Source organism: Methylobacterium sp. 391_Methyba4, from assembly GCF_029691625.1.
Taxonomy (GTDB): Bacteria; Pseudomonadota; Alphaproteobacteria; order Rhizobiales; family Beijerinckiaceae; genus Methylobacterium; species Methylobacterium fujisawaense.
The window spans coordinates 4317501-4544233 of the sequence record NZ_CP121475.1 but is presented as its reverse complement, the minus strand read 5'-3'; the positions used below and the strand labels follow the sequence as shown (position 1 = coordinate 4544233).

At 70.8% G+C, this 226733-nt stretch carries 201 protein-coding genes and 2 pseudogenes (1 of these 203 only partly in view); 111 read left to right on the top strand and 92 right to left on the bottom strand.

Annotated elements, in window-relative coordinates; translation table 11 throughout:
- A protein-coding gene (locus P9K36_RS21305) for a DnaJ domain-containing protein (RefSeq protein ID WP_043358056.1) crosses the window boundary here: on the bottom strand, positions 1 to 90 show its beginning. The gene continues 537 nt to the left of window position 1, outside the view; 90 of the gene's 627 nt are visible here — the first part of the coding sequence; the start codon lies at positions 88 to 90; its stop codon lies beyond the left edge, outside the window.
- A 109-nt stretch (positions 91 to 199) separates the two neighbouring features.
- Between P9K36_RS21305 and P9K36_RS21300 the strand changes: the two genes are divergently transcribed.
- Together P9K36_RS21300 and arfB are read left to right on the top strand one after the other, a co-directional pair.
- Positions 200 to 496: a BolA family protein gene (locus P9K36_RS21300; RefSeq protein ID WP_043385118.1), complete on the top strand. Its 297-nt coding sequence runs from the start codon at positions 200 to 202 to the stop codon at positions 494 to 496.
- A 169-nt stretch (positions 497 to 665) separates the two neighbouring features.
- Entirely contained in the window at positions 666 to 1097 is a 432-nt protein-coding gene (gene arfB, locus P9K36_RS21295; protein WP_043358059.1) for an alternative ribosome rescue aminoacyl-tRNA hydrolase ArfB, read from the top strand.
- A 24-nt stretch (positions 1098 to 1121) separates the two neighbouring features.
- Here arfB and P9K36_RS21290 read toward each other — a convergent pair whose 3' ends face one another.
- Both P9K36_RS21290 and P9K36_RS21285 read right to left on the bottom strand, forming a co-directional pair.
- Positions 1122 to 1916 carry a YoaK family protein gene (locus P9K36_RS21290; protein WP_043358073.1) on the bottom strand — a complete coding sequence of 265 codons (795 nt, stop codon included), beginning with the start codon at positions 1914 to 1916 and terminating at the stop codon, positions 1122 to 1124.
- A gap of 69 nt (positions 1917 to 1985) precedes the next feature.
- A complete protein-coding gene (locus P9K36_RS21285; protein ID WP_278305948.1) occupies positions 1986 to 2933 on the bottom strand; it encodes a methyltransferase domain-containing protein in 948 nt (315 codons plus the stop codon).
- A gap of 68 nt (positions 2934 to 3001) precedes the next feature.
- On the opposite strand from P9K36_RS21285, the gene P9K36_RS21280 reads away from it, so the two are divergent.
- The 4 genes from P9K36_RS21280 (at position 3002) to P9K36_RS21265 (ending at position 7272) form a co-directional block, all read left to right on the top strand.
- A complete protein-coding gene (locus P9K36_RS21280) occupies positions 3002 to 4060 on the top strand; it encodes a ligase-associated DNA damage response exonuclease (protein ID WP_043358063.1) in 1059 nt (352 codons plus the stop codon).
- On the top strand, positions 4057 to 5790 hold the full coding sequence (locus P9K36_RS21275; protein ID WP_043358064.1) for a cisplatin damage response ATP-dependent DNA ligase: 1734 nt from the start codon (positions 4057 to 4059) through the stop codon (positions 5788 to 5790). The genes P9K36_RS21280 and P9K36_RS21275 overlap by 4 nt, the downstream gene beginning before the upstream one ends.
- Positions 5787 to 6269: a secondary thiamine-phosphate synthase enzyme YjbQ gene (locus P9K36_RS21270; RefSeq protein WP_278305947.1), complete on the top strand. Its 483-nt coding sequence runs from the start codon at positions 5787 to 5789 to the stop codon at positions 6267 to 6269. Before P9K36_RS21275 ends, P9K36_RS21270 begins: the two co-directional genes overlap by 4 nt.
- Positions 6270 to 6480: 211 nt before the next feature.
- Positions 6481 to 7272, top strand: a complete 792-nt coding sequence (locus P9K36_RS21265; protein WP_043358075.1) for a flagellar hook basal-body protein — start codon at positions 6481 to 6483, stop codon at positions 7270 to 7272.
- Positions 7273 to 7372: 100 nt separating this feature from the next.
- Here P9K36_RS21265 and P9K36_RS21260 read toward each other — a convergent pair whose 3' ends face one another.
- The 3 genes from P9K36_RS21260 to P9K36_RS21250 all read right to left on the bottom strand — a co-directional run bounded on the left by P9K36_RS21260 (position 7373) and on the right by P9K36_RS21250 (position 13540).
- Positions 7373 to 8908: an efflux transporter outer membrane subunit gene (locus tag P9K36_RS21260; RefSeq protein ID WP_043358068.1), complete on the bottom strand. Its 1536-nt coding sequence runs from the start codon at positions 8906 to 8908 to the stop codon at positions 7373 to 7375.
- A gap of 143 nt (positions 8909 to 9051) precedes the next feature.
- Entirely contained in the window at positions 9052 to 12201 is a 3150-nt protein-coding gene (locus P9K36_RS21255; RefSeq protein WP_043758984.1) for a CusA/CzcA family heavy metal efflux RND transporter, read from the bottom strand.
- A gap of 16 nt (positions 12202 to 12217) precedes the next feature.
- Positions 12218 to 13540, bottom strand: a complete 1323-nt coding sequence (locus P9K36_RS21250; RefSeq protein WP_043385132.1) for an efflux RND transporter periplasmic adaptor subunit — start codon at positions 13538 to 13540, stop codon at positions 12218 to 12220.
- Positions 13541 to 13834: 294 nt separating this feature from the next.
- Here P9K36_RS21250 and P9K36_RS21245 point away from each other — a divergent pair, with 294 nt between their 5' ends.
- The 3 genes from P9K36_RS21245 to P9K36_RS21235 all read left to right on the top strand — a co-directional run bounded on the left by P9K36_RS21245 (position 13835) and on the right by P9K36_RS21235 (position 19632).
- Entirely contained in the window at positions 13835 to 14842 is a 1008-nt protein-coding gene (locus P9K36_RS21245) for a GTP-binding protein (protein WP_043385135.1), read from the top strand.
- A gap of 125 nt (positions 14843 to 14967) precedes the next feature.
- Positions 14968 to 16239: an O-antigen ligase family protein gene (locus P9K36_RS21240; protein ID WP_043355737.1), complete on the top strand. Its 1272-nt coding sequence runs from the start codon at positions 14968 to 14970 to the stop codon at positions 16237 to 16239.
- Between the two features lie 54 nt (positions 16240 to 16293).
- On the top strand, positions 16294 to 19632 hold the full coding sequence (locus P9K36_RS21235) for an ATP-binding protein (protein WP_278305946.1): 3339 nt from the start codon (positions 16294 to 16296) through the stop codon (positions 19630 to 19632).
- Positions 19633 to 19692: 60 nt separating this feature from the next.
- On the opposite strand, the gene P9K36_RS21230 is transcribed toward P9K36_RS21235, so the two are convergent.
- The 4 genes from P9K36_RS21230 to maiA all read right to left on the bottom strand — a co-directional run bounded on the left by P9K36_RS21230 (position 19693) and on the right by maiA (position 22482).
- Positions 19693 to 19998, bottom strand: a complete 306-nt coding sequence (locus P9K36_RS21230) for a hypothetical protein (protein WP_043355733.1) — start codon at positions 19996 to 19998, stop codon at positions 19693 to 19695.
- A complete protein-coding gene (locus tag P9K36_RS21225; RefSeq protein WP_043355731.1) occupies positions 19995 to 20306 on the bottom strand; it encodes an EthD family reductase in 312 nt (103 codons plus the stop codon). The genes P9K36_RS21230 and P9K36_RS21225 overlap by 4 nt, the downstream gene beginning before the upstream one ends.
- Before the next feature lie 65 nt (positions 20307 to 20371).
- Entirely contained in the window at positions 20372 to 21703 is a 1332-nt protein-coding gene (locus P9K36_RS21220) for an NAD(P)/FAD-dependent oxidoreductase (protein ID WP_043355729.1), read from the bottom strand.
- Between the two features lie 131 nt (positions 21704 to 21834).
- On the bottom strand, positions 21835 to 22482 hold the full coding sequence (gene maiA, locus P9K36_RS21215; protein ID WP_043385141.1) for a maleylacetoacetate isomerase: 648 nt from the start codon (positions 22480 to 22482) through the stop codon (positions 21835 to 21837).
- Positions 22483 to 22622: 140 nt separating this feature from the next.
- On the opposite strand from maiA, the gene moaB reads away from it, so the two are divergent.
- On the top strand, positions 22623 to 23180 hold the full coding sequence (gene moaB, locus P9K36_RS21210; RefSeq protein ID WP_043355725.1) for a molybdenum cofactor biosynthesis protein B: 558 nt from the start codon (positions 22623 to 22625) through the stop codon (positions 23178 to 23180).
- 85 nt (positions 23181 to 23265) lie between these two features.
- Here moaB and P9K36_RS21205 read toward each other — a convergent pair whose 3' ends face one another.
- The gene (locus P9K36_RS21205; protein WP_043385144.1) at positions 23266 to 24714 is read right to left on the bottom strand and encodes an amino acid permease; all 1449 of its coding nucleotides are present in this window, start codon (positions 24712 to 24714) and stop codon (positions 23266 to 23268) included.
- 134 nt (positions 24715 to 24848) lie between these two features.
- On the bottom strand, positions 24849 to 25379 hold the full coding sequence (locus P9K36_RS21200) for a hypothetical protein (protein WP_100794004.1): 531 nt from the start codon (positions 25377 to 25379) through the stop codon (positions 24849 to 24851).
- Positions 25380 to 25536: 157 nt separating this feature from the next.
- Between P9K36_RS21200 and P9K36_RS21195 the strand changes: the two genes are divergently transcribed.
- Both P9K36_RS21195 and P9K36_RS21190 read left to right on the top strand, forming a co-directional pair.
- The gene (locus tag P9K36_RS21195) at positions 25537 to 26652 is read left to right on the top strand and encodes a PA0069 family radical SAM protein (protein ID WP_278305945.1); all 1116 of its coding nucleotides are present in this window, start codon (positions 25537 to 25539) and stop codon (positions 26650 to 26652) included.
- Between the two features lie 387 nt (positions 26653 to 27039).
- Positions 27040 to 29064: a methyl-accepting chemotaxis protein gene (locus tag P9K36_RS21190; RefSeq protein WP_278305944.1), complete on the top strand. Its 2025-nt coding sequence runs from the start codon at positions 27040 to 27042 to the stop codon at positions 29062 to 29064.
- Positions 29065 to 29080: 16 nt separating this feature from the next.
- On the opposite strand, the gene P9K36_RS21185 is transcribed toward P9K36_RS21190, so the two are convergent.
- The 3 genes from P9K36_RS21185 to P9K36_RS21175 all read right to left on the bottom strand — a co-directional run bounded on the left by P9K36_RS21185 (position 29081) and on the right by P9K36_RS21175 (position 31708).
- Positions 29081 to 29680, bottom strand: coding sequence for a ribonuclease HII (locus P9K36_RS21185; protein ID WP_278307315.1), 600 nt, complete (start codon positions 29678 to 29680; stop codon positions 29081 to 29083).
- 155 nt (positions 29681 to 29835) lie between these two features.
- Complete coding sequence (locus tag P9K36_RS21180) at positions 29836 to 30882, bottom strand: glycosyltransferase family 1 protein (protein WP_043355708.1); 1047 nt, start codon at positions 30880 to 30882, stop codon at positions 29836 to 29838.
- A 10-nt stretch (positions 30883 to 30892) separates the two neighbouring features.
- Positions 30893 to 31708: a UDP-2,3-diacylglucosamine diphosphatase gene (locus P9K36_RS21175; RefSeq protein ID WP_043355706.1), complete on the bottom strand. Its 816-nt coding sequence runs from the start codon at positions 31706 to 31708 to the stop codon at positions 30893 to 30895.
- A gap of 519 nt (positions 31709 to 32227) precedes the next feature.
- On the opposite strand from P9K36_RS21175, the gene P9K36_RS21170 reads away from it, so the two are divergent.
- From P9K36_RS21170 to P9K36_RS21135, 8 genes are all read left to right on the top strand, one after another.
- A complete protein-coding gene (locus tag P9K36_RS21170; protein WP_043385155.1) occupies positions 32228 to 33436 on the top strand; it encodes an aminotransferase class V-fold PLP-dependent enzyme in 1209 nt (402 codons plus the stop codon).
- A gap of 103 nt (positions 33437 to 33539) precedes the next feature.
- Complete coding sequence (locus P9K36_RS21165; protein ID WP_278305943.1) at positions 33540 to 34481, top strand: D-2-hydroxyacid dehydrogenase; 942 nt, start codon at positions 33540 to 33542, stop codon at positions 34479 to 34481.
- Positions 34482 to 34715: 234 nt separating this feature from the next.
- Complete coding sequence (locus tag P9K36_RS21160) at positions 34716 to 35579, top strand: NADP-dependent methylenetetrahydromethanopterin/methylenetetrahydrofolate dehydrogenase (RefSeq protein ID WP_043381233.1); 864 nt, start codon at positions 34716 to 34718, stop codon at positions 35577 to 35579.
- A gap of 14 nt (positions 35580 to 35593) precedes the next feature.
- Positions 35594 to 36238, top strand: a complete 645-nt coding sequence (fchA, locus tag P9K36_RS21155; protein ID WP_043355701.1) for a methenyltetrahydrofolate cyclohydrolase — start codon at positions 35594 to 35596, stop codon at positions 36236 to 36238.
- A gap of 237 nt (positions 36239 to 36475) precedes the next feature.
- Positions 36476 to 37654 carry a malate--CoA ligase subunit beta gene (locus P9K36_RS21150; RefSeq protein WP_043355699.1) on the top strand — a complete coding sequence of 393 codons (1179 nt, stop codon included), beginning with the start codon at positions 36476 to 36478 and terminating at the stop codon, positions 37652 to 37654.
- A 15-nt stretch (positions 37655 to 37669) separates the two neighbouring features.
- Positions 37670 to 38560: a succinate--CoA ligase subunit alpha gene (sucD, locus tag P9K36_RS21145; protein WP_043355698.1), complete on the top strand. Its 891-nt coding sequence runs from the start codon at positions 37670 to 37672 to the stop codon at positions 38558 to 38560.
- A gap of 287 nt (positions 38561 to 38847) precedes the next feature.
- On the top strand, positions 38848 to 41598 hold the full coding sequence (locus P9K36_RS21140; protein WP_278305942.1) for a phosphoenolpyruvate carboxylase: 2751 nt from the start codon (positions 38848 to 38850) through the stop codon (positions 41596 to 41598).
- Between the two features lie 147 nt (positions 41599 to 41745).
- Positions 41746 to 42717 (top strand): CoA ester lyase, encoded by a 972-nt coding sequence (locus tag P9K36_RS21135; RefSeq protein ID WP_043355694.1) that lies wholly within the window; start codon positions 41746 to 41748, stop codon positions 42715 to 42717.
- A gap of 204 nt (positions 42718 to 42921) precedes the next feature.
- Here P9K36_RS21135 and P9K36_RS21130 read toward each other — a convergent pair whose 3' ends face one another.
- The 4 genes from P9K36_RS21130 to P9K36_RS21115 all read right to left on the bottom strand — a co-directional run bounded on the left by P9K36_RS21130 (position 42922) and on the right by P9K36_RS21115 (position 45591).
- Positions 42922 to 43773, bottom strand: coding sequence for a galactosyltransferase-related protein (locus tag P9K36_RS21130; RefSeq protein ID WP_043381225.1), 852 nt, complete (start codon positions 43771 to 43773; stop codon positions 42922 to 42924).
- Complete coding sequence (locus P9K36_RS21125) at positions 43770 to 44363, bottom strand: SAM-dependent methyltransferase (protein ID WP_043355974.1); 594 nt, start codon at positions 44361 to 44363, stop codon at positions 43770 to 43772. Before P9K36_RS21125 ends, P9K36_RS21130 begins: the two co-directional genes overlap by 4 nt.
- The gene (locus tag P9K36_RS21120; RefSeq protein ID WP_043381221.1) at positions 44360 to 45097 is read right to left on the bottom strand and encodes a PIG-L family deacetylase; all 738 of its coding nucleotides are present in this window, start codon (positions 45095 to 45097) and stop codon (positions 44360 to 44362) included. Before P9K36_RS21120 ends, P9K36_RS21125 begins: the two co-directional genes overlap by 4 nt.
- Before the next feature lie 170 nt (positions 45098 to 45267).
- Positions 45268 to 45591, bottom strand: a complete 324-nt coding sequence (locus P9K36_RS21115) for a helix-turn-helix domain-containing protein (RefSeq protein ID WP_278305941.1) — start codon at positions 45589 to 45591, stop codon at positions 45268 to 45270.
- Positions 45592 to 45812: 221 nt separating this feature from the next.
- Here P9K36_RS21115 and P9K36_RS21110 point away from each other — a divergent pair, with 221 nt between their 5' ends.
- Positions 45813 to 46328: an META domain-containing protein gene (locus tag P9K36_RS21110; RefSeq protein WP_043381219.1), complete on the top strand. Its 516-nt coding sequence runs from the start codon at positions 45813 to 45815 to the stop codon at positions 46326 to 46328.
- Between the two features lie 604 nt (positions 46329 to 46932).
- Here P9K36_RS21110 and P9K36_RS21105 read toward each other — a convergent pair.
- Positions 46933 to 47211, bottom strand: a complete 279-nt coding sequence (locus tag P9K36_RS21105) for a hypothetical protein (RefSeq protein ID WP_278305940.1) — start codon at positions 47209 to 47211, stop codon at positions 46933 to 46935.
- A 157-nt stretch (positions 47212 to 47368) separates the two neighbouring features.
- Here P9K36_RS21105 and P9K36_RS21100 point away from each other — a divergent pair, with 157 nt between their 5' ends.
- Entirely contained in the window at positions 47369 to 47902 is a 534-nt protein-coding gene (locus P9K36_RS21100) for a gamma carbonic anhydrase family protein (protein WP_182592839.1), read from the top strand.
- 39 nt (positions 47903 to 47941) lie between these two features.
- Here the strand turns inward: P9K36_RS21100 and ppa are convergent, their stop codons facing one another.
- Both ppa and P9K36_RS21090 read right to left on the bottom strand, forming a co-directional pair.
- Positions 47942 to 48475, bottom strand: a complete 534-nt coding sequence (gene ppa / locus P9K36_RS21095) for an inorganic diphosphatase (RefSeq protein ID WP_043347104.1) — start codon at positions 48473 to 48475, stop codon at positions 47942 to 47944.
- A gap of 111 nt (positions 48476 to 48586) precedes the next feature.
- The gene (locus P9K36_RS21090; RefSeq protein ID WP_043347102.1) at positions 48587 to 49093 is read right to left on the bottom strand and encodes a GNAT family N-acetyltransferase; all 507 of its coding nucleotides are present in this window, start codon (positions 49091 to 49093) and stop codon (positions 48587 to 48589) included.
- Positions 49094 to 49316: 223 nt separating this feature from the next.
- Between P9K36_RS21090 and P9K36_RS21085 the strand changes: the two genes are divergently transcribed.
- Positions 49317 to 50042, top strand: a complete 726-nt coding sequence (locus tag P9K36_RS21085; RefSeq protein ID WP_043381213.1) for a tyrosine-protein phosphatase — start codon at positions 49317 to 49319, stop codon at positions 50040 to 50042.
- A 3-nt stretch (positions 50043 to 50045) separates the two neighbouring features.
- Here P9K36_RS21085 and P9K36_RS21080 read toward each other — a convergent pair whose 3' ends face one another.
- Positions 50046 to 50903: a prephenate dehydratase gene (locus P9K36_RS21080; protein ID WP_043347099.1), complete on the bottom strand. Its 858-nt coding sequence runs from the start codon at positions 50901 to 50903 to the stop codon at positions 50046 to 50048.
- 24 nt (positions 50904 to 50927) lie between these two features.
- Positions 50928 to 51671, bottom strand: coding sequence for a 3-deoxy-manno-octulosonate cytidylyltransferase (locus P9K36_RS21075; protein WP_043347096.1), 744 nt, complete (start codon positions 51669 to 51671; stop codon positions 50928 to 50930).
- A 308-nt stretch (positions 51672 to 51979) separates the two neighbouring features.
- Between P9K36_RS21075 and P9K36_RS21070 the strand changes: the two genes are divergently transcribed.
- Together P9K36_RS21070 and P9K36_RS21065 are read left to right on the top strand one after the other, a co-directional pair.
- Positions 51980 to 52957, top strand: coding sequence for a cytochrome c family protein (locus P9K36_RS21070; RefSeq protein WP_111473645.1), 978 nt, complete (start codon positions 51980 to 51982; stop codon positions 52955 to 52957).
- 209 nt (positions 52958 to 53166) lie between these two features.
- Positions 53167 to 54282, top strand: coding sequence for a multidrug effflux MFS transporter (locus P9K36_RS21065; RefSeq protein WP_051044765.1), 1116 nt, complete (start codon positions 53167 to 53169; stop codon positions 54280 to 54282).
- A gap of 81 nt (positions 54283 to 54363) precedes the next feature.
- Here P9K36_RS21065 and P9K36_RS21060 read toward each other — a convergent pair whose 3' ends face one another.
- A complete protein-coding gene (locus P9K36_RS21060) occupies positions 54364 to 54873 on the bottom strand; it encodes an N-acetyltransferase (RefSeq protein ID WP_043350027.1) in 510 nt (169 codons plus the stop codon).
- A gap of 64 nt (positions 54874 to 54937) precedes the next feature.
- Entirely contained in the window at positions 54938 to 56134 is a 1197-nt protein-coding gene (locus P9K36_RS21055) for an MFS transporter (protein WP_278305938.1), read from the bottom strand.
- Between the two features lie 80 nt (positions 56135 to 56214).
- On the opposite strand from P9K36_RS21055, the gene P9K36_RS21050 reads away from it, so the two are divergent.
- On the top strand, positions 56215 to 57006 hold the full coding sequence (locus P9K36_RS21050) for a helix-turn-helix transcriptional regulator (RefSeq protein WP_236952718.1): 792 nt from the start codon (positions 56215 to 56217) through the stop codon (positions 57004 to 57006).
- Positions 57007 to 57019: 13 nt separating this feature from the next.
- Here P9K36_RS21050 and P9K36_RS21045 read toward each other — a convergent pair whose 3' ends face one another.
- The 8 genes from P9K36_RS21045 to P9K36_RS21010 form a co-directional block, all read right to left on the bottom strand.
- Positions 57020 to 58483 carry an FAD/NAD(P)-binding protein gene (locus P9K36_RS21045; RefSeq protein WP_278305936.1) on the bottom strand — a complete coding sequence of 488 codons (1464 nt, stop codon included), beginning with the start codon at positions 58481 to 58483 and terminating at the stop codon, positions 57020 to 57022.
- A gap of 224 nt (positions 58484 to 58707) precedes the next feature.
- Positions 58708 to 59814: a microcin C ABC transporter permease YejB gene (locus P9K36_RS21040; RefSeq protein ID WP_043350022.1), complete on the bottom strand. Its 1107-nt coding sequence runs from the start codon at positions 59812 to 59814 to the stop codon at positions 58708 to 58710.
- 4 nt (positions 59815 to 59818) lie between these two features.
- The gene (locus tag P9K36_RS21035; RefSeq protein ID WP_278307314.1) at positions 59819 to 61618 is read right to left on the bottom strand and encodes an extracellular solute-binding protein; all 1800 of its coding nucleotides are present in this window, start codon (positions 61616 to 61618) and stop codon (positions 59819 to 59821) included.
- Between the two features lie 62 nt (positions 61619 to 61680).
- Positions 61681 to 63594 (bottom strand): extracellular solute-binding protein, encoded by a 1914-nt coding sequence (locus P9K36_RS21030; protein WP_278305935.1) that lies wholly within the window; start codon positions 63592 to 63594, stop codon positions 61681 to 61683.
- A gap of 150 nt (positions 63595 to 63744) precedes the next feature.
- A complete protein-coding gene (locus tag P9K36_RS21025) occupies positions 63745 to 65829 on the bottom strand; it encodes a hypothetical protein (protein WP_278305934.1) in 2085 nt (694 codons plus the stop codon).
- 214 nt (positions 65830 to 66043) lie between these two features.
- Positions 66044 to 68863: a DUF4159 domain-containing protein gene (locus P9K36_RS21020; protein ID WP_278305932.1), complete on the bottom strand. Its 2820-nt coding sequence runs from the start codon at positions 68861 to 68863 to the stop codon at positions 66044 to 66046.
- 7 nt (positions 68864 to 68870) lie between these two features.
- Positions 68871 to 69782, bottom strand: coding sequence for a DUF58 domain-containing protein (locus tag P9K36_RS21015; RefSeq protein ID WP_278305931.1), 912 nt, complete (start codon positions 69780 to 69782; stop codon positions 68871 to 68873).
- A 103-nt stretch (positions 69783 to 69885) separates the two neighbouring features.
- A complete protein-coding gene (locus P9K36_RS21010) occupies positions 69886 to 70890 on the bottom strand; it encodes a MoxR family ATPase (protein ID WP_043381190.1) in 1005 nt (334 codons plus the stop codon).
- Positions 70891 to 71246: 356 nt separating this feature from the next.
- On the opposite strand from P9K36_RS21010, the gene P9K36_RS21005 reads away from it, so the two are divergent.
- The 5 genes from P9K36_RS21005 to P9K36_RS20985 all read left to right on the top strand — a co-directional run bounded on the left by P9K36_RS21005 (position 71247) and on the right by P9K36_RS20985 (position 78855).
- Positions 71247 to 74393: a rhamnan synthesis F family protein gene (locus P9K36_RS21005; protein ID WP_278305930.1), complete on the top strand. Its 3147-nt coding sequence runs from the start codon at positions 71247 to 71249 to the stop codon at positions 74391 to 74393.
- A 19-nt stretch (positions 74394 to 74412) separates the two neighbouring features.
- Complete coding sequence (locus tag P9K36_RS21000) at positions 74413 to 75945, top strand: glycosyltransferase (protein WP_043758945.1); 1533 nt, start codon at positions 74413 to 74415, stop codon at positions 75943 to 75945.
- A gap of 183 nt (positions 75946 to 76128) precedes the next feature.
- Complete coding sequence (locus P9K36_RS20995) at positions 76129 to 76632, top strand: cupin domain-containing protein (RefSeq protein ID WP_278305929.1); 504 nt, start codon at positions 76129 to 76131, stop codon at positions 76630 to 76632.
- A gap of 140 nt (positions 76633 to 76772) precedes the next feature.
- Complete coding sequence (locus P9K36_RS20990; protein WP_278305928.1) at positions 76773 to 77912, top strand: acyltransferase; 1140 nt, start codon at positions 76773 to 76775, stop codon at positions 77910 to 77912.
- The gene (locus P9K36_RS20985; RefSeq protein ID WP_278305927.1) at positions 77902 to 78855 is read left to right on the top strand and encodes a phosphatase PAP2 family protein; all 954 of its coding nucleotides are present in this window, start codon (positions 77902 to 77904) and stop codon (positions 78853 to 78855) included. Before P9K36_RS20990 ends, P9K36_RS20985 begins: the two co-directional genes overlap by 11 nt.
- 7 nt (positions 78856 to 78862) lie before the next feature.
- Here the strand turns inward: P9K36_RS20985 and P9K36_RS20980 are convergent, their stop codons facing one another.
- Positions 78863 to 80128: an FAD-dependent monooxygenase gene (locus P9K36_RS20980; RefSeq protein ID WP_179697101.1), complete on the bottom strand. Its 1266-nt coding sequence runs from the start codon at positions 80126 to 80128 to the stop codon at positions 78863 to 78865.
- 99 nt (positions 80129 to 80227) lie between these two features.
- On the opposite strand from P9K36_RS20980, the gene tesB reads away from it, so the two are divergent.
- From tesB to P9K36_RS20965, 3 genes are all read left to right on the top strand, one after another.
- Positions 80228 to 81127 (top strand): acyl-CoA thioesterase II, encoded by a 900-nt coding sequence (gene tesB, locus P9K36_RS20975; protein ID WP_078947062.1) that lies wholly within the window; start codon positions 80228 to 80230, stop codon positions 81125 to 81127.
- A gap of 299 nt (positions 81128 to 81426) precedes the next feature.
- Positions 81427 to 81765 carry a P-II family nitrogen regulator gene (locus P9K36_RS20970; protein ID WP_010683623.1) on the top strand — a complete coding sequence of 113 codons (339 nt, stop codon included), beginning with the start codon at positions 81427 to 81429 and terminating at the stop codon, positions 81763 to 81765.
- A gap of 81 nt (positions 81766 to 81846) precedes the next feature.
- Positions 81847 to 83346, top strand: a complete 1500-nt coding sequence (locus tag P9K36_RS20965) for an ammonium transporter (RefSeq protein ID WP_043381174.1) — start codon at positions 81847 to 81849, stop codon at positions 83344 to 83346.
- A 154-nt stretch (positions 83347 to 83500) separates the two neighbouring features.
- Here P9K36_RS20965 and P9K36_RS20960 read toward each other — a convergent pair whose 3' ends face one another.
- A complete protein-coding gene (locus P9K36_RS20960; protein ID WP_278305925.1) occupies positions 83501 to 84670 on the bottom strand; it encodes a phosphoserine transaminase in 1170 nt (389 codons plus the stop codon).
- A 352-nt stretch (positions 84671 to 85022) separates the two neighbouring features.
- Positions 85023 to 85772, bottom strand: coding sequence for a tRNA (guanosine(37)-N1)-methyltransferase TrmD (gene trmD / locus P9K36_RS20955; protein WP_043381166.1), 750 nt, complete (start codon positions 85770 to 85772; stop codon positions 85023 to 85025).
- A 75-nt stretch (positions 85773 to 85847) separates the two neighbouring features.
- Here trmD and P9K36_RS20950 point away from each other — a divergent pair, with 75 nt between their 5' ends.
- Positions 85848 to 86567: a methyltransferase domain-containing protein gene (locus P9K36_RS20950; RefSeq protein ID WP_278305924.1), complete on the top strand. Its 720-nt coding sequence runs from the start codon at positions 85848 to 85850 to the stop codon at positions 86565 to 86567.
- A 7-nt stretch (positions 86568 to 86574) separates the two neighbouring features.
- On the opposite strand, the gene P9K36_RS20945 is transcribed toward P9K36_RS20950, so the two are convergent.
- Positions 86575 to 87708 carry a Rieske 2Fe-2S domain-containing protein gene (locus tag P9K36_RS20945; protein ID WP_278305923.1) on the bottom strand — a complete coding sequence of 378 codons (1134 nt, stop codon included), beginning with the start codon at positions 87706 to 87708 and terminating at the stop codon, positions 86575 to 86577.
- A 310-nt stretch (positions 87709 to 88018) separates the two neighbouring features.
- A complete protein-coding gene (locus tag P9K36_RS20940) occupies positions 88019 to 88648 on the bottom strand; it encodes an ATPase (RefSeq protein WP_182592850.1) in 630 nt (209 codons plus the stop codon).
- A 299-nt stretch (positions 88649 to 88947) separates the two neighbouring features.
- Here P9K36_RS20940 and P9K36_RS20935 point away from each other — a divergent pair, with 299 nt between their 5' ends.
- The 10 genes from P9K36_RS20935 (at position 88948) to P9K36_RS20890 (ending at position 97191) form a co-directional block, all read left to right on the top strand.
- Positions 88948 to 89166, top strand: a complete 219-nt coding sequence (locus tag P9K36_RS20935) for a glutathione S-transferase (protein WP_043381159.1) — start codon at positions 88948 to 88950, stop codon at positions 89164 to 89166.
- Between the two features lie 18 nt (positions 89167 to 89184).
- Positions 89185 to 90747, top strand: coding sequence for a signal recognition particle protein (gene ffh, locus P9K36_RS20930; RefSeq protein WP_043349964.1), 1563 nt, complete (start codon positions 89185 to 89187; stop codon positions 90745 to 90747).
- A complete protein-coding gene (locus tag P9K36_RS20925; RefSeq protein WP_043349961.1) occupies positions 90744 to 91076 on the top strand; it encodes a chorismate mutase in 333 nt (110 codons plus the stop codon). Before ffh ends, P9K36_RS20925 begins: the two co-directional genes overlap by 4 nt.
- 6 nt (positions 91077 to 91082) lie before the next feature.
- The gene (rpsP, locus tag P9K36_RS20920; RefSeq protein ID WP_020092607.1) at positions 91083 to 91445 is read left to right on the top strand and encodes a 30S ribosomal protein S16; all 363 of its coding nucleotides are present in this window, start codon (positions 91083 to 91085) and stop codon (positions 91443 to 91445) included.
- An 11-nt stretch (positions 91446 to 91456) separates the two neighbouring features.
- A complete protein-coding gene (rimM, locus tag P9K36_RS20915) occupies positions 91457 to 92152 on the top strand; it encodes a ribosome maturation factor RimM (protein WP_278305922.1) in 696 nt (231 codons plus the stop codon).
- A gap of 438 nt (positions 92153 to 92590) precedes the next feature.
- Positions 92591 to 92827, top strand: a complete 237-nt coding sequence (locus tag P9K36_RS20910) for a hypothetical protein (protein WP_043349956.1) — start codon at positions 92591 to 92593, stop codon at positions 92825 to 92827.
- Positions 92828 to 92913: 86 nt separating this feature from the next.
- On the top strand, positions 92914 to 93975 hold the full coding sequence (locus tag P9K36_RS20905; RefSeq protein WP_043349954.1) for an MBL fold metallo-hydrolase: 1062 nt from the start codon (positions 92914 to 92916) through the stop codon (positions 93973 to 93975).
- A gap of 147 nt (positions 93976 to 94122) precedes the next feature.
- Positions 94123 to 95742: an ABC transporter substrate-binding protein gene (locus P9K36_RS20900; RefSeq protein ID WP_278305921.1), complete on the top strand. Its 1620-nt coding sequence runs from the start codon at positions 94123 to 94125 to the stop codon at positions 95740 to 95742.
- A gap of 339 nt (positions 95743 to 96081) precedes the next feature.
- Positions 96082 to 96495: a histidine kinase gene (locus tag P9K36_RS20895; protein WP_043349950.1), complete on the top strand. Its 414-nt coding sequence runs from the start codon at positions 96082 to 96084 to the stop codon at positions 96493 to 96495.
- Positions 96496 to 96864: 369 nt separating this feature from the next.
- A complete protein-coding gene (locus tag P9K36_RS20890) occupies positions 96865 to 97191 on the top strand; it encodes a hypothetical protein (RefSeq protein ID WP_043381150.1) in 327 nt (108 codons plus the stop codon).
- A 73-nt stretch (positions 97192 to 97264) separates the two neighbouring features.
- Here P9K36_RS20890 and pcaD read toward each other — a convergent pair whose 3' ends face one another.
- Entirely contained in the window at positions 97265 to 98062 is a 798-nt protein-coding gene (gene pcaD, locus P9K36_RS20885; RefSeq protein ID WP_278305920.1) for a 3-oxoadipate enol-lactonase, read from the bottom strand.
- Between the two features lie 432 nt (positions 98063 to 98494).
- Between pcaD and P9K36_RS20880 the strand changes: the two genes are divergently transcribed.
- Entirely contained in the window at positions 98495 to 98764 is a 270-nt protein-coding gene (locus P9K36_RS20880) for a hypothetical protein (RefSeq protein ID WP_043381144.1), read from the top strand.
- A 52-nt stretch (positions 98765 to 98816) separates the two neighbouring features.
- Here P9K36_RS20880 and P9K36_RS20875 read toward each other — a convergent pair whose 3' ends face one another.
- Positions 98817 to 99200: a hypothetical protein gene (locus tag P9K36_RS20875; protein ID WP_278305919.1), complete on the bottom strand. Its 384-nt coding sequence runs from the start codon at positions 99198 to 99200 to the stop codon at positions 98817 to 98819.
- A 101-nt stretch (positions 99201 to 99301) separates the two neighbouring features.
- Here P9K36_RS20875 and P9K36_RS20870 point away from each other — a divergent pair, with 101 nt between their 5' ends.
- Positions 99302 to 99730: a DUF1810 domain-containing protein gene (locus P9K36_RS20870; protein ID WP_278305918.1), complete on the top strand. Its 429-nt coding sequence runs from the start codon at positions 99302 to 99304 to the stop codon at positions 99728 to 99730.
- Between the two features lie 4 nt (positions 99731 to 99734).
- On the opposite strand, the gene P9K36_RS20865 is transcribed toward P9K36_RS20870, so the two are convergent.
- Both P9K36_RS20865 and P9K36_RS20860 read right to left on the bottom strand, forming a co-directional pair.
- Complete coding sequence (locus P9K36_RS20865) at positions 99735 to 102200, bottom strand: PBP1A family penicillin-binding protein (protein ID WP_278305917.1); 2466 nt, start codon at positions 102198 to 102200, stop codon at positions 99735 to 99737.
- A gap of 161 nt (positions 102201 to 102361) precedes the next feature.
- Positions 102362 to 103027: an HdeD family acid-resistance protein gene (locus P9K36_RS20860; RefSeq protein WP_043345689.1), complete on the bottom strand. Its 666-nt coding sequence runs from the start codon at positions 103025 to 103027 to the stop codon at positions 102362 to 102364.
- A gap of 191 nt (positions 103028 to 103218) precedes the next feature.
- On the opposite strand from P9K36_RS20860, the gene P9K36_RS20855 reads away from it, so the two are divergent.
- Together P9K36_RS20855 and P9K36_RS20850 are read left to right on the top strand one after the other, a co-directional pair.
- Positions 103219 to 104496 (top strand): HlyD family secretion protein, encoded by a 1278-nt coding sequence (locus P9K36_RS20855; protein ID WP_278305916.1) that lies wholly within the window; start codon positions 103219 to 103221, stop codon positions 104494 to 104496.
- Positions 104497 to 104501: 5 nt separating this feature from the next.
- Positions 104502 to 106184, top strand: coding sequence for a DHA2 family efflux MFS transporter permease subunit (locus P9K36_RS20850; RefSeq protein WP_210281390.1), 1683 nt, complete (start codon positions 104502 to 104504; stop codon positions 106182 to 106184).
- Between the two features lie 208 nt (positions 106185 to 106392).
- Here the strand turns inward: P9K36_RS20850 and P9K36_RS20845 are convergent, their stop codons facing one another.
- A complete protein-coding gene (locus P9K36_RS20845) occupies positions 106393 to 107625 on the bottom strand; it encodes a transglycosylase SLT domain-containing protein (protein WP_043381265.1) in 1233 nt (410 codons plus the stop codon).
- Between the two features lie 324 nt (positions 107626 to 107949).
- Between P9K36_RS20845 and P9K36_RS20840 the strand changes: the two genes are divergently transcribed.
- The 11 genes from P9K36_RS20840 (at position 107950) to P9K36_RS20790 (ending at position 120408) form a co-directional block, all read left to right on the top strand.
- Positions 107950 to 109140, top strand: a complete 1191-nt coding sequence (locus tag P9K36_RS20840; RefSeq protein WP_043381133.1) for an inositol-3-phosphate synthase — start codon at positions 107950 to 107952, stop codon at positions 109138 to 109140.
- A gap of 39 nt (positions 109141 to 109179) precedes the next feature.
- A complete protein-coding gene (locus P9K36_RS20835; protein ID WP_278305915.1) occupies positions 109180 to 110106 on the top strand; it encodes a hypothetical protein in 927 nt (308 codons plus the stop codon).
- 44 nt (positions 110107 to 110150) lie between these two features.
- On the top strand, positions 110151 to 111332 hold the full coding sequence (locus P9K36_RS20830) for a methyltransferase domain-containing protein (protein ID WP_278305914.1): 1182 nt from the start codon (positions 110151 to 110153) through the stop codon (positions 111330 to 111332).
- The gene (locus P9K36_RS20825; RefSeq protein WP_278305913.1) at positions 111332 to 112327 is read left to right on the top strand and encodes a Gfo/Idh/MocA family oxidoreductase; all 996 of its coding nucleotides are present in this window, start codon (positions 111332 to 111334) and stop codon (positions 112325 to 112327) included. Before P9K36_RS20830 ends, P9K36_RS20825 begins: the two co-directional genes overlap by 1 nt.
- A 224-nt stretch (positions 112328 to 112551) precedes the next feature.
- Complete coding sequence (locus P9K36_RS20820; protein WP_278305912.1) at positions 112552 to 114153, top strand: YcaO-like family protein; 1602 nt, start codon at positions 112552 to 112554, stop codon at positions 114151 to 114153.
- Positions 114150 to 115022, top strand: coding sequence for a sugar phosphate isomerase/epimerase family protein (locus P9K36_RS20815; protein WP_278305911.1), 873 nt, complete (start codon positions 114150 to 114152; stop codon positions 115020 to 115022). The genes P9K36_RS20820 and P9K36_RS20815 overlap by 4 nt, the downstream gene beginning before the upstream one ends.
- Before the next feature lie 85 nt (positions 115023 to 115107).
- Positions 115108 to 116346, top strand: coding sequence for a glycosyltransferase family 4 protein (locus P9K36_RS20810; RefSeq protein WP_278305910.1), 1239 nt, complete (start codon positions 115108 to 115110; stop codon positions 116344 to 116346).
- Positions 116347 to 116503: 157 nt separating this feature from the next.
- Positions 116504 to 117262, top strand: coding sequence for a PIG-L family deacetylase (locus tag P9K36_RS20805; RefSeq protein ID WP_278305909.1), 759 nt, complete (start codon positions 116504 to 116506; stop codon positions 117260 to 117262).
- Positions 117252 to 117881, top strand: a complete 630-nt coding sequence (locus tag P9K36_RS20800) for a uracil-DNA glycosylase (RefSeq protein WP_278305908.1) — start codon at positions 117252 to 117254, stop codon at positions 117879 to 117881. The genes P9K36_RS20805 and P9K36_RS20800 overlap by 11 nt, the downstream gene beginning before the upstream one ends.
- A gap of 151 nt (positions 117882 to 118032) precedes the next feature.
- Positions 118033 to 119121 carry a lysylphosphatidylglycerol synthase domain-containing protein gene (locus P9K36_RS20795; protein WP_043350479.1) on the top strand — a complete coding sequence of 363 codons (1089 nt, stop codon included), beginning with the start codon at positions 118033 to 118035 and terminating at the stop codon, positions 119119 to 119121.
- Between the two features lie 15 nt (positions 119122 to 119136).
- Positions 119137 to 120408 (top strand): ATP-binding protein, encoded by a 1272-nt coding sequence (locus P9K36_RS20790; protein ID WP_078947064.1) that lies wholly within the window; start codon positions 119137 to 119139, stop codon positions 120406 to 120408.
- On the opposite strand, the gene P9K36_RS20785 is transcribed toward P9K36_RS20790, so the two are convergent.
- Positions 120390 to 121001, bottom strand: a complete 612-nt coding sequence (locus tag P9K36_RS20785) for a glutathione S-transferase family protein (RefSeq protein ID WP_043381116.1) — start codon at positions 120999 to 121001, stop codon at positions 120390 to 120392. The genes P9K36_RS20790 and P9K36_RS20785 overlap by 19 nt on opposite strands.
- A 178-nt stretch (positions 121002 to 121179) precedes the next feature.
- Here P9K36_RS20785 and P9K36_RS20780 point away from each other — a divergent pair, with 178 nt between their 5' ends.
- The 3 genes from P9K36_RS20780 (at position 121180) to P9K36_RS20770 (ending at position 125575) form a co-directional block, all read left to right on the top strand.
- Positions 121180 to 123654 (top strand): heavy metal translocating P-type ATPase, encoded by a 2475-nt coding sequence (locus P9K36_RS20780; RefSeq protein ID WP_278305907.1) that lies wholly within the window; start codon positions 121180 to 121182, stop codon positions 123652 to 123654.
- Positions 123651 to 124124: a Cu(I)-responsive transcriptional regulator gene (gene cueR, locus P9K36_RS20775; RefSeq protein ID WP_179697082.1), complete on the top strand. Its 474-nt coding sequence runs from the start codon at positions 123651 to 123653 to the stop codon at positions 124122 to 124124. Before P9K36_RS20780 ends, cueR begins: the two co-directional genes overlap by 4 nt.
- A 278-nt stretch (positions 124125 to 124402) precedes the next feature.
- Positions 124403 to 125575 carry a M20 aminoacylase family protein gene (locus P9K36_RS20770; protein ID WP_043381111.1) on the top strand — a complete coding sequence of 391 codons (1173 nt, stop codon included), beginning with the start codon at positions 124403 to 124405 and terminating at the stop codon, positions 125573 to 125575.
- A gap of 38 nt (positions 125576 to 125613) precedes the next feature.
- On the opposite strand, the gene P9K36_RS20765 is transcribed toward P9K36_RS20770, so the two are convergent.
- Complete coding sequence (locus P9K36_RS20765; protein WP_278305906.1) at positions 125614 to 127014, bottom strand: leucyl aminopeptidase family protein; 1401 nt, start codon at positions 127012 to 127014, stop codon at positions 125614 to 125616.
- 126 nt (positions 127015 to 127140) lie between these two features.
- On the opposite strand from P9K36_RS20765, the gene P9K36_RS20760 reads away from it, so the two are divergent.
- The 5 genes from P9K36_RS20760 to P9K36_RS20740 all read left to right on the top strand — a co-directional run bounded on the left by P9K36_RS20760 (position 127141) and on the right by P9K36_RS20740 (position 134903).
- On the top strand, positions 127141 to 127962 hold the full coding sequence (locus P9K36_RS20760; RefSeq protein WP_278305905.1) for a hypothetical protein: 822 nt from the start codon (positions 127141 to 127143) through the stop codon (positions 127960 to 127962).
- A 437-nt stretch (positions 127963 to 128399) separates the two neighbouring features.
- The gene (acnA, locus tag P9K36_RS20755; protein ID WP_043356884.1) at positions 128400 to 131099 is read left to right on the top strand and encodes an aconitate hydratase AcnA; all 2700 of its coding nucleotides are present in this window, start codon (positions 128400 to 128402) and stop codon (positions 131097 to 131099) included.
- Positions 131100 to 131262: 163 nt separating this feature from the next.
- On the top strand, positions 131263 to 131949 hold the full coding sequence (locus P9K36_RS20750; protein ID WP_043356887.1) for a hypothetical protein: 687 nt from the start codon (positions 131263 to 131265) through the stop codon (positions 131947 to 131949).
- A 298-nt stretch (positions 131950 to 132247) separates the two neighbouring features.
- Positions 132248 to 133909: an OFA family MFS transporter gene (locus tag P9K36_RS20745; RefSeq protein ID WP_075380764.1), complete on the top strand. Its 1662-nt coding sequence runs from the start codon at positions 132248 to 132250 to the stop codon at positions 133907 to 133909.
- A gap of 76 nt (positions 133910 to 133985) precedes the next feature.
- Positions 133986 to 134903, top strand: a complete 918-nt coding sequence (locus P9K36_RS20740; RefSeq protein ID WP_043381106.1) for a LysR family transcriptional regulator — start codon at positions 133986 to 133988, stop codon at positions 134901 to 134903.
- A gap of 396 nt (positions 134904 to 135299) precedes the next feature.
- On the opposite strand, the gene rpmG is transcribed toward P9K36_RS20740, so the two are convergent.
- The 6 genes from rpmG to P9K36_RS20710 all read right to left on the bottom strand — a co-directional run bounded on the left by rpmG (position 135300) and on the right by P9K36_RS20710 (position 140743).
- The gene (rpmG, locus tag P9K36_RS20735; protein ID WP_020092568.1) at positions 135300 to 135467 is read right to left on the bottom strand and encodes a 50S ribosomal protein L33; all 168 of its coding nucleotides are present in this window, start codon (positions 135465 to 135467) and stop codon (positions 135300 to 135302) included.
- 106 nt (positions 135468 to 135573) lie between these two features.
- Complete coding sequence (locus P9K36_RS20730; RefSeq protein ID WP_236952716.1) at positions 135574 to 136761, bottom strand: MFS transporter; 1188 nt, start codon at positions 136759 to 136761, stop codon at positions 135574 to 135576.
- Positions 136758 to 137501 carry an NUDIX domain-containing protein gene (locus P9K36_RS20725; RefSeq protein ID WP_043356897.1) on the bottom strand — a complete coding sequence of 248 codons (744 nt, stop codon included), beginning with the start codon at positions 137499 to 137501 and terminating at the stop codon, positions 136758 to 136760. The genes P9K36_RS20730 and P9K36_RS20725 overlap by 4 nt, the downstream gene beginning before the upstream one ends.
- Positions 137458 to 137922 (bottom strand): DUF983 domain-containing protein, encoded by a 465-nt coding sequence (locus tag P9K36_RS20720; protein ID WP_278307313.1) that lies wholly within the window; start codon positions 137920 to 137922, stop codon positions 137458 to 137460. The genes P9K36_RS20725 and P9K36_RS20720 overlap by 44 nt, the downstream gene beginning before the upstream one ends.
- A gap of 23 nt (positions 137923 to 137945) precedes the next feature.
- On the bottom strand, positions 137946 to 140267 hold the full coding sequence (gene rnr, locus P9K36_RS20715; protein WP_278305904.1) for a ribonuclease R: 2322 nt from the start codon (positions 140265 to 140267) through the stop codon (positions 137946 to 137948).
- 137 nt (positions 140268 to 140404) lie between these two features.
- Complete coding sequence (locus tag P9K36_RS20710) at positions 140405 to 140743, bottom strand: hypothetical protein (protein WP_043355289.1); 339 nt, start codon at positions 140741 to 140743, stop codon at positions 140405 to 140407.
- 106 nt (positions 140744 to 140849) lie between these two features.
- Here P9K36_RS20710 and P9K36_RS20705 point away from each other — a divergent pair, with 106 nt between their 5' ends.
- Positions 140850 to 143933 carry an FAD-binding and (Fe-S)-binding domain-containing protein gene (locus P9K36_RS20705; RefSeq protein WP_278305903.1) on the top strand — a complete coding sequence of 1028 codons (3084 nt, stop codon included), beginning with the start codon at positions 140850 to 140852 and terminating at the stop codon, positions 143931 to 143933.
- A gap of 8 nt (positions 143934 to 143941) precedes the next feature.
- Positions 143942 to 144832, top strand: coding sequence for a ketopantoate reductase family protein (locus tag P9K36_RS20700; RefSeq protein WP_278305902.1), 891 nt, complete (start codon positions 143942 to 143944; stop codon positions 144830 to 144832).
- 67 nt (positions 144833 to 144899) lie between these two features.
- Here P9K36_RS20700 and P9K36_RS20695 read toward each other — a convergent pair whose 3' ends face one another.
- The 4 genes from P9K36_RS20695 to P9K36_RS20680 all read right to left on the bottom strand — a co-directional run bounded on the left by P9K36_RS20695 (position 144900) and on the right by P9K36_RS20680 (position 149394).
- Positions 144900 to 145214, bottom strand: a complete 315-nt coding sequence (locus P9K36_RS20695) for a plasmid stabilization protein (protein ID WP_278305901.1) — start codon at positions 145212 to 145214, stop codon at positions 144900 to 144902.
- 17 nt (positions 145215 to 145231) lie between these two features.
- Complete coding sequence (locus P9K36_RS20690) at positions 145232 to 146851, bottom strand: hybrid sensor histidine kinase/response regulator (protein WP_043381097.1); 1620 nt, start codon at positions 146849 to 146851, stop codon at positions 145232 to 145234.
- 131 nt (positions 146852 to 146982) lie between these two features.
- On the bottom strand, positions 146983 to 148956 hold the full coding sequence (locus P9K36_RS20685) for an AI-2E family transporter (protein WP_053609062.1): 1974 nt from the start codon (positions 148954 to 148956) through the stop codon (positions 146983 to 146985).
- A 57-nt stretch (positions 148957 to 149013) separates the two neighbouring features.
- Entirely contained in the window at positions 149014 to 149394 is a 381-nt protein-coding gene (locus tag P9K36_RS20680; protein WP_043355299.1) for a response regulator, read from the bottom strand.
- A 195-nt stretch (positions 149395 to 149589) separates the two neighbouring features.
- Here P9K36_RS20680 and P9K36_RS20675 point away from each other — a divergent pair, with 195 nt between their 5' ends.
- Positions 149590 to 150225 carry a glutathione S-transferase family protein gene (locus tag P9K36_RS20675; RefSeq protein ID WP_182592866.1) on the top strand — a complete coding sequence of 212 codons (636 nt, stop codon included), beginning with the start codon at positions 149590 to 149592 and terminating at the stop codon, positions 150223 to 150225.
- Positions 150226 to 150370: 145 nt separating this feature from the next.
- Positions 150371 to 151612 (top strand): MFS transporter, encoded by a 1242-nt coding sequence (locus P9K36_RS20670; protein ID WP_053609064.1) that lies wholly within the window; start codon positions 150371 to 150373, stop codon positions 151610 to 151612.
- 6 nt (positions 151613 to 151618) lie between these two features.
- Here P9K36_RS20670 and P9K36_RS20665 read toward each other — a convergent pair whose 3' ends face one another.
- Complete coding sequence (locus P9K36_RS20665; protein ID WP_179697072.1) at positions 151619 to 152860, bottom strand: FAD-dependent oxidoreductase; 1242 nt, start codon at positions 152858 to 152860, stop codon at positions 151619 to 151621.
- Positions 152857 to 153804, bottom strand: coding sequence for a LysR family transcriptional regulator (locus tag P9K36_RS20660; RefSeq protein ID WP_043349301.1), 948 nt, complete (start codon positions 153802 to 153804; stop codon positions 152857 to 152859). The genes P9K36_RS20665 and P9K36_RS20660 overlap by 4 nt, the downstream gene beginning before the upstream one ends.
- 182 nt (positions 153805 to 153986) lie before the next feature.
- On the opposite strand from P9K36_RS20660, the gene P9K36_RS20655 reads away from it, so the two are divergent.
- From P9K36_RS20655 to P9K36_RS20640, 4 genes are read left to right on the top strand one after another with little or no spacing between them, the layout of a single operon-like run.
- The gene (locus tag P9K36_RS20655; RefSeq protein WP_179697071.1) at positions 153987 to 155042 is read left to right on the top strand and encodes a class 1 fructose-bisphosphatase; all 1056 of its coding nucleotides are present in this window, start codon (positions 153987 to 153989) and stop codon (positions 155040 to 155042) included.
- A 25-nt stretch (positions 155043 to 155067) separates the two neighbouring features.
- A complete protein-coding gene (locus P9K36_RS20650; RefSeq protein ID WP_043349274.1) occupies positions 155068 to 155928 on the top strand; it encodes a phosphoribulokinase in 861 nt (286 codons plus the stop codon).
- A 19-nt stretch (positions 155929 to 155947) separates the two neighbouring features.
- Positions 155948 to 156634, top strand: a complete 687-nt coding sequence (rpe, locus tag P9K36_RS20645) for a ribulose-phosphate 3-epimerase (RefSeq protein ID WP_043349271.1) — start codon at positions 155948 to 155950, stop codon at positions 156632 to 156634.
- Positions 156628 to 157416 carry an HAD-IA family hydrolase gene (locus P9K36_RS20640; protein ID WP_043758890.1) on the top strand — a complete coding sequence of 263 codons (789 nt, stop codon included), beginning with the start codon at positions 156628 to 156630 and terminating at the stop codon, positions 157414 to 157416. The genes rpe and P9K36_RS20640 overlap by 7 nt, the downstream gene beginning before the upstream one ends.
- Here P9K36_RS20640 and P9K36_RS20635 read toward each other — a convergent pair.
- Positions 157377 to 158351 (bottom strand): MBL fold metallo-hydrolase, encoded by a 975-nt coding sequence (locus P9K36_RS20635; protein WP_278305899.1) that lies wholly within the window; start codon positions 158349 to 158351, stop codon positions 157377 to 157379. The two genes, P9K36_RS20640 and P9K36_RS20635, sit on opposite strands and share 40 nt — an antisense overlap.
- Positions 158352 to 158455: 104 nt before the next feature.
- Positions 158456 to 159496 carry an SDR family oxidoreductase gene (locus P9K36_RS20630; protein ID WP_278305898.1) on the bottom strand — a complete coding sequence of 347 codons (1041 nt, stop codon included), beginning with the start codon at positions 159494 to 159496 and terminating at the stop codon, positions 158456 to 158458.
- A gap of 229 nt (positions 159497 to 159725) precedes the next feature.
- Between P9K36_RS20630 and P9K36_RS20625 the strand changes: the two genes are divergently transcribed.
- Positions 159726 to 160472, top strand: a complete 747-nt coding sequence (locus P9K36_RS20625; protein WP_043349263.1) for a YebC/PmpR family DNA-binding transcriptional regulator — start codon at positions 159726 to 159728, stop codon at positions 160470 to 160472.
- Positions 160473 to 160496: 24 nt separating this feature from the next.
- Here the strand turns inward: P9K36_RS20625 and P9K36_RS20620 are convergent, their stop codons facing one another.
- The gene (locus P9K36_RS20620) at positions 160497 to 161483 is read right to left on the bottom strand and encodes a hypothetical protein (protein ID WP_278305897.1); all 987 of its coding nucleotides are present in this window, start codon (positions 161481 to 161483) and stop codon (positions 160497 to 160499) included.
- A gap of 180 nt (positions 161484 to 161663) precedes the next feature.
- Here P9K36_RS20620 and ada point away from each other — a divergent pair, with 180 nt between their 5' ends.
- Positions 161664 to 162728 (top strand): bifunctional DNA-binding transcriptional regulator/O6-methylguanine-DNA methyltransferase Ada, encoded by a 1065-nt coding sequence (ada, locus tag P9K36_RS20615; protein ID WP_278307312.1) that lies wholly within the window; start codon positions 161664 to 161666, stop codon positions 162726 to 162728.
- A 33-nt stretch (positions 162729 to 162761) separates the two neighbouring features.
- Here ada and P9K36_RS20610 read toward each other — a convergent pair whose 3' ends face one another.
- Both P9K36_RS20610 and P9K36_RS20605 read right to left on the bottom strand, forming a co-directional pair.
- The gene (locus P9K36_RS20610) at positions 162762 to 164072 is read right to left on the bottom strand and encodes a DUF5666 domain-containing protein (protein ID WP_278305896.1); all 1311 of its coding nucleotides are present in this window, start codon (positions 164070 to 164072) and stop codon (positions 162762 to 162764) included.
- A gap of 11 nt (positions 164073 to 164083) precedes the next feature.
- Positions 164084 to 164929: a DUF6502 family protein gene (locus tag P9K36_RS20605; RefSeq protein WP_043349250.1), complete on the bottom strand. Its 846-nt coding sequence runs from the start codon at positions 164927 to 164929 to the stop codon at positions 164084 to 164086.
- Between the two features lie 152 nt (positions 164930 to 165081).
- Here P9K36_RS20605 and P9K36_RS20600 point away from each other — a divergent pair, with 152 nt between their 5' ends.
- The 4 genes from P9K36_RS20600 to P9K36_RS20585 all read left to right on the top strand — a co-directional run bounded on the left by P9K36_RS20600 (position 165082) and on the right by P9K36_RS20585 (position 166870).
- A complete protein-coding gene (locus P9K36_RS20600) occupies positions 165082 to 165411 on the top strand; it encodes a hypothetical protein (protein WP_043758875.1) in 330 nt (109 codons plus the stop codon).
- Complete coding sequence (locus P9K36_RS20595) at positions 165408 to 165536, top strand: hypothetical protein (RefSeq protein WP_257787384.1); 129 nt, start codon at positions 165408 to 165410, stop codon at positions 165534 to 165536. The genes P9K36_RS20600 and P9K36_RS20595 overlap by 4 nt, the downstream gene beginning before the upstream one ends.
- 36 nt (positions 165537 to 165572) lie before the next feature.
- The gene (locus tag P9K36_RS20590) at positions 165573 to 166313 is read left to right on the top strand and encodes an outer membrane beta-barrel protein (protein ID WP_278305895.1); all 741 of its coding nucleotides are present in this window, start codon (positions 165573 to 165575) and stop codon (positions 166311 to 166313) included.
- Positions 166314 to 166492: 179 nt separating this feature from the next.
- On the top strand, positions 166493 to 166870 hold the full coding sequence (locus tag P9K36_RS20585; protein ID WP_278305894.1) for a hypothetical protein: 378 nt from the start codon (positions 166493 to 166495) through the stop codon (positions 166868 to 166870).
- 31 nt (positions 166871 to 166901) lie between these two features.
- On the opposite strand, the gene grpE is transcribed toward P9K36_RS20585, so the two are convergent.
- The 3 genes from grpE to P9K36_RS20570 form a co-directional block, all read right to left on the bottom strand.
- Positions 166902 to 167516, bottom strand: coding sequence for a nucleotide exchange factor GrpE (gene grpE, locus P9K36_RS20580; protein ID WP_043381244.1), 615 nt, complete (start codon positions 167514 to 167516; stop codon positions 166902 to 166904).
- 103 nt (positions 167517 to 167619) lie between these two features.
- Complete coding sequence (locus P9K36_RS20575; protein ID WP_043349231.1) at positions 167620 to 170412, bottom strand: [protein-PII] uridylyltransferase; 2793 nt, start codon at positions 170410 to 170412, stop codon at positions 167620 to 167622.
- A 50-nt stretch (positions 170413 to 170462) separates the two neighbouring features.
- Positions 170463 to 171881 carry a TAXI family TRAP transporter solute-binding subunit gene (locus tag P9K36_RS20570; RefSeq protein WP_043349228.1) on the bottom strand — a complete coding sequence of 473 codons (1419 nt, stop codon included), beginning with the start codon at positions 171879 to 171881 and terminating at the stop codon, positions 170463 to 170465.
- 224 nt (positions 171882 to 172105) lie between these two features.
- Here P9K36_RS20570 and P9K36_RS20565 point away from each other — a divergent pair, with 224 nt between their 5' ends.
- From P9K36_RS20565 to P9K36_RS20525, 9 genes are all read left to right on the top strand, one after another.
- Positions 172106 to 172633, top strand: a complete 528-nt coding sequence (locus P9K36_RS20565; RefSeq protein ID WP_278305892.1) for a RecX family transcriptional regulator — start codon at positions 172106 to 172108, stop codon at positions 172631 to 172633.
- Between the two features lie 76 nt (positions 172634 to 172709).
- On the top strand, positions 172710 to 173921 hold the full coding sequence (locus P9K36_RS20560) for a putative DNA modification/repair radical SAM protein (RefSeq protein WP_111474343.1): 1212 nt from the start codon (positions 172710 to 172712) through the stop codon (positions 173919 to 173921).
- Between the two features lie 17 nt (positions 173922 to 173938).
- The gene (locus P9K36_RS20555) at positions 173939 to 175402 is read left to right on the top strand and encodes a UdgX family uracil-DNA binding protein (protein ID WP_043758873.1); all 1464 of its coding nucleotides are present in this window, start codon (positions 173939 to 173941) and stop codon (positions 175400 to 175402) included.
- Positions 175403 to 175462: 60 nt separating this feature from the next.
- Positions 175463 to 175759: a nucleotidyltransferase gene (locus tag P9K36_RS20550; protein ID WP_043356924.1), complete on the top strand. Its 297-nt coding sequence runs from the start codon at positions 175463 to 175465 to the stop codon at positions 175757 to 175759.
- Complete coding sequence (locus P9K36_RS20545; RefSeq protein ID WP_179697063.1) at positions 175740 to 176099, top strand: HepT-like ribonuclease domain-containing protein; 360 nt, start codon at positions 175740 to 175742, stop codon at positions 176097 to 176099. Before P9K36_RS20550 ends, P9K36_RS20545 begins: the two co-directional genes overlap by 20 nt.
- 22 nt (positions 176100 to 176121) lie before the next feature.
- Positions 176122 to 179268 carry a DNA polymerase I gene (gene polA, locus P9K36_RS20540; protein ID WP_111473663.1) on the top strand — a complete coding sequence of 1049 codons (3147 nt, stop codon included), beginning with the start codon at positions 176122 to 176124 and terminating at the stop codon, positions 179266 to 179268.
- 938 nt (positions 179269 to 180206) lie between these two features.
- Positions 180207 to 182246, top strand: coding sequence for a PAS domain-containing sensor histidine kinase (locus P9K36_RS20535; protein WP_236952715.1), 2040 nt, complete (start codon positions 180207 to 180209; stop codon positions 182244 to 182246).
- Between the two features lie 55 nt (positions 182247 to 182301).
- Positions 182302 to 183273, top strand: a complete 972-nt coding sequence (locus P9K36_RS20530; protein ID WP_043381055.1) for an NADPH:quinone oxidoreductase family protein — start codon at positions 182302 to 182304, stop codon at positions 183271 to 183273.
- A gap of 175 nt (positions 183274 to 183448) precedes the next feature.
- Positions 183449 to 185143, top strand: a complete 1695-nt coding sequence (locus tag P9K36_RS20525) for a methyl-accepting chemotaxis protein (protein ID WP_278305891.1) — start codon at positions 183449 to 183451, stop codon at positions 185141 to 185143.
- 54 nt (positions 185144 to 185197) lie between these two features.
- Here the strand turns inward: P9K36_RS20525 and P9K36_RS20520 are convergent, their stop codons facing one another.
- The 7 genes and pseudogenes from P9K36_RS20520 to P9K36_RS20490 all read right to left on the bottom strand — a co-directional run bounded on the left by P9K36_RS20520 (position 185198) and on the right by P9K36_RS20490 (position 193623).
- Positions 185198 to 186211, bottom strand: a complete 1014-nt coding sequence (locus tag P9K36_RS20520) for an adenosine kinase (protein WP_043381053.1) — start codon at positions 186209 to 186211, stop codon at positions 185198 to 185200.
- A gap of 52 nt (positions 186212 to 186263) precedes the next feature.
- Positions 186264 to 186841, bottom strand: a pseudogene (locus tag P9K36_RS20515) (Uma2 family endonuclease).
- 52 nt (positions 186842 to 186893) lie between these two features.
- Entirely contained in the window at positions 186894 to 188303 is a 1410-nt protein-coding gene (locus tag P9K36_RS20510; protein ID WP_278305890.1) for an MFS transporter, read from the bottom strand.
- A 117-nt stretch (positions 188304 to 188420) separates the two neighbouring features.
- Positions 188421 to 189350: a glutaminase gene (locus P9K36_RS20505; RefSeq protein ID WP_043356938.1), complete on the bottom strand. Its 930-nt coding sequence runs from the start codon at positions 189348 to 189350 to the stop codon at positions 188421 to 188423.
- 179 nt (positions 189351 to 189529) lie between these two features.
- Complete coding sequence (locus P9K36_RS20500; protein ID WP_043381239.1) at positions 189530 to 191299, bottom strand: ABC transporter ATP-binding protein; 1770 nt, start codon at positions 191297 to 191299, stop codon at positions 189530 to 189532.
- A 204-nt stretch (positions 191300 to 191503) separates the two neighbouring features.
- On the bottom strand, positions 191504 to 192865 hold the full coding sequence (locus P9K36_RS20495; protein WP_274926848.1) for an MFS transporter: 1362 nt from the start codon (positions 192863 to 192865) through the stop codon (positions 191504 to 191506).
- Entirely contained in the window at positions 192862 to 193623 is a 762-nt protein-coding gene (locus P9K36_RS20490; RefSeq protein ID WP_043758866.1) for a PRC-barrel domain-containing protein, read from the bottom strand. Before P9K36_RS20490 ends, P9K36_RS20495 begins: the two co-directional genes overlap by 4 nt.
- 340 nt (positions 193624 to 193963) lie before the next feature.
- Here P9K36_RS20490 and P9K36_RS20485 point away from each other — a divergent pair, with 340 nt between their 5' ends.
- Positions 193964 to 194371: a hypothetical protein gene (locus P9K36_RS20485; protein ID WP_043356959.1), complete on the top strand. Its 408-nt coding sequence runs from the start codon at positions 193964 to 193966 to the stop codon at positions 194369 to 194371.
- A 61-nt stretch (positions 194372 to 194432) separates the two neighbouring features.
- Here the strand turns inward: P9K36_RS20485 and P9K36_RS20480 are convergent, their stop codons facing one another.
- The 3 genes from P9K36_RS20480 to P9K36_RS20470 form a co-directional block, all read right to left on the bottom strand.
- Entirely contained in the window at positions 194433 to 194834 is a 402-nt protein-coding gene (locus tag P9K36_RS20480) for a PRC-barrel domain-containing protein (RefSeq protein WP_179697061.1), read from the bottom strand.
- A gap of 116 nt (positions 194835 to 194950) precedes the next feature.
- Positions 194951 to 195436, bottom strand: a complete 486-nt coding sequence (locus P9K36_RS20475) for a DUF2721 domain-containing protein (protein ID WP_043356961.1) — start codon at positions 195434 to 195436, stop codon at positions 194951 to 194953.
- A 49-nt stretch (positions 195437 to 195485) separates the two neighbouring features.
- Positions 195486 to 195608, bottom strand: coding sequence for a hypothetical protein (locus P9K36_RS20470; RefSeq protein WP_257787383.1), 123 nt, complete (start codon positions 195606 to 195608; stop codon positions 195486 to 195488).
- A gap of 243 nt (positions 195609 to 195851) precedes the next feature.
- On the opposite strand from P9K36_RS20470, the gene P9K36_RS20465 reads away from it, so the two are divergent.
- On the top strand, positions 195852 to 196211 hold the full coding sequence (locus P9K36_RS20465; protein ID WP_043356955.1) for an SWIB/MDM2 domain-containing protein: 360 nt from the start codon (positions 195852 to 195854) through the stop codon (positions 196209 to 196211).
- Positions 196212 to 196509: 298 nt separating this feature from the next.
- On the opposite strand, the gene P9K36_RS20460 is transcribed toward P9K36_RS20465, so the two are convergent.
- The 5 genes from P9K36_RS20460 to P9K36_RS20440 form a co-directional block, all read right to left on the bottom strand.
- Complete coding sequence (locus P9K36_RS20460; protein ID WP_278305889.1) at positions 196510 to 197307, bottom strand: SDR family NAD(P)-dependent oxidoreductase; 798 nt, start codon at positions 197305 to 197307, stop codon at positions 196510 to 196512.
- Positions 197308 to 197375: 68 nt separating this feature from the next.
- Positions 197376 to 198803 (bottom strand): MFS transporter, encoded by a 1428-nt coding sequence (locus P9K36_RS20455; RefSeq protein ID WP_278305888.1) that lies wholly within the window; start codon positions 198801 to 198803, stop codon positions 197376 to 197378.
- 309 nt (positions 198804 to 199112) lie between these two features.
- Positions 199113 to 200459 (bottom strand): hybrid sensor histidine kinase/response regulator, encoded by a 1347-nt coding sequence (locus tag P9K36_RS20450; RefSeq protein WP_278305887.1) that lies wholly within the window; start codon positions 200457 to 200459, stop codon positions 199113 to 199115.
- Positions 200456 to 201676, bottom strand: coding sequence for an FIST N-terminal domain-containing protein (locus tag P9K36_RS20445; protein ID WP_043381040.1), 1221 nt, complete (start codon positions 201674 to 201676; stop codon positions 200456 to 200458). Before P9K36_RS20445 ends, P9K36_RS20450 begins: the two co-directional genes overlap by 4 nt.
- 147 nt (positions 201677 to 201823) lie before the next feature.
- Positions 201824 to 202387, bottom strand: a complete 564-nt coding sequence (locus P9K36_RS20440; RefSeq protein WP_043358028.1) for a c-type cytochrome, methanol metabolism-related — start codon at positions 202385 to 202387, stop codon at positions 201824 to 201826.
- Between the two features lie 249 nt (positions 202388 to 202636).
- On the opposite strand from P9K36_RS20440, the gene P9K36_RS20435 reads away from it, so the two are divergent.
- Positions 202637 to 203320, top strand: a complete 684-nt coding sequence (locus P9K36_RS20435; RefSeq protein ID WP_107646919.1) for a transglutaminase-like cysteine peptidase — start codon at positions 202637 to 202639, stop codon at positions 203318 to 203320.
- Positions 203321 to 203423: 103 nt separating this feature from the next.
- On the top strand, positions 203424 to 203750 hold the full coding sequence (locus tag P9K36_RS20430) for a hypothetical protein (protein ID WP_043387534.1): 327 nt from the start codon (positions 203424 to 203426) through the stop codon (positions 203748 to 203750).
- 101 nt (positions 203751 to 203851) lie between these two features.
- Here P9K36_RS20430 and P9K36_RS20425 read toward each other — a convergent pair whose 3' ends face one another.
- Genes P9K36_RS20425 through P9K36_RS20410 form a run of 4 tightly spaced genes read right to left on the bottom strand, consistent with a single transcriptional unit; the run spans position 203852 to position 206614 of the window.
- Positions 203852 to 204334, bottom strand: a complete 483-nt coding sequence (locus P9K36_RS20425) for a low molecular weight phosphatase family protein (RefSeq protein WP_043356114.1) — start codon at positions 204332 to 204334, stop codon at positions 203852 to 203854.
- A gap of 23 nt (positions 204335 to 204357) precedes the next feature.
- On the bottom strand, positions 204358 to 204840 hold the full coding sequence (locus P9K36_RS20420) for a UPF0262 family protein (RefSeq protein WP_043387537.1): 483 nt from the start codon (positions 204838 to 204840) through the stop codon (positions 204358 to 204360).
- Positions 204841 to 204850: 10 nt separating this feature from the next.
- Positions 204851 to 206146 (bottom strand): histidinol dehydrogenase, encoded by a 1296-nt coding sequence (gene hisD / locus P9K36_RS20415; RefSeq protein WP_278305885.1) that lies wholly within the window; start codon positions 206144 to 206146, stop codon positions 204851 to 204853.
- Between the two features lie 21 nt (positions 206147 to 206167).
- On the bottom strand, positions 206168 to 206614 hold the full coding sequence (locus P9K36_RS20410; protein ID WP_278305884.1) for a DUF2948 family protein: 447 nt from the start codon (positions 206612 to 206614) through the stop codon (positions 206168 to 206170).
- Between the two features lie 197 nt (positions 206615 to 206811).
- Between P9K36_RS20410 and P9K36_RS20405 the strand changes: the two genes are divergently transcribed.
- Positions 206812 to 207204 carry a hypothetical protein gene (locus tag P9K36_RS20405; RefSeq protein WP_043758854.1) on the top strand — a complete coding sequence of 131 codons (393 nt, stop codon included), beginning with the start codon at positions 206812 to 206814 and terminating at the stop codon, positions 207202 to 207204.
- Positions 207205 to 207333: 129 nt separating this feature from the next.
- On the opposite strand, the pseudogene P9K36_RS20400 reads toward P9K36_RS20405, so the two are convergent.
- From P9K36_RS20400 to P9K36_RS20390, 3 genes and pseudogenes are all read right to left on the bottom strand, one after another.
- A pseudogene (locus P9K36_RS20400) lies at positions 207334 to 207519 on the bottom strand (hypothetical protein); the annotation flags it as partial.
- A gap of 327 nt (positions 207520 to 207846) precedes the next feature.
- Entirely contained in the window at positions 207847 to 209136 is a 1290-nt protein-coding gene (murA, locus tag P9K36_RS20395; protein ID WP_043357121.1) for a UDP-N-acetylglucosamine 1-carboxyvinyltransferase, read from the bottom strand.
- 86 nt (positions 209137 to 209222) lie between these two features.
- On the bottom strand, positions 209223 to 209414 hold the full coding sequence (locus tag P9K36_RS20390) for a hypothetical protein (RefSeq protein WP_278305883.1): 192 nt from the start codon (positions 209412 to 209414) through the stop codon (positions 209223 to 209225).
- A 315-nt stretch (positions 209415 to 209729) separates the two neighbouring features.
- Here P9K36_RS20390 and hemA point away from each other — a divergent pair, with 315 nt between their 5' ends.
- From hemA to P9K36_RS20350, 8 genes are all read left to right on the top strand, one after another.
- Complete coding sequence (hemA, locus tag P9K36_RS20385) at positions 209730 to 211025, top strand: 5-aminolevulinate synthase (protein WP_278305882.1); 1296 nt, start codon at positions 209730 to 209732, stop codon at positions 211023 to 211025.
- Positions 211026 to 211363: 338 nt separating this feature from the next.
- Positions 211364 to 212161 carry an inositol monophosphatase family protein gene (locus tag P9K36_RS20380; RefSeq protein ID WP_043357127.1) on the top strand — a complete coding sequence of 266 codons (798 nt, stop codon included), beginning with the start codon at positions 211364 to 211366 and terminating at the stop codon, positions 212159 to 212161.
- 280 nt (positions 212162 to 212441) lie between these two features.
- Entirely contained in the window at positions 212442 to 212987 is a 546-nt protein-coding gene (locus P9K36_RS20375) for an adenine phosphoribosyltransferase (protein ID WP_043387545.1), read from the top strand.
- A gap of 169 nt (positions 212988 to 213156) precedes the next feature.
- Positions 213157 to 213291 carry a 50S ribosomal protein L34 gene (gene rpmH, locus P9K36_RS20370; protein ID WP_007558110.1) on the top strand — a complete coding sequence of 45 codons (135 nt, stop codon included), beginning with the start codon at positions 213157 to 213159 and terminating at the stop codon, positions 213289 to 213291.
- A gap of 79 nt (positions 213292 to 213370) precedes the next feature.
- A complete protein-coding gene (gene rnpA, locus P9K36_RS20365) occupies positions 213371 to 213973 on the top strand; it encodes a ribonuclease P protein component (RefSeq protein ID WP_278305881.1) in 603 nt (200 codons plus the stop codon).
- Entirely contained in the window at positions 213963 to 215819 is a 1857-nt protein-coding gene (gene yidC / locus P9K36_RS20360) for a membrane protein insertase YidC (RefSeq protein WP_043758843.1), read from the top strand. The genes rnpA and yidC overlap by 11 nt, the downstream gene beginning before the upstream one ends.
- Before the next feature lie 13 nt (positions 215820 to 215832).
- A complete protein-coding gene (gene yihA, locus P9K36_RS20355) occupies positions 215833 to 216486 on the top strand; it encodes a ribosome biogenesis GTP-binding protein YihA/YsxC (protein ID WP_043387550.1) in 654 nt (217 codons plus the stop codon).
- Positions 216483 to 216866, top strand: a complete 384-nt coding sequence (locus P9K36_RS20350; RefSeq protein ID WP_075380732.1) for a DUF423 domain-containing protein — start codon at positions 216483 to 216485, stop codon at positions 216864 to 216866. The genes yihA and P9K36_RS20350 overlap by 4 nt, the downstream gene beginning before the upstream one ends.
- On the opposite strand, the gene P9K36_RS20345 is transcribed toward P9K36_RS20350, so the two are convergent.
- Both P9K36_RS20345 and P9K36_RS20340 read right to left on the bottom strand, forming a co-directional pair.
- A complete protein-coding gene (locus P9K36_RS20345; protein WP_043357445.1) occupies positions 216863 to 217540 on the bottom strand; it encodes a metallophosphoesterase family protein in 678 nt (225 codons plus the stop codon). The genes P9K36_RS20350 and P9K36_RS20345 overlap by 4 nt on opposite strands.
- Positions 217541 to 217764: 224 nt before the next feature.
- Positions 217765 to 218259: a pilus assembly protein N-terminal domain-containing protein gene (locus tag P9K36_RS20340; RefSeq protein WP_043357447.1), complete on the bottom strand. Its 495-nt coding sequence runs from the start codon at positions 218257 to 218259 to the stop codon at positions 217765 to 217767.
- Between the two features lie 298 nt (positions 218260 to 218557).
- On the opposite strand from P9K36_RS20340, the gene P9K36_RS20335 reads away from it, so the two are divergent.
- From P9K36_RS20335 to P9K36_RS20325, 3 genes are all read left to right on the top strand, one after another.
- Positions 218558 to 218722, top strand: coding sequence for a Flp family type IVb pilin (locus tag P9K36_RS20335; RefSeq protein WP_012320434.1), 165 nt, complete (start codon positions 218558 to 218560; stop codon positions 218720 to 218722).
- A 197-nt stretch (positions 218723 to 218919) separates the two neighbouring features.
- Positions 218920 to 219471: a prepilin peptidase gene (locus P9K36_RS20330; RefSeq protein ID WP_051045115.1), complete on the top strand. Its 552-nt coding sequence runs from the start codon at positions 218920 to 218922 to the stop codon at positions 219469 to 219471.
- 63 nt (positions 219472 to 219534) lie between these two features.
- Entirely contained in the window at positions 219535 to 220269 is a 735-nt protein-coding gene (locus P9K36_RS20325) for a SprT family zinc-dependent metalloprotease (protein WP_278305880.1), read from the top strand.
- Between the two features lie 32 nt (positions 220270 to 220301).
- On the opposite strand, the gene P9K36_RS20320 is transcribed toward P9K36_RS20325, so the two are convergent.
- A complete protein-coding gene (locus P9K36_RS20320) occupies positions 220302 to 220676 on the bottom strand; it encodes a hypothetical protein (RefSeq protein ID WP_053610808.1) in 375 nt (124 codons plus the stop codon).
- A 240-nt stretch (positions 220677 to 220916) separates the two neighbouring features.
- On the opposite strand from P9K36_RS20320, the gene P9K36_RS20315 reads away from it, so the two are divergent.
- Genes P9K36_RS20315 through P9K36_RS20300 form a run of 4 tightly spaced genes read left to right on the top strand, consistent with a single transcriptional unit; the run spans position 220917 to position 225757 of the window.
- Complete coding sequence (locus tag P9K36_RS20315; RefSeq protein WP_043387567.1) at positions 220917 to 221405, top strand: invasion associated locus B family protein; 489 nt, start codon at positions 220917 to 220919, stop codon at positions 221403 to 221405.
- A gap of 23 nt (positions 221406 to 221428) precedes the next feature.
- Positions 221429 to 222103, top strand: coding sequence for a hypothetical protein (locus P9K36_RS20310; RefSeq protein ID WP_278305879.1), 675 nt, complete (start codon positions 221429 to 221431; stop codon positions 222101 to 222103).
- Positions 221985 to 224138: a glycosyltransferase family 2 protein gene (locus tag P9K36_RS20305; RefSeq protein ID WP_278305878.1), complete on the top strand. Its 2154-nt coding sequence runs from the start codon at positions 221985 to 221987 to the stop codon at positions 224136 to 224138. Before P9K36_RS20310 ends, P9K36_RS20305 begins: the two co-directional genes overlap by 119 nt.
- Entirely contained in the window at positions 224135 to 225757 is a 1623-nt protein-coding gene (locus P9K36_RS20300) for a glycosyltransferase (protein ID WP_278305877.1), read from the top strand. Before P9K36_RS20305 ends, P9K36_RS20300 begins: the two co-directional genes overlap by 4 nt.
- A 6-nt stretch (positions 225758 to 225763) precedes the next feature.
- On the opposite strand, the gene purC is transcribed toward P9K36_RS20300, so the two are convergent.
- Positions 225764 to 226558, bottom strand: coding sequence for a phosphoribosylaminoimidazolesuccinocarboxamide synthase (gene purC / locus P9K36_RS20295; RefSeq protein WP_043350657.1), 795 nt, complete (start codon positions 226556 to 226558; stop codon positions 225764 to 225766).
- Positions 226559 to 226733 lie beyond the last annotated feature (175 nt).

Here is a 226733-nt window from a genome sequence, read left to right as displayed (position 1 = left end):
ACTCTCGCAGACGCCCTCGGCCGCGGCTTTCGGCTCGTCGCAGGACGGTTTGATCCGGATGCTGTCGAACAGGCGCGAGTTGAGATCCATGACGGGCCGATTATGAGGGGGCAGACCTGAGACACAAGGGCACCGGGCCTGATGACGCATGCGCGGGATCGGGCTTGACGGCAGCCCACGAACGCGACGCGAGGGCAGGATGACGGATGGTGCGGGCGCGGGGGGCACCCTGCGGGACTGGATGGAGACGCGGCTGCGGGAGCAACTCGCGCCGGCGCGCCTCGACGTGATCGACGAGTCGCATCTGCATGCCGGTCATGCGGGGGCACGGCCGGGGGGCGAGACCCACTACCGGCTCGACATCGTCGCGTCGGCGTTCGAGGGCAAGAGCCGCGTGGAGCGGCACCGCTTGGTGAACGCAGTCCTGGACGATGCGTTCAAGCGCGGTCTTCACGCCCTCGCCGTGCGCGCCCGCACGCCGGCCGAGGCCGCCTGACCCGGCCGCGCGGCCGCCCGCGGGCAGCCCTCGGTCCGCCCGGGTCGGTGGCGTGGGCGGGGCAGCGGATTGAGCGGAATGTGGTTATGGGGATACCCCTCTGCATCCTCCGCCCCGCGCCCGATACGCGGGCGCGGCGGCCGTTGACGATCCTGTCGGAGAGGCCGCCATGTCCCTGCGGGTGACGCCGCGCATCGCCATCGCGGAGGACGAGATCACCTTGTCCTTCATGCGTGCTTCGGGCGCGGGCGGCCAGAACGTCAACAAGGTCGAGACGGCGGTCCAGCTCCGCTGGCCGGTCCTGGATTCGCCCTCCGTGGACGACCGCGTGAAGGCGAACGTGGTGCGGCTCGCGGGGCGGCGCATGACCAAGGACGGCGTCCTGGTCCTCATCGGGCAGCGGCACCGGACGCAGGAGCGCAACAGGGCCGAGATCCTGCAGCGCCTCGTCGACCTCGTGGCCGAGGCCGCCAAGCCGCCGCCCCCGATCCGCCGGGCGACGAAGCCCACGAAGGGCTCCAAGGAACGGCGGATCGTCGCCAAGAAGAGCCGTGCCGTGATCAAGCAGGGCCGGGGCAGCTACCGGGATTCCGACGGCTGATCCCGCACCCGCCCCGGTGGGATCTCAGTGGATCGCGTCGATGACCTCGGCCTTCGGGCTGGCGTCGGGCGCCGGAGAGGAGCCCGCCACCAGCGTGCTGCCCGGCTTGGCGATGGTCAGCACGATCGCGATCAGCGCCAGGATGGCGGCGAGCGCCGCCGGGAACAGGAAGGCCGATTCGCCGTAACGGATGTCGAGCAGGCCGCCAACCACTGCGCCGGTGCTGAGACCGGCCCAGAGCGGCGCCTGGATCCAGAAGGAGGGCGCCACCGTGCCGAGCAGCAGGTTGGCGCAGCCGGTGCCGAAACGCACCACGGCGCCGGTGACGTACGTGAGCGCCAGCGAGCGGCCGCCCTCGTCCTGCAGCGTCGCGTTCTGAAGGCCCAGCGCCAGAACGATGGGATAGGCGTGCAGCGGATAGGCGAAGGTGCCCCACGGCATCAGCAGGCCGCCGGCGAGCAGCAGGGCCTGGAGCGTCAGCAGCACGGCGAGGCGCCAGCGCCCGACCCAGGCGGCGATCAAAGTCCCCAGGAAGGCGCCGAAGCAGAACATGCAGATGGTGCTGGCGACGCGGGTGACGTTCTCCCAGTCGCCATTGGCCACCGCCACGCCGAAGCGGGTGGTGTTGCCCGACATGAACGACATGAACAGCTGCGAGAATTCCAGGAAGCCGATGGAATCGGCGCAGCCCGCGAGCGCGGCCAACGCGATCGCGAACGGGATGCGGGTTCGCGGATCGGCCGGAAAGGACTTGTCGGCCGGCGGTTCTGGCTTCCGCTCCGGTGTCGCGCGGCCTGTCCTGTTTCCGTAATCCGCCATGCTGATCCCCCGATCGAGCGGCCGCGCCCATTCGCGGCCGACAAACAATGGACGAAGAGCCAAGCGGTTTCATGCCGATGTGCGGCGCAGCACAACGACGCGCCCCGGCACCGGCCGCCCACCCTCGCGCCGGATGTGGGCGGGACGCAGAGTCAGGATCTCCAGTCCGGCGCCGGCGGCCGTCGCCGCGATGTGGGCATCGGCATGGGCATAGCGTCCGTCCTTGCCCAGGACCGAGCCGGCACCGTCGTGGGATTGCACCGTGACGGCGCCGAGCCCGCCCGGTCGCAGGACCCGGCCGATCGCCGTCAGGAACGCGGCGAGGTCCGCCACGTAGATCAGGACGTCCGCGGCGAGGCAGAGATCGGCGCAGGCCTCCGGCAGGTCCGCCAGGGCGGCGGCGAGGTCGCCTTCGATCAGGCGATCGTAGAGCGGCCGATCCCGCCACGTCTTGGCCCGCGCCAGCGCCAGCATCCCGGGGGAGAGGTCGATCCCGGTGAGATGATCGACCCGGTCGCGCAGAACGGTGCCCATCAGCCCCGTGCCGCAGCCGAGATCGAGCGCGACCGGGAAGCGCTCCGGGACGCCCGGCAGGGCGTCGCGGACGCGTTGCGGGCCGACATAGCCCAGGCCCTCCACGAGGTGGTGCTCGAAACGCGGCGCGTAGTCGTCGAACAGAGCCCGGACATAGGCGGGCGACAGGACCGGGAGGCCGTCGCCGACACCCAGGCGGACGAGATGCGTGCGCACGCCCAGCCTGTCCTCCGGATCGATCTCGAGGGCGCTGGCATAGGCGCGTGCCGCCGCGGCACGCAGGGCCGGATCGGCGCCGGAGGCCGCCAGACCCTCCCGCGCCCGGCCCAGCAGGAGCCAGGCGGGCGCGTAGCGCGGAGCAAGGTCCAGGACCTGCTCGGCGAGGTCGGCGGCGCCCGCATGGTCGCCGTCGGCCAAGCAGGCCTCCGCGTAGCGATAGCGGCGATCGGCGAGGAGGTCGCCGGAACTGAGCTGCGAGGCCATGCGTCTGCCGGGTCGGGGGCGCCTATATATCGGGGCCACCGGCGGACTCCACCGGCTGCACGGACCCGATGCCGATACGCGCCAGCGATCTCCTCACCCTGACCCGCGAGGGTCTCTATTGCCCGCTCGGGCGCTTCCACGTCGATCCGACCTGGCCGGTGGAGCGCGCGCTGATCACCCACGGGCACGCCGACCATGCCCGCGCCGGCCACGGACAGGTTCTGGCGACGCCCGAGACCCTGCGGATCATGGCGGTGCGCTACGGCGCGGAGTTCTGCCGCCAGCGGCAGGAGGCGCCGCTCGGTGCGGCGCTCCGCGTCGGCGACGTCACCGTGCGCTTCGCGCCGGCGGGCCACGTGCTCGGCTCGGCGCAGATCGCCATCGAACGGGACGGGGTCCGGGTCGTGGTCTCGGGCGACTACAAGCGGGCGCCGGATCCGACCTGCCTGCCCTTCGAGGTGGTACCCTGCGACGTGTTCATCACCGAGGCGACCTTCGGCTTGCCGGTCTTCACGCATCCCGACACGCGGGGCGAGGTCCGCAAGCTCCTCGACTCGGCGCGGCTGTTCCCCGAACGCGCCCACATCGTCGGCGCCTACGCGCTCGGCAAGGCGCAGCGGGTGATGGCGCTTCTCCGGGAGGAGGGCTGGGACCGCCCGATCCACCTGCACGGCGCCATGGAGAAATTGACGACGCTGTACAAGGAGGAGGGGGTGCCGCTGGGCGACACGCCCAAGGTCGTGGCTGCCGAGCGCAAGGACCTGCAGGGGGCGATCGTGATCTGCCCACCCTCGTCGATCCAGGATCTGTGGTCCCGGAAATTCCCCGATCCCGTGACCTGCTTCGCCTCGGGCTGGATGCGGGTGCGCGCCCGCGCCCGCCAGAAGGGCGTCGAGCTGCCGCTGGTGATCTCCGACCATTCCGACTGGCCGGACCTGTGCCGCACCATCCGCGACACCGGTGCCGGAGAGGTCTGGGTCACGCACGGTCAGGAGGATGCGCTGGTCCATTGGTGCGGGACGCAGGGCATCAAGGCCAAGCCCCTCCACCTGCTCGGCTACGGCGATGACGGCGAGGCCGAGCCGGGCTCCGTCGAGGCCGGCTCCGGGACGGAGGCGGCGGCGTGAACGCATTCGCCCACCTCCTCGACCGCCTCGCCTACGAGCCGCGCCGCAACGCCAAGTTGCGGATGCTGCAGGACTACTTTTCGCGCACCCCCGATCCTGAACGCGGCTACGCGCTCGGCGCCATGACCGGCACGCTGAGCTTCCGCGAGGCCAAGCCGGCGCTGATCCGCGGACTCGTCGAGGAGCGGATCGACCCGGTCCTGTTCCGGCTGTCGCACAACTACGTCGGGGATCTCGCCGAGACGACGGCGCTGATCTGGCCCGTCCCATCTCTCTCTCCCCCCGCAGAGGCGGGAGGGGATGGGGCCGCCGGGATCGGCCACAACAACCCGCCGCCACCGAGTCTGGCCGAAGTCGTCGAGACGCTCAGCACGATCCCCAAGCGCGAGCTCTCCCGTCACCTCGCCGGCTGGCTCGATGCCCTCGACGAGACCGGGCGCTGGGCGCTCCTGAAGCTCGTCACCGGCAACCTGCGGGTCGGTGTCTCGGCGCGGCTCGCCAAGACGGCCGTCGGCGCCTTGGGCGGCCACGAGGCCGATGCCGTGGAGGAGGTCTGGCACGGGCTGACCCCGCCCTTCGCGACCCTGTTCGCCTGGGTCGAGGGCCGGGCCGAGCGGCCCGAGACCCTGAATCCCGCCCCGTTCCGGCCGCCGATGCTGTCGCACCCGATCGAGGAGGAGGCCGACCTCGAGAAGCTGGAGCCCGAGGCCTTCTCGGCCGAGTGGAAGTGGGACGGCATCCGCGTCCAGCTCGTCGGCGGCCCCGACCGGGCGGGTCAGCAAGTCGGAAAGGTCTATTCCCGCACCGGCGAGGACATCACCGGGGCGTTCCCGGATCTCGCCGAGGCCATCACCTTCACGGGGGCGATCGACGGCGAATTGCTGATTTTGCGCGAGCGGCGCGTGCAGAGCTTCAATGTCCTCCAGCAGCGCCTGAACCGGAAGGCGGTGACGGCCAAGCTCCTGGAGGAGTTTCCCGCCCATGTCCGGGCCTACGACCTCCTCACCCTCGCGGGCGAGGATCTCCGGGCCGAACCCTTCGAGGCCCGGCGGGAGAAGCTGGAGGCGCTGGTCACCCGCCTCGACCACGCGCGGATCGATATCTCGCCCCGTGTGCCCTTCGCGGATTGGGCGGCGCTGGCAGCCGCACGGGCGGATCCGGCCTCGGTGGGGGCGGGCGAGGATGCCGACGCCATCGAGGGCGTGATGCTCAAGCGCCGGAACAGCCCCTACCTGCCGGGCCGTCCCAAGGGACCGTGGTGGAAGTGGAAGCGCGAGCCCCACATCGTCGATGCCGTGATGATGTACGCCCAGCGCGGGCACGGAAAGCGCTCGTCCTTCTACTCGGACTACACGTTCGGGGTCTGGCGGGCGGCGCCCGAGGGCGGCGACGAGCTGGTGCCGGTGGGCAAGGCCTATCACGGCTTCACCGACGCGGAACTCGCCAAGCTCGACCGCTACGTCCGCAACAACACCACCAAGCGCTTCGGCCCGGTGCGCGAGGTCGCCCATGGACGCGACGCCGGGCTGGTGCTGGAGATCGCCTTCGAGGGCGTCCAGCGTTCGACCCGGCACAAATCGGGGGTGGCGATGCGCTTCCCCCGGGTCAGCCGCATCCGCTGGGACAAGCCGCCCGCCGAGGCCGACCGGATCGACGTGCTGGAACGGATCCTCGCTCGCGGCGAGCGCGAGATCGCGCCGGGGGCGACCCTGATGGAGGAGACCGGATGAGACGGGGAAACACCAGGGCCGGCACGATCGGTCCGGTCGAGGCGCTGGCCTCCGGCGCCGTTGAGCGCCACGCGAGCGGGCGCCTCACCATCGCAACCGCGGGGCCGGGCTTCACGGATTTCACCGCCGCGGTGGCGGCCTTCGTGCGCGGCAGCGGCATCCGGGACGGTCTCGTCACGGTGTTCTGCCGGCACACCTCGGCCTCGCTCACCATCCAGGAGAATGCCGACCCCGACGTCCAGACCGACCTGATGACCGCGCTGGACGGGTTCGCGCCGCGGCAGGCCGGCTACGTCCACGGCGCCGAGGGACCGGACGACATGCCGGCCCATATCCGCACCCTGGTCACCGATTCGGCCCTCACCATCCCGCTGATCGACGGAACGCTGGCGCTCGGCACGTGGCAGGGGATCTACCTGATCGAGCACCGCGACCGGCCCCATCGGCGGGAGATCGTGCTGAGCGCCCTCGGGGCCTGACGCCTCCACGGTCGCCGCAGGTGGAGCGAAGCGACCCGGGCCAGCGCGACCGGATCGGGCTCGGCGCGGCGGGATTGCGGCGCCCCGCTACCCCCGACGCCCCCGGGCCGGCTCAGCAACATGTGTAAACACACCGTCGGTTAACCATAGTGCGCGCCTATGGGTCGTCGTCGGATCGGGAGCCGTGCCGCTCCGGCGAATGGAGACCCCGATGGGCCTTTTCACCGCGCTCTCGAATTCGATTTCCGGCGCCTCGGCGCAGTCGCTGGCCCTGAACAACATCTCGGGGAACATCGCCAACACCCAGACGGCGGGGTTCAAGTCCACCGAGACGAGCTTCGCCGACATGCTGGCCGAGACCGATCGCAGCACACAGCTGGCCGGCGGGGTGTCGCCGGGCACGCGCAACAGCCTGAACATCCAGGGTACGGTGCAGTCGACCGGCGTATCGACCAATCTCGCCATCTCGGGCAACGGCTATTTCATCGTCCGGAAGAACACCGGGACGACCCAGAGCCCGAGCTTCACCGGGGATACCGGCTACACGCGACGCGGCGACTTCGCACCGGACGCCAGCGGCTATCTCAGCAACGGTGCGGGCTACTACCTGTTCGCCGGCCCGTCGGCGACCGCGCCCGTCCAAGTCCCCACCGGCGCCAATACCCTGTCGAGCCTCACGGTCTCGCCGGCCGGCACGCTCACCGGCACGGCCGCGGATGGCAGCTCCGTGGCGCTCGGCTCGCTGCAGCTGGCGCAGTTCGGACTGCAGGACAATCTCGCTTCCCTCGACGGGGGGACCTACGTGGCGACGGGTCAGTCGGGCACGCCGAGCTACGGCCTCAACGGCGCGACCATCGCCGCCGGCTCCGTGGAGCAGTCGAACGCCAGCATCTCGGATCAGTTCTCGAAGATGATCGAGACCCAGCAGGCCTATACCGCCAACACCAAGGTCATGAGCACCACCGACCAGATGCTGCAGGACGCCATCGCGATGTACACCTGACGCGGTAGTGGGGCGGCCCGAGCGGTCGTCCAGGATCAGGGTGGCCCCCGGGACGGGGGCGAATGTCAGGACGCGGTCGGTCACGACACGGGGCAACCGGTCACAGGAACTTCAGCGGGTCCTTCTCGGGCGGGGGCGGCGCCACGTCGGCGCGGTTCCACCAACCGCCGCCCAGGGCCACGAACAGGGCGGCGGTGTCGGCGTACTGCGTGGCGCGCGCCGCGGCCGAGGTGACCAGCGCCGAGAGGTAACCCTGCTGGGCGATCAGCACCTGCGAGGAGGTGATCGCCCCCGCCGTGTATTGCTTGCGGATCAGCCCGAGGCTCTGGTTCGTGGCGCTCACCGCCGCGTCGGCGGCGGCCACGGCCTTCGCGTCGGCCTGGAGCGCCCGCAGCGCGTCGGCGACGTTCTGGAAGGCGGTGATCACCGTCGCCTTGTACTGCGCCTGCGCCACCGTCAGCGATTCCTCGGCGGCGCGCTGCCGCCGGAACAGGGTGCCGGCATCGAAGATCGGCGCCGTCGCCTGCCCGATGATCGTGAAGAACGCCGCCCCCGGACTTGTGACCTGAGCGATCCGGGTGGCGCTGGAGCCGCCCGTGGCGGTCAGGCTGAATTGCGGCAGGCGGTTCGCCACCGCGACGCCCACCGTGGCGCTCGCCTGCTGCACCAGGGCCTCCGCCGCCTTCACGTCGGGCCGCTGCTGCACGAGCCGCGAGGGCAGGCTCACCGGGAGCCGCGTCGGCAGGCGCAGGGCGGCGAGGTCGAAGGTCTCGGAGACCTCGTCCGAGGGCAGGCGCCCGGCCAGCGCGGTGAGCAGGTTGCGCTGCTGCGCGAGCGCCTTCTCCAGCGGAGGCAGCAGCTGCTGCGACAGCGCCAGCGCCGCCTGCTGCTGCACCACGTCGGCCCCGGCAATCTGCCCCAGGGAGAGCTGCTTGTTGTAGAGCTGCAGCACCTCGGTCTGCGCCTGGATCACCTTGCGGGTCGCGTCGATCTGCGCCCGCAGGGACGCCTCCTGGATCGCGGCGGCGACCACGTTGGCGGTCAGGCTCAGATAGGCCGCCTCCAGCTGGAAGCGCTGGTTCTCGGTGGTGGCCTCCAGGGACTCGATCTGCCGGCGGTTCCCGCCGAACACATCCGGATTGTACGAGACCACCGCCTGCGGCGTGGAGAGGCTGTAGAGATACTGGTTCTGGTTGTTGAGGGGCGATTGCAGGTCGAGGCCGGGCGCCTGGGCGCCCTGGATCTGCGGGGTCGCGGTCAGGCTCGGATAGAGCGTGCCCTTCTGGGCCAGCACGTTCTGCTGCGCCACCCGCAGGGAGGCCTGCGCGGCCTCCAGCGTCGGGTTGTTGGCGAGGGCCTGCTCCACGAGGCGGTTCAGCGCCTTCGAATGGAACAGGGTCCACCACTGGCCGGGGATGTCGGCGCCGGAGACGAAGCTCTGGTCGGCCGAGCCGCCCTGCCGGGTCCGGATCTTGTCGGCCGCGGAGGGATTCTGCAGCGGTTCCTTGGTGTAGCGGCCGACCGGCGGGTCCTCGGGCGGCACGAAGTTCGGGCCGACCGCGCAGGCCGACAGGCACAGGGAGGCCGCCAGCACAGCGGCTGCCCGTCTGCACCGTCCCGGCGCAAAGTCCACCATCCCGCCCCCGAAAACCCCACCTCGGTAGAGCGGCGCGGACCGCATCCAAGTCAATGCAACTGTCCCCTGTTGGCGCCCGCGGGGATGCCGTTGTGGCGCCCCTGCAACGGGCAGAGCCCCCGCTCGTGCGGTCGTGAACCGGCTCACGCGGCGGCCCGATGCGCGGACCGGGCCTGTGCGTCCGGGTTCGGGTGCCGTCGGGAGAACAGGGAGATCAGCACCGGCACGACCACGAGGATCAGGTTCGGCGCCAGGATGATGCCGCCCACCACCACGAGCGCCAGCGGCTTCTGCACCTGCGAGCCGATGCCGGTGGAAACCGCCGCCGGCAGCAGGCCGACGCAGGCCGCCACGCAAGTCATCATCACCGGGCGCATGCGCACCACGGCGGCGTGCCAGACCGCCTCCTGCCGCTTCCAGCCTTCGTCGAGCAGCTGGTTGTAGTAGGCGAGCAGGATCACGCCCTCCATGGTCGAGATCCCGAACAGCGCGATGAAGCCGATCGCCGCCGAGATCGAGAACGGCGTGCCGGTCAGCGCCAGGGCGAAGATGCCGCCGATCATCGCCATCGGGATCACCGACAGGGTCAGCAGCATGTCGGCCACCGACGAGAAGTTGATGTAGAGGAGCAGCGCGATCAGCAGCAGCGTGATCGGCACCACGAGGCTGAGCCGGGTGGCCGCCTCCTTCAGGTTGGTGAACTGCCCGACCCATTCCAGCCGGTAGCCCGGCGGCAGGTCCACCGCGTCGGCGACCTTGCGCTGCGCCTCGATCACCGCGCTGCCGAGGTCGCGGCCGCGCACCGAGAACTTCACCGGGATGTAGCGCTCCTGGTCCTCGCGGTAGATGAACGAGGCCCCCGAGACGAGATCGACATCGGCGATCTCGGAGAGCGGCACCTGGATGACGCCGCCGTTGGGGTTCTGGGCACCGACCGCGATGTTGCGGATGCCGGCCAGCGACGAGCGGTACTCCTTGGCGAGCCGCACCCGCATCGGGAAGTGACGGTCCGAGCCGTACTCGTAGAGGTCGCCCGCGGTCTGGCCGCCGATCGCCGCCTGGATGGTGGTGTTCACGTCGCTGATCGAGAGGCCGTAGCGGGCGGCCTTGTGGCGGTCGACATCGATCCGCACCGTCGGCTGGCCGAGGGATTCGAAGACCGACAGGTCGGTGACGCCCGGGACGCTGGCGAGGGCTGCCTTCACGGCATTGGCGGTCTTGGTGAGCTGGGTGAGGTCGTTGCCGTAGATCTTGACCGAGTTCTCGCCCTTCACGCCCGAGGCGGCCTCCTGGACGTTGTCCTCGATATACTGCGAGAAGTTGAACTCGATGCCGGGAAACTCCGCCTCCAGCTTCTTGCTCAGGTCCTGGATCAGCGTCTCCTTGTCGAGGCCCTTGCGCCACTGGTCGATGGGCTTGAGCGGCGCCAGGATCTCGACGTTGAAGAAGCCCGTGGCGTCGGTCCCGTCGTTCGGGCGGCCCTGGTGCGACAGGACGGTGGTGACCTCCGGGACCTCCTGGAAGATCTTGCGCATGCGCTGGACGTAGGCGTTGCCGGCCTCCAGCGAGATCGAGGCCGGCATCGTCCCGCGCACGTAGAGATTGCCCTCCTCGAGCCGCGGCAGGAATTCGAGGCCGAGATTGCGGGCCGTGAGCCCCGAGACCAGCAGCACCGCCAGCATCACGGCAAGCGCCAGGACGCGGTTGCGCAGGCCGAAGGCCAGCGCGCGTTCGTGGCCGACGCGCAGCACCCGCACGATGAGCGTATCGCGCTCCTCGAGCTTCTTCGGCAGCATCAGGGCCGAGAGCGCAGGCGAGACCGTGAAGGTGGCGAGCAGGCCGCCGAGCAGCGCGTACGCGTAGGTCTTGGCCATCGGGCCGAAGATGTGGCCTTCGACGCCGGTCATCGTGAACAGCGGCAGGAAGCCGACGATGATGATCGTCGCCGAGAAGAAGATCGCCCGGTTCACCTCGCGCCCGGCGACCGCGATGGTGCCGAGCCGGCCCGTCAGGCCGTCGGGCGGCGTCTCGCCCTTCACGTGGTCGGGCTCGGCGATGTGGCGGAAGACGTTCTCCACCATGATCACGGTGGCGTCGACGATCAGACCGAAATCGATGGCGCCCAGCGACAGGAGGTTCGCCGAATCGCCGCGCACCACCAGGATCAGGATCGCGAAGCCGAGGGCGAACGGGATCGTCGCCGCCACGATGATCGCGCTGGTGAGCGAGCCCAGGAACAGCCACTGCACGACGAAGACCAGCACCACGCCGAAGACGAGGTTGTGCATCACCGTGTGGGTCGTGGTGTGGATCAGGCCCGAGCGGTCGTAGATCCGCTCGATCTTCACGTCGGGCGGCAGGATCGTGGAGCTGTTGATCTTGTCGATCTCGGCCTCGACCCGTTCCAGCGTCGGCAGGCTCTTGCCGCCGCGGGTCATGAGCACGATGCCCTCGACGATGTCGGGCTGGTTGTCGTGGCCGACGATGCCGAGGCGCGGGGCGTTCGACACGCGCACCTCCGCCACGTCCCGCACCAGCACCGGGGTGCCGTTGACGAGGCTGATCATCGTGTCCTTGATGTCGTCCATGTCGCGGATCAGGCCGATGCCGCGCACCACCGCCGATTGCTGGCCGACGTTCAGCGTCTGGCCGCCGACGTTGATCGAGGCGTTGTTCAGCGCGTTGGTCAGCTGCACCAGGGTCAGGCCCTGGGCCTGGAGGCGGTTCAGATCGACCGCGACCTCGTATTCCTTGGCCTTGCCGCCGAAGGCCGTGACGTCCACGACGCCGGGGATCGCCTTGAACCGGCGCTGCAGAACCCAGTCCTGCAGGGTCTTCATGTCCATGGGCGAGTAGCCCGCCGGGCCGACGAGCTTGTAGCGCATGATCTCGCCCACCGGGCTCGTCGGCGAGATCTGCGGCGTCGCTCCGTTGGGCAGCGTCGGCGCCTGCGACAGGCGGTTGAGCACCCGCTGCAGCGCCTGCTCGTACGTGTATTCGTAGTTGAACTGGACCTTCACGTCCGAGAGGCCGAACAGCGAGATCGTCCGCACGACCTGGGCGTTGGGGATGCCGGCGAGCGCCACCTCCAGGGGGATGGTGATGTAGCGCTCGATCTCGTCGGCGGACTGGCCCGGGTTCTGGGTGATCACGTCGACCAGCGGCGGGACCGGGTCTGGATAGGCCTCGATGTTGAGCTGCGTGTAGGCGCCGTAGCCGACGCCGAGCATCACGACGAACAGCAGCACCACCAGCACGCGCTGGCGCAGCGAGAAGGTGATCAGGGCGTTCATCGGACCGGATCCCCGCTCAGGACGCCTTGTCGCCGGTGGCCGCCCGATCGATGAACAGGGCCCCCCGGGTGACCACCTGCTCGCCCGCGCGCAGGCCCTGGACGACCTGGGCATTGTCGCCGTTGATCAGGCCGAGCTTGACGTCGCGCGCCTCCACGGCTCCGTCGGGCCGCGCCACCCAGACATGGGTGCGGTCGCCCTCGTACACGATGGCGGCCACCGGCACGCTCGGGCTCGGCTCGCCCTTGCCGGTGATGATCGTGTAGGTGGCAAACATCTCCGGGCGCAGCACCCGGTCCGGGTTGTCGACCTCGCTGCGCACGGCCAGCCGCCGCGTCGCCGGGTCGAGGCTGGAGGCCATGTAGTTCACCCGGGCCTTGAACACCCGGGCGCCGAAGCCCGCCACCTTCGCCTCGACCTCCTGGCCGATGCGGATCTTCGGGATCTCGCTCTCGCGGACGTTGGCGACGAGCCACACCGTCGACAGGTCGCCGATCACGAAGACCGGGTCGCTGGAGGCGGAGAGGTACTGGCCGGTGCCGACCTTGCGCTGGACGATCGTGCCGGCGATCGGTGCCCGGATCTGCGTCTCGGCGCTCATCGTGCCCTTCTTCTCGAAGGCGGCCATCTCGGCGTCGGTCTTGCCCAGCATCCGCAGACGGTTCTTCACCGCGTCGAGGGCGCCCTCGGCGGTCTTCAGGTCGCTCTGGGCGGCGATGACGTCGTTCTGGGCCGATTGGTAGTCCTTCAGGGCCGTCGCGTGGGCCTGGAACAGCTCCTGCTGCCGCTGCGCGATGGTCTGGTCGAGCTTCAGAAGCGCCTGCTGCTTCTGGAGGTTGTTCACGGCCGCCTGATAGTCGTTCTGCGCCTGGACCATGTCGGTGGCCTCGAGCGTCAGCAGAACGTCGCCGGCCTTCACGTCGTCGCCGGCGCGGGCCAGGACCTTCGTCACGCGGCCGGCATAGGGTGAGACGACCGGGACGTTGTCGTCCTCGTTGAGGGCGATCCGTCCCTCGGCGGTGCCCTCGGGCCGGAACACCAGGTTGGCGACCGGCAGGATCTCGAAGGCGGCGCGCTGCTCCTTGGAGGGCCGGAACACCCGTTCCACCGGGCCGGCCTTCTCCACATCGATGCCCGGGTCAGGGTTGGCTGGTGCGAACAGCCCCGTCAGCGCGGCGACGAGGTTCGAGGCCGTCTCGCGGGTCCGGTCGGAGAACGCGAAGGCCAGGCCCGCAGCGGCCGCGAGCAGGACGGCGACGACCAGGAGGCCGGACCACCGACGGTTGCGCGGGGGTACGGTGACGGCCTCGTCCTGGTCCAGCGGATTTCGGGCGTCCATGCGGATGATCTTCTAGGTCCGGGCCAAGGGACCGGGCTGATTGACGAGGGTACGATTCGTGCCAGGACGACGCCGAGATCAATGCGATCGCTGGTGCTTTTCTATGGCGCTCCGCGGGATGGTTCCCGGCAGCAACGCGTGCCTAGAGCAAAGCTTGTCAGACAGGCAATCGATCTGGCGCCCCAGTCGCGAAACCGTGTGGCCCCGTCTTCCTTTGACGGGATTTGTTACAATATGACAACGCTCGCGGGGCCTGACCCGCCCGATCCCGAATCCGTCACCGAAGAACCCGTCATGTCCGAAACGAGCAACGCTCCCGCCCCGGCCGCATCCGGCTCAGCCGCCGGCAAGATCCCGGTCACCGTGCTCACCGGCTATCTCGGCGCTGGCAAGACCACGCTCCTCAACCGGATCCTCACCGAGAATCACGGTAAGCGCTACGCCGTGATCGTCAACGAGTTCGGCGAGATCGGCATCGACAACGACCTCGTCGTCGGCGCGGACGAGGAAGTGTTCGAGATGAACAACGGCTGCGTCTGCTGCACGGTGCGCGGCGACCTGATCCGGATCATGGATGGGCTGGTCAAGCGTCGGGGCAAGTTCGACGCGATCATCGTCGAGACCACCGGCCTCGCCGATCCGGCCCCCGTGGCGCAGACCTTCTTCGTCGACCAGGACGTGGGCGAGGCCGCCCGCCTCGACGCGGTGGTGACGGTGGCCGACGCCAAATGGTTGTCCGACCGCCTGAAGGACGCGCCCGAGGCCAAGAACCAGATCGCCTTCGCGGACGTGATCCTGCTCAACAAGAGCGATCTCGTCTCCCCGGCCGACCTCGACCGGGTCGAGGCCGAGATCCGCACGATCAACCCCCTGGCCAAGCTCCACCGCACGCAGAACTGCGCGGTGCCCCTCGAGGCCGTGCTGGAGCGCAACGCCTTCGACCTCGACCGCATCCTCGACGTCGAGCCCGACTTCCTGGAGGCGGGCCACCACCACCATCACGATTCCGACATCCGCTCGGTCTCGGCCAAGATCGAGGGTGAGGTCGATCCCGACAAGTTCATGCCGTGGATCTCGAACCTGACCCAGTCGCAGGGTCCGGACATCCTCCGGTGCAAGGGGATCGTGGCCTTCCCGAACGAGCCGAAGCGCTTCGTCTTCCAGGGCGTGCACATGATCCTCGACGGCGACGTGCAGGGCGACTGGGGGAAGGACGAAAAGAGGGTCTCGCGGGTGGTGTTCATCGGGCGCAACCTCGATCCGGCGGCGATCACGGAGGGCTTCGAGGCCTGCCGCGCGTGAGCCGACCGGCCGCCTCCCACAGGGGCGGCCGGGCCCTGAGCGCCGCCCGAAGGCGATTCTCAACGATTGGATGGCATCACGGCACGAGCGGGCCAGCGTAACCGGCCCGTGGAGCCCGCGTAGCCATGGCCCACACCGCAGCGCCTGCAGGCCCGGTCCCGTCCGGGATCGCGGGCGGACTCCCGCTCATCGTGGCCGTCGAGGGGCTGGCCAAGGCGCTGTTTGCGGCGTTCATCTTCTTCGCCTGCTTCGCCTTCTCGGAGACCTCCCCGTACGACGCGGTGGCGATCCCCACGATCCTGCTCTGGCTCTGCCTCGGCGTGCGGCTGCACCGCGGGGCGGTGCCCCTGGTCGCACTCCTCCTGCTCTACCTCGCGGCCATCGTCTCCGCGCTGCTGCCCTACCTGAACGAGGAGTTCCCGGTCACCTGGACGGTGCAGCTGATCTACCTCGCGATCACCTGCATCTTCTTCGCGATGTTCTTCGCGGACGACACCCACGCCCGGATGGAGCTGGCGCTCAAGGCCTACACGGCGAGCTGCGTGTTCTCGGCGGTGCTCGGCATCGTCGGCTATCTCCAGTGGCTCGGGATCGAGGACCTGTTCTACAAATACGACCGGGCCTCGGGCACCTTCCAGGACCCGAACGTGTTCGGCTCCTTCCTGACGCTCGGCGCCCTCTACCTGATGCACGGCCTGCTCACCGGCTCGACCCGGCGACCGCTGGTATCGCTCGTCGGCCTGCTGATCATCGTCGCCGGCATCTTCCTGTCGTTCTCGCGGGGCTCCTGGGGCGGGAGCGTCGTCGCGGTGCTCCTGATGGTGGGATCGGTCTATGCCGGCAGCACCGCCCCGCGCCTGCGCCGCCGCATCGTGCTCCTGACCCTCGCCACGGTCGTCCTCGGCACCGTCGCGGTGATCGGGCTGCTCTCGGTCGACCACGTCCACAAGATGTTCGAAACCCGCGCGGCCCTGACCCAGGACTACGACCAGGGCGAGACCGGCCGCTTCGGCAACCAGATCCGCGGCTTCGCGATGCTGCTGGAGCGGCCGTTCGGCATGGGGCCGATGCACTGGCGGCTGATCTTCGGGCTCGAACCGCACAATTCGTATATCGGCTCCTTCGCCAACGGGGGCTGGCTCGGGGGCACGGTGTTCATCGGCCTCGTGGTGATCACCGGCATCGTCGGGTTCCGGCTTCTGGCACGGCCGTCGCCCGTCCGGGCGCACGCGCAGATCGTCTGGCCGGCGCTGCTGATGTTCTTCCTGCAGGCGGTCCAGATCGATATCGAGAAGTGGCGCCACGTCTACATGATGCTGGGCATGGTCTGGGCGCTGGAGGCGGCGCGGCTGCGCGCGGGCGCGCCGCAGGCGGGTGCGCTTGAAACGCGGCGCTAGGCGCGGCATCGCTCGGCTCCGGCCGAGCTGCCAATCCGCACCCGGAGACGGTACGTGAACACACAGCCGGACAACGAGGGCGATCGGGTCGCCGCCCTTGAGGCCCTCGGGATCGTGGGCACGCCGCCCGAGCCGCATTTCGAGGCCGTCTGCCGGACAGCCTGCCGCCTGTTCGGCGTGCGCCACGCGTTCGTGGCCTTCCTCGGTGACACGCATCAGTGGCTCAAGACGCCCTGCCAGGCCTTGCCGACCACGATGCGGCGGGATCAGAGCCTGTGCCAGCACACGATCCGCAGCGATGCCCTGCTCGTCGTACCCGACACCCGGCTCGACGCGCGCTTCCGTGACCTGCCCGCCGTCGCTGCGCCGGACGGGATCCGGTTCTATGCCGGTATCCCGCTGAGCCTCGAGCCCGGCCTGCGGATCGGCACCTTCTGCCTCGCCGACCCGGAACCCCGAGCCGGTCTCTCGCCGGCGGACGCCGCCGCCTTTCGCGACCTCGCCGCGATCGTCGTGGCCCATCTGAGGCTGACGGAGGCCAATGCCAAGCGCGAACGCGAGATCGCGCAGGCCGCGATCCGCGAGGCGGTGATCCGCGAGCAGCATCGCGAGATCCATGCCCGGTCCCGCACTCAGGAGGCGGCGAACCACCAGCTCCTGATGGCCGAGCAACTCGCCAGCGTCGGAAACTGGCGCGTGGACCTCTCGGACGGTCAGCCGGTCTGGTCGGCCAGCCTCTACGCCATCGCCGGTCGCGACCCCGCGACACCGCCGCCGCGTCTCGACGCCTTCTCGCAGATCTACCATCCCGACGACCGCGCCCGGCTCGAGGCGATCGTCGCCGACGCGGTCGCCCGCAGAACGCGATTCGATTTCGAGGCGCGGCTGATCCGTCCGGACGGCGAGCTCCGCGACGTGGTCGTCCGCGGCATGTGCCGGGGGGAGGACCCCAATGCCGGCCTCGTCGGCGTTCTCATCGACGTGACCGAGCGCCGGCGCGCCGAAGACGAGGTGCGCCGGAGCGAGCTGCGCTATCGCGGCCTCGCCGAGGCGCTGCCACTGCTGGTCTGGACCATGCGGGTCGGGGACGGACAGTCCACTTACGCCAACGCCCAGTTCCAGTCCTATTACGGGCCGATCGGGCCCGAGCGCGCGGAGCGCCTGATCCGGAACCACCCGGAGGATGCGCCCGCCATGGAGGCGGCCTGGACCCGTGCGGTCGAGACCGGGACGGGCTATAGCGGCCAGTGGCGGATCCGCCGCCACGACGGCCTCTACCGGTGGCACAAGATCTCGCTGATTCCGATCCGCCTCGATCCGGCGGACGGCGCTGTGGCGGAGTGGCTCGGGACCGCACTCGATGTCGACGACATCATCACGGCGCGGCTCGCCGTCGAGGAGGCCCGCGGCCTGCTGGGCATTGCCCTGGACGCCGCCGAGGCCGGCACCTGGGACTGGGACATGCGCACCGGGCTCGTCACGCTGAGCCCGGAAAGCGCGCGGATGCACGGTCTGCGGGATAACGGCGCCGCACACACGCTGTCGGCGTCCGAATGGACCGCGTTGATTCATCCCGACGACGTCGCCGATGTCTGGATCGAGATCCGACGGGCGGTCGAGTCCGGGACCTCCTATGCGGCCGAATTCCGGGCCGGCGGGCGCTGGCTCTACGCGCGCGGGCGGACGCTCTGCGGCGCCGAGGGGCACCCTCAGAGCATGGTCGGCCTCCATCTCGACATCACCGAGCGCAAGGCGGTCGAGGCGGCCCTGCGCACCGCCACGCGGGATGCCGAGGCGGCCCGCACCGAGGCGGAGCGCGCGAGCGCGGCCAAGAGCGAGTTCCTCGCCGCGATGAGCCACGAGATCCGCACGCCGCTCAACGGCATCCTCGGCTATGCCGAGCTGCTCCTCGACGCCGATGCGATCCAGAGCGAGGACCGGCGGCGCCTGGAGCTGATCCAGAGTTCCGGAGCGGCCTTGCTCACGGTCGTCAACGACATCCTCGACTTCTCGAAGATCGAGGCGGGCGAGCTGACCCTCGATCCGGTCCCCTTCCCGCTGGTCTCGATCGTGGACGGGACGGTCTCGATCGTGCGCGGCAGCGCGCTGCGCAGCGGCCTCGCCATCGAGGCCCGGATCGATCCGGCCCTTCCGACCTTCGTGATCGGTGACGCGGGACGCTTGCGTCAGGTGCTGCTCAACCTCCTGAACAACGCCGTGAAGTTCACGCCCGAGGGTTCCGTCACGGTGACCGTGGAGCGGGAAGGCGATGATCGCGCCGCCGACGGTCGCCCCGGCGACGCGGTGCGGTTTTCCGTGATCGATACCGGCATCGGCATCGCGCCGGCGCAGCAGGACAGGCTGTTCAAGCGGTTCAGTCAGGTCGACGGCTCCATCAGCCGGCGGTTCGGCGGCACCGGCCTCGGTCTCGCGATCTCCCGGCACCTCGTGACCCTGATGGGCGGCGAGATCGGCGTCGAGAGCCGCGAGGGGGAGGGCTCGACCTTCTGGTTCCGCCTGGTGCTGCCGCGGGGCGAGCAGGGCGCCGACGCGGCGGAGGACCGGATCGAGGCGGATCCGGCGCTGCTGCGGTCGCAGTCCGTGGCCGCCCCGGCGGCCGGCGCCGTGCCAGCCTCCCCGATCCGGCTGCTCCTGGTCGAGGACGTCCCGCTCAACCAGGAACTGGCCTGCGCGGTGCTCGAATCCCAGGGCTACACGGTGGATGTCGCCGGGGACGGGGCCGAGGCGATCACGGCGGTCGGATCGTCCGTCGCGGCGGGGCGCGCCTACGATCTCGTGCTCATGGACGTCCAGATGCCCCGGGTCGACGGGCTCACGGCGACCCGGCGCATCCGCGCCCTGGCGCCGCCCGCCTGCGACATCCCGATCGTGGCCATGACGGCGAACGTCCTGCCGTCGCAGATCGAGGAACTGCGCGAGGCCGGGATGGACGATTATGTCGGCAAGCCGTTCCGGCGGGCCGATCTCTTCGCCACGATCAGCCGCTGGACGGCCCCGGGCGCGCGCCGCCCGGCGCGGGCCGAGGAGCCGCGCACCGTACCCGACATCGATTCCGCCGTCCTCGATGCCGCGGTTCTCACCGAAATGACGGCGAGCTTCGGCTCCGACCGGGTGGGGGCGCTGCTCGATCTCCTGGCCAACGAGCTGTCCGAGCGGTTCCGGCCGAGCGAGACCGACCGTCTTCAGATCGCTCACGACGCGCACGCCCTGGTGGCGGCGGCGGGGCTCCTGGGCTTCGTCGGCCTGTCGAGCCTGTGCCGCGAGGTCGAGGCCGCCGCCCATGCGGGGGCCGACCTGATGCCGCTGATTCGGCGCCTGGAAATCCAGCGGGCGACGGCGCTGCGCGCCATCCGGCAGCTGCGCGCGGCCTGATGCGACGCGGCTGAGGCGCGGGCCGGCTCCCCGACAGGGGCCGCCCCGCGCGGTTGGGACCTATGCCTCGTCGGTCTCGGGCAGTGGGTCGCCGGTCCAGGTCGTCGCGAAGGCGGCGAGCTCCCGGGCGTCGGTGAAGGCCGCCACGGTGACCTCCCGCTCCGCCGGTTCCGCGCCCGGATAGGGCGCGAGCAGGATCCGCACCCGCGCCAGCCGGCCGCTGGGCGCCTTGTCGGCGATCCAGGCCTGCGCGTCCGGCGTGAAGCGTTCCGGGCCGTCGAGGGCCCGGGCGTCGGTGCGCAGCACGACCACGTAGGTGCCGAGGCTCGGATCGGCCTCCTGAACAGCCTTGACGATGTCGATCACGGGCTTTCCGCGAAGTCGTTGATCTGAACCTGGGCCTGCGCCGACGTGAAGTTCGGGATGTCCGCGAAGATCTCCTCGCCATGGGCGGCGACGGCTTTCTGGAAGGCGTCGACCGACGCGAAGGTCAGCAGCGCCATCACCTGGAACGGGGCGGTGCCGCCGTCCGGCGTGCCGGCGCCCTTGACCACCTTGGCCTCGTGCAGGCCGAGGGATGACCAGCGCTCGCGCACCAGCGGCATGTGATGGCCGAGATAGTAGCCCATGTCGAAGCTCGGGCCGGCCGGATACATCACGCTTACCAGGATCATGGGGCTTCCCTTCTGTGTCACGCCCGGTCCGCCCGGGCGCCCGTCCTCGGTTCGTGGGGCGACGGTCAGTGCAGCTTCACCCGCGGCTCGGTGCGCCGGGTCAGCGCGCGCGCCAGGGTGTCGAGCACCGTCTTGGCCGTGCCGTGGAGCGCCCGCTCGTGCATCTTGTAGAGCGAGCGGTACATCATGCGGGCGAACAGGCCGGCGATGAGCATGTTCTTGCCGCGGACGAACCCCATCAGGCTGCCCACGGTCGAGTACTCGCCGAGCGAGACCAGCGAGCCGAAATCCTTGTACCGGAACGGCTTCAGCGGCTTCCCGGCGATCTTGGCCGGGATCTGGCTGATGAGGTGGCTCGCCTGCTGGTGGGCCGCCTGGGCGCGGGGCGGCACCGGCGTGTCGGAGCCGGCCTCCACCAGATAGGCGCAGTCGCCGATGGCGAAGATATCCGGGTCGCGGGTCGTCTGCAGCGTCGGGGTCACCACCAGCTGGTTGGTCCGCGTGGTCTCCAGGCCGCCGATGCCCTGCAGGAACGGCGGCGCCTTCACCCCCGCCGCCCACACGACCAGCTCGGACGGGATGAAGGTCCCGTCGGCGAGCTGGACGCCGTCGGCGCGCACCTCGGTCACCCGGGCCTTCACGCGCACGTCGACGCCGATCTTGTTGAGGAGCTGCATCACCTCGGCCGAGAGGCGCTGCGGCACCGCCGGCAGGATCCGGTCCGCGGCCTCCACCAGGGTGATGCGGATGTCCTTGCCCGGGTCGATCTTGTCGAGCCCGGTGGAGACGACGTGGCGCAGCGTCCGGTGCAACTCGGCGGCGAGTTCGGTTCCGGTGGCGCCCGCGCCGATCACCGTGACGTGGAGCTGGCCGGGCCGGACCGGGCCGACCTGAGTGTGGGCCCGCAGCGAGGCGTTCACGAGGCGCTGGTGGAAGCGCACCGCCTGCTCCTGGGTGTCGAGGGCGATGGCATGCTCGGCGACGCCCGTCGTGCCGAAATCGTTCGTGGTGGAGCCCACCGCCATCACCAGCGTGTCGTAGGGGACGGCGCGCTCGGGCGTGACCTCGCGCCCTTCCGCGTCGTGGCTCGCCGCGAGCTGGACCGTGCGCGCCTCGCGGTCGAGGCCGGTCATGCGCCCGATCCGGTAGCGGAAGCCGTGCATGTGGGCGTGATGCAGGTAATCCACCGCGTGGTGGCCCACATCGAGGCTGCCGGCCGCCACCTCGTGAAGCAGCGGCTTCCAGATATGCGTCCGGGCGCGGTCCACGAGGGTGATGTGCGCGCGCTTGCCGCGCCCGAGCTTGTCGCCGAGCTTCGTCACCAGCTGGAGGCCGGCGGCGCCGCCGCCGACCACCACGACACGATGCAGGCCGGACTCGTTCTCGACGGATGCCATCGACACTCTTTCTTTCCCCGGACCGGGATTAATCGCCGGCCTCCTTACACGGCCTGGGCCGCCGAATTCCACAACCGCTTGTCGCGGCCCCAGGTCACCAGCGCGGATTCACGCGCACGCGTGGCGTGCGATCACGCCGACGGGGCACCCGGCTGACGCAACGGGTGTGCCTCCGCGACAGCGGGCAGGTCGAGGCAGGCCTCGGCGATTCGCGCGACTGTCGGGTAGGCCGCCGTGTCGATGCCGAAGATGCCGGTCCCGACCCAGAGGCTGACGAGGCAGAGATCGGCATGGCTCACCGAATCGCCCTGGCAGAAGCGTCCCGTGCCCGCCTCGGTGGACAGCCGCGTCTCCAGGGTCACGAGGCCGGTCGTGAAGGCGTTGCGCAGGAAATCCAGCATCCGCTCCCGGGGCAGACCGTAATGCTCCATCAGGAAGGTGCGCACCCGGGGCACGTAGAGCGGGTGGGTGTCGCACGCGACCACCTGTGCCAGCGAGCGGGCCCGGGCCCGCGCCCGCGGCTCCTCCGGCAGGAGGCGCACGCCGCCCCGCGTCTCCTCCAGGTAATCGAGGATCGCGAGCGACTGGGTGAGCGGCGGCCCGTCGCCGTCGAACAGGGCCGGTACCGCGCCCTGCGGGTTGATCCTCCGGAACTCCGGCTTGTGCTGGTCGCCCGCGTCGAGATCGATGAAGGTCTCCTCGTAGGCGATGCCCTTCAGCTTCAGGGCGATCCGCACCCGGAAGGCCGCAGCCGAGCGCCAGTTGCCGTACATGTGCATGGGGAGCGATCTCCGACGGGATCGGAAGAGCACAGCCGAGTTTGCCGCGCACCGCAAGTGGGACGTGGACGCGGCCGCCCGGGGGCGACAAGCGGCTTCGGCCGGCCCATATCGGTCTTCCGTCCCGGAGAGCCCGCACGATGGCCGATCAGACCGACGCCCGCCGCTTCATCCCCCTGAACATCGCGGTCCTGACCGTCTCCGACACGCGACGCCCGGAGGACGACCGCTCGGGGGACACCCTGACGCAGCGCCTCACCGAGGCGGGGCATCGTCTGGCGGCCCGGTCGATCGTGCCGGACGAGGTCCCGGCGATCCGCGGCCAGGTGGAGGCGTGGCTGCGCGATCCCGGCGTCGACGTGGTGATCACCACCGGCGGGACCGGCTTCACCGGCCGCGACGTTACCCCCGAGGCGCTGGAGCCGCTGTTCGAGAAACGGATGGACGGCTTCTCGGCCGTGTTCCACCGGATCTCGTACGACAAGATCGGCACCTCGACCCTGCAATCCCGCGCCACCGCGGGGGTCGCGCACGCGACCTACGTGTTCGTGCTGCCGGGCTCACCGGGCGCCTGCCGGGACGCCTGGGACGGGATCCTGGCCCAGCAGCTCGACTACCGGCACCGGCCCTGCAACTTCGTGGAGATCATGCCGCGTCTCGATGAGCACCTGCGGCGCGGGGCCAGCATCGCGGTGTGAGCATGAGCCTCAGTCCGGGCCCGCCCGCGGCGGCCCGGAATGACGGGATCGTCATGGAGGATCGTGAGGGGCCGGTCCGTCTGACCTACGCCGCGTTCCCCTCCTTCCGGCGTAGGACCGAGTGTTTGCGGCCGTAGAAGAAGTACACGACGAGGCCGATCGCCATCCAGATCACCAGCCGCAGCCACGTGTCGAGGGGCAGGCCGATCATCAGGAGCAGGCAGAACAGGATGCCGAGGATCGGCACGACCGGCACGGCGGGGGCCCGGAACGGCCGCTTCATGTGGCGCTCGGTCCGCCGCAGGTAGAGCACCGAGCCGCAGACGAGGATGAAGGCGGCGAGCGTGCCGATGCTCACCATCTCCCCGAGGATGTGGATCGGCACCAGGGCCGCCACCACGGCGACCACGGCCCCGATCAGCGCCTGGCTGCGATACGGCGTCTGGTAGGTCGGATGGACGTGGGAGAACATCTTCGGCAGCAGGCCGTCCTGGGCCATGGTGAAGAAGATCCGGCTCTGGCCGTAGAGCAGGACGAGGATCACCGTCGTGAGCCCGGTCAGCGCCCCGAGCTTGATCAGGAGGGCGAACCAGCCGATGCCGATCACGTCGACGCCCTTGGCGATCGGGTCGGGGACGTTCAGCTCCTTGTAGGGGACGAGGCCGGTGAGCACGGCGGCGACGAGCACGTACAGGATCGTGCAGACCGCCAGCGAGCCCAGGATGCCGATGGGCATGTCCTTCTGGGGCTTGCGCGCCTCCTGGGCGGCGGTGGAGACCGCGTCGAAGCCGATGAAGGCGAAGAACACCACGCCGGCGCCGCGCAGGATGCCGCTGGCGCCGAAATGCCCGAAGGTGCCGTCGTTGTCGGGGATCAGCGGGCTCCAGTTCGCGGTGTCGACGTGGCCCCAGCCCAGTGCGATGAAGGCCACCACCACGGTGAGCTTCACCGCGACCATGATGTTGTTGAAGCGCGCCGATTCCTTGGTCCCGCGCATCAGCAAAATCGTGATCAGCGCCACGATCAGCACCGCCGGCAGGTTGAACAGAGCCGTCCCGCCGCCGTCGATCGGCGTGCCGGGCGCGTTCGCGAACTGGGCCGGGATCACGATCCCGACGGTCTTCAGGATGCTGATGACGTAGCCCGACCAGCCCACCGCCACGGTGGCGGCACCCATGGCGTATTCCAGGATCAGGTCCCAGCCGATGAGCCACGCGAAGAACTCGCCCAGCGTCGCGTAGGTGTAGGTGTAGCTCGACCCCGCCACCGGGATCAGCGCGGCCATCTCGGAGTAGCACAGGCCGACGAAGGCGCAGGCGATGCCGCCGAGCACGAAGGACAGCATGATCCCCGGTCCGGCATACTGGGCCGCCGCCGTGCCGGTGAGAACGAAGATGCCGGCGCCGATGATCGCCCCGATGCCCATCGCGGTGATCGAGAGGGCGCCGAGCGACTTCGAGAGCTGCTGCTCGCCCTCGCCGCTCTCGACGATGTCGTCGACCGATTTGCGCCCCATCAGGCCCGACGATTCCATTGCACCATCCTTCCAGGTCGAGCCGGGTCAGCCCGCTTCCACAGATGTAGAGTCGGCGAAATTTCTGCCGCGCTTCAAGTGTTGTAGAGGCGGACTGACCGACAACAACGAGGGCCGGCGCAAGATTCTGCCGGTCAGGCGCGTTCGATCCGGGCGATCAAGGGCCGGACCTTGAGGCGCGCCGCGAACGGGCCGCCGCTCCGCAGGGCCTCGCGCCGGACGACGTCCCCGGCCCGGGCCTGCCGGGCACCCATCACGCTCTCCAACCGGCCCACGAGCCGTTCGAGCCAGCCTGCGGCCGTACGGTGCAGGCGGCCGAGGGCCGTCTCCGGCCGCGCCGTCCCGACGAAGCGGTCGAGGGTGCGGATCCAGCCCTCGGCCGGAACGTCCCCGGCCTCAAGGCACAGGATCCAGTCCCGGCGAGCTGCGGCAGCGCCCGCGGCGTAGGGGTTGCCGCCCCGGTGCAGCACGAGCGTCGCGCCCGTGGCCTCCGCGACGGCCGCCACGGCTTCACTCTCGCTGCCCGAAACGATCACCGCGTCGCCGATGAGGCCGCCGGCCACGCCGGAGACCAGCACGCTGAGCGTGTCGGCCAAGCGATCGATCGCGTCCGGATCGGCCGGGTCGGCCAGATAGGTCACGGCGGAGAGCATGAGCGCGCGCATAGACGATTCTGCGCCGCCGTAAACCGCCCGGCCGCCGTCGGGCGGCCGTGTCGCTGTCCGGACAGGCGACAAAGCTGTGTCTGCCTGAAAAAGAGGCGTTCGGCCGACGGCTGTTCGCTCTATGTTCCGAGCGGGGTCGGGCAGGAGACGAGTCGCCATGGTGTCGATACCCGATGACGTCTCGGGCCGGCCCGCCCAGCGACTCGGCCCGAGCGGCGTGCCGCGGGATGCTCGGCGCGGGCGTGGTGCCACGGCCAATCCCACCGGCCGCCACGAGCCGGCCCGGCGGGAGACGTTCCACGAGGAGACCGGGATGGCGGACGCGCCGGCGCCCCTGCGCACGCAGGTCACCCCGGAGCGCTCCACGCGGATCATCGCCCGCAACAGCTCGCCCGACATCCCCTTCGACCGGTCGATCAACCCTTATCGGGGCTGCGAGCACGGCTGCATCTACTGCTACGCGCGCCCCACCCATGCCTGGCTCGGCCTGTCGCCGGGGCTCGACTTCGAGTCGCGGATCTTCACCAAGCCAGACGCCGCAAGGCTGCTGGCCCGCGAGATGGCCGCGCCGGGCTACCGGCCCGAGACGATCGCCCTCGGCACCGCCACGGATCCCTACCAGCCCGTCGAGCGCGCGCACCGGATCACCCGCGCGGTGCTGGAGGTGCTGCGGGACGCCCGACATCCCGTCAGCATCACCACCAAGTCGGACCTCGTGCTGCGCGACCTCGATATCCTGGCGGCGATGGCGGCGGACAATCTCGTGCTCGCGGCGATCTCGTTGCCGACACTGGATCCGGACCTCGCCCGCCGCCTCGACCCGCGGGCGCCGCGGCCGGACAAGCGGCTCGTGGCGATGCGCGCGCTGAGCGCGGCGGGGGTGCCCGTCATGGTCAACGTCTCGCCGATCATTCCCGGCCTGACCGATCACGAGATCGAATCGATCCTGGCCGAGGCGCGTGCGCACGGGGCGAGTCGCATCGGCCACGCGCTGCTGCGCCTCCCCGGCGAAGTCGCCGACCTCGTGGCCGACTGGTTCGCCGAGCACTATCCGGAGCGCAGGGCGCGGGCCTTCGCGCTCCTGCGGGAAGCCCGGGGCGGGCGCGAGAACGACCCGCGCTTCGGCCACCGCTTCCGCGGGGAGGGGGCCTACGCGGCGATGATCGGCCAGCGGGTCCGGCTCGCCGGCACGCGACTCGGCTTCGCCTTCGGGCGGATGGCGCTGAACCGGGAGTTCTTCCGCAGACCGGGGGCACAGTTGTCGCTGTTCTGAGACGGCGCGGCGTCGAGCCCGGCTGGCCAGGATCGTATGAGCGGAGCGCCTGCCGGGCCAGATGAATCCGCCGTCGGTGCAGCAGCTTATCGATCATCCATCTCCAATTCCGCTCGAAATGGCGACGTACCGCACTCGTTGCGTCAATCGGGACTTCGATTGCGCGAATACTCGGCTTGTTGACTCTAGGTTTAATCTTAATTGCCAAAATACATATTTCGATTGAGTCTTGAATTCGAGGTTGACAGCAAAGATCTTTTGTCATCTATGAAGTCGTTTTCTAGATTTTCATTGAGAAGGACTTACGGTTTGTCTCGATATTTCAGATTTTCAATAGGATCGATTATCGGAGTAGTATCGCTGAGTATGGGAGTAATGCTGCTTGCCGTGCGTACAGACACGCTCCTGAGCACTGTGGAGCACGCGCGAGAGGGGCAGCGCGTCGTCACGCTCACGCGGGTCAGCCGCACGCTGCTCCGGTCGGTGATCGCGACCCGCATGGCGCGGGGCATCGTTCAGAAGGTCCTGGCCGTCGAGGGTCCGATCTCGGTGGCCGACAGGGCGGATCAGCTGTCCGAGCGGCAGGCCCTGATGGACGCGGAGACGGAATTCTGGACCCTTGTGCGCGACCTCGCCGTGCCGTCGGTCCAGGCGACGCTGGAGCCGCTTCGGAGCGCGCAGGCGACCTTGGCGGCGCTGAGGCCACAGATCGACGCGGTCGTCGCGCTCCCGAGGGAACGCCGCGATGCGGCGTTCAGACAGACCTTCGACACAGCCGTCACGAGCCTCCTCAACGCCTTCGCGGCAACCAACGCCGCGGTGGACGCGGCCATCCCGCGCCGGGACACGGCGGTCGCGCAGGCCCTCGACATCAAGCGTGCCAGCTGGGCGACGCGGGTCGCACTCGGCAATTCCTGGCGCCGTATGGAAACCTCGGTGGCCGCCAAGGCGTCTTGGTCGCAGGAGGAGATCATCGCGGCGGCCGAGGAGCGGGGACGCCTGATGGCGGACTGGGGTAAAGTCGTCGACCTGTTCACGGAAGACGTCCCGGTCGCCCTGCGTGCCGCCTTCCAGAAGGCGCAGGCCAGCAACTTCGAGGGCGAGTCGGCGCGGCGGCGCGTCGCGATCACGGACGCGCTCAGCCGGGGCAGGGCGCCCGGCATCGAGGCCGATGCGTTGCGCGCGCGCGACATCGCCGACGGGAGGGCGCTTCTCGATCTGGCCCACGCGGGTCTCGACGCGATGATCGACCGGGCCCAGCTCCTCGCCGCCGAGTCGCAGCGCGCGCTTTTCGGGGCCGTGCTGTTCCTGACCGCAGCGGTCCTGCTGGCGGTCGGCGGTATCGTCATCGTGTTCCGTTGGGTGCTCCGGCCGTTGCGGGCCATGACCCAGGCCATGCAGGCGCTCGCGGGAGGAGACGCCGACGTGCCGATCCCGGCCCGAGAGCGGCGGGACGAGATCGGCGCGATGGCGGCGGCCGTGCAGGTCTTCCGGGACAACCTCGTCCGCACCCGCGCCTTGGAGGCCGAGGCGGCTGAGGCGGCGCTGGCCGCGGAGGCGCAGCGTCGGAGCATGACGCTCACGATGGCGCAGGGTTTCGAGTCGGCGGTGGCCGGCATCGTCGGTCAGATCTCCGCCGCCGCGGCCGAATTGCAGACCACGGCCTGGCAGATGACCACGACCGCCCAACAGACTGCCAGCCAGTCCGATACCGTGGCCGCCGCCGCCGAGGAGGCGTCCACCGGCGTCAGAACCGTGGCCGCCGCCGTGGAGGAACTCGGCACCTCCGTCCAAGAGATTGCGCGCCAGGTCCAGGGCTCGTCCGAACTGGCACGGGCCGCCGTCGGCGAGGCCGACCGGACCGCCGTGCTGGTGGCCGCGCTGAACACGGCGGCCGCCCGGGTCGACGCGGTGGTCGAGCTGATCGCCGGCATCGCCGCGCAGACGAATCTGCTGGCGCTCAACGCCACCATCGAGGCGGCGCGGGCCGGCGAGGCGGGGCGGGGCTTCGCGGTGGTCGCCACCGAGGTGAAGGACCTCGCAGCCCAGACAGGCCGCGCCACCGAGGAGATCGGGCGGCAGATCTGCGAGATCCAGACCGTCACCGGTCAGGCGGTGGAGGCGATCGGGACGATCACGGGCCGGATCGGGGAGATCAGTGCGGTGGCCGCCGCGATCGCGGCGGCGGTGGAGCAGCAGGGGGTGGCCACGCAGGAGATTGTCCGCAACATCACGCAGGTCTCTACGGGGACGCAGGAGGTGACCGGCACCATCGCCGGGGTTGCGCAGGCAGCCGACCAGACGGGGCGCGCGGCCGACCACGTCCTGACGGCCGCGACCGCGCTCACGCGTCAGTCGGAGCAGCTCGCCGTCGAGGTCGGTCGCTTCCTGGCCGGCGTCCGGGCTGCGTGACCCCAGGGGGCCGGGATCAGTCGAAGGCCCGGGTGAAGCTGATCCGGTGATGCGGGCTGCGGCCGAGTTGCGTCAGGCCGGCGCGGTGGACGGCCGTGCCGTAGCCGACGTTGCGCTCCCAGCCGTAGCCGGGATGGCGCTGAGCCAGGCGCCGCATCAGCCGGTCGCGGAACACCTTGGCGACGATCGATGCGGCAGCGATCTGCGGCACCAGCCGGTCGCCGCCGACCACGGCGCGACCCGGAAGGCCCGGCAGGGCGTCGCGCCCGTCGACCAGCACGGGCGCGGCGAGGCCGAGCCGGGCGACCGCCCGCGCCATTGCATCGAGGGTTGCGCCGCGGATGTTGATCTGGTCGATCAGCGCCCGGGAGCCCGCCGCCACCGCGACCCGGGCATGGGTGTGGATCATGGGGGCCAGACGTTCCCGGGCCGGCTCCGGGACGCGCTTGCTGTCGTCGAGGGCGCCCAGCAGGTCGGCGGGGATCGCCGCCGGATCGAACCAGACCGCGGCCACCACGACCGGCCCACAGAGTGCGCCGCGACCGACCTCGTCGCAGCCGATCACCGCCGGGTAGGCTGCGGCCCGGTTGGGATCGAAGGGCGCCCGGCCCGCCATCGGCTTGGTCGGCGACGTGGCGGCGACCGACTTGCCGACCAACTTGCCGACCGACTTAACAGTCGACTTGGCAGGCGATTTGGCGATGGGCGGGGCGGACGGCTTGGCGGGCGGCATGACGCCGTCCTGCCATCCCGCGCGGGCGCCGTCACGGGTCAGGCGGCGTCCCGGGTGCCGCGCGCGCCGCCATGCGCCTCGATGATATTGCCGAAGAACTGCCGCGCGCTCACGTCCCAGCCGCAGCGCAGGGCCTCGGCCCGGCACTCGGCCCGCGACAGCCGCAGGGCCGCCAGCGCGGCAGCCCGGAGATCCTGATCGAGAACCCCGACGCGACGGCCGCCGACCACGTCGTTGGGGCCCGGCACCGGGAAGGCCGCCACCGGAAGGCCGCTGGCCAGGGCCTCGAGGAGCACGATGCCGAACGTGTCGGTGAGGCTCGGGAACACGAAGACGTCGCAGGCGGCGTAGACCGCCGCGAGGTCCGCGCCGGTGCGGGTGCCGAGGAAGCGCGCCCCCGGCGCGAGACCCTGCAGCCGCGCGCGGTCCGGCCCGTCGCCCACCACGACCTTGGTGCCGGGCAGGTCGAGGGCGAGGAAGGCGGCGACGTTTTTCTCCACCGCCAGCCGCCCGACATAGAGGAACAGCGGCCCGGGCAGGTCCGCGAGTTCCGCCGGCACGGGCGTCCCCGGTCCGGCGGGCCGGAACCGTTCCGTGTCTACGCCCCGGGTCCAGCGCATCAGCCGGCCGAATCCCCGCGCCGCCAGTTCACCCTGGAGCGAGGCGGTGCTGACCATCGTTCCCCGCGCCGCGCCGTGGAACCGGCGCAGATAGGCGTAGGACCACGCTTCCGGCACCGGCGCGCGGGCCGCGAGATATTCCGGGAAGCGGGTGTGGTAGCTCGTCGTGAACGGCAGGTTGTGCGCCAAGCAATGGCGCCGCACGGCCAACCCCACGGGCCCCTCCGTGGCGATATGCACGTGGGTCGGCCGTTCCGCCGTCCAGCGCGCCGCCACCCGCTCCCGGCTGGCATAGGCGAGGCGGATCTCGGGATAGCCCGGGAGCGGCAGCGACCGGAAATCCGCCACGGAGAGCAGGGCTGTCGCGAAGCCGTGTTCCGGGGCGCGGCGGACCATCTGCTCCAGGGAGCGGACGACGCCGTTCACCTGGGGATGCCACGCGTCGCTGGCGATCAGAAGCTTCACGGCGGTGCCCTCAAGCCACCGCGCGCCGGCCCGCCAGGGGTTGCGGCACGGCCTCGGCCGCCTGCGCCCGCAGGAGGCTCGGATAGTGCAGAACCTCGATCCGGCCGTCGTAATGCTCCACGAGACCGGTGCAGGATTCCACCCAGTCGCCGGTGTTGAGGTAGCGCAGGTCGCCGATCGGCCGGTCCGCCGCATGGTGGATGTGGCCGCAGATCACCCCGTCGGCACCCTGGCGGCGCGCCTCCTCGGCCAGGATCGTCTCGAAGCGGCCGATGAAGCTCACGGCGTTCTTCACGCGCAGCTTCGCCCAGGCGGAGAGCGACCAGTAGGACAGGCCGAGGCGCCGCCGCACCTTGTTGATCAGGGTGTTGAGGGACAGGGCCAGGGTGTAGGCGCCGTCGCCGAGATGGGCGAGCCAGCGCGAGTGCCGCACGACCATGTCGAACTGGTCGCCGTGGATCACGAGGTAGCGCTTGCCGTCCGCCGCCTCGTGGATCGCGGTCTCGGCCAGCTCGATGCCGCCGAAGCTCGTGCCCACATAGTCGCGCAGGAACTCGTCGTGGTTGCCGGGCAGGTAGACGATCCGCGCGCCCTTGCGGACCTTGCGCAGGAGCTTCTGCACCACGTCGTTGTGCTCCTGCGGCCAGTACCAGCCCGAGCGCAACTGCCAGCCGTCCACGATGTCGCCGACGAGATAGATCGTGTCGGCGTCGTAATCCTTCAGGAACGACAGGAGCAGGCCGGCTTGGCAGCCGCGCGTTCCGAGATGCAGGTCGGACAGGAACAGCGTCCGCACGCGGACCGGCATCTCCTCAACCTCGGCCACGGCAACCCTCTCCCGGCGGCTGAACGGTGCCGGGATCCAGAGCGCGATCCCATCTCAGTTTGATGACGCGGAGTCCCGGCGGGGCCACCCGTCCGCGTTGCGGCGCCGCAAAGCATCTCAACCGGACCTCGGCTTCGTTGCGCCGCACAAAAAATTTTTTTGCCAAGTTCTGGAAGTTTTTCCGGTTTTCCTTTCGAGCTTCGCCCGCTCATAATACCAGGAACCGGCGGCTCGGCACGAGTTCGGCCGGACCTTGACAGGAAGGCGGCGAGGACGGCCCTGAGGCCGTTGGACGGGACGGCATTTCGGAGGCGACCGGCGCGCGGGGGCGTGCCGCGACGCGAGCGGCGTGAGGCCGCCTGCCGCTCCGCGGAGGCCCCCCGATCACGGCAGAGGATGGCGTTCGAGGGGGCGCGGCGCGAGCCGCTTTCGACGGCGCCGGACCGACTCCCTGAGGACGCTTGGACAACCCGGCGCGGGTTCACGCCCGCGCACAATGGATTTTTCGGAGGAAACATCATGGCCGCAACCCGGCGCCCCGGTCGCAACCACCTCTTCATTCCCGGCCCTACGAACATCCCGGAGCGCGTCCTGCGCGCCATGCACGTGCCGTCTGAGGATCACCGCTCGCCGAGCTTCCCCGAGCTGGTGAAGCCGCTGCTCCAGGACTCCAAGATGGTGTTCGGCTCGACCGCCGGGACGGTCATCCTGTTCCCGTCCTCGGGCACCGGCATCTGGGAATCGGCCCTGTCCAACACCCTCTGCCGCGGCGACACGGTGCTGACCTCGCGCTACGGCCAGTTCAGCCACCTCTGGGTCGACATGGCCCAGCGCCTCGGCCTCGACGTGGTCGTCCAGGAGGAGGAGTGGGGCACCGGCGCCGATCCGCAGAAGATCGAGGAGGCCCTGCGCGCCGACAAGGACCATAAGATCAAGGCCGTGATGGTCGTCCACAACGAGACCGCCACGGGCGTCACCAGCGACATCGGCGCGGTGCGCAAGGCGATCGACGCCGCCGGCCACCCGGCGCTGCTGTTCGTGGACGGCATCTCGTCGATCGGCTCGCTGCCGTTCTACATGGACGACTGGAAGGTCGACTGCGCCATCGCGGGCTCGCAGAAGGGCTTCATGCTGCCGGCCGGCCTCGGCCTGATCTGCATCAGCCCGAAGGCGCTCAAGATCGCCGAGGGCGGCACCGGCCGCAACGACCGGCTCGGCCATGCCTACTTCGCCTGGAAGGACCAGCTGGCCGCCAACGCCACCGGCTACTTCCCCTACACCCCCGTCCTGCCGCTGCTCTACGGCCTGCGCGAGGCCCTGGCGATCGTGAAGGAGGAGGGGCTGGAGAACGTCTACCACCGCCATCACGTGCTCGCCGAGGCGACCCGTCAGGCCGTGGCGGCCTGGGGCCTCAAGCCCTGCGCCAAGGAGCCGAAGTGGAACTCCGATACGGTCACGGCGATCGTGGTGCCGGAGGGCGCCGACGCCGCCAAGGTGATCATCCACGCCTACGAGCGCTACAACCTGTCGCTCGGGGCCGGCCTCTCGAAAGTCGCCGGCAAGGTGTTCCGCATCGGCCACCTGGGCGACCTGAACGAGCTCTCGCTGCTGGGCGCCATCGCGGGCGCCGAGATGGCCATGATCGATTGCGGCATCAAGGTCACGCCGGGCTCGGGCGTCGCCGCCGCCTCCAGCTATCTGCGCGAGAATCCGCTGCATAAGGCGTAATCGGCGCACGCGATCGGGGCGGGGCCGGGTTGCCGGGCCCGCCCCGACGCGCAAGTAAGAACAAGACTATCGAGGAAACTGCCCGTCGTACGAGAGGGGTCCTATGACCAAGAAGATCGTGTTCCTGGATCGTGAATCCCTCGATGCCAGGGTCCGACCGTTCAACTTCCCGCACGAATACGTCGAGCACGACTCGACCTGGACGCCGGAAGAGATCGTCTCCCGCCTCCAGGGGGCGGAGATCGCGCTGATCAACAAGGTCCCGATGCGGGCCGAGACGCTGAAGCAGCTCCCCGACCTGAAGCTGATCGCCGTCGCCGCCACCGGCACCGACGTGGTCGACAAGGCCGCGGCCAAGGCGCAGGGCATCACCGTCGTCAACATCCGCAACTACGCCTTCAACACCGTGCCGGAGCATGTGGTCGGGCTGATGTTCGCCCTGCGCCGGGCGATCGTGCCCTACGCGAACTCGGTGAAGCGGGGCGACTGGGCGAAGTCCAAGCAGTTCTGCTACTTCGACTACCCGATCTACGACATCGCCGGCTCGACGCTGGGCATCGTCGGCTACGGGGCGCTCGGCAAGTCGATCGCCAAGCGCGCCGAGGCGCTCGGCATGACGGTCATCGCCTACGACGTGTTCCCGCAGGAGGGGCTCGTCGATTTCGAGACGATCCTGACGCAGTCCGACGTGATCACGCTGCACGTGCCGCTGACCCCCGAGACCAAGGGCATGATCGGCGCGGCCGAGTTCAAGAAGATGAAGAAGAGCGCCATCCTCATCAACACGGCCCGCGGCGGGCTCGTGGACGAGGCGGCCCTGCTCGAAGCGCTCAAGGACGGCACCATCGCGGGCGCCGGCTTCGACGTGGTGGCGCAGGAGCCGCCCAAGGACGGCAACATCCTGTGCGAGGCCGACCTGCCGAACCTGATCGTCACGCCGCACGTGGCCTGGGCGAGCAAGGAGGCGATGCAGATCCTGGCCGACCAGCTCGTCGACAACGTCGAGGCGTTCGTGGCGGGCAAGCCGCAGAACGTGGTCGAGTAGGCACGACAGGCCCCCTCTCCCGTGCGGGAGAGGGTTGGGGTGAGGGAGGAGAACTCTCCGGATGAGGCACGCCCCTCACCCTGTCCCTCTCCCGCACGGGAGAGGGGGCCCGCGCCTCGCCCGCTATGCCATCTGATAGCTCGGGCGCACGATGACGCGGATGGGTCGCGCGCTGCGACCGCCCTTTGAAAACAAGACGATAGCGCCGCAGGGCGCGACAGAAAGGTCTGAATCGTGACGAAGAAGCTGCTGTTCCTGTTCGACACCGATGCCGTGCCGAACGTGTTCGACACGGTCGTCGGCTACGACGGCGGCGCCGACCACATCGCCGGCTACGGTGGCGTGAACCCCGACAATGTCGGCGCTCTGGTCGACGGCACGATCTACACCCGTGGCGGTTCCGAGAAGAAGTCGACGGCGATCTTCGTCGGCGGCGGCAGCATGGCGGCCGGCGAGGAGCTGTTCACCGCGGTCAAGAAGCGGTTCTTCGGCCCGTTCCGCGTCTCGGTCATGCTCGATTCCAACGGCTCCAACACCACGGCCGCCGCGGGCGTCGCGCTGGTGGCGAAGGCCGCAGGCTCGCTCCAGGGCAAGAAGGCCGTCGTGCTGGCCGGCACCGGCCCGGTCGGCATGCGCTCGGCCGCGCTGCTCGCCGGCGAGGGCGCCGAGGTCACCATCGCGGGCCGCGCCCTCGACAAGACCCAGGCTGCCGCGGACCAGATCAACAAGCGCTTCAAGGTCAACGTGAAGGCCGCCGCGACCCCCGACGAGGCCTCCCGCGTGGCCCTCGTGAAGGGCACGAACCTCGTGTTCACGGCCGGCGCCATCGGCGTCGAGCTGCTGCCCGAATCCGCCTGGGCGCAGGAATCGTCCATCGAGTTCGTCGCCGACTACAACGCCCAGCCCCCGACGGGCATCGGCGGCATCGACGTGATGGACAAGGGGAAGGAGCGCAACGGCAAGCAGGCCTTCGGCGCGCTGGGCATCGGCGGGTTGAAGCTCAAGCTGCACCGGGCCTGCGTGGGCCAGCTCTTCGAGAGCACCGACAAGGTGCTCGACGCCGAGGAGATTTATTCGCTCGCCAAGTCGATGGCCTGACGGGAGAAACGCCCATGTCGGACACGCAGCAGGCGCCGGAAAACGCGTCCATCCAGACCTTCCTGACGGAACTCGCCAGCGCCGCCCCGACCCCCGGCGGTGGCGGCGCGGCGGCGATCTCCGGCGCCATGGGCGCGGCTCTGGTGTCGATGGTCTGCAACCTCACCATCGGCAAGAAGAAGTATGTCGAGGTCGAGGCCGAGCTGAAGGAGGTCCTGGCCAAGTCCGAGGGCCTGCGGGTCGTGCTCACCGGCATGATCGGGGAGGACGTCCAGGCCTTCGACGCCGTGATGGGGGCCTACGGCCTGCCCAAGGCCACCGACGACGAGAAGGCGGCCCGCGCGGAGAAAATCCAGGCGGCCCTCAAGACGGCCTGCGACGTGCCGCTCGCCTGCTGCCGGGCGTGCCGCGCGGTGATCGACCTCGCGGCGATCACCGCCGACAAGGGCAACCTCAACGTCGTGTCGGATGCCGGCGTGGCCGTGCTCTCCGCCTATGCCGGACTGCGCAGCGCGGCGCTCAACGTCTACGTGAACGCGAAGGGTCTCGAGGACCGGGACTTCGCCGACGAGCGGCTGAAGGAACTCGAAGACCTTCTGGCCGGGGCCGGGGCCTTGACCGAGAAGGTCTACGAGGTGGTGAAGACCAAAGTGAACTGACGCCCGCGGCGCTTGATCCTGGCGCCGGCAAACCATCGACAGTCGAGGCCGGGTGCATCATGCCCCGGCCTCGTTGTTTTTGAGTATGCCGCAGCGCAGCATCGAATACGATCCGTGCTGCGACCGCGAAAAAGTCGTCGTCAAGCCCGGGATCAAAAAATTTGACGGGCTTATTCCTTCGACTCAACTAAAGTGAAGGGCATCAACGGCGGCAACGAACCGCGGAGGAGGCGCCGAATGGACGTCCACGAGTATCAGGCCAAGGAGCTGCTTGCGAGCTTCGGCGTGGCCGTCCCGAAGGGCGCGATCGCGTTCAGCCCGGATCAGGCGGTCTACGCGGCTACGGAATTGGGCGGATCCTTCTGGGCCGTGAAGGCGCAGATCCACGCGGGTGCCCGCGGAAAGGCCGGCGGCATCAAGCTCTGCCGGACCTATAACGAGGTCCGCGACGCCGCCAAGGATCTCCTCGGCAAGCGCCTCGTCACCCACCAGACCGGCCCCGAGGGTAAGCCGGTCCAGCGGGTCTACGTCGAGACCGCCGACCCGTTCGAGCGTGAGCTCTACCTCGGCTACGTGCTGGACCGGAAGGCCGAGCGCGTGCGCGTCATCGCCAGCCAGCGCGGTGGCATGGACATCGAGGAGATCGCCGCGAACGAGCCCGACGCCCTGATCCAGGTGGTGGTCGAGCCGGCGGTGGGCCTGCAGCAGTTCCAGGCCCGGGAGATCGCCTTCCAGCTCGGTCTCAACATCAAGCAGGTCTCGGCCGCGGTGAAGACGATCATGAACGCCTATCGGGCGTTCCGCGACTGCGACGGCACGATGCTGGAGATCAATCCGCTGGTCGTCACCAAGGACGACCGGGTGCTCGCGCTCGATGCCAAGATGTCCTTCGACGACAACGCGATGTTCCGCCGGCCGGGCATCGCCGACATGCACGACCCCTCGCAGGGCGATCCCCGCGAGGCGCAGGCCGCCGAGCACAACCTCAGCTACATCGGCCTCGAGGGCGAGATCGGCTGCATCGTCAACGGCGCCGGGCTGGCCATGGCCACCATGGACATGATCAAGCACGCGGGCGGCGAGCCGGCGAACTTCCTGGATGTCGGCGGCGGCGCCTCGCCCGAGCGGGTGGCCACGGCCTTCCGGCTGGTCCTGTCGGACCGCAACGTGAAGGCGATCCTCGTCAACATCTTCGCCGGCATCAACCGCTGCGACTGGGTCGCCGAGGGTGTCGTCCAGGCCGCGCGCGAAGTGAAGATCGACGTGCCGCTGGTGGTCCGGCTCGCCGGTACGAACGTGGAGGCGGGCAAGAAGATCCTGGCCGAGAGCGGCCTCGACCTGATCACCGCCGACACCCTGTCGGAGGCGGCCAAGAAGGCGGTCGACGCCTGCGCCACCGCCAAGACGCAGCACTGAAGGGGAGACCGCGCCATGAGCATCCTCATCGACGAGACCACCCCGATCATCGTCCAGGGCATCACGGGCGACAAGGGCACCTTCCACGCCAAGGAGATGCTGGATTACGGCACGAACGTCGTCGGCGGCGTCACTCCGGGCAAGGGCGGCCGCACCCATCTCGGCCTGCCGGTGTTCAACACCGTCAAGGAGGCGGTGGCGGCGACCGGCGCCACCACGTCCATCACCTTCGTGGCGCCCCCCTTCGCGGCCGACGCCATCATGGAGGCGGCCGATGCCGGCCTGCGGCTGGTCTGCTCGATCACGGACGGCATCCCGGCCCAGGACATGATGCGGGTGAAGCGCTACCTGATGCGCTATCCGCGGGATCGCCGCACGATGGTGGTCGGCCCGAACTGTGCCGGCATCATCTCCCCCGGCAAGGCGATGCTCGGCATCATGCCCGGTCACATCTATCTCCCCGGCAATGTCGGGGTGATCTCCCGCTCGGGGACGCTCGGCTACGAGGCGGCCTCGCAGCTCAAGGAGCTCGGGCTCGGCATCTCCACCTCGGTGGGGATCGGCGGCGATCCGATCAACGGCTCGTCCTTCCTCGACCACCTCGCCCTGTTCGAGACCGATCCGGACACGGACGCGGTGCTGATGATCGGCGAGATCGGCGGCCCGCAGGAGGCCGAGGCGTCGGCCTGGATCCGCGAGAACATGTCGAAGCCGGTGATCGGCTTCGTGGCGGGGCTCACGGCGCCGAAGGGCCGCCGCATGGGCCATGCGGGGGCGATCATCTCGGCTGCCGGCGACAGCGCCGCCGAGAAGGCCGAGATCATGCGCTCCTACGGCCTCACCGTGGCGCCCGATCCGGGTTCCTTCGGCCAGACGGTGGCCGACGTGCTGGCCCGGGCGGCGTAGCCGCAGCCAGCCTGCCGCACAGTCTCAGAATGCGGCGTGGGTCCCCCTCCCGTGCGGGAGAGGGACAGGGTGAGGGATCGGATCCTTCCGGAGAAGGCGCGGTCCATCGGCGTACCGGCGGCGCGCTCGATCCTGAACCATCGCGTTCCTCACCCCGACCCTCTCCCGCACGGGAGAGGGGGCTCGTCGCGCTGGGCACCGGCCGATGCGCGTACCTCCCGAGCCGGCGGTGACGACGCTTCGCGCTGAACATCCTCCAAGAAAACCGCGCGCCACGAGGTGGCCTCATGACCCGCACCCTTCACGCACATCCAGGTCTCGTCGACGCGACAGCCTTCGCGCCGCCGGTGATCGTCGGCACCTCGGCCGAGCAGGCGCTGGACATCCTGTTCCAGGCGCTGCTCGATGTCGCCCGCCGGCACGATCCCGACCTCGAGGCGGTCCTGCACGGCACGGCCGACATCTCGCGCTTCTCGCCGCAGATGCTGGCGCGCGCGCTGCAGGTGCAGGGCATCTGGTTCCAGCTGATCTCCATCGCCGAGCAGAACGCCGCGATGCGCCGCCGCCGGCACGTGGAGCGCACGGAAGGCCGTGCCGCGCTCAGCGGCTCCTTCGCCAAGGTCTTCGCGGATGCCCGCCGGCAGGGCGTGCCCCCGGAGAAGATCCAGGCGCTGCTCAGCGACCTGCGCATCCGCCCGACGCTCACCGCGCACCCCACCGAGGGCAAGCGCGTGACGGTGCTGGAGAAGTTCCGCCGGATCTACCTCGTGCTGCGCGAGCTGGAGATGCCGCGCTGGACCGATCGTGAGCGCAACGGTCTCATGAACGAGCTCCGCGACCAGATCGAGCTGGTCTGGATGACGGGCGAGCTGCACCTGGAGAAGGCGACGGTCGAGCGGGAAGTGGCCTGGGGGCTGCACTTCTTCGACGAGACCCTGTTCGAGATGCTGCCCGAGACCCTGGAGACCCTGCACGAGGCCCTCGCCGAGACCTATCCGGGCACGGACTTCAAGGTGCCGCCATTCTTCCAGTTCGGCTCGTGGATCGGCGGCGACCGGGACGGCAACCCCTACGTCACGGCCGCGGTCACCCGGCAGACCCTGCACCGCAACGCCCTGGCCTCGCTCACCCGCTATCGCGACGGCGTGCGGGAACTGGGCCGGACCCTCTCGCTCACCGAGCGCTCGCTGCCGCTGCCCGAAAGCTTTCACGCGGAACTCGAACGGCAGCTCGCCGAGAGCGGCCAGGCCCGCGCCATCACCCGGCGCAACCCGGGCGAGCCTTATCGCCAGTATCTCTCCTGCGTCCTGCGCAAGATCGAGGCGACGATCGCCCGCAACGAAGGTGAGCACCCGTCCGGTCCCGACTACGCCAGCGCCGACGGCCTGATCGAGGATCTGCGCACCCTGGAGCGCGGCCTGACGGAGGCCAAGTGCGGGGCGCTGGCGCGGGATCTCGTCCGCCCTGTCCGGCGCATGGTGGAGATCTTCCGCTTCTCGACGGTCCGGCTCGACCTGCGCGAGAACACCACGCGGACCACCGACACGCTCCACGCCCTCTGGCGCCAGCGCAACGGCGACGGCGAGCCGCCGGCCCTCGGTTCGACCGCGTGGCGCCAGTGGCTCGATACCGAACTCGCCCGGCCCCGTGATCCCGAGCGGTCCTTCGAGGACCTGCCCGACGCCGCCCGGGAGACCCTCGCCACCTTCGCCCTCGTCGCCGAGATGCGCGAGGCCCTCGACCGGGAGGCGTTCGGCGCCTTCGTGCTGTCGATGACTCGCTCGGTGGATGACGTCCTCGGCGCCTACCTGCTGGCCAAGGAGGCGGGGGTGTTCCTCGACGCGGCCGGGACGGAGATCTGCCCGCTGCCGATCGTGCCCCTGTTCGAGACCATCGACGACCTGCGTGCCGCCCCGGCGATCATGCGGGCGCTGCTCGGCGTGCCGGTGGTGCGCCGCTCAACCCGCTGGCAGGGCGGGGTGCAGGAGGTGATGATCGGCTATTCCGACTCCAACAAGGACGGCGGCTTCGTCGCCGCCAACTGGGAGCTCTACAAGGCGCAGAGCAAGCTGACCCGGCTCGGCGAGGAACTCGGTGTCGGCATCGCCTTCTTCCACGGGCGCGGCGGCTCGGTGAGCCGCGGCGGCGTGCCGACCCATCGCGGCATCATGGCCCAGCCGCCGGGCTCGATCCGCGGCCGGTTCCGCACCACCGAGCAGGGCGAGGTCGTCTCGTTCAAGTACGCCAACCGCGGCACCGCCGCCTACCAGATGGAGCTGCTCGCCGCCTCGGTGTTCGAGCACGCGCTCGCCGGCGACGGCGAGCGGGCGGGCCCCGGCCACGACGACGCCCTGGAGGCGCTGGCCGGGGCGTCCCGGGCGGCCTACGTCCAGCTGCTCCAGACCGACGGCCTCGTCGATTACTTCCAGGCCGCGAGCCCGCTGGACGAGATCGCGCTCCTCAACATCGGCTCGCGGCCGGCCCGCCGGTTCGGCGCCCGCTCGCTCTCGGACCTGCGGGCGATCCCCTGGGTATTCGCGTGGTCGCAGAACCGGCACGTGATCACCGGCTGGTACGGGGTCGGGTCCGGGCTTGCGAGCTTCATCGACGTGCGCGGCCGCGACGGCGAGGCGACCCTCAAGCGGCTGTTCAACGAATCCCGCATCCTCCGCCTCGTCCTCGACGAGGTCGAGAAGACGCTGATGATGGTCGATCTCGACATCGCCCGCGCCTATGCGGGCCTCGTCCCGGATGCGGCGATCCGGGACCGGATCTTCTCGATGATCGAGGCCGAATACGCGCTGACCCGGGAGATGGTGCTGCGGGTGAGCGGCGGCGCGGATCTCGCCGAGCGCTTCCCCCTGTTCCGGGATCGCCTGAAGGGGCGGCTTCCGACCATCAACCAGGTCAGCCGCGAGCAGGTGGAACTGCTCGCCCGCTACCGCGCCGAGACCGACGAGGACCGGCGCGAGGCGGTGAAGTCGGCCCTGCTCCTGTCCATCAACTGCATCGCGGTCGGCTTCGGGGCGACCGGGTGAGGCGGTGCGGGCCTCGCACGTTGAGGGATCGGATCGAAACGCGCCTGCGCGCCCTGTCAGGCAGCCCAGTGCGCGCCATTTGCCGCCGGTGAACGGGGTCCAGCCCCGCAACGGCATCAGAACCGTCACCAGGAGAGAGAATCCAAGATGAGCTTCACCCTGATCCAGCAGGCCAAGCCGCGCCTGCACCGGTCCGAACTCGCGGTCCCCGGTTCCAACCCGACCTTCATGGAGAAGTCGGCGCAGTCGGCCGCCGACGTGATCTTCCTCGACCTCGAGGACGCGGTCGCCCCCGACGACAAGGAGAAGGCCCGCACCAACATCATCCAGGCGCTCAACGACCTGGATTGGGGCAACAAGACCATGATGATCCGCATCAACGGTCTCGACACCCACTACATGTACCGCGATGTGGTCGACATCGTCGAAGCCTGCCCGCGCCTCGACATGGTGCTGATCCCGAAGGTCGGCGTGCCGGCCGACGTCTACGCCATCGACGTGCTGGTCACCCAGATCGAGCAGGCCAAGAAGCGTGACAAGCAGATCGGCTTCGAGGTGCTGATCGAGACCGCGCTCGGCATGGCCAATGTCGAGGCGATCGCCCAGTCGTCGAAGCGCCTGGAGGCGATGTCCTTCGGCGTGGCCGATTACGCCGCCTCGACCCGCGCCCGCTCGACGGTGATCGGCGGCGTGAACCCCGACTTCTCGGTGCTCACCGACAAGGACGAGGCCGGCAATCGCCAGACCCACTGGCAGGATCCGTGGCTGTTCGCTCAGAACCGCATGCTGGTGGCCTGCCGCGCCTACGGCCTGCGCCCGATCGACGGCCCCTTCGGCGATTTCTCGGATCCGGACGGCTACCGCTCGGCGGCCCGCCGCTGCGCCGCCCTCGGCTTCGAAGGGAAGTGGGCGATCCACCCGTCGCAGATCGATCTCGCCAACGAGGTGTTCACCCCCTCGGAAGCCGAGGTCACCAAGGCCCGCCGCATTCTCGAGGCCATGGAAGAGGCCGCCAAGGCCGGCCGCGGCGCCGTGTCCCTGGACGGACGCCTCATCGACATCGCCTCGATCCGCATGGCCGAGGCGCTGATCGAGAAGGCGAACGCCATGAAGGGCTGAGGCCGCCCGAACGGCGCGCCAAGCAGCTGCATGACCGGGGCCGGGCTTGCCGGGCCCCGGGGCAGATCGGAGCGGATCGCGGGCAAGCCCGTGACCGCGTGACAGGTTCGGATGAGGGTTGGAGAAGGCCCCGGAGCGGGTTCACCCCTCACCAGTCTCTTCGGGAGAAGGGACAAACTCTGCGGCGCGGCGGCCGCGACGGCCCTAGAAAGGCCGATCGTCCGGCAGCCGCGCCGCAGCCATCTCGTCCGGCGTCGGGTCGCGATGGATGACGATCCCGTTCGACCGATCCGCCCCGATCAGCCCCAGCCGGGCGAACCCGTCGAGCCAGCCGTCCATCGGCCAGATCCCGTGCCGGTCGTGAAAGCGGGCCGCGTTGGCGACGATGTCGCGGAAATGCTGCAGGGGCGGGTCGTAGCCCGGATGATGCTGGTGGTAGGCCCGGGGGCCTCCCAGGAACAGGATCGGCACCCCCGCCTTCTCCGCCCGGAACGCCAGATCGGTGTCCTCCGCGCCGTAGCCGGAAAAGGTTTCGTCGAACCCGCCGAGGCGGTCATAGGTCTCGGCGCGCACCGCGAAGGCGAGCGACCAGAACAGCCCGGCCTGCGGTGCCGGCGCCACCACGCCTGCGGACGGGAAGGCCCGCACCGGGTGCGGCTGGCCGAACCGCTCCAGATCCGCCGCGCACCATCCATCCGCCACCGCGCCGGCCGGCAGGTAGCCGATCTCGCAGCAGATCAGGCCGTCCTGCTCGGCCACCGCCCGCGACAGGCCCGCGACGAGCCCCGCCGAGGGGATGCAATCGACGTCGAGGAAGATCAGCGTCTCGGCCTGGGCCGCCCGGCGCCCGGCATTGCGCGCCGCCGCGAGGGGCAGGCCGGCATGCGGGAACGCGACGCGCTCCACCGGGAAGGGCAGCGCCGGGTAGGGCGCCTCATCGCCGCCGATCTCGACGACGACGCAGCGATCGGGTGGATCGCCGCGACCGAGACCGTCGAGCAGGCGGGTCAGGTGTGCGCGCCGACCTTTGTTGAGCGTGATGACCGCGATGCTCACGAGGCGGCTCCGGCGCGCAGGACATCGATCCGATAATCGGGGGTCCGCGACTGACTCAGGACCTGGGCGAAGGCGGCGGAGAGGCGGATGAAGCCATCGGCGGCACCATCGCCCGAAAGCGGGTAATCGGTCTCGCCCAGCCAGTGCACCAGAACGATGTCCCCGCCGGGCGCGATCGTCTCGCCGGCCCGGCGTACGAGCTCGGCGAAATCCGGCGGGGCCAGGAAGTACAGGAACTCGGAGAGGACGATCAGGTCGAAGGGCCCGGTCGGCCAGTCCGCCGGCATGGTCCCCTGCCGGATCTCGACATGGGGACGATCCGCGCATCGCGCCCGGGCGGCCTCCGCGGCGGCCGGGACGAGATCGGTGGCGAGGAGCCGGGCGCAGCGTTCCGAGAGGGCGCGGGTGAAGACGCCGATCGAGCAGGCCGGCTCGAAGGCGGACCGGTAGCGCGGCTGGGGAAGGGCCGCGAGCGTCGCCGCGTATTTCTCGCGTTCGTAGGGCGAGGAAGTGAAATGCCAGGGATCCGGGTCGCTGGCGTAGATGCCGCGGAAGTAATCCTCCGGCAGGGTCTGGGTCCGCCGGGTCATGCGGGGATCGCGACGAAGCGCTCGTAGGGACCGCAGAGCCGGTCGATCATGGCGGGCTCGAGCCGGAAGCCCTGGGGATCGTCCGCGATCAGGTCGGTGGTCTGCGATTCGTGCGCCGCCACGGCCCGCGCCTTGGTCTCGCGATAGGCGGAGACGTCGAGGCGCAGGCCGGTCGGGCTTGGGCCGACCTCGGTCTCGGGCGGTAGGGTCCAGCCCCAGACGGGATACTCATAGACCCGGACTCCCGGCATCTGCGGTCGGGCGCGGGCGACGATCGCGGCGGCCGCCTTGTGATCACAATGGGGATCGTGGCGCCACGTGACGAAGACCGCGCCGGCCCCGATCGCCGCGGCCGCGCGGGCCACGGCCGCCGCAGCCGCGTCGGCCTCCGGCCCGTCGCTCGGGACATGGGCGTCGGGCAGGCGCAGGAAGGTCACGTCCCCGGATCCGAGGCCGAGCACCGCTCCGGCCCGCTGCGTCTCCGCCTCGCGCAGGGCGCGCAGCTTCTCCGGCGGATAGAGGCGGGACTGCGTGTGCGAGCCGCATCCGTCGCTGACCACGACGAGGTGAACGGGCCGCCCGGACGCCCGGGCGGCTGCGATCAGGCCGCCGCATCCGAGGCTCTCGTCATCGGGGTGGGGCGCGACGACCACCAGCCCCCGGCTCCCCAGGAGGGCATCGAGGCTCGCCAGGGGCAACGCGTCGGCGGCGGCCAGAAAGGTGTCGGCGCGCATCACTGGCCTCCGGTCCGTTCGAAGACAGGACGCCGGTCGCGCGGCGACGGGCTGCTGACGAGATCGATCACGGGACGCTCCAAGGACGGTGCGCGGGTTCGGGCGTCCCTGGTTCTCGGATCCTGCGCCTGAACACGCCATGAGCGGCGCGTTCCGGAGTTCCGCGGGCGTTACCGATCGTTCTCGGTGGTGAGTGCGTCGGCGCGGGTGCCCTCGTCGACGCCCGGTCCGGCCGCCAGATGGACGCCGAGGGTCGGAGCGTCGGTGAACACCGCGCCGGCTGCGCTGAGGGCGCTCCGCAGGGCCTCGATCTGCCCGCTCGGCGGGTCGCTGTAGCCGCCCTCGAAATCCCGCACGAACTGCTCGTCCAGGCCCACTTTGCCCGCGAGATCGGCCTGCGACCAGCCGAGCAGCCCACGGGCCGCCCGCGACTGCGCGGGGCTCATGATGGGCGCTTGCGTTCCGCTCTGTGCGCCCTCGTCCGATCCTGCCACGCTCACTCTCCTCCTCGGCGATCATCAACAACGATTACGGTCGCGGATCGTTTCCGGGCACATCCGGTCGGAGCGCGACCATAATTGTGCTGAAATCCTGTCGCATCCGCCAAGGCGCAAGGATTCGGAGCGGTCTCTCGCGGGGCCGTGCTGCGCGGCCGGCGTGGCGCCTCCGGACCGGGACAACCTGCGCGCGGTGCGCGCGACATGGGGACTGGACGATGAGAGGGGTGCTGATCGCGAGCTTGGCCTGTGCCGTGCTGGCCATGGACCTATCCGCGGTGACGCAGGCGCAGGCCCAGATGGGCGGTTCGCCGACGGGCTTCGGCCGAGGCAATCGCCGCCCCGGCGGCGAAGAGGAGAAGAAGCCCCAGTACGTGCCGGGGACCAAGGCCAGCGAGAAGATCTTCCCGCTCGATTCGACCTGGACCGCCGTGAGCCTCAACGGAAAGCCCTTCACGGGTGGCGACCGGCCGAGCTTCATCATCGACAAGCAGTACCGCGCCCGCGGCTACGGCGGTTGCAACACCTTCGCGGCGACCGCATTCCCGCTCAAGGAGCAGCACATCGCCGTGGGCCCGCTCGCACTCACCAAGAAGAGCTGCGACAAGGGCCTCGCCGCCGCCGAGCAGGCGTTCTTCATCGCCCTGCGCACCTCGGCGGTGTGGGACTTAGTCGGCTCGCAGCTCGTGCTCAAGAGCCCGAACGGCGAGCTGAAGTTCGACCGCGCCCTTTAAGGAGCGGTTCACCACGCCGCATGATGGCGGCCGCCGATTCAGACGGCCTTGAGGGGCGCCGGGGCTCATTCCTCGTGTATCGAGGAGGCCACGGATGCCAGTCGGAATCGGGATCGGACGCGGGGACCCCTCGCGTCCCGCGGTGACGCGGAGCCTCCGTTTCACGGGGCCCGCGGGGTTTCATCCCGGCGCCCTATGGCTCGCCACCGCCGTGCCGGCTGTGGCGACGCTGCTCCTTCTCGCGCGGCTGGCTTCCTGACGGACAGCGCTGGCGGCGTCTTACCGGGACGCCGTCCTGTCCCCGGGCCGTTCGCCCTCGGCATGTCCGCGCGGTTCGGAACGATCCTGCGCTTGCGCCGTTACGGGCGGAAACAGCGAGGCCAAGCCCGCGGCGACACCATATAGAATTGGATCGGCGTTCAGGCCGCCCTCGGGCGGGTGAAGATTGCTTGTCAGCAGAGTGCGACGGCGGGCCTCGCGCGCGTTCACGAGCATCTGTGCGCGTCCCCGTTGTTCAACTGTCCGAGACCGGTCAATGCCGCGCTCCGCGTTTCGTTGCCGCAGCGGGCGGAATTTTCTCCCGGAGACCGGACGCGACGGAAACTCAGCCCCGGCGCCGGAGACCTATCGCCGGTTGGACGTCGGGCGGCCGGCAGACGCTCGGCACGACATCGATGATCGACGCGCTCGGGCAGCGCGCCCGGCAGCCCTGGGCCGCGGCGATCTGGTCGCCGCCGCAGGCAGCGGCGAAGCAGAAGGTCGCGAGATCCTCGCAGGTCGCCCGGAACCGGCCCAGGGGCGACCGCTCCCGCAGGTCCGCCGCCCCCGCCCCCTGCGTCAGCAGGATCACCGTCAGACCGATCAGAGCCGGGAATCGCGCCATCTCTGTTTCCCGTCCAGGTCGAGGCTGCTTGCGGAACCAGCCTAGCATTGGCAGCCTGGACGCGCCGTACCATTCCCGCGACAGGCGATGCGCGTCATCCGTCGCGATCCCGGCCGCATCGCGCGGCCGTTAAGCCCGATCCCCACGAAAGGCCGCCATGCCGCTCTACGCCCTCGACGATCACGTCCCCGACCTCGCCGACCCCGCCCGGGTCTGGATCGCGCCCGACGCGCAGGTGGTCGGCCGCGTGCATCTCGGCCTCGATGTCGGCATCTGGTTCGGCGCGGCTCTGCGCGGCGACAACGAGCCGATCCGCATCGGCGATCGCACCAATGTCCAGGAGGGCGTGATCATGCACGTCGATCCCGGGTTTCCCCTCGTCATCGGCAGCGACGTCACGGTCGGCCACGGCGCGATCGTGCACGGCTGCACCATCGGCGACGGCAGCCTCGTCGGCATGGGGGCGACGGTCCTGAACGGCGCCCGGATCGGCCGCGGCTGCCTCATCGGCGCCAACGCGCTGGTCACCGAGGGCAAGGAATTCCCGGATCACAGCCTGATCGTCGGGGCGCCGGCCAAGGCCGTGCGCACCCTCGACGAGGCCGCGGTCGAGGGGCTGCGGCAGGCCGCCCTGCGCTACGTGGAGAATGCCCGGCGCTACAAGGTCGGGCTGCGCCGCATCGACGGCTGAGGGACATGGGCCGCTCCCGGGCGGGAGCGGCCGGCCCGCTTACTTCTTGGCCTTGGCGCGCTCGATCGCTTCCTCGATCAGCCGGTGGGCCTCTTCCTTGTCGCCCCAGCGGACGAACTTGACCCACTTGCCGGGTTCCAGATCCTTGTAGTGCTCGAAGAAGTGCTGGATCTGCTGGATCGTGATCTCGGGCAGGTCGGTGTAGTTCTCGACCCGGTCGTACCGCTTGGTCAGGTGGCGCGAGGGCACCGCGATGATCTTCTCGTCTTCGCCGCCCTCGTCCTGCATCACCATCACGCCCACGGGACGCGCGCTGATGATCGCGCCCGGCAGCACGGCGCGGGTGTTGGCCACCAGCACGTCACAGGGATCGCCGTCGCCCGACAGGGTGTGGGGGATGAAGCCGTAATTCCCCGGATAGAACATCGGGGTGTAGAGGAACCGGTCGACGACCAGCGCGCCGGATTCCTTGTCCATCTCGTACTTGATCGGTTCGCCGCCGAGCGGCACCTCGACGATCACGTTGACGTCGTGCGGCGGCTTCTTGCCGAGCGGGATGGCGTCGATCTTCATGGCGTGTCGCTTCCGGAATGCGGTCTCGTCCGCTTCCCGGATCTCTTAGTGGCGCCGCTTGGCAAAGCAAATCGGCCGATGGTGCGGCCCGGCAACGAGCGCTGGAAAACGTTAGCCGAACAGGAAGCCCACCTTGGGGAGCGGGATGCCCGCCACGCGGTCCAGCGCCCGCGGGCCGGCGACGCCGCCGAGCCCCTCGTAGAAGGCGCCGGCGCGGACATTGTCCTCCAGGCTCCACACGCCCAGCCGCGTGAGGCCGTGATCCGCGAGGTCGTTGCGCACCGCCCGGAACAGGCGCCGGCCGAGGCCGACGCCTTGATACTCCGGCAACAGGTAGAGTTCGTCGATCTCGGCCTCGGTGCCGAGCGCCCGGCTGCGCGTCCGTCCGTAGGCCGCGTAGCCGACGACGAGTTCGCCCGTCTCCACCACCGCGATCGGCCGGCCGCGGCGCAGGGCGCTCTGCCACCAGGCCCTGTCCCGGGTCGAGATCACCCGCTCCAGGGCGACGCCCGGGATGATGCCGCGATAGGCCTCGCGCCAGGAGGCATCGAACACCTTGGACAAGCCGCCGAGATCGGCCTCGCGGGCCCGGCGGATGCTCGTGGTGCGCGTGCTCATGGGCTTCGGGCCTCCCGTCGTCCGACCGGCGGATAACCCGCGCGGCCCGCGCAGGTTCGATGCCGATCCAGGCGGAGTGAAGGCAAGAATGGCGCCGCGTCGCGTCGGCCTGCGTGACGTCGCGTGACGTCGCGTGATGCCGGTGCCGGCCCGCCGGCCCGCGAATTGCCGGGCCGGCGGGCGGCTGATAGAGCCCGGGCTCGGTTCCCCCGGCAGCACGGCCTTGTTCAACCGCTTCCTCAAGCCCGAGAGGCGCTACGCGCGCCGCATGGCCCGGATCGCCCGCTTCGAGCGGCCGATCGCCGGCCCCGGCGACCGGCTCATGGCCTGGGCCAGCATGCTGCTGATCGACCACGGCGTCTTCCGCCTCGCCTATCTCAACCGGCACCGCGTCGGCTCCGGCGCCCTCTGGCGCTCGGCCCAGCCCGGCCCCCATCAGCTCGCCCGCTTCCGGGCCGAGGGCGTGCGGACGATCATCTCCCTGCGCGGCGGGCGCGAGCACGGATCCTGGCCGCTGCAGCGCGAGGCCTGCGAGCGCCACGGGCTCAAGCTGGTCGAGTTCGTGCTCCGCTCGCGGGAAGCGCCGGACCGGGCCACCATCCTCGGCGCCAAGGCCTTCTTCGCCGGCATCGAGTACCCGGCGGTGATGCACTGCAAGTCCGGCGCCGACCGGGCCGGCCTCGCCTCGGCCCTCTACCTGATCCTGCACGAGGGGCGCCCGGTGGCGGAGGCCGCCCGGCAGCTCTCCGCCCGCTACGGCCATCTCCGTTTCGCCAAGACCGGCATCCTCGACGCATTCTTCGCCCGGTATCGCATCGAGGGCGAGGCGAGGGGGCTCGACTTCCTGACCTGGGTCGAGACCGTCTACGACCCCGAGGCGCTCAAGCGCGATTTTCGGCCGGGCTTCTGGTCGGATCTGGCGGTGGACCGGGTGCTCCGGCGGGAGTGAGGATCACTCCGCCGCCGGCCGTGCCATCTCGCGGAAGGGGTGGGCCGGGTAGGTGCCGATCACCCGCAATTCGCGCGAGAAGTAGCCGAGTTCGTCCAGCGCCCGGCTGAGGCCCGGATCGTCCGGATGGCCGTCGACCTCGGCGTAGAACTGCGTGGCGGTGAATTCGCCGTCGACCATGTAGCTCTCGAGCTTCGACATGTTGACGCCGTTGGTCGCGAATCCGCCGAGCGCCTTGTAGAGCGCGGCCGGGATGTTGCGCACGCGGAACACGAAGCTCGTCACACAGGGCACGGTGCCCTGTTCCACCGGCTGGGGCTCCGGGGAGAACACCACGAACCGGGTGGTGTTGTGCGCCTCGTCCTCGACGTCGCGCTCCAGGATGTCGAGGCCGTAGACTCCGGCGGCGAGTGCGGGCGCCAGAGCCGCCCGGCTCGGGTCGCCGATCTCGGCGATCTCGCGGGCGGCCCCGGCGGTGTCGCCGGCGACCACGGCCTTCAGGCCGAGCCGGCGGATGATCCGGCGGCACTGGCCCAGGGCATGGACGTGGCTGTGGACGCTCTTCAAAGCCTCGCGCTGCGTGCCCGGCAGGACCATCAGCTGAAAGTGGATCGGCAGGAAGTGCTCGGCCACGATGTGCAGCGGCGAGATCGGGATCAGGTGGTGGATGTCGGCGACGCGGCCCGCGATCGAGTTCTCGATCGGGATCATCGCCCGCTGGGCGCGCCCCTCTGTCACCGCCGCGAAAGCGTCCTCGAAGGTCGGGCAGGGCAGCGGCGTCCAGTCCGGATACGCCTCCGCGCAGATGATGTGCGAGTTCGCCCCGGGCTCCCCCTGATAGGCGATGGTGCGGTCTGTCATGGCGGTCTGGATTCGTTCGTCGGGTCAGTTCAGGCGCCGGCTCTGGAGCAGGGCGCGGGCGCGCTCCAGGTCGGCGGGGGTGTCGACGCCCAGCGGCAGGTCGTCGACGATGGCGGCGTCGATGCGCATGCCGGCTTCGAGCGCCCGCAGCTGCTCCAGCTTCTCGCGCATCTCCAGCTCGCCGGGCGGCAAGGCCACGAATCGGCTGAGCGCCCTGCGCCGGTAGGCGTACAGGCCGATATGGTGCCAGAGCGGCCCGTCGCCCCAGGGAGCCCGGGCGCGGGTGAAGTACAGGGCGCGCAGGCGCCCGGGACCGACCATGTGGCCGACGAGCTTGACCACGTTCGGGTTGTCGGCCTCGTGGGGGTCGGTGATCGGCGCACAGAGGGTGACGATGTCGACGGTGCGGTCGGCCAGCGGCACGATGGAGGCGCCGATGATCGCCGGGTCGATGGTCGGCAGGTCGCCCTGGACGTTGACGACCACGTCGTGGCGACCTTCCGGGTCGACGATGTCGAGCGCCTCGGCGAGGCGGTCGGAGCCCGACGGGTGATCGGCCCGAGTCATCACCGCGAGGCCGCCCGCGGCCTCGACCGTCCGGGCGATCTCCGCCGTGTCGGTGGCCACCACCACGGGGCCGATGCCGGCCTCCATGGCCCGGCGCCAGACATGGACGATCATGGCCTCGCCGGCGATGTCGGCCAGCGGCTTGTTCGGCAGGCGGGTCGCGGCGAGGCGGGCCGGGATCAGGACCAGGGGATCGGACATCGAGATTCGGATCCGGATGCGCGGATCGGGGCCGCGGCGGCAGGCGGCCGGCTGCTTAACAGGCCGGCCCCCGATTGTCGTCCCCCCGGAGACGGGCCGGAGCGCAGTGGAGAAAATGTGCCACTCGGTGACAAGCTGGGCAATTCAGTGGAACAATCCTGCGCTGGAGCGACGCGGAGCCCTCTGGTGGCATTGTCAGGAGCCGCCCGGAACCGCTAAGGCAACCTCGAAATCTTCCAATGTCCGGTGTCCGAGCCCGCTCGCCCGTGTCAGGCGCGCGATCGGCACGGCCGAGTTGCGAGAAGAGCATGAACTCGTTCGAGGTGAACAAGGTCCTGGGTGCGGTCCTCGGCGCCCTTCTGTTCGCGGCCGGATCGGGTTTCGTCGCCGAATTGATCTACCACCCGAAGCCGGCGGGCAACGCCGGCTACGACCTCCCCGAGCCGCAGCCCGAGGCCGCCGCCGCGGCCCCCGAGGCCAAGGTCGAGCCGATCGCCGTCCGCCTCGCCAGCGCCAATGTCGAGAAGGGCGAGGCCGGCACCAAGGCCTGCCATGCCTGCCACAATTTCGAGAAGGGCGGCCCGAACAAGGTCGGGCCCGACCTGTACGGGGTCGTGGAACGGCCGAAGGCCTCACATCCGGGCTTCGACTATTCAGCGGCCCTGAAGGAGAAGGGCGGCACGTGGACCTATGCCGACCTCGACGGGTTCCTCACCAACCCGAAGGGCTACGTGAAGGGCACGAAGATGGCCTACGCCGGCATCGCTTCGCCGCAGGAGCGGGCCAACGTCATCGCCTATCTGCGAACCCTGGCCGAGACGCCGAAGCCGCTCCCCGCTGTCGATAAGGACGAGGCCCCGTCGGCTGCGCCTGCGGCGGCGAAGCCTGACGACAAGCCCGCGGCTGCGCCCGCCGAGAAGCCGTCCGCCGACAAGCCCGCCGCCGGCAAGGCGTCCGAAGGCAAGGACAGCCCGGCCAAGCCCGCCGATACCGGCACCGCCAAGCCGGTCGAGGCGAAGTCGCCCGGCAGCCCGCGGACGACCGGTGAATCGAGCGACCGGAACGCCCCAGCTCCGCCGGCCGGCGCCCATGACAGCGACCAGCAGGGCCAGCCTTCGAGCCTGATCCCCGCCGAGCCGACCGCGCCGACGGCGCCGGCCGCCAAGGAGCCTCCCGCGCAGGCCAATCCCGAGGCGGTCGACCGGGCGAAGGATCTCGAGGTCGGCGGCCCGACCAAGGACCTGAACGCGCCGCTGCCGACGCCGCAGCCGCTTCCGAAGGAGTAGAGGCACGGGCCGGGCGCGGGGCTCCGGACGGTCCCGCCCCTCGCGCGTCAGGCGCGTTCCGCCGGCATGGCTCCGGGCGCGCCCCTTGCTCTAAGGCGGCCGCGCCCCGGCATCGTGCCGGATTGAAAACCGCGTAGGACCCCTTGGCTGACCGAAGTTCCGTTGGGGAGGAGCGCCGGGCGCCCCTCCCGCTGCTCGTTGCCGTGACCATGACCGGGACGGTGGCGCTGCACATCTTCGTGCCGGCGCTGGCGGCGGCGGCCGTGGACCTCGGCACCAACGCCGCCGGCGCGCAACTGACGATCACCGTCTACCTGATCGGGCTTGCGGGCGGTCAGCTGCTCTACGGCCCGCTCTCGGACCGGTACGGCCGGCGGCCGGTCCTGATCGGCGGCCTCGGCCTCTATCTCGCCGGATTGCTGCTCGCGATCCCGGCGCCGAACATCGGCGTCCTGCTCGTCGCCAGGGTCCTGCAATCGCTCGGCGCCTGCGGCTCCCTGGTGATCGGCCGGGCGATGGTGCGCGACGTCTCCACCCGCGAGGACGCCGCCCGGAAGCTCGCGATCCTCACCACCGCGATGACGCTCACGCCCGCCCTGGCGCCGGCGATCGGCGGCGTCGTGACCGAGGCCTTCGGCTGGCGCGCCGTGTTCGTGGTGCTGGCCGGCCTCGTCGCCCTGCTGGGCGCGCTCGTGGTCTTCACCCTGCCCGAGACCAACCGCCACAAGGTGGCGCTGCCGGGATTCGTCGCGGTTCTGTCCGGCTACCTCCGGCTCGTGCGGATCCCCGTGTTCCGCGCCTATCTGGTGGCGGGGGCCTGCGGCGGGACGAGCCTCTACGCCTTCCTGGCCGTGGCGCCGTTCCTCCTCGTGGACCGGCTCGGGCGCTCCTCTCAGGAGGTGGGATTCGACTGCCTGATCGTCGTGTTCGGCATGGTCGGCGGGGCCGTCCTGGCGAGCCGGCTCGCCGCCAGGGTGCCGATCCGAAAGGCGGCGCGGAGCGGCAATCTCCTCTGCATCGCCGCGGCGCTGACGCTGCTGATCGTGGACCGCACCGGGATGCTCGGCGTCGTCAGCCTGATCGTGCCGCTCTTCGCCTACGCGGTGGGCGTCGGCCTGCTCAGCCCCAACGCGGTGGCGGGGCTGATGAACGTCGATCCGCACGCGGCCGGGTCCGCCTCGAGCCTCTACGGCTTCACGCAGATGACCTTCGGGGCGCTGTTCACGGCGGCCGCCTCCGCCTGGCCCGCGACCTCGGCGACGCCGGTGGCGCTGGCGCTCCTCTCCGCCGGGCTGATCGCCGCGCTGGCGCTCCGGCGGGCCTGACGGGCTCGCGCTCGCCGACGGCGTCAGTTTCCGTTGCCGCCATGGTCCCCGCGCGCTGCCGGAGGCGCGCGGCGGCGTCCCTTAAAGCGACGCGCCGCGGGCCTCGACGAGGCCGGACGCGCCTGCGCTGAAGCCGTCGGCCAGTTCCAGCCACAGCAGGCGCGCGGGGTCGACCGGTCCCGGCAGGCTCAGGCGCCCGGGCGGGACCGGCGTGAAGCCGAAGCGGGCGTAGTAGGGCGCGTCGCCGACGAGGATCACGAGACCCTCGCCCGCCTGCCGCGCCCCCTCGATCGCCGCGCGGGTCAGGGTACCGCCGATGCCGCGGCCCGCGAAGCTCGGATCGACGGCCAGCGGACCGAGCATCACGAAGGATGTCGCCCCGGTCCGCACGGGCCCCATCCGGACCGAGCCGACGAGGAAGCTGCCCACCGAGGCGGTGATGCCGAGATCGATCCGCTCGGCCGCGCCCTCGCGGAGGCGGTAGGCGGTACGGGCGAAGCGGCCGGGGCCGAAGGCCCGGGCATGAAGCCGCTCGATGGCGGGGGCATCCTCCGGCCGCTCGGGCCGGATGACGAGGGACAGATCGGTCACGGGTTGCTCGCGGCTCGGACCGGCGCCGCGTAGCAGCGCCGGGCCGGACCCGCAAACCGCCGCGCTACTCGGCGGCCGCCAGAGCGGGCCGTCCGCCGCCCTGGGTCAGCCGCAGGAACCCGAGGGCCGAGAGCCAGATCACCGCGCCGCAGGCGGAGGCGACGCCGAGAACCAGCGCGAAGCCGCCGCGGTCATGCAGGAGGGCGATCGCCGGCACCACGAAGCCGCTCGCCGTGAAGCCCACGAAGTAGCGCAGGCTGTAGGCCCGGGCCCGGTAGACGGGCGGGACGTAGCGGGCGATCATCGCGTCGTTGATCACCACCTGCCCGTAGATCGCCGTCATGGCCAGCACGAGCCCGGCGAGCAGCGGCAGGCCGGTGGAGAGGGCGGCGATCCCGAGCCCCACCGGCTGCAGCACCGAGAGCGCCACGAACAGGGACGGCAGGCTGTAGCGGTCGATGAGGCGGCCCATGGCCAACTGCATCAGCGCGCCGAACAGGAACACGCCGGTGGCGAGGGAGCCGGTGAGCGCCAGCGGCAGCGCCTGCCCGACGCCCTCGTCGATCACCTTCGGCAGGCTGATCGTCGTCAGGTTGAAGGTCAGGCCGCCCGCGAAGATCGACAGGGCGAACATCGCCAGCAGCGCCCAGGGCCGGGTCACCGGGATCACCGCCGCGCCGCCGGCCTTCTGGCCCGAGGCGTCCCCGTCGCCCGGCACCAGGGCCAGGAAGGCGGCCCCGCAGGCGAGGCAGACGAGGCCCGGGACCACGAAGGCCGCGCGCCAACTGACGGCGGCGGCGAGCAGCGCCGTGAGTCCGGAGGCCGAGGCCGCGCCGAAATTGCCCCAGACGCCGTTGATGCCGAGGTCGCGCCCGAGCCGGCGGGCATGGGTCACCAGCATGGCCGAGCCGACCGGGTGGTAGATCGCCGAGGCGAGCCCGAGCACGCAGAGCCAGAGGGCGAAGGCCAGCGGCGTCGAGGCGCTCGCCACGCCGAGGCAGGACAGGCCGTAACCGAAGAAGAACACCGCCAGCATGTTGCGCCGCCCGAACCGGTCGGCGAGCGAGCCCATCGGGAGGGAGCACAGGCCGAAGGCCACGAAGGCGCCGGTGGCGAGCCCGATCAGCTCGCCGTAGCCGAGCCCCGTCTGGGCCGCGATGGCGATGACGGCGGTCGGGTAGATCAGCAGTACGAAATGGTCGAGGGCATGCGCGACGTTGACGAAGCGCAGGGTGCGGCGGGACAGCGTATCGGAATCCATCGCGGCGTATCCTCCGGGACTGCGCGCTGATAGCCTGACCCGATGGTGGTGTTGGGCCGGATATGTATGCGAACGGGCCAATGTTGACGGAGGCACCTGTCGCCGCGAAGCGGTCGACCGAGGCGGCCGACTATCAGGACGTCCCGCGCCCGGTCGCAGTGATGCCCAAGACCTACGCGGCCGGGATGCATCTCGCCCGGCACTTCCATCCCCGCGCGCAGCTGCTCTACGCCACGACCGGGCTGATGATGGCGTTCGCGGAGGACGGCACCTGGGTGGTTCCCGAGGGGCACGCGCTCTGGATCCCGCCGCGGCTGCCGCACGCGGTCGCGACCCACGGCGCCGTCTCGATGTGCTCGGCCTATCTGGATCCCGCCGCGGTTCGGTCCTTCCCGGCGAGTTGCCGGGTGATCGCGGTGTCGCGGCTCCTCGCCTCCGCGCTTACGGCGCTGGCCGAGGAGCCGGTGCTCTACGCAGAGGATGGCCGCGGCGGCCATCTCGCCGCTCTGGTCCTCGACGAGATCGGCCGGGCCCCCGCCACGCCGCTCGCCCTGCCACTGCCGCGCGACGCACGCCTGCGCCGGGTCTGCCTGGAGCTGATCGAAAATCCGGCCTCGGAGGACGACCTCGATGCCTGGGCCGACCGGGCCGGGGCGAGCCGGCGCACGCTGACCCGGGGGTTCCGCGCCGAGACGGGCCTGAGTTTCGGTGATTGGCGGGCCCGGGCCCGGGTGATCCGTGCGCTGGCGCTCGCGGCCGAAGGACGCCCGCCCCGGGTTGTGGCGGCGGCGGTGGGGTATCGAAGTGTCCAGACACTACGACTGACGGTGGCGCGGGTGCTCGACGCTCACCCTCCCCGCTCGGCAACCTGATCGGGACCGACTCTCAAGCCTGTGCAGAGGGCTCAAGCGATGCGGACGGTTCCTGCGCCGCCGCGACGGACCGAGCCAGGTCGACGGCTTGGTTGCGGATGTCCGGCACGGCCGTGCATTCCCAGTATGCGCCGCGGAGCAACGGGCCCAGAGTCCAGAGGCGCGCCGCTGTATCGGATGCACCCAGGACCGTCAGATCGGGGCGCACGGCAAGACCGAGGCCGAACGGACCGGCTCGGACAAGGCCGCGACCGATCAGATTGCGCAGAAGCGGGTCGGTCGTATCCGCGACCCGTCCGACGCCGCGAACATCGAAGATGCGCTGCACGCCGAGGGTTCTGGGTTCGGATGCCCCCCGCGGCCGGTACGTGACGCGCGCTTCACCGGTCTGATCCTCGATCGCCACCAGCTTTCCGGCGAGCACCTGAAGCGAGCCGGCTTCGATCTCGTCGGCGATGGCCGCGCCCGTGGGCGGTGCGGAGCGGTGCCGATGCGTGTCCCAGAACGGGCGGAGATGGCGCAGGAAGCGCGCCTGGTCGGCTGGCGGCAAGCCGAGCCAGAGGGCGTCCGTAACCGGCCGCAGAGCGTCGATCACCCCGTGCCAGGCGATGCGAGCCTCCGCCGCGGAGGCGACCTCCCGGCGGATCCGGCCCAGAAGCCGGGTGATCGAACGGGTCTCGGCGGCCGTGAAGTCCGGACGCGGCCAGGGGGCGGCGCGTACGTGCACGGCCGGGATCTGCCCCCGCCGCGAGAGCGCGATGATCTGCCCGCGAAAGCCATGGCGCCGAAGACTGATCACCGCATCGACCATGCTGAGACCGGTCCCGATGATGAGAACCGGATGATCCGGATGCAGCCGCGCGTCATGCGCCGGATTCCACGGATCGCCCCGGAAGCGGCTTTCCGGTTCCTGGGGCAGGGCGAGGTTGCCCATCGCCAGCACCGCACCCGCGACGTCGACGCGTCGGCCGCCCTCGGCAACCATGACCAGACGGTCCTCGTCCGGCACGAGGTCGATGATCATGTCGTTGATCAGGTGCAGCCGCGGCGTCGAACCGCCTGTCATCGCTTCGGTCAGAAGCGCCGCCAGATAATCTCCGTATAGCCCGCGTGCCGCGAAGGTCCCGGCCGGGGTCCGCCAGATGCCCACATGTCCGTGCCCGATCGCGGGGTTGCCGGCACCGGTGCCCGCCTCACCCGCGGCGATCTTCGAAAGCCAGTCTTCGAAATGGGAGGGCCGGTCGGGATAGGCGCTCATGTTGGCGGCGCGCACGTTGAGCAGGTGGTCGGGGTTCCCGGTGGCGTAGGCGCGACCGCTCCCGAAGCGCTCTGCCCGTTCACACAACAGAACCGACTGGTGCGGCGGTAAGCGGGCGAGCAGCTGTATCGCCGCCATCGTGCCGCTGAAGCCTGCCCCGATGACGGCAATGGGAGCGGGGTGCGGCCCGGCTTCCAAGCTTTCGTGCTGGTCCGACATCGACGACGAGCCTGCGCCAGAAGACAATGCCACGACCCGTCTGCCTAAAGTCGCGGATCAGGATCGATCCTGCCCTGACATTGCCAGCAAAGGCGGTCTGTGTCAGCCGGCGTATGCGTGTTGAAGGGGTCTGGGTCGGGGTGAATCTTTTCTGTCCCGCGGGATGCGGAAGAAATTTCAGCGATCCGTATCCTTTCGTATGGTGTGGGCGCCCTGGAAAATCTTCACGTCGCCCGCGCGGAGAAGTCGATCCGCGGGTCGATCCAGACGTAGATCAGGTCGGAGAGCAGGTTCACCGCGAGACCAAGCAGCGAGAAGATGTAGAGGGTGGCGAACACCACCGGATAGTCGCGCCCGACGATCGCCCGGAACGACAGCTCGCCCAGGCCGTCGAGGGAGAAGATCGTCTCGATCAGCAGCGAGCCGGTGAAGAAGGCCGAGATGAAGGCCCCGGGGAAGCCCGCGATCACGATCAGCATGGCGTTGCGGAACACATGGCCGTAGAGCACGCGCCGCTCGGAGAGCCCCTTCATCCGTGCGGTGAGCACGTACTGCTTGCGGATCTCGTCGAGGAACGAGTTCTTCGTGAGCAGGGTCGAGGTTGCGAAGGCGCCGATCACCAGGGCGGTGAGCGGCAGCACCATGTGCCACGCGTAGTCGGTCACCTTGTGCCAGGTCGAGAAGCTCTCCCAGCCCTCGCTGGTCAGCCCGCGCAGCGGGAACCATTGGTAGAACGATCCGCCGGCGAAGAGGATGATGAGCATCAGTCCGAACATGAAGCCCGGGATCGCGTAGCCGATGATCACCACGAAGGAGGTCGCGCGGTCGAACTGCGTGCCGTCCGCCACCGCCTTGCGGATGCCCAGCGGGATCGAGATCGCGTAGGACAGGAGCGTCATCCACAGGCCGAGCGAGATCGAGACCGGCAGCCGCTCCTTGATCAGCTGGATGACGGTGACATCGCGGAAGTAGCTGCGTCCGAAATCGAACCGGACATAGTCCCATAGCATCTTGGCGAAGCGCTCGGGCGCAGGCTTGTCGAAGCCGAACTGCTTCTCGAGCTTGGCGATGAATTCCGGGCTCAACCCTTGAGCGCCGCGATAGCGGGAGCTGGCGTCGCCGCCACCGCCCGACGGCCGGCTGGCACCGCCGAGGTCGCCCGATCCGCCGGTGACACGGGACATGGCTCCGTCGCGCTGCCCCTGGAGCTGCGACAGAACCCGCTCCACCGGGCCGCCTGGGGCGAACTGCACGATCGTGAAGGTGATCAGCATGATCCCGAACAGGGTCGGGATCATCAGGCCGATGCGGCGCAGGATGTAGGCGAGCATGGCGTCAGTCCCGGCCGATCCGCTTGGCCTTGTCGGCGTCGAACCACCACGTCCCGGGTGCGCCGAGATCGTATTTCGGCGGCGTGGCCGGGCGGCCGAACACGTCCCACAGGGCGAGGCGGTGGGTCGAGGCGTACCACATCGGCACCCAGTAGCGCCCGGCCCGCAGGACCCGGTCCAGGGCCCGGCAGGCGGTGGTCAGGTCCGCCCGCGACGTCGCGTCGGCGACGGCGGTGAGCAGCGCGTCGATCGCCGGGTTCGCGATCCCCGAGAGGTTGTTGGAGCCCGCGGTCCCGGCGGACCGGGAGCCGTAGGTCTCGCGCAGCTCCGCGCCGGGGGTGAGCCCGCTGCTGTAGCGGCGCGGCGTGACGTCGAAGTCGAAATCCTTGAGCCGCGCCTGGTACTGGGACGGGTCGACCGTGCGCAGGCTCGCCTTGATGCCGAGCAGGCCCAGGTTGCGGATGAACGGCTGCGTGACCGCCTGGAAGACCGGATCCTCATCGAGGAACTCGAGGGTCAGGGGCTGGCCGCCGGGCAGCATGAGGTTGCCACCCTGGCGGGTGCAGCCGGCCTCCCGCAGGAGCGCGTCGGCGCGCTTGAGCAGCGCCCGGTCCTGGCCGGACCCGTCGGAGACCGGCGGCGTCCAGGCCTCGCCGAATACCTCCGGCGGCAGGTCCTTGAACGGCTCCAGCAGGGCGAGTTCCTCGGCCGAGGGCTTGCCGGTCGCCTTGAGGTCGGAATTCTCGAAGAACGAGGCCGTGCGCGTGTAGGCGCCGTACATCAGATTGCGGTTCGACCATTCGAAATCGAAGCACAGGCCGATCGCCTCGCGCACCCGCGGGTCGCGGAACGCCGCGCGGCGGGTGTTGATCCACCAGCCCTGGGTGCCGCTCGGCCGGGCATCCGGCACCATCTCGCGGACCACGCGACCCTCGGTCATCGCCGGGAAATCGTATCCGGTCGCCCAGACCCGGGCGGTGAACTCCTCGCGGAACGTGAAGGCGCCGCTCTTGAACGCCTCGAACGCCACGGTGCGGTCGCGGAAATACTCGTAGCGGATCGCGTCGAAATTGTTCTGGCCGACATTCACCGGCAGCTCGGCGGCCCAGTAATCAGGCACGCGCTCCAGGCCGATGGACCGGCCCGGATCGACCGTGCCGACCCGGTAGGGCCCGGAGCCGAGGGGCGCGTCCAGGGTCGAGGCCTCGAAGTCCCGGCCGGCGTAGTAGGCGGCGGAGAAGAGCGGCAGCTGCGCGACGAACAGCGGCAGGTCCCGGGCGCGGCCCGGCTCGAAGGTCACCACCAGCCGCCCGTCGCCCTCGGCCCGGGCATCGGTCATGGGCCGGATCACCTCGGCAATCTCGGGGTGGCCCTTGTCGCGCAGGAGCTTGAGGCTGAAGGCCGCGTCCCGCGCGGTCAGCGGCGAGCCGTCGTGGAACCGCGCCTGCGGGCGCAGCGCGAACGTGTAGGTCAGGCCGTCCGGACTGACCGTGACGGCGCGCGCCACCAGCCCGTAGAGGGCATCCGGCTCGTCGAGGGCCCGGACCATCAGGCTGTCGAAGGTCAGGGGCATGCCGGCGGCCCCGTCGCCGCGCAGCACGTAGATGTTGAGCGTGTTGAAGGTGTTGAGCGACTGGTTGCCGGTCGTCGCGGCGAGCTGCGCCGAGAAGCGCCCGCCGCGCGGTGCCATCGGGTTCACGTAGTCGAAATGCGCGAAGTCGGGTCCGTATTTCAGCTCGCCGAAGCTGGACAGGCCGTGGCGCTCGGCGGCGTCGGCCGCCTTGGCGCGGCGCCACGGCGGCATCGCCGCCAGGGCGCCGGCCCCGAGGACCAGCCCGCGCCGGGTCGGCAACCCGGGACCGCCCGTCAACGGGGCGCCCCGGTCTTGGTGGCCAGCTTCTCGTCGTACCACCACGTCGTCGGGAAGCCGGAGCTGGCATAGAGCGGCAGGATCGCCGGGTGGCCGAACCGGTTCCAGCGCAGCGTCCGCTGCTGGTCGGAAGACCATTGCGGGACGACGTAATCGTGCGCCAGGAGCACGCGGTCGAGGGCCCGCGTCGCCGCGATCACGGTGTGCCGGTCCTTGGCGAAGATCACCTTCTCGATCAGGGCGTCGATGCCGGGATCCTTGATCCCGATCAGGTTGCGCGAACCGGGCTTGTCGGCCGCCGCCGAGCCCCAGTACTCGCGCTGCTCGTTGCCCGGCGAGAGCGACTCGCCCCACGACGTCGTGGTGACATCGAAATCGAAGTTGCGGATGCGGTTCTGGTATTGGGCCTGATCGATCACCCGGAGGGTGGCGTCGATGCCGATCAGCTTCAGCTGCGCGGAGAACGGCAGGATCACGCGCTCGAACGTGTTCTGGAACTCCAGGAACTCGACGGTCAGCGGCTCGCCGGTCGCCTTGCTGACCATCTTGCCGCCGCGCAGCTCGAAGCCGGCCTCGCGCAGCAGGCCGACGGCCTCGCGCAGGTTCTTGCGCACCGCCTCCGGGCCGTCGTTGACGGGGTTGGCGTAGGGCGTGGTGAAGACGGCAGGCGGGACCCTGTCCCGGACGCTCTCGAGGATCGCCTTCTCCTCGCCCTCCGGCAGGCCCGATGAGGCGAGTTCCGAGCCGAAGAAGTAGGAGTTGATGCGCTTGTACAGGCCGTAGAACAGGGCCTTGTTCATCTCCTCGTAGTTCATCGCGAGGTTGAAGGCCCGGCGGACGCGCGGGTCCTTGAACTTGTCCCGGCGGGTGTTGAACGCGAAGGCCTGCATGAGGCCCATGCCGCGCTCGGGGAAGGCCTCCTTGATCAGCCGCCCCTCCTTCACGGCCGGGAAATCCTCGTAGGCGGTCGCCCAGTTCCGGGCGATGTTCTCCACGCGGAAATCGTAGAGATCGCCTTTCAGCGCCTCGACCAGCACGGTGCCGTCGCGGAAATACTCGTAGCGCTCGGTGTCGAAGTTGTAGCGCCCGGCATTCACCGGCAGGTCCTTGCCCCAGTAGTCGGGGACGCGGGTGTAGGTCGTGGTGCGGCCCGGCTCGAACTTCGCGAGCCGGTAGGGGCCCGAGCCGAGCGGCGGCTCCAGGGTGGTCTCGGTGACGCTGCGCGGCTTGCCGTTGGCGTCCTGGGCGGTCCACCAGTGCTTGGGCAGGACGCGCAGCTGCCCGATCACCTGCGGCAGCTCGCGGTTGCCGGTCTCCGTGAAGGTGAAGGTCACCTCGCGCGGCCCGGTCACCGCGGCCTTGGCCACGGTCTGGTAATAGGCGGCGTAGAACGGGCTGTTGGCCTTCAGCACGTCGAAAGACCAGACCACGTCCTCGGGGGTGATCGGCTTGCCGTCATGCCAGCGGGCGTTTTCGCGCAGCCGGTACGAGACCGAGCCGAGATCGGGGGCGATCCGCACAGCCTCGGCGAGCAGGCCGTAGGAGGTGAACGGCTCGTCCGAGGACTCGGTCATCAGCGAATCGTAGATCTGCTGGATGCCGTTCTCGAGGTCGCCCTTCAGGCCGGCGACGACGATGTTGAAATTGTCGAAGCCGCCCTGGGCCCCGAACCGGACCATCCCGCCCTTGGGCGCGGCCGGGTCGGCATAGTCGAAATGCTTGAAGTCGGGGCCGTATTTCGGCTGGCCCATCAGCGTGATCGCGTGGGTCCACTGGCCGTTGGCGGCCGGCAGGGTGGCCGGCGTCGACGGCATCGCGACCGGTTCCTGCGCGTGGGCCGGAACGAGCTGGAGGCAGGCGAGGAGGAGCGTCGCGGCGAGGAGGCGTCCAGTCACGGTCTGCGCTGTCACGGGCAGGCTGTCTCCGTTGCATCGGGCCCGCGCGGGCGCGGACAACTCGAAAATATCAGGGGGTCATAGGACGCGGGCCGCCATCCGTCGACCATGCGGGGCCGCACGCCGCCCGGCGCGAGCGACGGCCATTCCCCATCCGAAGGCCTGTCACGCCGCCCGGCCCCGTCTGCCCTCGACCAGCCACATGGCGAGCAGGGCGGCCGCCAGGGCGGCCAGCGCCGCGAGGCCGAGTGCCAGGGGATAGACCTCGACGCCGCGGATATTGGCGCTGTCGCTCGGCCGGAAGCCGATCCAGTCGCTGCCTGCGAGGCGACCGCCGCGCACCAGGGCGAGGCGCGGGACCTGGATGCCGCCGCCGGCCTCGGCGACCCGGCGCACCGAGCCGCTCGATCCGTCGGCCACGGCCTTCAGGCGGTCGGTGTCGCTGAACACGTCGGCGAGTTCGCGCGGATTAGCCGGGCCGACGCTGACGAAGGCCACGAGGTTTCCCGAGCGCAGCGTGTGCAGCCCCAGTGTTTCCGCATCGAAGGTCGCCGTGAACAGACCCGGTTCACCGGGCTTCAAGGTGAGGGTCGTCACCTTGCCCGTGGGACCGGTGACGGTGACCGGCTCGGCCTGGTCCGCCATGGTCTGGCGCTCCACCCGGACCTCGCGGCCGCGTCCGGTGGTCTGCGCGCGCAGCGCCTCCTCCTCCAGGGCCGGCTCCTTCATGAGCCAGTGGCCGAGGCGGCGCAGCAGATCCAGATACGGCCCGCCCTCCTGGTAGCCCCGGGCCCAGAGCCAGGCGTGGTCGGACAGGAGCAGGGCGACCCGGCCCTTGTCCTCGCGCGAGAGGGCGAGCAGCGGCAGCCCCTCGGCCCCCGACAGGATCGGCTGGATGCCGGGGCGGGTGCGCGCCTCCACGATGCGCAGCCAGTCGCCCCAGGCGGGCGGGTTCGCATCCGAGCCCGGCAGGGCGCGGGTCACCGGGTGGCGCTGGCCGACCTGCGTCGGCGTCGCCTTGTAGGGCTTCTCGACCACGCGCCCGTCCGGGTCGCCCGGCAGGATCCCGGCCAGCCGGGTGCGCGCCAGGCTCGCCGGTCCGGCGAATTCGGGCCCGGCCGCGATGAGGAGCGCGCCGCCCTCGCGGACGTAGCGGACGATGTTGTCGAAATAGGCCTGCGGCAGCACGCTCTGATTGGCGTAGCGGTCGAAGATGATCAGGTCGAAGTCCTTGATCTTCTGGACGAACAGCTCGCGCGTCGGGAAGGCGATCAGGGAGAGTTCCGAGATCGGCGTGCCGTCCTGCTTCTCCGGAGGGCGCAGGATGGTGAAGTGGACGAGGTCGACATTGGCGTCCGACTTCAGGAGGTTGCGCCATGTGCGCTCGCCCTGGTGCGGCTCGCCGGAGACGAGGAGCACCCTGAGCTTCTCGCGGATCCCCTCGATGGGCAGGACCGCGCGGTTGTTCACCGTGGTCAGCTCGCCCGGCAGCGGCTCGACCTCGATCTCGACGACGTTCGGGCCGCCATGCTCGATGCGCAGGTTGAGGGAGAACGGCTTGTCGGTGGCGACGTCCCGCCGGCCGATCTCCTCGCCGTCGCGGCGCACGGTGACGACGGCGTGGCCGGTCCCGCCGCGCTCCATGACCTCGGCGCGGATCGTCAGATCCTTGCCGACGATGCCGAAGCGGGGCGCCTCCAGGAGCTTGATCTGCCGGTCGCGCTCGTCCGGATGACCGGTGACGAGGACGTGGAGCGGCGCCTTGATGCCGAGCTGCGCCAGGGAGGCGGGGATGTCGTGCACCACGCCGTCGGTGAGCATCACGATCCCGGCCAGGCGTTCCGGCGGCACGTCGGCGAGGGCCTGGCTCAGGGCCGTGAACAGCTTGGTGCCCTCATCGCCGTCCTTGGAATCCGGCACGTCGATGAAGCGGGGCTCGATGTCGGCGAGCGCACCGAACCGGCGCTGCAACTCGGCACGGACCGCGTCGGTCATCTGCGGCCGGTCGCCCAGGGCCTGGGATCCGGACCGGTCGACCACGATGGCGGCGACGTCCTTCACGGGCTCCCGGTCCTCGCGCACCAGCGCCGGGTTGGTGAGCGCTGCCAGAACGAGAGCGAGGACGAGCACGCGCAGCAGAGCGGTCCGGCCCCGGGCCAGGACGGCGAACACCGCCAAGACGACGACGATGACGCCCAGGACGGCGATCGCCGGCCAGGGCAGGAGGGGGGTGAAGCTGAGGCTCAGCATGATGGTCCGGCCTCCGGGATGCGTATGCGGGACGAGGCGGTCGACCGATCAAATCCCCTCATCCTGAGGCGCCGCGTCGGCGGCCCCGAAGGAGGGCTCCAGGGATCGCCGAGACCTCTGGAGGGCTCCTTCGAGGCGCCCGCTGCGCGGCCGCACCTCAGGATGAGGACGATGGATGGGAGCACGCGCGGCCTTGGGAACGTCGCGACGGTCGTCACTGCCCCAACCGCTCCAGCAGCGCGGGCACGTGGACCTGATCCGCCTTGTAGTTGCCGGTGAGCGTGTACATCACGATGTTCACGCCGCCCCGGAACGCCATCTCGCGCTGGCGCTGGTCACCGCCCACGACGGGATAGAGCGGCTCGCCCCGACGCCCCACCGCCCAGGCGGCGGCGAGGTCGTTGCTCGTGATGATGATCGGGCTCACGCCGTCGCCGGCCCGGGCGGGACGGCGTTCGACGCCATCGGCGGCCGGTGGCAGAGCCTCCACCCAGGTCTGGCCGGTGGCGTAGCGACCCGGAAAGCTGTCCACCAGGTAGAACGCCTTGGTCAGCACGTGGTCGAGGGGCACCGGCTCCAGCTCCGGGACCTCGAGCGTCGCCAGCATCTTGCGGAGATACGCGGCCTCCGGGGTGGGCGGACCGCCAGGACGGGCGGTGAGCCCGTCCCGGGTGTCGAATAGGACGGTCCCGCCGTTGCGCATGAACGCGTCGATCTTGCGGATCGCCACGTCCGAGGGCTGCGGCCGGTTCGGGGCGATCGGCCAGTAGATCAGCGGGTGGAAGGCCAACTCGTCCTTGGCCGGATCGATGCCGGCGGGCTCACCCGGCTCCAGGGCGGAGCGCGCGGCGAGCATCTGGGTCAGCCCGGTGAGGCCGGTCCGGCTCGCCTCGTCGACGGCGGCGTCGCCCGTGATCACGTAGGCGAGGCGCGTGACCAGTGCCGATTCGACGCCGTTCGGCCGGTTGGCCGGCGGCTCCTCGGCCTGGGCAGGGCGCACCGGCAGGGCGGCGAGCAGGAGCAGGGCGCCGAGAGCCAGAGCGACCGGCCGCCCGCGGAGGCGAGCCGCCAGGCCGCCGCGCCGCAGGAAGCCGCCGAGCCACAGGCCCGCCAGGGTGTCGAGGGCCAGCAGAAGCAGCGCCAGGGTGAACAGGCTCGGTCGCAGGTCCAGGGTCTCGGCGCCCGCCAGGGAGCCGAACCGGGCGCCGTCGAGGGCTGCGGCGTCGAGGGGCTTCAACCGATCATCCGGTTTCAGGGCGTTCACGCTGATGCCTCCGTCCGGCGGGCCGTAGAAGCCCGGCGGATGCTCAAGGGTCGCCCGGTCGGCGTAGTCGGCCGACACCGCGGTGGCCGAGGCCGGCGGCGAGCCCAATGCGCCAAACCCGTCGAGGGTCACCCGCGGGGCGAGCACCGGCGCGGTGGCCCGGGAAGGATCCCCCTGCACCGGTGCCGAGGCGCCAGCCAACGCCACGACGCGCCGGAGCATGTCGATGAACAGGCCCGAGAGCGGAAGGTTCGACCACGTCGTGTCGGCGGTGACGTGGAACAGCACGATCGTGCCCTGGCCGCGCTTCTGCGCGGTGACGATCGGGGTGCCGTCCTGGAGGGAGGCCCAGGTCCGATTCGGCAGGTCGCCGTCCGGCTCGGCCAGGATCTGGCGGCGCACGCCGATATCGGCCGGCGGCGTCAGGCCCGCGAAGGGGCTCTCGGGCGGGAACGGCGCCAAGGTCTTGGGGCTGTCCCACGAGAGGGTGCCGCCGAGCGTCCGGCCGCCCCGGCGCAACCGCACCGGCACCAGCGGATCGTTGCCGGCAGCGAGCCGCGGGCCGGCGAAGCGCAGCAGCATCCCGCCCTCCTTCACGAAGCTCTCGATCCGGGCGGTGGTCTTCTCGTCCAGCGCGCCGACATCGGCCAGAACGAGGACCGAGACTTGATTGTCGAGGAGCTGGTTGATCGACTCGGCGATCCCCTTGGCGCCCCGCGGCTCCTGAACGTCCGCGAAGGGCTGAAGCGCCCGGGACAGGTAGTAGGTCGGCGCCAGCAGGGGCTGTGCCTGGTCGAGGGTGCCGCCGAAGACGAGGCCGACCCGGCGCCGCTTGCCGCGCTCGTCCTGCAGCACCACCGCGCCGGCCGAGCGCTCGCCCGCGATCTCAAGCCGGCTGATGCTGTTGCGCAGCTCCACCGGCAGCTCGAAGGTCGCGTCCGCCTCGGTGGCGTCGGCCGCGAAGGCGAAGTCGCGCTCGGCGAGCGGCAGGCCCTTCTGGTCGAGCGCCCGGATCAAACCGGTATCGCGCCCGTTCGGCGCGGCCCGCAGGGCGTGCGTGACGAGCTTGCCGGCGTTCTCGGTGGCGGTGAGGGCCAGGGCCGGCGGCCTGTCGGCGCGCAGCACCGTGAGGGCGGCGCCCTTGTCGCCGGCGAGATCGGCGAGACCCTTTGCGAAGCGCGTATCGTTCGCGCCGGCGACGCCGTCGCTGATCCAGACGAGGGCGGCACCCCGGTTCTTGTCCAGGAACGTCTCGATCGTGGCGAGATGCGCGTCGCGGGCGGGGAGGATCGGGCGCGGCGCCAGGGCGCGCAGACGCTCCAGGGCGGCGGCCGGCGTCTTCGCCTCGAAGGCCGATGGCGCGTCGGCGAGCCCGATCACCGCCACCGGACGGCCGTCACGGGCCGCGCCCTCCACGGCGTCGGTGGCGACGCGCAGCCGGTCGCGCCAGTCGTGGGCGGCGGGGAAGCCGTTGTCGAGGAGCACGAGGAGGGCGCTGCGGCCGCCACCGGCCCCGATGCCCCCGGCATTCCAGACCGGGCCGGCCACCGCCAGGATCAGGGCGGCGGCGATCAGCAGCCGGAGGATCAGCAGCCAGGGCGGTGTCCGCGCCGGGGTCTGCCGCTGCGGCATCAGGTCCGCGACGAGCTTCAGCGGCGGGAAATTGATCCGCCGCGGGCGCGGCGGGGTCACCCGCAGCAGGAACCACAGGGCCGGCAGGCCGATCAGGGCGGCGAGCGCCAGCGGGGCGGCGAAGGTCAGACCCAGCATGGCCACCTCACTCCGTGCCGCGGGCGGCGATCAGCGTGGCGAGCCGCAGGGCCGCCTCGCTCGCCGGCCGGTCCGTCCGATGGATCGTCAGCGTCCAGCCCTGGCCGCGGGTGATCGCCGAAAGGGCGGCCCGGTGCTCGGCGATCCGGGCGCGGTAACGCGCCCCCCAGGCATCGGCGTCGCCGATATCGAGGCTGAGGCCGCCCTCCAGATCGTGCAGGACCGCCTGCCCGGTGAAGGGGAAGGTCTCCTCGATCGGGTCCACCACCATCAGGAGATGGCCGCGGCTGCCGCGGCCGGCGAGGTTCTGCACGGCGGCGGCGATCCGGTCCGGCGCGGTCAGAAAGTCGCCGATGAGCACCACCTCGTCGAAGCGGGCGGGATTGGCCCGGGGCGGCAGGTCCTGGGTGAGGCCCGCAGGGTCGGCCACCAGCGCCTGGGCCAGACGCTCGACGATCCCCCGCGACGCGCTTGCACGGGTCAACCCGAGGAGGCCCACCCGCTCGCCGCCTTCGACGAAGGCGTCCGCCAGGGCCAGACCGAGGACCAGAGCCCGCTCGATCTTGGACGCCGACGCGAGATCCGAAACGAAGCCCATCGAGGCCGAGCGGTCGATCCACAGCCAGATGTTGTGGGCGGCCTCCCATTCCCGTTCGCGCACGTAGAGCCGGTCGTCCCGGGCCGAGCGGCGCCAGTCGACCCGGGCGGCGGCCTCGCCGGTGACGAAGGGGCGGAACTGCCAAAAGCTTTCGCCCGGCCCGGCCCGGCGGCGGCCGTGGAGGCCGTGGGCGAGCAGGCTCGACACGCGCCGCGCCTCCAGGACGAGGCGGGGCATCTTGTCGGAGAGGGCGGCCGCGCCCTCGCTCTCGCGCCGGCCGGGGCTGCGCCTGCCCGCGTCGAGGGCGTTCGTCGCCACCATCGTCAGCGCAGTCCTTCGGCGGGGTTCCGCGCTGACGACGGCTTTGGACCACGCATGTTCTTCACGTTCGCCGGCATCCGCCTCACTCGATACTGCCGAAGGCTCAGAGCTTCTCCGCAAGCTTGGCGATCAGGCCCTCGATGGTCTCGCCGTCGGCGCGGGCGGTGTAGCTCAGCGCCATGCGGTGCTTGAGCACCGGCTCGGCCAGCGCCTTCACGTCGGCCACGGAGGGCGCGACCCGGCCCTCGATCAGGGCCCGGGCGCGGGCGGCGAGCGTCAGGGCCTGGCTGGCGCGGGGGCCCGGCCCCCAGAGGAGCTTGTCCTTCACCAGGGCGTCGCCGCTATCCGGCCGGGCCGCGCGGACGAGGTCGAGGATCGCCTCGACCACGGCCTCCCCCACCGGCAGCCGGCGCACGAGGCGCTGGGCGGTGAGCAGCTGCTCGGTGGACATCACCGCGCGCGGCCGCGCCTCGTCGACGCCGGTGGTCTCGATCAGGATCCGCCGCTCGGCGGCGCGGTCGGGATAGCCGACGTCGATCTCCAGAAGGAAGCGGTCGAGCTGTGCCTCGGGCAGGGGGTAGGTGCCCTCCTGCTCGATCGGGTTCTGCGTCGCCAGCACGTGGAACGGCCGCGGCAGGTCGTGGCGGGCGCCCGCCACCGAGACGTGGCCCTCCTGCATGGCCTGGAGCAGGGCCGACTGCGTGCGCGGGCTCGCCCGGTTGATCTCGTCGGCCATCAGGAGCTGCGTGAAGACCGGCCCCTGCACGAACCGGAAGGCGCGGCGACGCTCGGCATCCTCCTCCAGGATCTCGGTGCCGAGGATGTCGGAGGGCATCAGGTCCGGGGTGAACTGCACGCGCCGCGCGTCGAGGCCCAGCACGGTGCCGAGCGTCTCCACGAGCTTGGTCTTGGCCAGCCCCGGCAGGCCCACCAGCAGCCCGTGGCCGCCGGCCAGGATGGTCACGAGGGCGAGATCGACGACCTTCTCCTGGCCGAAGATCACCCCGTGGATCGCCTCGCGGGCCGCGCCGACGGCAGCGAGGCAGCTCTCCGCGGTCGCCACGATGCCGTCGTCGAGGGTCGTGGCCGGGCTGATCCCCTGCGTCATGCCGCTATCCATCTCCTGTCCGGAGCCCCGCGGGACCCCTCTGGCCATTCCGACAAGTGTGGGGCTTCTGGTGCCGGGCTGGCAAGGTCGGGATCGCCGCACGCCATCGTCGCACGATTTTGCCCGGATGATTCGGTCCGCGGCGCCGCTATCGCGGCGTGGACCCGACACCAGAACCCGAAGCGAAACCGCCTCCCCGGGCGCAGGTCTTGGCGTCGGCGACCCGGACCTTTAGGAAGGCGCCCAAGCCGGGGCGGTCCTCACCCGCGACCGCCGGGCCGGCCGAACCCTCTGATGTCTCTCGCGGATCGCGGCGTGGGCAGCTTTGCGGGCTTCCCGCGTATCCGGACCTGACCATGCGCCTTCGAGATGTGTTCGTCGTCGGATCGTCGGAGAAGGCCGGCCTCGCCGGTGCGGCGCAATCCCTCGCGCGCCCGCTGACCCGGCGCCTGAAGCGCCGCCGCCGCAGCGAGCCCCGTCAGGCGGACCTCGTCCGCGCCGTCAAGGAATCCGGCCTGTTCGATCCGGCCTGGTACGCGCGGCGCTATCCCGACGTCGTCGGCGAGGGACTCGATCCCGCGCTCCACTACGCGGTCCATGGCGGCCGCGAGGGCCGCTGGCCGCACCCGCTGTTCCACGGCGATCTCTACCTCGATTCCGTTCCCGGCCTCCGGGCCGAGGGCATCAACCCCCTGCTCCACTATATCGACCGCGGCGCCGCGGCGGGTCTCCGGCCCAACCCCCTGTTCGATCCGGACTGGTACGCGGAGCGCTATCTCGGCGGCGCCGAGCACCGCGCCCGGGCGTTCTCCGATTTCCTGTCCCGGTCCGACACCGACCCGTCGCCGCTGTTCGACACCGCCTGGTACCTGTCCCGCTACCCGGATGCCCGCGCGGCCGGCGGCAACGCCCTCAGCCACTTCTTCGAGACCGGCCGGAAGCAGGGCTACCTGCGCAACCCGGAGGAATTCGCCGGCCTGTCCCGGCATGTCGACCTGATCCGCCGGTCGGGCCTGTTCGACGCGGCGTTCTACCGGGCGCGCTGCCCCGAGGCGGAGACCAGCGGGCTCGAGCCGCTGGAGCACTACGTGATGGCCGGCGGCTACCGCCGCTACGCGCCCCATCCGCTCTTCGATCCCGACTGGTACGCGGCGCAATCCGCCGCGGTCCGGGCCGACAGCCTCAACCCCCTGGTCCACTACCTGGAGCACGGCGCCGCCGAGGGGCTCGATCCCGGGCCCTGGTTCGACACGCGCTGGTACGCCGAGACCTACTTGGCGACCCGCGCGGCCGACGACGCGGCCGGGCAAAACCCGCTGGCGCATTTCCTCGCCGATGGCGGGCGCACGACGAGCCCGTCGCCGCGCTTCGACGCGCCCTGGTACCGCGCCCGCTACCCGAAGGTCGCCGCGCTGGGCCTCAACCCGCTGGTCGACTACGTCACCACCGGCCTGGAGGCCGGCCGCCTGACCCGCCGCGTCCCCGGCGCCGCTGTGCCGGAAGCCTCCGACGCGCGCCTCTCTTGCCTGAAGCGCACGGCCCGCCGGCACGGCCGCACGGCCCTGTTCATCACCCACTGCCCCGAGGGGCGGATCCGCGGCCATGTCGAGCCCTACCTGAGGGCCTTCGCGGAGAACGGGACCGACCTCGTCCTGATCATCGCCGCCGACCAGCACAAGAACGCCGTGCCCCAGGCGATCCTGGATCTCTGCGCCTCCGTCTATCTCCGCGAGAACCGCGGCTTCGACTTCGCCGCCTGGGCGCATGTCCTCCTGGAGGACACCGATCTCCTCGATTCCGAGACGCTCTACCTCGCCAACGACAGCCTCGTCGGGCCCCTCGACCGCGCCGACTTCGCCGGCCTGCTCACTAAGATCGACGCCTTCCCGGAGGCGGTGATCGGGCTCGCCGACAATTTCTACTACAGCCACCACCTCCAGAGCTTCTTCCTGGCCCTGAAGAAGCGCTGCCTGTCCTCCTACGCGTTCAGCCAGTTCCTCCAGGCCGTGGCGAACTGGCCGGATAAGAACGCGGTGATCACCGAGTGCGAGCTGACCTTCTCGGGACGGATGCGCGCCGCCGGCCTCGGCATGCGCAGCCTGTTCTCGGCCCAGAACAAGCACATGTCGCTGGTCAACGACCCGCGCAACAACCGCACCCTGTTCGACTGGGAGAACATGCTGGCCCAGGGCTTCCCGTTCGTGAAGCGCTCGCTGCTGGGCGAGCACGCCGCGATCGGCGGGGCGGCGGTGCGGGAGGCGATCGCCGAGCGCGGCTTCGACCTCGACCGGCTCGACGTGACCTACACGTATCCGGGCGGCAGGGTCTGGGCGGACCTGCGCAAGCCCCAGGCGCCGGAGCGGCCGCTGCGCGTCGCCTTCGTCTCGCCGATGAACTACGCCAACGGGCTCGGCGTCGCGGCCCGCAGCTACGCCCGCGCCCTGCACCGCGCGCCCTTCGCGCTGAACGTCCACCCGATGGAGCGGCCATTCCACGTCCATGCCCGGGTGGCGCCCGCGTGGCAGGCCCGGACCTTCTCGGGGCCCGCGGACGTCGCGCTGGTGCACTTCAACGGCGACAGCTGGCACTCGCTGATGAGCGACCGGCAGCGGGCGATCGCCGCGGCGGCGCGGCTGAAGATCGGGCTGTTCGTCTGGGAGACCTCCCACGTGCCCGGCGGCTGGCTGCCCACCGTCGACGGGCTGGACGCGATCTGGGCCCCCACGGAGTTCTGCGCGGCGATCTTCCGGCAGATCACCGACATCCCGGTCGACGTCGTGCCCTACGTGGTCGAGAACGAGGCCGGCGAGCCGGCGAGCGCCGCCGCCAAGGCGAACCTGCGCAAGGCCTTCGCCATCGACCCGTCCAAGCGGGTGATCCTCTACGCCTTCGACGGCTCGAGCTATCTCGCCCGCAAGAACCCGCACGCCCTGATCCGGGCCTTCCGGGCGGCCGGGCTCGGGCAGGCGGGCTGGCAACTGGTGCTGAAGACCAAGCACGTCTTCGACCTGCCCGAGGAGGGCAAGAAGCTCCTCGACCTCGTCGGAACGGCGGGCGACGTGGTGGTGATCGACCAGCCGCTCTCCCAGAACGAGCTCGGCGCACTGTTCGACCTCTGCGCGGTCTACGCCTCGTCGCACTCCTCGGAGGGCTTCGGCCTGACGATCGCCGAGGCGATGGAGATGGGCAAGGTCGTGGTCGCCACCGATTACGGCGGCTGCCGCGACTTCCTCGACGCCACCTGCGGCTTCCCCGTGAAGGCGGAGGTCACGGCCCTCGACCAGACCTACGGCCCGTATCTGCGCGGCGCCGAGTGGGGCCAGGTGGACGAGGCGGACCTCACCCGGGCCCTCAACGACGCGGCCCGGGCGGTGACCGGCGGCGACGCGGCCCGGATCGGCGCCGCCGCAAGGGCGCGCATCCGCGAGCGGCTGTCCATCGGCGCGGTGGCGACCGCTATGGAGGCGAGCCTGACCCGCCTGCTCGCCGCCGAACGGTCCTGATTCCCCGGAGACGCGACCCGTGTTGAAGAAGAAGCCGGTTCCGGCCCCGTCGGCCTCGTGGGGCACGCTCCCGTGGCCGGACGCGATCCTGCCGCTGCCCCTCGACGCGCAGGTCCGTCCCCTCGACGAGCGCCGGCTCGGCCAGATCGCGGCCGGTCAGATGCCCGCCTGCCGGGCCGTGTTCGTGGCTCCCGCAGCCTCCGAGCTGTGCCCCGACCTCGTGGCGCATCTCACGCGCGCGATGGCCGAGCGGCCCGATATCGGCATCTTCTACGGCGATGACGCCGTGGTGGACGGCGCGGGTCAGGTCCGCAGCGTCCATTGCAAGCCGACCTTCAACCCGGCCCTCCTCATGGCCGACGATTATATCGGCTTCCCGCTCCTCATCCGGGTCTCGGCCCTGGCCGGTCTGAGCCCGGATTTCGGGAAGCGCCACGGCAGCGCCGCGTGGTTCCGCGTCCTGCTCGGCGCGATCTCCGCCGGGATCGGCATCGACCGGATCCCCCAAACGCTGATCGCCTCGCCGCTGCAACGCCCGAAGGCGACGCGTACGGCCCGCGCCCACGCCCTCGACCGGTGGTTCGACGCGTCCGGCATGCCCCTGCGCGCCGCCCCCGGGCTGACGGCGGACACGCTGGAGATCCGCCGGACCTTCGACGCGCGGCCCAGCGTGACCCTGGTGGTGCCGACCAACCAGAGCCGCCCGAAGGACGATCAGGGCCGCGTCGTGGAGGGCGCCAAGCCGCATGTAATCAACCTGCTCGACAGCCTCGGCCGCAGCACCTACCCGGCCGACAGGATCCGCGTGCTGATCGGCGACGACGTGGCCGACGACGCGATCTATCGCGGGCGCTCCGACCGGTTCGCCGTGACCCGCCTGCTGACCACCCGGGCTCCGGGGGAGCGGTTCAACTACGCGGCCAAGATGAACACGCTCTGGCGCGCGGCCGAGACGGATCTCGTCATCCTGATGAACGACGATCTCGTCGTGCGCCGGCCCGGCTGGATCGAGGCGCTCCTGGCCTTCGCGCTGGACCGCGGCGTCGGCGGGGTCGGCGGCCGGCTGCTGTTCCCCACGGGCAAGATCCAGCATGCCGGCATGACCGGCGGCATCTTCGACGTGTTCGCCCACCCCTGGTACAATCGGGACGCGGCCGAGCCGACCTACGGCGACTGGGCCCTGACGCAGCGCGACTGCTCGGCGGTGACCGGCGCGCTCTTCGCCACCCGCAAGGCGGTGCTGGAGGCCGTGAACGGCTTCGACGAGGCCTTCGCCCTCGACTTCAACGACGTCGACCTGTGCCTGAAGATGCGGCAGCTCGGCTACCGCATCGTCTACACGCCGTTCGCCGAGATGGCGCATCACGAGAGCGCCTCGCGGCAGACCAGCTTCGCGCCAGGCTCGCAGATCGCGCGCTTCCTGCGCCGCTGGGGCGACGTCATCGCGGAGGATCCGGCCTACAGCCCGCAACTGCGCATCGACACCGATGTCGTCGCCCCGCGGGCCGACGCGACGCGCTGGATCACGGAGCGCCGGGCCGACGCGGCCTGAGCCGGATCGCACGGGCGGCCCGGGCCGCGTCCGCTCCGGCGCGGGCGCATTAAGGACGACCCAAGAAGATCTTGGGGTTGTGCTGGAACAGGGTCGCCCGAGCCGCTACCCCTGCGCGGGCAATGCGCGGATAGTCTTGTCTTCGCCTGAAAGCGGGCCGCGCGCCGAGGTGCGGAGCTGACCGTGAAGAAGTTTCTCGTCGCCGCCGCCATCCTGCCGGTTCTGGTCGGCGCCGGCGCCTTCGCCGAGATCCGGCTACACGAGCAGGGGCGTCCCGTCGCCAGCACGGCGATCCGGCCCGGCGGGGCCGCCTTTGCCCCGGCGCCGATCCCGGCGCACTGGGTCGTCGCGGGCGATCCGGTCACCGAGGTCGCGGAAGTCGCGCAGACCCATGACGGGAGCGCGCAGGTCTACCTGTGGCGCACCACGGCCAGCACGTTCCGCTGGACCCACCACGCCGACGAGATCGTCACCATCCTCGACGGCGAGGTCTTCATCACCGACGCGGATGGCCGGCGCCATCACCTGACGCCGGGCGACGTGGCGCATTTCCCCGTGGGATCCGTCCAGCTCTGGGAGGTGCCCGGGACGCTGCTGAAATCGGCCATCCTCAAGCATCGCAGCCCCACCCTGATCGAGGCGTCCCTGCGCTGGCTGCGCCGGGCCCGCGCCCTCGTCACCGGCTGAGATCAAGGCGCGGCCCGCCGGTGCGTCCCGACGCGCGGCGCTGCGCGGGCGCCGTCGAGGGTGGATTCAGCAAGCGGGTGATACGGCTTGCTAAAGCATGGCGCGGCATCATCCGGTTCCCGATGCCGCGAACCGATCTCATGGCCCGACACCGCGACACGCAGCTCGACGCCGCGCGCGGCCTCGCCGTGCTGCTGGTCCTCTTCGGCCACCTCCTGCAGCCCGTCTTCTACGGCCCGTCGGGGCCCAACCCGGGGCCCGCCCTCGCGGTCTGGCGGGTCATCTACGCCTTCCACATGCCGTTCTTCTTCCTGCTCTGCGGGATGGTCGACCGGGTCAGGGGGGATGAGGATATCGCCGCGGCGAGCCTCTCCGCCCTGAAGCTCGTCCTCACGGCGCTGGCGTTCAGCACCCTCGCGCTGATCCCGCCGCTTCTCGACGGCACCGTTTCGCCGGGGAGCGCACTCCTCGACATGCTGCGCGCCCGTGACCTCAGCCTGAGCGTGCTCTGGTTCCTGGTCGCCCTGGGGCTGGTGCGGGTGGTGTACGCCGCCGCGCTCGCCCTGGCCTTTCCCCATGCCTATTGGGTCGTTCTGGGCGGCGCCCTGGCCGTGTCCTGGATCTGCAGCGCGCAGGCCTTCCCGTTCTGGCAGATCCACGCGCTCCTCGGCGCCCTGCCGTTCTACGTCGCGGGCCGGCGGCTCGGCCGGCGCGCGTTCGACGCGTCCGCGCTGCTCGGCGTCTGCGGTCTGGCCGTGCTCCTCCTCTGCGCGCCGCGGAACTTCGTCCATGTCGCGACGGGGCAGTACGGCAACCCGGCGCTCTTCGCCGTCACGGCCGTGGCGGGCTGCGGGTTCATGCTGGCGGTCGCGGGCCGGCTGCGCGGTCCGCCGTGCGCGGTGGCGGCCTTCCTGGGGCGGACGAGCTTCGATCTCTACATCGTCAGCGGCGCCTTCCTGCTCCTGGCGCCGTATCGTCCGGACTGGGACAGGTGGGGTCTTCTGGTGCTGCTGGCCGCCGTCGGTCTGCCGCTGCACCTGCTGGTAGCCCTGTCGCTGCGAGGGCCGATCCGGGCCGTCCGCAGGGGCGCCGAGGGCGTGGTCGACGGGCTGGCCGGCCGATGGCGCCTGCGGGCTCGGATCGACGCGCCCGGGTCGACGCGGCGATGCCGGGCTTTTCCGATGCGGATCCTTAAGACTTGTGCGGGACCATCCCCGGCCAGTCCGGCCTCAAGACCTTCGATGACAGCGCCACACGCGATCGGCCCCGATGTTCGCTGAGCGCCCCCGCGGCCGCGTCGGCAGCTGGCCTCTGATCGCCGCCATGCTGGTCGCGACCGGCGTCTGGATGGCGATCGCCGGGCTGCGCTTCGCCTGGGACAGCGCGCTCGTCACCCTCGGCGCCTGCCTGGGCCTCGAAGCCCTGGCACTGGTCTATCGCACGCGCCGTCCCGAGCCGCGCATCGCGGCCACGCTCGACGGCCTGGCGCAGGTCATCGCCTTCAGCGCCTGCGCGGCCGCCCTGTCCTACGCCGTGGCGAGCACCGGCGGGCCGCTCTGGGACGCGACCTTTTACGCCTGGGACCAGCGGCTCGGTCTGGACTGGCGCGCCTACCTGGCCTTCGTGGACGGCCATCCGCGGCTCGGGCTGGTGCTCTCGCTCGCCTATCGCAGCCTGATCCTGCAGACCATGCTGGCGGTCATCTTGCTGGGCTTCAGCGGCCGGTTGCGGGCCCTGCAGGACTTCGTCCTCGCCTTCGCCATCGCCGGGACCGTGACGGTCCTCATCTCGGCGCTGACGCCAGCTATGGCGAACTTCGAGTTCCTGGGACTGTCTCCGGCAGACTTCCCCCAGCTGGAGCCGGCCGCGGCCGACGTCCATGTCGCGGATCTGACCGGCCTGCGCGACGGCACGCTCCGGACGATCTCCCTCGATCGTGTCGAGGGCATCATCACGTTTCCGAGCTTCCACGCGGCTTTGGGCGGCCTCTACATCTGGGCCTTCTGGAGCGTACGCGCGGCGCGGTTCCCGGCCCTCCTGGTCAACGCCCTTCTCATCGCCGCCACGCCGATCGACGGGGGCCACTACTTCGTCGACGTGATCGCCGGACTGGTCGTCGCCGCCCTGGCGATCTGTGCCGCGCGGGCCCTCGGGGGGAGGCCGGCTCCGGAGGCCGACCGCCCGCTCGTCTCCGAGTCCGGTCCCGCTCCGGAGCGGGCCTGACGCCCGCTCAGAGCGCTTCGCCCCGCATCAGACGCGGCCGGGATCCGCGCGCGGCCGCGGCCTCGCCGATGAAGAAGCGCTTGAGCCCCGGCAGCCGGTCCACGATCCCGAGGCCGAGGTCGCGGGCGAGGCGCAGCGGCAGGGCGTCGTTTGAGAACAGACGGTTCAACCCGTCGGTGGCCGCCGCCATGGCGAAGCTGTCGAAGCGCCGGGCGCGTTCGTAGGCGCGCAGCACGTCGGGTCCGCCGGGATCGAGCCCGAGACGCAGCGCCTCGGTCACGGCCTCGGCCAAAGCCGCGGCATCCGCGAGCCCGAGATTGAGGCCCTGGCCGGCGATCGGATGGATCACGTGGGCGGCATCGCCCAGCAGGGCGAGGCGCTCGGCCCGGAAGGCGCGGGCGATGCCGAAGGCCAGGGGATGCCGGCTCGGGCCGTGCTCCAGCGCGAGGGTCCCGAGATCCAGGGTGAACCGCCGCTCGATCTCGGCCAGCACCTCGTCGGGCCCGCCGGACAGCAGGGCCTCGGCGTCGTCCGAACGTTCGGTCCAGACGATGGAGGAGCGGTGCCCCAGGGGGCCGCCGTCCCGCAGCGGCAGGATCGCGAACGGGCCGGCGGGCAGGAAATGCTCGACGGCGCGTCCCCCGTGCGGCCGGGCATGGCCGATGGTCGCCACGATGCCGACCTGCGGGTAGGACCAGCCGACCCAGCCGATCCGCGCCGCCTCGCGCAGCCGCGAGCGCGCCCCGTCGGCGGCCACCAGCAGATCGCCCCGCAGGGTCTCGCCGGTCGTCAGCACCGCACCGATCGCCGCACCCTCCGGCACCGCGCGCATGACTCCCGCGGCGACGATCGACACCCCCGCCCCCCGGCAGGCCTCCGCCAGGGCTTCGGCCAGCGGTTCCGCCTCGATCATGTGGGCGAAGGGTTCGCCGGGGTCGCGGTCGTCCTCCGCCTCGCGGCCGAAGGTCAGGAAGACGGGCCGCACCGGGTCGGCGAGGCGGCTGTCGCTGATGACCATCTCGGTGATCGGCTCGGCCGCCTCCGCGACGCGGGGCCACAGGCCGAGGCGGTCGAGCATCCGCCGGCCGCCCGCCGCGAGGGCGTAGGCGCGGCCGCGATGCCGCCCGGGATCGGCGCGGCCCGGATCGATCACCGTCACGGCGAGCGCCGGTCCATGGGCCTGCTTGAGCGCCAGGGCCAGGGCGAGGCTGGGCAGGCCGCCGCCGGCGATCAGGAGGCGGCGGCTGCCGGGTCGGGGCGTCTCGGCCGTCATCGTGGCGGATCTCCTTCGGTCGCGCATGCGGGACGCGTGGATTGGTGCATTCGAAAAGCCTATGTCGCACGCGGACAACGAACGGAAACCCCGCGGGTCATGACCGACGCCAACACCGACGCGATGACGGATGCCGTCGCCGAGCTGATCGCCATCCTCGATCTGGAGCGCCTGGAGGTCGACCTGTTCCGCGGCCAGAACCCCAAGACGGGCTGGCGGCGGGTCTTCGGCGGGCAGGTGGTGGCGCAGGCGCTGGTCGCCGCGACCCGGACGGTGCCGGACGACCGCCCGGCCCATTCCCTCCACGCCTACTTCCTCCTGCCCGGGGACCCCCGGACGCCGATCGTCTACGAGGTCGAGCGCATCCGGGACGGACGGAGCTTCACGACCCGCCGGGTCAAGGCGATCCAGCACGGGCGGGCGATCTTCGCCACGACCGTCTCCTATCAGGTCGTGGAAGAGGGCCTGACGCACCAGCCGGCGATGCCCGCGGTGGCCGGACCGGAGGGGCTCCTCGACGGCAAGGCCCTGGCGGCCGCCGGCGGCACCGGGATGCCGGAGGCGATCGCGGCCTATTTCGGTCGCGAGCGGCCGATCGCCCTGCGGCCGGTCGACCTGAACCGCTACCTGCCCGCGGGCGCGGGCGGCCGGGCCCCCGACCCGATCTTCAATGTCTGGCTGCGCGCGGCCTCGGCGCTGCCGGACGATCCGGCGCTCCATCGGGCCGTGCTGGCCTACGCCTCCGACATGACCCTGCTCGACGTCTCGCTGATCCCGCACGCCCGGTCGGTGTTCGATCCGGCGATCCAGGCCGCGAGCCTCGACCACGCGCTCTGGTTCCACCGGCCCGTCCGGATCGACGACTGGCTCCTCTACGCGCAGGACAGCCCGGTCGCGGGCGGCGCCCGCGGCTTCGCGCGGGGCCAGATCTTCGACCGGGCCGGCAACCTCGTGGCCTCGGTCGCCCAGGAGGGTTTGATCCGCCCGATCCGGGATTAAAACGCGATCCGGCGCGTGCGTTGCCGATCCGCAACATCGCTGTGTGCACGGAATCGTGCAGTTTGCCTGATCGTTGTGCGGCTCCTGCGCCGGGTCTGCCCGGGATGTGATCGATCCGGGCTAATCGATGGGCAGAATGACGATCCGCGAAAATGTTCCCAGCCAAGCGCGACTGGCATAGTCCTTGAATAGCGGCTTGCGACCGCGGGTCATCCCGAGCTTGCGGATGGTCCGGGCCGGGCCATCCCGCAGTCGGGTGACGGCAACGGTTCCCAAGGACTTCGAAGGGGGCGTCGCCCATGAAAATCGTGATGGCCATCATCAAGCCGTTCAAGCTCGAGGAGGTGCGCGACGCGCTCACCGGAATCGGCGTCCACGGCCTGACGGTGACGGAAGTGAAGGGCTATGGCCGCCAGAAGGGCCACACCGAGATCTACCGCGGCGCGGAATACGCGGTGAGCTTCCTGCCCAAGCTGAAGATCGAGGTCGCCGTCGCCTCCGACCTGACGTCCAGCGTGATCGACGCCATCGCCGGGGCTGCCCGCACCGGCCAGATCGGCGACGGCAAGATCTTCGTGATGCCGCTGGAGAAGGCGGTGCGCATCCGGACCGGCGAGACCGACGCCGACGCCCTCTGATCCGCGGCCCGGCGCGTCCGGGCCCGCCGATGTCGAGACCTTCTGACACAACACGGATTTAAGACCGGGAGCCACGTGCCCATGAAACTTCGTCATGCCCTCATGCTCGGCTTGGGAGGGGCGGCCATCGCCGCCCTCCTGATCGAGCCCTCCCTCGCACAGACGCCGACCCCGGAAGCCGCTTCGCCGCCGCCGTCGCCGATCCCCAACAAGGGCGACACGGCCTGGATGATGATCTCCTCGGCCCTGGTGCTGATGATGAGCATCCCCGGCCTCGCGCTGTTCTACGGCGGCCTCGTGCGCACCAAGAACATGCTGTCGGTGCTGACGCAGGTGTTCGCGATCGTGTCGATCGTCGGCCTGCTCTGGGTGTTCTACGGCTACAGCCTCGCCTTCACCAACGGCGGCGGCCTCAACGATTTCGTCGGCGGTCTCTCGAAGGCCTTCCTGAAGGGCATCGACGCGAACTCGACGGTGGCGACCTTCTCGAACGGCGTCGTGATCCCGGAATACGCCTATCTGTGCTTCCAGATGACGTTCGCCATGATCACGCCCGCGCTGATCGTCGGCGCCTTCGCGGAGCGGATGAAGTTCTCCGCGCTGGTGGTGTTCACGATCCTCTGGGTCACGATCATCTATTTCCCGATGGCCCACATGGTCTGGTACTGGGCCGGCCCGGACGCCGTCGGTAACGCCGCCAAGGCGCTGGCCGCGGCCACCGACGACGCCTCGAAGGCGACCGCCCAGGCGGCCCTCGACGCGGTCAACAAGGATGCCGGCTTCCTCTTCCAGAAGGGCGCCCTCGACTTCGCCGGCGGCACCGTGGTCCACATCAACGCGGGCATCGCGGGCTTCGTCGGCTGCCTGATCATGGGCAAGCGCATCGGTTACGGCCGCGACCTCCTCGCCCCGCACTCGCTGACCATGACCATGATCGGCGCCTCGCTGCTGTGGGTCGGCTGGTTCGGCTTCAATGCCGGCTCGAACCTCGAGTCCAACGGCACCGCCGCGCTGGCGATGCTCAACACCTTCGTGGCGACCTGCGGCGCCGCCGTGGCGTGGTTGTTCGCCGAGTGGGCGCTCAAGGGCAAGCCGTCGCTGCTCGGCATGCTGTCGGGCGCGGTCGCCGGCCTCGTGGCCGTCACCCCGGCCTCCGGCTTCGCCGGCCCGATGGGCTCGATCGTGCTCGGCCTCGTCGCCGGCGTGGTCTGCTTCGTGATGTGCTCCACCGTGAAGAACGCGCTGGGCTACGACGACTCCCTGGACGTCTTCGGCGTCCACTGCGTCGGCGGCATCCTGGGCGCGCTCGCGACCGGCATCCTGGTCGATCCGAACCTCGGCGGCGTCGGCATCCCCGACTACACCTCGAAGCCGGGCGAGCTGGCGGTCGGTGCCTACGACATGGTGAGCCAGGTCATCATCCAGGCGGAGGCGGTCGGCCTGACGCTCCTGTGGTCGGGCCTCGGCTCGGCGATCCTCTACAAGCTCGTCGACGTGACGATCGGCCTGCGTGTCACGCAGGAAGAGGAGCGCGAGGGCCTCGACATCGCCGATCACGGCGAGCGCGCCTACAATTACTGAGACGGGACGGCGCGGCCCTGCGGGGCCGCGTCCAGGCAAACGAAAACCCCGGCTCCGAAAGGGCCGGGGTTTTTTAGTCAGGCCGTCATCGCTTCGCTGCGCCGCGCTCGCGATGACGATGCGGGGCTGCGACCGGGCATCGACCCCGACGCTTTTACGCCGCCCGCGTCAGCGCCGCCTTCTCCTCCGCGAAGGCCCAGTCGAGCCAGGGCGTGAGCGCCTCCAGATCGGCGGTCTCCACGGTGGCGCCGCACCAGATCCGCAGGCCCGCCGGGGCGTCGCGATAGGCGCCGATGTCGAGGGCGACGCCCTCGCGGTCGAGGCGCTCCACGATCCCCGCCGCGAAGGCCGAGACCGCCGCATCGCCCCGGGCGAGCACGTCCGGATCGGCGATCACGAGGCAGACGCCGGTGTTGGAGTAGGTGGCGGGATCGACGGCCAGCGGCGCGATCCAGGGCGTCCGGGCGACCCAGTCGTAGATCGCCCGGGCGTTGGCGTCGGCCCGCGCGTGCAGCGCCGGCAGTCCGCCGATCCGCTCGGCCCAGTCCAGGGTGTCGAGATAGTCCTCCACCGCCAGCATCGAGGGCGTGTTGATCGTGTCGCCCTTGAAGATGCCCTCGATCAGCTTGCCGTCCTTGGTGAGGCGGAAGATCTTCGGCAGCGGCCAGGACGGCGTGTGGCTTTCCAGCCGCGCCACGGCGCGGGGCGAGAGGATCAGCATGCCGTGCGCCGCCTCGCCGCCCATCACCTTCTGCCAGGAGAAGGTCACGACATCGAGCTTGTCCCAGGGCAGGGGTTGGGCGAAGGCCGCCGAGGTCGCGTCGCAGATCGTCAGGCCCTCCCGGTCCGCCGCGATCCAGTCGCCGTCCGGCACCTTCACCCCGGCCGCGGTGCCGTTCCAGGTGAAGACCACGTCGCTCCGCTGGGTGTCGATCGCCGCGAGGTCCGGCAGGATCCCGTAGGACGTCTGGTGGATGCGGGGCGCGATCTTGAGCTGCTTCAGCGCGTCGGTGACCCATTCCTTGCCGAACGCCTCCCAGGCGGCGACCTCGACGGGCTTCGGCCCGAGCATCGTCCACATCGCCATCTCGACGGCGCCGGTGTCGGAAGCCGGCACGATGCCGATCCGGTACCCGGCGGGCACCTGCAGGACGGACCGCGTCAGGTCGATGGCCCGGGCGAGCTTGGCCTTGCCGAGGGGCGAGCGGTGCGACCGGCCCAGCGCGGCGTCGGCCAGGGCGGCCGGGGACCAGCCGGGCCGCTTGGCGCAGGGGCCGGAGGAGAAATGAGGCACGCGCGGGCGCTGCGTGGGGCGGCTGGTCATGACGGATCCATCCTTGCAGAGGGACGCTCCTCCGCGGGGAGACGTGTCCCGGCTCGCGCATGCGCCGAAACCCGCCGGCTTGCAAGCGCTTGTTCCGTCAGCAGTCTTCGCGTCGATGCCCCTGCCCGGGACAATGCGTCGAGACGCGGGGAACAGTCGATTAATCCAGGCCCGTTAGCCTTAATGCGGTGCCGCGTTGCGTTTGAGGTGCGCCGATGTCTTTCCACAGCGCCGCGATATTGGCGATTTGGTCAGTTCTTCTCTTGGTTATTGGGGCCTTAATACCCCGCGTCGTGCTGGCGAGCCGGACGCCGCGGCTCGTGCCGCAGCCGCTGCAGCTCGATCCCTTGGACTACGACCGCGACGGCCCGGTGATCGACCTCGAGCCGGCCTGACCGGGGTCGCCCCCGGCGCGCAGGTCCGGGCGCCGCTCGGCGGTGATCCGCTCGGCTTCCGCCCGCCGCCAGCGGGCGATGGCGGCATGGTTGCCGCCGGAGAGGACGTCCGGGATCGCGCGTCCCTCCCACGCGCGGGGCCGCGTGTAGTGCGGATATTCCAGAAGGCCGCCCTCGAAGCTCTCCTCGACGCCGGATTCCATCTTGCCCATCACGCCAGGTAGGAGCCGTACGCAGGCGTCGAGCACCACCAGGGCGGCGATCTCGCCGCCGGACAGGACGTAGTCGCCGATCGAGACTTCCTCCAGGCCGCGTCCGGCGATCACGCGCTCGTCGACGCCCTCGAAGCGGCCGCAGACGATCAGCGCGCCCGGTCCCGCCGCGAGGTCGCGGACGCGGGCCTGGGTGAGCGGCCGGCCCCGCGGCGACATCAGCAGGCGCGGGCGCGGATCCTCCGCCCCGGTCGCAGCGTCGATGGCGGCGCCGAGCACGTCGCAGCGTAGCACCATCCCGGCGCCGCCGCCGGCCGGCGTGTCGTCCACGGAGCGGTGGCGGCCGAGGCCGTGCGCGCGGATGTTGCGGGCCTCCAGGGTCCAGTCGCCCCGCGCCAGGGCATCGCCCGACAGGGAGACGCCCAGCGGGCCCGGGAACATCTCCGGATAGAGGGTGAGGATCGTGGCCCGCCAGGGCGTGTCCGCGCGTGTCATGGCGCTTGATGGCGTGACGGGTGCGGCACGGTCAACGGACCCGGCACCGTCGGGGCCCCCCGCGGGTTGTCGGCCATGATCCGTGCCCTCGCTGTCCTCTCCGTCGCCCTGGCCGGCCCGGCCCTCGCCGCCGAGCCGCTGGGCCCCCCGGGTGCGCCCGCGGGCGCCTTTCCCAGGCCCGACCGGCCGGTGGCCGAGATCGTCGCGCCGCGCTGGTCCTCGGAGGCCGAGCGGGACAAAGCCGGCGAGTTCGAGCAGGTCGCCAAGGGGATGGGCATCGCCCCCGGCGAGACCGTGGCGGATATCGGCGCCGGCAGCGGCTACTACGTGGTGCGGCTGAGCCCCCGGGTCGGGCCGGCGGGCCGCGTGCTCGCCGAGGACGTGACGCCCGCCTACCTGTCGGCCCTGGAGACGCGGGTGAAGGCGCTGAAAAACGTCACGGTGGTGCGGGGCGAGCCCCACGATCCGCGCCTGCCGCCGGCCTCGGTGGATGCGGCGATCCTCGTGCACATGTACCACGAGATCACCCAGCCCTTCGGCCTGCTCCACAATCTCGCTGCGGCGATGCGTCCGGGCGGCCGCGTCGGGATCGTGGATGCCGACGCGATCCCCTCGCGGCACGGCACCCCGCCGGCGCTCCTGCGCTGCGAACTCGCCGCCGCCGGCTACCGGGAGACCGGCTTCCAGCCGCTGACCGACGGGGCCTATCTGGCGGTCTTCGCGGCGCCCGCGCCGGAGGCGCGCCCGAAGCCGGAGGCGATCCGTCCCTGCCGGGACGACGCGACGGCGCGGTAGACGCGCCTCAGGAGCGCCAGCGCAGCTCGCGGCGCTCCAGCGGGTTGACGAACGGGCGCCCGTCGCGGGCCGATTCCAGGGCCTCGCGCTTCAGCCGGAAATACCATTGCGAGGGCAGGTCGCCCTGGCCGAACAGGACCATGGTGGGCTTGCGGTCGAGCCCGTCCTGCGCGTGCTGAAGCACCTGCTGGTCCTGGGTGAGGAACTGCCGCATCAGTGGGCGCGCCACCGGCTTGAGCAGGTTCAGGGCCGGCATGCTCCAGTAGAGGGCGTTGGTGAGCAGCGTCCGGTCCGGCGTCAGCGGCGTCGCGAAGGTGTAGTTCGCCACCCGCTTCTCACCCGCGCGGATGCGCTCCAGCCGCACGCCGGGCAGGCGGAACTCGATCTCCACCTCGGGAACGCCGCCGAGCAGGCGGTAGACCGGCGAGCTTGTCGTGGTGGCGTGGCTCGTCATCACGAAGCCGTGGGGCACCGGCTGGAAGGTCTTCACCTTCTCGCGGAGCTGCTTCGAGGGCCGGAACCACCACGAATCGTGGACGAAGGCGACGTGCCCGGGATCGACGAGGCTCAGGGTGGTGAGGTCGAAGGAGGCCTCGACCACGAGTTCGACCACGAGGGAGCCGGCCGGCGCGAAATCCAGTGTGGGCACCTCCGACACAGCCCCGGTGGCGGGACCGATATGCGGGTTGACCCAGAGGAAGCCGGCGCTCTCGCGGATGGGGAAGCGCTGCACCTGGATGCGGGAGAAGTCGGCCGCGTCGTGCTCCGACAGGGTCGGGACATCGCGGCAGCGCCCGTCTGTGCCGAAGCGCCAGCCGTGGAACGGGCACATCAGGGTATCGCCGTCGAAGCGGCCCTTCGACAGGGCCATGCCGCGATGGGGGCAGCGGTCGCGCAGCGCGAAGGGCATGCCGTCGGGGGCGCGGCCCAGCACGATCTGCTCGCCGTTGAGTTCCACGGCCCGCAGCCCCGTCCGGCTGCCTGCCGTGCCGAGGCTCCGGGCCTGCCCGACGCAGTACCACGCATTGCCCAGAGGCTGGCGCATCGCGTCGGGATCGAGCGCGGCCTCGTCGGCGGGACGTTGCGGATTGGCGAAGGGCGCGTTCAAGGCGGTACGGGCTGACCTCGGGGCACCCGTCATACGCCCCGCCGGAGATGCGGGGAAGCGCGGGCCGGGAGAGGACAAACGGGCGCAGGCGCGGGGCTTCACAAGCCGGGCGCGGCCACTTACCTTCGCGTCACCCGCAACCAACGAAAGGAGGTGATCCAGTGTCTCATTGTCATCAGCCGTGTGTCTCGGCTCATCGGACCTGGACCGTCGCCTCCGGCGCGTCGCTCTAAGACGCGTCAGAGACCCGATCTCGGGACAGTTCCGCCGGACAGCACGGTTCGGCAATGGAAGGGCCACCCTCGCGGGTGGCCCTTCGTCGTTTCGGGGTTCGGATGCCGCGTCAGCGCCGCTGGGACTGGAACAGCGGCTGGGCCAGCGCCTCGGTCCGGGCACGCCACAAGTCGCGCTCCTCGCGCAGGGCATCGCGCTCGCCGACCAGGGTCAGCCGCTCGGACCGCAGGGCGTCGCGGTCCGCAAGCGCCCGGTCGCGCTCGGCGCGCATCTCCTCGCGCTCGATCCGGAAGCGCTCCCGCTCCCCGCGGAACTCCTCGCGCTCGATGCGGATCTCTTCCTGCTCGGCCCGCAGATCCTCCAGCGAGCCGATCTCGTCGCGGATGTGCTCGCGCAGGGTCCGGATCTCCTCGGCCAGGATCGCCTGCAACTCGTCCTGGCGCCCGGCTTCCACGCGGAGCTTGGCCTTGAGCATCAGGTTCTCGGCCATCAGCTCGGCGATGTCGGGATCCTCGGTCGCCACCCGCGGCGCCTCGGGGGCCGGCACGACCCGGGGCGACCACGCCGCCTCGCCGCCGCGGACCCGCTTCGGTTCCGGCTGGGCCTCGGCCGGCCGCGCGTCGCCGTGCGTCTCCGTCGGCGCGTGGGCCTTCATCGCCGCCAGCCAGTCGCGGAGCGGGCCGGTGGCGGGGAAGCTGCCGGACTCGGTCGGCGAGAGGGAGCGGGCGGGTTCCGACATCGGAGGGCGTCCTGAGCGAATATGGCACGAAGACAATCCGAACATGCTTAACGTTCGGTAAAGCCGCACTTCGATCGGCCGCCCATTCCGGCACGACGCCGCCGGCGGCGGGGCCGGAAAATTGACTTTCCGGCCGTGTACCGCTACGCCCCGCCCTCCCGATCCGTTGCAGATCGACCGATGCCAAGCCGACCGGTCCCATGAGACCGGAGGTCAACGCCCGACAGCGCGTCCGCGCCCTCGGGCGCGATGGGTGTTGGCCGATTCGCGGCGACGGGATCCGCCGGCCGAGGCATCCCATGACGCGCGATCAAGAAGCGTTGAACATCGAGGACGCGATCAACGAGACCTGCCCGTGGTCGGGCAAGCCGATCTCGGCGGATTCGCTGACCCTCTACAACGGGGCCGTGGTCGGCTTCTGCAACCCGGAGTGCCGGGACAAGTTCGCGAGCGCGGTGCGCGGCTTCGAGGCGGCCCTGCAGGCCCGCCGCGTCGAGCGCGCCGGGCTCGAACAGTGACGGCGGGGCTCTAGGATCATGTTCGAAGGCCTGTCCGACCGCCTCTCCGGCATCCTCTCGGGGCTGACGCGCCGCGGCGCGCTCACCGAGGCCGACGTCACCGCCGCCATGCGCGAGGTGCGGCGCGCCCTGCTGGAGGCCGACGTCGCCCTGGAGGTGGTCCGCGGCTTCACCGACCGGGTGAAGGAGAAGGCCGTCGGCGCCGTCGTGCTGAAGTCGGTGACGCCCGGCCAGATGGTCGTGAAGATCGTCAACGACGAGCTCGTGGCGATGCTCGGCACCGATGCCGAGACCGTGGACCTCAACGCCCCCGCGCCGGTGCCGATCCTGATGGTCGGCCTGCAGGGCTCGGGCAAGACCACCACCACCGCCAAGATCGCCCGCCGCCTCTCCGACCGCGAGAAGCGCAAGGTGCTGCTCGCCTCCCTCGACACGCGCCGCCCGGCCGCCATGGAGCAGCTCGCGGTGCTGGCCAAGCAGGTCGGCGTCGAATCCCTGCCGATCATCGCCGGCCAGTCGGCGGTGCAGATCGCCAAGCGCGCCATGGACGCCGCCCGCCTCGGCGGCTTCGACGTGGTGATGCTCGACACCGCCGGCCGCACCACGGTGGACGAGGGCCTCATGGCCGAGGCCGCCGAGGTGAAGGCCGCGACCCGGCCGCACGAGGTGCTGCTGGTCGCCGACGCGCTCACCGGCCAGGACGCGGTCAACACCGCCCGCGCCTTCGACGAGCGGCTCGGCGTCACCGGCATCGTGCTGACCCGCATGGACGGCGATTCCCGCGGCGGCGCGGCGCTCTCGATGCGCGCGGTCACCGGCAAGCCGATCAAGCTCGTCGGCGTCGGCGAGAAGGTCGACGCCCTGGAGGAGTTCCATCCGGCCCGCGTCGCCAACCGCATCCTCGGCATGGGCGACATCGTCTCGCTGGTCGAGAAGGCGGCCGAGACCATCGACCACGAGCAGGCGCTCCGCACCGCGGAGAAGATGCGCAAGGGCAAGTTCGATCTTGAGGACCTGTCCATGCAGCTCGCCCAGATGGAGAAGATGGGCGGCATCGGTGGCCTGATGGGCATGCTGCCCGGCATGGGCGCGATCAAGAAGCAGGTCGAGGGCGCCAACCTCGACGAGAAGATGTTCAAGCGCCAGCGGGCGATCATCTCGTCGATGACCCCGCAGGAGCGGAAGAACCCCGACCTCCTCAAGAACAGCCGCAAGAAGCGCATCGCGGCGGGCTCGGGGGTCGACGTCTCCGAGATCAACAAGCTGCTCAAGATGCACCGGACCATGGCCGACATGATGAAGGCGATGGGCCAGGGCAAGCGCGGGATCGGGCAGGCGCTCGGCTCGATGTTCGGCCTCGGCGGCGGTGGGATGGGCGGCGGCATGCCCGGCTTGCCCCCCGGCATGCCGGAGCCGACGCCGGAGCAGATCGCGCAGCTTGAGAAGCAGTTCGGCGGCAAGCTGCCGCCGATGCCGCCGGGCCTGGGCGGGGGCGGAATGCCCAAGCTTCCCGGACTTCCGGGCCTGGGCGGTCCGAAGCTGCCGGGTCTCGGTGGGTTCATGCCGGGGAAGAAGAAATGAGCATCCTCTCCGCTCAAGCCGTCGATCCCGAACTCGCGCGCCTGCGGGAGAGCATCGACAATTTCGATGCGGCGCTGATCCATCTCCTCGCCGAGCGCTTCCGCTGCACGCAGCGGGTCGGCGAGCTCAAGGCCCGAAAGGGGATCCCCCCTTCCGATCCGGACCGGGAGGCCCGTCAGGTCGCCCGGCTCCGCAAGCTCGCGGTCGAGGCCAAGCTCGACCCCGACTTCGCCGAGAAATTTCTGGCCTTCGTGGTCAAGGAAGTCATTCGGCACCACCAGTCGATCAAGGCGGACCACGAGTCCCAGATCGAGCAACAGCGAAAGTAGTAGACCATGGCCCTCAAGATCCGTCTCACCCGCGGTGGCGCCAAGAAGCGCCCGTACTACCGCATCGTCGTCGCCGACGCCCGCGCCCCCCGCGACGGCCGCTTCATCGACAAGGTCGGCGCCTACGACCCGATGAAGGCCAAGGACGATCCGGCCCGCATCGTGCTCGACAACGAGAAGATCCAGAGCTGGCTCGCCAAGGGCGCGCAGCCGACCGACCGCGTCCTGCGCTTCCTCGACCAGGCCGGTCTCGCCAAGCGCCCGACCCGCAACAACCCGCAGAAGGCCGAGCCGGGCGAGAAGGCCAAGGAGCGCGCCGCCAAGCGCGCCGAGAAGGCCGCGGCGCCCGCCGAGGACGCCGCCGCGTAAGGCGCCCGATCATGGCGCGCCGCCCCGCAGGTTCCACGCCCCGCGACGGCGGCCGCCGCGGCCGCACGAACTCGGCGATCGGCAAGATCGCCCCCGATGCGGCGACCTCGCCCAAGGCGCCGGCCCCCAAGCCGGCGCCGCTCCCCGTGCCGCCCGATCCGAACCTCGTCCTGCTGGGCGAATTCGGGCGGGCGCACGGCCTCAACGGCGAGGTGAGGCTCAAATCCTACACCGGCGATCCGCGGGCGATCGCCGGCTACGGCGCCCTGCTAACCGCGGACGGACGGTCGTTGACGCTCGCCGACGTGCGTCTCGCCCCCGGTTCATCACCCGACATGCTGATCGCCCGGGTGAAGGGCGTCTCCGGCCGCAGCGCCGCCGAGGCGCTCAACCGCGTCGCCCTGTTCATCCCCCGCGACCGCCTGACGGCCCCCGAGGACGACGACGAGGTCTATACGGCCGACCTGATCGGCGCCACGGCGGTGGACGAGGCCGGGACACTCGTCGGGACGATCGTGGCCGTGCCGAACTACGGTGGCGGCGATCTTCTGGAGCTGCGCCCTCCGAACGGCGGCGCCACGGCGCTCCTGCCCTTCACCAAGGCCTTCGTGCCGGTGCTCGACATGGCGCAGCGCCGCGTCACCGTGGCGGCGCCGGAGGATCTGTTCGCGCCCCCGGGCGAGAAGCCCGCCGACGATCCCGGCTGAAGGGTCGGGCGCGGCCTGTCGAACGGTCGTCGCCCGATCGAGGCAGCCCGTGCCCTCGCTCGTCCGGGCCGGGACGTCCGCGCCGGACGCGGCTCCGTTAGTTTTCTCCCGCGAATCTCTCTCGCGGTTCTCTCGTGCGCCGAGCCGGCCCTCGGAACGGGCCCAACCCGGGCCAACGCGCTGCCCATCGGCGCTGCGGCGGCGGATCTCCAGTCCGCCCTTCATCCCGAAAAAAGCTCGTCGGTCTGAGGCCCAGGACGGGCGCAATCCACCGGACGGGCCCTTCGCCGGACTGCCCGATGCGCGCCCTCCGATCGTCGCAGCGGCGGCGTCGGCCGAGCGACCGAGCGGCCTCAAAACCTGAAATTTAAGGCATCATTAACCATAGCAAGATCAATCTTCTCGGCGAACGACTTCTCTTTGAGACGCTTCGAGCCGATGCCCCGCTTCTTCATCGACCTGCACGACGGCTCGCAGCCGATCCACGACGAGGTCGGCTTCGACCTGCCGGACCTCCCCGCCGCCCGCGCCAAGGTGACCCGCATCATGTCGGCGATCGCCCGCGACATGCTGCCGGATGTCGAGCGTCAGGACTATGTCGCCTGCGTCCGCGACGGCGTCGGCAAGATCGTCTACCGGGCGCGCCTGTCGCTCGCCGCCGAGATGGTGGAGTAAGCCGGCGGCGTCCCGCAGGCGCCTGAGGCTCCCCGTCGCGCCGCCCGGGCGCTTGACCGGCCCCCGGATCCGGCCATCTCGGATCCATGAAACGGCGCAGCCTGCTCACGGTCGCGAGTGCGGCCACGGTCATGACGCTCGGCGGTGTCGGCTATGCCGCGCACCGGCGCGGCCGGAACCCCTATTACCGCGGCCCGACCTCCGACCATTTCGACGGTTTGCGGTTCTTCCTGCCGGAGCAGGCCACCGACAAGGCGCTGTCCGACGTGCTGCGCTGGCAGGCCAAGCGGCAGCGCGAGCCCTGGCCGAAGAGTTTTCCCAGCCCCTATCCCGCCGACCGGCCGCCCGAGCGCGTGGCGGGCCTGCGGGTCGTGCTGATCGGCCATGCGAGCTACCTCGTGCAGGTCGCCGGCCGGAACATCCTGATCGACCCGGTTTTCGCCAAGCGTGCGAGCCCGGTCCGGTTCGCCGGGCCGAAGCGTGTCAACCCGCCGGGCATCGCCTTCGCCGACCTGCCGCCCATCGATGCGGTGCTGGTCACCCACAATCACTACGACCATCTCGATGGGCCGAGCCTCGCCCGGATCTGGCAGGCGCACCAGCCGCTGATCGTGGCGCCGCTGGGCAACGACACGATCCTGCGCGGCTACGACGACACGATGCATGTCGAGACCCGCGACTGGGGGCAGTCGGTCGATCTCGGCGACGGCCTGCAGGTCCATCTCGTGCCCGCCAACCACTGGTCGGCCCGGGGCGTGAACGACCGGCGGATGGCGCTGTGGTGCGCCTTCGTGATCACCTCGCCCCGCGGCGTGCACTACCACGTCGGCGATACCGGCTTCGGCGACGGATCGCTCTTTTCCGACATCCGGGCCCGCTTCGGGCCGCCCCGCCTCGCGACGCTGCCGATCGGGGCCTACGAGCCGCGCTGGTTCATGCAGGCCCAGCACGTCGATCCGGCCGAGGCGGTGAGGGCCTTCGCGCTGCTCGGCGCCGAGCAGGCCCTCGGCCACCACTGGGGCACGTTCCAACTCACCGACGAGGGCGTCGAGCGGCCCGCGGAGGCGCTGACGGCCGCCCTCGGCGGGGCCGGCATCGCGCCCGGGCGGTTCCTCGCCCTCAGACCCGGCCAGGTCTGGGAGGTCTGACCGGAGCGGACCCGGGGCCCGGCCCGTCGGGCATGATGCATGCATCATTCGGTGTGCCGCATGGGGGCACGGTCCGGACAGCGCCGCCGCGCGCCTGAAGGCGGGTGCCGCGCCCTGCGACGCCCGCGCCTTCAGCCGAGAGACACGATGGACCCGATCAAGCCGACACGCCGATCCCTGATGGCCGGGGGCGTCGCCCTCGCCGCGCTCGGGGCGGCGGGCCGGGCCGGCGCGCAGGGCGCGGCCCCCGGCACCCTGACCTACGGCATCTCGATGACCGACCTGCCGCTCACCACCGGCCAGCCCGACCGGGGGGCCGGCGGCTACCAGTTCACCGGCCTGACCCTCTACGATCCCCTGGTCGCCTGGGAACTCGACGTCGCGGACCGGCCGGGCCGGATGGTGCCCGGGCTCGCCACCGCCTGGGAGGCCGATCCGGCCGATCCCAAGGTCTGGACCTTCCACCTGCGGGAGGGCGTGGCCTTCCACGACGGCTCGACCTTCGATGCCGACGCGGTGATCTGGAACTTCGACAAGGTGCTGAACAAGGAGGCGCCGCATTTCGACCAGCGGCAGGCCGCCCAGGTCCGGCCGCGCCTGCCCGGGGTCGCGAGCTACCGGAAGCTCGACGCGAAGACCGTCCAGGTCTTCACGAAGACGCCCGACAGCCTGTTCCCCTACCAGATGCTCTGGTTCCTGATCTCATCGCCGGCGCAGTACGAGAAGGTCGGGAAGGACTGGGCGAAGTTCGCCTTCGACCCCTCGGGGACCGGGCCGTTCCGGCTGGGGCAGCTGGTGCCGCGGGTGCGCCTCGAATTGCTGCCGAACGTCGGCTACTGGAACCCGAAGCGGGTCCCGAAGCTCGCGAAGCTGACCCTCACCTGCGTGCCCGAGGATCTCGCCCGGGTGAACGCGCTCCTGTCGGGCAGCGTCGACCTGATCGAATCGCCCGCGCCCGACGCGGTGCCGCGCCTGAAGGCCGCCGGCATGCGGGTGGTGGGCAACGAGACGCCCCATGTCTGGAACTACCACCTGTCGATGCTGGAGGGCTCCCCCTGGCGCGACCTGCGCCTGCGCAAGGCCGCCAACCTCGCCATCGACCGCGCGGGCGTCGTCGAACTGATGGGCGGTCTCGCCCAGCCGGCCGTCGGGCAGGTGCAGGAATCGAGCCCGTGGTTCGGCAAGCCGAGCTTCAAGATCAAGACCGACGTGGATCAGGCCCGCAAACTCGTCGAGGAGGCCGGCTACTCGGTCAAGAACCCCGTGAAGGCCACGGTGCTGATCCCGACCGGGGGGACGGGGCAGATGCTGTCGCTGCCGATCAACGAGTTCGTCCAGCAGAGCTGGGCGGAGGTCGGCATCCAGGTGGAGTTCAAGACCGTCGAGCTGGAGGTGGCCTACACCGCGTGGCGCCAGGGCGCCGCGGATCCGAGCCTCAAGGGCGTGAGCGCCGGCAACATCGCCTACGTCACCTCGGACCCGTTCTACGCGATCCTGCGCTTCTACGATTCGCGGCAGATCGCCCCGAACGGGGTGAACTGGAGCCATTACCGCAATCCCGAGGTCGACGCCCTCTGCGACAAGGTCAAGGCGAGCCTCGATGTGGCTGAGCAGAACAGGCTGCTGGCGCGCATCCACGAGATCGTCGTCGACGATGCCGTGCAGGTCTGGGTGGTCCACGACACCAATCCGCACGCGCTTTCGCCGCGGGTGAAGAACTACATCCAGGCGCAGCACTGGTTCCAGGATCTCGCGACCCTCGCCTGACCGGACGTGCGGTGGGAATTGTCCCGGGCGGCGGTCCCGCGGCCGGTTAGGGCTTTCGGGATCCATCTCGCCGGCGCCTCTCTCGCGGATCGCCCGGGCCGCCGGCCGTGATTCGGTAAAGCTCCGGTGATTCGGCGCGGCGACGGATACTGAAACGCGCCGCCGCGCGCCGTCCGGCGACTATGCGCTCTCTTCAGGGGTCGGCTGCAGCCGGCCCCTTTCTCTATGTCCGTGCCCCCCGAGCCGCGCCGATCTGCCCTCGGGGCGCAATTTCGCACTTGCAGCATGAGGAGTCGGCGACTAGGAAGATCGGGCATAATTTTTCGGGAGCATCTGGCAATGACCCTTCGTTTCATCAGTGGCTTCGCGGCAGTGACCCTCGCGGTGTGCGGCCTCTCTGCTCCGGCCGCGCTGGCGAAGCCGATGGGCGGAGCGAGCGCCGTCAAGATGATCGACACCGACAACGACGGCACCGTCGACATGAAGGAAGTGGAGGCGGTGGCCTCCGCGACCTTCGATCGTCTCGAGAAGGACGCCGACGGGACCCTCGACGCCCGCGAGCTGAAGGGCCGCCTCAGCCAGGCCGGCGTGAAGCGGGCCGATCCGGACAGCGACGGCACCCTCGACAAGAAGGAGTACCTCGCGGCGGTCGGCGAGCGCTTCAAGATGGCCGATCCGGACAATGACGGCACCCTCGATGCCAAGGAGCTGAACTCCAAGGCCGGCAAGGCTCTCATCGCCCTCATCAAGTAAAACGGGCCGGTCGCTCCCAGTGGAGCACCGATGAGAAGGGCTCCCGCGGAGATGGCCGCGGGAGCCCTTCTGCGTTCGACAGGGCCTTCAACTTCGCGCGGGGCTCTGCAGGACCGAGCCTGCACGTAAAAGTTGTGGTTAACCGCGGGTAAATTCGCAGCCCCATCCTCAACCCGGTTCGGCTGCGGCCCGAAAATCCTCTATCCCCCGTCCCCTGTCCCCGCCCTGTCGCCAGGTCCCGGACGGGCCTGCCCGATAGCCGCGCGGCGCAACCGGGCTGCGACGCTCGACCGCTCATCGACGGCCCGGAGGCCGGTTGACGCTTCTCAACCTGTGAGTGCAACCTCACGATGGTTGAGGGCCAAGACGATGCGCAACGACCCACCGGAAGACGGAGCGAACAGGTTCGGGCTCGCGGATCTGTGCGCCATCGCGGAGGCGCCGCACGGGGACGCCGCACGGCCATCGGCGGAGGATGCGCCCGCCCTGGGCGCCGAAGGGGACGGGCAGGCCGCCGATGCGGGCGCCGCGGACCTGCTCGGCGAGATCGGCGACACGCTGATCGTCGCCTATCGTCTGGCGGTTCAGGACGGTGATCCGACGACCGTGACCCTCATCCGACAGGCCCTGCTGCACACCGGGCGTCGGCTGGCGCGGGGGATGTCGCCCGCGGAAGCCGGCCTATCCTGTCACTGAAACGGGATTCCCGCGGCAACCGGTCGATGCGGCGCTGCCCGCCATCATCGACCGGAGCGGCCCTGAGGGCTGCCTAGGCGTCCCGCGACGCGCGGTCGAGGAAGGCCCGCAGATAGCCTCCGACGGCCTCGGCGCGCTCGACGGCCAGCAGATGGGCGGCGTGGGGCAGGACGAGGAGTTCGGCCTGGGCGATGCCGGCGCAGATCTCCTCGGCCATGGCCGGGGGTGTCGAAGGGTCGTCGCGCCCGGCGATCACCAGGGTCGGCGCGGTGATCGCGGAGAGCGCCGGCCGGAGATCCATGCACCCGATCGCCCCGCAGCACACCGCGTAGCCCGCCGGATCGCAGGCGACGAAGCGTTCACGGATCGCCTGGATCGCCGCAGGATCGCGCTGCGCGAAGCCGGGCGTGAACCAGCGCCTGAGCGTCGCCTCGACCGCGGCCGCCAGTCCCTGGGCGCGAACGGTCGCGGCGCGCTCCTCCCAGCTCTGCGGGCTCGGCATATGGGCCGCCGTCGCCATCAGGGTGGCGCTGAGCGCGCGTTCGGGCTCGGCGCTCGCGAGGGCCTGCACGGTCATGCCGCCGAGGGAGAGGCCCACCAGATGGGCCCTGCCGATTCCGAGGGCGTCGAGCAGCCCCGCGAGGTCACCGGCCAGATCCGTCACCGTGATGGGCTGATCCCGGGTTTCCGAGCCGCCGTGGCCGCGCGTGTCGTAGCGCAAGGTGCGGTAGCGCCCGGTCAGGGCCGGCACCAGCGCGTCCCACATCTCCAGGGTCGCACCCAGCGAGTTCGAGAATGCGACGGCGGGAGCGCCTTCCGGCCCCTCGAGGAGGTAGCGGAACCCGATCCCTCCGACTGTGATCTGCGGCATGCGGTTGTCTCCGTCCAAGGTCTTCGCGAGGGCCTTCGCGCGAGGTCTTCGCAGATGTCACGCCGGCGCGATGTCGGCGCCGACGCGGCGGGGGCCTGTGCCGGCGCGGGAGCGTCACGGGGGCGTCACGGGGGCGTCACGGGGGCGGACGAGCCGGTCTGCGCCGCGGGCGCGGCGGTCGAGCGATCATGCGCTGGCACAGCCTCCGCGGGCATACGGTCTTCCTGTCGTCCATGCGAAACAATTGCGCGGCGGCACGATCCGTTATGGGCGTCGCACCGGACACGGCCCACCGGATCCGCCCGGGCGCGGATGACGATGCCGCGAGCCCCCGGCGCCGGCACGGATCGGGGTGCCGCCTTCAACATGGGTCAATGCGCCGGCGGGGGAAACGTCCGACAACGAGCGCCGCGAGGCAGGAGGAGACGAGCGATGCACGACCCTTCGACTGGCGATGCCGCGATCCGACCGGCGGAGTTCTGGGACACGGTGGCCGGGCTTGTGACCGCCAAGGTCGAGCCGGTGATCGGCCGGGGCGACCGGCAGCGGGGTCCGGTGATCGACTACCTGCGCGACCTGGAAGCCCTGGCACGGCGGCAATGCGGCAGCCGCGAGACGGTCCAGATCATCGCCTCGGGCCGGCGGCTTCTCGGCGACCGCAGCGAGATCGGGCCGTCGGATGGTCCGTTCACCCACGCCTGAACGCGGCGCCCGGCGCCGCGCTCGATCGCGCGACGGATGGCCGGGCGGCCCGTCAGGGGCACCCGCGGCGCGGCGGCTGAAGGGGCGCCGCGCGCGCCATCCGTGACCGGATCAGGTAGATCGCCCCCGCCACCACCCAGGCGGCGCAGGTCGGCGCCACCCATTGCTGCAGGTTCGGCAGCGACCACCCGTACAGGAACTCGGCGCCGAGATGCGCCTGCACGGCATCCCAGCCGGCATGCTTGATGTCGTGTTCCCGCTGCCCGGCCTCGCGGCCATAGTAATAGGTCGAGACCACCAGCGCCGCGATGCCTTCGGGGCGGGGACTGCGCAGCAGCATCAGCGCGGCCGCCAGGCCGGCGGTCTCGAGGGTGGCCGTCAGGGCGTGGCTCATCGCCGGGTTCGCGACCATGAAGGCGACAAGCGTTCCGAGCATGGGCCGCCCTTACACCCATCGGGGCCGCCCGTCTCCGCGGCCTGCATCCGGGACCGGCGCAACGTCGTTGACGGACCGGGACCGAGCACCGGAGCAGCGCCATGACCGACAGCCACCAACTCGGCCGCTTCGTCGACGCACAGGAGGGGATCTACGAATGCGCGCTGGCGGAATTGCGGGCCGGTGCGAAGCGCAGCCACTGGATGTGGTTCGTCTTCCCGCAGATCGCCGGGCTCGGGTCGAGCCCGATGGCGCAGCGCTACGCGATCGGATCCCTGGCGGAGGCCGAGGCCTATGCGGCGCATCCGGTGCTGGGCGCGCGCCTGCGCGCCTGCACGGCCGCCGTCAACGCCGTCGACGGGCGCTCGGCCCACGCGATCTTCGGGTCGCCCGACGATCTGAAGTTCCGGTCCAGCATGACGCTGTTCGCCCGCGCCGCGCCCGAGGAGCCGCTCTTCGCCGCGGCGCTGGCGCGCTACTTCGACGGCGTCCCCGACCCGCGGACGCTGGCGAAGGTCGGGGCGGCCTAAGCCCTCACCGGCCCCACAGGCCGACCCGCTCGGCGCGGGCCTGCTCCTCCGCGCCCAGGAGGTCCGGGGGCGCGTCCTCCGTGGCCCGTGCGCCGCCCGCCGCCAGGATCAGCCCGGCGAGGTCGTCGCCCTCGATGCGGCAGCGGGCCGTGGCCCCGTCGGAGAGACCGGAGCAGACCACCTCGCGGCGGCGCAGGTAGCTGGCGAGCTGGCGGGCCAGATGGCCGCGTTCGCCGACGACGCCGAGGAGGCGCACGACCCGTCCGCGCAGGTTGAGTGTGCCGGTGTCGATCACCTCCGGCACGCCGCGGACCTCGCCGGCCGCGGCCGGCTCGACCGTGGGGGCCGGCGCCGGCGCCCGGGGCGGCTCGGCGCGCTCCGCCGAAGGGCGGGGCTTGCCCTTCGCGAGCTTCTCGGAGGCGCGCTGGATGAAGTCGTGGAAGATCCCGGCCGGCATCTCGCCGCCGAACATGCGGTTCATCGGGCTGTCGTCGTCGTTGCCGACCCAGATCCCGACCACGAGGTCGGGGGTCATCCCGACGAACCACGCATCGCGGAAGTCCTGGCTCGTGCCGGTCTTGCCGCCGATGATCTGCCCCGGCACCCGCGCGGCGCGGCCGGTGCCGGATTCCACCACCGCCTGGAGCGAGTCGAGCATCATGGTGCGCGGCCCCTGCGCCAGCGTCTGGCCCGGGGCCGCGTCGGCACGGACGTAGAGCGGCTGCGGCGCGGCCCCGCGGATCGCCTGGATGCCGTAGGCCTGGAGCGGCGTGCGCCCGGACAGGACCGAGCCGTAGGCGCGGGCCATCTCCAGGAGGCTCACCGCGCCCGAGCCGAGAACGAGGCTCGGCACGTTCGGCAGGTCCGACTGGATCCCGAGCTTGCGCGCGGTGGCGATCACCGCCGGGATGCCGACATCCTGCCCGAGCTGGGCCGCCACGGTGTTGATCGAGAGCGCGAAGGCGGTCCGCAGCGGCACCGGCCCGCGGTAGCGCCCGTCGTCGTTCTCCGGGTCCCAGTCGCCGATCTGGACCGGACGGTCGATCATCACGGATTCCGGCGTGTAGCCCTTCTCGTAGGCCGTCAGGTAGACGAGGAGCTTGAACAGGGAGCCGGGCTGGCGCTTGGCCTGGACGGCGCGGTTGAACTGGCTGTCCTCGTAGTCGCGGCCGCCGACCATGGCGAGGATCGCGCCCTCCTTCGACAGCACCAACATGGCGGCCTGGCCGACCTTGCGGCGGGCGCCGTCCTTGTCGAGCCGGCGGGCGACGACGCCCTCGGCGAGACTCTGCAGGTCGAGGTTGAGGGTCGAGCGCACCGTCATGTCGCCGTCGGTGCCGGCGAGGCGCTTCACGTCGCCCGCGATCATGTCGAGGAAGTAGTTGGTGCCGGGCGGCGCCTCGGGGGGCGATTTCAGGGTCACGCTCTGCTTGCGCGCGGCGTCGGCCTCTGCTTGCGTGATCGCGCCGGTCTCGACCATGGCCTGGAGCACCACGTCGGCCCGCTCCTTGGCGCCGCCGAGGTTGCGGGTTGGGGCGAGCTGCGAGGGCGCCCGCACCAGCCCGGCCAGCATCGCCGATTCCGGCAGGTTCAGGGCCTTGGCGGGCTTGCCGAAATAGCGCCGCGCCGCCGCGTCCGCCCCGTAGGCGCCGGCGCCGAAATAGGCGGAATCGAGGTAGCCGAGCAGGATCGCGTCCTTGCTCATCGTCGATTCGACCCGCAGCGCCAGGAAGGCTTCCTGCACCTTCCGCCAGAGCGTCTTCTCCTGGTTGAGGGAGGTCAGGCGGACATATTGCTGGGTGATGGTCGAGCCGCCCTCGCGCACGCCGCCGCCGCGGAGATTGCGCCACGCCGCCCGGGCGAGGCCACGCAGGTCGATGCCCCAGTGGCTGTAGAAGCGGCGGTCCTCGATCGCCACGATCGCCTGGGCGAGGTGCGGCGGCAGGTCGGCCGCCGTGAGCTTCTGGCCGCGGAAGCTGCCGCGGGTGGCGAAGACCCGGCCGTCGTCGGCCTCCACGGTGATCGCCCGCTGGCCGGTCTCGACCACGGCGCCCCCGAGCGGCGGCAGGGTCACCAGGGCCGCGAACAGGTAGACCGCCAGCGCCAGGACCGGCAGCAGGATCACCAGGCCGGCGGCGAGCAGGGCCGGGTGCCGGCGGCCGAGGATCGTCCGGGCGCCCCGCCGCTCGACGCGCCCATCGACCTCCGGGACGGCGGTGTCGGCCGGCCTCTCGACCGAAGCCGACCGCGTGCGCGCCCGTGCCGCCGCGCGGGCGGAAATGGCCCGGCCACCGCGCGCGAGGCCAAGGCCGGCCGCGGTCACCAGGGTCCGGAGATGCCGGGCCAAGTCGCGCGCGGCGCGCCCGGCCTCGCGGGCGGCGAGGCGCGGGTCCGGGGACTCGGCGGCTGGAGCCGGCTTCGGCGGGTTCGGCCCGTCGGCCGGGGCGCGTTCCGGCGCGTCGGGCGTCATCGTGGTTCGGGTTCCGGGACCGATCGATCCGGTCGAGGGAGCCTTCTAGGCCGCATCCGATCCCGTGTCCCGCGCGTGCGGGGACGCAGGGCGGCCGGCGCGTCGATCGCACCGCGACCGTGTGGATCGGGCCACGGGGCCCGATCCGGTTCGGGACCGGCTCACCGGCCGAGCGGCGTTCCCGGCCCCGCGGCCGCCCCGTGCCGGCTGCGCAGCTGGAAGGCCAGGATCAGCAGCAGGATGCCGAAGGCGAAGGTGTAGGAGCCGATCCACCACGTCAGCACCAGGGCCGACATGCCCGGGTTGATGAGCAGCGCGAGGCCGAACAGGATCGACACGACCCCGCCGAGGACGAGCCACCACCGGCCGTAATGCAGGTGTAGGCGGAAGGCCGCCGCGATCATCAGGCCGCCGGTCACCAGCGCCCATACGGCGAGCAGCAGCACGAAGGCCCAGACGGCCGCGGCCGGCACCAGCGCCGCGGCGACGCCCACGACGATGTCGACGACGCCCTCGAGCAGCAGGAAGCCCCAGCGCTCGTGACGCTGCGCCGCGCGGACCGCGCCCACGATGGCGATGATGCCGTCGGCAAGCATGTAGGCGGCGAAGAACAGCACCAGGGAGAGCACGAAGGCGCCCGGCGCAACGAACGCGATGACACCGAACAGGATCGCGATGACGCCGCGCAGCGCCACGAGCCACCAGTTCCGCGCCAGCGCCGCGCTCATGGCGTCAAGGCGGGCGACGCCGACGAGCGGGATGCCGGTGGGCGAAGTCGGCGAGCCGGAGCCGGGGCTCTGCGGGGTCGGGGATGGGCTGTGCGTCATGGCGTACTCCTGGGCTCGGTGCCCGAGAACGGCAAAGGTTCCGGGCGCAGAACGCCGCAGGGCCGCCTGCGTTCCGGTGGCCCGCTCCGCGCATGGAACCTTGAGCCTGCGGCCGGCTTTTGCTGCCTGAGGCGGGCGATGCGACAAGCCCGGTCACCGTGCGGTGACCGGCCATCGGGCGGCGACTTCCCATGTTTGACGATCAGCGGCCTTCCTCCGAGGGTGAGGCGCGCCCGCATCCCGCCGACGGCCGTCCGGCCGCCCGCGAACGGGACGTGCTGGATCTCGGCCGAGCCAAGCCCGCCGGGGACGTTGGCGCCGCCCAGGAGACCGGCCGCAAGCCGGGCACGGAGGATGCGGCCGACGACGCAGAGGCTCAGGACGGCCAATCCGACGACGCCGCGGAAGATGCCGACGACGGCGAGGACGACGCCCGGCGCCCGAACGTCCTGCGGCGCCACCCGTTCGCGTTCCTGCTCGGCGGCCTCGCGGTCGTCGCGCTGTGCGTCGGCGTGTTCTTCTACTGGTTGCTGTACATGCACCCCTACGAGAGCACCGACGATGCCTTCGTCGACGCGCGCAGCATTGCGATCCAGCCGAAGGTCGGCGGCTACCTCGTCGATGTGCCGGTCACCGACAACCAGCACGTCGAGGCCGGCCAGATCCTGTTCCAGATCTTCCAGCGCGACTATCAGATCGCCCTCGATCAGGCGAAGGCGCAGATCGAGGCCGACGAGGCTGGCATCAAGAACATCGACGCGCAGATCCAGGCGCAATACGCCAACATCGACGTGTCCAAGGCGCAGGTCGCCACCGCCGAGGCGGCGCTGAAGTTCGCCCAGGAGGATGCGGCCCGCTACAAGGACCTCGCCGAGCGCGGCTCCGGCTCGATCCAGCAATCGCAATCGGCGACCTCGACGCTGCAGCAGCGGCAGGCCTCCCTGCAGAGCGCCCAGGCGAGCGTGGTGGCGGCCCAGAAGCAGATCGGCGCCCTCCAGGCGCAGAAGGCCTCGACCCAGGCGCAGCTCGCCCGCGACCGGGCACAGGTGGAGCAGGCCGAACTGAACCTCGGCTACACGACGGTCCGCTCCGTGCAGGCCGGCCGCGTCGTGCGGCTGACCGGCGGCATCGGCCAGCTCGCCCAGGCCGGCCAGAGCCTGGCGATGTTCGTGCCCGACGACATCTGGGTCACGGCGAACTTCAAGGAGACCCAGATCACCGACATGCGGCCGGACCAGCCGGTCGACATCGAGATCGACGCCTATCCGGGCCGCAAGATCCAGGGGACGGTGGCTTCGGTGCAGCCGGGCTCGGGTACGGCCTTCAGCCTGCTGCCGGCACAGAATGCCACCGGCAATTACGTGAAGGTGACCCAGCGCATCCCGGTCAAGATCGTGGTCAAGAACTGGCCGACGGACGTGTCGATCGGCCCGGGTATGTCGATCGTCCCGACCGTCACGGTGCGGTGAGCGCCATGGCCGGCGGGACCGGTGCGGCCGCGTCCGGACGCAAGCCGAACACGGGCAAGGCGCAGGGAAGCAAGACACAAGGAGGCAAGGCGCGAGGCGGCACGGCATCCGCGAAGGCGCCGGGTGGCCACAATCCGTGGCTGATCGCCGGCGTGGTGGCGCTGGCGACCTTCATGGAGGTGCTCGACACCACCATCGCCAACGTGGCGCTGCGCTACATCTCGGGCGGCCTCGCGGTCGGCCCCGACGAGGCCGCCTGGGTGGTGACGAGTTACCTCGTGGCCAACGCGATCACGCTCACGGCGTCGAGCTTCCTGGCCAAGCGCTACGGCCGCAAGGCGTTCTTCATGTGGTCGGTGGCCCTGTTCACCGTCTCGTCGATCCTGTGCGGCTTCGCCTGGAGCCTGGAATCCCTTCTGCTGTTCCGGGTGCTGCAGGGGCTCGGCGGCGGCGGCATGGCGCCGCTCGCCCAGTCGATCCTGGCGGATTCCTTCCCGCCCGAGAAGCGCGGCCAGGCCTTCGCGCTCTACGGCGTCGCCATCGTGGTGGCCCCGGTGATCGGCCCGACCCTCGGCGGCTGGCTCTCCGACAACGCCTCCTGGCACTGGTGCTTCCTGATCAACGGGCCTGTGGGGGTCATCGCCCTCGGGCTGATGTACTGGCTCATCGAGGACAGCGCGGCGGCCAAGAAGGAGCGCCGTGCGCTGGTCCGGAAGGGGATCCGCTTCGACATCGTCGGCTTCGTGCTGGTCGCCCTGTTCCTCGGCTCGCTGGAGGTGATCCTCGACGAGGGCCAGCGGAAGGACTGGTTCGGGACCTCGACGCTGATGAACGTCTCCGGCGTGCTGATGGTCGTGTCGTTCGTGGCCATGATCCCCTGGCTCCTGACCAAGAAGAACCCGGCCGTCGATCTCCGCCTCATCGGCAACCGCCAGTTCGGCTCCTGCTTCCTGGTGATGATGTTCACCGGGGCGATCCTGATCGCCACCACGCAGTTCATCCCGCAGATCACGCAGGAATATTACGGCTACACCGCCACGCTGTCGGGGCTCGTGCTCGGTCCGGGGGGCATCGTCACGGTGGTGATGATGTTCCTCACCGGCCGCGTCTCCGCCTACGTGCAGCCGAAATGGCTGATCGCCGCCGGCATGACCATCGTGGCTTTGGGCATGGTCGACCTGACGCGGCTCGACGGCTCCACGACGTTCTCGTTCTTCGCGTGGTCGCGGGTCTATATCGGGATCGGCCTGCCGATGGTGTTCCTGTCGATCACCTCGGCCTCGTACGAGGGGATCCGCAAGGACCAGACCGATCAGGCCTCGGCGCTGATCAACGTCGCCCGCAATGTCGGCGGCTCGATGGGCGTCTCGCTGGCCCAGAACATCCTGGCCTACCGGAGCCAGTTCCATCAGAGCCGCCTGGTGGAGAGCGTCAACCCGACCGCGCCGGCCTATCAGGAGACCATGCGGCAGGCGACGCAGTACTTCTCCGAGCACGGCTATGCCGGCGTCGAGGCCCAGAGCCAGGCGACCGCGTGGATCGGGAGCGTGCTCAGCACCCAGGTGGCGTACTGGGCCTATATCGACGTGTTCTGGGTGCTCGGCCTCGTCGCCGCCTGCGCGGTCCCGCTGGCGCTGAGCCTGAAGAGCGTCAAGCTCGGCGGCGGGGCGCCGGCCGGGGGCCATTGAGGCGGATCGGCTTGGCTGGACGTCATCCCGAGGCGCCGCGCCCGCCCACCCGGATTGGCGGAAATCATCCGGTGGCTCCGGCGCCGGAGCCCCGGATTCGGGTGCGGGTCCCCTGACCTGAAGGGAGCGGGAGGCGCGTTGGAAGCCCCCCGCGCCCCGATTGAGACGATCGAGCGCCTCAACAGGATCCGCTTCCCCTGCGCGATCCTCACACGCCGTCCGGCGGCAACGCCTCCGTCACCTCGACGCGGCGGTTGCCGGCCACCGGCGCCGTTTCCTCGGCGCTGACGATCTCGTTCTGGGACTGGCCCTTGTCGAGCGCCTCGGCGACCGCCGCGACGCCCTGGTAGCGGGTCAGCCGCCGGTCGATCATGTCGTCGATCCGTCCGTGCAGTTCCGCGACGGTCAGGCTCCGGCGCTTGCCGCCCGTCTTCGCGGTGAACAGGCTGCGATTGGCCCGCGCCGCGGTGCGGAACTCGCGCCCTGCGACCTCGTCGGGCTTCTCGGAGGAGAGCGACAGGAAGCGCCCGGCGCTCGCAGTCCCGAGGAAATGGGCGAGGTACAGCTCGGTCGTGGTCAGCGCGCGCCCGACCCGGGCCTCGATCCGCTCACGGTCGCGCTTGATCAGCTCGGCCGCCATCAGGGCGGCGACGCGCGGGTCGTTGCGCAGGCCGAGCACCCGGCCGCGCATGCTGCCCGTGACGGTGATCGCGGCGCCCCGGCCCTTCACGGCGGCGGCCTCCTCGGCGAGCCCGTAGCGGGCGCCGTAATCACGGATCATCTCCAGCCAGGTGCGGGCCACGAACTGGAACAGGCCCGCCGCCGAGGAGGTCGCCGCCTTCGCGTCCGTGTCGAAGCTCGATTCCTTGTCGGCCAGCGCCATCATGTAGACGGGGTCGACGCCGGCCTCGTCGGAGGCCTTGACGATCGTGTCGACCACCTTGCGCGGCACGCTGCGCTCGCCGAACTTGACCGCGTCCTGACCCTGCTCCTGCGTCACCCGCGGCAGAGCCGCGAGGTCTTCCTGAATCAGCGCCGTGGTGGCGGGCTCCTGCTCTGGAACCGGAAGGCCGTTCCAGGTGTTCTGGACCGGCTCGTCCGCCGCGACGGCCGGGGCTGCGGGCTGGGAAGCCGTCTGTGCGAGCCCCTGAGCGGCGCGCGGGCTGGTGTCGATCCGGTCGTGGGCCTGGGCGGCCGGGGCGAAATACGCCGGCGCGAAGGCGGCCTGCGGCAGGCCGAGCCCGGCGACGAGCCCCAGGGCCAGCGTCCCGGAAATCCGGCCGAGGCCGGTGCGGCGAAGTGACCGGCGCCCTGTCCCGCGTCCGGCCCGCGGCAGCCATGCCACGGCTTCATCCTCGATATGGCCCGTGCCGTTCAGGGTCGGCGGCACGAGTCGGCTCACGTCGTCGGCGCAACGCGCCGGCTCCGGGAAAACCCCCATCATTGGTCCTCTTCAGATCGGTCCTTGCGTCCGCCCGGCTCTGACGGCCGGGTTTTTTCGGAAGCGGCGGCCCTATCGACGCCGGCCGTGACCAGAATGGGACGGCCCCGTGATCCAAGCGTGGCACGGTCAACGAAGGGTTAACCCTGCCGCTTAGGGGGCCGTTAACGCCGTGAGCCGGCCACGCTTCGGACGACGGAGGGGCAATGTTGTCGCATTCGGGTTGGAACGCGGCACCGTCGAGCCAGTTAGATACGGCCCCGGGGGGGTCGAACTTTCCGTCCCAAGACGCCACCCGCGTCCGCACAAGGACATCATTTTCCGATGAGCATGCAGTCCGGTCGCCGCATCGGTGTCGCGTTCGTTGGCATGGGAGGCGCCGTCGCCACCACTGCCATCGCCGGCATCGAAATGATCAAATCCGGCTCCAATCGCCTCGACGGGCTGCCGCTCGCCGGTCTCTCCGTGGCCGGCATGGCCGACTACAAGGATCTCGTCTTCGGCGGCTGGGATCTCAACGGCGACGACCTCGCGTCCGCTGCGAGCGGCCACGGCGTGCTCTCGAAGGACGACATCGAGAGCGGCGCACAGGCCCTGAAGGGCATCACCCCCTGGCCGGCGGTGGGCAGCGCCAAGTTCTGCAAGAACATCGACGGCCAGAACCGCATCGTCGCCAAGGACCACCGCGAGGCGGTCTCGGTGATCGCCAACGACCTCCGCCGCTTCCAGAAGGAGAGCAACCTCGACGACGTGGTCGTGGTGAACCTCGCCTCCACCGAGCGCTGGCCGGACCTGAACGACCCGGCCCTGAACTCCACGGCTGCCTTCGAGAAGGGGCTCGATTCGAGCGACGAGGCGATCTCGCCCGCGATGCTCTACGCCTACGCGGCGATCAAGAGCGGCATCCCCTACGCCAACTTCACCCCGAGCGTGGCGGCCGACGTCCCGGCCCTCCTGGACCTCGCCAAGGAGCTGAACGTCCCGGTGGCCGGCAAGGACGGCAAGACCGGCCAGACCATGATGAAGACGGTGCTGGCCCCGGCCTTCAAGGCGCGGGCGCTCCACGTCGACGGCTGGTTCTCGACCAACATCCTGGGCAACCGCGACGGACTCGCCCTGAACGATCCGAACTCCCTCCAGTCGAAGCTCAACACCAAGGGCACGGTGCTCGACTCGATCCTCGGCTACCCGGTCGAGGACCACCTCGTGCACATCCACTATTACCGCCCGCGCGGCGACGACAAGGAAGCCTGGGACAACATCGACGTCACCGGCTTCATGGGCCAGCGGATGCAGGTGAAGGTGAACTTCCTCTGCAAGGATTCGATCCTGGCCGCGCCCTTGGTCATCGAGATCGCCCGCGTCCTCGACCTCGCCCGCACGCGCGGCGACGGCGGCGTGCAGGAGCAGCTCTCGACCTTCTTCAAGGCCCCGATGGTCAAGAACGGCCATGGGCCGGAGCACGCCTTCGGCAAGCAGGAGCAGATGCTCCGCGACTGGCTGGGCGTGCACTAGGCCTCGTCGCGACCAAGGGGCGGCTTCCGGAGCGAGACGATGCCAAGCGAGAACCAGCCGCCTCCCTCCGGCGCTGCCCCCGAGGCGCTGCGCGACCTCCTGATCGAGATGAACGACCTCAAGCGCGTCCGCTCGGCGGGGCGCGAGGGGTCGATCGCCGAGCGGCTGTTCGCGCAGGGATGGGGCCTCCTCACCGGGGGCGCCGCGCCCGATGACGTCGCCCTCGACATCACCGCCGTCACCCTCGCGGCGACGCGCCTCTGCGATCTCGACGCGGCCTTCCTAACCGCGGCCGGGCTGTCGGAGGAGGCGGCCTCGGCGGTGCTGGTGGCTGGCTTCGACGCCGTCACCGGGGAGCTCGACCCGGCTCTGCGCGAGCGCCTGCGTGGGCGGCTCGCGCCGCGACCGGTCGGCAGGCCCGGACCGCTGCCGGGCTTCGTCGCCGCTCTGGCGCAGCAGCCGCGGGCGGGCGTCACCTGTCCCGGCCGCGCCCGGATCCTGCTGGAGCCGCCGGAGAACCACGCCGAGCACTGCCTCATCGTGGCGGTCTACGGGGTCTGCCTCAGCCCGTTCTACCGGGCCGACCCCGGCACCGTGTTCCTGGCCGCGATGGCGCATCACTTCCACAACGCCGCGATGCCCGATGCCGGCTTCACCGGCGAGATGCTGCTCGGCGACCATCTCGGGCCGATCATGGCGACCACCACCGCCTGGGCGCTGGCCGAGCTCGCCGAGCCCCTGCGGGGTCAGGTGGAGCGGGCCCGCGCGGTGCTGCCCGACGACGCCACCGCGGAGGGCCGCGCCTTCCACGCGGCGGATTGCATCGACCGTGTCCTCCAGATCGCCCAGCATCTGCGCGGGGCCTCGACCACGATGGGGATGGTGCTCGACGAGTGGGAGCTGGTCCATGCCGGCCCGGTGAAGGGCTTCCATGATCGTGTCCTCGCCGACATGCGCATCCCTTGATCGCCGGACCCCGCCGCCCATCTGCCCGGGCGGCTCCGAGAACCATGATCCCGTTCGAACTCCATTCGCCGGACACCGGCAACCCGCTGAAGGCCGACGGCCCGCACGCCCTGCGCGATGCGGAGACCGGCGCCCGCTGGCCCGTGATCGACGGCATCCCGTACCTGCGGATCAACCGCGGGGCCCTGGTCGAGCGGGTTCTGGCCCATCTCGACGCCGGCGAGCCCGACGAGGCGCTGGCCGCGCTGCTCGTCGATCAAGACGATTGGTGGAACGGGCCCCCGGCCGATCCCGCCGGGGTCATCCGCCTCATCAAGGAGCGCCGCACGGCGACGCTGCGTGACGCGGTCCAGGGTCTCGGCTGGGGCCGCGTCGGCGACTATTTCCTGCACCGCTGGAGCGACCCGACCTTCCTGGCCGGCCTGTCGCTTCTGGAGGCGCACTGGAACGAGCCCATCTGCGTCTTCGAATTCGCCTGCGGCATCGGCCATTACCTGCGGGAATTGCAGCGGCGCGGCTGCAAGGTCGCCGGCGCCGACGTGGTCTTCGCCAAGCTCTGGGTCGCGCGCCACTGGGTGGTGGACGAGAAGGCGCAGCTCGTCTGCTTCGACGCCGGCTCGCCGCACTGGCCCATCCCGGGCGCGCCGGTCGACCTCGTCGTGTGCAACGACGCCTTCTACTTCCTCGACGACAAGGCGGCCCTGCTGGAGAACCTCCGCCAGAATGCCGGCGACGACGGCTGGCTGGCGCTGAGCCACATCCACAACCGCGACTGCCCGGGCTTCTCGGCCGGCCGGGCGGTGACCGCCGAGGAGATCGCCGAGTATTTCCCCGACGCCCTGGTCTACGACGACGCGGAGCTCACGCGGGCGCTCGTCGAGGCGCGGGCGCCGGGCCCGCAGGAGCCTGGGGCCTTGCGGACCTGCGAGGCGTTCTCGGTGGTATGCGGCCCCGGCATGCGCCCGGCGCCGCGCGCTCTGGTCGACGGGCTGACCCTGCCGAAGCCCGGCACGGTGCTGCGGCTCAACCCGCTCTATGCGCCCGAGGGGGACGGCTACGTCATCCGCTGGCCCTCGGAGCGCTACGAGGCGGAATACGCCTCCCGGGCCACCTACCCGCTGCACGCGCCCGGCCCGGAGCATCTGACCTTCGACGGCACGCTCGATAGCCCGGAGACGCAGCGTATCCGGGTGCGCGAATTCGTCGACCTGCCGGAGCGGTGGTGATGGACGCGGTCGGCTGGGGCATCGTCGGCTACGGCTGGGTCGCCCGCGACTACATGGAGCCGGGCATCCGCGCCGCCGGGCACCGGCTGGTGGCGGTCTGCGATCCGAACCCGGAATGCCGCGCCGCGGCCGAGCGGGCGGGCGCCCGCGGCCATGCCGATCTCGCCGGTCTCATCGCCGAGTCCGGGGTCGAGGCGGTCTACGTGGCGACGCCGAACCATCTCCACCGCGGCGCCGTCGAGGCGCTGGCCGCCGCCGGCAAGGCGGTGCTCTGCGAGAAGCCCATGGCGGCGACGCTCGCGGACGCGGAAGCCATAGCGCGCGCGGTCGAATCGCAAGAAATCTTCTACGGCACGGCCTTCGATCAGCGTCACCACCCGGCCCATCGGACGATCCGCGCCCAGGTCGCGGCCGGGCGGCTCGGCACCGTCACCACGGTGCGGATCGTCTACGCCTGCTGGCTCGGGCGCGACTGGTCGGAGGCCGGCCAGCCCAACTGGCGGATCGATGCCGCCCAGGCCGGCGGCGGCGCCTTGATGGACCTCGCCCCGCACGGGCTCGACCTCGTGGATTTCCTGCTCGACGAGCCGATCGCCGACCTCGCGGCCCTGACCCAGAGCCGGGCCCAGGACTATTCCGTCGATGACGGCGCCCTGCTGATCGGGCGGACCGCGGGCGGCGCGCTGGCAAGCCTGCACGTCGCCTACAATTGCCCCGACGCGCTGCCCCGCCGCCGCCTGGAGGTGGTCGGTACGAAGGGGATGCTGATCGCCGAGAACACCATGGGCCAGACGGCCGGCGGATCGCTGTCCTTCATCGACGGCGCCAGCGGGCGCGTCGAACCGCTCGCCTTCGACGCCGACAGCTCCCCCTTCACCGAGCAGGTGCGCGCCTTCGGCTCGGCCCTGCGCCGGCCCGAGGAGCGGGGGGCGTACTCGGCCGCACGCGATCTCCACACGATGCGACTCGTCGCCCGCGCCTATGAGCAGGGGTAGCGACCGCAGGACAGGATGAGCAGACACCGGACAGCTACCTATCCAATCCAAGCCGCACCCTCATCCTGAGGTGCCCGCGCCAGCGGGCCTCGTGGGAGGGCTCCAGGAAGCGCTGTGCCGTCCAGAGCCCTCCTTCGAGGCCTTCGCTGCGCTCCGGCAGCTCAGGATGAGGGGATGGGCAGGACGAAGGTGAGCAGGCGGTCCGAGGAACACGGGAACACGACGTGAGCAACGCAGACGGCTTCCACGACCAGGACGACCGCGCCCGGCACGCGCGGATCAAGGCGCCGCGCCCCTATCGCTTCGGCGCTAAGCGGCCGATCGAGGGGCTGCCCGAGACCCTGCCGGATCCCGTGCGCGCCTATCTCGACGTCCTGCCGGAAGGGCGCATCGTCGGCTTCCCGCTGGCGCCCCTCGACCGCACCGGCATCCCGGTCTGGTTCGTGGCCCTGTTCCTCGACGACCCGTTCTTCGTGGGCGCGATGCCGTCGGGCATCGGCTACGGCGCCACCGACGACGAGGCGCTGATCGGCGCGGTCGCCGAGATCGCCGAGAACCTGATGCCCTCGCTCGCGGTCCTGCCCCGGGCCAAGGAACGGGCGAGCTACACCGACCTCGCCCGCGTCTACGGCGCCAAATCCGTCGCCGACCCGCTGACCCTCTGCCTGGCCGCCGGCTCCCCGGTGGGCCGGGACACGGTGCTCGAATGGACGCCCAGCGTCCGGCACGCTACGGGCGAGATCGTGCTCATGCCGCTCGACGTCGCCGCCACCGACTATTTCGAGCTGTCCGAGGGCTACAAACCCTTCACCAACCTGATCACCAACGGTCTCGGCGCGGGGCCCGACGTGCCCTTCGCGCTGGGCCACGGCGTCCTTGAGCTGCTCCAGCGGGACGGCAACGGCCTGCTGTTCCGGGCTCTCGACCAGGGCGTGATGCTCGACCTCGACGGCATCGGCCCGGAGAACGCCGCGATGCTGGCCCGGCTCAAGGAGCTCGGGATCCACGCGCTGCCGAAATTCGCCACCGACCAGTTCGGCCTCACCAACCTCTACGTCGTCGGCTACGACGCGGATCCGGCGCGCACCCCGGCGCCGATCGCCCTGTCGGCTTGCGGCGAGGCCTGCGATCCGGACCGGGAGCGGGCCCTCCGCAAGGCGCTGCTCGAGTTCCAGGCCGCGCGGGTGCGCAAGACCTTCGGCCACGGCCCCCTCGACATGGCCGCCACGGTGACTCCGCCGGGCTACATCGACGCCTTCATCCAGAAGGCGCTTCCGAGCCTCGATCTCGAGGAGAGCCGCGCCCTGCAGGCGATGCTCGAATGGATCGAGATGCCCGCCGCCGACCTGCGCGGCGTGCTGGCCGACACCGTCTATTCGGAGCGGAGCACCAAGCGCTTCGCGGACCTGCCCTCGACCCCGGCCGCGGACGGGCATGCCAGGGGCAAGATCGCCTGCGACCGGCTCACGGAGGCCGGGTTCGACGTCCTCTACGTCGACTGCACGCCCCCGGGCGGCGGGGTCGGCGTGGTCAAGGCGATCGTGCCGGGGCTCGAGGTCGAGACCATGAGCTACTACCGGATCGGCGAGCGCAACACGAAGAAGCTCATCGACCGCGACCACCCGCTGATCAAGTTCGGCACCGAAAGCGAGACCCTGCGGCCGGTCCGCCTGACGCCGGAGGCCCTGGAGCGGTTCGGCGGCCAGCCGCTGTTCGACGTCGCCCTGGCCGAGCGGATCGTCGGGCGGCACTATCCGCTCTATCGCGAGCCGGAATCGCACCACGCGCCGTTCCGCCTCGCCCAGCGTCAGGGGAGGGCGGCATGACGCTCCGGTTCGCCTACAACACCAACGGCGCGGCCAACCACCGCCTCGACGACGCGATCCACCTGATCAAGGCCGCGGGCTACGACGGCGTGGCCCTGACGCTGGACATCCACCACCTCGATCCGTTCTCCGAAACCTGGGCGGCCGAGGCCGGCCGGGTGGCGAGCCTGCTGGAGAAACTGGAACTGACCTGCGTCATCGAGACGGGCGCCCGCTTCCTCCTCGACCCCACCTCCAAGCACGAGCCGACGCTCGTGACGGCCGATGCCGCGGGCCGCGCCCGGCGGGTCGGCTTCCTCAAGCGGGCCATCGAGATCAGCGGCATGCTGAGCGCCGAGGCGGTCTCGTTCTGGGCCGGCGTGCCGAAGCCCGGCGTCGATCCCGGCGAGGCTCGGCGCTGGCTGGCCGAGGGGCTGCACGAAGTCGCGGCCTTCGCCACGGAGGCGGGCGTCGTCCCCTGCCTGGAGCCGGAGCCCGGCATGCTGATCGAGACCCTCGACGATTACGCGGCCCTCGACGTGCCGGGGCTGAAGCTCGCCCTCGATACCGGCCACTGCCTCGTCACGGGCGAGCGCGAGCCGGCGGCGGCCGTGCGTGAATTCGCCGACCGGATCGGCACCGTGGCGATCGAGGACATGAAGCGCGGCAGCCACATCCACCTGCCCTTCGGCGAGGGCGACATGGACGTGCCGGGCGTCCTCGAGGCGCTGGAGGCGATCAACTTCGGCAAGCTGATCTGCGTCGAGCTGTCCCGCGAGAGCCACCGGGCCGACGTGATGATCCCGCAGGCGCTCGACTACCTCCGCGGCTGCCGGCGCCCCGGTCCGGTTCTGGCCGGCGAGCAGGAGACGCGGCGGCAATGGCAGTGAGAGACGAGCCGGGGCGAGACGGGACGCCGGCGCGGGAGAGGGGGCCACGCGGCACCTCTCCCGGTCTGCGCGAAGGGGCGGCACGATGAGAATCCTCTTCCTCAGCCGCCGCTACTTCCCCGCCATATCGGGCATGAGCGTCTACGCGCAGAACCTCCTGCGCGAACTCGTCGGCGCCGGCCACGACGTGACGATGATCTCGCAGTACCGGGGCGACGCCTTCGGCACCCGCGTTTACGGCGGCGGGCCGCCGCCGCCGGTGCCGGGGGTGCGGGTGATCGGCCTGGAGCAGTTCGGCGAGCAGACGTCGGGCGATTTCGAGCGCGACATCGCCACCATGGTGGACGCGATCGCCCAAGAGCACGCCCAGAACCCCTTCGACATCCTGCACGCGCAGTATGGCTACCCGACCGGCTGGGCGGTGCTGCTGGCCGCCCGCAAGCTCGGGGTGCCGAGCGTCGTCTCGATCCAGGGCGGCGACGGCCACTGGGTCGGCTCCTGCTGCGAGACGCACCGGGTCGCCATGTGCGAGGTGCTGGCTCACGCCAACGCCCTGCTGATCGGCGGCGCCTCCTTCGTGGACGAGGTCTGCGAGCGCCTGGGCTCGGACCCCGCCCGCTTCACGATCGTGCCCGGCGCGGTCGACACCGAGCGCTTCGCGCAGGGGACGCCCGACGGGCTGCCGGCGCCCCATGGCGGGCCGGTGCGGCTGTTCTACCACGGCCGGGTCGACCGCCGGAAAGGCGTGCTCGATTTCATCGAGGCCCTGGCGATCCTGCGCGCGCAGGGCACGCCCTTCGCGGCCACGATCTCGGGAATCGGGCCCGACGTGGACCCGGCCAAGGCGCTCGCCGCGGAGCACGCCTTCTCCGAGCGCGAGATCGCCTTCACGGGCTATGCCGAGTACGGCTCCGTGCCCGATCTCTACCGCCGTGCCGACGTGTTCGTCTCGCCGACCTACGCGGAGGGGTTCTCGAACACGATCCTGGAGGCGCTGGCGGCCGGGCTCGCCACCGTCTCGTGCCACGCGGTCGGCGTGTCGGACTGCCTGCGCGACGGGGAGAACGGGCTGCTGGTGAATCCGGGCGACGTGCCGGCGCAGGCCGCCGCGCTCACCCGGATCATCACGGACGCGGCGCTCCGCCGCCGCATCGCGAGCGCCGGCCTCGAGGAGTGCCGGCGGGTCTATTCCTGGCACGCGGTCGGGCGGCAGATCATGGAGGTCTACGCGCGGGTGCGTTCCGAGACGCCGGCCACCGACTTTGCGACGGACCTGCCCGACGATCCCAGCTGCCGGTTCCGCGCCGAGCCACACCTGCTCTGACGGGACTTCGCACTTGGGCCGTCCCATCCGGGGCCTCGTCCTGAGATGCGCCCGCGACGCGCAAGCCGCGATGGCGCCCTCGCGCCGGCACTGCGCTCCGGCACCTCGGAATGAGGCTCGGGGTTGGAGCATCCCCCCAGCCGACAGGCTCTGAACCATGCCGATCGCCCTCGCCCTGTCCCCCCATCTCGATGATGTGGCCTTCTCCTGCGGCGGCCTCCTGGCAGGCCTGGCGCGGGACGGCTGGCGCGTGGTGATGGCGACCCTGTTCACCGGCAGCGTCGCCGACCCGACGGGCTTCGCCCTCGCCTGCCAGCTCGACAAGGGCTTGGCGCCGGAGGTCGACTACATGGCCCTGCGCCGGGACGAGGATGTCCGCGCCGCCGCCGCGCTCGGCATCGCGCCGCCCGTCCACCTGCCGTTCCGGGAGGCGCCGCACCGGGGCTACGGCGCGCCGCCGGAGCTCTTCTCCGAGACCCGCGCCGACGACGGCATCGTGGGCGACCTCGCCCCCGCCCTGGCAGATCTGATCGCCGCCGAGCGGCCCGACCTGATCCTCGCCCCCCAGGCGATCGGCGGCCATGTCGATCACGTCCAGGCGGTCCGGGCGCTGAGCGGGCTCGCTGTGCCGTCGCCGATCCTGTGGTGGCGCGATTTTCCCTACACGGTGCGGGAGTCCGCGCCGAAGGCGCCGCTGGCCGCGCTGTTCGCGGGGCTTCCCGAGCCGGTGATGCGCCTCGATCCGGAGGCGCAAGCCCGCAAGCGCGCCGCCTGCGCGGCCTATGCCAGCCAGATCGGTTTCCAGTTCGGCGGCGTGGCCGGCCTCGACGCGCGCCTCGCCCGGGAGGAGGGCCTCGAGCGCTTCCGCCTGTCCGGCCCGCTCGGCGTGTCCGTCCCCGGGCTCGATGCCGGCTGAGCCGCAGGCGCCGAGGGCCCTGGCCGATCCGGACGCCCTCGCGGCACGCCGCGTCCTGATCGGCAGCCCCCACATCGCCCCGATCCGGGCCCTCGCCGCGCGCATTGCGGCCGAGCGTGGCGCCCCGGTCCCGGCGCCCGACCCCCTGGATGGCGGCGTCGACGCCCGGATGCTGCTCCTCCTCGAGACGCCGGGCCCGGCGGTGCTGCGCACCGGCTTCGTGACCCGCGACAGCGCGAACGGCACCGCCGCGAACCTGTTCCGCTTCCTCGCCGAGGCCGGCATCGCCCGCGCCGACACGCTGATCTGGAACGCCGTCCCCTGGCTGATCCACCAGGAGGGCGCACGCAACCGCGCACCCCGCCGCGCGGAGGTCGCGGCCGCCGCGCCCTATCTGGCCCCGCTCCTCGACCTCCTGCCGCGCCTCGCCGTGGCGGTGCTGGCCGGCCGCTTCGCCGGCGAGGCGGCGCCGGCGCTCGCGGTGCTCCGCCCCGACCTGCCGGTCATCCGGGTGCCGCATCCGAGTCCGACCTATGTCTGCACCGCGCCGGAGGTGCCGGCCCGGATCCGGCGGGGCCTCGCCGAGGCGGCGGCGCGGCTCGGGCGGATGCCCGGCTGAGGATAGAACGCCTGTCCCGGCGGCCGCTTCCCTGGTCTTGGGCGCCGGTTCGGCCTACATGCGGGGCAACGGGCCGCGGTCCGGGAGTTTCCGGCTCGGGCTGACGGCCTTCGGCCGGGCCGCGCAGCCGGAAGGGCGGACGCCGATCGGCATGAATTTTCAGGGACAGCACCGGAGCCCGGCCGAGCCGGTCGAGCCGGTTGAGCACGATGCCGCCGCGGACGCGAAGCGGAAGGTCCGGCGCAGCCGCTATGCCTGGATCGGCACGGGCGCCAGCATCGTGCTGTTCGCGGTCTCCCTCGGCGTCCTGTGGAAGCTCGTCCAGAGCGTGAGCTGGGCGGAGGTGCGCAGCGCCATCGCGGCCGCGACCGCCGAGCAGCTCGGGCTCGCCTTCCTGTTCGTCGGCGTCAGCTACGTGTTCCTCACCGGCTACGACGCGCTGGCCCTGCGCCAGCTCAAGATCAAGGTGCCGTACCGGATCACCGCGCTCGCCTCGTTCACGAGCTATGCGGTGAGCTTCACCCTCGGTTTCCCGCTGCTCACCGCCGGCACGATCCGCTACTGGATCTATGCCCGGCAGGGCCTGTCCACCGCCAAGATCGCGGCTCTGACCGTGATCGCCGGCTTCACCTTCTGGCTCGGCATGGGCGTGGTGCTGGGTCTGAGCCTGATCATCGAGGCGGGCCAGCTCGCCGGGCTCGCCTTCACGTCGATCCGGATCAACCAGGGCGTCGGCCTCGCGGCGCTCGCCCTCGTGCTCGGCTACCTCGCCTGGGTCTCGGCCAAGAAGCGCAGCATCACCGTCAAGCACTGGCGCCTGGAACTGCCCGGGGCCTCCGTCTCCATCGGCCAGATGATCGTCGGGATCGGCGACGTCTGCGCGGCGGCGGCCGTGCTCTACGTTCTGCTGCCGCAGGAGACGACGCTCGGCTTCACCACCTTCCTGGCGATCTACGTGCTCGCCGCCATGCTGGGCATCGCGTCGAACGCCCCCGGCGGCATCGGGGTGTTCGAGGCGACGGTCCTGCTCGCCCTGTCGAGCCTGCCGCGCAACGAGGTGCTGACCTCGCTGCTGCTGTTCCGGGGCTGCTACTACGTCGTCCCGTTCGTGACCGCCCTGGCGATGCTCGGCCTGTACGAGATCGTCAAGCGGGCGGGCGGCGCGCGCGATCCGGGGCCTCCGGAGGGTACGGCCGGCCCGTCCGGCCGGGCGTGGCGCGACGAGTCCGAAACCCGCTGATCCGCCGCGCCTGCCATGTCCGGTCGCCTGCGCAGCTCCCCCGCCTGGACCGGCGCCGCGATCGCCGCGGGCCTGCTCGGGCTCGCCACCGCGCTGGCCGGGCGGCTCGATCTCCCGCTGATCCTGACCGGGCTCGTGGCCGTCTGCCTGGGCGGCTGGCTCGGCGGCCGCGGCCGCGAGGCCCCGGTGCCGCGTCCGGCTGCAACCACGCAGCGCCACGCCGTCGCCGAGGCGCTCCTGGCCCACGTGCCGGATCCGGTGATCCTGGTGGACCGGCGCACCCTGGTGGTGGAGGCGAACCCCGCCGCCCGGGCCCTCCTGCCGGCCCTGCACCACGCCCGGCCCCTGTCCTTTGCGCTCCGCGACCCGGAGGTCCTCGACGGCGTCGAGGCGGTGCTGAGTTCCGGCCTGCCGCGCCGCGTCGCGCTGTCGACCCGGGTGCCCCTGGAGCGGACCTTCGAGGTCCAGATCGGCGCCCTGCCGATGCCCGACGGATCCGGCGTCAGCGCGCTGCTGTTCCTGCGCGACCTCACCTCGGCCCGGCGTCTGGAGGCCATGCGGGTCGACTTCGTCGCCAATGCGAGCCACGAGCTGCGGACGCCGCTGGCCACCCTGATCGGCTTCATCGAGACCCTGCAGGGCCCCGCCCGCGATGACGCGCAGGCCCGGGAGCGCTTCCTGGAGATCATGCGCGTCCAGGCCCTGCGCATGACGCGGCTGATCGACGATCTCCTGTCGCTGTCGCGGATCGAGCTGCGGGAGCACGTGGCCCCCACCGCCGTGGTCGATCTCGCGGCGCTGGCCCGCCAGATGGTCGACGCCCAGGGCCCGCCCGCCGAGGCGCGGGGCGCCACGATCCGCCTGGAGGAGGGCGCCGGCCCCTTCGCGGTCCCCGGCGATTCCGACGAGCTCGCCCGGGTGATCGAGAACCTGATCGAGAATGCCGTCAAATACGGCGGCGGCCGGATCAGCGTCGGGCTCGCCCGCGAGGACGATCCGCGGCTCGGGCCCCGGATCGTCCTGTCTGTGGTCGATGACGGGCCGGGCATCCCGCCCGAGCACATCCCGCGGCTCACGGAGCGCTTCTACCGGGTCGACGTCGCGTCGAGCCGCGCCCGCGGGGGCACGGGCCTGGGGCTCGCCATCGTCAAGCACAGCCTCAACCGCCACCGCGGACGCATCGCCATCGAGAGCGCGGTGGGGGAGGGGACCACCGTGCGGGTCAGCCTGCCGGAATACGGCACCGCCGCGCTGCCGCCCCCGGCCGATCAGGCCGGCCCGGCATAGGGGCCAATTCCGAGGCCGTCCTCGACGCGCCCGATCCAGGCGCGGATGGCCCCGTAGCCCGCGAGGTCGAAGCCGCCCTCATGGGCCATGCGGGTGTAGGCGACGAGCGCCACATCGGCGAGGGTCAGGGCCTCGCCCGCCAGGAAGGCGGAACCGGCCAGCGTCCGCTCCATCAGCCGCAGGGCGTCGGCGCCGCGCTCGGCGAGCTTCGGGTCGAGATCCTCCGGCGCCCGCCTGAGGTAATGGAGCTGGTAGCGGCGGACCGCGATGTAGGGCTCGTGGCTGTACTGCTCCCAGAACATCCACTGCAGCATCCGGGCACGGGGCAGGGCCGCTTCAGGGATCAGCGCGGAGCCTTCCGCGAGATAGACGATGATCGCGTTCGACTCCGACAGCACGGCGCCGTCGGGCAGGACGACGATCGGCACCCGCCCGGCGGGGTTCAGGGCCAGGAATTCGGGCGTGCGGGTCCCGCCGCCCGGGACATCCACGTCGCGCCAGACCGCCGGGATGCCGAGATGGGCCGCGACCCACTTGACCTTGAGGCAGTTCCCGGAGCCCGGGTCGCCATAGATCGTCAGCGGTTCGCTCATCCGCGCCCTCGTCGCTCCGGTATGCGGGAAGCTTGGCCGGGCGCGAGCGATTCGACAACGGGCGAAGCGGCTCGCCATCGCCCGGATCTGTCCGATATCCGGCCTGCGCGCCCTTGACCTTCCCATGATGGGAAGCCCCATCTGACCCGGCATGGATGCTTCGAACCGGATCACCGCCATGTCGAAATCCGTCGCCCTGACCCTGCCCGTCACGGGCATGTCCTGCGCCTCCTGCGTCGGCCGCGTGGAGCGCGCCCTCGCGGCGCTGCCCGGCACTCGGAACGTGGCGGTGAACCTCGCCACCCAGCGCGCCAGCCTCGTTCTCGATGGGGGCACGAGCCCGGAGGAGGTCGCGACGGCGCTGGCGGAGGCCGGCTACCCCGTCCCCGAGACGCAGAGCCTCCTGGCCGTGGACGGGATGTCCTGCGCAAGCTGCGTGGGCCGCGTCGAGCGGGCGCTGGCCGCCGTGCCGGGGGTGACCGGAGCCAGCGTCAACCTCGCCGCCGGACGGGCCGCGATCCGGCATCCCGAGGGCGTCGTGTCGATGGACGATCTGGTGACGGCCGTGGCGGCGGCCGGCTACGACGCCCGCCCGGTCGAGGCCGGCCAGCCGGCCGACCCGTCGGCCCGTCAGGCGGAGGAGGGCCGCGCCCTGCGCCGCGACCTGATCGCGGCCGCCGTGCTCTCGGCGCCCGTCGTCGTCCTCGACATGGGCGGCCACCTTCTTCCCGGGCTGCATGGCGGCCCGGTGACGGCCCTGGTCCAGGCGATCCTCGCCACCCTGGTCCTCGCAGGCCCGGGACGCCGCTTCTTCCTGCGCGGCGTCCCGGGCCTGCTGCGCGGCCATCCCGACATGAACGCCCTGGTCGCCCTCGGGGCCGGGGCCGCCTACCTGTACTCGCTGGTCTCGACCCTGGCGCCCGACCTCCTGCCGGCGGGGGCCGCGCACCTCTACTTCGAGGCGAGCGTCCTGATCGTCACGCTGATCCTGCTCGGCCGGACCCTGGAGGCCCGGGCCAAGGGGCGGACCGGCCAGGCGATCGCCCGGCTGATGGACCTGACCCCGAAGACCGCCCGGATCGTCCGCGACGGCGCCGAGACCGAGGTGCCCCTCGACGCCCTGCGCCTCGGCGACGTCGTCCGGGTGCGTCCGGGCGAGCGGGTGGCGGCGGACGGCGCCGTGGTCTCCGGGACCAGCCATGTCGACGAGAGCATGGTGACCGGCGAGCCTGCGCCGGTGCGCAAGGGGCCGGGCGATTCCGTGGTCGGCGGCACCCTCAACGGCCGCGGCAGCCTCGACCTGCGGGTCGAGGCCGTGGGCGGCGCCACCGTGGTCGCGCAGATCGCCGCCCTGGTGGAGCGCGCCCAGAGCGGCAAGCTGCCGATCCAGGCCCTGGTCGACCGCGTCACGGGACGGTTCGTGCCGGCGGTGATCGGGATCGCCGCGGCGACCTTCCTGGCGTGGCTGCTCCTGGCGCCCGCCCCTTCGCTGGGGCCGGCCCTGGTCAACGCCGTGGCGGTGCTGATCATCGCCTGCCCCTGCGCCATGGGTCTGGCGACGCCCACCGCCATCATGGTCGGCACCGGACGCGCGGCGGCGCGCGGCGTGCTGTTCCGCGACGGCGCCGCGCTCCAGGGCCTGCGCGACGTGCGGGTCGTGGCCCTCGACAAGACCGGTACCCTGACCGAGGGCCGCCCCCGGCTCACCGAGATTGTGCCGGCTCCGGGCATCGCCGAGGCCGAGGCCCTGGCCCTCGCGGCCGCGCTGGAGACCCGCTCCGAGCACCCGCTGGCCGGCGCCGTGGTGGCGGCCGCCCGCGACCGCGGCCTCGCCATGCCCGAGCCGGACCGCTTCGAGGCGGTGGCGGGCTTCGGAATCTCCGGACGGGTCGCGGGCCGGGCCGTGGCTGTCGGCGCCCCGCGCTACCTGGAACGGCTCGGCGTCGCCCTGAACCCGGATCTCGCCGCCCGCGCCGAGACGCTAGCCAGCCAGGGCCGCAGCCCGGTCCACCTCGTCCTCGACGGCCGCCATGCCGCGATCCTGGCGGTGGCCGATCCCGTGAAGGCGGGGGCCCGTGCGGCCGTGGCGGCCCTGAAGGCGCGCGGCCTCGTGGTGGCGATGGTCACGGGCGACGACCCCGTCACCGCCGCCGGCGTGGCGCGGAGCCTCGGCATCGACGCGGTGGCCGCCGGGGTATTGCCCGGCGGGAAGGTCGAGGCCGTCCAGCGGTTCCGGGCCGAGCACGGGCCGGTGGCCTTCGTGGGCGACGGCATCAACGACGCGCCGGCGCTGGCGGAGGCCGATGTCGGGCTGGCCATCGGCACCGGCACCGACATCGCGGTCGAGAGCGCCGACGTGGTGCTGATGTCGGGCGACCTCGAGGCCCTGGTCGAGGCCCTGGCGCTGTCGCGGGCGGTGATGGCCAACATCCGCCAGAACCTGTTCTGGGCCTTCGCCTACAACGCCGCCTTGATCCCGGTGGCGGCCGGCGTGCTGGTGCCGTTCGGCGGCCCGGCCCTGTCGCCGATCCTGGCCGCGGGCGCCATGGCGTTTTCCAGCGTGTTCGTCCTCGGCAATGCCCTGCGGCTGCGCCGGGCCGGCGGACGGCCCGCGGCCGGCGCGGCGCCCGCGCTCAACGCGAGGGCGGCATGAGCGCGGCGAGTCTGACGATCGGCGAGGCGGCGCGCCGCACCGGCGTCTCGGCCAAGATGATCCGCTGGTACGAGGCGACCGGCCTGCTGCCGCCGGCCGCGCGGTCCGAATCCGGCTACCGCCATTACGGCGACGCCGACCTCCACACGCTCCGCTTCATCCGCCGCGCCCGCGACCTCGGCTTCAGCGTCGACGCGATCGCGGATCTGCTGGCGCTCTGGCGCGACCGCGCCCGCCCGAGCGCCGGGGTGAAGGCGATCGCGCAGGAGCAGATCGCCGATCTGCGCCGCCGCATCGCCGAGATGGAGGGGATGGCGCGGACGCTGGAGCATCTGGCGGAGGCCTGCTGCGGCGACGAGAGGCCGGATTGCCCGATCCTCGACGATCTCGCCGCGGACGACCATCCGCCCGAACCACGGCGGCGCAGCCGCGGGCTGGCGGGGCGGGGACCGGCGCGGGGGTCGGCCTGAGCGGACCGGAAGGCGCACTGGGCCGCCGGCGGAGGCTCGGTGGCGCGCGACGATCCCGGCTCGCCTCCCTCTCAGAACGGGGCGATCCGGTGAATCCCCCTGCGAGGTCGGTGCGCGGCGCTCCCGGTTCGGGTGGGTGATCCGGACGGCCGGGCTCTGCGCGTCGTCCGGATCGGGCCCTGGGCGCCGCGCATGCGCCAAGCGCGGCCGTTGACGGCGGCGCTGGCCCCGGCTTTGCTGGTCCGGCCCGCCCCAAAGGCCACGAAAGCCCCGACCCGATGCCCGTCCTCGAACGGATCCGCGACTTCGCCGACACGATGACGGCGTGGCGGCACGACCTGCACGCCCATCCCGAGCTGCTCTACGATGTCACCCGCACCGCCGGCTTCGTGGCCGAGACGCTGCGGTCCTTCGGCTGCGACGAGGTGGTCACCGGCATCGGCCGCACCGGGGTGGTCGGCGTGATCCGGGGCAAGGGCTGCGCCTCCAACCGCGCCATCGGCCTGCGCGCCGACATGGATGCCCTGCCGATCCAGGAGGTGCGCGACCTGCCCTACCGCTCCACCGTGCCGGGCAAGATGCACGCCTGCGGCCATGACGGGCACACGACCATGCTCCTCGGCGCCGCCAAGTACCTCTCTGAGACCCGGGACTTCGACGGGGCGGCCGTGCTGATCTTCCAGCCCGCCGAGGAGGGCGGGGGCGGCGGCGAGGCCATGGTCGAGGACGGCCTGATGGAGCGGTTCGGCGTCGAGTCGGTCTACGGGATGCACAACATCCCCGGCATGGCGATCGGCACCTTCGCGATCCGCCCGGGGCCGATCATGGCCTCCACCGACCGCTTCACCGTGACCATCGAGGGGCGGGGCGGGCACGCGGCGCTCCCGCAGAACGCCATCGACAGCGTGCTCGTGTCGAGCCACGTGATCATCGCCCTGCAGAGCATCGTGTCGCGCAACCTCGACCCGGTGCAGCAGGCGGTGGTCTCGGTCTGTGCGCTCGAGGCCGGCGAAGCCTTCAACGTCCTGCCGCAGACCGTGACCATGCGCGGCACCATGCGCACGCTGTCCCAGGCGGTGCGCAGCCAGATCAAGGGACGGATCGAGACCCTCGTGGCCGACATCGCCGGCGGCTTCGGCGCCCGCGGCCGGGTCGAGTACGGATCGAGCTATCCGGTCACCGAGAACCATCCCGCCGAGACCGACTTCATGGCCGATGTCGCCGAGGCCCTGGTGGGGCGAGAGAACGTCGATCGCGCGGTGGCGCCGATGATGACCGCGGAGGATTTCTCCTACATGCTCGGCCGCCGCCCCGGCGCCTACATGTTCATCGGCAACGGCGACAGCGCCTCGCTCCATCACCCGCATTACGATTTCAACGACGCGGCCGCGCCGTACGGGGCTTCGCTGTGGGCGCGCCTGATCGAGACCGGCTTGCCGCTCACCGCCTGAGCGGGCTCCCCGCCGTCCCGACCCTCGCGGAGGCCGGATCAGCCCCCGTAGCGCGTCTTGAGCAGCGTGTAGGTCAGCCGCGCGGTCTGAACCTCGCCGCCCTCGGGCCGCCCGGGCTTGGTGGAGGGGTTCCAGCCGTAGAGATCGAAATGGCCGTGCGCCTTGGTGTTGGGTGCGAAGCGACGCAGGAACAGGGCCGCGGTGATCGCCCCCGCGAACGGCCCGCCGGATACGTTGTTGAGGTCGGCCACCTTGGAGTCGAGGAGGCTCGCGTAGGGCGCGTGCAGCGGCATGCGCCAGACCGGATCGATCGCCGCCCGGCCGGCCTGTGCCACCGCTTCGGCCAGCGCATCGTCCTCCGTGAAGAAGGCCGGCAGGTCCGGCCCGAGGGCCACCCGGGCGGCGCCGGTGAGGGTCGAGAAGTCGAGGATAAGGTCGGGGGAGTCCGCGTCCGCAAGGGCGAGCGCGTCGGCCAGGATCAGCCGGCCTTCCGCATCGGTGTTGCCGATCTCGACGCTGAGCCCGGCCCGGCTCGGCAGCACGTCGCCGGGGCGGAAGGCGTTGCCCGATACGGCGTTCTCCACTGCGGGGATCAGCAGGCGCAGGCGCAGGCGCAGGCGCGCGCCCATGACCATGTCGGCGGCGGCCAGCGCTGCGGCGGCCCCGCCCATGTCCTTCTTCATCAGCAGCATCGCGGCCGACGGCTTGATGTCGAGGCCGCCGGTGTCGAAGGCCACCCCCTTGCCGACCAGGGTCACGCGCGGCGCATCCGCCGGCCCCCAGGTCAGGTCGATGAGCCGTGGCGCCCGGGGCGAGGCGGCGCCCACCGCGTGGATCAGGGGATACTCCGTGGCGAGCGCCTCGCCCTGCGTGACGGTGACGGAGGCGCCGTGGCGCGCGCCGAGCGTCCGGGCCGCCGCCTCGATCTCGGCGGGGCCGAGATCGTTGGCCGGCGTGTTGACGAGATCGCGGCCCATCGCCACCGCGGCGGCGATCCGCTCCACCTCGGCCGCGTCGATGCCGGCCGGCGCCACGAGCCGGGCCTGGCTCCCGCCGCCGGAGCGGTAGCGGCCGAAGCGGTAGCTCCCCATCAGCCAGGCGAGCGCCGCCTCGGCGGGCTCGGGCGCGTCGTCCAGCCGGAACACGCCCTCCGGCAGTAGCCCCGGCAGCTTGCCGACGAGCAGCCGGTCGTGGGTCGCCGCCTCCGGATCGCCGAGGCCGAACAGAACCCGCGCAAGGCTGCCGTCGGGGCCGGGCAGCAGTGCGAGGCCGCCCGCCTTGGGCTTGAAGCCGATGGCCCACGCGAAGCTCCGCTGGGCCGGTTCCAGGCCGGCTTCGACCTTTGCCCAGCTCCCGGTCGTGACCAGGCTCACCGGCACGGCCTGCGTGTCGCCGGGCAGGAGCCCGAGGGTCGTCGCCGGAATCTCGGCCTGGGTCATGTGCCTCTCGCATGCCGTCCGGATGGGCGGCTTAACCGGTGGTTAGGGTTAACGCTCTATCACCGGCCGGCCGGGAGCGTGAAGCGCGTGCCATCGCGTCCAGGCCAGATGCCGGCGGAGCGTACCATGATGACGGCCCTGATCCGGGTCACACGATCCCAGGCCAATGGCGGAGGCCGCGCCGCTCTGGTGGCGGCCGTCGTCGCGCTGGGGCTTGCCGGCTGCAACACCCGCTCTCCGGAAACGACCGGCTCGATCGGCTCGCTCGGGGGCACACCGGCCGCCGCCGCGGTGCCCGCGCGACAGGATATCGACCGGCTGGCCGAGCGGTTCAACGCCGATCCCACCGACGGCCGCACGGCGATCGCCTATGCCCGCGCCCTGCGGGCCACCGATCAGATCAGCCAGGCCTCGGCGGTGCTGCAGCAGGCGGCCCTGCGCAACCCGCGCGACCGGGTTCTCCTCGGCGCCTACGGCAAGTCGCTGGTCGAGGCGGGTCGATTCCGCGAGGCGATCGACGTGCTCGCCAACGCGCATACGCCCGCCAATCCCGACTGGCGCATCCTGTCGGCACAGGGCTCGGCCTCCGCCCAGCTCGGCGAGCAGGAGCGTGCGCAGAGCTTCTACGAGGCCGCCCTCAAGATCCGGCCGAACGAGCCCTCGCTCCTGTCCAATCTCGGCCTGTCCTACGCGCTGTCGCGCAATCTCGATCTCGCGGAGCAGACTCTCCGGCAGGCCGCCGACCAGCCCGGCGCCGACGCGCGGGTGCGGGCGAATCTCGCCATGGTCCTGGGCCTCAAAGGCCGCTTCGCCGATGCCGAGGCGGTCCTGCGCCGCGACATGAGCCCCGAGGAGGCGGCCACGAACGTCGCTTCCCTGCGCCGGCTCGCGGCCCAGCCCAATCGGCCCAAGTCGCTGTCCGGCCTGGGGGCGCCGGGCCAGGGGTGACGCGACGGCCCATCGGCCTGATACTTCGGTCCGATCTGCGCCGAAACCCGTGGCGGCCGGTCACCCCGCCGGTCCGGGCCCGCCCTCAGTGTTCGCGACCGACGATGCACCCGACGCAGAGGTTGCCTGACCCCATGCGCGGAACGGGACGGCGCACGCACCCGCTCACCGCCCTCGTGCCCGCTCCGCACCGTGCCCGACAGGAAAACGCACCTGTCACGACGACCCGGTAGCGGCCAGATTCGAAAAGTTCTATATCCCTCCCCGGCTGCGCCGCGCGGCATCACGGGCGTCCAAATCGCCCCCGCGCATCGTCCTGCCCGGGCACTCCCGGGGCGGCGCGCGCCCGTCGGGCGCTACACAGGCCGAACACGGATCTCGTAGCGCAGGTCTTGCCTGCGCGTGTTCGACAACCCGCAGCGAGGATAGAACCAGCCGTGCCCTCACTCGACAGCTTCAAGGCCCGCCAGACGCTCGAAGCCGGCGGCAAGACCTACACCTACTATTCCATTCCCGCGGCCGAGAAGAACGGCCTCGCCTCGGCCACCGCGCTGCCCTTCTCCATGAAGGTGATCCTGGAGAACCTGCTGCGCTGCGAGGACGACCGCTCGGTCAAGAAGGCCGACATCGCGGCCGCCGTCGGCTGGCTCGACCAGAAGGGCAAGGCCGAGGTCGAGATCGCGTTCCGCCCCGCCCGTGTGCTGATGCAGGACTTCACCGGCGTGCCGGCGGTGGTCGACCTCGCCGCCATGCGCGACGCCATGGTGGCGCTGGGCGGCGACCCGCAGAAGATCAACCCGCTGGTGCCGGTGGACCTCGTCATCGACCACTCGGTGATCGTCGACGAGTTCGGCACCCCGAAGGCGCTCGCCGACAACGTGGCCCTGGAATACTCGCGCAACGGCGAGCGCTACACCTTCCTGAAGTGGGGCCAGTCGGCCTTCGACAACTTCTCCGTGGTCCCGCCGGGCACCGGCATCTGCCACCAGGTGAACCTGGAATACCTCGCCCAGACCGTCTGGACGAAATCCGAGGACGGGTCCGAGGTGGCCTATCCCGATTCGCTGGTCGGCACCGATTCGCACACCACCATGGTCAACGGCATGGCCGTGCTGGGTTGGGGCGTCGGCGGCATCGAGGCCGAGGCGGCCATGCTCGGCCAGCCGCTGTCGATGCTGATCCCCGAGGTCGTGGGCTTCAAGCTGTCGGGCAAGCTGCCCGAGGGCACCACCGCCACCGACCTCGTGCTCACCGTCACCCAGATGCTGCGCAAGAAGGGCGTGGTCGGCAAGTTCGTGGAGTTCTACGGCCCCGGCCTCGACGACATGGCGGTCGCCGACCGGGCCACGATCTCCAACATGGCTCCGGAATACGGCGCCACCTGCGGCTTCTTCCCGATCGACCAGAAGACCATCGACTTCCTGAAGGTCACCGGCCGCTCCGACGACCGGATCGCCCTGGTGGAGGCCTACGCCAAGGCGCAGGGCATGTGGCGCGACGCCCAGACCCCCGATCCGGTCTTCACCGACACGCTGGAACTCGACATGGGCGAGGTGCGGCCCTCGCTCGCCGGCCCGAAGCGCCCGCAGGACCGGGTGCTGCTCGACGGCGCCAAGCCGGGCTTCGCCGGCTCGATGGAGACCGAGTTCAAGAAGGCCGCCGACATCGCGCGCCGCTACCCCGTCGAGGGCACGAACTTCGACCTCGGGCACGGCGACGTGGTGATCGCGGCGATCACAAGCTGCACCAACACGTCGAATCCCTCGGTGATGATCGGCGCCGGGCTTCTGGCTCGCAATGCGGTGGCCAAGGGCCTGCGCTCCAAGCCGTGGGTGAAGACTTCGCTCGCGCCCGGATCGCAGGTCGTCGGCGAGTATCTGGAGAAGTCCGGCCTGCAGGACCCCCTCGACGCGCTCGGCTTCAACCTCGTGGGCTTCGGCTGCACCACCTGCATCGGCAATTCCGGCCCGCTGCCGGAGGCGATCTCCAAGGCCATCAACGACAATGACATCGTGGCCGCGGCGGTGCTCTCGGGCAACCGCAACTTCGAGGGCCGCGTGAACCCCGACGTGCGGGCGAACTACCTCGCTTCGCCGCCCCTCGTGGTCGCCTACGCGCTGGCCGGTTCGATGCAGATCGACATCACCACCGAGCCCCTCGGCCTGGGCTCGGACGGCAAGCCGGTCTACCTCAAGGACATCTGGCCATCCTCGGCCGAGGTGCAGCAGTTCATCGAGGAGAACATCACCTCGGCGCTGTTCAAGTCTCGCTACGCGGACGTGTTCGGCGGCGACCAGAACTGGAAGGATGTCGAGGTCACCGAGGCCGAGACCTTCGCGTGGAACCCGGGCTCCACCTACGTGCAGAACCCGCCCTACTTCGTCGGCATGGAGAAGACCCCGAAGCCGGTCGAGGACATCGCGGATGCCCGGATCCTCGGCCTGTTCCTCGACTCGATCACCACCGATCACATCTCGCCGGCGGGCAACATCCGCGCGGCCTCGCCGGCCGGCGAGTACCTGCAGTCGCATCAGGTGCGCGTGCAGGACTTCAACCAGTACGGCACGCGGCGCGGCAACCACGAGGTGATGATGCGGGGCACCTTCGCCAACATCCGCATCAAGAACCAGATGGTGAAGGACGCCTCCGGCGGCGTGGTCGAGGGCGGGTGGACGCACTTCCAGCCCTCCGGCGAGAAGATGTTCATCTACGACGCGGCGATGAAATACGCCGAGCAGGGCACGCCGCTCGTCATCTTCGCCGGCAAAGAGTACGGCACCGGCTCGTCGCGCGACTGGGCGGCGAAGGGCACGAAGCTGCTGGGCGTCCGCGCCGTGGTGGCCGAGAGCTTCGAGCGCATCCACCGCTCGAACCTCGTCGGCATGGGCGTGGTGCCGCTGGTCTTCCAGGGCGACACGAGCTGGCAGTCGCTGGGCCTGAAGGGTGACGAGACCGTCACCATCAAGGGCCTCGCCGGCGAATTGAAGCCCCGCCAGACGCTCACCGCGGAGATCAAGTCCGCCGACGGTTCGGTGAAGCAGGTCCCGCTGACCTGCCGGATCGATACCCTCGACGAGCTGGAATACTTCCGCAACGGCGGCATCCTGCCCTACGTGCTGCGCTCGCTCGCGGCCTGACCATGCACCGGGCGGTCCTCGGGCCGCCCCCGCGACCGATGAGGCGGCGTCCCCCGGGCGCCGCCTTATTTGTTTCTCAGGGCGATCATTTCGCTTGCGCACAACCTTGTTTCGCGCGCGTGTCGCCCCATAACCGGGCTTCCGCATCCAGGATGGGACCCCGATGAAGCACCTCAGCAAGACCCTCGCCGCCGCCGGCCTGACCGCCCTCCTGTCGAGTGCGGCCTTCGCCGCGCAGGTCGAGCGCGTCCGCGGTACCGTCGACAAAGCCGATGGCAGCACGCTCACGATCAAGACCGACGACGGCAAGACCGAGACGGTGGATGTCGCGGGCGCCAAGTTCGCCTGGGTGGTCCCGTCGAGCCTCGATCAGATCAAGGACGGCGTCTTCATCGGCACCGCCACCAAGGGCGAGAACCCGATGACCGCCCTGGAGGTCGTGCTCTTCCCCGAGTCGATGCGCGGCACCGGCGAGGGCCATTACGGCTGGGACGCGATCACCGATCAGACCGCCGGCGCCGGCGCCAAGGTGAAGAGCGCCATGACCAACGGCACCGTGAAGGCCGAGACGTCGGGCGCCCCCAAGGTGAAGAGCGCCATGACCAACGGCACCGTGAAGGCCGACAAGGCGGCCTCGGGCGGCGAGCGCACCCTGACGGTGAGCTACGGCAAGGACGGCTCCAAGGAGATCGTGGTGCCCTCCTCGGCGCCGATCGTCGCGTTCGAGCCCGCCGACAAGGCGATCCTGACGCCCGGCTCCAAGGTCTTCGCCGTGGTCGCCAAGGATGGCGCCAAGGCCGACGGCAAGCTCATCGCGGTCGGCAAGGACGGCCTGACCCCGCCCATGTAAGGCCGGACGGCCCGCCCGACGCATTCCGTCGCGCGGGCCGATCAAGGGCCTGGGGGCGACGTTCGATCTTCGCCCTGCAGCCGCGTCGCGGAGGCCTTCGGGCCGCCGGGAGGGGGTCAATCGGTCCGGCCTCGCCTCGCGGGGCGAAGGACCATTCGCCGGGAAGGCGCATACAAACGGCGCGGGAATGGATTAAAATTGCTTCCCCAGCGTGCCACGCGCTGGTGCCGTGCACACAAATCGCGCATCTTCCGCCGCCGAGCGGCCCGTCAACGAGGCTGCGGCGGAGGAATCCAAGATGGGCGCTGGAGTGGCGGGCGCGATCGCGCCTGAGAGAATCCCGAATCTGTTGTCGCGCGAGCGGATCGTCGCCAAGCCGGGCTTCAACCGATGGTTGGTCCCGCCGGCGGCGCTGGCGATCCATCTCTGTATCGGGATGGCCTACGGCCTGTCGGTGTTCTGGCTGCCGCTGACCCGGGCGCTTTCCGTGGGTCAGCCGGCTCCTGCCGCCTGCCCCGACATGGGCGTGATGACGGCCCTGTTCACGACGACCTGCGACTGGCGGGTAAGCGACCTCGTCACCGTGTTTTCCATCGGCATCGTCGTGCTCGGCCTCTCGGCCGCCCTGTTCGGCGGCTGGCTGGAACGGGCCGGCCCGCGCAAGGCCGGCATCGCGGCGGCCCTCTGCTGGGGCGGTGGCTTCCTGATCGGCGCCTTCGGCGTCTATATCCACCAGCTCTGGCTGGTCTGGCTCGGCATGGGCCTGATCGGCGGCATCGGGCTGGGCCTCGGCTACATCTCGCCGGTGTCCACGCTGATCAAATGGTTCCCGGATCGCCGCGGCATGGCCACCGGCATGGCGATCATGGGCTTCGGCGGCGGCGCGATGATCGGCTCGCCCCTGGCGGACAGCCTGATCAAGAGCTTCCGGACCGCGGATTCGGCCGGTGTCTGGCAGACGCTCGCCGTGATGGGTGTCGGGTACATCCTGTTCATGCTGGGCGGCGCCTTCGGCTACCGGGTGCCCCCGGCCGGCTGGCGCCCGGACGGCTGGACCAACCCGACCGCCAAGAACGCCATGATCGCCTCGGGCCACGTCCATCTGCGCGACGCGCACAAGACCTTCCAGTTCTGGATGATCTGGCTCGTCCTGTTCCTCAACGTGTCCGCCGGCATCGGCGTGCTGGCGCTGGCCTCGCCGATGCTCCAGGAGATTTTCGGCGGCGAGCTGATCGGCCTGCCGGGCACCGGCTTTTCCGCCCTCGACGCTGGCCAGAAGGCGCAGGTCGCCGCCATCGCGGCGGGTTTCGTCGGCCTGCTCTCCCTGTTCAACATCCTGGGCCGGTTCTTCTGGGCCTCGATGTCGGACCGGATCGGCCGGAAGGGCACCTACGCGATCTTCTTCGCCCTGGGCGGCCTCCTGTATGCGGCCGCGCCCTGGGCCGCCGGCATCGGCTCGCAGGCGCTGTTCGTCGCGATCTTCTGCGTGATCCTGTCCATGTATGGCGGCGGCTTCGCGACGGTCCCGGCCTACCTCGCTGACGTGTTCGGCACGCAGTTCGTGGGCGCCATCCACGGGCGCCTGCTCACCGCGTGGTCGATGGCGGGCATCGTCGGGCCCTTCGTCATCACCAAGATCCGCGAGGCGCAGGTCGCGGCCGGCGTGCAGGGGGCGGACCTCTACGGCCGCACCATGTACGTGCTCGCGAGCTTCCTGGCGGTCGGGTTCCTCTGCAACCTGCTGGTCCGGCCGCTGGCGCAAAGGTGGTTCATGTCCGATTCCGAGCGGGCCTCCCTGGATGTCCGCTCGGGCGCCACGGCCTCCGGGCCGTCGGGCTCCTTCGGCATCGGCCGCGGCGGCTTCAGCCCCGGCGCCGGCCTGGCCTGGGCGGTGGTCGGCATCCCGATCGTCTGGGGCATCGGCATCACCCTGTCGAAGGCGTTCATCCTGTTCCGCTGAACCCGATCGCTCGGTTGTGGCAGGCACGGCGGGTCGCTAGGTTTCCGGCGCCTCGCCGTGCCGGGATGCCTTCGTCGTGATCGACAAGCTGGACTTCCTGCTCGCGCTCGCTCGCGAGCAGCATTTCGGGCACGCCGCCGAATCCTGCGGCGTGACCCAGCAGACCCTCTCGGCCGGCGTAAAACAGCTGGAGAACCGCTTCGGCGTGCAGCTCGTGCTGCGCGGCTCCCGCTTCCAGGGCTTCACGCCCGAGGGCGAGCGGGTGCTGGAATGGGCACGGCGCATCGTGGCCGATGCCCGGGCCATGCACGAGGAGGTCACCGGCCTGCGCCGGGGCCTCACCGGACACCTGCGCATCGCCGCCATCCCCACGGCGCTGCCGATGATCGTCAACCTCACCACGCCCTACCGCGAGCGCCACCCGGACGTGCGGCTGACGGTCGAGTCCGCCACCTCGACCGACATCTTCTCGCTGATCGAGAACCTGGAGGCGGATGCCGGCCTGACCTACCTCGACAACGAGCCCCTGGGGCGGGTGGTCTCCGTGCCGCTCTACCGGGAGCGCTACCGCCTCGTCACGGCGATCGGCGGCCCCTTCGACGGCCGGTCCAGCGTCACCTGGGCCGAAACCGGCAGCCTGCCCCTCTGCCTGCTCACGCCGAACATGCAGAACCGGCGGATCATCGATCACCAGATCCGGGAGGCGGGTGTTGACCCCGCCGCAACGCTCGAATCGAACTCGATGATCGTGCTTTTGACCCATGTCCGCACCCTGCGCTGGGCCTCGATCATGCCGGAGATCCTGGTCGATGCGCTGGGGCCCATGGAGGGCGTGCGCACCATACCGATCACCGCCCCGGACCTGGAGCACACGATCGGCCTGGTCGCTCCGCGGCGCGAGCCGTCCACACCGATGGTGACGGCCCTCGTAGCTATCGCGCGGTCCCTGGCGCGGACGCTCGATCCGGATCTGGCCGCGTCGGGGACCGCCTGAGCGGTCGGCTCCGTGCCCGAACCGGGGCGGGGCGTTCCAGGAGCCATCGGCGGGCCGCGCCGAGGGCATGCACCGGCAGCGTCAGGACAAGCCAGATCGCCAGTACCGCCCCGGTGATGAGGATCGCCAGCAGGATCCGCTGCATCGAACCCGCCCTCCGCCAGCCGGGCTGGCCGAAACCGCGGGCCGGAAATCGGCCGGCGAATCGCGCAGCGTCCGGGACGAGTGAGGGTTAATGAGTCGTGCTGGCGCCAGGCTGTCGGCCGCTCGGGCGGCGGCCGGACAGCTGCCGGCAACGCGCGCCATCGTCGCGCGAGGCGGTGCCGAACAGAAAAAGCCGCCCCGTTTCCGGAGCGGCTTCCCGTCGGCGGTCAGGCTGCGATGCAGCCAGCGACCTTACTTGATCTTGGTTTCCTTGAAATCGACGTGCTTGCGCGCGACCGGGTCGTACTTGCGCATCGTCAGCTTCTCGGTCTGCGTGCGGGAGTTCTTCTTGGTGACGTAGAAATAGCCCGTGTCGGCGGTGGAGACGAGCTTGATCTTGACGGTGACGGCCTTGGCCATGGCGCGGCGCTCCTGCAGGGTGCGGCATTCCGCGTGAGCGAAACGCAAATGGCCGGGAGAGCCCGGCCGAATACGGGCGGGTGAATGCCCGATCGGGCCCGGCAGGTCAAGAGCGTGGGCCCGATCGCTCCGTCGCGGCGAGCCAGCCGGCGAAGGCCAGGAACAGGGCGAGCAGCGCCAGGGCGAAGCCGTGCGGCGGCACGAGGTCGAGCCCGCCGCCGATCACCGGCGGACCCAGCATCAGACCGACATTGTAGAGCACCACGAAGGCCGCGTTGGCCCCCGCGAGATCGTTCGCGGGGGTGCGGTCGCCCAGCATCGCGAGGCCGACCGTGTAGAGGGTGCCGGCAATCCCGCCCCAGACGAGAAGGAGCAGGCCGAACGCCACCGGGTTGCCGGCCGCGAATGGGATCAGGGCCGACCCCGCGGCGCCCGCGAGGCCCGCGCCGAGCAGCACCGCGCCGCGGTCGAGACGGTCCGCGAGCCAGCCGAACGGGATCTGGAACAGCACGTTGCCCAGCGCGATCAGGCTGACGAGGCCGGCCGCTCCTTGCGCGTCGTAGCCGAGGCGCAGGCCGTACAGGGGCAGGATGGCGAAGATACCGGTCTCCACCGCGCCGTAGGCGAGGGCCGCCGCCAGGGCGCCGGGGGCGAGCCGGACGTATCCGAGGATGCCGCGGCCGGAGCCAGTCTCGATCGTCGGCGACAGCCCCCGGGCCAGAAGGATCGGCAACCCGCCGGCCAGCATGAGGACGGCTCCCGTCGCGTAGGGGGCCGGACCCTCGGTCCCGACCAGCGCCAGCAGGAGCGGCCCGACCGCGAAGCCCGCCGCCAGGACGGTGGCGTAGATGCCCATCACGAGGCCGCGGCGCTCCGGCGGGGCGGCGGCGTTGATCCAGTACTCGGAGAGGACGAACAGCGCGCCGAGCGTCATCGAGAAGACGAAGCGCAGGGGGAACCACAGGGCGAGGCCCGGCAGGAGCGGGAACAGGGCGAGGCTGACCGCTCCGACGACGAGCGCCAGTCCCAGCAGAGGCGCGACGCCGATGCGTGCTGCGAGCCGCGGGACGAACGGCACGGTGCAGATGCTGGCGATGCCCGCCACCGCGGTGTTGAGCCCGATCAGCGTGCTCGACGCGCCGCGCCGCTCCATCTCGATCGAGAGGAGCGGGATCGACAGGCTCAGGCCGATGCCGACGACGGTGACGCAGGTCACGGCCGCCGCGATCGCCGCCACCTCCTCCGACCTGATCCCGCGCGGCTGGTTCTGCTGCAAGCCGTCTGGACGGCTCACAAGGCCACCCGCTCGCGCCGCCCGTAGCGCTCGTAGTGGAAGGGAATCATCCGGTAGGGCGCGAAATCGGCAGCGATCTGGGCCTCCAGGTCGTCCAGGATCGCGCGGGTTATGTACGGCAGGTCGAGCTTGCGGGCGGCGTCGAGCCGGACCCAGGCCAGTTCGGTGAACTCGGCGTCGGCCTGAATCCGTCCCGGCTCCTCGGCCGCCACCCCGCGGCGGTCGATCGCGAAGAAGCGCGTGTCGAACCGGCGCACGCGCTTCGGCGGGGTGATCGCGCGGGCCACGAGATGAAGCGCTTCGAGATCGGGGAGGACGCCGTGGCGGCCGAAGCCCTCCCAGCCCGCCGGGGGATCCTCGGGAGCGCCGTGCTCGGTCGTGCCGAGCAGCAGGCCGGTCTCTTCGTAGGTCTCGCGGATCGCGGCGAGCGCCAGGGCCCGGCCGAGATGGTGCGGCGGCCGGGAGACCTGCCGGGTCAGCGCCGCCTCCGCGTAATCGGGAAGCGCCCCGGCCACCGGCATGTGGCGGTCGCCGAGTTCGATCCGGCCGCCCGGGAAGACGAACTTCCCCGGCATGAAGGCGAGGTTCGGGTTGCGACGGCCCATCAGGACCTTCGGGCCGCCCTTTCCGCGCCGGTCGATGACGATCATGGTCGCGGCGTCCCGCGGCCGCAGGCGCGCAGCGGCCGGCTTGCCCTCAGGAGCTGTGGCGATCTTGGGCTCCTGCTGCGGCAGCGGCAAGGTGCGTCTCCTCCGGCCCCGGGGCGGGGCGGCTCCGCGGTAGCGTGGCAAAGCCGTGCATGCCAAGGGCGTATTGCAGTCCGACGACGGCGCCCTTCACCGGCTGGAGCAAAACCAGTGCGAACAGGAGCGTGAAGACCGGCCAGACCCCCATCTCCACCCAGAGAGGCACGTCGTAGGTGCTCTCGGTCTCCAGGATCAGGTAGCCGACGATGTGGGCGACGATGAAGATCACCACGTAGGGCGGCAGGTCGTCGGCCCTGTGGTGGTGCAGCTCCAGGCCGCACACGTCGCATTCCGGCCGCACCTTGAGGAAGCGGCCGAAGATCCGGCCCTGGCCGCAATGCGGGCAGCGTCCGACGAAGCCCCGGGCCAGCGCGGGGATCAGGCGGGTGCGGGCCGGGATCGCATCGGCGGTCATGGAATCGGTGTACATCGGCCGGGTCAGCGGCGCGAGCCGCGGTGGCGCGACCCGGTGTTGCGGATGCCGGGGGGGCGACCGGGCGGCGCGGCCTTGAAGGGCCGCCCGCCGGACTTCTTCCCCGGCCCGGCGGACCGGGCGCCGGATCGGGTCCGGCCCTCGCTGAGCAGCTCGAAGCGCAGCGCCCCGGCCACCGGCGCGGCCTCGACGAGCCGGACTTCGACACGATCGCCCAGGCGGAACGTCTCTCCGGTCCGCTCCCCCACCAGGGCGTGGCGGCCCTCCTCGTGGCGGAAATAGTCGGCGCCGAGCTGCGACACCGGCACGAAGCCGTCGGCGCCGGTCTGGTCGAGCTTGATGAACAGGCCGGCCCGGGTCACGCCGGCGATCTGGCCCGCGAAGGTCGCCCCGACCTGATCGGCGAGATGATGGGCGATCAGCCGGTCGATGGTCTCGCGCTCGGCCGCCATGGCGCGGCGCTCGGCCGCCGAGATCTGCTCGCCGATCTGCGCCAGCTCGCCGAGGGAGACGTCGCCCGCGAGCCCGTCCGAGCCGAGCCGGCAGGCGGTGATCAGCGCCCGGTGCACGATCAGGTCGGCGTAGCGCCGGATCGGCGAGGTGAAGTGCGCGTAGCGGCGCAGGTTCAGGCCGAAATGCCCGAGATTCTCGGGGGCGTAGACCGCCTGGGCCTGGCTGCGCAGGATCACTTCGTTGAGGAAGACCCCGTGCTCGGTCTCGGCCGCCGTGGCGAGGATCCGGTTGAACAGGGCGGGTCGCAGCGCCCCTTCCTTGGGCAGCTTGATGCCCACAGAGGCCAGGACCTCGCCCAGCGCCCGCATCTTCTCCAGGGCGGGCTCGTCGTGGACGCGGTAGATCAGCGGCTGGCGGGCGTGCTCCAGGGTCTCGGCGGCGGCTACGTTCGCCTGGATCATGAACTCCTCGATCAGCCGATGGGCGTCGAGGCGCTCCGGCACGATCACCCGGTCGACCGCGCCCTCGGGGCTCAGGAGAACCTTGCGCTCGGGCAGGTCGAGGGCGAGCGGGCCCCGGCGGTCACGGGCCGCGCGCAGAGCCGCATAGGCCGCCCAGAGGGGGCGGAGCGCCGTCTCCAGCAGCGGCCCGGTCGTGTCATCCGGCTGCCCGTCGATGGCTCGTTGCGCCTGCGCGTAGGCGAGCTTGGCCCGGGAGCGCATCATCACCCGGTGGAAGCCGTGGCGGCGCATCTCGCCGTCGGCGGCGATGACCATGCGCACGGCGAGCGCCGGCCGGTCCTCGCCCTCGCGCAGGGAACAGAGATCGTTCGAGATCCGCTCGGGCAGCATCGGCACGACCCGGTCGGGGAAATAGACCGAGTTGCCCCGCTCCAGGGCCTCGCGGTCGAGGCTGGAGCCGGGGCGGACATAGGCCGCCACGTCCGCGATGGCGACGGTGAGGATGAAGCCGCCGGGATTGGCCGGATCCGGATCGGCCTCGGCCATGACGGCGTCGTCGTGGTCCTTGGCGTCCGGCGGGTCGATGGTGAGGAGCGGGCGGTCGCGCCAATCCTCGCGGCCCTTCAGCCTGGCGGGCTCGGCGGCATCCGCCTCGGTCAGGGTCGTGTCGGCGAAGACGTGCGGGATGTTGTGAAGGTGCAGCGCGATCAGGCTGACGGCCTTCTCGGAGCCGAGTGAGCCGAGCCGCTCGCGGACCCGGCCCCGCGGCAGGCCGAAGCGGGTCTCGCGCTCCAGGGAGACGCTGACGAGGTCGCCGTCGCGGGCCTGCCCTTCTTCGCCGGGCGGGATCAGGATCTCGCGCCCCTGCGAGCGCTTCTCGACGGGCACGATCCGGCCGCCTTGCGCGCCGGCCCGGTAGACGCCGATGATCTCGGCCTTGTTCTTCCCGATGACCTTGACGACCCGGCCGGTGTAGCCGCCCTCGGCGTCGCGCTCGACGCGGATCAGGGCGCGGTCGCCGATGCCCGGGGCCGGCCGGCTGCCCTTGCGGGGGCCGCGCGGCTGCGTCAGCACGATGGCCGGCGGCTTGCCCGTGCCGGTCCATTCCACCGGTATCGCCAGGAAATCGCCGTGGCGGTCGCGGGAGCGGATGTCGGCCAGCACGACCGGCGGCAGATGGCCCGCCGGGGCGAGGCCGCCGCGGCCACGGTCGAGGGCGCCCTCCGCCTCGATCTCCTTGAGGATGCGCTTCAGGTCGATCTTGGCGGCCCCCTTGATGCCGAAGGCCTGGGCGATCTCCCGCTTGCCGACGCGTTCCTTCGACTCGGCCACGAAGGCGAGGATCTGCTCGCGGGTGGGGAGGGGCGGAGGAGCATCGGGCTCGGCCGCGGGGGCGGTGGTGCGTCGTGCCAAAAGGGGGATGCCGAACGGTTCTACGGTAGACGGGACCCGCGTGCGGGCGCGGGACCGAGGCGTCGGTCCTGTAGGACTAACATGGGGGCCCCGCCCGCCCGCGGCAACGCCGCCCCGGCTTTCCTCAACAGGCGCGATCAGCCGGTCGAGGCGCTCGTCCGGATGCGTGCCACGGCTTGGTCCATGTCGAGACCGGGTGCGAGCAACTCGTCCAGGGTGAAGGGACAGGCGCGCGGCAGGGTCAGGTTCACCCGTCCTTCCTGCGGCGCCAGCTCCGGCGTCTCGGCCTTCCGGATGGCGAGCGTCCAGGCGCCGTCCATCCGCAGGCTCTCCGGCTCGGGGGGATCGTCCGCGAGGGCCCTGAGCTTGGCGCGACCCGCATCGCGGCACGCGCGGCTCAGGCCGTCGTCGGAGAGAAGGGCGGCCTTGATCAGCTCGGCCAGGGCATCCCTGACTCGTTCGACGCTCGCGTTCATGGGTATCCGTCCCGAAGATCGCGGGTGCGTGGCAAGCCGGATGCCAGCGCGCGCGTCATCCCGTCGCCGATGGTCTCCCGCGCTCCGCCGGGTGTAGAAGGCGCGGATGATCCCGGTCCTGACCCGCCACACTGAGGCCGTGCCGCTCTATGTTGCCGCCTGCGCCGAGTTGCGCCTGCGCGGCTTCGAGGGCGATCTGACGCTGTCGGACGCCGACCGCACGGTCTTCTCCACCGACAACTCGATCTACCAAGTGGCGCCGGGGGCCGTGGCCTTTCCCCGCAGCCGCGACGATCTCGTGCGCATCGCCAAGCTCCTCGAGGATCCGCGCTTTTCCGAGATCGTGATCCGGCCCCGGGGCGGGGCGACCGGTACCAACGGCCAGTCGCTGGGCCACGGCCTCGTGGTCGACACCTCGCGGCATATGAACCGCATCCTGGAGATCGACGTCGCGAACCGCTTCGTCCGGGTCGAGCCGGGGGTTGTGAAGGACCAGCTCAACCGGGAGCTCGCCAAGCACGGCCTGTTCTTCGCCCCGGAACTCTCCACCTCGAACCGCGCCACGATCGGCGGCATGATCTCCACCGATGCCTGCGGGCAGGGCTCGTGCCTCTACGGCAAGACCCGGGACCACGTCCTGGCGCTGACCTGCGTGCTCACCGACGGCACGGTCTGGACCGCCGAGCCCCTCGACGCGGAAGGCCTCGAAGCCGCCAAGGGGCGCAACGACCGGGTCGGGGCGATCCACCGCACCATCGATGCCGTCGTCACCGCGAATGCGGCACTCATCGCGGAGCGCTTTCCCAAGCTCAACCGCTGCCTCACCGGCTACGACCTCGCCCATCTGCGCGATCCGGCGGGGCGGTTCGACCTCAAGAGCGTGATCTGCGGCTCCGAAGGAACCCTGGCGCTGATCGCCGAGGCGCGGCTCAACGTGCTGCCGATCCCGAAGGCCGCGGTGCTGGTCGCGCTGTCCTACGTCGATTTCGATGCGGCGCTCCGCGACGCGCAGGCGCTGCTGCCCTTCGGTGCCGCCTCGGTGGAGACCATCGACTCCACGGTGCTGGCGCTCGCCCGCAAGGATCCGATCTGGGCCGAGGTGCGGGCCTTCTTTCCCGACGATCCGGCCGGACGGCCGGTGGACGGTATCAATCTCCTGGAATTCGTCGGCGACGACGCGGCCTCCGTGGAGGCCGCCCTGGCGCGGCTCACCGGCCTGCTGGAGGCCGAGCGCGGCACCGACACGAAGCGCCTCGGCTTCACCATCGCCCGGGGCGACGCCATCGAGCGGCTCTGGACCATGCGCAAGAAGGCGGTGGGCCTCCTCGGCGCCGCCCAGGGCGATGCCCGCCCGATCCCCTTCGTGGAGGATACGGCCGTCCCGCCGGAACGGCTCGCCGATTTCATCGCGGAGTTCCGGGCGCTCCTCGACGGCAAGGGGCTGCGCTACGGCATGTTCGGCCACGTCGATGCCGGCGTGCTGCATGTCCGGCCGGCCATCGACCTGAAGGATCCGGACCAGAACGGCCTGATCCGCGAGGTCACGGAAGGCGTGGTCGCGCTCACCGCCAAGTATGGCGGCCTGCTCTGGGGCGAGCACGGCAAGGGCTTCCGGTCGGAGTTCGTGCCCGCGACCTTCGGGCCGCTGATGCCGGCGCTGGAGGCGGTCAAGCGCGCCTTCGATCCGGGCGACCGGATGAACCCGGGCAAGATCGCCTCGGCCAAGGGGGAGGGGCTGACCCGGATCGACGGCGTGCCGCGCCGGGGCGAGCAGGACCGCACCATCCCGGCAACGGTCCGGCGGGGGTTCGACGAGGCGCTCCATTGCAACGGCAACGGCGCCTGCTTCTCGTTCGATGCCGACGAGGCCATGTGCCCGTCCTGGAAGGCGACGCGGGAACGTCGGCATTCGCCCAAGGGTCGCGCCTCGCTGATGCGCGAGTGGCTGCGCCGTGCGGCGGAGGCGGGGATCGACCCGGCCGCCGAGCTGGCGCGGCAGCGCGCCGGGTGGCTGCACGACGTGGCGGCGACCTTGCGGAGCGGTATCCGCCGCCGGTCGGAGGCCGACGATTTCTCCCACGCCGTCAAGGAGGCGATGGATGGCTGCCTCGCCTGCAAATCCTGCACGGGGTCCTGCCCGATCAAGGTCGATGTGCCGACCTTCCGGGCCAAGTTCCTGGCGCTCTATCACACGCGCTACGCCCGGCCGCTGAAGGATCACCTCGTGGCGGCGTTGGAGCCGCTGCTGCCGCTGGCAGCCCGGATGCCGCGCCTGAGCAACGTCGTCCTGACCAATCCGGTGGCCCGGCTGCTTCTGGCCCGGGCCGGGCTGGTGGCGATCCCGGCCCTGTCGCCCGTCGCTCTCACGGAGCGGCTGGCGGATCTCGGGGTCGCCGTCGCGACGCCGGACGCCCTGGCCCGGCTGGATGCGCAGGAGCGGGCGCGGGCCGTGCTGGTGGTGCAGGACGCCTTCACCACTCATTTCGACGCGGACGTCGTGGCCGATAGCTGCGCACTCCTCATCGCCCTCGGCTTCCGGCCCTGGCTCGTGCCCTACCGGCCGAACGGCAAGCCGCTGCACGTGCACGGCTTCCTGGCGCGGTTTGCCGCCGTCGCCCGGTCCAATGCCGCGATGCTGCGCGATCTCGCCAGGCACGGCGTGCCCCTGGTCGGGATCGATCCGTCGATGACGCTGACCTACCGGTCCGAATACGCGCAGGCGCTGGGCGACGATCTCCCGAAGGTCCATCTCCTCCAGGAATGGCTGGCCGCCCGGCTCGACCGGATCGCGCCGGGCCAAGGCGGCCGCACGATGCGGCTGCTGCCCCATTGCACCGAGCGCACCAACGCTCCGGGCGCGGTGCGGGACTGGCAGGCCGTGTTCGCCCATCTCGGCCTGCGGCTCGAAGTGCCGGCCGCCGGCTGCTGCGGCATGGCGGGGACCTACGGGCACGAGGCGCGCCAGCGCGCCACCTCCGAGGCGATCTACGGCCTGAGCTGGGCCCGCCACGTGGCCGAGGCGCCCGGCTGCACCCTGCTGGCGGACGGATATTCCTGCCGGTCCCAGGCCAAGCTGGTCGACGGCGTGCGGCTGCGACACCCCGCCCAGGCGCTCCTCGAGCATGTCCGTGCGGATGCCGGCGGCGCTGCGGCCTTCCATCCCGCCCGCGCCGCGGCTGCGGCGCCATGAGATCTGCCATGAACGTCGCTGTCGTCGGGGCCGGCGCTGTCGGCTGCTATTACGGGTTTCTCCTGGCGCAGGCCGGCCACGCGGTGACGCTGATCGGACGCCCCGCCCTGGTCGAGGCCGTGGGGGCGGCCGGGCTGGTGCTGGAGAGCGCGGCCGGGACGGCCTCGGTCCCCGTGCGGGCGACCGAGGCCGGCGACGGCGTGTCCGGCGCCGACCTCGTGCTGGTCTGCGTGAAGTCCGGCGATTCCGAAGCGGCGGGTGCGATGATCGCAGGCCATCTCGATCCTGCCGCGACGATCCTCAGCCTCCAGAACGGCGTCGACAACGCGGAGCGGCTCGCCGCCGTGCTGGACCGGCCGGTCGTGCCGGTGGCGGTCTACGTCGCCACCGCGATGGCCGGCCCCGGCCATGTCCGGCACAACGGGCGCGGCGACCTGATCCTCGGCGCCTCGAAGACGAGCGACCGCATCGCCGCCGCTTTCACGGCAGCCGGCATCCCCACGACGGTCTCGGCGCGCGCGGTCGACGCGCTCTGGGCGAAACTGATCACGAACTGCGCCTACAACGCCCTCTCGGCCCTGACGCAGCGTCCCTACGGTCGCCTGCTCCAGGGCGAGGGCGTCGTCGCGGCGATCACGGATGTCGTTCGGGAATGCGTCGCCGTCGCCGAAGCCGACGGGGTGTCGGTGCCCCCCGACATCCTCGACACCGTGCTGGATCTCGGTGTCACCATGGCCGGGCAGCGTTCGTCCACCGCCCAGGACCTCGCCCGCGGCCGGGCCAGCGAGATCGACCACCTCAACGGCTTCGTCGTGCGGAAGGGCGCGGCGCTCGGCATTCCGACACCGGCGAACCGGTTGCTGCACACGCTGGTGAAGCTCGCCGAGCAGAAGGACTGACATCGCTCTCCGGCGCCCGGACCGTCACCCCGAGCGCAGCGACGCGGCCCGGTGCGCTCGGGACCCGCTACGCCCGTGCGGCGGCGTTGGCCTTGCGGGTCGCGGCGGCCTTCCTGGCGGAGGCGGAGCGTTCCGCGGCCGTCCGCCCGGCCGAGGCCTTGCCGCCGGATTCGCCGCCCTTGTGGGCGGCCGGATGTCCGGTGGCCTTGCCGCGGCCCGAGCCGCCCGGCTTCTTGCCGCCGCCGTCGTCCTTGTTGACGGTGGCCCAGGCCCGGGCCTCCGCCTCGTTCTCCGGCACCCCGCGGGCCTCGTAGGACTCGGCGATGTGCTCGGCCTTGCGCTTCTGCTTGTCGGTGTACTTCGATTTGTCGCCCTGGGACATGGGCCGTCTCCCGAAGCTCAGCCCACGCCGGTCGGACCGTCGAGGATGGCGCGCACGCGGCGGACCAGCTCCGTGCGCCGGTAGGGCTTGTTCAGGAGATCAAACTCCGAGCCGCCGATATCGGTTCGCTCCAGGCTCGCCTCGGCGTAACCCGTGGCGAGCAGCACCTTGAGCTTTGGCTGGCGGCGGCGGGCTTCGCGGGCCAGCAGCACGCCGTTCATGCCGCCGGGCATGATCAGGTCGGTGAAGAGCAGATCGATGCGCTCGCTCGAATCCAGGATCTCCAGGGCCTCGCGGGCATTGCTCGCCACCAGCGTCGTGTAGCCGAAGTCCCGCAGGATGGTGCGGGCGAGTTCGGCCACGTCCTCGCGGTCGTCGACGATGAGGATCGTCTCGGAGCCCTGCCGATCAACGGACCGCAGCGAAACCTTGGCAGGGGCATTGACGTCGCCGTCGGTTGCGGGGAACGACAGGCGCACCGTCGTGCCCGCACCCACCGCCGACTCGATCTGCGCCGCACCGCCCGACTGCTTGGCGAAGCCGTAGACCATCGACAGGCCGAGCCCCGTCCCCTTGCCCTCCTCCTTGGTGGTGAAGAACGGGTCCATCACCCGGGCGAGCACGGCCGGCGGGATGCCGGTACCCGTGTCCTTGATGGCGATGCTGACATAGCGCCCGTCGCGCAGCGGACCGAGCTCCCGGCCGCGGGCGGCGACCTCGCTGTTCTCCGTGGAGATCCGAACGGTGCCGCCCTCCGGCATCGCGTCGCGGGCGTTGATCAGGACGTTCAGGATCGCGACCTCGGCCTGGGTCGGATCGACCCGGCAGTTCCAGAGATCCTCCGCAAGATCGAGTTCGACCTTCACGGCCTCGCCGACGGAGCGGGCGACCATCTCGCCCATCCCCTCGATCAGGGTGTTGAGATTGACGGCGCGCCCGTCCAGCCGCTGCTTGCGGGCGAAGGCCAGCAATTGCTGCGTCAGCGTCGTCGCGCGCTCCGCAGCCTGGCGGATGTTCTCGGTGGCGCGGCCGAGCCGGGCGCGGTCGGCGTCGGGCTTCTCCAGCCCGGCCGCCAGGATGTCGACGTAGCCGACGATCACCTGGAGGAGGTTGTTGAAGTCGTGCGCGATGCCGCCCGTGAGCTGGCCCAGCGCCTCCATCTTCTGAGCCTGACCCAGCGCCTCCTCGGCGTCGCGGCGACGCGAGACGTCGAGCTGAGAACCGAAATAGTACACGAGCTCGCCGTCGGCATTGTAGACCGGCGAGACGAACAGGGCATTCCAGAAGGTCGAGCCGTTCTTGCGGTAGTTCAGGATCTCGGTGGCGAACTCGCGCTTCTCGGCGATCGCGGCCCGGACCTGCGCGACGCTCTCGCGGTCGGTTTCGGGGCCCTGAAGGAAGCGGCAGTTGCGCCCGATCAGCTCTTCCGGCGTGTAGCCCGTCATCGCCAGGAACGCCCGATTGGCGAAGATGATCGGGTTGTCGGGCTGGCGCGGATCGGTGACGATCATCGGCATGCGCGTCGTCTCGACCGCCGCGAAGAAGATATCGCTGCGGCGGTCGGTCAGGTCACTCGGCGCGCTGTCCCTGATCGGAGGGCTCGGCCCGGAGGGCGGTGTTTCTGGGGTCTCAGACATGCGCGGTGATGTTCAGCCTCCGGGACGTAAAAGCATTTTGCGCGCGCCCGATCACGAAAAGCGGACGGAACACTAGCGGTCGAGAGCGCGATGTCGACGGCCCGTCCTCAGAGGTGGTGTCGCACGGCGCGTCATGCCACTGCCGGCTGCGCCGAACCGGAGCGGGCAGTCACGGGTGCCGGGACGAGCCGGGTGGGTGCGGATTCCTGGCAGGCGCCGAGCACAGCCGAGAGCGCCTCGTTCAGCGATGTCACGAGGAAGTCTGCCGAGGTCGCCCGGCGCAGCCGTTCCAGGGTCGCCGGATCGCGCTCGCGCCAGAAGCCCACGAGGATGCGCACGCCCGGCACCGCCGCACGGGCCTGCCGGACGGTGAAGCGGATCTGCGAGAGGCTCACCGGCTCGAGATACGAGAAGCAAATCAGCGCGAGCCCTTCCGGATTGTCGGGACGCTCGCCGGCGCGGATCGCGGCCATCGAGAGAATCTGCGAGGCCAGCCCGTGGCGGGCGAGGATCTGGCTCAGCATCAGCGTCGCCGCCTCGTCGAACGGGCCGCGGCTCGACACGCACAGGACCGGCGTCTCGCTGCGCCAGTTGGGGGCGAGATCCTCGCGCTCGAGGACGATGCCGGCCACTTGCCGGTCGGGCCCGATGGCGGCCAGCGCCGCCGCAGTCTCGGTATCGGGCCCGCGCCCGGAGCCTCGACGGCTTCGCCGGGTCATCGGAGCGGTCCCGAGGCGGTCGACGACCGTGCGGATCGCCGCCCCGACCTCCGCCTGCCGCTCGCGGTCCAGGGTGCCGCGCGAGAGATCCTCCTGCGCGAGCAGCAGGCCGGCGAGGGCGACCTCGTCGTAGTAGGTGACGAGGGCGCGCTCCTTGAGGAACTGCCAGCCCTGGTCGATCGCCTCGACCGGATCGCCGGCCAGCATGCGCTGGTAGAAGATCTCGGGCGGCGACAAGGCTGGCTGATCGCCCAGCAGGACGTCGAGGTACCAGAGGCGCTCCACGTGCCGGCCGAGGACCACGAGGCACACGGTGAGCGGCGTGGCCAGGACGAGGCCGATCGGCCCCCACAGGAACGTCCAGATCGTCGCCGCGAGGATGACGGCGACCGGCGAGAGGCCGGTGGAGTGGCCGTAGAGGAGCGGCTCGACCACGTGGCCACAGATCGGCTCCACCACCAGGAACAGGACCGCGGTGGCGATCACCATGCCCCAGCCGGGATCGACGGCGGCGGCGAGGATCAGCGGCAGAAGGGCGCTGATCGCCGCGCCGATATAGGGCACGAACCGCAGGATCGCCGCGAGGACACCGAACAGGGTCGGGCTCGGGACGCCGATCATCCAGAGTCCGAAGCCGATGACGAGGCCGAAGGCGATGTTGAGGGCGAGCTGGGCCAGGAAGAAGCGGCTGAGCCGGCTCGTGGCATCGTCGATCGCCGCCGTGGTGCGGCGCAGGTCGCCCGAGCCGCCGGCGAGCCGGATAGCCCGGTTTCGCAGATCCTCCCGCTGGAGCAGGATGAAGATCGTGAAGATCAGGATCAGGCCCGTCGTGGCCAGCGGGTGCAGGATCGGGCCCGCGAAGGTCTGAAGCGTGTCGACCACGCTGGCGCGGGCGGGCGTGAGTTCCACGGTGAGGGGATGCGTGCGCGATCCCGGCTCGCCGCGGACTTCCGCGGCCGGGGGCGGCTGCAGGGTGGCGCTGAGGTCCTGCACCATGTCGACGATCCGCGACAGGGTGCCGGTCCCGGCCGTCGCCCCGCGCAGATCCTTGATCTTGGTGCGCATCACCTGCGTGTAGCGCGGCAGGTCCGAGGCGAGCTGGGACGCCTCGCTGGCGATCAGGCTGCCGATCCCGAACAGGGCGCCGAAGACGATCACCACCACGAGGAGGACCGCCGGCGCACGCGGCACGCGCAGCCGCCGCAGGACCCGGACGGCCGGCACCAGCACGAAGCTGAGGAGGATCGCCAGCGTCACCGGAACGAGGATCTCGCGCCCGAGATACAGGGCCGCCAGCGTGGCGACCACGAGGAGGATCGAGGCCAAGGCCACGAAGACCGGCAGGCCCTGCCGCAGGCGCTGGGCAGTGACGGGATCCTCGCTCACGGACACGCTCCACTCACATCAGGTCTCGGGATCGCAATTCGCGCGTCCGCGGTCGGGTCAGCTCGCCGGGGCGGTCTCGCCCAGGGCGGTGCTGATCTGGCTGAGAAGCTTCGAGAAATCGACCGGCTTCGGGTGGTAGTCGTCGCAGCCGGCCTGGATCGCCTTGTCGCGGTCGCCCGACATGGCGTGGGCGGTGAGCGCGATGATCGGGATCGCCCGCGTGTCGGTGCCCGACTTCAGCGTCCGGGCGACCGACCAGCCGTCCAGGACCGGCAGGTTCATGTCGAGCAGGATCACGTCGGGCTGACCCGAGCGGGCTTGTCGGACCCCGGCCTCGCCGTCATGCGCGAGGATCACCTCGTACCCGCGCCGCTTGAGGCGGCGGGACAGGAAGTCCCAGATCTCTTCGTGGTCCTCGACCAGCAGAATCTTCGCCATCAGAACTCATACCCCCGGCTCGCGTCGTGCCGGACGGCAGCTCAACGCGCGGCATCGCACAATCGCCCAACGTTCCTGCCCCGATTCCGGTCCCTGGAGAAGGGCCGCTTCGGTGCGAGGTTGACCCGTCCTCCGGCCGGTATGAGCGTGTGCTTCGGCGAATCGACAATCCTCTGAGGGGGCGGAGCCACCAATATGCCTGACATCGAGTTCTTTCATTCGCCCAATACCCGCTCGTCAGGGGTGCGCGTCCTGCTCGAGGAACTCGGTGTCCCGTACCGGCTGCACGTGCTCAACATGCGCGCCGGCGAGCACCTCGAAGGGGCCTACCGTGCCGTCAATCCGATGGCGAAGGTGCCGGCGATCCGCCACGGCGAGGCCGTGGTGACCGAGCAGGCGGCCATCTACCTCTACCTCGCCGACCTGTTCCCCGAGGCCGGGCTCGCCCCGGCGCCCACCGAGCCCGACCGGGCCGCCTATCTGCGCTGGATGGTGTTCTACGGCTCCTGCTTCGAGCCCGCGGTGATCGACCGGCACCTGAAGCGGGAGCCGGGCCCACGCGCCATGTCGGCCTATGCCGATTACGACAGCGTGATCGCCCGGGTGAAGGAGGCGCTGACTCCGGGGCCGTACCTGCTCGGCGAGCGCTTCAGCGCCGCCGACATCCTGTGGGGCGGCGCCCTCGGCTGGACGACGGGCTTCGGCCTCGTGGAGCCCGCGCCCGTCCTGACGGCCTATGTCGAGCGCATCCGGTCCCGTCCGGCCGCCCGGATGGTCGCGGCGGAGGATGCGCAGCTCGCGGAGGCGCATCAGGCGGCCGCCTCGGCCTGAGCGCCGCCGGGCTCGGGCGGCAGCGATCCCCCGCACCGGATCCGGCGTTCGACGCGCACGGATCTGTCGCGCAACGGGGTTCCGCTCCGGCGGGGGAGATGCGATGTCGCGAGCCTGGTTTGGCCCGCGTCGCGCAGCGTCCCTCATGACCGACAGCACAGAGCCGGCTCTCGTCCCCGCTGCGACGCTGCCGAAGTCGCCGCCGACGTCGATCCCGCGTCTCATCGTCGTCCTGGCCTGTGCGGGGTTCGGCAGCACCTTCGCGCTCCGCTCGGTCGAGCCTCTCGTCGGCGTGCTCGCCCGGGATCTCGCGAGCGACGCCCACACGGTGGCGCTCCTCTCCACCGCCTTCGCGCTGCCTTACGCCTTCATCCAGCCGGTGCTCGGCCCGATCGGCGACGCGCTCGGCAAGGAGCGGGTGATGAGCACCTGCCTCGCGGTGCTCGCCGTCGCCCTGACCCTGTGCAGCATCGCCCCCGATATCGGCAGCCTGTTCGGCCTGCGCATGCTGGCGGGGGCGGCGGCGGGGGGCTGCATTCCGCTGTCCCTGGCGCTGCTGGGTGACCGGGTGCCGATGGAGGGCCGTCAGGTGGCGATCGGCCGGTTCCTGGTGGCGGTGATCCTCGGCCAGCTTTCCGGCTCGACCTTCGCGGGCCTGATCGAGGCGGCGATCGGCTGGCGCGGTGTCTTCGCGGTCACCGCGGCGGTGGCGGCCATCGCCTGCGCGGCGACCGTGTTCGGGTTCGACCGGACCGGCCGGCCCGCCGCGCGCCGTCCGGCTTTCGGCGAGGCGGTGACCCGCTACCGGACGATCCTGCGCAATCCCCGGGCGCGGGTGCTGTTCTCGGCGGTGTTCATCGAGGCCATCGCGATCTTCGGCGTGTTCCCGCACCTCGCCCCGCTGATCGAGGCCCGCGGGGAGGGGGGACCGCGCGAGGCCGGCCTCGTGCTGGCGGGGTTCGCGGTCGGCGGCCTGCTCTACTCGGCCCTGGTCGGGCTGCTGGTGCGGCTGCTCGGCCTGCCGCGCATGCTCATCGGCGGCGGCCTGATCTGTAGTGCGTCCCTCACCGTCGTCGGGCTCGCCGGCACGTGGCAGGTCGATTGCGCCGCGCTCACCGCGATGGGGCTCGGCTTCTACATGCTGCACAACACCTACCAGACGCAGGTCACCGAGGTGGCGCCCAAGGCCCGCGCCTCCGCGGTGGCGCTCCATGCTTTCTCATTCTTCTGCGGGCAGGCGCTCGGCGTCGCGGTGATCGGGCAGGCGCTGCTCCGGTTCGGCCAGCTCGGCGCGCTCCTGGGATGCGCCGTCACGATCCTGGCGCTCGGGATCGGCACCGCCATCGCCCTGCGGCAGAAGCCGGCCCCGGTGGCGTTCCCGGGCTGAGCACCCTCAGGGCCGCTGCAGCGCCAGCGCCTTGAGGTCGAAGCCCGGATCCGCCGCCTGATCCGGGCTCAGCGGCGTTCCGGCCGTGAGCAGCCGCCGGGCGATCATGTGGTCGCCCGCCCGGTCGACGGATTCGACGGCGCTCAGGCGTCCGTCGCGGAATCGGAAGACCGAGAAGGCGGAGCCGGAGCCGCGGACCACGCTGGCATCCGTGGGGCCCGCCAATCCGGCGATCTGCAGCTTGTGCCGGCCCTGGTCGCTCCAGAACCAGGGCAGCGCGCCGTAGGCCGCCGGCTTGCCGGTGAGCCGCGCCGCCAGGCAGCGCCCCTGGTCGATGGCGTTCTGCACGGACTCGATCCGCACGGTGCCGTCCGGCGTGAGCCCGTGAGCGAAGGGACTGGGAAACCGGGCGCAATCGCCGATCGCCGAGATGGCCGGATCGGGTGTCGACAGGAACGCGTCGACCCGCACCCCATCCTCGGCCGGCAGGCCCGCTTCCAAGGCGAGCTCCCGGTTCGGCAGCACCCCGATGCCGACCAGGACGAGGTCGGCGGGCAGTTCCCGGCCGTCCGCGAGGGCCACGCCGACGGCACGGCCGTCCCGCCCGAGGATCGCCGTTACGCCGGCCCCGAAGGCGAAGCGTACGCCCATCGCCTCCTGAGCCGCGCGGAAGAACGCGCCCATCTCGGCCGAGACCGCCCGGGCCATGGGCCGCTCGGCCGCCTCGATCACCGTCACCGAGAGGCCGCGCCCGGCCGCGACGGCGGCGAATTCGAGCCCGATGAAGCCCGCGCCCACCACGACGATCGCCCGGGCCGCCTCGATCTGCGCCCGGAGCGCGTCGGCATCCGCGAGGCCGCGCAGCTGGCGCACGCCGTCGAGCTCCGCTCCGGGTACGGGCAGGGGCCGGTTGCGGGCGCCGGTGGCGATCACGAGGTGGGCGTAGGGCAGGTGCCCGCCGTCCGACAGCTGCAGAAGACGTGCCGCCCGGTCGATCGCGACGGCGCGGAGCCCCGGCCGGTGCGCGATGGCGTGCTCGGCGAAGAAGCCGGGGGGGCGCAGGAACAGGCCTTCCTGGTCTGTCTTGCCGGCGAGGTAGGCCTTCGACAGGGGCGGACGCTGGTAGGGAAGGGCGGCCTCGTCGCCCACCAGGGTGATCGGATCCCTGAACCCACCCTCGCGCAGGGAGGCGGCGAGTTGGAAGCCGGCCTGGCCGGCGCCCGCGACGACGATTCCGACTGGACTCACGCCTTGGCTCCCGCCGGCACGAGACCGCTCTGCGCAACGCCCGGCAGGCTGCGCGCACCCTCCGACATCAGATAGGACCAGACCGCGGAAGCGGCCGGACCCAGCACCTTGTCGGCGCGCCGGACCGCGTACCAGTCGCGCCGGATCGGCAGTCCCTTGACGTTCAGGAGGACGAGGCGGCCGCTCTCCAGCTCGGCCGCCACCGAGTGCACCGAGAGCAGCGCGATCCCGAGCCCGGCCATCACCGCCTGCTTGATGGTCTCGTTCGAGCCGGTGTCGATGTCCAGCGGCGCCCGCTTGACCAGGACGCCGCTCATGAACTCCTCGAAGACCATGCGCGTGCCCGAGCCCTCCTCGCGCAGGAAGAACGGCTGGTCGGCGAGATCCTCGCGGTTCAGGCCGGTCTTGCCCGCGAGGGGATGGCTTGGCGGGGCGATCAGCACGATCGGATGCGGTCCGAAGGTCGCCGCCTCGATCGGGAAGTCCCGGGGCGGGCGGCCCATCAGGGCGAAGTCGATCTCGTAACCGCGCAAAGCCTCCACGGTCTGGCCGCGGTTGCGCACCGACAGGCTGATCTCGACCCCGGGATGCTTCTTGACGAAGCCCGCGATCACCTGCGGGGCGAAGTACTTGGCGGTGGAGACGACGCCCAGCGCCACGCGCCCGCCCTCGGCGCCCCGCAGGGTGCGCAGGCGGTCGGTGCAGGTCTCCAGCACGGTGTTGATGCTGTCGATCGCCCAGAGCATCTCGCGGCCGGCATCGGTCGGCTTGAGGCCGCCCGGCGTCCGGTCGAACAGCAGCAGCCCGGCCTCCTCCTCCAGCTGGCGGATGCGCGCGTAGAGGGCGGCCGAGGTGACGTTCAGCTCCTGCGCCGCCCGGGTCATGGTGCCGAGTCGGGCCACGGCAGCGACCGCCTGAAGCTGCTTGAGGGAGAGATTGCGCATGGCGGACATCTCGTTTTTTTCGTCCTATGACACAAGATCGCACAGAAATCTTGAAGGCCGCGCCGCGGGTTCCTGTCGATCCGGAGACACAGACCGCTATCTTGGCGGCCAAGCGGCCGCTACAGAGCCGGCGCGGAAGGCGCGATCCCGACGGACGGGATCCGAGCAGGAGGAGTAGGCCGATGGCAATTTCAGCGGCGATCGGGACGCCCCTCGAGACCTGTCTTGCGCAGGCCGTGGACGCCAATCCGGCGCTGAAGGACACCGCCGCGGTGATCGCGGCCGTGGCGCGCTCGGCGGTGGAGATCAGCGAGCGGATCGGGCGCGGTGCGCTCGGCGGCGACCTCGCGGCGGCCGGCGAGCACAACAGCGACGGCGACGTCCAGAAGGCCCTCGACGTCATCGCGCACGAGAGCGTGACCGCGGCCCTGCGCGGTGCCCCGGTCGCTGAGGTCGCCTCCGAGGAGGCCGAGGAGGTGATGCGGCTGAACCCGGACGCGCCGCTCGCCGTCGCCATCGACCCCCTCGACGGCTCGTCCAACATCGGCGTGAACATGGCCGTGGGCCTGATCTTCGGCATCCGGCCGTCGATCAAGGATCCGGCGAATCCGCTCGCCTCGTTCACGACCCCCGGCTCGACGCAGATCGCCGCGGGCTTCGTGACCTACGGCCCGGCCACCGCGCTGATCCTGACGCTGGGGGAAGGCACCCAGTCCTACGTGCTCGACCGCGCCGAGGGTACGTTCAAGCTGACGAACCCGGCCATGTCGGTGCCGGCCTCCACCAAGGAATTCGCCATCAACGCCTCGAACGCCCGGCACTGGGATGCCCCGGTGAAGGCCTATATCGAGGATTGCCAGCGCGGCACCGAGGGCCCGCGGGACAAGGACTACAACATGCGCTGGCTCGCCTCCCTGGTGGCCGACATCCAGCGCGTCCTGACCCGCGGCGGCGTGTTCCTCTACCCGGGCGACGCCCGGAAGAACTACGCCCGCGGCCGCCTGCGGCTGCTCTACGAGGTCGCCCCCGTGGCGATGCTGGTCGAGCAGGCCGGCGGCACGGCCACCGACGGCCAGACGCGAATCCTCGACCTCGTGGCCACCGGCATCCACGAGCGGGCGCCCCTGGTCTGCGGCTCCACCGAGGAGGTGGCCTGCGTCGCGACCTATTACGCGGGCGGCAAGCCCGATGCCGGCCGCTCGCCGCTGTTCGGGCAGCGCGGTCTGATGCGGTCGTGAGGCACAGCACGAAGTCCGGACGGTAATGTCGGCGCGGCACCCCATCATCTCGGTGACCGGCTCCTCCGGGGCCGGGACCACCTCGGTGCGCAACACCTTCGAGCAGATCTTCCGCCGCGAGGACGTGCGGGCGGTCTTCATCGAGGGCGACGGCTTCCATGCGTTCGACCGCGACACGATGCGGGCGATGATGGCGAACGAACCGACGCTGTCCCACTTCGCGCCGCGCGCCAACCTCCTGCCCGAGCTGGAGGCGGTCTTCCGCAGCTACGCCGAATCCGGGACCGGCCGCACCCGCCACTACGCCCACGATGCCCACGACGCGCAGGCCTTCGGCATTCCGGAGGGCAGCTTCTCGGACTGGGAGTCGTTCCCGCCGGATTCGGACCTGCTGTTCTACGAGGGCCTGCACGGCTGCGTGGCGGATCAGGATGTCGACATCGCCCGCTACGCCGACCTGAAGATCGGCGTCGTGCCGGTGATCAACCTCGAATGGATCCAGAAGCTGCACCGGGACCGCTCGTTCCGCGGCTACTCCACCGAGGCGGTGACCGACGTGATCCTGCGGCGCATGCCCGATTACGTGCAGACCATCTGCCCGCAATTCTCCTTCACCGACATCAACTTCCAGCGGGTGCCCACGGTCGACACCTCGAACCCGTTCATCGCCCGCTGGATCCCCACCGCCGACGAATCGATGGTGGTCATCCGCTTCAAGGACCCGAAGGGGATCGACTTCTCGTATCTCGTCTCCATGATCCACGACAGTTTCATGAGCCGGGCCAATTCCATCGTGATTCCCGGCGGGAAGCTGGATCTGGCCATGCAGCTGATCCTGACGCCGATGATCATGCAGCTCGTCGAGCGCCGTCGCAGGCTGGCCTGAACAATCCCGAAAGCCTCCCATGCTCCCACCCGTCATCGCCCCCTCGATCCTGTCCGCCGACTTCTCGAAGCTCGCCGAGGAGACCCGCGCCGTGGACGCGGCCGGCGCCGACTGGATTCATCTCGACGTCATGGACGGGCACTTCGTGCCCAACATCACCTTCGGGCCGCCGGTGGTGAAGGCGCTGCGCCCGCACACGCAGAAGTACTTCGACGTCCACCTGATGATCGCGCCCGCCGACCCGTACCTCGCGGCCTTCGCGCAGGCCGGGGCCGACGGCATCACCGTCCATGCCGAGGCCGGGCCGCACATCCACCGCTCGCTCCAGACCATCCGCGACCTCGGCAAGCGCGCCGGCGTGGCGATCAATCCGGGCACGCCGGCCGCCCTGGTCGAGCCGGTGCTCGACCTCGTGGACCTCGTGCTGGTGATGACGGTCAATCCCGGCTTCGGCGGCCAGAGCTTCATCAAGAGCACGATGGAGTCGGTGGCGCGGGTGCGCGCCATGGTGGCGGGCCGGGACATCCGCATCCAGGTCGACGGCGGGATCGACCCCGAGACCGTCAAGGCGGCGAGCCGCGCCGGGGCCGACACGTTCGTCGCCGGCAACGCGGTCTTCGGCGGCGGTCCGGGCGCCTATGCCGAGCGCATCGCGGCGATCCGCGCGGGCGCGGAGGGCGCCTCCGGTCGCGACCTGTCGTGCTGAGGGCGCTGATCTTCGACGTCGACGGGACCCTCGCCGAGACGGAGGATCTGCACCGGCAGGCGTTCAACCGCGCCTTCGCGGAACTCGGCCTGCCCTGGCGCTGGGACGAGGCGCTCTATGCCGACCTGCTGACCGTGATGGGGGGCAAGGAGCGGCTCGCCCATTACATCGACACCCGCCACGCAGCCGAAGCCGAGGCGCTCCACGCGCTGGCCCCCGAGATCCACGCCCGCAAGACGCGCGCCTACGGCGAACTGGTGGCGGAGAGCGGCCTGCCGCTGCGTCCCGGGATCGCCCGGCTGATTGCCGAGGCCCGGGCGGCGGGCCTGCGGCTCGCCGTGGCCACCACCACGAGCCGGCCGAATGTCGACCGGCTCCTGGCCGCCAACTTCCCGCCGGACGCGGCACCCTTCGACGTGATCGCGGCCGGCGACGAGGCGAACCGCAAGAAGCCCGCCCCCGACGTATTCCTCCTGGCGCTCGCCGGCCTGGACATCCCGGCCTCCGAGGCGGTGGCCTTCGAGGATTCGGCCGCCGGCATCAGCTCGGCCCGGGCCGCGGGGCTGCCGGTCCTGGCGACACGGAGCCGCTACACCGAGAGCCACCCGCTCGACGGTGCCTTCTCGGCGGTCTCGGATCTCGGTGAGCCGGAACGGCCGCACCGTCACATCGCGGGCGTCGAATGGCCGGGCGGGGTCGTGGACTTGGCGAACCTGATCCGGGTGCACGCGACCCTGGACGATCAGAGCACGCCGTTCCAGGCGATGGGCACCAGCCGGTAGCCCGGCCCGTTCCGCTCCACATGGCCGAGGGACGGGAAGGGGAAGTGGTAGCCGACCACGAGGGCCTTCTCGGACGCGGCCATGTCGTAGAAGCGGTGGCGCGTCGTCTGCGCCTGATCGGCATCGTAATCGTACATCACGTGCCAGTCCGGGTGCTGCAGGAAGAAGGCCGGAATGTTGGTCACGTCGGACTGGATCAGCAGCCGGTCCGCCCCCGAGGCGATCGCGAAGGCCGTGTGGCCGGGCGTGTGGCCGGGCGCGGCGAGGGCGGTGATCCCGGGTACGACCTCCTCGTCCCACGCGAAGGTGCCGATCCGGTTCTTCAGGTCGCCGAGCACCCGGCGGGTGTTGGCGAAGTAGCCTTGCGTCACCGGGTCGGCGGCCTGGGCCATGTGGGCGTCGCTCATCCAGAATGCCCAGTCGGGCGCGGCGGCCCGGATCTCGGCGTTCGGGAAGGCGAGGCTCCCGTCCGCCCTCTTGAGGCCGTTCGTGTGGTCGGGATGGAGATGCGAGAGCAGCACGAGGTCGATCTCCTCGGGTCTGATCCCGGCCGCCGCGAGGTTCGCCGCGAGCCGGCCGACGGGCGCGCCCGGCACCGGACCGTTGCCGGTATCGATCAGGATGAGCTTCGCGCCGGTGTTGATCAGCGTCGGGTTGAATGGCACCGTCACCTGGCCGGGCGGCATGTAGGCCGCCTGCGCGGCGCCGAGTGCCGCGTCCCGGGGAACGTTGCGCACGAAGCGGTCCGGCATCGGGAAGCTGCGCGCCCCGTCGTTGAGGATCGTGACCTCGCAGCTGCCGATGCGGGTCCGGTAGAAGCCCGGCGCCTGCGATCCGCCGAAGGGCGCCGCGGCGCGGGCGCCGCCGCCGAGACCCAGGACGGCCCCTCCGGCGAGCGCACCCCGTACGAGGTCGCGGCGGTTCGTTGCCGGCATCGGATCCTCCCTAAAGCCCGGTGCCGCCTGGGGCGCCACACAGCGCGTTCCGCAAGGTTTGCGCAGCCCCGAGGCTGCGCGATGGGCCTGCCTAAACCGGTATCCTAGCGTCTGCCCAGCCGGCGGCCGGCGCGCGCTTCCGCCCGCCCATGCGCCTCGGTGGCGAACAGCATCGTCCCGGCCACGATGCCGAGCGCCGCCGCGATCCCGAACTTGAGCCAGCGCGGGTCTGCCGCGGCGACGTGGCCGGTCGCCCGGGCATCGAAGCGGCCATGGGCGCCGGGATCGGTGTCCACCGGGTCGTAGAGGTTGTCGGGGCGGTTCGTCTTCGCCTGCACGCTGGTCATCTCCCCGCGATAGCCGTGCCGGGCGAGGTAGCCGTCGATCCAGCCCGGGATCAGCATGTTTCCGATGATCGCCTTCCAGGCCGAAGCCCCGATCCACAATTCCCGCGGCGCGTCGTGCGCCGCCCGGAACACGTGCCGGGCGATCGCCTCCGGCTGGTAGATCGGCGGCACCGGTTCGAGCTTGCGCGGCATCCGCGACCGCGCCCAGTCGAACTGGGGCGTGTTGACCGCCGGGAGCTGGACCATCGTCAGCCGCACCCGACTGCCGTCGTGGAGCAATTCGCTGCGCAGGGAATCCACGAATCCGCGCACGGCGGCCTTGGCGGCACAGTAGCTCGCCTGCAGCGGGATCGACCGATAGGCGAGCGCCGAGCCGATATGCACGATCGTGCCCCGGTCGCGCGGCACCATGTGGCGGAGCGCCGCCAGGGTCCCGTGCACCTGCCCGAGATAGGTGACTTCGGTGGCGCGTCGGAACTCCTCCGGGTCCGTCTCCTGCACGGGCGCGTAGACCGTCGCCATCGCGTTGTTGACCCAGACGTCGATGCCGCCGAACGCCTCGGCCAGCGCGTCGGCGGCCTGGGCGACGGCCTCCGCGTCGGCGACGTCGGCCGCAAACGCCAGCGCCCGGCCGCCCGCCCATTCGACATCGCGGATCGTGCCCCTCAGCCCGGCCTCGCCCCGGGCGATCAGACCGACATTCCAGCCGTGCCGGGCGAATTCATGCGCCACGGCGCGGCCGACGCCGGCGCTCGCGCCCGTGACCATGACCGTGCTGCGTCCGTTGCGGCTCGACATCGGGCTTCCAGCTCAGGGAGAAGTGCAGCGCCAACGCCCGAGGCGGGCATTCTTTCCGCGATCACGGGATTGCGAAGCCTGCGCGCCCGTGTCCCCGTGCGCGGTGCCGAGCGGCGGCGGCCGCGTTGCTTCGTCCGAAGGCGGCGGCCTATATACGGCGCGACCTCACAGCCGCGACGGCGGGGTCCCGGACGCCCGCTCTCGCCAACGAACAAAAGTCTGAACCGTCATGGCAGGCCATTCGCAGTTCAAGAACATCATGCACCGGAAGGGCCGGGTGGACGCAGTCCGCTCGAAGGTGTTCGGCAAGCTCGCCCGCGAGATCACCGTGGCGGCCAAGCTCGGCACGCCCGACCCGGCGATGAACCCGCGCCTGCGCGCCGCGATCCTGGCGGCCCGCGCCGAGAACATGCCCAAGGACAATATCGAGCGCGCCATCAAGAAGGCCGCCGGTGCTGACGGCGAGAACTACGAGGATATCCGCTACGAGGGCTACGGACCGGGCGGCGCCGCCCTGATCGTCGAGGCGCAGACCGACAACCGCAACCGCACCGCCTCGGACGTCCGCTCGGCCTTCACGAAGTCCGGCGGCAGCCTCGCCGAGACCGGCGCCGTCGCCTTCATGTTCGACCGCGTCGGCGTGATCGCCTACCCGGCTTCCGTGGCCGATGCCGACACGATGCTGGAGGCCGCCATCGAGGCCGGCGCCGACGACGTCAGCTCCGGCGAGGACGGCCACGAGGTCGTCTGCGCCCAGGATTCCTACGGCGAGGTCACCAAGGCCCTCGAGGCGCGCTTCGGCGAGCCGAGCCGCACCGGGCTGATCTGGAAGGCGCAGAACACGATCGACGTCGATGACGAGACCGGCGAGAAGCTCATCCGCCTCGTCGAGGTGATCGAGGATCAGGACGACGTCCAGCACGTCTACGTCAACTTCGCCCTGTCGGACGCGCTGGTGGCCAAGCTGCAGGCCTGAGCAGGGCCAAGCCGCGGGCGCCGCTCAGGCGCCTGCGGCTGCCAGTTCCGTTCCGAAGCGGTCCTGCGCGTAGCGCTCCACCGAGAAGGTGTCGTCGGGCAGCTGGACCATGAAGCGCTCGGCCACCTCGGTCAGCACGATGTCGGGCCGGACGCGCTCGATATACGGCCAGTCCAGGGAGGTGCTCCAGATGAAGTGCACCTCGCGGAACGTCTCGGCCAGCATGATCGTCAGCATGTACGGCATGACGTGCGAGAAGGAATCGCCGAACAGCGCCAGCCGGCGCGGATCGGTGGCCTTGGCGTTCCCGTAGATCACGTGCGCGCCGACATGCAGCGTGTGCAGCAGACCGGCCTTCTCCCGGGCTTCGACGATCGGGCTGCCATAGATCCGGACCGCGTCCTGCTGCATCAGGACGGTGCGTGAGCGCGCCCGCCGGGGCGGGTCGAAGGCGCTGCCCAGATCGCCGTCGTGGTCGGTCTCGAAGGACGGCCGCTCCCGCAGATCCGGCCGGGGCTCGGCGCCCAAAGCCCGGCAGATCTCCGCGTAGGCGAGATAGCAGCCGTCGGCGGACCAGTGGGTGTCGGTCCGGCAGTAGAGATCGGCCGTATCGCGCTGCGCCCGCATCGGCGTCACCAGATCGATGCAGGTCTGGCGCCAGCGCGTCCGTCGGCGCCAGGCCGCATAGAGGCCGAAGGGCCCGCGGAAGCGACCCGGCGGGGGCTCGTTGTGCAGGAGCCGATAGGCCGGCGAGGCGCTCGGCCGGATGGTCAGCCCGTCGAGCCGGTGATCGTAGATCATCAGCTTCTCCGGGGCGACGACGTGGCGGTACAGGATTCCCTGGGCGCGCAGGCGCCGCTCCCGCATCGTCACGAGGCTGCGCCACTGCCAGATCAGCTCCGTGGTCTCCTCCGGCCGCTCGTACTGGCCCAGCACGTCGTTGCGCCCGGTCTTCAGGAACAGCCATCCATCCTGGCCGACATGGATGTGGTCGGGCGTGCTCGGAGCCATGGCGCACTCGTGAAATGGCTCCCCGCTCGAACGGCCGCCCGGGACAGCGGATTCGGCAGCAAGGAGCGGGATGCCGGCACGGCGGCGGACGGACAGAGTGCTGCCCGCGTCCTCCACCGCCCGGCAGGCCCCCTCATGCCCCTCCCCAACGCCCACGCCAAGCCGCATAGTGCCGCCGCCATGAACCACGGTCCAAGGTCAGACCTCAGCGACGCCGAGCGCTGGACGGCCCTCGCCGCCCGCGACGCGCGGGCCGACGGCACCTTCGTGTACGCGGTCCGCACCACGGGTGTGTATTGCCGCCCGAGCTGTGCCGCGCGGGCAGCGCGGCCCGAGAATGTCAGCTTCCATCGGACCTGCGCGGAGGCCGAGGCTGCCGGTTTCCGCCCGTGCCGGCGCTGCCGCCCCGACGAGCCCGGCCTCGCCGCGCGCCGGGCCGAGGCGGTCGTCCGCGCCTGCCGCCTGATCGAGTCGGCCGAGACGATGCCGTCGCTCGCCGAACTCGCCCGTACCGCCGGCCTGAGCGCCTACCACTTCCACCGGGTGTTCAAGGCTGCCACCGGCGTGACGCCCAAGGCCTATGCCGCCGCCCACCGCGCCGCCGTGGTGGCCCGGCGGCTGCCCGGCGCCGCCTCGGTGACGGAGACGCTGTACGAAGCCGGCTACGGTGCGGCGAGCCGCTTCTATGCGGGGGGCGCGCCACGCCTCGGCATGGCGCCGGCGGCCTATCGGACGGGGGGCGCCGGTCTGCGCATCCGGTTCGGCATCGGCGCCTGCACGCTCGGCGCGATCCTCGTCGCCGCCACGGAGGCGGGCGTCTGCGCCATCCTCCTCGGCGACGCGCCCGAGCCGCTCCTGCACGATCTTCAGAGCCGCTTTCCCGCCGCGGAGATCGAGGGCGGCGACCCGGCCTTCGAGAGCTGGATGGCGCAGGTCATCGGTCTCGTGGAGGCGCCGGGCAGCGGCCTCGACCTGCCGCTCGACATCCGCGGCACGGCCTTCCAGCAGCGGGTCTGGGCAGCGCTGCGGAAGATCCCGGTCGGATCCACGGCGACCTACGCGGAGATCGCCCAGGCGATCGGCCTGCCGACGGCGATGCGCGCGGTCGCGCGGGCCTGCGGGGCGAATCCGGTGGCGGTCGCCATCCCCTGCCACCGGGTCGTGCGCTCGGACGGCGCCCTGTCAGGCTATCGCTGGGGCGTCGCGCGCAAGCGCGCGCTGCTCGACCGGGAGGCGGAGGGCTGAAGCCCGGCATCGCGCGCGAAGACGATGGTCGGCCTAGCGCCGGCCGCCCCCCGGGCCGCCGAACCCGCCGCCAAAGCCGCCTCCACCGGGGCCCGGACCCCCGGGAGGGCCGCCGAATCCTCCGGGACCGCCGGGGAACGCCCCCGGAGCGGCCGGCGGTGCGCCGCCGAATCCGCCGCGGGGCGCCCCGAATCCGCCGGGACCCTCCGCCCCGGGGACGACCGTGCCCCCCGGCCGGGTGTCGATCGCGGGGCCGCGCGGCTCGCCGATGCCGCCAGAGCCGCCGATGCCGCCCTGCCGGCCGCCGGGCTCGGCTCCGAAGCGACCGGGCAGCTCATCGGGGAGATTGCGCAGGTCGAGCCGGTCGCGTTCCCGCTCGAACCGCGGGGCATCCGGCTGTTGCGGCTCGGGCGCGATGCGGTTCTCGATCCGCAGCCGCTCCACCGTCAGGTCGCCGTCCCGCGCGATGGCTGCGGTCAGCACCGCCTTCACGCTCCCGGCGCGCGGAACGCGCGCGCCCGGGCGCCCCGCAACGGCATAGCCCGCGCCGACATCGAAGCCGCTGCCGGACCGGCCGATATAGGCCTCGATTGAGACCTGCTTCAGCCCCGGCGGGAATGGCAGGCCGACCTGCGCGGCGTTGGTCACGGTGAGGACGCCGTTCGCCGCCGTGCCCGTCACCAGGGCGCGACGGCCCGTCGGGAGTGTGTCGGCCCCCGCGATGCGCAGGCCGCCGATCCCGAGGCCGCCCGCGATCCGCCGCACCGGCCCGGCGACGCGGTCGGGCCCGGAATCCCGCGCCTCGATCAGGCTCGCCACGATCACGCCGTCGGGCCGCCGCAGCCCGCTCACCGCGACCCGCGCCCCCGGCTTCCAGGCGCCGGTGAGACCCGCCGTCGAGACCCGCTGGCCGAGGACCACCAACCGCCCCGGCGCGACCGATTCCACCGGCCCGACCACCTCGCTGGTCACGTCGATCCGCCCCGTGGCGAGCCCGGCGCCCTCCGGCCGGGCCACCACGTGGACCACCTGCCCGATCTTGAGGTCGGCCGACTTCGCCGCCGTGCCGTCGATGCGCACCTCGACGTCCGGCGGATAGGCGATGCGCAGGTCGTTGACGATGATCGAGCCGAAGCGGCGGATCGTGCCGATCACGCCGGTGCCGCCGATCCCGCGGTCGCCCTCGCCGAGGGGTCCGTTGCGGGGCTCGTCGGTTCGCATCATGCCGGTGCCGCCGATGCCCTGGTCGCGCGGCGCCTCCTGCGGCCGGACGGGGCCCGGCAGAAAGGTCGCGGCGCCCGCGAGCAGGCGCAGGACGAACCGGCGGTTGGGCAAGGCGCGCACCGGCCGGCCTCTCACCGCTCGTCCTTGGGTTGCGCTGAGGGCGCCGCTTCCGTGTAGACGTAGAGACCGAAATTCCACCGATGCGTGCCGCCGGGATCGGTCTGGCAGGCGGCGTGCGCTTCCCGGTTGGCCTGCTGCAGCGCCTCCATGGCGATCTCGCGGGCGCGCGCCTCGAGCTTGATCGCGAGGTCCTTGGACAGGCCGTCGTAATGGACCGCCCGCTCCAGGAAGCGCGGCGCGTCGCCGACGATGTTGGCGACGGCGGCCGCGATGTGGTCGTGCAGGTTGCGGCCGAAATAGTAGAGCTGCGGCCCCTCGGCGCCGTCGCCCCGCGGCACGTAGGCCGCCTCGGCGAGAACGATCCGGTCCTGTGGATCCGTGAAGGCGAGGCCCCGGTCGAGCCACTCGTCCAGGACTGCCCGTGGCCGCAGATCGCGGGTCACGCCCGAGACCAGGGTCTCGAAGGAGGGGGCGTTGCCGTCGGCGGTCCGCGGCAGCGGCAGGGGATGACCCTGCGGGTCGGTGAAGGCCGGATCGGCGATCCAACGGGCGATGATCCGGCTGGTGCGCGAGACGACCGCCGGCACGGCACTCACCGGGGCGCCGGCCCCGCGCAGGCGCCGCACCTCCTTGCGGTGGATGCCGGTGAGCAGCGAGACGCGGCTGTCGGTCTGCTCCTTGCCGGTGAGGGCGAAATCGTACTCGGCGACGTTCACGTAGAGCTCGCGCAACAGGTCGGTCAGCGCAGGGAAGGTGATTCCACGGGCCACCAGCAGGCGCACGAGGGGGCGCAGCAGCCGCGCCAGCGGCGCGTGCAGGCTCGCGCCGTCCCGCGGAGTATCGGCAGTTTCAGACATGATCGCATGGTGGCGGTTTGTGCCGTGGGATACAATCCCACTGCGTGCGGCGGCGCACCTCGATCCGCCGATTTCGAATTGACGTGGGATTTTTGCACACGTACATCGACGTCGTGGTCAAATTTCCCACGCCAAAGGAGGAGCACAGGACCATGACCGTTCCGACACGCCGACTGGTCCTGGAGACGCTACCGCCCCTCACCCTGCCTCCGGCCTCCGGGTTCCGCCCGCGGCAGAACGACCCCCTTCCGCGTCTCCGGCGCATCGTCTGCGTCGCCGCCGCGCTCACGCTGCCCGTCCTCGGTGTGGCTGTCGCGGAAACGGTCCACCGCGCCGCTGCACCGAAGGCGCCGCAGGCCGCCGCTCCCGTCATCCCCTCAGGCGGGGCGGCGGCACCTGCCGCTCTCGGCGTGCCCAAACGCGCCCTCCGGACCATGAGGACCGCGATGCAGACGCCCGGATACCGGGAGGACCGGTCATGACCACCCTGTCCAGCCTTCGCACCGCGCATCCGGCGCCGACCTGCGGCGGAGCAGCCATCCTCGATCTCGCACTCTGCCTGATTCTGGCGGTGACCGTCGTCGGCCTGCTCCTCCTGACCCTGTGATCCTGCGGCTCCGCCGCCTTCCACGACGAGATGTCCATGACGCTCAAGATCCACGCAGCCCTTACGGGAGCCGCGGCCTGCTGCTTCGCGTTCGCCGCTCAGGCGGCCGATCTGCCGCGCCGTGCGCCGCCCCCACCGCTGCCGCCGTCGCTGCCGGTCTTCACCTGGACCGGCTTCTACGCCGGCGTGAATGCGGGATACGCCTTCCGCACCGGAAGCAGCAGCTTCACCGATCCGACCTACGGCGCGGTCACGGGCGGCGGCCGGGGCGGCGGCTTCGCCGGTGGCGGCCAGATCGGCTACAATTATCAGTTCACGCCCGGCTCCGGCTTCGTGGTCGGCTTCGAGACCGATCTCCAGGGCACCGCCTTCGCCAAGGCGGATGCAGCCTATCTCGGCACCACGCCGTACTACAGCGTTCGGCCGAGCCTCGACTATTTCGGGACGGTCCGCGGCCGGCTCGGCTACGCCATCGACCGCGTCCTCATCTACGGGACCGGCGGCTTCGCGTATGGCGGCGGCACGCGCTCGACCTATGCGGGATCCTATCCCTACACCCTGCCGGCGACCGATCGGACCGGCTATGCGGCCGGCGGCGGCATCGAATACGCCTTCACCGAGAAGCTTTCCGCCAAGGTGGAGGCCCTCTACCTCCATCTCGGTCGCGGATCGTCCGCTGCTACGTACTACAACGCCAGCGTTCCGGCATATTATGGTGCCGGCAAACAGGAATCTGGTTTCGCCTTGGTCAGGGCCGGCGTGAATTATAGATTCTAACAAATATTCGCTGCCGGAGATCTTGACGCTTCCCGTGGGCTGGGACGCCATACGCGACGTTCGGCTTCGCGAATCCGTCGGCCGCGCGAACGAGGTCATGGCCGGTGCAGGGCGGCGATTCCGAATGTCGCGCGGGCGTTGCCGTGCGGGATCGAGGGTCTTCTCCGACAGGATCGGCCGTGAGCATCCCCAAACCGACCACCCTCACGACAGCTTTGCTCGCCTTCGGGCTCGCGGCCTGCGCCGTAACGGTACGGGCCCAGGAGATCATCCCGCCCGGACCCACCGGGCGCGGTGCCATCCTGATCTACGGAAACTTCTGCGGGCCGGGTAACCGGGGTCCCGGATTCCGGCCGATCGACGCGCTGGACCTTGCCTGCGCGCGTCACGACATCTGCTCGGCCGATCCGATGTCGGGCACGCTTACGAGCTGCGCGTGCAATCGGCGCCTCACGGTCGAGGCCGGTGCGGTCGCCCGGGATCCGCGCGCGCCCGCTCACACCCGGGAGGCGGCGCGATTCATCTCGGATTTCTCCGCGGCGCTGCCCTGCCAATAGGCCGCGCCGCGGGGACGAGCGGCAGTGTCAGTCAGGCGGCGTCCGCCGGGCTGGCCGCCGCCTTCGGGCCGCCCTTGGCGACGCCCACCAGGGCCGGGCGCAGGACGCGATCACCGATGACGTAGCCCGCCTGCACGACCTGCACGACGGTACCGGCCGGAACCTCCGCGTTCGGCACCTCGAACATGGCCTGATGGCGGTTCGGGTCGAACTTCTGGCCCTGGGGCTCGACGATCTTCACGCCGTGGCGCTCAAGGGTCTTGGCGAGGTCGCGCTCGGTGAGTTCGATCCCGTCGATCAGACCCTTCAGGGCGCCGTCGGCCGTGGACTTCGCATCGTCCGGCACGCTGTCGAGGGCGCGGCGGATGTTGTCGGCGACGTTGAGAACGTCCCGGGCGAAGTTGGTCACCGCGTAGGCGCGCGCGTCGGCGACTTCGCGCTCCGTCCGGCGGCGCAGGTTCTCCATCTCGGCGAGGGTGCGCAGCGTCCGGTCCTTGAGCTCGTCGCGCTCGGCGGTCAGCAGAGCCAGGGCCTCCGCGACGGGATCGACGGAGGCCGACTCGCCGCCCTGACCCGCGGGCGCGGAATCCTGGGCCGCGCCGGCACCGGCTTCGACCGTGGTCTGGCGCTGGTCATCCTGAGGCATGTCGTTGCTCGTCATCACGTTTCAGTCGTGGGCGGGAATCGGTGAGGGATCGTGGAATCGGCGCTGATATCTGGCCAAGGGGTCGCGAAATCAACCCGTCCGCTCACGCCTCGCGCGGCGGCGGGGCCGCCACGAGCGCCTCCAGACCCTCGGCCTTCAGCGTGGCGACGTCGTGCGCGAACACGTCCATCACGGCGCTGCGGATCGCGGCCTGCCGGTCGGGCTGCGTCACCCGAGTGCCGGTGAGGTCGGTGACGTAGAAGACGTCCACGGCGCGTTCGCCGAAGGTCGCCACATGCGCCGACGTGATGTTGAGCGACAGCCGGCTGAAGGCGGTGGTGAGCTCGTAGAGCAGGCCCGGCCGGTCGAGGCCGGTGATCTCCACGACGGTCTCCCGGCTCGACAGCGCGTTGTCGATGATCACGTCCGGCGGCACCGGGAAGGTCTTGGCGCGGGTGCTCGCCGTCGGGTGCTTGTCGGCGACGAGGTCGGCGATGCGGATCTCGCCCTTCAGCGCGCGCTCGATCGCCGCCGTGATGCGCTTGGTCCGGCGCAGCTCGTCCTCGTCGCGCTCGAAGGCGCGGGAGATGAAGATCGTGTCGAGGGCAAACCCGTCCGTGGTGGTGAAGATCTGCGCGTCGACGATGTTGCTCCCCGCCGCCGCGCAGGCGCCGGTGACGATGGCGAGCAGGCGGGGATGATCCGGCGAGTAGATGGTGATCTCGGTCACGCCCCGAACCGGATCGAGGGCCACGTCCGTGGCGCTGGTCCGTCCGTCGCGCACCACGTCGCGCAGGAAGATCGCGTTCTTCAGCTGGCGCGTGCCGTCGACCTTCAACCAGTAGGCCTGGCTGTGCCGCGCCGCGTAGGCATCGAACTCCTCCGAGGCCCAGCCGGGCAGCTGCTCGCGCAGGCCCATCTGCACGAGGCGCACCCGGTCGGTGCGGGCGATCTCGGAATGGCCGCCTGACAGATAGACTTCGGTCTCGTCGTACAGCGTGCGGATTAAAGTGCCCTTCCAGGCGGTCCAGACCCCCGGCCCCACGGCGGTGATGTCGGCCACCGTCAGGATGGTCAGCAGTTTCAGCCGCTCCAGGCTCTGCACGCTCGCGGCGAACCGCTCGATCGTCTTGGCGTCCGAGAGGTCGCGGCTCTGCGCCGTCATGGACATCAGCAGATGGTGTTCCACGAGCCAGCGCACGGTCTCGGTCTCGGCCTGGTTCAGGCCGAAGCGCGGGCAGAGCTTCTCGGCGATGGCGGCGCCGGCGATCGAGTGGTCCTCAGGCCGGCCCTTGGCGATGTCGTGCAGCAGGATCGCCACGTAGAGCGCCATGCGGTTGTGGATCGTATGCACGAGGCGCGAGACCAGCGGATAGGTCTCCTGGACCCGGCCCGATTCGATGTCGGCCAGGACGCCGACCGTGCGCAGCAGATGCTCGTCCACCGTGAAGTGGTGGTACATGTTGAACTGCATCATCGCGACGATGCGGCCGAAATCCGGGATGAAGCGGCCGAGCACGCCCGCCTCGTTCATCTCGCGCAGCGCCTCCTCCGGGGCGTTCCGCGAGGTGAGGATCTCGACGAACAGGCGATTCGCCTCGGGGTCCACGCGCAGCGACGGGTTCACGAGGCGCAGGGACCGGTTGGCCAGCCGCTTGGCGTCCGGATGAATCGCGAGGTTGTGCCGGTCGGCGAGCCAGAACAGCCGGATCAGGTTCACGGGGTCGCGCTCGAAGGCGTCCTCCGCCCGCAGGTTCACCCGGCCGTGGTCGATCCAGAAATCCTCCGCCTCCATGGCGGTTGCCCGGAACCGGTCGCGGAACCGGCCGATCCAGCGGTCGAGCACCGGGGTGCGCTTGGCATGGCGCGCCTCCAGCTCGGCGCAGACGATGGCGGTGAGGTCGCCCACGTCCTTGGCGATGCGGAAATAGGCCTTCATGAAGCGCTCGACGCCGGAGAGGCCGCCCCGGGGCTCGTAGCCGAAGCGCTCGGCGATCCGCGGCTGCAGACCGAAGGACAGGCGCTCCTCCGCGCGCTTCGTCACGAAGTGCATGTGGCAGCGCACCCGCCACAGAAACTCGTCGCAGCGCTCGAACAGCGCGTATTCCTCCGGGGTGAACAGCCCGGCGCTCACGAGTTCCAGCTGGTCGCGGACCCGGTAGGTGTATTTGGCGATCCAGAACAGGGTATTCAGGTCGCGCAGGCCGCCCTTGCCGTCCTTGACGTTGGGCTCGACGAGGTATCGGGAGGTGCCGGCCTTGGAGACGCGCATGTCGCGCTCGCGCAGCTTCGCCTCCACGAACTCGGCGGCGGATCCGACCACCAGCTCGGCGTCGAAGCGGGTCACGAGCTCCTCGTAGAGGATCCGGGTGCCGAACAGGTATCGCGCTTCCAGGAGGGCGGTGCGGATCGTCATGTCGGCCCGCGCCTCGCGCAGGCATTCCTCCACCGACCGGGTGGCGTGGCCGACCTTCAGCTTCAGGTCCCACAGGACGTAGAGCATCCCCTCGACGACGCTCTCCGACCACGCCGTCTGCTTGTAGGGAAGCAGGAACAGCAGATCGATGTCCGAGCCCGGCGCCATCGTGCCCCGGCCGTAGCCGCCGGTGGCGACCACCGCGAGCTGCTCACCGGTCGACGGATTGTCGTTGGGATAGAGGCGCCAGACCACGGCATCGTGAATCGCCCGGACCACCGCATCGGTGAGGTTCGACAAGGTCTGCGCGCAGCGCAGCCCGTTGCGGTCCTCGAGGAGCTGCGCCTCGGCGGCGCGGTGGCCCTCTTCGATGACCCGGCGCAGTTGCGGCACGAGCGCGGCCCGGAGCTTCGTGGGCTCACGGGCCTCGCGGTCGAGGTTCTCCAGAACCGTGTTGAGGGCTGCGACGGGATCGAACATGGCTCCCGTTAGCATGATATCCCGACACCGCCAGCCACGCGGCCCCGCCGCTATTCCGCAGCCGGCAGGTCGAGGGCGAGCAGCCGCGCCGTGCGGGTGCGGGTCGCCGCCCGGGGCTCCGCCTCGCTCGCCTGCCGCCGCGCGTCCGCGATCGCCGCATGGACGCCGTCCACCGCCAGGATCAGCGCGCTGACTGTACGCGCATCGATGCTGCGTTCACGGGCGTAACAGACGACGTCCGCCACCAGCCCGTCGGTCTCGATCGCGATCGCATCGAGTTCGGCGGCGCTGGTCGCCGCCCGCACCTCGCGCATGATGTCGAGGAGCCGGTCGAGGACGAAGTCCACGCGCTCCCGGCGCTTGCGGGCGAGGCGCTGGCCGATCCAGGCGATGCCGGACCCGATCGTGCCGCCGAAGAAGGCGAACAGGTAGATGTAATCCTCGTAGCGATCGAGGAAGGTCTGCTGCTCGCGCTCGAAATAGTCGACGGCGCCGGGGTGGTTCGGCAGGCGCGCCGAGGTCGCCGCCACGGTGGTGTCGAAGTCCGGCGCCTTCATCAGCTTGGCCACCGGCGCCGCCGAGGCCAGACGCGAGCGCCACTCGAACAGGTGCTGCGTCGCCGAGGCGACCGCGACCCGGCTGACCGTGCCCCGCGCCATCAGGCGGTAGGACGCGCCGACGGTCTTGATCTCCTCGTCGGGGCGCTTCGGCCGGCCGCCGAAGGTGCCGGCCGGAATCGTGACCGCTTGCAATTCGGGGAAGCGCTGCAGGATCGCGTCGCCGTCCGGGATCGAGACGAAGCCGACCTTCCGCTCCGGCGAGCCCAGCTCGACGGCACGGACCACGGAAGCCGCGGGCTTGGAGGCGGGGCTCGCGATCACCGCCACCGCATCGACGCGTTTGTCGGCGAGGGCGGCGGTCACCTCGCCGATCTTGAGCGGCACCACGGTGACATGACCGGGCTCCGCCTCGGCGGCAGGGCTGGCCTCCGGCGCGTCCGCGCCCGCATTGTCCGGCACGAGGTCGTAGAAGGAGAGCAGGTTCGTCAGGAAGGACAGGTCGGCGCTGTGCCGGACCACGATGCCGAGCCGCTTGCGCGCGAGCGCGGGGATGTCGTCGATATCGGCCGCCTCCGGCGCCGCGATGACCAGGGCCTCGTCATGCAGGATCGCGAGGGTCAACCCGTTCTCGGGCAGGAACACGTCCGGCCGGACCACGGCGAGGTCGGCCTTGTTCCGCTGAAGCGCGAGGGCGCTGTCGCGCACGTCGCCGTAGCGCACGACCTTGAGCCGGACATCCTCGCGTGCCCGGTCGAGGGCGCTGGCATAGGCTTCGATCAGCGCGGCCTCGGGGCCGTCCTGCGGGCCGACCGCCACCGTCAGGGTATTCGGGCGCGACAGATAGACGATTGCGGCCGCGGCCGCAGCGAGCCCCAGGGCAACGAGGACCAGGAGCCATTCACGCCGCATCAGGATAGCTGCCGCACGTGGCAGCCGACGGTTCCGTCGACCCTGCGGATCGCCTGACGAAGAACGGTGGTTCGGGCCATGGCCGAGCCTGTCGCGTTGCGCGCGTTCCATGCCCGAGTCATGGAACGCAAACCTGTCGAGATCGTGAAGAACCGGTGAAATCTCCATTCGTTGCAGGATCCGCGCCAGAAGGTCGCGACCGCGAGATCGAGCCGCCCGGCCCTGTGAGCCCGGCGTGGCTGGAGCGGGCGGCGCTCCATTATCTGGAGCGCTACAGCGCCTCGACCGAGATGCTGCGCCGGACCCTTGCGCGCCGCGTCCAGAAGCGGGCCCGCGCCCGGGGCGAGGATCCCGCGCTCTTCACCGACCTCGTGACGGCGACCGTCGCGCGGGCGGTGTCGGCCGGCCTCGTGGACGACGCGCGCTTCGCCGACACCCGCCTCGCCACCCTGCGCCGCCGCGGCACGTCGAGCCGCGGCGTCTCGGCCAAGCTCGCCGCCAAGGGTGTTCCGCGCGATGTCGTCGAGGCCGCCATGCTGGCGGAGCGCGACGCCCTGCCGGACGGTGAGGCGGAGGCGATCGAGGACCAGGCCGCGCGGGCCTACGCCAAGCGGCGGCGCCTCGGGCCGTATCGCCGCCCGGATCAGCGGGCGGCGCACCGCGACCGGGACCTCGCCGCCATGGCCCGCGCCGGCTTCGCCTACGACCTCGCCCGCCGGGTGGTCGATCTGGAGCCGGACGACATGGTGTGACGGGTGCGGCATCGCGGCCCGGGGTGAAAGGCGGGGCGGCCTTGCACCTTTGGCCGGGTTGTTCATTGTCTGTTCGATGGACGAGACCCTGGCCAAGAAGCTGCGCATCCTCGCGGATGCCGCCAAATACGACGCCTCCTGCGCCTCCTCGGCCGCGCCGAAGCGCGCAGCCGGCAAGGACGGGCTCGGGTCGACCACCGGGGCGGGGATCTGCCACGCCTACACGCCGGACGGGCGCTGCGTCTCGCTGCTGAAGATCCTGCTGACCAACTGGTGCCTGTTCGATTGCGCCTACTGCGTGAACCGGCGCTCCTCGAACGTGCGGCGGGCCAAGTTCACCGTCGAGGAGGTCGTGAACCTCACCCTGAACTTCTACCGGCGCAACTACATCGAGGGCCTGTTCCTGTCCTCGGGCATCATCAAGTCGCCGGACCACACCATGGAGCTGCTGACCCGGGTGGCGAAGTCGCTGCGGCGCGATCACGGCTTTGCCGGCTACATTCACCTGAAGTCGATCCCGGAGGCGAGCCCCTGGCTGATCGAGGAGGCCGGTCTCTACGCCGACCGGCTCTCGATCAACGTCGAGCTGCCCACCGAGGCGAGCCTCGAACGCCTCGCCCCGGAGAAGGACGGCGCCGCGATCCAGGGGGCGATGGCCCAGATCGGCGAGCGCATCGTGCAGGCCAAGGCCGAGAAGCGCCGCTTCTCGCCGGCCGGCCACTCGACGCAGGTGATCGTCGGCGCGGACGCCACCACCGACGAGGCGCTGATCCGCAAGAGCGCACTGCTCTACGGCAGCGTCGGCCTGAAGCGGGTCTACTACTCCGCTTTCAGCCCGATCCCGGACGGGTCCGCGATCCTGCCGCCGAAGCCGCCGCCGCTCCAGCGCGAGCACCGGCTGTACCAGGCCGACTGGCTGCTGCGGTATTACGCATTCACCCCCGACGAGGTGGCCGACGCCTCGGAGGGCGGGATGCTCGCCCTCGACATCGACCCGAAGCTCGCCTGGGCGCTGAAGCACCGGGACAAGTTCCCCGTGGACGTGAACAAGGCTGACCGGGAATGGCTTCTGCGGGTGCCGGGGCTCGGTGCCCGGGCCGTGGACAAGATCGTGAAGGCGCGCCGGCACGCGACCCTGCGCCTCGACGACGTCGCCCGCCTGACCTCGGGCTTGAAGCGGGCCCGGCCGTTCCTCGTCGCCGCCGATCATCGTCCGGTGGGGCTCACCGACCGGCTCGACCTGCGGGCGCGACTGGTCGAGCCGGCGGCGCAACTGAGCCTGTTTTGAGAAAGGTCGCAGACGCGATGCTCCGTTCCCCTGCGAGCGGACACGGGAATGCCGGCGCGCCGCGCGCCATGCTCCTGCGCCCGGGCGCCGATCTCGACGGCTTCCGCACCGCCGTCCGGAGCCTCGTCGCGGAGGGTGTCCCACCCGAGGGGGTGACATGGTCGGAGGCGGACTCCCCCGGCCTGTTCGGCACCGGCGCGGCGCATGCCCTCAGCCCGCCGCTAGCCCTGCCGAAGCCCGTCGCCGCTCTGATCCCGCAGGTGATCCCGCACCGCGATCCGGAACGCTATGGGCTGCTCTACGCGCTGATCTGGCGCGTCTGCCACGGCGAGCGGCATTTGATGGAGGTCGGCAGCGATCCGCTGGTCCACCGCCTGCACCGTCTGGCCAAGGCGATCGGGCGCGACCTCCACAAGATGCACGCCTTCCTGCGCTTCCGCCGGGCTGAGGGGCCGGATGGGGAGCGCTACATCGCGTGGTTCGAGCCGGATCACCACATTCTCGAGGCTGCGGCGCCGTTCTTCGTCAATCGCTTCCGCGGGATGCGCTGGTCGATCCTCACGCCGGACGGATCGGCGCATTGGGATACGGAGGCCTTGACCCTCGGACCGCCGGGCGACCGCGCGCAGCTGCCGGAGGGCGACGGGTTCGAGGCCGGCTGGCAGACCTATTACGAGAGCACGTTCAACCCGGCCCGCACCAACCTGAAGGCCATGCGGGCCGAGATGCCCAAGAAGTACTGGCACAACATGCCCGAGACGGCCGCCATCCCCGCCCTCGTCCGCGCGGCGGCCGGGCGCACCGAAGCGATGATCGAGAGGGAGCCGACCATGCCCACACGCCGCGACCCGGCCCGCGCCGTCGCCGCCATGGCCGACCAGGACCCGAAGACCCTGGAGGAGCTGAACGCGATCATCCGACGGACCGAGCCGCTGGTCGCGGGCGCCACCCAGGCCGTGCTCGGCGAGGGGCCGGTGGGCGCCACGATCGCCTTCGTGGGTGAGCAGCCCGGCGATCAGGAGGACCGGCAGGGCCGACCCTTCGTCGGACCGGCGGGGCAACTGCTCTCCCGCGCCATGGCGGAGGCCGGGATCGACCGTGGGGCGAGCTATCTCACGAATGCGGTCAAGCACTTCAAGTTCGAAGAACGCGGCAAGCGCCGCATCCACCAGAAGCCGACGGCGGGCGAGGTCAGCCATTACCGCTGGTGGCTGGACCGGGAATTGGACTTCGTGGCTCCGAAGCTCGTGGTCGCCCTCGGCGCGACCGCGGTGCTGGCGCTGACCGGCAAGGCCGTCCCGATCACCCGGGCGCGGGGCCCGTTCCGGTTCGACCGGTTCGACAACCGCTTCCAGGGCTTCATCACGGTCCACCCCTCCTACCTGCTGCGCCTGCCCGACGAGGCGAAGGAAGAGGCCTACGCGGCGTTCGTGGACGACCTGCGCCGGGTGGAGGCTCTGGGGCAAGAGCTCGCGGCCTGATCCTCCAACCCCGCGGTTCTGCTATGCTGATGGCCGCCGATTCCCTCCGGTCCCGCCGCCATGGACAAGCAGCTCGCCCTCGACATCCTCCGCACGAACGAAGCGGAACTGCGCCGCCGCGGGGTGCTGCATGCCGCGCTGTTCGGTTCGGTCGCCCGTGGGGACGCCGGGGACGATAGCGACCTCGACGTGCTGATCGACATCGATGCGCCCGTCGTCGGCGGTCTCTTCGGCTATGTCGGGTTGTGCCATTTCATCGATGATCTGTTTCCGATTCGGGTCGACGTGGCGGACCGGGCGGCCCTCAAGGATCGGGTCCGAAAGCACGCAGAGCGCGATGCCGTTTTCGCTTTCTGAGCGCGAGCGGACCGCCTGCGCCGACATCATCGCCAACGCCGAGCGTGCCGCTCGCTTTGTGGCGGGGTTCACGCTCGAGACTTTCGGGGCGGACGAGCGCACGCACTTCGCAGTCGTGCGTTGCCTGGAGATCGTCTCGGAGGCGAGCCGCCGATTGAGCGCCGAGACGAAGGACCGGTATGCGGACGTGCCGTGGCGACAGATTGCGGATGCGGGCAGCGTCTATCGCCACAGCTATCACCGGGTGACGCTGGACATCGTCTGGCTCACCGTCCACCACGAGTTGCCCGTTCTCGTCGCGGCCTGCCGCGCCGAACTCGCCCGCGCGCCCGATTCCTGATCGCCCCGAGCCGCCTGAGCCCATGACCGACGCGAAGCCCGAAATTAAGTCCGTGGGCCCCGGCGATCAGGTGATCCTGGTCGACGGCTCGTCGTTCATCTTCCGGGCCTATTTCCAGTCGATCAATCAGGACCAGAAGTACAATTCGCGCCCCTCCGACGGGCTGCCCACCGGCGCCGTGCGGCTGTTCTGCACGAAGATCGCGCAGTTCCTGCAGGACGGCGCCGCCGGCACGATGCCGACGCATCTCGGCATCGTCTTCGACAAGTCGGAAGGGTCGTTCCGCAAGGAGATGTTCCCAGACTACAAGGGCCACCGCCCGGACGCGCCCGACGACCTCAAGCGGCAGATGCCCCTGATGCGCGACGCGGTGCGGGCCTTCGGCCTGCACGCGGTGGAGCTGGAACGCTACGAGGCCGACGACCTCATCGCGACCTATACCCGCCAGGCCGAGGCACGGGGCGCGGGCGTCATCATCGTCTCCTCCGACAAGGATCTGATGCAGCTCGTGGGACCGCAGGTGCGGTTCTACGATTTCGAATCCGGTGCAAAGGGCAAGCCGGGCTACCGGCCCGAGCGCAACCTCGATGTCGAGGCGATCATCGCCAAGTGGGAGGGGCTTCAACCCAACCAGATCGGCGACGCGCTGGCGCTGATCGGCGACACCTCCGACAACGTACCGGGCGTCCCCGGCATCGGCTTGAAGACCGCCGCGGCGCTGATCAAGGAGTTCGGCAGCCTCGAGGCGCTGCTGGAGCGGGCGGGCGAGATCAAGCAACCCAAGCGCCGGGAAACCCTGCTCGCCAACGTCGATCAGGCTAAGCTGTCTCGAAAACTCGTGGCGCTGATGGAGGATGTGCCGGTCCCGGTGCCGCTCGACGAACTCGGCGTGCCGAAGCCCGACCCGGAGAAGCTCGTCGGCTTCCTGAAGGCGATGGAGTTCAACACCCTGACGCGCCGCATCGCCCAGATGCTGCACGTCGACCCCGAGGCGGTGAAGCCCGATCCGCGGCTCCTGCCCGGCGCCCGGCCGCATGGCTACGGCAACGGGGCCGGCGGCAGCGACGCGGTGCCATTCTTCGGCGATTCCGTGCCGCCGGATCCCGAGACCGCGGCGGCCGGGGCCGAGCGCCCGCCGGGCGCCGCACCGCCCGAGGGCGGCGCGGTGGACCCCTTCGCGGATCTCGACCTGCCGGACGCGCCCGCCAAGCCCCGGGCCCCCGTCGAGGCGACGCCCGGCAACGTCGTGGCGGCCCGGGCCGCGGAGGCCGTGGCCCCCTTCGACACCGCCGCCTACGAGACCGTCACGTCTCTGGAGCAGCTCGACGCCTGGATCGCCGAGGCCGAGGAAGCCGGTGTGATCGCGGTCGACACCGAGACGGACGCGCTCGACGCCCACAAGGCCGGCCTGGTCGGCGTATCGCTGGCGGTGTCCACGGGACGGGCCTGCTACATCCCGCTGGCGCACGTGCAGGCCGCCAAGGTGCAGGCCGACGCCACCGACCTGTTCGGCGAAGGGGCCGCGCCCTCCGACGTGGTCGAGCCGGTCCCGGGCCAGATCCCCCTGAAGGATGCCGTCGCCCGACTGAAGCCGCTTCTGGAGAATCCCGGCGTCCTGAAGGTCGGCCAGAACCTCAAATACGATTGGGTCGTGCTCGCCCGCTACGGCGTCGAGGTGGCGCCCTTCGACGACACGATGCTAATCTCCTACGTCCTCGATGCCGGGAAGGGCGGGCACGGCATGGACGAGCTGGCCCGGCGCCATCTCGGCCACCAGCCGATCACCTTCTCGGACGTGGCCGGCACCGGCCGCAACAAGGTGAGCTTCGACCGGGTCGCGATCGATAAGGCCACCGCCTACGCGGCCGAGGATGCGGACGTGACGCTCCGCCTGTGGCGGATGATGAAGCCGCGCCTCGTCGCCGAGCACCGGGTCGCGGTCTACGAGACCCTGGAGCGCCCGCTCCTGCCGGTCATCGCCCGGATGGAGCAGCGCGGCATCCGGGTCGACCGGGACATGCTGAGCCGCCTCTCGGGGGATTTCTCGCAGATCCTCGTGCGCCTGGAGGAGGAAATCCAGGAGGATGCCGGCGAGAAATTCTCGGTGGGCTCGCCGAAGCAGATCGGCGACATCCTGTTCGGGAAGATGGGCCTGCCGGGCGCCAAGAAGACGCCCTCCGGCCAATGGGCCACACCGGCCACGCTCCTCGAAGAACTGGCCCAGGCCGGGCACGAACTGCCCAAAAAGATCCTGGAGTGGCGCCAGCTCTCGAAGCTGAAATCCACCTATACTGACTCGCTCCAGACCCATGCGGATCGCGAGACCGCGCGGGTCCACACCTCGTTCTCGCTGGCGGCGACCACTACGGGTCGGCTGTCCTCCTCCGAGCCGAACCTGCAGAACATCCCGATCCGCACCGAGGAGGGCCGGCGCATCCGCCGCGCCTTCGTGGCCGCGCCCGGCAACCGGCTGATCTCGGCGGATTATTCTCAGATCGAGCTGCGTCTCCTGGCCCACATGGCCGATATCCCGGAACTCCGGAAGGCGTTCGCGGACGGGATCGACATCCACGCGGCCACCGCCTCGGCGATGTTCGGCGTGCCGCTCAAGGACATGACGCCCGACCTGCGGCGCCGGGCGAAGACCATCAATTTCGGCATCATCTACGGCATCTCGGCCTTCGGGCTCGCCGACCGGCTCGGCATCGGCCGCGAGGAGGCTTCCGCGTTCATCAAGCAGTATTTCGAGCAGTTCCCCGGGATCCGCGACTACATCGATGCGACCAAGAAGAGCTGCCGGGACAAGGGCTACGTCACCACCCTGTTCGGCCGGGTGTGCCACTATCCGCAGATCCGCTCCAACAACCCGTCCGAGCGCGCCAGCGTCGAGCGGCAGGCGATCAACGCGCCGATCCAGGGCTCGGCCGCCGACATCATCCGCCGGGCCATGACCCGGATGGAAGGGGCTTTGGCCGACGAGAAGCTCGGGGTGCGCATGCTCCTGCAGGTCCACGACGAGCTGGTCTTCGAGGCTGCCGAGGACGAGGTGGAGCGGGCGATCCCGATCATCCGCGGCGTGATGGAGGAAGCCCCGGCGCCGGCCCTGACGCTGCGGGTGCCGCTGGTGGTGGAGGCCAACGCGGCGGGGAACTGGCAGGAGGCGCATTAGCGCGGATGGCGGCTGAACCTGGCCGTCCTCGCGACCGGAGCGGAGCGGGCCGGCACGACGCTCATCGATCCGGTGGGCGCGGGTTCAGGACAGGGGCGATGGCGTCGTCCTCGCGCGTCCGGTAGAGCGCCATCGGCTTGGTCGCGTGCGCCCGCTTGAGGGCGTCGTCGCGCCGTTCAGCACCGGGTTGGCCCGCAGGGTTTCGACGAAAGGGTGAAACCGGTCGCGGGAGCCGCCTCCGGCGGTCCATTGGACACCGAGATGCGCTGTTCGGTGCGCCTCCGTGGAGGACGAGAATTCGTCAGTTCAGCTCGATCCCGCGTTCCGGGCACGGCGAGATCGCCCTCGGTCAGGCACCCGGGTATCGCTGTCGCTCCAACATGCAGGATGCCCGCCGGGACGGGCAGGCTCGTCTGCAGAAGGTCGCTGACGAACGCGAACAGCCGTTCGGCTTCGGCGTGGGCTGCGTCGCTGTCGACTGAAATGCCGGCCGCCGGTTGTGCCGTCTGCCCTGGCCCACGCTCTTGCCCGTGCCCGGGTCAACGTATTTCGGCCGCACGGACTGTCGCCGGTCCAGAGGGCTGTGTTGGAGGCCTGCGCGGAGAGATCAGGTCAACGGATCGCCGCGATCCAGGCCCTGCCGTCCGGCAATCCCATTCATTCCCGAGCACCCCCGGGCGAGCCCGGAACCCAGAGCCGCCGCCAGCCATGCCGGCACGCGGTCGAGGTCTGGATCCTGCTTCGCAGTCCCGGAATGACGGGGCTGTGACGTCGGGCTGTGACCTCGGGCTGGTCTCCGACTACAGGCATCCACAGGGCCGCCCTGGCTTGGAGATGGCGTCGAAGACGGTCATACGCGGTAAGTCCATGACCTGTATCGCTCAGAACTTGTGATCGATCCCCTCTCCTTCCTATCCGGCGGCGGCGAGGCCGCGCGGATGATCCGCGCACGCGACTGGACCGGCCATCCCCTCGGCCCCCCGGGGACCTGGCCGGCGGAATTCCGCGCGGCCCTTTCGCTCGTTCTCAACTCGCCGGAATCGATGATCCTGGCCTGGGGGCCCGATCTCCACTTCTTCTTCAACGACACCTACTTCCCGCTGCTCGGGCCCCGTCTGGCCTGGGCCATGGGCGAGCGGTTCGACGTGGTCTGGGCCGATGCCTGGGATCAGGCCAAGCCGATCATCGACGCGGCCATGGCAGGCAGCCCGGAGCGCTTCATCGATCTGCCCTGGCAGCTCGACACCGACCGGGGCTCCCGGGAGACATGGTGGACCTTCTCGTACTCGCGGGTCCTCGACGCCGCGGGGCGGGTCACGGGGCTGTTCATCCTCACCAACGAGACCACGGCCCGCGTGCGCGCCGACGCCGCCCTCAAGGAGAGCCAGGGCCGCCTGGAATCCGCCCTCGCGGAACTGCGCGACCTCAACGCCACCTTGGCCCAGCAGGTCGAGGAACGCACCGCCGATCGCAACGCCCTGTGGACGCTCTCGTCCGACATGATGCTGCGCTGCCTGTTCGACGGCACGATCACCGCGGTGAACCCGGCCTGGACCGAGGTGCTGGGCTGGCGGCCGGACGAGCTGATCGGAACCAAGCTCATCGCCTTCGTCCACCCGGACGATTTCGACCGCACCGTCGAGGGCGCGCAGCAGCTCGCCACGGGATCGAGCCTCGCGCGCTTCGACAACCGCTACCGCCACCGGGACGGCGGATACCGCTGGATCAGCTGGGCGGCCCGGCCGGGGGAGGGGGTGATCAACGCCGTCGGCCGCGATTTCACCGCGGAGCGCGAGCGCGCCGACGCCCTGGCCGCCACCGAGGAGGCCCTGCGGCAATCGCAGAAGATGGAGGCCGTCGGCCAGCTCACCGGCGGGATCGCCCACGACTTCAACAACCTGCTCGCCGGTATCTCCGGATCCCTGGAGCTGATCCAGACCCGCCTCGGCCAGGGTCGCGTCATGGATGTGGACCGCTACATCAATGCCGCGCAGGGAGCGTCCAAGCGGGCCGCGGCCCTGACCCATCGCCTGCTCGCCTTCTCGCGGCGGCAGACCCTCGATCCGAAGCCCACCGACGTGAACCGGCTCGTGGCCGGCATGGAAGAGTTGATCCGGCGGACGGTCGGCCCCGCCGTGATCGTCGAGGTCATGGGCGCGCCCGGTCTCTGGCCGGCCCTGGTCGACCCGCCGCAGCTCGAGAACGCCCTGCTCAACCTGTGCATCAACGCCCGTGACGCCATGCCGGAGGGCGGCCGGATCACGATCGAGACCGCCAATGCCTGGCTCGACGAGCGCGCCGCCCGGCGTCACGACATGCCGCCGGGCCAGTACCTCTCGCTCTGCGTCACCGATACCGGCATCGGCATGCCGCCCGAGATCGTCGGCAAGGTGTTCGAGCCGTTCTTCACCACCAAACCGCTGGGGCAGGGCACCGGCCTCGGCCTGTCGATGATCTACGGCTTCGCCCAGCAATCGGGCGGCCAGGTGCGGATCCATTCCGAGGTCGGCAAGGGCACCACGGTCTGCCTCTACCTGCCCCGCCATCGCGGCGCGGTCGCGGAGGAGGATGCGCATACCGCCGTCGGCGCGCCGCCGCGGGCCGCGCCGGGCGAGACCGTGCTGGTGGTCGACGACGAGCCGACCGTGCGCATGCTGGTCACCGAGGTGCTGGAGGATCTCGGCTACACGGCGATCGAGGCCGCCGACAGCGCGGCCGGCCTCAGGGTGCTGCAATCCGACGTGCGCATCGACCTGCTCGTGTCCGATATCGGGCTGCCGGGCGGCATGAACGGGCGCCAGATGGCCGAGGCCGGCCGGGTGACGCGACCGGGGCTCAAGGTCCTGTTCGTCACCGGCTACGCGGAGAATGCCGTCTTGGGCAACGGCCAGCTCGATGCCGGGATGCAGGTCATCACCAAGCCGTTCGTGGTGGAGGTGCTGGGCGCCCGCATCCGCGAGATGATCGGAACGGCTTGACCGCACGGCCGGTTCGGGCCTCATCGGCGGAGAAACGCCGGGGAGGAGACACGGAATGCGGGCGCTGCTGTGCACGAGGCTCGACGGGCCGGAGCATCTGGAGATCGTGGAGCGCCCCGATCCGGTTCCGGGTCCCGGGCAGGCCCTGGTGCGGATGCGGCTCGCGGCGCTCAACTTCTTCGACACGCTGATCGTGGCTGGGCGCTACCAAGTGAAGCCGGCCCTGCCGTTCTCGCCGGGCGGCGAGGGGGTCGGCGTGGTCGAGGCGCTCGGGCCAGGGGCCTCGGGCGTGGCCGTGGGCGACCGGGTGATCGTCCATGCCGGGCACGGTTGCTGCGCCGAACTCATCGCCCTCGACGCCGCCCGGCTCACGCCGGTGCCGGACGCGGTGCCGGACGAGCAGGCGGCCGGGCTCACCATCACCTACGGCACCTCGCTCCATGCCCTGGCGAACCGTGCCCGCCTGCAGCCCGGCGAATGGCTGGCGGTCCTCGGGGCCTCCGGGGGCGTCGGTCTCGCCGCCGTGGAGCTGGGGCGGCTGATGGGCGCCCGGGTGATCGCCTGCGCCTCCTCGGAGGAAAAGCTCGCCGTCGCCCGCGCCCACGGCGCCGAGGCCGGCCTCGTCTACGATCCCGCGACGCTCAAGGACGAGTTGCGCCGGATCTCCGGGGGCGGGATCGACGTGGTCTACGATGCGGTCGGCGATGCCTACGCGGAGCCGGCCCTGCGGGCGCTCGGCTGGCGCGGCCGGTTCCTCGTCATCGGCTTCGCCGCCGGGGAGATCCCGCGGCTGCCGTTGAACCTGATGCTCCTGAAGGAACTCGACGTGCAGGGCGTCCACTGGGGCGCCTTCCTCGAACGCGAGCCGGAGGCGCATCGGGCCGACCAGCGTCGGCTCCTCGACTGGGTGGCCGAGGGCAAGCTCACCGCGCAGGTCCACGGCGTCTACCCGCTGGCGGACTTCCCGGAGGCCTTCGGCCTGCTGACCCGGCGGGCGGCCGTAGGCAAGGTTCTCCTGCGGCCCTGATCGGGCCGCGGCCGCCCGCCTTCGACTGGATCGGCGCTCGACCCGCGGCACGGCCTTGGCGGGCGACGCGTCATGCGTTCCGCGCTGATCTGCGGCGCAAATCACTTCCGAAGTAGAGGTTGCCGAAAATCTGTCCTTCATCTTCGTGTGCCACGATGCGGCGGTGTCGTCCTCTATGGTGCCCGAGATGAGCTTTCGAAGAAGTATCGTTTCGAAGCTGATACTGCCCTCGATAATCGGCTTTTTGCTGTTTATCGCAAGCTCGACCATCGGCTTGATGCAGATACAGGCCATCAATGCCGCCGCCGTGGAGACCCGCGACGTCTGGGTGCGCAAGGACAACACGCTCCACGCGATTCGATTCCTGATGCTGCGGTACCACACGACGACGATCCGCAAGGTGGTCGCCGTCGACGACGGTGAGAACCGGGACCTCGATGCCGAGTTCGTCGAGATGGATCGGACCATCCCCGAGGCCTTCCAGAGCTATCGCGTGCGCGCGACGACGCCCCGGGAGCGCGCGCTCTGGGACGCATTCGAGGGGCGGTGGAAGGTCTATCGCACTGCCCAGGAGGCGATCCTCGCCCCGCTCAGGCGCGGCGACCGGAACGCGGCCCGCGACGCCATCGCGCCCGCCCGCCCGCCGCTCGTGGCCGCCTTCGATGCCCTGGCGGATCTCGCCCAGGTCACCGCCGAGGGCACGAACGTCTCGGTCCAGCGCTCCGAGGATGCGTTCCGGACGGCGTGGTCCGTCACCATCACGCTCTCCGTGATCGGAGCGATCATGACCGGCGCGGCGGTCTGGTGGGTCTGGCAGCGGGTCGCCCGCCCGATCCGGTCCCTGGCCGAGATCATGGGTCGGCTCGCGGCCAACAACCTCGACGTGGCCGTCGGCGGCTCCGAGCGAGCGGACGAGGTCGGGGTCATGGCGGCCTCCGTCCAGGTCTTCAAGGACGGCCTGATCCGCGCGCGCACGCTCGAGCACGAAGCGGCACAGGCCCGCGCCGCGGCCGAGGCGCGGCGGCGGAGCGGCATGCAGCAGATCGCCGACGCCTTCGAGGGCACGGTCGGCGGCATCATCGGCACGGTCTCGGCCGCCGTCGCTGCGCTGCAGGACACGGCCTCGGCCATGAATGAGGCGGCCGCCGACACCGCCGATCGCTCCGGCCGGGTGGCGAGCGCGGCCGAACTCGCGGCCAGCACCGTCAACGTCGCGGCGGCGGCGGCGGAGGAACTCGGCGTCTCCGTCCAGGAGATCAGCCGCCAGGTCGCGGGCTCGACGGCGCTGACCCAGTCGGCGGTCGCGGACGCGGAGGCGACCGCGCACTTGGTTCGGGATCTGAACGGGGCGGCGGTCCAGATCGGTCATGTCGTGACCCTGATCTCGACCATCGCCGAACAGACGAATCTCCTGGCGCTGAACGCCACGATCGAGGCGGCGCGGGCCGGCGCGGCGGGCCGCGGCTTCGCCGTCGTAGCCGCAGAGGTGAAGGCGCTGGCCGGTCAGACCGCGCGGGCGACCGACGAGATCGGCGGCCACGTCGCCCGGATCCAGTCCTCCACCGGCGACGCCGTCTCGGCGATCGGGCGCATCGGCGGCCGAGTCCAGGAACTCAGCGCCGTGGCGACGCGGATCGCCAGCGCCGTGGAGCAGCAGGGCGCCGCGACGCAGGAGATCGTCCGCAACGTCTCCCAGGCCGCCCAGGGGGCGGCTGACGTCACCAGCACCATCACGGGCGTCGCCGACGCGGCGAAGGCAACCGGAGCGGCGGCCGATCAGGTTCTCACGGCAGCCTCGGAGCTGTCGCTCCGGTCCGGGCATCTCAGGGACGAGGTGACGCGCTTCCTCGCGACCGTCCGCGCGGCCTGAGCGGGCGGGATCGGAGCGGACGCAACCCTCCGACCGCGCGCCCGACGCGCCGGCTCAGAGGAGCCCGCGCGCCTTGGCCAAGCCGACGAGATCCGCCTGCGGACGGGCGCCGATGTGCTGGATGACCTCGGCCGCCGCGAGCGTGCCGAGGCGGGCGCTCGTGACGTGGTCGAGGCCGCGGGCGTGGCCGGCCAGGAAGCCGGCCGCAAAGAGGTCCCCCGCCCCCGTCGTGTCGACCACCTCGTGGACCGGGCTCGCCTCGACGGCGCGGACCTCGCCACCCTGCACCACCAGGGCACCGTCGGCCGAGCGCGTCACGAGGCCGAGCAGGTGACGGCCGCGAGCGTTGCGCTCGTCCCGCAGGGCCGCCACCGCGGCCTCGGCATCGTCGGTCTGGAAGAGGCTCTGCAACTCGCCGATGTTGGCGAAGAGGATGTCGATGGTGCCGTCGCGGATCAGACCGAGGAATTCATCGCGGTAGCGACCGACGCAGAACGCATCCGAGAGGGTCAGCGCAACGGCGTTGCCGGCCTGGTGGGCGATGTCGGACGCCTTGCGGAACGCCTCCTTGGCGGCCGGCGGATCCCAGAGGTAGCCCTCAAGATAGACGACCCGGGCGGAACGCACGAGAGCCTTGTCGACATCGTCGGGCGAGAGTCCCTGGCAGGCGCCCAGATAGGTGCTCATCGTGCGCTCGCCATCCGGCGTCACCAGCACGAAGCATCGGGCGGTGGCCGGTCCCTCGGCCGCCGCAGGGACGCTGAAGTCGACGCCGGTCGCCTTGAGATCGTGGCTGAACAGGCCGCCGAGCTCGTCGTTCCGGACCTTGCCGACGAAGCCGGTCTTGGCTCCGAGCAGGGCCGCGCCGACCGCGGTGTTGGCGCCGGAGCCGCCCGACACGATCGTGGCCGGGCCCATGGCCTCGAACAGCGCCTCGGCCCGCGGCTCGTCGATGAGCTGCATCGCACCCTTGGTGACGCCCTGCGCCGCCAGGAAGGCATCGTCCGTCCGTGCGATCACGTCGACGATCGCGTTGCCGAGCACGAGGAGATCGAGAGGTTCAGTCATCCGGGCGTCCTGATTCGCGTTCGCGCCGCTGTGGCATCCACCTCGGATCGGATCAAGCTCCGTCGTCGTCGGACGCGCGGTCGGCGAACAGCTCCGGGACGGGCAGGCGCAGGCCGGGCGGCGTCAGGTCCAGCGTCTCCTGGGTCGCCATGCGGGTCTCGATCAGGCCGCCCTGCGCGCGGCGGTGATGGATGACGAGGCGCTTGACCGGATCCACGATCAGATAGTGGATCACGCTCTCGAGACTGAAGTAGCGGGTCAATTTCAAACCCGAATCGACGGAACGTGTGCTCGGCGACTGCACCTCGACGACGATGACGGGATCGGTGATCTCCGTCGCATCGGGGTCGGCGCGCATTCCGCAGTAAACGAGGGCGTCGGGCTCGAAGACCGTATCCTGATCGACGCGAACGCTGATGCCATCCGGCAGCGCGCGTAGCAGGGGCTCTTCGCTTGCTTCAGTGCGGACCGGAGCGCCAGATAGGTGGCAGCCTTGACCTCGGCATGCCGAACGCGCTCCGGCGACATCGCGAACACCTCGCCATCGACCAGCTCGAAGCGCCCCGGCTGCCCATCGGCCCAGGTGAGAAACTCGTCGACCGTCATCCGGGATTTCGGCTGAGCGACCATGCCCGAGGCTAGCACGGATTCGGCCTCCTGGGAGCCGAGCCCGTGACGGGCCTCACCCCGCGATCTTCTCCAGCGCGACGTCCCGTGTCCGCGGACCCAGGAGCCCGACGAGCAGGCCCGCGGCCAGCATCGCGGCCGAGATGAACAGGAACACGCCCGGCGTGCCGGCCTCCCGCAGGACGAACGCGATGACGAAGCCCGTGAAGATCGCCGAGAAGCGGCTCCAGGAATAGACAAAGCCCACCGCCCTGGCGCGGATGCCCGTGGGGAACAGCTCGGCCTGATAGGCGTGGAAGCTGTACGACATCACGTTCGAGGCGAGCGTCAGGCCGATGCCGAGCGCCACGATGATCGGGACGTCCCGCGTCTGCGCGAAGGCGAGGCCGCAGCCGATATAGACGAGGGCGGCGGCCACGATGACGTGCTTGCGCTCGAACCGGTCAGCGATGGCGAGGCCGATCAGCGGGCCGACGGGGGCGGCCAGCGCGATCAGGGCCGTGTAGGCGAGGCTCGACGTCACCGTGATGCCCTGGGCCACCAGCAGGGTCGGCACCCAGTTGGCGAAGCCGTAGAAGCCCACCGTCTGGAAGACGTTGAATCCGGCCATCATCAGCGCCCGGCGCCGATAGGGCCGGACCCACAGGTCGCGGAAGGCGCCGCGCGGCTGCACCGGCTCCGGCGCGGCCGGCGCGGGCAGCGCGCCGCCATGCTCGGCCGCGATCCGCGCCTCCAGCTGCCGCAGAATCGCGTCGGCTTCCGCCAGACGCCCGTGCTCGACGAGCCAGCGCGGGCTTTCCGGAAGGCCCGCCCGCATCCACCAGACCACGATCGCCGCCGAGGCGCCGATCAGCACCACCCAGCGCCAGCCGTCGATGCCGAGGGGGGCGATCGGGATCAGCAGGTAGGAGAGGAACGCCACCACCGGCACGGCCGTGAAGCCGATGCCCTGGCACAGGGCGAAAGCCCGGCCGCGGATCGCCTTCGGGACGAGTTCGGAGAGGTAGCTGCCGATCGTCACCATCTCCAGGCCGAGGCCGATCCCTGCGACGAGCCGCCAGAGGTTGAGGCCGAAGGCGTCGCTCTGGCAGGCCATCACGACGTTCGCCGCGGTGTAGGCGAGGAGCGACCACGTGAAGATCGCCCGGCGCCCGAACCGGTCGGCGAGCCAGCCGCAGACGAGGGTGCCGATGAACAGGCCCGTGAAGAGGGCGGCCACGAAGCTCGCCACACCACTGGCGCCGAACAGGCCGGGGGTCGTCGGCGTCAGGATCCCGGCCTTGACGAGGCCGGGCGCCACGTAACCGGTGAAGAGCAGGTCGTAGAGTTCGAAGAAGAACCCGAGGCCGAGCAGCGCCACGAGGCGCCAGACCGCCGGCGTGGCCGGAAGCCGGTCGAGACGGGCCAGGATGGCACCCGGATCCAGACCGTCGTTGGCAGCCCGGACCGCCACACTCGTCGCCATGCCGCTGAGTCTCGCTTCGGCGCCGCAACGCCCCGGCGGCGCAGTGCCGCGGAAGTGGGCGCCGCGCAAGAGGGCAGGGGAAGGGGGGCAGGGAAGGGGGTAGGGGAAGGGACCCGCTCAGGATCCGAAGACGGACCAGCCCATGCGCTGCGTCAGCCGCTCCAGGGCGATGCGGCCGAGATGGGAATTGCCCGCCGCGTCGAGACCGGGCGACCAGACGGCGATGGAGGCCTTGCCGGGTGCGATCGCCAGGATGCTGCCGCCGACTCCGCTCTTGCCCGGCAGGCCCACGCGATAGGCGAACTCGCCCGACCCGTCGTAGTGGCCGCAGGTCAGCATGATCGCGTTGATGCGGCGCGCGCGCTCCGCCGAGACCACCGAATGGCCGGTCGACGGGTTGATGCCGTTATGCGCCAGGAACCGCCCGGCGCGTGCGAGCTGGCGACAGTTCATCGCGATGGCGCAGTGGTGGAAGTAGACGCCGAGCGTGTAGTCGACCGGATTGTCGATGACGCCGAAGGACTTCATGTAGTTGGCGAGCGCGGTGTTGCGGAAACCCGTGCGCTTCTCCGAGGCCGCCACGGTCTCGTCGATCGCGATGCTCGAATCCTGGGCCAGGAACTGCATGAAGCGCAGGATCTCGCCCAGCGCCTCGCGGGGCTCGTGGCCCGAGAGGATCACGTCGGTGACCGCGATGGCGCCCGCATTGATGAACGGATTGCGCGGCACGCCTCGCTCCCGCTCCAGCTGGACGATGGAGTTGAACGGGTTGCCCGAAGGCTCGCGGCCGACCCGTTTCCACAGCCGGTCGCCGACCATGCCGAGGGCGAGGGTGAGGGTGAAGACCTTCGACACGCTCTGGATCGAGAAGGGCGTCTCGCTGTCGCCCCCGGCGAAGACGCGTCCCGCAGCATCGATCACCGCCATGCCGAACTGACCGGGATCCACCCGCGCGAGTTCGGGAATGTAATCCGCGACCGCCCCCCGATCGGAGCGCTGGGCCATCTCCTCGGAGATTTCCCGGATGACGAGGGCAAGGTCAGGCACGGTGGGGCTCGGGCATCGAGACGCGTCGGAACCGGGCCGGTTCGCGACGTCCAGGCGATGCAAGGTCCGGTCCGGCGGGCCGATGATCTACCAGTGCCGATCGGGCGTGAAAACCGGAGCGGCGGAACTGCGCCGCCGTCCCGGCGCGGCGATGCCGGGACGGGTCCACGAGGGCGAAGTCAGGCGGCGGCGAGGGCCATCGCCATGGATTCCTTCTTCATCAGCTCCCGGAAGAAGCCGTCGAGATGGGTCAGCTTGTCGGGCGAGCCGTCCTGCGCGATGCGGCCGCCGTCGAGCACGACGATCCGGTCGAAATCCTGCAGCGTGGAGAGGCGGTGCGCGATCGCGATGACGGTCCGGCCCTTCATCAGGTTGGCGAGGGCCTGACGGATCGCCTGCTCGGATTCCGCGTCCAGCGCCGAGGTGGCCTCGTCGAGCAGCAGGATCGGCGAGTTCTTCAGGATCGCCCGGGCGATGGCGATCCGCTGACGCTGGCCGCCCGAGAGCTTCACACCGCGGTCGCCGACGATCGTGTCGAAGCCTTCGGGAAGGGCCTTGATGAAGTCGGTGCAATGCGCGGCCTCGGCGGCCTGCCAGACCTCCTCGTCCGTCGCCTCGGGCCGGCCGTAGCGGATGTTCTCCCGCAAGCTGCGGTGGAACATCGAGACGTCCTGCGGCACCACGGTGATCGCCTCGCGCAGGGATTCCTGGGTGACCCGCTCGACGTTCTGGCCGTTGATGCGGATGGCGCCACTCTGCACGTCGTAGAAGCGCTGAATCAGCGAGAACAGGGTCGATTTGCCGCCGCCGGACCGGCCCACCAGACCGACGCGCTGGCCCGGCTCGATGACCAGGTCGAAATCCGTGAAGACGGGGCGCCCGTCCGGATAGCTGAAGGCGACGTGCTCGAACTCGATCTTGGCGCCCTGGCCTGTGAGCGGCTGCGCTTCCGGATGATCCACGAGATCGTGGGGCTGAAGCAGGGTGTGCAGGGCCTCGGCCAGCCGGGCGGTGTGCTGGGTCGCGTCGACGAGCGCGACCGCGAGGTCGCGGGTGGCCGCCAGGATGCGGATGCCGAGCGTGCAGACCAGCACGACCTGACCGTTCGTCGCCTGCCCGGCCTCCCACATCTGGATCGCCCAATAGAGCAGGCCGAACACGGCAAGCACGGTCAGCACCGCGTGCACGATGCGCAGCTTCTCGAGGTAGAGGAGCGACGAGCGCCGCGCCCGCATCTCGGTGGCGATGGTGCCCTCGAAGCGCTGCCCCTCGCGCTTGAAGGCCGAGAAGGCGCGCACGAGCGACATGTTGCCGACGAGATCGACCATCTCGCCGTCGACGCTGGCGGCCTTGGCGGCGAAGTCGTGGTGCAGCGGCTTGCCGGCCGAGGCCATCTTGAACATCAGCACGACGACGGCCGCGAACACGCCCGCCAGGATGCCCGCCATGGTGAGGTTGACGGTGGCGATGTAGGCGATCGACCCGAAGGCCGCGACCGTCGGCGGCATCACGTTGAACACGAACATGTTCTCGACCGTGAAGATCGCGTTCGAGGTCGCCGTGATGCGCGACGCCAGGGTGCCCGGCTGGCGGTCGGAGAAGAAGGTCGGGGAATGGCCGGTCATGTGCCGGAACAGGTCGCGCCGGATGTCGCCGGTGATCCCCACGAAGGTGAAGGCGCCGGTCAGCGCCGCCACGCGCCAGAGCATGTTGTCGGCGGCGATGAAGGCGACCAGGACCGCGAGCGCGCTCCAGACGACCGTGTTGCCCGGGCCGGGCCCCTTCGTCAGCGCGTCGACCACGCCCTTGAGGGCGTAATCGGTGGAGACCGAGAAGCCGACGGCGCCGAGCACGGAGATCAGGATGACCAAGTGCGGCAGCCAGCGGCGGCGGAGATACCGCGCGACGAAGGCGAAGGGCCTGTCGGCGTATCGGTGCAGCTCTTCCATCGCGGTGACCATTCCGTATTCGCGCGGCTTTGGCTTACGGGCTGAGGCGGCGTGCAGAGCGGGCGCAGTCTGACCCGCAGCGGCAACGCGAGAGCGTTGCCATATGTTTCACCGGCCCGCACCTTCCGTGCGCTTTTATCCGCAGAACCTGAACGTCGCTTGAGCGGCGCGGAAACACCCTTGCGAATCCGATGCCGCGGCCGGTCAGGCCGTGTGCTCCGTCGGACGCGTCTCCGGCATGATCAGCGCCACCAGCATGAAAGCCGCGAACCCCACGATCGCGAGCCCCAGGAAGGCGCTGTGGCTGCCGAGATGGTCGGCCATGATGCCGGCAAGCGAGGTCGAGAGGGCGGCGCCGATGCCCATGGCCGTGCCGACCGCGCCGAGGGCGAGGTTGAAGCGGCCGGTGCCACGGGTGAGATCCGACACGATCAGCGGCACCATCACGCCCAGCACCGACGCCGAGATGCCGTCCAGCACCTGGATGGCGACGAGACCGTAGGGGTTGGTCGTGTAGGCGAGCAGCAGGCCCCGGACCGGCAAGGCGCCGAATCCGAATAGCAGCACCGGGTAGCGGCCGAAGCGCTCGGCGGCCCGGCCGACCGCAGGGGCGCTGACCGCCAGCACCGCCTGCGGGACCATGATGCACGCGGCGACCAGCGCGGTGGCGGTCTCGCTCGCCCGCAGGGTCAGGACGCTGCCGACCAGGGGCAGCATCGCGGCGTTGGCGAGGAAGAACAGCACCATGCAGGCCGCGAAGCACAGGAGGCTCCGATTGGTCAGCAGGGCGCGGATGCTGTCCTTGCCGGTCGACGGCGACGCCTGCGCCGTGGCCGGCTCCTTGAACACGTTGGAATCGATGTCTTGGGCGCGGATGCGCGCCAGCGCGATCACCGTCGGGATACCGAGAGCGGCGGTGAGGTAGAAGACGGCGCCGTTCGACAGGTAATATCCGATGGCGCCCATCCCGGCCGCGCCGAGGGCGTTGCCGAGGGCCGCGAAGCTGGCATTGCGGCCGAGACGCTCGCCAGCGTGGGCACGCCCGACGAGTCCGATGCTGATCGCCGCGATGGCCGGTGTGAGCACGCAGCTCGCGGCCGAGTGCAGGGCCATTGCCAGGAGCACGATCAGGAAGCTCGGCCAGACCGCCAGCGCGAAGGCGCTGCCGGCGATCCCGATCACCGCCACGGCAGCGGCGAAGCGCTTCGAGCGCACGACGTCGACGAAGGCGCCGCCCGGGACCTGGCCCAGCAGCGCCACGAGGCTCCCCACGGTCAGGGCGAACCCGATGTCGGATTGGGTCCATTTCGCCTGGGAGAAGTAGACGGCCAGGAAAGGGCCGAACCCGGTCTGCAGGTTGGCCACGAAGAACGCGAAGGCATCTAGGCCGTAGCGGCTCGTTGCCGAGATCACGCGTCCCCCCTGTGCGGCAGGAACCGCCGACGCGCGCGCGGCTTCGCCCGCCGGATCCTTCAGGCGGCCCGGACGGGAGCGGATGTCCTGACGGGACAGCTCACGTTCGCGCGGAGTGGCGGCGGTTCGGGCCTTCGACCGGGCCACCGTCACTTATCCGGTGCCTTCTCCGGAGGGCGGGCCGGCGCGGTCGCGGCCGGCGCCGCCGCGCCCGAGGCCGCACTGCCCGGAGCGGGCGAGGTCGGAGCCGCCGCGGCGGGGGCCGGTTGCGACGGTGCCGCCGAGCCCGGCGCCGGATTGGCCGGCGGCGTGGTCGCCTGCTCGCCCTCCGCCGCCGGCGCGGCGGGGCTGGCGGGCCCGAGAACCACGATCGGCTCCCCGGCCTTGTATTCCGGTGACACGCGGACCTGATTGCGGGTCAGCGCGACCGAGAGCTTGCGCTCCTTGCCGCCGTCCGGCGTGAAGCGCAGGGCGCGCCAATCCACTGCGATCTTGCGGGTTCCGACCCCGAGAAAGCCGCCGAAATCGATGATGGCGGCCCTGGGATGGCCTTCCTTGTCGATGATGATGTCGATGACGCGCCCCAGTTCGTCGCCGCCGGCGCTGCGCACGCTGCGACCGAGCAGGCTCTCGTAATCCTGCGTGTCGAGGACCGTGGCCGGTGTTCCCTGCTGCTGCGCCTGGGTCGTGGAAGGCGGCGAAGTCCCGGCGGCCGGCGGTGCGGCCGGCGCCGCCGCGGGCGGAGAAGTCGGCGGTGTCGGAGTTGGCGCCGGAGCCGGCGCGGGAGCCGGAGTCGCGGACGGAGGCGTGGCCGGTGCGTGCGGCGCTGCCTGCCCGGCCGCACCCTCGCTGCCGCTCACCTGCGCCGCAGCCCCCGACGCCCAGAGGGCGAGCGTCACGGCCGCGATCATCCGGTTGGTTCTGAACACGCTTCGTCCTCTGAGGAAGGGCCGGGCTGCACCGGCGCGCCGGCGCGTCCACGACCGTATCGGCCGGTTCCGGGTCCGCCGCCGGCTGGACCCCGCCTGCGGATGGCGTCATGCCGCAGGACCTAGGCGAAGTTATGGACCGCAGCGGCCAGACAGCAAGACGCGAACCGCGCGCTTCGGCGGTCTGCCACAAAGGATACGGCGATGATGACCGGGGGCGCGACGGCACTGTCTGGTTTTCGCCGCATCCCCGGCGTAGACAACCGCTCATAAGCCCATGCGAGCCGCGGACGGCACCGCGGCCACTGTCGAGGACCACACGATGTCGACCCTCCCCACGTCGAGATGCGCCGCAGCGCGCGGCCTTGCGCTCGGCGCTGCCCTGGCCGGCCTCGTGGCCGGCTGCCAGGCGCTCGGTGGCGGCGGCGGCGTGATGCCCGCGACGGAGGTCGGCCTGCCGCCCTCGCTGCGCGGATCTCTGCCGAACCGCGAGCCGCGCAATGCTGCGGTCGATGCCGATGGTCAGCCGCTCCAGACCGCTCCGACGAAGCAGCTGGCGATCCCGAAGACCGCCGGCGGGGCGACCCGCACCGCCGATAGCGGGGAGCGCCGGATCCGGCGCGAGGATCTCGACGGCGGCAATGCGGCGGTCGGTGGCAGTGGCAGCAGCGGCGCAATGGGTCCGATGCTGTCGCCCGGCGGCAGCGTCGGCCTCGGCGGGAAATTCTGAGCCGTCAGGCCGAGACCGCCGCGCCCGCTCAGGAGGGGCGCGCGTACGGGCCGTCGAAGGCCTAGATCCGGGCGCGATAGCTCGGATCGGCGACTTCGTCTTCGCCGGCGCCGGAGCTCGATGCGCCTGCGAGGACCGCCGGATCGATGTCGATCACGTAGCCGCCGAATTCGGTGCTGTAGGTCAGAGCCTTCCAGGGAAGCGGGTGGTGGGTCTCACCCAATCCGAGGAATCCCCCGAAGGCCAGCACCACGTAGGCGACCTGTCCGGAAACCTTGTCCACCATGAAATTGTGGACGGCGCCCAGGTGGCGGCCGCTGCTGTCGTACACGGCGGTGCCTTCGACCTTGTTCGACGCGATCAGCCGGGGGCTCTCGTCGATGGCGATGCCCTCGCCGGCGGGATCGAGCTCCAGGGTGCCGGGCTTTCTCAAGGCGCGTTCGTTGGGCAGGTCCGTCGGCATGATGTCTCCCGATCCATGAGCGGGATCGTGCCCGCGTGGCGGTCCCTAGCTCACTAAGCGCGTGGGCCGGGACGGGTTCCGCCTCCTGAGCCGGTGGCCGGGCGAGCGACGGCCTCTCAGAGGTCGGGTGGTATCCCGGCGCTCCTCCGCCGCTGATTGATCCGGTCGCGGACCGATCGGCTGGCCAGCAGCATCTCGAACCCGAAGGCCACGAGGGCGCACAGGGTGCAGAGGATCGCCGCGCCGAACAGACCGAACAGCAATGTCGTGACCGTGCTGTCGCGCATGGCTCCGACGAACAGGGTCAGCACCGATCCGCAGGTCGCCACGCCGCCCAGCGCGGCCAGGAACACGGCGGCATCCAGGGCCAGGGAGCGCCGGTGCAGCCGATCCAGGCGCCGTCCGAGGAGGATGCGCTCCGCATCGCCGGCGCCCGCGAGGAGCCCGGAGACGTGGTCGGCCTGATCGGCCACGCGCGCGAGCCGCGCGCCGAAGACGTTGAGCAGCGTCGCGATGCCCGACAGCAGGAACACGGGGCTCAGCGCCACCTGGACGACGTGGGCGGTGCTTTCCGGGCTGGCGAGGGTGATCGGATCGGTCATGCGGTCGGGCTGATGCACCCGGTGGACAGGCGCTGCAATCCCGGCGCGTTCAGACCAAGCCGCGGCCCGGCGCGATGCCGGGCGCGGAAGGCTCGGCCCGCACTAGGAGACCGAGACTGGTGACCAGTCCGGTGGCGAGCAGGAGCGCGAGCGTGAGGGTCGGGGCAAACATGCCTGTACTTCACGTGCAGGATTGTTAAAGGCAGGTTTCACGCCCGGCGGTCGGCCGAATAATCTTGGCGGCGGCGTCCATCCGGCGATCCCGCAGGGGATTTCTGCGCCTGCCTTGTGGATGAGGCGTTTCCAAAGGCAATTTCCCCTTGGAACGGCGGCGGCACCGCTTAGTTGCTGCTATGCTGGCTCGGCCGTGGGGCGATCATGCCCCGGCCTGCGGCCCGAGAACCGGAGGATGTTGATGGCCACAAAGACCGAGAAGGCTGCGCCCAAGGCGGCCAAGACCACCAAGACTGCGGAGAAGGCCGCCCCGGCCAAGGCTGCGAAGCCCGCCGCCGAGAAGTCGGCCGGCGCCAAGCCGAACGCTCTGCAGCAGCCGCTGAAGCCGTCGGCCGAGCTCGGCGCCATCGTCGGGACCAGCCCGCTGCCGCGCGGCGAGGTGGTCAGCAAGGTTTGGGACTACATCAAGAAGAACAACCTTCAGAACCCGCAGAACAAGCGTGAGATCCTCGCCGACGACAAGCTCAAGAAGGTCTTCGGTAAGGACAAGTGCACGATGTTCGAGATGAACAAGCATCTCGCTGCGCACCTGAAGGCCTGATCTCGCCCTAGAGCCAAGTCCGGCATTCTCTCCGGGCCGACGGCTCTAGGAGCCCTGCGGCGTTCCCCGTCGTACGGGAAGACCGGCCGTGTGGCTTGGTATGACGCGGACGAGAGTCCGGCATCCAGAGCCGCCGGTCCGATCCCTCGTGGCGAACGCGCCGCCTGAACCCGAGGCGCCCAACCTATCGCCAGCGCGGGCTTGTCGATGCGCCGCCGCGCGGATTTTGCCGTCCCAGACCCGCACGGTTCGAGCCCCGCTTCGGCGATCGACGGCGTTGCCCCCACCGATCCCGGCTTCAAGCGAGGCTCTGCAGGACCCCTCCGTCGACCCTCAGGGCGGCGCCGGTGGTGGCGCTCGCGGCCGGGCTGCAGAGATAGGCGACGAGATTGGCCACCTCGTCCACCCGCGCCAGCCGCTGGATCAGCGACGAGGGGCGATGCTCCGCGACGAATTTCTGGCCCATGGCCTCGAGGTCGGTATCGGCTGCGCCTCCGGCCATCTGCCGCATGAAGTCCGCGACACCCTCCGAGAGGGTCGGGCCGGGCAGGACACTGTTGACCGTCACGCCGCTGCCGGCCACCGTCTGCGCCAGACCGCGGGAAATCGCGAGCTGCGCCGTCTTGGTCATTCCATAGTGGACCATCTCGGTCGGCGTGTTGATGCCCGACTCGCTGGAGATGAAGATCACCCGTCCCCAGCCCCGCTCCGCCATGCCGGGCGTGTAGGCCCGCGACAGGCGCACGCCGCTCATCACGTTGACGTCGAAGAAGCGCTGCCAGTCGGCATCCGGGATCTCGAAGAACGGCTTCGGCTCGAAGATCCCGGTGTTGTTGACCAGAATGTCGACCGCCGGGACAGCCTTGACCAGGGCTGAAACGCCCTCACCGGTGGCGACATCGCCCGGTGCCGCAAAGGCGCGGCCGGCCCGCGTCTCGCCCCGCAGCTTCGCGAGGGCGGCCTCGACCCGCTCGGGCGTGCGACCGTTGATGCCGACCTCCGCACCGAGGTCGCAGAGTTCCTTGGCGATGGCGTAGCCGATGCCGCCGGTCGACCCGGTGACCAGGGCCTTCCGGCCGGTGAGATCGAGATCCATGGGGCGCTCCAGCACGGGACACACCCCATCAACGCAAGCCGGCGTCCCGGGTGGCATACGCGATCCGGTTAGCCGCTCCGACTCCGCCGCAGGACGCTGGCGCAGCCGCCGATCACCGAGAGCGCAACCGCGCAGGAGAGCGACAGGGTCACCGCCCGCTCGGCCCCGAGACCGTGGGTCAGGCCGAAGATCACCGCCACCAGAGCTGCGCCGAGCGACTGGCCGGTGAGCCGCGCCGTCGACTGCATCCCGCTCGCCCCCCCAGCCCGTTCGCGCGGCGCCGACGTGACGATCACCTTGTTGTTGGGGGACTGGAACAGGCCGAAGCCGAGACCGCACAGGGTCAGCCGCCAGACGATATCGAGGGTCGTCGGAGCGGCCGGCAGGATCGTCACGCAGACCAGACCGACGGCCATCATGGCCAGGCCTATCCCGCCCAGGATCCCGGGCGGATACCGGTCCGCAAGGCGGCCGGAGATCGGCGCCATCGCGGCGACCGCGATCGGCCAGGGGGTGAGCAGGAAGCCGGTCTGCGTACTGGAGAGGTGCAGCACGTCCTGGAAATAGAAGGGCAGCGCCACGTAGGAGACCATCTGGGCGCAGAACGAGGCGACGGAGGTCGCCATCGACAGGGCGAAGGCGGGGATCCGCAGCAGGTCCACGGGCAGGAGCGGCGCGGCCAGCCGGATCTGGTGCCGGACGAACACCGCGCCGACCACGATCGCGGCCGCGAGTTCGAGGACGGCGATGCCCCGGGCCTCCGGATCGCCAAGCCCATCGATGCCGATGATCAGCAGGCCGAAGGTCAGGGCGTTGAGGACCGCACTCACGAGATCGAAGGGGCGGCCGCTCGCCGGCGTCGCCGGCAGGGTCCGGGACGCCACCGCCAGGGCCAGTAGGCCCACGGGGATGTTGACGAGGAACAGCCAGGGCCAGGTGGCCACCGACAGGATCGCGGCCGCCACGGTCGGGCCGGCGGCCGAGGCCACCGCCACCACGAGCGCGACGTTGGCGACCCCTTGGCCGATCATCCGGTGGGGGTAGATGAAACGGACGAAGCCGATGTTCACGCTCATGATCGCCGCGGCGCCGAGCCCCTGGACGATCCGGGCGGCGATCAGCAGCGGCAGGCTTGGCGCCAGCGCGCAGGCCAGCGAGGCGGCCACGAAGACGGCCAGACCCGGCAGGTAGACGCGTCGGAAGCCGAAGATGTCGCCCAGCGCCGCGAACGGCAGGAGGGTGGCCGTGACGGCGATCTGGTAGGCGTTGACCACAAAGATCGCGTCGGCCGGCCTGACCGCCAGATCCTTGGCCATGACGGGCAGCGCCACGTTGACGATGGCGCCGTCGAGGACCGCCATGGTCATGGCCAGCGCGATCGCCGCCATGGCGAGGACGCGCTCGCGGGGCGGCAGGCCATCGTGCGAAGGCCCCTGCGGGTGCCTCTGCGGGTGTCCGTGACGGCCGCCGGCTGGACCGAGCGGGACCTGCGCCATTCCTGCGCGCTCCTGCGGCGTCCCGGCGGGTCCGTGACGTCGATGGCTGGGAAAATCCGGACGCAGGACGCGCCGCGGACGCTGTTCCCTGTCGCGCAGGCGGCACGGCACGTCGAGGGGCGTCGTGTGTCCTATGTCACGGCACGGGCAGGTTTGTTCGCGTCGGACGGGTGCTGCGTCGGGGGCCCGTGCTCCGCAGCGGGGCGACCCATCCCTTGCTCGGCCGGGGATCGGCTTTCCTGAAGGTCCGCCTGTCCGCAGGCAGCGCGAGGCGTGCCGCCGGTCGAAGCGCGGACCGCCGCAGGCCGCTCAGGCGAGCATGTAGGTGAGCAGGGAGCGGAGCTGCGCCGGCTTGATCGGCTTGTGCACGAGTTCCGCCCCGGCGGCCGTGACCCGGTCCTCGACGGCCTCGGAATGGTCGGCGGTGGTGACGATGACCGGGACCGGATCGGCGTGCACGGCCCGGAGGTAGTTGGCCACGTCGAGGCCGCAGGCGCCGTCGTCGAGATGGTAGTCGAGCACCAGGATGTCCGGCCGCGGGGCGCCGGCCTCTACGGCGGCCCGCACCCCCGCGAGGTCGCGGAAGGTCGAGACCCGGGCATCCCAGTTCTGGAGGAGGCGGGCGAGGGCGTCGGACGTGGAGGGGTCGTTCTCCACGACGAGCACGTGCGCGCCTGAGAGCCGGGTCGCCACCGGAGCGGGCGGGGCGACGGCCGCCGGGATCGTGCTCACGGGCAGCGTCAGGGCGACCCGGGTGCCGTGGCCGATCCGGGAGCGCAGCCGCAGGGGGTGGTCGAGGGCCTGGGCCATACGGCGGACGATCGACAGGCCGAGGCCGAGGCCCGGCTCCTCGCCGCTGCCGGTCCGGGCGCCGCCGCGGAAGAACTCGTCGAAGACGAGGTCGCATTCCTCCGCGGCGATGCCGCAGCCGGTATCGGTCACCTCGATCCGGATGCCGCCGGACCGCCGCCGGGCCGCGAGAACGATCCCGCCGACGCTTGTGTACCGGACCGCGTTGGAGACGAGGTTCTGGAGGATGCGCTGCAGGAGCATCACGTCGCTGGTGACGGTGACGTCGGGGCAGCGCAGCGACAGCCGCAGGCCCTTGCGCTCCGCGAACGGCTTGAAGCTCTCGGCCAGCTCCGCCAGCAGGTCGGGCAGGAACACCGGCTGGATCTGCGGCCGCACGATCCCGGCATCGAGCTTCGAGATGTCGAGCAGCGTCTTGATCAGATCCTCGATGGTTTGCAGGCCGCGATCCACCTGGCCCGCGATGATGCGCGCCTCCGGCGGCACGTCGAGATCGGCCAGCGCCGAAATCGACAGGCGGGCGGCGTTGACCGGCTGAAGTAGGTCGTGGCTCGCCGCGGCCAGGAACCGGGTCTTGGAGCGGTTGGCGGTCTCGGCCTCCTCCTTGGCGGCGGCCAGCGCCTCGTTGGAGCGCTCCAACCGGTGCATCAGCCCGGTCAGCTCCTCGGTGCGGGTGCGGACCCGGCCCTCCAGCATGATCGCAGTCTGGAACAGCGAATAGGCGCTGCCCCGCTGATCCATGGAGCGCTCGACATGGGACATCAGCGCGGCATTGATGCGCTCGAGCTTCTCGATCCGCCGGTGCAGGGACGCGTCGGTCTCGAGACCGTTCGGATGCAGGGTCACGACGCGACGGGGGTGGCTTCCGCCCCCGGGGCACCGCCGGCGAGGGTCTTGCCGATGGCGATGCCCGTGAAGGTCTGGTTCAGGTGCATCGCCCTGTACTGCTCGCCGAAGGTCTCGAAGCCGACGACGTTGTAGCGGCGATAGAGGTCGGCAATGCCGTGGCGCACCTGCCGGCTCTCGGCGTCGAGCCGTCGCAGCACGCATTCGAAGCCGATGATCAGGTCGACGCCGCCGAGCACCGCGTCGAGGCGCGCCAGCTCGGCCCGCGTCGAGGCGACGATATCGCGCGGTTCGGCGAGGGTCAGCACCACGCCCTCGTCCACCGCACAGAAGAAGCTGAGCGACCCGTCCTCGTTCATGCGCCTGATCGAGCGGCAGAAATACTCGCCGCCGACCTTCACAGCCAGCGGGTAGGCGGCGAAGCTCATCGGCGACAAGCCCTCGGGGTCGAGGCCGATCGCCATCGCGTATTCCCGGGCTGCCGGCTCGGCGTTCAGCTCGTGCACGGTCCGGCGCTCGCCATCGGAGGCCGTCACCACGAACTTGGTCTGGGTCGGCTCGAAATTGTCGCTCTTGAAGATCTCCACCGAGAAGTCGGTCTCCACGAGGACCAGGACCGCCGCCTTCCGGTGGATCTTCCCGCCGTGGAGCAGGACGGCGTCGCGGAAGCGCAGGTCGTCGCCGGCCGAGCCGCCGACGATCGGGATGCCGTCGAGTGCCCAGGCGATGGCCGAGACGACCGTCTCCTCGGCGTTGGCGAGCCCGTCGATCAGCGACAGGGCGAAGCGGTGGCCGGACGCGGCCATGTCGACCTCGCGGCACCGGTCCAGTGGGTCGAGGGTCCGGCGCAGCGCCCGGACCGCGGAGGCAGTCCGCTCCACGTCGAGGTGGTCGATGGCGTCGAGGACCGTCGAGACGATGCGGAAGCGCTCCGCCGGGAACGCGATGGCCACGAGGCCGCGGTCGAGGCCTCCGGCCGGGGCGATGCCTCCCGACATCGAGCAGCCCGCCACCGGCACGCCGGGGAACCAAGTTTCCAGCGCGCGGGCCAGGATCTCAGCGTCGTAATCCGCCGAGAAGAACACGACGATCTGTGACAGGGCCGAGCCCCCGACGGCCCGGGCGACCTCAGCGGCCGCGTCGGCGGCCCCGGCCGCATCGGTCCAGGCCGTCCAGATGCCGCAGAGATGGCGGCGCACTCCCGATCCTTGAGCCACGTTCCATCCCCTGCGACCCCCTCGGCAAGCTTGGCGCCTGCTCTTCAGCGTCTTGTGCAGAGTATGTCGTGCGCAACCGAGCGGTGCAACGGGGCGTGTCGCCCCCCGGGCAGGTTCAATCTCGGTCCGAGGCCCGGGAGGCGGCGTTCACTTCATGCAGGCGTCCTCGGCCTTCTCGAAGGCAGCGGGCTTGGGCTCGTGCTCCGGCGGTCTGTTGCGACCGAGCGCTCCGTCCGAACGGGCGCGGAGATACGTGAATATGTCCGGCAGGTAGCACATGACGTTCTTGTTATCGCCGAAGGCGGGCATGACCAGCTCCTGCGAGGCGTTCACGTCCTTCTTGCCGCCCACGACGATGCCGGCGAAGTGCGCGTAGTCCATGCCCTTGAGGGCATCGACAAGCGACGGTGCGTAGGTCGAGCCCATCCCGTCGGGGCCGTGGCAGACGATGCAATTGGAATTGTACCGCACGTAGCCGGACATGGTGTACCAGTCGACCTTCTTGCCGCCGTCCGTGACGTGGTAGGTCGGATCGCCGTTCTTGTCGGTGTACTGGCCGTCCTGGACCTTCGCCGGCTGCGTCGGTCCCTCGCTCTTCAGGTCGGTCGATGCCGCGCCGGCTGGGGCGGCGGATGTCGAAACGGCTCCGAGGGTTCCTGCTGCAAGTCCGGCCAGAATGAGCCCGGCGATCCTGTCTGCTGCGCGCCGCATAAGTCGTCCTCCTGCCGCCCACAGGCTTCTTCTCGGTGGAGCGACGCCGGGATAACGACGGATCTCGGAAACGAAGACCTTGGTGCGCCTTCACGATTTCGCGCATCGCGGGGACGTGCCGGCTCGGAACGACGACTGAACGATTATCCGCGTTGCGCACAGCATTAACCTTTTGTTAATCGGCGCATTGCCGCCGGCCCGCCGGCGTGAGAGCTTTCGTTAACGAGAGCTTAACGGTTGGGTCCGGCGATGCGGTTCGCGGTTTCCATGATGCAGAGACGGGTCGAGGCACCCGCAGCGCGTCGGCTGCCACGGAGCCGCCGCGCCGCCGCCGCCGCCCTCGCGGTCTTCGGCATTGCGGGCCTCGCCACGGGCGTCCAGGCGCAGACGCTTGCGAGCCTGCCGACGGAAGCCGGTGCGCGGGTGCAGGGCGATGCCAAGCCGATCGCGGCCTGGACGACCTTCTGCCAGACCTACGCGGCCGAATGCGCGCTCGACCGGGGCGAACCGGCCCGGATCAGCCTGACGCCCGCGACCTGGGCGACGATCGTGTCGGTGAACCGGCGGGTCAACAAGGCGGTCGAGCCGATGACCGATCAGGACCACCTGCACGTGGCCGACCGGTGGGATCTGGCCGAGGACGGCATCGGCGACTGCGAGGACTTCCAGCTGCTTAAGCGCCATCTGCTGGCCCAGGCCGGCCTGCCGCGGCGGGCGATGCGCATGACCGTGGTGATCGACGAGAAGGGCGAGGGCCACGCGGTGCTCACCCTGATCACCGACCGGGGCGACCTGGTGCTCGACAACAAGACCAACGCGATCCTGCCCTGGCACAAGACCGGCTACGTGTTCATCAAGCGCGAGAGCCAGGACGCCGTCGCTTGGGTTTCGCTCGGCGGCGTCACCTCCCCGGTCACCACCGCCAACCGCTGATCAAGGCCCACCTCCGGCAGTGGAACCCGCGCCGCGGGCACCACATCTTAACGGATTGATAACCCTGCGCCGCCACTCTGTCGGGTGACGGAGTGCCTGAACGATGCCGCGAGCCCGCCACGTGATGCCGGCCCCGCTCCTCGCGATCGTCCTCGTCGCCGCGGCCTGCGGCACCGCGCGGGCCGCGAGCGAGACCGAGCTCCGCCACGCTGCGTGGCGCGACTGCGTCAGCCGCAACTTCGGGATTCAAGCCGCGCTGACGGACCGGGATCTGGCCGTCGACGCTGCCTTCCGCGCCTGCCGCAGCGCCGAGGATGCCTATCTCGCGACGCTCGCAGACTCGCCGCTCCTCGACGGCGACGACGTCATTCGCGCCCGGCCGCTCCTCGCCGGCCGGATCCGGGCCTGGCTGGTGGGCGATCGCGGCTGACGCGGCGGACCCGCGGAACCCCGCGCGCGACAGTCCGCAGGCACGGCATCGGCGATCCGCCGCTCGGCGATGCGCGATCGTCAGGAAGAGACGCCGCCCGCCTACGCCTTCAGACGAGCCTTGATCCGCCGGGTGAGCCCGTCGCGGACCTCACGATAGGCCTCGAGACGCTGCTCCCGTGACGCGTCCTGCACCAGCGTGGGATCCGGAGTCGGCCAGTATTCGACATCGGCCGCGAGCGTGTGCGTCAGGGCCAGCGCCCGGTGATGGGCCTCCGGCGCCAGGGTGATGATCAGGTCGAAGTTCAGCCCCTCCCAATCCTCCAACTCCTCGATGGTGCGGGGGCGGTGTCGGCTGGCATCGATCCCGATCTCGTCGAGGGCCGCGATCATGAACGGATCGGTGGGCTCGCCGGACCGGACTCCGGCCGACTGCACATAGGTGGACTTGCCGAAATAGGCGCGCGCGATCGCTTCCGCCGCGACGGAGCGCACGGCGTTGTAATTGCACATGAACAGGACGGACTGCACCCGCCGCTTCTTCGGAGAGGCGTCGGGAGGAGGCTCTGGAACGGGCTCAGCCATCGCCGGTCGGCGCGGAGGGCGCCCTAGCCCTTCCAGTGCAGCGCGAAGATCAGGGTGAACAGGCGGCGGGCCGTGTCGTGGTCGAGGTCGACCTTGCCGTCGAGCCGCTGCTTGAGCGTCTCGGACGCCTCGTTGTGCAGGCCCCGCCGACCCATGTCGATCGCCTCGATCTGCGATGGCGAGGCGGTGCGGATCGCGTTGTAGTAGCTCTCGCAGATCATCTCGTAGTCGCGGATCACCCGACGGAATGGCGTCAGCGACAGGAGGTGCGTCATCACCGGCTCGCCCTCCACCGTGGTGATGGCGAAGGACAGCTTGTTCTCGACGAGGCCCAGCGTCAGGGCGTAGGGGCCCTCTCGGCCCGGGATCGCGAAGACATTGTCTTCCAGGATGTCGAAGAGCGCGATGGCCCGCTCGTGCTCCTGATCCGGGTTGCCGCGGGCGATGGACGCCTCGTCCAGGCTCACCTTCGCGAGGCGGTTCGGCCCGCGCTGCTTCTCCGCCATCCCCAAAACCTCACAGGTTCAACCGGATCGCGACGGAGCGGGCGTGCCCCTCCAGGCCCTCGGACCGGCCGAGGTTTATCGCCGCCGGGCCGAGCGCCCGCAAGCTCTCCGGCGTGCAGGCGAGGATCGTCGTCCGCTTCATGAAGTCGAGCACCCCGAGGCCGGAGGAGAACCGGGCGGACCGGGCGGTGGGCAGGACGTGGTTCGGCCCACCGACATAGTCGCCGATCGCCTCCGGCGTGTGCGAGCCGAGGAAGATCGCCCCGGCATTGCGCACCTTGGCGGCGAGCGCCTCCGCATCCTGCGTCTCGATCTCCAGGTGCTCGGGGGCGAGGCGGTCGACGAGGGGGACGGCCTCGTCGAAGTTCCGGACCCGGATGACGGCGCCGTAGTCGCGCCAGCTCGCCCGGGCGATCTCCTGACGGGGCAGGGTGATGAGGGCGCGCTCGACGGCCACCTCAACGGCGTCCGCCAGGTCTGCGCTGTCGGTGATCAGGATCGCCTGGGCGGCGACGTCGTGCTCGGCCTGCGCCAGCAGGTCGGCGGCGACCCAGTCCGGGTTGGCGTGGCCGTCGGCCAGGATCAGCACCTCGGAGGGGCCGGCGATCATGTCGATCCCAACCTGGCCGAAGACCCGGCGCTTGGCCGCGGCGACCCAGGCATTGCCGGGCCCGACGACCTTGGCGACGGGAGCAATGGTGGCGGTTCCGTAGGCGAGGGCGGCCACCGCCTGGGCCCCGCCCACCCGGTAGACCTCGTGGACGCCGGCGAGCTGCGCGGCGGCCAGAACCAGCGGATTGATCTGGCCGTCGGGGGTCGGCACGACCATGACGAGCCGCGGCACGCCGGCGACGCGGGCGGGGAGCGCGTTCATCAGAACCGAGGAGGGATAGCTCGCCGTCCCGCCCGGGACGTAGAGCCCCACCGATTCGAGCGCCGTCCAGCGCCAGCCGGCGGTGACGCCCAGCGCGTCGGTGGCGCGATGGTCCGTGGGCCGCTGCGCCCGATGGAAGCTCTCGATCCGCTCCGCGGCGAGGCGCAGGGCCTCGAGGGACTGCTGCGGACAGGCGGCGACCGCCGCGGCGATCTCCGCGTCGGTGACCCGCAGGTGCTCGGCGGAGAAATCGGTGCCGAGCCGGTCGAAGCGGCGCGTGAAGTCGACCAGGGCCGCGTCGCCGCGGGCGACGACGTCGGCGATGATGGCGCGGACCGCTTCGTCCACGTCTTCGGCGATCTCACGCTTCACCGTCAGGAGATGCGCGAAGGCGGTGGCGAAATTCGGATCGCTGCTGTCGAGCCGGACCATCGGAAAGCTCTCTGTCTCGCGTCAGGCCGCCGGGCCGGCGGTCGTGTCGGTGTCGATGTCGTGGCCGGGACGAGTGGCCGATTCCCAGACCGGGCCGAGATCCTTCATCCGGACCTCGATGCACTCGACCTCCAGCCGAAGGGCCGCACCGCCCGAGAAGACGAGATCGATGTGACCCGACGGCGCATCCGTCTGTTCGAAGGTCAGCGCGAGCAGGCTCATCGGCGTGGCGTCGCCCGGCTTCAGGCCGCGGCTCTTCACGCCCAGGACGCGCTCGATGTGCAGGCCGGCGAGGCGCCGCCGGGGCGGGGCGTCCGGTGTCCAGTCGAAGCGTCGCACCGCCATGAGGAAGCGCTGCTCACCGGCGAGATAGGTCAGATCCTCCGGCCGGAGGATCGCGTCCTGCAGGTGGGCTGAGATCACGGTCAAGTCCTCGATGTCGAGGGCGGCGAGCTTGAGCAGCTCCATGCAGAGGGTCCTCGGCGAACGCGGGGCGTGGGCCGGTCGGCGAGGGGCCCCGCGGCAGGGCGTAGGTAGCGGCGCAGCCCCGTTCGGGCAACGCCCGACCTGAGGATGCCGGGTGCGGACGGGGCACAGGCTCGACCCAGCGCCGTGGGCTAGAGGCGCGGCGGACGGATCGAAGCAGGGTCGAGGCAGGGTCGAGGATGGCCAAGTTCACGACGCACGCGACTCTGGCGGCGCTGGCACTGGGGATTCACGCGGCCGGTCCCGCGGGTGCGCAGGTCGGCCCCGACGCGCGGCCCTACATCTACGGCCGACCGGGTCCGGACCGGGACGTCTACGCCCCGCCGCCCCGAGATCGCCGGCCGCCACCGCCCGCCGACGATGGTTACGGCTGGCCTCCGCCCCCGCCGCCATTCGACGATGCGTCCGACCGGATCCGGCCTCAATGGCGCACCGGCCCGGGGCGGTCGTGGGATGACAGCGTCTGCGTGACCGCCCGTGGCACATGCCTGACGCGCCCGGCGCCGCCCAATGCGCCCTGCGGCTGCGACATACCCGGCTTCGGCTACAGGCGCGGGCAGATCGAGGATTGAGCGTCCGCTGTCGCGCATGACCTGCGGGGCACGGCCCGCCTCGGCCGCCGCGTCCGGGGGCTCGGCGCGGCCGCCGAGATGCCGGGCCAGGAAGGCCTTTGCCCGGGCATAGAGAGCGAGGCGGTTCTCGGGCCGCACGAAGCCGTGGCCCTCGTCCGGGAACAGCGGATCGGTCACCGTGAGGCGCTTCGCATCGAGGGCTGCGACCCTCTGGTCGGACTCGGCCTGCTTCACCCGGGGGGCGGTGGCGCTCTGCGCGATCAGGAGGGGCGCCCGGATCCCGCCGGCCCGGTGAACCGGCGAGCGCGCACGCATCTGGTCCAGCCCCGCCGCGGTGTCCGGATCGCCGATCGCCCGGATCACCTGCGCGCGGAACGCCTCCCCGTGAGGGGGCTCGTCTGGCTGACCCGGACGAGCCCGGCCGCGCCGCCCGGGAAGGGCTTCAGGTCCCGGTTTGTCCCGGCGATCGACCGCACAGACGTGCCGGTTCTCGTCTCCGCCGCCGTCCTGCAGATCGAGCAGAGGCCGCCCGTCCTCGGCCCGGCCGTAGAACCGGATCCCGCGCCCCGGATCGGCGGTCAGGGTTCAGACGACATCGGCGGCCCGCCGACGTCCATCGACGTCCCGGACCGCAGGGGTCGCTCAGGCCCGGACGCGCTCGATCTGCGCGCCGCAGCGGCCGAGCTTGGCCTCAAGCGCCTCGAAGCCGCGGTCGAGATGGTAGACCCGGTTGATCTGGGTCTCGCCTTCGGCGGCGAGGCCCGCGATCACCAGGGACACCGAGGCGCGCAGGTCGGTGGCCATGACGGGTGCCCCCCTCAGCCGCTCCACGCCCTCGACGATGGCGAGGTCGCCCTCGAGGCGGATCTTCGCGCCGAGCCGGGCCAGTTCCTGCACGTGCATGAACCGGTTCTCGAAGATCGTCTCGCGGATATGCGACTGGCCCTTGGCCAGCGTCATCAGTGCCATGAACTGCGCCTGCAGATCCGTGGGGAAGCCCGGGAACGGGTCCGTGGTGACGTCGACCGCCGCGATGCCGGCGCCGTTGCGGCGCACGCGGATGCCGCCCTCGACCGGGGTGATCTCGGCGCCCGTGGTCGACAGGATGTCGAGGGCCGCGTGCAGCAGATCGGCCCGCGTATCCTTCAGGACGACGTCACCGCCGGCCATCGCGACCGCCATGGCGTAGGTGCCGGTCTCGATCCGGTCGGGCAGGACCGCGTGGCGGGCGCCGTTCAGACGGGCCACGCCTTCGATCTCGATATGGGGCGTGCCGGCGCCGCGGATCTTCGCGCCCATCTTGTTCAGGCACTCCGCGAGGTCGACGACCTCCGGCTCGCGGGCGGCGTTCTCGATCACCGTGGTCCCGTAGGCGAGCGCAGCCGCCATCAGCGCCACATGCGTGCCGCCGACCGTGACCTTGGGGAAGACGATCTCGGCGCCGCGCAGGCCGTTCTTCGTGCGGGCGACCACGTAGCCGGCGTCGATCTCGATCTCGGCCCCGAGCTTCTCCAGGGCCATGATCAGCAGGTCGACCGGCCGGGTGCCGATGGCGCAGCCGCCGGGCAGCGACACCTTGGCCTCGCCGAACCGGGCGAGCAGCGGCGCGATCACCCAGAAGCTCGCCCGCATGGTCGAGACGAGGTCGTAGGGCGCGGTGGTGTCGATGACGTTCGAGGCGGTGAGCCGGATGGTCTGGCCCGTCTCGGTGGTCTGACCGGGGCGCTTGCCGACCACCATGTGGTCGACGCCGTGGTTGCCCAGGATCCGCGTCAGCGCGGCGATGTCGGCGAGCCGCGGCACGTTGATCAGTTCCAGCGTCTCGCCGGTGAGCAGGCTGGCGATCATCAGCGGCAGCGCCGCATTCTTGGCGCCCGAGATCGGGATCACGCCGTTGAGCGGCGCGCCGCCGGTGATGTGGATGCGGTCCATCGTGTGTCCTTGGGCGGCGCATCCCCGATGGCGCGCGGCCGGCCGTGCTGATCGCGGGCGCGGAAGCGCCCAGGCTTGGCCGTGCCCTATAGACCGGATTTGTCGGAATCAGGACCGTTGATCGCGGCCTCGGACGTGCAGGACCGGTCCGCGTCCGGAGCCGGTCTCGTTTCGGTCCGGCCCCGATCCTGCGCCTTGCGGCGCCGCAGATTCTGCCGCAGGGCCGCCTTCAGGCGCTCCGTGCGCGCATCCTTCGCGTCCATCTTCGCGTCGGTCATGGCGCGACCCTTGGTCGCCGCAAGCTCGGGACACGGGCGTTCCGGTGGGAGGAGCCATCTGCGGGTAGAGACATGGGATTCGGAAGGGCGCCGGAGCCAAGTTCGAAGGGAAAGATCCTGACGGACGCTACCGGGTTCGTGCCGCCCTCTCAACGGATGCAACGCAGCGATGTCGGAACCTTACCTTGAACCAGTTCCAGATCCGCGCGTATCTTCCGGTCCTCACGCGAAGGACTGACCGAGGCCAGACCTCAGATCGCGGGACCCGGCGTTTCAAGGCGCCGCCCGCGTGGCCGAATACGCGAAGGACGCTCGATGACCGTGACCCGGATGCCCAGCACGACGCTCGCCCCAACGGGAACGACGCGCGCCGGTTCCGGCTACGAGCGCTACTTTCGCGGCGCGCTGGATCAACTGCACGGCGAGCGGCGCTACCGTGTCTTCGCCGATATCGAACGCATTTCCGGGCGGTTCCCGACGGCCAAGTGGCGTCAGCCCGACGGCAAGACGACCGAGATCACCGTGTGGTGCTCGAACGACTACCTCGGCATGGGCCAGCACAAGGAGGTGGTGGCCGCCATGACCGAGACCGCTGCCCGCTGCGGCGTGGGCGCGGGCGGCACCCGCAACATCGCCGGCAACAACTCGCCCCTCGTCGATCTCGAGCGCGAACTCGCCGACCTGCACGGCAAGGAGGCGGGTCTGGTCTTCACCTCGGGCTACGTGTCGAACCAGGCCGGCATCTCGACCATCGCCAAGCTGATTCCGGATTGCCTGATCCTGTCCGACGCCTTCAACCACAATTCGATGATCGAGGGCGTGCGCCATTCAGGCTGCGCGAAGAAGATCTTCCGCCACAACGATCTCCAGCATCTGGAGGAGCTGCTCCAGGAGGCCGGCGACCGGCCGAAGCTGATCGTCTTCGAGTCGGTCTACTCGATGGATGGCGACGTGGCGCCGATCAGCCGGATCTGCGACCTCGCCGACCGCTACGGCGCGATGACCTATCTGGACGAAGTCCACGCCGTCGGTCTCTACGGTCCGCGCGGCGGCGGCATCGCCGAGCGCGACGGGGTGATGCACCGGGTCGACGTGATCGAGGGGACGCTGGCCAAGGGCTTCGGCTGCGTCGGTGGCTACATCACCGCCTCGGCGGCGATCTGCGACGCCGTGCGCAGCTTCGCGCCGGGCTTCATCTTCACCACCGCGCTGCCGCCGGCCGTGGCGGCGGCGGCACGGGCGTCGGTGCGCTACCTCAAGCGTTCCAGCGCCGAGCGGGAGGCGCACCAGAGCCAGGCGGCGGCCACCAAGGCGGCCCTGGCCGCGGCGGGCCTGCCGATCCTGGAGACCGAGACCCATATCGTGCCGGTGATGGTCGGCGATGCCGAACTGTGCAAGGCCGCGGCCGACCACCTGCTGGAGCACCACGGCATCTACATCCAGCCGATCAATTATCCGACCGTTCCGCGCGGCACCGAGCGCCTGCGGATCACGCCGTCGCCGTTCCACGACGCGGCGCATATCGAGCGCCTCGCCGCGGCCCTCAGCGAGACCTGGGAGGCGCTGGATCTGCCCCGGGCCGGCACGGTCTTCGTCGAGGCCGCCGAGTAGGGCCTCGGGTCTCCGTATCGACCGGCCACGGCTTGGCCCCACCGAGGGGCCGTGGCCTCTATCACAGGGCGCGATCGGCTCACCCTTCCGGCTGAGGGAGGGTAGGTTCCGGATCAGGCGTGCCGGTGACGCGCGCTCAGGTCGCGCCGCCTTCGGCTGCCGCACACCCCCCATTCGTCCCTCTCGCCCGAGGGAGGGGCCGTGCCGCGACGACGAACCGTGGGACCAGGTCCGGGCCGGCACCCCGCCGCACGGCGCCCATGTCCTGCCCCCATCTCGTCTTTTCCGGCGCCGGGCTGTAACGACGGCGTCAATCCTCACCCGCGAAAAGTCCGACCATGATCTCCTCCCCGCTCATGACCGTGATGGTCGATGCCGTGCGCAAGGCCGCGCGCGGCCTGCGCCGCGACTTCGGCGAGGTCGAGAACCTGCAGGTCTCGCGGAAGGGCCCGGGTGACTTCGTCTCCGCGGCCGACCGCAAGGCCGAGGAGGTGCTGCGCGACGCCCTGATGAAGGCGCGCCCGGGCTACAGCCTCGTGCAGGAGGAGAACGGGATCATCGAGGGGACCGACAAGAGCCACACCTGGCACATCGACCCCCTCGACGGCACCTCGAACTTCCTGCACGGCGTGCCCCATTTCGCCGTCTCGGTCGGCCTCGAGCGCGAGGGCCAGATCGTCGCCGGTGTGATCTTCGACCCGATCAAGGACGAGCTGTTCGTCGCCGAGCGCGGGAAGGGGGCCTATCTCAACAACCGGCGCCTGCGCGTCTCCGGCCGTCAGGACATGGCCGACGCGCTGGTGGGTTACGGAACGCCCTATCTCGGTCGCGGCAGCCATCCGCGACTCCTGCGCGAGCTGGGCGCCGTCATGGCGGTGGCCGGCGGCACCCGCCGGATGGGATCGGCGGCCCTCGACATGGCCTATGTCGCCTGCGGGCGCCTCGACGCCTATTGGGAGCGCGATCTCCAGACCTACGATTTCGCCGCCGGCGTGATCCTCGTGCGCGAGGCGGGCGGCTTCGTGACCTCCGCGGATGGCGCCGCTGAGCCGCTCGCGCCCCGGTCGGTGGCCTGCGGCAACGAGGAGCTGCACCGGGAACTCGTCGCCATCCTCAAGAAGGTCCAGGCGGCCTAGCGGCTCGTCATCCCGGGACCGTGCGGCGGAGGCCGGGATCGAGGCCCGCCGACGCGCCCCATCTCGACGCCCACGGCGATCAGGGATTGCCCGCCTCGGGCAGGCTTCCTCGGAGCCAGGTGCGCCCGCGGCGACCGGACCGCTCGCGCCGCGTGAGACGGTCGTCGGAGCGCCGCGACGCACCGAACGCGGCCTGAACCGCCCGGCCTGCCCGCCGGAAACTGGTCAGGACCGCAACCTTCTGCTTTAAGCCCGCGGTTCTCCACGGAAGGCCGAACGCATGGAAGCCCGCCGCCACGTCGCGCTGAAGGAATCGATCCGCTCGATTCCCGATTACCCGAAGCCCGGGATCATCTTTCGCGACATCACCACGCTGCTCAGCGACCCGCGCGCCTTCCGGCGGGCGGTGGACGCGCTGGTTCACCCCTATGCGGGCGGGCAGATCCACCAAGTGGCCGGCATCGAGGCCCGGGGCTTCATCCTGGGCGGGGCCATCGCCCATCAGCTCTCCTGCGGCTTCGTGCCGATCCGCAAGAAGGGCAAGCTGCCCCACACGACGGTTTCGATGGCCTACGCCCTCGAGTACGGCACCGACGAGATCGAGATCCACGTCGACGCGGTCCGGCCCGGCGACAGGGTGCTCTTGGTCGACGATCTGATCGCCACCGGCGGCACCGCCACGGCGGCGGTGAACCTGCTCCAGAAGATCGGCGCCGAAATCGTGGCCGCCTGCTTCGTCATCGATCTGCCCGAGATCGGCGGGGCCCAGCGCCTGCGCGACATGGGCGTCGAGGTGCGGACCCTCATGCAGTTCGAGGGGCATTGAGCCCCGCCGAACGTTGACTTCGCGGGACCCATCCGCCATAAGCCCGCCACTCGCGACGTGGCGCCCCGCATGGGCGCCCTTCGTGTTTGCAGACAACCAAGGACGCGTGAAGGTCGGGTGCGGCATCAGCCGCCCGCGAGCGCGCCTCGACCTTTGAAGGCTCTGAGCCATGAAGAGAACCTACCAGCCGAGCAAGCTCGTCCGTAAGCGCCGCCACGGTTTCCGTGCGCGCATGGCCACCGCCGGCGGCCGCAAGGTGATCGCGCGCCGTCGCGCCCACGGCCGCAAGCGCCTGTCGGCCTGAGGCCGGATCCTCTCGGGCGCGGAGGCCTTCGCGCATCCGCGCCGTGAGGCAAGTGGTATCGGCCGGGATCGAACCATCGATGGCGACGATCAAGCGGCTCAAGAAACGACCCGACTTCCTGGCTGCGGCCGAGGGGCGTCGCTTTCACACCGAGCGCATGACCGCGCAGGGGCGCCTCCGGAATCCGGAGGCCTGCCCCGGCCTCCGTCTCGGTTTCACCATCACGAAGCGCGTGGGTCACGCGACGGAGCGCAACCGCATCCGGCGCCGTCTCCGCGCCGCGTTGGGGCTGGTCGCGGCCGATCTGCCGACCGAACTCGCGACCCTGCCGGCCGACATCGTACTGATCGCCCGGCGCCCGGCGCTGGACGCCCCCTTCGCGTCGCTGGCCGAGGACCTGCGGCGTGCGATCCCGACGGTGACCCGGCCTGCGGCGCCCCGGAGCGACAGGCCGTCCGGCCGATCCGGCAACCGACGGTCCAAGACCACACCTCAAACCTCATCTCTCCAGCAGGAAGCGGGCGCCTCCGCGCAGCCCGCGCCCTCCGGCCGCGCCGACATCGGCCCGTCGCAGGGGTGCGACAGAGATCACCGAATCACCGGCGCGCGCAGGTCCCCCGGGGCCGGCGCCGGTCTTGATGCCACTCCGAACGCGTGCGGCGGTGTCCCTGATGGGCAATGACAAGACGAACATGTTCGTGGCCATCGGCCTGTCGCTGCTGGTGCTGCTCGGGTGGCAGTACTTCGTGGCCGGCCCGCGCATGGAGCAGCAGCGGCTGATCGAGGCCCAGAACAAGGCCGCGCAGCAACAGCAGCCCCCGGGCGTGACCCCGGACGGTGTGCCTTCGCCGTCCCCCAAGGAGGGCGGCCCGGCCGCGCCGGTGCCCGGCACGCTGCCCACGCCGCAAGGCGGCCCGGTCTCTCGCGAGGCGGCGCTCGCCCGCTCGCCGCGCATCCGGATCGAGACCCCGGCGCTGTCCGGCTCGATCGCCCTGAAGGGCGGCCGCGTAGACGACGTGTCGCTCAAGAACTACCACGAGACCGTCGACCCCAAGAGCCCCGAGATCGTGCTGTTCTCGCCGGCCGGCAGCGAGACGCCCTATTACGCCGAGTTCGGCTGGGTCGGCGCCAATGCCGGGCCGCTGCCCAACAACGACACCCTCTGGACCAGCGAGGGCAAGACGCTCCAGCCGGGCATGCCCGTGACCCTGACCTGGGACAACGGCGCCGGCCTCGTCTTCAAGCGGATCATCGCGGTCGACGACAAGTACATGTTCACGATCCGCGACGAGGTCGAGAACAAGGGCTCGGGTGCGATCACGCTCTACCCCTACAGCCTCGTCTCCCGCTGGGGTAAGCCGCACACCCAGGGCTATTACGTCCTGCACGAGGGCATGATCGGCTATCTCGGCAACGACGGGCTCCAGGAATTCACCTACGACAAGCTCGCCAAGGAGGGCGCCTACGGCGGCGCCAACACCAAGGGCAAGGCCTGGACCGGCGTGACCGGCGGCTTCGTGGGCATCACCGACAAGTACTGGGCGGCCGCCGCGATCCCCGATCAGGACACGCCGTATACCGGCGCCTTCACCGACCGGACCGACGGGACCACCAACGTCTATCAGGCGAGCGTGCGCGGCGACGCCGTGAACGTGGCGGCCGGCACCTCCGTCACCGCGACGCAGCGGCTGTTCGCGGGCGCCAAGGAAGTCAACGTCATCAACAACTACGAGAAGGACCTGGGCATCAAGCACTTCGATCTGATGATCGATTGGGGCTGGTTCTTCTTCATCACCAAGCCGATGTTCCGGGCGCTGGACTTCTTCTATCACCTGTTCGGCAATTTCGGCGTCTCGATCCTGGTTGTCACCTTCTGCCTGAAGCTGCTGTTCCTGCCGATCGCGAACCGATCCTACGTCTCGATGGCCAAGATGAAGGCCGTGCAGCCGGAGATGGCCGCCATCCGCGAGCGCTACAAGGATGACCGCCTGAAGGCGCAGCAGGCCACGATGGAGCTGTACAAGAAGGAGAAGATCAATCCGGTCGCCGGCTGCTGGCCGGTGCTGATCCAGATCCCGGTCTTCTTCGCGCTCTACAAGGTGCTGTTCATCACCATCGAGATGCGGCACGCGCCGTTCTTCGGCTGGATCCACGACCTCGCGGCGCCGGATCCGACGAGCATCGTGAACCTGTTCGGACTGCTGCCCTTCCCGGCGCCCGACTTCGTCCACCTGGGCGTCTGGCCGCTGATCATGGGCGTGACGATGTTCGTGCAGATGAAGATGAACCCCGCGCCGCCGGACCCGGTCCAGGCGCAGATCTTCACCTTCATGCCGATCGTGTTCACCTTCATGCTGGGGTCGTTCCCCGCCGGCCTCGTGATCTACTGGGCCTGGAACAACACGCTGTCGGTGATCCAGCAGTACGTCATCATGCGCCGCAACGGCGTGAAGGTGGAGCTGTGGGACAACCTGCGATCGACGTTCCGGCGCGGCAACGGCACCAAGACGGCCGCCACCAAGAGCTGACAGGCAATGTGCCGTGACTGAAACCAACGACGATGCGGCCGACCTTCTTGAGGCCGGCCGCCTTCTCTTTGCCGGCGCCGCCGACTTCTACGCGGCTGCCCAGACGCTCGATCGGCTGCCGCCCATGGAGGGCGTGGAGATCGCCTTCGCGGGACGGTCGAACGTCGGCAAATCGAGCTTGATCAATGCCCTCACCGGGCGGAACACCCTGGCGCGGACCTCGCACACGCCCGGGCGCACGCAGCAGCTGAACTTCTTCCGGATCGGCGAGCGCCTATCCCTCGTCGACATGCCCGGCTACGGCTACGCCGCGGTCGAGAAGGCCAAGGTCGAGGCCTGGACGCGGCTGATCCATTCCTACCTGAAGGGGCGCGCCAGCCTCGCCCGCGTGTTCATGCTCATCGACGCCCGGCACGGCTTCAAGTCGATCGATACCGATGTGCTCGACGGCCTCGACAAGGCCGCGGTGAGCTATCAGGTCGTGCTGACCAAGGGGGATTCCCTCAAGAAGGGCGAGGTCGCGAGCCGCATTGCCGGGATCGAGGCCGGGCTTGCCAAGCGTCCGGCTGCCTATCCGCAGGTGATCCTCACCTCGAGTCGGGACGATTCCGGCGTGCCGGAGCTGCGTGCGGCCATCGCCAGGCTCCTCGTGGAGCGCGGCGCGTGAGTGTTGCGGGTGTCGATCGTGCGCTCGCGGCGCTCGCCTGCCTCGCCGGCCTGCTCGGTGTGGCGTTGAGCGCCGCCGCCGCGCACATCCCCGGCGCCGATTCGCTGAAGACGGCGGCGCAGTTCCTGCTGTTCCACGCCCCCGCCATTCTGGCGCTCATCGGCTTCGGCACCGCCGGCCTTGCCCGGATCGGGCTTGCCCGGACGGCTTCGGGGCTCCTGGTCCTCGGTCTCATCCTGTTCTGCGGCGACCTCTCGGTGCGCACGTGGCTCCAGCGCCCGCTCTTTCCGATGGCTGCGCCCACCGGCGGCGTCGTCCTGATGGGCGGCTGGCTCGTCGGGATCCTGTGCGCCCTCGTTCCCGTGCGTCGAACCGTCTAGGCCGGCGCCCGGACCTGCAGGAAATGCAGCGCCGGGCCCTGCGCGGCGGAGAAGACGCCTGCCGTGAGGGCTCCCCCGTAGACCGCTGCGGTGTCGAGGTTCGTGCGGAACCGGCGGATTTCGGGCCGTCCGTTGCGCTGGGGGGTATGGCCATGGACCACGTGGCGGCCGAAATCGTGGTCGCCCTCCAGGAACGGCTCGCGGATCCAGAGCCGATTGTGATCGTCCGGATCCGGGATCGCCGCGCCGGGCCGGAAACCGGCATGGACGTACCAGCGGGCGTCATCCCCATGCAGGGTGGGGAGACCTTCGAGCCAGTCGAGGGTGTCGCGTGGCAGATCGCCCGCCTCCCGGGCGCCGAAGGAGGCGAGCGTCGCCTCCCCGCCGTTGTAGAGCCAGTGTTCCGCGGCCTGAGGGGTCTGCAGCGCATCGAGCAGCATCCGCTCGTGATTGCCCATCAGGCAGATGACATGCTCGGGCTCGGCCCAATTCAGCCGGCTCACGGTGCGGAGAACCGCGGCGCTGTCCGGCCCGCGGTCGATATAATCCCCGAGGAAGACGAGGCGGCGGCCGCGGTCGGCGGCATGGTCGGCGATCCGCTCCAACAGCGCATCGAGGAGGTCGGCGCAGCCGTGGATGTCGCCGATGACATAGGTGAGCGGACCGGATTCCATCGCGCCATCGTCCACCGGGCCGTCCCGCTCCGCAAGGGCACATGATCGGGACGGGCTGCTCCCCGTCGCCGGGGCAGCCTCAGCGCGTGGCGATGGTCCGCAAGGCCGTCGCCGACCAGAGCGGCGCTGAGGGGCGCCCCCGCATCGACGGCGGGTGGCGATGTGGTGCCCGCGACATCGGCCGCGACGTCACCCGGGCGTCTTCGCTCCCGGATCCGGTTCGATCAGTGATCGGCCGCCGGAACTGTTCCGGCGCCGCCGCCGGTCGCAAGCTTGCGGCGCGCGTCGGCCTGCCCGCTGGTCGTGCCGAAATAGCTCGCCGAGTCGCCGAGCTGTACCGACGGTTGGCAACTCGGCGTGCAGGACAGGGATTCCCGGTCGAGACCGCGCTGGACCGTGATGGTCGAGTCCCGCGACGCCTCGACCCGGATTGTCGTCTCGGCGATCATGGCGCCGCCGTTGTCGAGGGCGATGAGATTGGTCGATCCGAAGCTCTTGCCGGTGAGCACGAGGACGCCGTTCTTCTGCGGCGTCACCTCGGCGATGATCGGATTCCCGACGATGATGGTCGAGGTCTTCTCCGGCAGGCGGAGGACCTTGGCATTGTCCACCAGAACGGTCACGACCGGCAGCAGCTCGGGCTGACCCGCCACGGCTGTGGCGCCCGTCATCAGGACGATGAGGCCGGCTCGGCCCGCAATCGACAGGGTGCGGCGCATCGGGTTTCCTCAAGACGACGGGCGGCGGACGAGATCCGCTCCGAAGCCCGAGGCTATCGCGGGATGGGTGAAGGAAGCGCTAAGCAAGACCAAGAGTCCGCGCACTGCCGTATCGAAGAAACCCAACCTTCACCAATCTCGCAACGAGACGGCATTTTACGACGCTCCGGGATCGATTTAACCGATTTTCAAGGCGAAATCGCCAGTCTGTGCAGGCCGCCGATCGAGACAAGAAAAATCTTCATCGGTCATCGCGCAAGTTTTGCCTCGCTCTATGTTGATCGAAGGATCGCTCTCCATGAAGACCCTGTTCACGCGCTTCGCCTCGGACGAGTCCGGTGCCACCGCGATCGAGTACGGCATGATCGCGGCCCTGATCGCCGTCGCCATCATCACCGCGCTGAAGACCGTTGGCACCAGCCTCACCAGCAAGTTCAGCCAGATCTCCGGCAACCTGAACTAAGCGAGACGGCTCTGATCTGCGGCAGGTGCGAGACACCCCGGCTCTCGGCGAGAGGCCGGGGGCTCGGCCGGCCGGGATCGTTCTCGTTCGCGGCGGCACAGGCCGTCTGGTAATGCGCGGATCCATTCCGGCCGACGGATGGCCGGGTCGGATCGTTGGCCGGTGATGCGACAGGTTTCGACGAAATGGGCGCCGAGATGGTCGGTTCAGCGACGGCAAGCCTCGGCCTGACAGGTCTGGGCCCGGCCGGATTTGGCCTGTTGATCCTCTTCCCGTTCCTGATGGCGTACGCAGCCGCCAGCGATCTTCTGACCATGCTGATCCCGAACCGGATCTCCCTCGGCCTCGTGGCGGGGTTCGCGCTCCTCGCCCTGACGGGCCCGATGAGCTGGGCCGAGATCGGCTTCCATTGCGCGGCCGGCGCGGTCGTTCTGCTCGTCACCTTCGCGCTCTTCGCCTTCGGTGTCATCGGCGGCGGCGATGCCAAGCTCGCGGCCGCCACGGCCCTGTGGCTCGGCTTCGATGGACTCGGCGATTACCTGCTGGTGGCGTCACTGTTCGGCGGTGCCCTGACGCTGGGGATCCTGTTCGCGCGGACTCATCCGCTGCCCGTCCGGATTGCGCGCATGCCGTTCGCACTGCATCTGCACGACGCCAAGACCGGGATCCCGTACGGGATCGCCCTGGCGGCGGCCGCTCTCCTCGTCCTGCCCGACACCGACGTCTGGACCCGGGCCCTCGCTGGCTGAAGCCGCGGCGCTTCGGGCCGGCGGGATCTGGAGCCGCGCGTCCGGCCCAGCTAGAAGTCGCGCATGCCCTTCGCGCTGCTGCGTCGCCCCGATCCCGATCATCTTGAGGTCCAGCACGACGGGGCCAGTTTCCGCGTTGCCCTCCGGCGGCGGGAGACCGCGCGCCGCATCACCCTCCGGGTCTCGGCCGCCACCGGCGAGGCGGTGATCACCCTTCCGAGCCGCACCGCCGTCAACACCGCCCAGCGCTTCGCTGCGAGCCATGCGGGCTGGATCGCAACGCGTCTGGCCCGTGTGCCGGCTCGCGTGGCCTTCGAGCCTGAGTCCAGCCTGCCGCTCCGCGGCGAGCCTCACCGGATCCTCCAGCGCGGCACCCGCAGCGGTCCGGTACGGGTCGAGTGCGTCGCCGGAGAGCCGGCCATCTCGGTGTCCTGCGACGCAGCCCATGTGGCGCGCCGAATCCGCGACTTCCTGGCCCGTGAGGCGAAGCACGACCTCGCCGAGGCGATCGAGCGTTATGCGGTGCAACTCGGGCAGAGGCCGGTCCGCGTCACCCTGCGCGACACCCGCAGCCGCTGGGGCTCCTGCACGGCCCGCGGCGAGCTGAACTTCTCATGGCGCCTGATTCTCGCGCCGCCGATGGTGCTGGACTATCTGGTCGCTCACGAAATGGCCCACCTGCGCGAGATGAACCATTCCCCACGCTTCTGGGCTCTCGTGCACGCCCTCTGTCCGAACACCGACGCCGCCGAAGCGTGGCTCAAGCGCCACGGCACCGGCCTGCATCGGTACGGCTGATCCGCCGACCGGAGAAGACGGCGTGACTCGCGTCAGCCCTTGGCGCGCAGGACGCGCTGGCGCGCCACGGCGTCGGCCGGCCAGCTCGGGCGGGGATCGACCTCGCCGGGGCTGAGGGTACGCGGCGCGACGCTGTCGCACACCTCCCGCTGGCGGATGATCACCGGGTTGCCGAACTCGTCACGCCGCCGGATGAGACCACCGTCCCGGCAATAGCCGGCGATCGCGGCATGTCCGTTGCGGCGGCCATAGGGGTTCGCCGCCACCGGCGGATGCTCAATCACCAGCGTGTCGGTGTGATTGAGCGAGCGCTCGATGTAGGTGGTCTCCCCGACCGGCAGGGACTGGGCCCCCGCCTGCGCGAGGGTGGCCACCAAGCAGGCGGCCGAGAGAGTGAGCAGGCGCATCACGGCGGGATCCGGCGCAGGAGGAGTGTTCGATCACAATCTAGGCCGCAGACATCCGCGCGGGTAGCGCCGACGCGCAACACCGCGACCGCATCGCTTGACAGCGCGGGCCCGACCATGGTCGGAACACGCCCGATTGTACGGCTCCCGCCGGTCCTCGGCCGGAGCGTTCCGAAGGGATCGGTGGTGCCGCTTCACGCGAGGCTCGTTCGTTTCCGGCGCGCCGTCCGGCGCGCCGCGCTGCCGGTTTTCCTCGCCCTCGTGGCGGCCGCGCTCGTGCCCGCCGGGCCGGCCGCGGCCCAGGGTATGGTGCGCAAGACCTTCGAGGATTGGCAATTGCGCTGCGAGACGCCGGCCGGCGCGAAGGCCGAGCAATGTGCCCTCGTCCAGTATCTCGCCGCCGAGGACCGGCCGAATCTGACCCTGGTGGTGATCGTCCTGAAGACGGCCGACAACCGCGGCTACCTCCTGCGGGTGGTGGCGCCACTGGGCGTCCTCCTGCCTTCCGGCCTCGGCCTCAAGATCGATCAGACCGATATCGGCCGCGCGGGCTTCGTCCGCTGTCTCACCACCGGGTGCGTGGCCGAGGTCGTGATGGATGACGGTCTGATCCGCCAGTTCAAGAACGGCACGCAAGCCACCTTCATCGTGTTCCAGACGCCCGAGGAAGGCGTCGGGATCCCGCTGTCGATGAAGGGCTTCGCGGCCGGGTTCGATAGCCTGAAATGACGGTGCCGCTCGGGAGCCGTGCGATGATCGGACTTCAAGACAGGACTCCGACGCGGTCCCCGGGCGCCACCCGGCTGCCGAACGCCCTGCTCCGGCGGGGCGGTCTCGTGCTTGCCCTGTCCCTCGCCGCTGCCGCTCCGTGTCGGGCCGAGGAGGGGAACATCTTCTCCAACCTGTTCAAGTACGGAGGCACGACGGTGCCGCCGTCGCAGCCCGAAACCCTCGATCCGCCCTATTGCCCTCCGGTGGAGGTCGTCGAGGGTGCCGCCGCCTCGCGAACTCTTGCGGGCGATACGGTGCGCACCCAGTACGCCCTCGCTCGGCTTGCCCGCGAATGCACGCGGCGTCAGGACGGCTCGATCACCGTCAAGGTGGGCGCGGAGGTCAACGTGCTGCTCGGGCCGGCCGGCGCGCCGGGCCGGTTCGATGTGCCGGTGACGTTTCAGATCCGTTACAACGGCAAGGTCGTCTCAAGCCGCGCCGAGCGGGTCAGCGTCACGGTCGGACCGGGTGAGGCCCAGGGCTTCGCCACGGTCGTCGCCGATGATCTGCAGGTTCCTGCCGCGATGACGGCCGAGTATGACATCGCGGTGGGGGTCGGCGCCGGCAAGGGGGCCGGGAAGGCCGCTGCGAAGCCGCGCCGCCGGAAACCGGCGGTCGCCGCAGCACCCGCCGGCGGAGGCGACGCTGCCCAGTGACGCCGCGGCACGCTTCGGCGATCCGAACCGACTGATTGCGAAGACCGGTCACGGCGAGATCTGGCTTGGCCGGGCGACGCGGTTTCGCCTCGAACCGGTGGCCGATCCCGAATACGACCGCCGCCTCGTGCTCCCTGATCATCCTGTCGGCTGGATCGTACTGAGCTACAGCGGCGATCCCGCGGCGCCACCCCGGCGCCCGATCCTCCGCGTCCTGCGGGGTCCGGACGATGCCGTTCAGGATTTCGTCCTGCCGGGCGCCTCTCAGGGGCTCGCCCACTGGCTGGGGTTGATCCCCTCGGATGCGCGCGAGATCCGCCTCTCGGCCGGTGCCGACTTCGCTCTGGAGCGGGTCGGTGCCCGGCACGAGGCTGGGGTGCTCGCACAAAGTCTCCTCCGCCGGCCCTGGCGCTGCCTCGCCGCGCTCTACGAGCGCGCCCGCGGCTCGGACCGGCGCTACCGGGACATCCTGCGCGGCACCTGCGCGGTGACGCCGATGGTCCGCTTCCCGTCCTGGGCCGCTGCCAGATCCCGGCCCGCCGGCCTTCCACCCTCCGCGCTGCGGATCGGCTGTCTCCTGCTCGCGCGACCCGGCGAGGCGGCGGTGGTGGGCGCCGCGCGCGACGCGCTGGCCGCGCAGACGCACCGGCCAGAGTGGGTCTCGGTCGCATGGTCGGGCGCGCCGCCTCCATCGGAGGACGGGCCCGTGTCGCACCGTGCCTGGGACGATACTGCCGGCTTCGACGATCTTCTCCGCGATGCGGACGCCCTGTGCCTGCTACGCCCCGGCGACGTCCTGGAGCCCGAGGCCCTGGCGCTGCTGGCCCCCACCCTCTCGGACGCGGACATCGCCTACGGCGACGCGATCGGCCCCGACGGTCGCCCGCAGCTGAAGCCGGACTGGAGCCCGGATCTTGCCCTGGCGACGGGCTATCCGGGATTTCCCCTGCTCCTGTCGAAGACGTGGCTCTCTGCAAGTCCGGGGCGCCCCGTCGGCCCGATGGAGGAGATCGGTTTGGCCATCGCGGCCGCCGCGACGACCCGCGCCGCGCGGGTGGCGCATGTCCCGCGGATTCTCGCCCGCACCGTCGGCGACGGGCTCGACGCGTCCGCCCGGGCGGCAGCCCTCGACGCGCGTCGATCCGGGTGGCCTTCGCTCCGTGCCGAGATCCACGACGGCGCCGTCCACCTGAAATGGCCGCTGCCGGATCCGGCGCCGCTGGTGAGCATCGTGATTCCCTCGCGCGACCGCCTGGACCTGATCACCCGCGTCTGCCGCGGCGTGCTCCACGAGACCGCCTATGCGGCGATCGAGCTGATCATCGTCGACAACGGTTCCACCGATCCCGCTGTGCTCGATCACTACGCAAGCCTGCGCGACGATCCGCGCGTGCGGATCCTAATGGACCCTCAACCCTTCAATTTCGCCGCGATGGTCAATGCCGGCGTCGGCGCGGCGTCGGGCGCGATCGTCGTGCTCCTGAACAACGATGTCGCCGTCCTGGAGCCCGGCTGGCTGGAAGCCATGGTCCGGCAGGCCTGCCGGCCGGATGTCGGCGCCGTCGGGGCAAAGCTTCTCTACGGCGACGGCACATTGCAGCATGCCGGCGTCGTCGTCGGCCTCGGCGGTCGGGCGGGCCATATCCTGCGCCGCCGGCCCGGGGACACGCCGGGCCATCTCGGCCGGCTGCGTGTGGCGCACGAGGTCTCGGCGGTGACGGCCGCCTGCCTCGCCGTCGCGCGCGACAAGTATCTGGCGGTGGGGGGCTTCGACGCCGAGTCCTTCCCGGTCGATTTCAACGACGTGGATTTCTGCCTGCGCCTCGGGGCCGCCGGCTGGAAGACGATCTGGACGCCGGCCGCGACCCTGGCCCATCTCGAATCCGTCAGCCGCGGTCCCTCCGTCGGTGCCAAGCGCGCGCGCTTCGAGCAGGAGGCGGCCCGCTTCTCCGAGCGCTGGCGCGCCGTGATCCGGCACGATCCGTTCTACCATCCCGCCCTGTCGGTCACGACCTTCGGCGAGGACTTGGAATGACGCCGTCGGACTGGGCATCGGGCCGTGAAGACGGCCCGTATCACGGATCGCCGCGCCGCTCCTGGCGCACGCTTTTGGGGACAGCGCGACAGATCCTCGTTCACCCCCGCGCCGCGGCCGCCATCGTGCGGGCGCGCCTGATGGGGAAGCGCCTGCGCGCCCGGCAAGCGCTCGCGGCCTTGATCGGAATCGACCACCGGCTTTCGCTGCCGCCCGCGATTCTCGACCGCTTCCCGCCGGCGCCGGCCGGTCCGGGCGACGCAATCCGTCTGATCGGTGACGGCATCCTCGTGACCGGCGCACCCGAGCGGATCGCCGCTCGCTTCGCCGCGGAGCCCGACCTCCAAGCCCTCTATGGCGATGCCCTCGTACAGGAGCGGATCGGTGGTGTGGTGGTGCCGCTTCTGCCACCGGTCTTCGACGCCGACCGGCTCGTGGCATTCGATTATCTCGGGCCCGTGTTGGCCTGCCGCGGCAGCGCCCTTGACCCGGCCGCCGCGCCCCGAAGCCCAGCTGAGGCCGCGTTCCGGATTGCCGAGCGCTTCGGTCCGGGCGCGATCGGCCATATCCCGGAGCTTCTGTCCGTGCGGCGCGCCGGACGCCCGGTCCCGCCGCCGGAAGGCGCGGAGGGCCCCGCGTCCCATCACGCGATCGTGCGGGATCACCTGGACCGAACGGGGCGGTCGGCCGTCCGGGTCGCGGTGGGGCCCGACAGCCTCGTCCAGGTCGAACATCCCCTTCCCGAGACCCGGCCCCTGGCCAGCCTGATCGTGCCGACCCGCGATCGCCTGGATCTCCTGCGCCCCTGTCTCGAAAGCCTGCGGTCTTGCACTGACTGGCCGTCGATCGAGATCCTGGTCTGCGACAACGACAGTCGCGAGCCGGAGACTCTCGCTTTTCTGCGCGCTTTCGAAGGGGAGGGGAGGGGGCATGTCGTGCCCTGTCCCGGGCCGTTCAACTTCGCCGCCATGAACAACGCAGCCGCGGCCCGCGCCCGCGGCCGGCTCTTGGTCTTCGTCAACAACGACGTCGAGGCGTTCCGGCCCGACTGGCTGTCTCGGATGGCCCGTGAGGCCCTTCGACCGGATGTCGGCGCCGTCGGCGCCAAGCTCCTCGACGGCGAGGGACGGATCCAGCACGGCGGCATCGTGCTCGGGACCGGCGGCCTTGTCACCCACGGGCACCGCCACTTCCCGGGGGACGCGTCCGGCTATCTGGCGGCGTTGCGCGTCACGCACGCGGTCTCCGCGGTCACGGCCGCCTGCCTAGCGGTCGAAGCGGACAAGTTCCGGGCGGTCGGCGGCTTCGACGAGGCGGCCTTCGCGGTGGACTTCAACGATGTCGATCTCTGCCTGCGCCTCAACGCGGCCGGCTATCGCACGCTGCTGGTCCCCGGAGCGGTTCTGCACCACCGAGAGGCGGCGAGTCGCCGCTGGACCCCGGAGGCCCGCGCCCGCCACCAGCGCGAGATCGCGGCGCTGAAGAAGCGATGGGGGCCGCTACTGGTGCAGGACCCCCATTATCACCCGGGCTTCGATCCGGACCTCTCGACCCACGCCCGGCTGCGGCCGGGCTTTCCGGAGGCGGGGCCGACGCACCTGCGCCGCCCACCCGCCTGAACGCGCTTACTGGACGAGGCGCGGGCCGCTGCCCTGGACCTTCTCGTTCTCCGACATGATCCCAAGCCGCTTGGCGACTTCGGTATAGGCCTCGATCAGGCCGCCGAGATCCTTGCGGAACCGGTCCTTGTCGAGCTTGTCGGAGGACTTGATGTCCCAGAGCCTGCAGGAATCCGGGGAGATCTCGTCAGCGACCACGATGCGCATCATGTCGCCTTCCCAGAGGCGGCCGGTCTCCATCTTGAAGTCGACCAGTCGGATGCCGACGCCGAGGAAGAGGCCCGACAGGAAGTCGTTGACGCGGATCGCCAGCGCCATGATGTCGTCGATCTCCTGGGGCGTCGCCCAACCGAAGGCCGTGATGTGCTCCTCGGAGACCATCGGGTCGTTCAGCGCGTCGTTCTTGTAATAGAACTCGATGATCGAGCGCGGCAGCTGGGTGCCTTCCTCCAGGCCCAGCCGGGTCGCCAGCGAGCCGGCCGCGACGTTGCGCACTACAACTTCGAGGGGGATGATCTCGACCTCGCGGATCAGCTGCTCGCGCATGTTGAGCCGGCGGATGAAATGCGTCGGCACGCCGATGTCGTTGAGGTGCTGGAAGACGAACTCGGAGATCCGGTTGTTCAGGACGCCCTTGCCGTCGATGACCTCGTGCTTCTTCGCGTTGAAGGCCGTCGCGTCATCCTTGAAGTGCTGAATGAGCGTGCCGGGCTCCGGCCCCTCGTAGAGGACCTTCGCCTTGCCCTCGTAGATGCGACGGCGGCGGTTCATAGGCGTGTACCGTGGTTTGAGGAAGTCCATGGGCCGAGGCTCCTGATGCGCGACGATTGGGAGGAATCCGCGGCGCGGCGACCGGACGCGAGGTCGGGCCGCCGGACGGCCTCTGCCCAAGGGCCCCGGCGACCGGCCGCCAAACTAGCGGAAGCGGGCTTCCAGCACAACGCGTTAGCCTGCAGGGCGGGATTGCGGAGGGCGC

What these genes read in the sequence shown, in the direction of transcription:
- tesB (WP_078947062.1), top strand. Translation starts at nt 80,228, where the DNA reads ATGACCGACGCCAACACCGACGCGATGACGGATGCCGTCGCCGAGCTG.
- P9K36_RS20605 (WP_043349250.1), bottom strand. Translation starts at nt 164,929, where the DNA reads ATGTCTGAAACTGCCGATACTCCGCGGGACGGCGCGAGCCTGCACGCG.
- P9K36_RS20520 (WP_043381053.1), bottom strand. Translation starts at nt 186,211, where the DNA reads ATGACTGAACCTCTCGATCTCCTCGTGCTCGGCAACGCGATCGTCGAC.
- P9K36_RS20860 (WP_043345689.1), bottom strand. Translation starts at nt 103,027, where the DNA reads ATGACGCACAGCCCATCCCCGACCCCGCAGAGCCCCGGCTCCGGCTCG.
- P9K36_RS21125 (WP_043355974.1), bottom strand. Translation starts at nt 44,363, where the DNA reads ATGACCCGGCGGACCCAGACCCTGCCGGAGGATTACTTCCGCGGCATC.
- P9K36_RS21055 (WP_278305938.1), bottom strand. Translation starts at nt 56,134, where the DNA reads ATGGATTCCGATACGCTGTCCCGCCGCACCCTGCGCTTCGTCAACGTC.
- purC (WP_043350657.1), bottom strand. Translation starts at nt 226,558, where the DNA reads ATGGACTTCCTCAAACCACGGTACACGCCTATGAACCGCCGCCGTCGC.
- P9K36_RS20945 (WP_278305923.1), bottom strand. Translation starts at nt 87,708, where the DNA reads ATGACGGGTGCCCCGAGGTCAGCCCGTACCGCCTTGAACGCGCCCTTC.
- P9K36_RS20705 (WP_278305903.1), top strand. Translation starts at nt 140,850, where the DNA reads ATGATCCCGGTCCTGACCCGCCACACTGAGGCCGTGCCGCTCTATGTT.
- P9K36_RS21225 (WP_043355731.1), bottom strand. Translation starts at nt 20,306, where the DNA reads ATGATCCTGGTAAGCGTGATGTATCCGGCCGGCCCGAGCTTCGACATG.
- P9K36_RS21140 (WP_278305942.1), top strand. Translation starts at nt 38,848, where the DNA reads ATGACCCGCACCCTTCACGCACATCCAGGTCTCGTCGACGCGACAGCC.
- sucD (WP_043355698.1), top strand. Translation starts at nt 37,670, where the DNA reads ATGAGCATCCTCATCGACGAGACCACCCCGATCATCGTCCAGGGCATC.
- rimM (WP_278305922.1), top strand. Translation starts at nt 91,457, where the DNA reads ATGGCGCGCCGCCCCGCAGGTTCCACGCCCCGCGACGGCGGCCGCCGC.
- P9K36_RS20465 (WP_043356955.1), top strand. Translation starts at nt 195,852, where the DNA reads ATGGCCACAAAGACCGAGAAGGCTGCGCCCAAGGCGGCCAAGACCACC.
- P9K36_RS20550 (WP_043356924.1), top strand. Translation starts at nt 175,463, where the DNA reads ATGGACAAGCAGCTCGCCCTCGACATCCTCCGCACGAACGAAGCGGAA.
- P9K36_RS20900 (WP_278305921.1), top strand. Translation starts at nt 94,123, where the DNA reads ATGGACCCGATCAAGCCGACACGCCGATCCCTGATGGCCGGGGGCGTC.
- P9K36_RS21165 (WP_278305943.1), top strand. Translation starts at nt 33,540, where the DNA reads ATGACCAAGAAGATCGTGTTCCTGGATCGTGAATCCCTCGATGCCAGG.
- P9K36_RS20935 (WP_043381159.1), top strand. Translation starts at nt 88,948, where the DNA reads ATGACGCGCGATCAAGAAGCGTTGAACATCGAGGACGCGATCAACGAG.
- P9K36_RS20560 (WP_111474343.1), top strand. Translation starts at nt 172,710, where the DNA reads ATGGACGAGACCCTGGCCAAGAAGCTGCGCATCCTCGCGGATGCCGCC.
- P9K36_RS20720 (WP_278307313.1), bottom strand. Translation starts at nt 137,922, where the DNA reads ATGACCGCCGATGCGATCCCGGCCCGCACCCGCCTGATCCCCGCGCTG.
- P9K36_RS20320 (WP_053610808.1), bottom strand. Translation starts at nt 220,676, where the DNA reads ATGCGCCTGCTCACTCTCTCGGCCGCCTGCTTGGTGGCCACCCTCGCG.
- rpmH (WP_007558110.1), top strand. Translation starts at nt 213,157, where the DNA reads ATGAAGAGAACCTACCAGCCGAGCAAGCTCGTCCGTAAGCGCCGCCAC.
- P9K36_RS20375 (WP_043387545.1), top strand. Translation starts at nt 212,442, where the DNA reads ATGGAAGCCCGCCGCCACGTCGCGCTGAAGGAATCGATCCGCTCGATT.
- P9K36_RS20865 (WP_278305917.1), bottom strand. Translation starts at nt 102,200, where the DNA reads ATGACGCCCGACGCGCCGGAACGCGCCCCGGCCGACGGGCCGAACCCG.
- P9K36_RS21025 (WP_278305934.1), bottom strand. Translation starts at nt 65,829, where the DNA reads ATGCTGAGCCTCAGCTTCACCCCCCTCCTGCCCTGGCCGGCGATCGCC.
- P9K36_RS21285 (WP_278305948.1), bottom strand. Translation starts at nt 2,933, where the DNA reads ATGGCCTCGCAGCTCAGTTCCGGCGACCTCCTCGCCGATCGCCGCTAT.
- P9K36_RS20965 (WP_043381174.1), top strand. Translation starts at nt 81,847, where the DNA reads ATGAAACTTCGTCATGCCCTCATGCTCGGCTTGGGAGGGGCGGCCATC.
- P9K36_RS20875 (WP_278305919.1), bottom strand. Translation starts at nt 99,200, where the DNA reads ATGCTCGGAACGCTTGTCGCCTTCATGGTCGCGAACCCGGCGATGAGC.
- P9K36_RS20660 (WP_043349301.1), bottom strand. Translation starts at nt 153,804, where the DNA reads ATGCGCAATCTCTCCCTCAAGCAGCTTCAGGCGGTCGCTGCCGTGGCC.
- P9K36_RS20490 (WP_043758866.1), bottom strand. Translation starts at nt 193,623, where the DNA reads ATGATCGCGGCCGTGACGCTCGCCCTCTGGGCGTCGGGGGCTGCGGCG.
- P9K36_RS20420 (WP_043387537.1), bottom strand. Translation starts at nt 204,840, where the DNA reads ATGGCGGAGAAGCAGCGCGGGCCGAACCGCCTCGCGAAGGTGAGCCTG.
- P9K36_RS21290 (WP_043358073.1), bottom strand. Translation starts at nt 1,916, where the DNA reads ATGGCGGATTACGGAAACAGGACAGGCCGCGCGACACCGGAGCGGAAG.
- maiA (WP_043385141.1), bottom strand. Translation starts at nt 22,482, where the DNA reads ATGCACATGTACGGCAACTGGCGCTCGGCTGCGGCCTTCCGGGTGCGG.
- P9K36_RS21300 (WP_043385118.1), top strand. Translation starts at nt 200, where the DNA reads ATGACGGATGGTGCGGGCGCGGGGGGCACCCTGCGGGACTGGATGGAG.
- P9K36_RS20475 (WP_043356961.1), bottom strand. Translation starts at nt 195,436, where the DNA reads ATGACCGATCCGATCACCCTCGCCAGCCCGGAAAGCACCGCCCACGTC.
- P9K36_RS20510 (WP_278305890.1), bottom strand. Translation starts at nt 188,303, where the DNA reads ATGGCGACGAGTGTGGCGGTCCGGGCTGCCAACGACGGTCTGGATCCG.
- P9K36_RS20790 (WP_078947064.1), top strand. Translation starts at nt 119,137, where the DNA reads ATGTCCGGTCGCCTGCGCAGCTCCCCCGCCTGGACCGGCGCCGCGATC.
- P9K36_RS20960 (WP_278305925.1), bottom strand. Translation starts at nt 84,670, where the DNA reads ATGACCAGCCGCCCCACGCAGCGCCCGCGCGTGCCTCATTTCTCCTCC.
- P9K36_RS20795 (WP_043350479.1), top strand. Translation starts at nt 118,033, where the DNA reads ATGAATTTTCAGGGACAGCACCGGAGCCCGGCCGAGCCGGTCGAGCCG.
- P9K36_RS21010 (WP_043381190.1), bottom strand. Translation starts at nt 70,890, where the DNA reads ATGACGCAGGGGATCAGCCCGGCCACGACCCTCGACGACGGCATCGTG.
- P9K36_RS20675 (WP_182592866.1), top strand. Translation starts at nt 149,590, where the DNA reads ATGCCTGACATCGAGTTCTTTCATTCGCCCAATACCCGCTCGTCAGGG.
- trmD (WP_043381166.1), bottom strand. Translation starts at nt 85,772, where the DNA reads ATGACACGCGCGGACACGCCCTGGCGGGCCACGATCCTCACCCTCTAT.
- P9K36_RS20575 (WP_043349231.1), bottom strand. Translation starts at nt 170,412, where the DNA reads ATGTTCGATCCCGTCGCAGCCCTCAACACGGTTCTGGAGAACCTCGAC.
- P9K36_RS21120 (WP_043381221.1), bottom strand. Translation starts at nt 45,097, where the DNA reads ATGCGCGCCGACACCTTTCTGGCCGCCGCCGACGCGTTGCCCCTGGCG.
- P9K36_RS20305 (WP_278305878.1), top strand. Translation starts at nt 221,985, where the DNA reads ATGACATCGCGGTGGGGGTCGGCGCCGGCAAGGGGGCCGGGAAGGCCG.
- ffh (WP_043349964.1), top strand. Translation starts at nt 89,185, where the DNA reads ATGTTCGAAGGCCTGTCCGACCGCCTCTCCGGCATCCTCTCGGGGCTG.
- P9K36_RS20635 (WP_278305899.1), bottom strand. Translation starts at nt 158,351, where the DNA reads ATGCCGGCAACGAACCGCCGCGACCTCGTACGGGGTGCGCTCGCCGGA.
- grpE (WP_043381244.1), bottom strand. Translation starts at nt 167,516, where the DNA reads ATGCCTCAGGATGACCAGCGCCAGACCACGGTCGAAGCCGGTGCCGGC.
- P9K36_RS20765 (WP_278305906.1), bottom strand. Translation starts at nt 127,014, where the DNA reads ATGACCCAGGCCGAGATTCCGGCGACGACCCTCGGGCTCCTGCCCGGC.
- P9K36_RS20990 (WP_278305928.1), top strand. Translation starts at nt 76,773, where the DNA reads ATGGCCCGACACCGCGACACGCAGCTCGACGCCGCGCGCGGCCTCGCC.
- P9K36_RS21035 (WP_278307314.1), bottom strand. Translation starts at nt 61,618, where the DNA reads ATGCCGCCGTGGCGCCGCGCCAAGGCGGCCGACGCCGCCGAGCGCCAC.
- P9K36_RS21270 (WP_278305947.1), top strand. Translation starts at nt 5,787, where the DNA reads ATGAGACGGGGAAACACCAGGGCCGGCACGATCGGTCCGGTCGAGGCG.
- P9K36_RS20980 (WP_179697101.1), bottom strand. Translation starts at nt 80,128, where the DNA reads ATGACGGCCGAGACGCCCCGACCCGGCAGCCGCCGCCTCCTGATCGCC.
- P9K36_RS21170 (WP_043385155.1), top strand. Translation starts at nt 32,228, where the DNA reads ATGGCCGCAACCCGGCGCCCCGGTCGCAACCACCTCTTCATTCCCGGC.
- P9K36_RS20525 (WP_278305891.1), top strand. Translation starts at nt 183,449, where the DNA reads ATGGTGCCCGAGATGAGCTTTCGAAGAAGTATCGTTTCGAAGCTGATA.
- P9K36_RS21240 (WP_043355737.1), top strand. Translation starts at nt 14,968, where the DNA reads ATGGCCCACACCGCAGCGCCTGCAGGCCCGGTCCCGTCCGGGATCGCG.
- P9K36_RS20600 (WP_043758875.1), top strand. Translation starts at nt 165,082, where the DNA reads ATGACCGTTCCGACACGCCGACTGGTCCTGGAGACGCTACCGCCCCTC.
- P9K36_RS20330 (WP_051045115.1), top strand. Translation starts at nt 218,920, where the DNA reads ATGGTCGGTTCAGCGACGGCAAGCCTCGGCCTGACAGGTCTGGGCCCG.
- P9K36_RS20910 (WP_043349956.1), top strand. Translation starts at nt 92,591, where the DNA reads ATGCCCCGCTTCTTCATCGACCTGCACGACGGCTCGCAGCCGATCCAC.
- pcaD (WP_278305920.1), bottom strand. Translation starts at nt 98,062, where the DNA reads ATGCCGCAGATCACAGTCGGAGGGATCGGGTTCCGCTACCTCCTCGAG.
- arfB (WP_043358059.1), top strand. Translation starts at nt 666, where the DNA reads ATGTCCCTGCGGGTGACGCCGCGCATCGCCATCGCGGAGGACGAGATC.
- P9K36_RS20770 (WP_043381111.1), top strand. Translation starts at nt 124,403, where the DNA reads ATGCCCGTCCTCGAACGGATCCGCGACTTCGCCGACACGATGACGGCG.
- P9K36_RS20325 (WP_278305880.1), top strand. Translation starts at nt 219,535, where the DNA reads ATGCCCTTCGCGCTGCTGCGTCGCCCCGATCCCGATCATCTTGAGGTC.
- yidC (WP_043758843.1), top strand. Translation starts at nt 213,963, where the DNA reads ATGGGCAATGACAAGACGAACATGTTCGTGGCCATCGGCCTGTCGCTG.
- P9K36_RS21070 (WP_111473645.1), top strand. Translation starts at nt 51,980, where the DNA reads ATGAACTCGTTCGAGGTGAACAAGGTCCTGGGTGCGGTCCTCGGCGCC.
- P9K36_RS20670 (WP_053609064.1), top strand. Translation starts at nt 150,371, where the DNA reads ATGACCGACAGCACAGAGCCGGCTCTCGTCCCCGCTGCGACGCTGCCG.
- P9K36_RS21260 (WP_043358068.1), bottom strand. Translation starts at nt 8,908, where the DNA reads ATGGTGGACTTTGCGCCGGGACGGTGCAGACGGGCAGCCGCTGTGCTG.
- P9K36_RS21090 (WP_043347102.1), bottom strand. Translation starts at nt 49,093, where the DNA reads ATGAGCACGCGCACCACGAGCATCCGCCGGGCCCGCGAGGCCGATCTC.
- P9K36_RS21100 (WP_182592839.1), top strand. Translation starts at nt 47,369, where the DNA reads ATGCCGCTCTACGCCCTCGACGATCACGTCCCCGACCTCGCCGACCCC.
- P9K36_RS21045 (WP_278305936.1), bottom strand. Translation starts at nt 58,483, where the DNA reads ATGTCGGACCAGCACGAAAGCTTGGAAGCCGGGCCGCACCCCGCTCCC.
- P9K36_RS21265 (WP_043358075.1), top strand. Translation starts at nt 6,481, where the DNA reads ATGGGCCTTTTCACCGCGCTCTCGAATTCGATTTCCGGCGCCTCGGCG.
- P9K36_RS21020 (WP_278305932.1), bottom strand. Translation starts at nt 68,863, where the DNA reads ATGCTGGGTCTGACCTTCGCCGCCCCGCTGGCGCTCGCCGCCCTGATC.
- P9K36_RS20695 (WP_278305901.1), bottom strand. Translation starts at nt 145,214, where the DNA reads ATGTCCCAGGGCGACAAATCGAAGTACACCGACAAGCAGAAGCGCAAG.
- murA (WP_043357121.1), bottom strand. Translation starts at nt 209,136, where the DNA reads ATGGACCGCATCCACATCACCGGCGGCGCGCCGCTCAACGGCGTGATC.
- P9K36_RS20470 (WP_257787383.1), bottom strand. Translation starts at nt 195,608, where the DNA reads ATGTTTGCCCCGACCCTCACGCTCGCGCTCCTGCTCGCCACCGGACTG.
- ada (WP_278307312.1), top strand. Translation starts at nt 161,664, where the DNA reads ATGAACCACGGTCCAAGGTCAGACCTCAGCGACGCCGAGCGCTGGACG.
- P9K36_RS20460 (WP_278305889.1), bottom strand. Translation starts at nt 197,307, where the DNA reads ATGGATCTCGATCTCACCGGCCGGAAGGCCCTGGTCACCGGGTCGACC.
- hemA (WP_278305882.1), top strand. Translation starts at nt 209,730, where the DNA reads ATGACCGTGACCCGGATGCCCAGCACGACGCTCGCCCCAACGGGAACG.
- P9K36_RS20440 (WP_043358028.1), bottom strand. Translation starts at nt 202,387, where the DNA reads ATGCGGCGCGCAGCAGACAGGATCGCCGGGCTCATTCTGGCCGGACTT.
- P9K36_RS20835 (WP_278305915.1), top strand. Translation starts at nt 109,180, where the DNA reads ATGCCAAGCGAGAACCAGCCGCCTCCCTCCGGCGCTGCCCCCGAGGCG.
- P9K36_RS21220 (WP_043355729.1), bottom strand. Translation starts at nt 21,703, where the DNA reads ATGGCATCCGTCGAGAACGAGTCCGGCCTGCATCGTGTCGTGGTGGTC.
- P9K36_RS21050 (WP_236952718.1), top strand. Translation starts at nt 56,215, where the DNA reads ATGTTGACGGAGGCACCTGTCGCCGCGAAGCGGTCGACCGAGGCGGCC.
- P9K36_RS21250 (WP_043385132.1), bottom strand. Translation starts at nt 13,540, where the DNA reads ATGGACGCCCGAAATCCGCTGGACCAGGACGAGGCCGTCACCGTACCC.
- P9K36_RS21040 (WP_043350022.1), bottom strand. Translation starts at nt 59,814, where the DNA reads ATGCTCGCCTACATCCTGCGCCGCATCGGCCTGATGATCCCGACCCTG.
- P9K36_RS20845 (WP_043381265.1), bottom strand. Translation starts at nt 107,625, where the DNA reads ATGGGGGTTTTCCCGGAGCCGGCGCGTTGCGCCGACGACGTGAGCCGA.
- P9K36_RS21135 (WP_043355694.1), top strand. Translation starts at nt 41,746, where the DNA reads ATGAGCTTCACCCTGATCCAGCAGGCCAAGCCGCGCCTGCACCGGTCC.
- P9K36_RS20390 (WP_278305883.1), bottom strand. Translation starts at nt 209,414, where the DNA reads ATGACCGACGCGAAGATGGACGCGAAGGATGCGCGCACGGAGCGCCTG.
- P9K36_RS21105 (WP_278305940.1), bottom strand. Translation starts at nt 47,211, where the DNA reads ATGGCGCGATTCCCGGCTCTGATCGGTCTGACGGTGATCCTGCTGACG.
- P9K36_RS20840 (WP_043381133.1), top strand. Translation starts at nt 107,950, where the DNA reads ATGAGCATGCAGTCCGGTCGCCGCATCGGTGTCGCGTTCGTTGGCATG.
- P9K36_RS21255 (WP_043758984.1), bottom strand. Translation starts at nt 12,201, where the DNA reads ATGAACGCCCTGATCACCTTCTCGCTGCGCCAGCGCGTGCTGGTGGTG.
- P9K36_RS20680 (WP_043355299.1), bottom strand. Translation starts at nt 149,394, where the DNA reads ATGGCGAAGATTCTGCTGGTCGAGGACCACGAAGAGATCTGGGACTTC.
- P9K36_RS20750 (WP_043356887.1), top strand. Translation starts at nt 131,263, where the DNA reads ATGAAGCACCTCAGCAAGACCCTCGCCGCCGCCGGCCTGACCGCCCTC.
- P9K36_RS20630 (WP_278305898.1), bottom strand. Translation starts at nt 159,496, where the DNA reads ATGTCGAGCCGCAACGGACGCAGCACGGTCATGGTCACGGGCGCGAGC.
- P9K36_RS20650 (WP_043349274.1), top strand. Translation starts at nt 155,068, where the DNA reads ATGTCGGCGCGGCACCCCATCATCTCGGTGACCGGCTCCTCCGGGGCC.
- P9K36_RS20785 (WP_043381116.1), bottom strand. Translation starts at nt 121,001, where the DNA reads ATGAGCGAACCGCTGACGATCTATGGCGACCCGGGCTCCGGGAACTGC.
- cueR (WP_179697082.1), top strand. Translation starts at nt 123,651, where the DNA reads ATGAGCGCGGCGAGTCTGACGATCGGCGAGGCGGCGCGCCGCACCGGC.
- P9K36_RS20530 (WP_043381055.1), top strand. Translation starts at nt 182,302, where the DNA reads ATGCGGGCGCTGCTGTGCACGAGGCTCGACGGGCCGGAGCATCTGGAG.
- P9K36_RS20430 (WP_043387534.1), top strand. Translation starts at nt 203,424, where the DNA reads ATGCCGCGAGCCCGCCACGTGATGCCGGCCCCGCTCCTCGCGATCGTC.
- P9K36_RS20870 (WP_278305918.1), top strand. Translation starts at nt 99,302, where the DNA reads ATGACCGACAGCCACCAACTCGGCCGCTTCGTCGACGCACAGGAGGGG.
- P9K36_RS20410 (WP_278305884.1), bottom strand. Translation starts at nt 206,614, where the DNA reads ATGGAGCTGCTCAAGCTCGCCGCCCTCGACATCGAGGACTTGACCGTG.
- P9K36_RS21150 (WP_043355699.1), top strand. Translation starts at nt 36,476, where the DNA reads ATGGACGTCCACGAGTATCAGGCCAAGGAGCTGCTTGCGAGCTTCGGC.
- P9K36_RS20970 (WP_010683623.1), top strand. Translation starts at nt 81,427, where the DNA reads ATGAAAATCGTGATGGCCATCATCAAGCCGTTCAAGCTCGAGGAGGTG.
- P9K36_RS20985 (WP_278305927.1), top strand. Translation starts at nt 77,902, where the DNA reads ATGTTCGCTGAGCGCCCCCGCGGCCGCGTCGGCAGCTGGCCTCTGATC.
- P9K36_RS21080 (WP_043347099.1), bottom strand. Translation starts at nt 50,903, where the DNA reads ATGACAGACCGCACCATCGCCTATCAGGGGGAGCCCGGGGCGAACTCG.
- P9K36_RS20655 (WP_179697071.1), top strand. Translation starts at nt 153,987, where the DNA reads ATGGCAATTTCAGCGGCGATCGGGACGCCCCTCGAGACCTGTCTTGCG.
- P9K36_RS20405 (WP_043758854.1), top strand. Translation starts at nt 206,812, where the DNA reads ATGGCCAAGTTCACGACGCACGCGACTCTGGCGGCGCTGGCACTGGGG.
- P9K36_RS20590 (WP_278305895.1), top strand. Translation starts at nt 165,573, where the DNA reads ATGACGCTCAAGATCCACGCAGCCCTTACGGGAGCCGCGGCCTGCTGC.
- P9K36_RS21280 (WP_043358063.1), top strand. Translation starts at nt 3,002, where the DNA reads ATGCCGATACGCGCCAGCGATCTCCTCACCCTGACCCGCGAGGGTCTC.
- P9K36_RS20485 (WP_043356959.1), top strand. Translation starts at nt 193,964, where the DNA reads ATGTCGACCCTCCCCACGTCGAGATGCGCCGCAGCGCGCGGCCTTGCG.
- P9K36_RS20810 (WP_278305910.1), top strand. Translation starts at nt 115,108, where the DNA reads ATGAGAATCCTCTTCCTCAGCCGCCGCTACTTCCCCGCCATATCGGGC.
- P9K36_RS20310 (WP_278305879.1), top strand. Translation starts at nt 221,429, where the DNA reads ATGATCGGACTTCAAGACAGGACTCCGACGCGGTCCCCGGGCGCCACC.
- P9K36_RS20760 (WP_278305905.1), top strand. Translation starts at nt 127,141, where the DNA reads ATGATGACGGCCCTGATCCGGGTCACACGATCCCAGGCCAATGGCGGA.
- fchA (WP_043355701.1), top strand. Translation starts at nt 35,594, where the DNA reads ATGTCGGACACGCAGCAGGCGCCGGAAAACGCGTCCATCCAGACCTTC.
- P9K36_RS21205 (WP_043385144.1), bottom strand. Translation starts at nt 24,714, where the DNA reads ATGGAATCGTCGGGCCTGATGGGGCGCAAATCGGTCGACGACATCGTC.
- P9K36_RS20895 (WP_043349950.1), top strand. Translation starts at nt 96,082, where the DNA reads ATGACCCTTCGTTTCATCAGTGGCTTCGCGGCAGTGACCCTCGCGGTG.
- P9K36_RS20300 (WP_278305877.1), top strand. Translation starts at nt 224,135, where the DNA reads ATGACGCCGTCGGACTGGGCATCGGGCCGTGAAGACGGCCCGTATCAC.
- P9K36_RS20905 (WP_043349954.1), top strand. Translation starts at nt 92,914, where the DNA reads ATGAAACGGCGCAGCCTGCTCACGGTCGCGAGTGCGGCCACGGTCATG.
- P9K36_RS20880 (WP_043381144.1), top strand. Translation starts at nt 98,495, where the DNA reads ATGCACGACCCTTCGACTGGCGATGCCGCGATCCGACCGGCGGAGTTC.
- P9K36_RS20620 (WP_278305897.1), bottom strand. Translation starts at nt 161,483, where the DNA reads ATGGCTCCGAGCACGCCCGACCACATCCATGTCGGCCAGGATGGATGG.
- P9K36_RS20805 (WP_278305909.1), top strand. Translation starts at nt 116,504, where the DNA reads ATGCCGATCGCCCTCGCCCTGTCCCCCCATCTCGATGATGTGGCCTTC.
- P9K36_RS21065 (WP_051044765.1), top strand. Translation starts at nt 53,167, where the DNA reads ATGACCGGGACGGTGGCGCTGCACATCTTCGTGCCGGCGCTGGCGGCG.
- hisD (WP_278305885.1), bottom strand. Translation starts at nt 206,146, where the DNA reads ATGGTCCGGCTCGACAGCAGCGATCCGAATTTCGCCACCGCCTTCGCG.
- P9K36_RS20940 (WP_182592850.1), bottom strand. Translation starts at nt 88,648, where the DNA reads ATGTCGGAACCCGCCCGCTCCCTCTCGCCGACCGAGTCCGGCAGCTTC.
- P9K36_RS20340 (WP_043357447.1), bottom strand. Translation starts at nt 218,259, where the DNA reads ATGCGCCGCACCCTGTCGATTGCGGGCCGAGCCGGCCTCATCGTCCTG.
- rpsP (WP_020092607.1), top strand. Translation starts at nt 91,083, where the DNA reads ATGGCCCTCAAGATCCGTCTCACCCGCGGTGGCGCCAAGAAGCGCCCG.
- ppa (WP_043347104.1), bottom strand. Translation starts at nt 48,475, where the DNA reads ATGAAGATCGACGCCATCCCGCTCGGCAAGAAGCCGCCGCACGACGTC.
- P9K36_RS20825 (WP_278305913.1), top strand. Translation starts at nt 111,332, where the DNA reads ATGGACGCGGTCGGCTGGGGCATCGTCGGCTACGGCTGGGTCGCCCGC.
- P9K36_RS20855 (WP_278305916.1), top strand. Translation starts at nt 103,219, where the DNA reads ATGTTTGACGATCAGCGGCCTTCCTCCGAGGGTGAGGCGCGCCCGCAT.
- P9K36_RS20545 (WP_179697063.1), top strand. Translation starts at nt 175,740, where the DNA reads ATGCCGTTTTCGCTTTCTGAGCGCGAGCGGACCGCCTGCGCCGACATC.
- P9K36_RS20700 (WP_278305902.1), top strand. Translation starts at nt 143,942, where the DNA reads ATGAACGTCGCTGTCGTCGGGGCCGGCGCTGTCGGCTGCTATTACGGG.
- P9K36_RS21185 (WP_278307315.1), bottom strand. Translation starts at nt 29,680, where the DNA reads ATGGCGGGCCGGGCGCCCTTCGATCCCAACCGGGCCGCAGCCTACCCG.
- P9K36_RS21015 (WP_278305931.1), bottom strand. Translation starts at nt 69,782, where the DNA reads ATGGTGGCGACGAACGCCCTCGACGCGGGCAGGCGCAGCCCCGGCCGG.
- P9K36_RS20815 (WP_278305911.1), top strand. Translation starts at nt 114,150, where the DNA reads ATGACGCTCCGGTTCGCCTACAACACCAACGGCGCGGCCAACCACCGC.
- moaB (WP_043355725.1), top strand. Translation starts at nt 22,623, where the DNA reads ATGGCCGATCAGACCGACGCCCGCCGCTTCATCCCCCTGAACATCGCG.
- P9K36_RS20335 (WP_012320434.1), top strand. Translation starts at nt 218,558, where the DNA reads ATGAAGACCCTGTTCACGCGCTTCGCCTCGGACGAGTCCGGTGCCACC.
- rpe (WP_043349271.1), top strand. Translation starts at nt 155,948, where the DNA reads ATGCTCCCACCCGTCATCGCCCCCTCGATCCTGTCCGCCGACTTCTCG.
- P9K36_RS20690 (WP_043381097.1), bottom strand. Translation starts at nt 146,851, where the DNA reads ATGTCTGAGACCCCAGAAACACCGCCCTCCGGGCCGAGCCCTCCGATC.
- P9K36_RS20950 (WP_278305924.1), top strand. Translation starts at nt 85,848, where the DNA reads ATGATCCGTGCCCTCGCTGTCCTCTCCGTCGCCCTGGCCGGCCCGGCC.
- P9K36_RS20380 (WP_043357127.1), top strand. Translation starts at nt 211,364, where the DNA reads ATGATCTCCTCCCCGCTCATGACCGTGATGGTCGATGCCGTGCGCAAG.
- P9K36_RS21245 (WP_043385135.1), top strand. Translation starts at nt 13,835, where the DNA reads ATGTCCGAAACGAGCAACGCTCCCGCCCCGGCCGCATCCGGCTCAGCC.
- P9K36_RS20455 (WP_278305888.1), bottom strand. Translation starts at nt 198,803, where the DNA reads ATGGCGCAGGTCCCGCTCGGTCCAGCCGGCGGCCGTCACGGACACCCG.
- P9K36_RS20830 (WP_278305914.1), top strand. Translation starts at nt 110,151, where the DNA reads ATGATCCCGTTCGAACTCCATTCGCCGGACACCGGCAACCCGCTGAAG.
- P9K36_RS21075 (WP_043347096.1), bottom strand. Translation starts at nt 51,671, where the DNA reads ATGTCCGATCCCCTGGTCCTGATCCCGGCCCGCCTCGCCGCGACCCGC.
- P9K36_RS20625 (WP_043349263.1), top strand. Translation starts at nt 159,726, where the DNA reads ATGGCAGGCCATTCGCAGTTCAAGAACATCATGCACCGGAAGGGCCGG.
- rpmG (WP_020092568.1), bottom strand. Translation starts at nt 135,467, where the DNA reads ATGGCCAAGGCCGTCACCGTCAAGATCAAGCTCGTCTCCACCGCCGAC.
- P9K36_RS20745 (WP_075380764.1), top strand. Translation starts at nt 132,248, where the DNA reads ATGGGCGCTGGAGTGGCGGGCGCGATCGCGCCTGAGAGAATCCCGAAT.
- P9K36_RS20800 (WP_278305908.1), top strand. Translation starts at nt 117,252, where the DNA reads ATGCCGGCTGAGCCGCAGGCGCCGAGGGCCCTGGCCGATCCGGACGCC.
- polA (WP_111473663.1), top strand. Translation starts at nt 176,122, where the DNA reads ATGACCGACGCGAAGCCCGAAATTAAGTCCGTGGGCCCCGGCGATCAG.
- P9K36_RS20480 (WP_179697061.1), bottom strand. Translation starts at nt 194,834, where the DNA reads ATGCCGACGGACCTGCCCAACGAACGCGCCTTGAGAAAGCCCGGCACC.
- P9K36_RS20535 (WP_236952715.1), top strand. Translation starts at nt 180,207, where the DNA reads ATGATCCGCGCACGCGACTGGACCGGCCATCCCCTCGGCCCCCCGGGG.
- P9K36_RS20595 (WP_257787384.1), top strand. Translation starts at nt 165,408, where the DNA reads ATGACCACCCTGTCCAGCCTTCGCACCGCGCATCCGGCGCCGACCTGC.
- P9K36_RS20710 (WP_043355289.1), bottom strand. Translation starts at nt 140,743, where the DNA reads ATGAACGCGAGCGTCGAACGAGTCAGGGATGCCCTGGCCGAGCTGATC.
- P9K36_RS20500 (WP_043381239.1), bottom strand. Translation starts at nt 191,299, where the DNA reads ATGGAAGAGCTGCACCGATACGCCGACAGGCCCTTCGCCTTCGTCGCG.
- P9K36_RS20345 (WP_043357445.1), bottom strand. Translation starts at nt 217,540, where the DNA reads ATGGAATCCGGTCCGCTCACCTATGTCATCGGCGACATCCACGGCTGC.
- P9K36_RS21110 (WP_043381219.1), top strand. Translation starts at nt 45,813, where the DNA reads ATGAGAGGGGTGCTGATCGCGAGCTTGGCCTGTGCCGTGCTGGCCATG.
- rnpA (WP_278305881.1), top strand. Translation starts at nt 213,371, where the DNA reads ATGGCGACGATCAAGCGGCTCAAGAAACGACCCGACTTCCTGGCTGCG.
- P9K36_RS20925 (WP_043349961.1), top strand. Translation starts at nt 90,744, where the DNA reads ATGAGCATCCTCTCCGCTCAAGCCGTCGATCCCGAACTCGCGCGCCTG.
- P9K36_RS20570 (WP_043349228.1), bottom strand. Translation starts at nt 171,881, where the DNA reads ATGCGGCGTGAATGGCTCCTGGTCCTCGTTGCCCTGGGGCTCGCTGCG.
- P9K36_RS21200 (WP_100794004.1), bottom strand. Translation starts at nt 25,379, where the DNA reads ATGCGCGCGCTCATGCTCTCCGCCGTGACCTATCTGGCCGACCCGGCC.
- P9K36_RS21005 (WP_278305930.1), top strand. Translation starts at nt 71,247, where the DNA reads ATGCGCCTTCGAGATGTGTTCGTCGTCGGATCGTCGGAGAAGGCCGGC.
- P9K36_RS20890 (WP_043381150.1), top strand. Translation starts at nt 96,865, where the DNA reads ATGCGCAACGACCCACCGGAAGACGGAGCGAACAGGTTCGGGCTCGCG.
- P9K36_RS20780 (WP_278305907.1), top strand. Translation starts at nt 121,180, where the DNA reads ATGTCGAAATCCGTCGCCCTGACCCTGCCCGTCACGGGCATGTCCTGC.
- P9K36_RS21195 (WP_278305945.1), top strand. Translation starts at nt 25,537, where the DNA reads ATGGTGTCGATACCCGATGACGTCTCGGGCCGGCCCGCCCAGCGACTC.
- P9K36_RS20555 (WP_043758873.1), top strand. Translation starts at nt 173,939, where the DNA reads ATGCTCCGTTCCCCTGCGAGCGGACACGGGAATGCCGGCGCGCCGCGC.
- P9K36_RS20425 (WP_043356114.1), bottom strand. Translation starts at nt 204,334, where the DNA reads ATGGCTGAGCCCGTTCCAGAGCCTCCTCCCGACGCCTCTCCGAAGAAG.
- P9K36_RS20850 (WP_210281390.1), top strand. Translation starts at nt 104,502, where the DNA reads ATGGCCGGCGGGACCGGTGCGGCCGCGTCCGGACGCAAGCCGAACACG.
- P9K36_RS20435 (WP_107646919.1), top strand. Translation starts at nt 202,637, where the DNA reads ATGCGGTTCGCGGTTTCCATGATGCAGAGACGGGTCGAGGCACCCGCA.